Genomic DNA, 227,427 nt, shown 5'->3' on the forward strand with positions numbered 1-227,427 from the left:
CAGCGACAATCAAGGGTCACCCGGCGCCTGGGGTAGTCGATCTCGCGCACCGTGACCTCGGCCAGCACCACGTCGCCGGGGCGGACGGGGGCCAGGAACTTCAGGCTTTGGCCCATGTAGATCGTGCCGTGGCCGGGCAATTGTTCGCCGATCACGGCCGAAATCAGCCCGGCGGTCAGCATCCCGTGCGCGATGCGCCCCTCGAAGATCGTATCGCGGGCATAGTCGTCGTCCAGGTGCACCGGGTTGCGGTCGGTCGAGACCTCGGCGAAAAGCTCGATATCGCGGTCGGTCACTTCCTTGCGCAGGTGGCGTGACAGGCCGACTTCCAGATCCTCGATGCAGATCGTGCCGCGGGGCAGATTGTCGTTCGGGCGGGTGTCGAGCATGGCGCGGGTTCCGTTCGAAGGGGCCATCGGCGGGGGACTCATGGATCTTGTTGCGGTGCAGCATAGCGCGGCGGTCAGGATCGCGCAAGGGTGTGACGTAACTTTGATGCGAATATGGCCAAAAGGTCGCAATTTTGTTGCGCGAAGGATTTTTGCGCCCCCTCTGGTAATCCCGCGCCCGGGGGGATACTCGAAACGGACTGGGGAGGGCCCGTCATGACAGGCAGAGAGCGCACATCCTGGGCCGCGGTGGCGGTGGTGGTGCTGTCGGGGGCCTTTGCCTCGGCGCAGGTCGGCAAACTGCCCGCCGCGCTGCCGCTGATCCGCGCCGATCTGGGCTTTGGCCTGGTCGCGGCGGGATTCGTGCTGTCGATGTTCAATGTGCTGGGCATGGCGGTTGCGGTGCTGTTCGGCGGGCTGGCCGACCGGCTGGGTCGGGTGCGGCTGGTGGCCGGCGGCTTTGCCTGTATCGCGCTGGGCGGCGCGCTGGGGGCGCTGGCGCCGTCGCTGGGGCTGCTGATCGTCAGCCGCCTGGTCGAGGGGGTCGGCTTTATCGCCGTGACGGTTTCGCTGCCCTTCGTGCTGGTCGCCGCCTCGGCTCTGCGCGACCAGGGGCTGGTGCTGGGGGTCTGGAGCATCTACCACCCCACCGGCATGGCGGTGGCCATGCTGTCGGCACCGGTCCTGCTGCACCTCATGGGGTGGCGCGCGCTGTGGTGGCTGATCGTCGCGCTGGTGCCGCTGATCGCCTGGGCGGTTCTTGCGCAGATGCGCCGGCTGGACCTGCCGCAACCGCGCGGTGGCCCGTTCCTGCATCTGGCGGCCGAGGCGCTGCGGACGCGCGGCTTTCAACTGATCGCGGCGGTGTTTCTGGCCTATGCGTTCCAGTGGGTGACGCTGATGGCCTGGCTGCCGACCTTCCTGACGGAAAGCTTCGGCGCGGACCTGGGCTTTGCGGCGCTGATGACGGCGCTGGTGGTGCTGGTGAACGTGCCGGGCTGCCTGTTCGGCGGGGCGCTGATCCGCAAGGGCGGACGCGCCGGGCCGATGATCCTGATCGGCACGGCGATCATGGCGGTGTGCACGCTGGGCATCTTCCTGCCTGGCCCGCCGGTCTGGGCCCGGCTGGCGCTGTGCCTGACGTTCTCGTTCGCGGGCGGCCTGGTCCCGCCCAGCCTGTTCAGCGCGGTGCCGCGCTTCGCGCCCTCGATCCGGCATGTCGGCGCGGGCAACGGGATGCTGATGCAGGGCTCGGCGCTGGGCCAGTTCATCGGCGCGCCGCTGGTCGCCTTCGCCGTCGCCCGCGGCAACGGCGACTGGAGCCACGCGCTGGGCCCGATGCTGGGCTTCGCGGCATTGACCGCGCTGGCCGGCTGGGCGCTGGGCCGCGCCGACCGCGGCGTCAGGCCCTGAGCGGCTTCAGCGCGCCGGCCCATTTCGCCAGTTCGGCCAGCATGACGCCGGCGCTGTCGGCGGCGATCTGGGGCGGCTGGAACCCGTCGTCGTGCAGATGCGCGGCGAACCCCGGCAGCATGACGCCCTGCGGGATCGCCATCATGCCGACATTGCCCAGCAACCCGCGCAGGACCTGCGCCGCGCGCAAACCGCCCGAGGCCCCGCCGTAGCTGACGATCGCCGCCGGCTTGTAGCGCCATTCGTGCAACAGCGTCTGCACCGCGTTGACCAGCGACGCGGGGGCAAAGAAATCGTATTCCGGCGAGACAAAGACAAAGGCGTCGGCGCTGTCCACGATGGCCGACCAGGTCTGCGTGTGCGCGTGCTGATAGGCGCGCTTGACGGGGTGCTCGACCTCGTCGAGCAGCGGCAGCGCGATTGCCGCCAGGTCCACCACCTCGACATCGAAACCGCCCTGCGCGCGCGCCTGGCCGGCCACCCAGTCGGCGATCTGCGGGCCCTTTCGCCCGGGGCGCGTGGATCCGATGACGATCTTCAGGGTCAGGGTCATGACATGTCCTTTCAGGTCAGCGCAGGCGCCCCATGGCATAGCGCGGATGCAGGTCTTCGGCCGCCAGCCAGTCGGCCAGCGATTGCGGGTCGGGGTTCGCGGGATCGGCGCCAAAGCGGTGCGATTCGAGCCCGCCGGTCACAAAGACCGCGTCGATCCCCTCGGCCTGGGCGCCGCGGATGTCGGTGCGCACACCGTCGCCGATGGCCAGGACCGCGTCGGGGTCATAGGTGATCCCGCGCGCCGCCAACTGGTTGCGGGCGAAATCGTAGATCGGCGGATAGGGCTTGCCAAAGGACAGGACCTCGCCGCCCATCGCCTCGTAGAGCTGGGCCAGCGCGCCGGCGCAATAGATGCGGGTGTCACCCACATCCACCACCAGGTCAGGGTTCGCGTTCAGCATCCTGAGGCCGCGCACCTTGGCCGACAGGAATCGGGCGCGGTAATCCTCGGGGGTTTCGGTGAATTCGTCGAAGGGGCCGGTGCACAGGATGCCCTCGGCCTCGTCCAGCGGGACGCGCGTGATCGGCGGCTGATCTTGCAACCAGTCGGGAATCAGGGTGAACAGGTCCTCGTCCTTGCCCGGGCCCAGATGCCACAGCTTGCGCCCGGCGGCCCCTTGCAGCATCGCCACCTGCGTCGCATCGCCCGAGGCGGCGATGACGTCATAGGCGTCCTCGGGCAGGCCCATCGCGTCGAGCCGGCGCTTGACCGCGTGGCGGGTGCGCGGCGCGTTCGTCAGCAGCACCACCGCGCCGCCCCGGCGCCGAAAGGCCTGCAACGCGGCGACCGCCTCGGGGAACAGGGCCTTGCCGTTGTGCAGGCACCCCCAGAGATCGCAATAGAGCACGTCATAGGCCGGGGCGATCTCGGACAGCGTGGGCACAAGCTGGGTCACGGAATTTCCTTTCGGCGCATTGACGGTCGGCCGGGCGGGTTTATCCTGCGCCGCCGAAAGGGGCAATCGCCCCGGCCGTGCAAAGCCGACCGATCGGCCCGCAAGAGGACAGCGCATGCAGAACCCCATCGACCCCGTCAAACTGGACCGCCTTGCCGAAGTCGCCGTGCGCGTCGGCTTGAACCTGCAACCGGGGCAGGACCTGGTGCTGACGGCCTCGGTCGGGGCGCTGCCGCTGGTGCGGCGAATCGCCGAGCACGCCTATCGCGCGGGGGCCGGGCTGGTGACCCCGATCCTGTCGGATGACGCGGTGACGCTGGCCCGCTACCGCAACGCCCCCGAGGCGGCCTTCGATGCATCGGCCGGCTGGCTCTATGACGGCATGGCGGCGGCCTTTGACAAGGGCGCGGCGCGGCTGGCGATCGCGGGCGGCGATCCGATGTTGCTGTCGTCCGAGGACCCCGACCGCGTGTCCCGCGCGAACCGGGCGATGGCGATGGCCTATGCCGCCGCGCGCGACCGCATCACCCGCTTCGCCACGAACTGGACCATCGTCGCCTGGCCGGACGAGGCCTGGGCCCGGCTCGTCTCGCCCGATCTGCCGCCCGAGCAGGCGCAGCGCGTGCTGGCCGAGGCGATCTTCGCCGCCTCGCGCGTGGACAGCGACGACGCGGTCGCCCGCTGGCAGGCCCACAACACCGAACTGGGCCGCCGGTCGTCCTGGCTGAACGGCCGGAACTTTGCCGCGCTGCGCTTTACCGGACCCGGCACCGATCTCGAGGTGGGGCTGGCCGAGGGCCACAAATGGATCGCCGGCGCGACGGAAACGACCTCGGGCATCCTGTGCAACCCGAACATTCCCACCGAGGAAGTCTTCACCACGCCGCACCGGCTGCGGGTGTCCGGCACCGTCAGCGCGACCAAGCCGCTGTCGCACCAGGGCACGCTGATCGAGAACATTCAGGTCCGGTTCGAGGACGGCCGGATCGTGCAGGCGAACGCCAGCCGTGGCGAGGCGGTCCTGAACAAGGTGCTGGACACCGACGACGGCGCGCGCCGCCTGGGCGAAGTGGCGCTGGTGCCCCACGCCTCGCCGATCTCGCAGTCGGGACTGCTGTTCTACAACACCCTCTTCGACGAGAACGCGGCCTCGCATATCGCGCTGGGGCAGTGCTATGCCACCTGCTTCCATGGCGGCGAGACGATGGACGCGGCCGAGGTCGGGCGCCGGGGCGGCAACACCAGCGCCATCCATATCGACTGGATGATCGGTTCGGGGCAGATCGACATCGACGGCGTGACGCAGGACGGCGCCCGCGTGCCGGTGATGCGGCAGGGCGCCTGGGCCTGACCCCCCCGCGCCCGTGTTGCGCGCCGGGAGGGTTTTCCACCCTCCCGGACCCTCCCGGAGGATATTTCGGGCACAAAGAAGGGGGCGTTAACCCCTTCTTAACCTTGGCCTTCTTTGTGCTTCAAATATCCCGGGGGGTGAATTCGCGGCACGCGAAGAGGGGGGCTGGCCCCCCTTGCCCGGTCACACCGACAGGATGGTCGTGGATTTGATCTCTTCCATCGACAGCAGCGCCGTGACGTTATGGATCTTCACGTCGCGGATCAGCGCCTGATAGAAGGCATCATAGGCGCGCGCGTTCGCCACGCGCACCTTCAGGATATAGTCGATGTCGCCCGCCAGGCGGTGCGCTTCCAGGACCTCGGGACGGGCTCGGACCGAGGCCAGGAACCGGTCCTGCCAGTCGGGATCGTGTTCGGCGGTGCGGATCAGGACGAAGAAGCAGGCCTCGAGTCCCAGCGAGTCGGGGTCCAGGATCACCGTCTGCCGCCCGATCACGCCCTGGTCGCGCATTTTGCGGATGCGATTCCACACGGGCGTCTTGGACGATCCCACCTTGCGTGCGATATCGTCGAGCGATTGTCCCGCGTCCTCTTGCAGTTCCTTCAGGATCTTGCGGTCGAGCGGGTCGAGGTCGGCGTGGGCGGGCATGGCTTTTCTCCGGCGATGTCGCGGTTTTACCGCCCGTGTCGCCCGGCGTCCAGCAGCGAGCCTGCGGATGTGGCAGCGAGAGGCGGTCAGAGAGGGACGGGGACGATGGACGGCCAGTTCGACTATGTGATCGTGGGGGCGGGGTCCGCGGGCTCGGTGCTGGCGGCGCGGCTGTCCGCCGCGGGGCAGCGGGTGCTGGTGCTCGAGGCCGGCGGCAGCGACCGGAGATTCTATGTGCAGATGCCGCTGGGCTATGGCAAGCTGTTCTACGATCCGTCCGTCAACTGGGCCTATCGCACCGAACCCGACCCGGGGCTGAACGGGCAGCGCGACTACTGGCCGCGCGGCAAGGTGCTGGGCGGGTCGTCCTCGATCAACGCGATGGTGTGGATCCGCGGGCACGAAAGCGATTACGACGACTGGCAGGCGGCCAGCGGCGCCAGTCATTGGGGGCGGGACGCGGCGCGCGCGGCCTATCGCGCGATCGAGGACAACGCCGACGGCGCCGACACCTGGCGTGGGCAGGGCGGGCCGCTGCACATCCGATCGGGGCGCGACCCCGCGCATCCGCTGGTCGAGCCGTTCCTCGCCGCCTGCGCCGCCGCCGGTCTGCCGCGCAACCCCGATTTCAACGGCGCCCGGCAAGAGGGTGCGGGCCTCTATCAACTCACCATCAAGGGCGGGCGACGGAACTCGGCGGCCCGCGCCTTTCTGCGCCCGGCGCTGAAATCCGGCCGCGTCGCGCTGCGCACGCGTGCTCAGGTGACCCGCGTGCTGCTGGAAGGCCGGCGCGCGGTTGGCGTGGAATACCGCTGGAAGGGGGCGCAGCACCAGGCCCGCGCGCCCGAGGTGGTGCTGGCCGGGGGCGCGATCAACACGCCGCAGATACTGATGCTGTCGGGCATCGGCCCGGCGGCGGAGCTGGCCGCGCAAGGCATCGCGGTGGTCCTGGACCATCCCAACGTGGGGCGCCACCTGAACGATCATCAGGGCATCAACTACACTTGGCGGATGCGGGTGCCGACGATGAACGACATCTTGCGGCCCTGGTGGGGCAAGGCCTGGGTCGGCGCGCGGTATCTGCTGACGGGGGGTGGGCCGCTGAGCGTCTCGATCAACCACGGCGGCGGGTTCTTTCGCACCGATCCGTCGCTGGAACGGCCCAACATGCAGCTCTATTTCCAGGCCTTCAGCACCCTGATGCCGCGCGAGGGCGAGCGCCCGATCCTGAGTCCCGATCCGTTCCCCGGCCTGTCGATCGGCCTGTCCAACTGTCGGCCGACCAGCCGGGGGCAGATCACCCTGGCCTCGGCCGATCCGCTGGCCGCGCCGCGCATCACCGCCAACGCCTTTTCAACCGACCACGACGTGAACGAGATGCTGGCGGCGGTGAAGGTCCTGCGCCGCATCGCCGCGCAAGCGCCCCTCGCGCCGCTGATCGCCGAAGAGCTGCGCCCGGGCCCCGGGATCCGCGACGACGCCGATCTGATCGACGATTTCCGCCAGCGGTCGGGCACGGTGTTCCACCCCTCGTGCACGGCGCGGATGGGGGCCGATCCCGAGACCAGCGTGATCGATGCCGACCTGCGGGTGCGCGGCATCGCGGGGCTGCGGGTCTGCGATGCCGCGGCCTTTCCCACGCTGATCGGGGGCAACACCAACGCCCCCGCGATCCTGATGGGCTGGATCGGGGCCGAACGCCTGCTGGCCACCCGCTGATTTGATCCGTGTCATGGCCCGGCGGCCGTGGGGCGTGCAGACTGTCCGCAATCCACGATGCGGAGCGATGCGCGATGACGGTCCTGGTCACCGACTCAGGGTTCATTCCCGACGATTGGCGGCACGGTTACGTGCCTTTGGCGGCCCTGTCCGCGCAGCCCGATCAGGCCGGGCCGGTGGCGGTGGATCTGCCCTCGCCAGACCTGGACCCCGCCGACTGGGCGCGCCTGTGCGCCGCCTTGCCGCGTGTGGCGATGATCCGGGTGCGGCTGCGCCATTTCGGCGATGTGCGGGCGCTGGACCTTGCGCGCGCGATTCGGGCGCAGGGCTATGACGGGCGCCTCAGGGCGCATGGCGCGGTGTTGGCGCAGGCCTATACGCTGACGCGCCGCGCCGGTTTCGACGAGGTCGCGCTGGACCGCGACCAGGCGCGCCGCCAACCGCCCGAACACTGGCACAACAACCCGTTCTGGCGGCCGCGGTCGCGCCAGGTCGCGCGCTGAGCGCGGTCGCCGGTCCCGCGCCTGCCGGCCGGGGTTCCGTTTTCCGCCGCGCCGCTCTACATACCCCAGATGCAGTTCACGAGGACCCCATGCCCGACGCCATCCAGACGCCGCAGGTCAAGACACTTCCCGATGCCCAGACCGTGACCGAGGTCACGCACTGGACCGACCGGCTGTTCTCGTTTCGCTGCACGCGTCCGCGCAGCCTGCGCTTCCGGTCGGGCGAATTCGTGATGATCGGCTTGCTGGACGAGCGCGGAAAGCCGTTGCTCAGGGCCTATTCCATCGCCTCGCCCAGTTGGGACGAGGAACTGGAGTTCTATTCCATCAAGGTGCCGGACGGTCCGCTGACGTCGCGCCTGCAACACATCCAGCCCGGCGACGAGATCATCTTGCGGCCCAAGCCGGTCGGCACGCTGGTGCTGGACGCGCTCTTGCCGGGCAAGCGGATCTGGTTCCTGGCGACGGGCACCGGCATCGCGCCCTTTGCGTCCCTGATGCGCGACCCCGAGACCTACGAGAAATTCGAGCAGGTGGTGATGATGCACACCTGTCGCACCGTCGAGGAACTGGAATACGGCCGCCGGCTGGTGGAAAGCCTCAAGGACGATCCGCTGATCGGCGAGATGGTCGAGGGCAAGTTGCGGTATTACCCGACCACCACGCGCGAGGAGTCCCCCCACATGGGGCGGATCACCGACAACCTGACGTCGGGCAAGGTGTTCGCGGATATGGCGATCGCGCCGATGGACCGCGCGCATGACCGCGCCATGGTCTGCGGCTCGCTGGCCTTCAACCACGACGTGAAGGCGGTGCTGGAAGACTTTGGCCTGCGCGAAGGGGCGAACAGCGAGCCGCTGGAGTATGTTGTCGAAAAGGCCTTTGTCGGCGACGGGATCTGACCGCGCAGGGAAGGGGCCCGGTCGCGATGGCAGGTAGGGTGCGTGCAAGCACGCACCTTACGGGGCTTGCCCGGCTCTTGGTAACTTGTTACCATGGTAACATGACCTCGGACCAGACCCACCGCACCCAGACCGGCGTTCGCCTGTCCACGCCGATGCTCAAGACCCTCAAGGCCCTGGCCGACTATCGAGACCTGTCGCTTGGCGACCTGCTCGAAGGGATCGTGCTGCACGCCTTTGACGGCAAGGATCCGTTCACCCCCGAGACGCGCGCCGTCATCGAGCAGTTGCGCGCCGTCTACGGTTGCACCTGGCGCGCCCAGGACAGCCATCGCCATTCCGAGGCGCCCTGATGCCCGTGTTCGCGCACGGCTTTTCCCTGCCGATGCCGCCCGCGCGCGCCCTCGCCCTGTTCACCCCGCGCGGCGAGGAAACCTGGGTGCCCGGCTGGTCCCCCGTCTACATCGACCCCCCGGACGGCGCGACGGCCGAGGGGATGATCTTTTCCACTGGCGACGGCGCGGTCTGGTGGACCTGTCTGCGCTGGGAACCGGACACCGGCCTTGCGCGCTATTTGCGGCTGTCGCCCGGGCTCAAGGCTGCCCGGGTTACGGTCACCTGCCGGGCGGAGGGATCGGGCCGGCACCCGGGTCGGCGTGTCCTATGACTGGCAGGCGCTGGGCCCCGAGGGGCGTGCCGAGATCGCGGCAATCACCGCCGAATCCTTTGCCCGGGACATCGACGGCTGGCGCGGTCTGATCCTGGACGCGGTCCCGACCTCAGGGCACTGACGGGCGCGACCGGAACGAAAAAGGCCCCCGCGCGGGCGGGGGCCTGAAAGGGTCCGGGGCGCGCAGTTACAGGCCCAGGAGCGTGCGCACCTGGTCCAACGCGGCCTGCAACGCATCGGGGTTGTCGCGCGCGCGCTCCAATGCCCCGCGGGCGACCGTCTTGCGCAGATCGCTCAACGACGAGGCGTCGATCGCCGCGACGGCGCGGTCGAAATCGAACCCGCCGGGCGTGAACAGGGTGGCCAGGGATTCGGGCGTTTCCGCAGGGGCGGGCGTCGCCGCGGCGGCGTCGGTCGCGGGTGCGGCCGCGGTTGTCGCATCCGCAGCCGGGGCGGCGGCGTCCGTGCCGCCGGCGGCCGCCGGCGCGGTGGCGCTTGCCGCGGCATCGACCGCAGCACCGGCGGCGTCGCTGGTCGCCGCGGCGTTTTCGGCGGCGGTGCCTTGCAGCACCTGCGTCGCGGTCTCGGTCACTTGCGAGACCGCGTCGGACACGGCGCTGGCGGCGTCGGTCACAACCTGGGTCGCGGCGTCAACCACGCTACCGCCGGTGTCGGTGGCGGCGGCCATGGCACCCGAGGCGGCGTCGGTGGTGGCGGCGGCGGCGTCGGTGGCCACGGTCGCGGCACTGTCCGCAGCGGCGGCGGCGGTGTCAGTGGCGGCGGCCACCGCGCCCGAGGCGGCGTCGGTGGTGGCGGCGGCGGCATCGGAGGCCACGGTCGCGGCGCTGTCCGCAGCAGCAGCGGCGGTGTCGGTGGCGGCGGCCACCGCGCCCGAGGCGGCGTCGGTGGTGGCGGCAGCAACGTCGGTCGCGGTGCCAGCCGCGTCGGCGGCGGCGGTGGTCGCCGCATCCACGGCGGCCGCGGCGGTATCGGTCACGGCGGTGGCGGCCGTTTGGGCGGCATCCTGCGCGGCCTGAACCGCATCGCCGGCGGCCTGCGCGGCGGTCTCACCGGCGGTCTGCACGGCGTCGGTCACGGTCTGCGCGGCGTCCTGGACGGCACTCGCCGCCGATCCCTCGACCGGGGCCTGGGTTGCCGTCGCCGCAGGCTCTGGCGTGGTGACCGGCTGCGCGGCGGGCGCGTTCGATGCGGCGGTGGTTTCCACCTGTTGCTGCCCGCGTTGCAGCCAGATTCCGACGGCCGCGGCCAGAACGATGGCGGCGATGACAAGATACTTTTTCATGGCATTCCCTCTGAGAGGCTAATTCTGAGCAGGTAGTCGCATCCCGCGCCGGCAAAAGCAATGCCAGTAAGCGCGTTTCCGCGGGCCTCGGCGGGTGCGCGCCTCTTGCAACCGGGGCGCGGCGCGTCTATTTTCGCGCCCGTCTGACCAACAGAAGGAATTGGACCATAGCCCGCAGACCCCACAACGCCCCGCCGAGCCGCGATACCGGCCCCCGAGTCAACGACCGGATCAGGGCGCCCGAAATCCGACTGATCGGCGCGGAAGGCGAAAACGTCGGCGTCGTATCGCCCGCGCGTGCGTTGCAGATGGCCGAGGAGGCCGGGCTCGACCTGGTCGAGATCTCGCCCAACGCCACCCCCCCGGTCTGCAAGATCATGGACTTCGGCAAGTTCAAGTATGAGCAGCAGAAGCGCGAGGCCGAGGCCCGCAAGAAGCAGAAGATCATCGAAATCAAGGAAATCAAGTTCCGTCCCGGGACCGATACCCATGACTACGATGTGAAGATGCGCAACGTGCTGAAGTTCCTCGAGGATGGCGACAAGGTGAAGATCACCCTGCGCTTCCGGGGCCGCGAGATGGCGCACCAGGACCTGGGCGCCGAGCTTCTGCGCCGCGTCGCCGAGGACGTGGCCGAGGTCGGCAAGGTCGAGAACATGCCCAAGATGGAAGGCCGCCAGATGGTGATGATGATCGGCCCGCGCTGATCGCCCTCGCCGTTTGTGCCGACCACGACGCCGCCCTGAAAGGGGCGGCGTCGTGCCTTGTGCGGGTGCGATTCGCGACGTTTCCGTGGGTCTGGGCGCGCCGGCGGCGTCAGTTGCCGGGCGATTGACCGGGGCGCGCGGGGTGATAGCGGCGGTTTTCGGCGCCCAGGGCCTCGCCCAGGCAGGCGGACTGGCCCTGCACCCAGCTCAGCAAGGCGCGCCGCCCGCGTATCGGCCGCGACAACAGGATGCGCCGCATCGTCGCGGCGCGCCCGCGCGGGCTGTCCAGAAAGATGTCCTGCGGCACCAGCGTTTCGGCGGGCGTCCCCAGCGTGAGCAGCGCGTTGTGGCTGTTCAGCGCGCGGTAGGCGGCGGCGCGGCAGGGGGGCTCGCGGTCCGCACCAGGGCAGACCGCGCGGCACAGACTGTTCAGCGGCGCCGCCGCGCTTGCGTTTGCCAGCCACTGGTCCAGCGTCTGTGCGCTGACGGTGTCGCCCATCAACTGGCGCTGCGCGTCGCCCGGGGGCACCAGCGCGGCGATCGCGGCGCGTCGGTCCGGGTCGGCGAAGCCCCAGAGCAGATACAGCAGATCGGGGTCCACCTGGCCCGGGTCCAGCGCCTGCAAGGCCGGGGTTTCGCGCGCGGCCAGCACGACCAGCGCCTCGCGCGCGGCGCGGGCCTCGCCCAGGGTGGCAAAGCGTTCGATCAGCCCGGTGCCCGCCGAAACCGCCCAAAGCGCGCTCCAGGCCGCGGCCAGCGGCAGGTCGGTGGCGTGGCGCAACCAGCTTTGCCCGGACAACCCCCCGGGCGCTCGCAACAGCGCGATGCGATCGTTGCGGGGGCTGAGCGCCAGGAACGGGCCCTGCAAGGACGGGGTCTTGTCGATCAGTGCCAGCAGCAGTTGCGCGGCCCGGTTCTCGGCCTGGGCAAGCGTGGCGAGGGCGGGCAGCGCGGCGGCCTCGTCATCGGCCAGCCAGTCGCGCAGCGCGCCGGCAAACGCGGGGTCCGCGCTGCCCGGCACCGCCGAGGCGCCCGCAGGCGTGCCCAGCACCGTCAGCACGACGATGGCCAATCGGCACAACGGCCGAAGCAAGCGCAAGAAGGCGTTGACGACTGGCACGGGCAACCGAAAGACAGGGGCGAAAAAGACGGGCGCCGCGCCGGTCGGGGCGCGGCAGCCAAGCGCAGAATGGCGGCGCCGCGACGGTTTCGCAACCGTTTTCGCGGCCCCCGGCGTGAACCTTCAGCCGCGCAGATCGCGCGCGGCGGCCTGCAACTGGTCCAGCGGCAGCGCGCCGCGCAGCAACTGGCCCTGTGCGCCGTCGCCCATCACGAAGGTCGGTGTCCCCGAAATCTGCAGGCGCTGCGCCAGTTCGTGGTTGGCGCGCAGCACCGCGGTGACCTCGTCGCCATTCATCCGTGCCAGCACCGCGTCGCCATCGAGACCGAGATCGGTGGCAATGGCCCGCATGTCGTCCTGGCTGATATCGCCTTCCCAGCCCATCAGGCGTTCGTGCACCTGCGCATAGGGCGTGTCGCCGCCCAGTTGCTGGACGGCCACGGCGAAGCGGCTCATCACCTCGGATTGCGGGCCGAGGATGGGGAATTCCTTGATGACCAGCCGCATCCGGCCGTCGTCGTTCAGCAGTTGCTGCACCACCGGTTGCGCGCGCCGGCAATAGCCGCAGCGATAGTCCATGAATTCGACCAGTGTCAGGTCGCCCTCGACATTGCCGGACACCCAGGAGTGACCGTCGCGAAAGATGTCGTCCGCGTTGATTTCGACCAGGGTGGTGTCCATGTCCGCCTGCGCCTGCTGCTGGCGGCGCTCCAGTTCCGAGACGGCCTCGTAGATCACCTCGGGGTGGTCCATCAGATAGGCGCGGACCTCGGCGCGGAAGGCCTCGCGTTCGCTGTCGGACATCGACGAGGCGGCGAACCCGGTGCCGCCGGCCGGCGCGGTCGAGGTCTGCGCGACGGCGGGCACGGCGGCCAGATGCAGGGCGGTGGCGCAGGCCAGGGCCAGGGCGGAAAGACGGGCAACGACGCGCATGAGGGCTCCTTGGATCAGATCGGCGAAACTTTGCCCATGCGGGGCGGCCAAGATCAACCCCCGTCGCGGCCGCACCCCCGGGCCTGACCCAATCGTGAAGCGGTCGGGGCGCCGCGCGGGGATTCCCTTGCGCGCCGTTTCGCGCTATCCAGTAGGGAAACACGGTCTCGTAAACACGACCCGACAAGAAACGACCCCGAGGAGTGAGCAGGCATGACGCGCGAGAACCGGTCGCGGCTGGCGGTATGGGCAGGGCTTGTCGGTCTGGCGATGGCGATCGCCTGCCTGCTTGGCGCGCCGACGGCGGCCCCCGCCCAGGACCTGGCCGGCCTGGCCCGCACCAGCGGTCCGGCCCGGATCGAAACGGGCTGGCGCGCGCTGACGCTGACCCTGCCGTTGACCCAGCCGGTGCCCTGGCGCACCCGCCTGATGGATGACCCGCATCGCGCCGTGATCGATTTTCGCACCGTGGACTGGACCGGGTTCGACCCCGACGCGGTGACGCTCGGCGGTGCGGCGCAGGCGATCCGGGTCGGCGACGCCGGCGGCGGCTGGAGCCGCATGGTCATCGAACTGGACCGGCCCATGGGATTTGCCGAGGCCGGGCTGACCAGCGATCCGGCGACCGGCGCGGCCGAACTCAGGGTCGTGCTGCGGCCGGTGTCGGACACCGATTTTGCCGCCCAGATGGCCGCGCTGGCGGCGACCGACGGCGCGCCGACCGACGTGTTGCGCGCCCGCGCGGAGCCGCCGCTGGGCCAACGCCGCACGGTGGTGGTGCTGGACCCCGGGCATGGCGGCGTCGATCCCGGCGCAAGCTACGAAGGGGTCAGCGAGGCGCAGGTGGTGTTGATCTTCGCGCTGGAACTGGCCGAGGACCTGCGCCGCACCGGGCGTTACGATGTCGTGCTGACGCGCGACAGCGACCGCTTCGTCTCGCTCGAGGGGCGGATCACGGTGGCGCACGAGGCGCGCGCGGATGTGTTCGTGTCGCTGCACGCCGACGCGGTCGAAGACGGGCAGGCCGTGGGTGCGACGCTCTATACCCTGGCCGAGGAGGCGACCGATGCCGCCGGCGCCGCGCTGGCCGAACGCCACGACCGCGACGACCTGCTGGGCGGCGGCGTCGATCTGACCGGCACCGACGATTCCGTGGCGGCCGTGCTGATGGAGATGGCCCGCGTGCAGACCGGCCCGGCGACCGACCGTCTGGCCCGGGCGCTGGTCGGCGCGATCCGCGCATCGGGGCTGCGGATGCACCGCCACCCCTGGCAGCAGGCGGCGTTCTCGGTGCTGAAGTCGCCCTCGGTGCCCTCGGCGCTGCTCGAGGTCGGCTTTCTGTCCTCGCCGCACGACCGTGGCCGCATCCGCGACGTGCGCTGGCGTCAGCAGATGGAGGCGGCGCTGGTCCGCGGACTGGACGACTGGGTCGCGGGCGAGGTGGCGCAGCAGGGATTGCGGCTGCGCTGAGGACCCGGTCGGACGGTCAGGGCGAGCGGCGCTCGGGGGCATCGAGCCCCCTCGCGCCGGTGGGGGCGAGCCCCACGGTCCCCTGTATCACCTCTGCGCGATTCCCTGCCCGCGGGCACAGGCGGGTTTTGACCCGGGCCGCGCTTGCGTATAGACGAAAGCGCAGCACCCCGGAGCCGCCCTAGGAGCCCCCGTTTGACCCGCGCCATCCTGTCCTTTTTCGGCGGCCTGTTCAGCTTTCTGTTGCTGGGCCTGTTTTTCGGCGCGCTGACCCTGGGCGGGGTGATCTGGGCCTATTCGCACGACCTGCCCTCGACCGATCAGCTGGCCAATTACAGCCCGCCGATGATCAGCCGCGTCTATTCGGGCGAGGGGCAGATGATCGACGAGTTCGCCCGCGAGCGGCGCCTGTTCACCCCGATCGCGGACATTCCGCCCCTGTTGCGCGAGGCATTCATCAGCGCCGAGGACCGGTTTTTCTATGAGCATTCCGGGTTCAACCCGCTGGCGATGCTGGCGGCCGCACGCGATGCCGTCGTCTCGCGCGGGCGCAACATGCGCGGGGCCTCGACCATCACCCAGCAGGTGATGAAGAACTTCCTTTTGTCCTCGGACCGCACCATCGAGCGCAAGATCCGCGAGATCATCCTGGCCTGGCGAGTCGAGCAGACGCTGAGCAAGGACCAGATCCTGGAGCTGTATCTCAACGAAATCTTCCTGGGGCAGAACTCGTTCGGGGTGGCGGCGGCGGCGCAGACCTATTTCAACAAGACGCTCGAAGATCTCAGCATCGAGGAAATGGCCTTTCTCGCCTCGTTGCCGCAGGCGCCGTCCGAATACCACCCGGTGCGGGCGCATGACCGGGTGCTGGCGCGGCGCAACTGGGTGCTGGGCCAGATGGCCGCCAACGGCTACATCACCCAGGCCGAGGCCGAGGCCGCGCAGGCCCGCCCCTTGCTGACGGTGCAGGGCGGCGACATCGCGGCCTTTCGCCAGAACCTGCCGCCGCGCGACTACTTCACCGACGAGATCCGCCGCCAGTTGTCCTCGCAGTTCGGCGAGGAGGAGTTTTTCACCGGCGGCCTGACGATCCGCGCCACCGTCAGCCCGGAATTGCAGGTCACCGCCGCCCACGCCTTGCAGCGCGCGCTCGAGGAATACGACCGCGCGCAGGGCGAATGGCGCGGCACGGGCATCCGGCTGGGCGCCGACGACCTGGTGGACGAGGCGCATTGGCGCGAGGCCCTGGCCCGGGCCGACCTGCCGCGCGACATCACGCTGGACAATCCCTGGCACCCCGCGGTGGTGCTGGACGTGACCCCCGATGTCGCCCATGTCGGCATCGACGGGGTCGAGGACATCGGCCAGATCGACCGGTCGGACATCAACTGGCTGCCGGGATCTCTGGCCGACACGCTGAGCGTGGGCGACGTGGTCTTCGTGCGGGCCGTCACCTCGGACCGGGACGGCAGCTTTCAGCGCTGGTCGCTCAGGCAGGTGCCCGAGGTCGAGGGCGCCTTCATGGCGATGGACGTGAACACCGGCCGCGTGATCGCCATGCAGGGCGGGTTCAGCTATCAGAGTTCCTCGTTCAACCGGGCAACGCAGGCGATGCGGCAACCGGGATCCTCGTTCAAGCCCTTCGTCTATGCGGCGGCGCTGGATTCGGGCTTTACCCCCGCGACCATCATCATCGACGCGCCGATCGAGATCGACACGGGCGAGGGGATATGGCGGCCCAACAACGCCAGCGGCGATTATCTGGGCCCGGCGCCGATGCGGCTGGGAATCGAGCAGTCGCGCAACCTGATGACGATCCGGCTGGCGCAAGAGGTCGGCATGGACGTCGTCGCCGGCTACGCCGAACGCTTTGGCGTCTACGACCGGCTGCAACCCTTCCTGGCGAACGCGCTGGGGGCGCAGGAAACCACGTTGTTCCGGGTCGTCGCCGCCTATGCGATGTTCGCCAACGGCGGCGAGCGGGTGGAACCCACGCTGGTGGACCGCGTGCAGGACCGTTGGGGGCGCACAATCTACCGCCACGACCAGCGGCGCTGCGTCGAATGCGCCGATCCGAACCTGCCGCCGGGCCAGGCGCCCTGGATCGCGTCGGACCGCCAGCGGGTCATGGACCCGATCACCGCCTATCAGCTCACCTCGATGATGCAGGGCGTCGTGCAACGTGGCACCGCGGCCGGCGCGATCAACCTGGGGGTGCCGGTGGCGGGCAAGACCGGCACCACGAACGACGCGCGGGACGTGTGGTTCGTGGGCTATACCTCGACCATGGTGGCGGGCTGCTACATCGGCTTCGACCGGCCGCGGACCCTGGGCCGGCGGGCCTCGGGCGGGCGCATGTGCGCGCCGGTGTTCCAGGAGTTCATGAGCCAGGCGGTGCGCGAGTTCGGCGGCGGCCGCTTTGCCGTCCCGCCCGGCGGCCATTTCATCACCATCGATCGCCACACCGGCGAGCGGGTGCCCGACGGCAGCGGCGGCGATGTCGTGGCCGAATACTTCCGCGACGGCGAGGAGCCGGTGTTCGGCATCGGTGCGCTGATCGACGGCGGCTTTGCCATGGGCCAGTCGCTGCCGGTCTTCGCGCCGGGTTCGGACGCCTCGGGGCTGGTGACGCATGACGGGCAGGACCTGAACGCGCAGGACGAGACCGGCGCGGGCACCATCCAGGTTCCCGCGCAGGCGAGCTTTGGCACGCTGTCGGCCGGTGGTCTCTACTGACCCCACCCGGGGGGCGGGCGGAACGTGGCGTCGCACTTGCACGCGGCGCGCGCAGCGGGTTCATTGGCCCCCTCGGGAGGTATGGCATGATCGTCTTGCACCACGCGCCCCAGTCGCGCAGTTTTCGCGTCCTGTGGTTCCTGCACGAGGCCGGGATCGACCACGACCTGCGCTATCACCTGTTTTCGGGCAAGGGTCTGCGCAGCCCCGAATTCCTGGCGATCTCGCCCGCCGGGCGCGTCCCCGCGATCGAGGTGGACGGCGAAACGCTGTTCGAATCGGGCGCGATCCTGGAGTATCTGGCGGAAACCCGTGCCCCAGCGCTGACCCGCCCGCCGGGCCACCCTGAGCGTGGCAAGTTCCTGGAGTGGCTGCATTACGGCGAAACCATCGCCCAGCATCTGGCGCAGCTGACCTTTCATCACATCGTTCTGGCACCCGCCGACCGCAGCCCCGTCGTGCAAAAGCTGGAGGCCCTGCGCCTCAGCCGCGCGCTTGCCGGACTCGAAGCCGCCCTGACCGGGGACTGGCTGCTGGCGGGCGGGTTCTCGGCGGCGGATATCATGACCGGATCGTCGGTCGAACTGGCCGCGCGGTTCGTGCGCTTCGACAGCTTTCCCCGGCTGACCGCCTGGCGCGCGCGGATCCACGCGCGCCCCGGCTTTCAGGCGGCGCGCGCGGCGGATGGCCCGGCGGAATTGTGGCAGGAGGACTTCTATGGCTGAACCGGTCGAAATCTTCGAGGTCGGTCCGCGCGACGGGTTGCAGAACGAAATACGCCCGATCCCCACGGTCGAGAAGATCGCGCTGGTGGATCGTCTCTCGCAGGCCGGGTTCCGGCGGATCGAGGTGGCCAGCTTCGTCAGCCCCAAATGGGTGCCGCAGATGGCCGACGGCGCCGCGGTTCTGGCCGGCATCGCGCGGGCGCCGGGCGTGCGCTACGCGGCGCTCACGCCCAACATGACGGGCTATGCCGGCGCCCGGGCGGCCCGCGCCGACGAGGTGGCGATCTTCGCCTCGGCCTCGGAAGGGTTTTCGCGCGCCAATCTCAACTGCTCGGTGGACGATTCGATCGCGCGGTTCCTGCCGATCCTCGAATCCGCGCGCGCCGACGGTATGGCAGTGCGCGGCTACATCAGTTGCGTGACGGACTGCCCCTTCGACGGCCCCACGCCGCCCGGCGCCGTGGCCGATCTGGCGGCCCGCCTGATCGACCTGGGCTGCTACGAGGTCAGCCTGGGCGACACCATCGGCCAGGCCACGCCCGACAGCCTGACGGCGATGCTGCGCGCAGTTCTGGACAGGGTCCCGGCGGCGCGGCTGGCGGGGCATTACCACGACACCGCCGGGCGCGCCTGCGACAACATCGAGGCCTCGCTGGCGCTGGGGCTCAGGGTGTTCGACGCGGCGGTCGGCGGTCTGGGCGGCTGCCCCTATGCGCCCGGCGCGCAAGGCAACGTGGCGACCGAGGCGGCGATGGACCGCATCGAGTCGCTGGGATACACCACCGGCCTGAACCGCGCGGCGATCCTCGACGCCGCCGCGATGGCCCGACAGATGAGGACCGGCGCATGACCTGGCAGACGATCACCCTGGACACCGACGCGCGCGGCGTCGCCACGCTGACGCTGGCGCGCCCGGACAAGCACAACGCCCTGTCGGCCCCGATGATCGCGGAACTCTCCGCCGCCGCCACGGCCCTCGCCACCGACGCGGCGGTGCGGGTCGTGGTGCTGACCGGCGCCGGCGACAGCTTCTGCGCCGGGGGCGACCTCGGGTGGATGCAGGCGCAGATGGCCGCCGACAGCGCCACCCGCGCGGCCGAGGCCGGCAAGCTGGCGGCGATGCTGGGTGCGTTGAACGCCCTGCCCAAGCCGGTGATCGGCCGCATCCAGGGGCCGGCCTATGGCGGCGGCATGGGGCTCCTCTCGGTCTGCGACGTGGCGGTGGGGGTCAGCGGCGCGCGCTTCGGCTTCACCGAGGCGCGGCTCGGCCTGATCCCCGCGACCATCGGCCCCTATGTGCTGGCCCGCATGGGCGAGGCGATGGCGCGGCGCGTGTTCATGTCGGCGCGGCTCTTCACCGCGGACGAGGCCGTCGCCCTGGGCCTGCTGGCGCGCGCGGTCGCGCCCGGCGACCTCGACGCGGCGATCGAGGCCGAGGTGAAGCCCTATCTCGCCTGCGCCCCCGGCGCCGTCGCGGCGTCCAAGGCGCTGGCGCTGCGGCTCGGCGGGGCCATCAACCGGGACCAGATCGCGCATTCCATCGGCCAGCTCGTGTCCCGCTGGGAAAGCCCCGAGGCTGCCGAAGGCATCGCCGCCTTCTTTGGCAAGCGCAAGGCGGACTGGATGCCATGATTGCCGCCTGGATCTACGCCGCGCTCTGTCTGGTCACGGCGCTGTTCCAGGTCGCGCTTTACCTGGGGGCGCCCTGGGGCGGCTGGACGCAGGGGGGCCGTCACCCCGGCGCGTTGCCGCCGCGCAACCGAACGCTGGCGCTGGCCACCGCGCTGTTCCTGCTGGCCCTCGGGGCCTCGGTGCTGGCGGCGCGGGACGGCGGCACCCGGATCCCGGGCTGGATCGCCACCGCCCTCACCGCCGCGGTCTTCCTGTCACACGTCGTCAGCCCGTCGCGCTCGGAACGCGCGCTCTGGGCGCCGGTCACGGCCGTCATGCTGGGCGCTGCGCTCTGGGCGATGCTCGGCTGATCCGGAAAAGATACGGCAGAAACAAGCCTTTGCGCCGCCCCATCATCTTGTCCGAAATACGCACGAGGGGGTCTCGGGGGGGATCGTGATCCCCCCTGAGCGGGGGGTGCGGGGGGCTGGCCCCCCGCCACCCCCGGCACCGCGTCCGGGCGACTCAGAGTCGCGCGACGCCCCGCCGCAGGGGCCGTCCTTGCCGCGCAGCAGCGAGCGGGTGCGAAAAAAACGGTGCACATTTGTATACACCCCTTGAAATCCCGGTTTTCCACCCCTCGCGCGGCGCCCCCTTTGGTTGACCCGGTCCTCACGCGGGAGTAAACGGGGCTCGAGCCAACTTGAGCAGTGCCAGACCCGACTGGCGCCGAAGGAGCCACTCTTGGACGACCTCCTGCGAGAATACCTCCCCATCGTCATCTTCCTCGGAATCGCGATTGCCCTGGGCCTGGTGCTGATGTTGTCCGCGATGGTGATCGCGGTGCGCAATCCCGACCCGGAAAAGGTCTCGGCCTATGAATGCGGGTTCAACGCCTTCGACGACGCACGGATGAAGTTCGATGTGCGCTTCTACCTGGTGTCGATCCTGTTCATCATCTTCGATCTCGAGATCGCCTTCCTGTTCCCCTGGGCGGTGGCCTTCGGCGACATGAGCATGACGGCCTTCTGGTCGATGATGACCTTCCTCGCGGTGCTGACCGTGGGCTTTGCCTATGAGTGGAAGAAAGGGGCCCTGGAATGGGAGTGATGACTGGCGCCAACACGGCGGGCGCCGACCGCGAGGTCGCCACCGCCGCCCTGAACGCCGAGCTTCAGGACAAGGGCTTCCTGCTGACCACGACCGCCGACATCATCAACTGGGCGCGCAACGGCTCGCTGCACTGGATGACCTTCGGACTGGCCTGCTGCGCGGTCGAGATGATGCACACCTCGATGCCGCGCTATGACCTCGAACGCTTCGGCACGGCGCCGCGTGCCAGCCCGCGGCAGTCGGATCTGATGATCGTCGCCGGCACGCTGACCAACAAGATGGCGCCCGCCCTGCGCAAGGTCTACGACCAGATGCCCGAGCCGCGCTACGTCATCTCGATGGGGTCGTGCGCCAATGGCGGCGGCTATTACCACTATTCCTATTCGGTGGTGCGGGGCTGCGACCGGATCGTGCCGGTGGACATCTACGTTCCCGGCTGCCCGCCCACCGCCGAGGCGCTGCTTTACGGCATCCTTCAGTTGCAGCGGAAGATCCGCCGCACCGGCACCCTGATCCGCTGACGGAGGCGCGCATGTCCGACGAAGCCCTGCAAGAACTCGGCGCCTATATCAGCGTCAAGCAACCCGACGCGGTCCTGGACGCGCGCGTCGCCTTCGGCGAGCTCACGCTGACCGTCACCGCGGCCAGTCTGCCGGCGCTGGTGCGCTTCCTCAAGACGGACGAGACCTGCAAGTTCTCGTCCCTGGTGGACATCACCGCCGTCGATCACCCCGAGCGCCGCGCGCGCTTCGACGTGGTCTATCACCTCCTCAGCATGTATCGGAACCAGCGCATCCGCCTGAAGGCGGCCGTGCGCGAGGACGAGATGGTGCCCTCGATCGTGACCGAGCACCCCTCGGCCAACTGGTTCGAGCGCGAGGTGTTCGACATGTTCGGCATTCTCTTCTCGGGCCACCCCGACCTGCGCCGCATCCTGACCGACTACGGCTTTCGCGGGCACCCGCTGCGCAAGGATTTCCCGACCACCGGCTATGTCGAGGTCCGTTACGACGAAGCCGCCAAACGCGTCGTCTATGAACCCGTGAAGCTGGTGCAGGACTATCGCCAGTTCGATTTCATGTCGCCCTGGGAAGGCGCGCATTACATCCTGCCCGGCGACGAAAGAGCCAAGTGATGCCCGCCGACGCCCCGAACCTCACGCCTTGGCCGGAAGGAGCGACGCTCCTTCTGGGTATTGGCGCGCAAAAGGCGGGGACGACCTGGCTGCATGCCTATTTGCGCACCCATCCCGACTGCACCTCGGGGCCGATGAAGGAACTGCACTATTTCGACGGGCTGGACGGCGACCGGAAGCTGGGCGACCGGCTGCGGGCGGATGCCCTGAAACGGGCCCGCGCCAATCCCGGCAGCGCGATCCGGGTGAGTCGGCTGGAACGGCTGCAAGCGGTCTGCGCGGCCCCCGATCCGGGGCACCATGGCTACCTTTCGGTCGTTGCGACGCCGCGCCTGACCCCGGGCAAGGTGGCGCTCGATTTCACGCCGGAATATGCGCTGGTCCCGGACGCGGTGTTCCGTCAGATGGCGGCGCTGCCCGGTGCGAAGATGATCTTCCTGATGCGCGAACCGGTGGCGCGATTCTGGTCGGCGGTGCGGATGCGCGCGGCAAAGACCGTCGCCAGGGACGAGGATTTCGAAACCGGCGCGCGCGCGGTTCTGGACACGATGCTGGCCCAGGGCAATACCGGCGCGCACCTGCGCAGCGACTATGTCGCCACGCTGGACAAGCTTCAGCACAACGTGCCGCAGGACCAGCGCCTGGTGCTGTTCTTCGAGGATCTCTTTGCGCAGGAAACGCTGGACGAGGTCTGCGCCTTTCTGGGCATTGCGACCCGCCCGATCGACCAGACCCAACCCCGCAACGAGGGGCAGAAGGCGGACATGCGGCCCGATCAGGTCGCGGCGCTGACGGCGCTCTTGCGTCCGCAATACGAAACGGTGAACCGGTTGTGCGGCGGGAACCTGCCGCAGGCCTGGCACGCGCGATTCGCCGCCCGGGCGAATGTGGCATGAGGGCGGCAACAGACATGATGCGACGGAGGTTGCAGCGATGATGGACGGATCGAAAGGTTTCTCTGACGCCCGGACGGGCGAACAGAAGATCCGCAATTTCAACATCAACTTCGGGCCGCAGCACCCGGCGGCGCATGGCGTGCTGCGCCTGGTGCTTGAGCTGGACGGCGAAATCGTGGACCGGTGCGATCCGCACATCGGCCTGCTGCATCGCGGCACCGAGAAGCTGATGGAAAGCCGCACCTATCTGCAGAACCTGCCGTATTTCGACCGGCTCGACTATGTCGCGCCGATGAACCAGGAACATGCCTGGTGCCTGGCGATCGAGCGTCTGACCGGCACCCCGGTGCCGCGCCGCGCCAGCCTGATCCGCGTGCTCTATTCGGAAATCGGCCGCGTTCTGAACCACCTTCTGAACGTCACCACGCAGGCGATGGACGTGGGCGCGCTGACCCCGCCGCTGTGGGGCTTCGAAGAGCGTGAAAAGCTCATGATCTTCTACGAGCGGGCCTGCGGCGCGCGGCTGCACGCGGCCTATTTCCGCCCGGGCGGGGTGCACCAGGACCTGACGCCGCAACTGATCGACGACATCGAGGCCTGGGCCGAAGCCTTCCCCAAGGTGCTGGACGATATCGACGGGCTGCTGACCGAGAACCGGATCTTCAAGCAGCGCAACGCCGATATCGGCGTGGTCACCGAAGACGACATCCAGCGCTGGGGCTATTCCGGCGTGATGGTGCGCGGCTCGGGCCTGGCCTGGGATTTGCGGCGTGCGCAACCCTATGAATGCTATGACGAATTCGACTTCAAGATCCCGGTGGGCAAGAATGGCGACTGCTTCGATCGCTACCTGTGCCGCATGGCCGAGATGCGCGAATCGACCTCGATCATCCGGCAGGCGATCGCCAAGCTGCGCGCACCGGACGGGCAGGGCGACGTTCTGGCCCGCGGCAAGCTGACGCCGCCCCGGCGCAGCGACATGAAGCGCGACATGGAAAGCCTGATCCACCATTTCAAGCTGTATACCGAGGGTTTCCACGTTCCCGCCGGCGAGGTCTATGCCGCGGTCGAGGCCCCCAAGGGCGAATTCGGCGTCTATCTGGTGGCCGACGGCACCAACAAGCCCTATCGCGCCAAGCTGCGCGCGCCGGGCTTCCTGCATCTGCAATCGATGGATCACGTCGCCTCGGGGCACCTGCTGGCCGATGTGGCGGCGATCATCGGCACCATGGACATCGTGTTCGGCGAGGTTGACCGTTGATGCGCCTGGTTCTGGGGTCCGTTCTGCTGCTGGCCGCCGCGCCCGCAAGCGCCTTCACGCCCGAACGCGCGGCGATGATGGTGGATGCGATCCGCGCCAACGGCTGTTCGATGGCCGGCGATCAGGCGGAAGAGGCGCTGTCGCCTCTTGGCCTGAACGGCACCGAGGTGCAGGCCTTTGTCGATACGCTCTTTGGCGCCGATCTGGTCAGCCTGTCGGCCGACATGTCGGTGCTGACCCTCTCCGAGGGGCTGTGCGCCGCCGAAGGAGACGCCGCGCTGGCGATGATTACCGCCGCCTTCGCGGCGCAGGAAGCGACGCTTGAGCCCTGGCGCCCCGATTTCGCCCCCGAACGCGGGGCAGAGTTCGTCGGCGCCGTGCGGGGCAACGACTGCACCCTGACCGAGGAAAGCGCCTCGGACCTGCTGCCGCCGCTGGGCTTTTCGCCCGCCGACACGCGCGACATCGTCGCCGTGCTGATCGACGGCGGCCTGGCGCAGGTCAACGACGATGGCAACGCGCTGTCGCTCTCGCCCGAATTCTGCGCCGCCGAATCGGCGGGTGACGCGGCTGCGCTGGCCGCGCTCATCGACGGTTGGGACGACCGCCACGCCGACGCGAATTCTCAGCCGGAGGGCGACCAGTGAGCCGCCCCCTCTGCCTCGCGCCCCTGGTGGCGCGTCTCGTTACCCCGGGGCCCGCGCGCGGGTTCCGGCGCCAGTCAGGAGCGCAATGATGCTACGTCGCCTGCATCACGAACAGCCGGCAAGCTTTGCCTTCACCCCCGCGAACCAGGCCTGGGCCGAGGGGCAGATCAGCAAATACCCCGAGGGGCGCCAGGCCTCGGCGATCATCCCGCTGCTGTGGCGCGCGCAAGAGCAGGAGGGCTGGCTGACCCGTCCGGCGATCGAAACCGTCGCCGACATGCTGGGCATGGCCTATATCCGCGCGCTCGAGGTCGCGACCTTCTATTTCATGTTCCAGCTTCAGCCCACGGGCGACGTGGCGCATGTGCAGGTCTGCGGCACGACCTCGTGCCTGATCTGCGGGGCCGAGGATCTGATTGCCGTCTGCAAGGACAAGATCGCCGCCGCGCCCTACACCCGCTCGGCCGATGGCAAGTTCACCTGGGAAGAGGTCGAATGCCTGGGCGCCTGCGCCAATGCGCCGATGGTGCAGATCGGCAAGGATTATTACGAGGACCTCACGGCCGAGAAATTCGCCTGGATTCTCGATGAACTGGCGGCGGGTCGCGTGCCCACGCCGGGCCCGCAGAATGGCCGCTTCGCCTCGGAGCCGCGGTCCGGGCTGACGGCATTGACCGAGGGCGAGCGCGCCGAGGCGCATAACGGATCGGTGGGCCGCGCGGTGGCGCTTGGCGACACGGTCAAACGCATCGACGGCACCGAGGTGCCGCTGCTGACGCCCTGGCGCGATGGTCAGGACGACAAGCCGCGCGCCGCGACCCGTGCGGATGGCAAGCCGGTCTCGCCGCGTCTGGGCGCCGCGAACACGGCCAAGGACGCCGATATCGCCGCCAACGCGGCCAAGGCCGACGCGCCTGCACCTGCACCCGCGCCCGCGCCTGCACCGGCGGCTGCGCCCGCGGTGGCCGAAGCCGACCAGCGCCGCCCCGCCGCGCTCGAGGCGGCGCGCGGTGGGCAGGCCGACGATCTGAAGCGGATCAAGGGCATCGGCCCCAAGCTGGAACAATTGTGCAACCGTCTGGGGTTCTTCCACTTCGACCAGATCGCCGCCTGGACGGCGCAAGAGGTCGCCTGGATGGATGCCAACCTCGAAGGGTTCAAGGGCCGTGTGAGCCGCGATGCCTGGGTCGAACAGGCCCGGCACCTGGCCCAGGGTGGCGAGACCGAGTTTTCCAGGCGCGTTGACAAGGGCGACGTGTATTGATGGCGGAACGGGGGCAGGGGCCGATGAACCGGAACAACGATCAGGAACGGCAGAAGCGCCTCGTGGCGCTCGTCATTGCCGGGTCGGGTCTGTTCTGGGTCGTGGCGCTCGCCCTGGGCGACATGCTGGGCTGGACCCAGCGGACCCTGGCCTTCTTCGACCTGGCGGCACTCGCCGGGTTCACGATGGGGCTGTGGTTGTTATTCGGGCTCTGGCGTGCACGCCGGGACAGGAAGGATTGAGGCGATGCTTAAGGATCAGGACCGGATCTTTACCAACATCTACGGGATGCACGACCGTTCGCTGAAAGGCGCAATGGCGCGCGGGCACTGGGATGGCACCAAGGACATCATCGCCAAGGGCCGCGACTGGATCGTCAACGAGATGAAGCAGTCGGGCTTGCGCGGGCGCGGGGGCGCTGGCTTCCCGACCGGGTTGAAATGGTCCTTCATGCCCAAGGAATCGGACGGGCGCCCGGCCTATCTGGTGGTCAACGCCGACGAATCCGAACCCGGCACCTGCAAGGACCGCGAGATCATGCGCCACGACCCGCATACGCTGGTCGAGGGCTGCCTGATCGCCTCGTTCGCGATGGGGGCGCACGCCTGCTACATCTACATCCGCGGCGAATACATCCGCGAGCGCGAGGCCCTGCAAGCCGCCATCGACGAGGCCTATGAGGCCGGCCTGCTGGGCCGCAATGCGGCCAGGTCGGGCTGGGATTTCGACCTATATCTGCATCACGGCGCGGGCGCCTATATCTGCGGCGAGGAAACCGCGCTGCTGGAAAGCCTGGAAGGCCGCAAGGGGATGCCGCGCATGAAGCCGCCGTTCCCGGCCGGCGCGGGTCTCTATGGCTGCCCGACGACGGTGAACAACGTCGAATCCATCGCCGTCGTGCCGACCATCCTGCGCCGGGGCGGCGCCTGGTTCGCGGGCTTTGGCCGTCCGAACAACGCCGGCACCAAGCTGTTCGCGATCTCGGGCCATGTGAACAACCCCTGCGTCGTCGAAGAGGCGATGTCGATCCCCTTTGAAGAGCTGATCGAAAAGCACTGCGGCGGCATTCGCGGCGGCTGGGACAATCTGCTGGCGGTGATCCCCGGCGGTTCCTCGGTGCCCTGCGTGCGCGGCGAAAAGATGCGCGATGCGGTCATGGATTTCGACTATCTGCGCAACGACCTGCAATCGGGCCTGGGCACGGCGGCGGTGATCGTGATGGACAAATCCACCGACATCGTCAAAGCGATCTGGCGGCTGTCGTCCTTCTACAAGCATGAAAGCTGCGGCCAGTGCACCCCCTGCCGCGAGGGCACCGGCTGGATGATGCGCGTCATGGACCGCCTGGTGAAGGGCGAGGCCGAGATCGAGGAAATCGACATGCTGCTGTCGGTGACCAAGCAGGTCGAGGGGCATACGATCTGCGCCCTCGGCGATGCCGCCGCCTGGCCGATCCAGGGCCTCATCCGCAATTTCCGCGACGTGATCGAGGACCGCATCCGCGCCCGGAAGACCGGCCGCGTTTCGGCCGTTGCGGCCGAGTAACCGCCAATGACCGCGCGTTCGCCCCAGATTGCAGCGCCAAACCGCCGGGTCCCCGCGACCGGGGCGGTGACTTGCGCGGCTGTGATCGGGGGTGATCGGCATTCCGTGGTATCCGGTCCGGGCGCCGTGTCGCGCCGGATTGGAGAAAGTGCCATGAAAGTCCTGTTTCTTGTTCTTCTGTCGCTGGGGCTGGCTGCGCCGGCCCTTGCGCAGCATCCGCAGAGTGCCCAGGGGTTGGGCAGCACCTGGAGCTATTACCGGCTGATGACCGGTGGCTACAGTGTCCTGTCCGGCTTTGGGATGCCGGGGTCGGGCAACCTCGATACGACGATCACCATCACCTCGCGCGACGGCCGTGCCCTGACCGAGGCAGACCGCGACGCCGCCGCCGTCATCGCCGCCGGCCTGTGCGAGGAAACCGGTCGCGTGTTCAACCGCCAGTCCCGCGGGCACTGGATCCGCAACGGCTGGCTGGGTTTTCATGGGGCGTGCGCACGATGAAACGTCTGCTGCTGATCCCGCTGTTCGCCCTTGCCCTCGCCGCGCCGGTCCAGGCCGCGACGCAAGAGGAAATCAACGCCACCCTGGCCGGCGATCCGCAGGTCTGGGGCGGGCTCTACACCCTGGCGCTGGCCGATCAGATCCGGGCCAACTGCCCCGCGATCGAGGCCCGCACCCTGCGCGCCACCAGCTTTGTGTGGAGCGTCTACAACCGGGCGCGCGACCACGGCTATTCCCGGGCCGAGATCCGCGCCTTTCAGACCCACGCCACCACCGAGGCGCGTCTGCGCGCCGAGATAGGGGCCTATTTCGCGCGCCACGGTGTGCGCGAGGGACAGCCCGACACCTATTGCGCGCTCGGCCATGCCGAGATCGCGGCCGGCACCGAGGCCGGTGAACTTCTGAGAGCAAGGTAAGCCATGTCAGAGCTTCGCAAGATCATCATCGACGGCCGCGAGATCGAGGTTCACCCGGCGATGACCCTTATCCAGGCCTGCGAAGTGGCCGGGGTCGAGGTGCCGCGCTTTTGCTACCACGAGCGGCTGTCGATCGCCGGCAACTGTCGCATGTGCCTGGTCGAGGTGGTCGGCGGCCCGCCCAAGCCCGCGGCCTCTTGCGCGATGCAGGTGAAGGACCTGCGCCCGGGTCCGAACGGTGAACCTCCGGTCGTCAAGACCAACTCGCCCATGGTGAAAAAGGCCCGCGAGGGGGTGATGGAGTTCCTGCTCATCAACCACCCGCTGGATTGCCCGATCTGCGACCAGGGCGGCGAATGCGACCTGCAAGACCAGGCGATGGCCTATGGCGTCGATTTCAGCCGCTACCGCGAGCCCAAGCGCGCCGCCGACGACCTGAATCTGGGTCCGCTGGTCGAAACCCACATGACGCGCTGCATCTCCTGCACCCGCTGCGTGCGGTTCACGACCGAGGTCGCGGGCATCACCCAGATGGGCCAGACCGGCCGCGGCGAGGACAGCGAGATCACCAGCTATCTGAACCAGACGCTGGCGTCGAACCTGCAAGGCAATATCATCGACCTGTGCCCGGTGGGGGCGCTGGTGTCGCGGCCCTACGCGTTCACCGCGCGCCCGTGGGAACTGACCAAGACGGAAACCATCGACGTGATGGACGCGCTGGGGTCCAACATCCGCGTCGATACCAAGGGCCGCGAAGTGATGCGCATCGTGCCCCGCAACCATGACGACGTGAACGAGGAATGGATCAGCGACAAGACGCGGTTCATCTGGGACGGGCTGAAGCGTCAGCGCCTGGATGTGCCCTACATCCGCGAGGGGGGCCGCCTGCGCAAGGCCACCTGGACCGAGGCGCTGGAGCTGGCCGGAAAGCGGATGAAAGGCGCCAGGAAGCTGGCCGGCCTGATCGGTGACCTGGCCCCGGTCGAGGCGGCGTTTTCGTTGAAAACGCTGGTGGAATCGCTGGGCGGATCGGTCGAATGCCGGGTGGATGGCAGCCGCGTTCCGGCGGGCAACCGCTCGGCCTATGTCGGCAATGCGACGATCGCGGATATCGACGATGCGCAGATGATCCTCCTGATCGGCACCAATCCGCGCGACGAGGCCCCGGTTCTGAACGCGCGCATCCGCAAGGCCTGGCTCAAGGGGGCCAAGGTGGCGCTGATCGGCGCGCCGGCGGACCTGACCTATGATTACAGCCACATCGGCACCGACCGCGCCGCGCTGGCCGCGCTGGCGGCGATGGACCACGCCGAAAAGCAGGGGGTGCGCGGCGTGATGATCGTCGGGCAGGGCGCCCTGCGCGAGGCCGATGGCGCCGCCGTTCTGGGCACATGCATGACCATGGCCGAGGCCGCCGGTTCGAAGTTCATGGTGCTGCACACCGCTGCGGGCCGGGTCGGCGCGCTGGACGTCGGCGCGGTGACCGAGGGCGGGCTGCAAGCCGCGACCGAGGGTGCGGACGTGATCTTCAACCTGGGCGCCGACGAGCTGGACATCGACGCCGGGCCCTTCGTGATCTATCAGGGCAGCCATGGCGACCGGGGCGCGCACCGCGCCGACCTGATCCTGCCGGCCGCCGCCTATACCGAGGAAGCGGGCCTGTTCGTCAACACCGAGGGGCGCCCGCAACTGGCGCTGCGCGCCGGCTTCGCACCGGGCGAGGCCAAGGAAAACTGGGCCATCCTGCGCGCCCTGTCGGCCGAGGTGAAAAAGGTTCTGCCCTGGGACAGCCTGGGCGCCCTGCGCACGGCGCTGGTCGCGGCGGTGCCCCATCTGGAAGGGATCGACGAGGTGCCCGAGAACACCTGGCAGCCCCTGCCGGCCGACAGCCTGGGCGACGCCAGCTTCCGCAACGTGGTGGCCGATTTCTACCTGACCAATCCGATCGCCCGGGCCTCGGGGCTGATGGCCGAACTCAGCGCCCTGGCAAAGGCGCGGGGCGAAACCGCCCTGGCGGCCGAATGACATGACCCGGCGCGCGCCCCAGATCCTGAGCCTGGCGCTGGCCCTGATCGGGCTGGCGGGCTGCGTCACGGCGGCGCCGCAGCCGGGCGACGGGGTCATGGGCGCGCCCGAGAACGCTGTCTACCGGGGGATCGAGACCCGGCTTCTGGACGGCGAACTGGTGAATTTCAACGTGGCGATGGAGGGCGCGCGCGGCGCGTCCGACGTGATCGCCTATGCCCGCTGTGCGGCGGCGCAATACGCGCTGATCCGGGGCATGGGCTTTGCCCGCCACGTTCGGACGAATGTGACACAACAGGGTGGTCTTTGGCGGGCGGATGCGGTCTACACCGTCTCGTCCGCGCTACCCCGGGGCAGTCGCACCATCGACGCGGAAGTGACGGTGGCCGATTGCACCGAACAGGGGATACCGACGGTCTGAGGACGAGATATGGCTGACTTCTTTACCAATACCTACCTGGGGATGCTCCTGGTGATCATCGGCCAGGTCCTGCTGATCGTCGTGCCGCTTCTGGTTGCGCTGGCGTTTTTGATGTATGCCGACCGCAAGATCTGGGCCGCGGTCCAGATGCGCCGGGGGCCGAACATCGTCGGCGCCTTTGGTCTGCTGCAAAGCTTTGCCGATTTCATCAAGTATATCGTCAAGGAAGTGATCTTTCCCGCCGGGGCGGATCGCGCGGTGTTCCTGCTGGCGCCGATGGTGTCGCTGGTCATGGCGCTGGTCGCCTGGGCGGTGATCCCGTTCGACGACGGCTGGGTGCTGTCGGACGTCAATGTCGCGATCCTCTATATCTTCGCGATCTCGTCGCTCGAGGTGTATGGCGTCATCATGGGCGGCTGGGCGTCGAACTCGAAATACCCGTTCCTGGGCAGCCTGCGCTCGGCCGCGCAGATGATCAGCTACGAGGTGTCGATCGGTCTGATCATCATCGGCGTGATCATCTCGACCGGGTCGATGAACCTCAGCGACATCGTGCACGCGCAGCAGGGCAATTACGGGCTGCTGAACTGGTATTTCATCCCGCATCTGCCGATGATGGTGCTGTTCTTCATCTCGGCGCTGGCGGAAACGAACCGCCCGCCGTTCGACCTGCCCGAGGCCGAATCGGAACTGGTCGCGGGGTATCAGGTCGAATACTCCTCGACCCCGTTCCTGCTGTTCATGATCGGCGAACTGGTCGCGGTGGTGCTGATGTGCGCGCTGGTCTCGCTCTTGTTCTTTGGCGGCTGGCTGTCGCCGATCCCGGGCCTGCCCGACGGCATCCACTGGATGATCCTGAAGATGCTGGCCGCGTTCTTCGTCTTCTCGATGGTGAAGGCCATCGTGCCGCGCTACCGCTACGACCAACTGATGCGGATCGGCTGGAAAGTGTTCCTGCCGATGTCGCTGGGCTGGGTCGTTCTGGTGGCGTTTCTTGCGAAATTTGAGGTGCTTGGCGGATTCTGGGCCCGCTGGGCGATCGGAGGCTGATGATGACCGTGGACGTCACCCGTGCCGTCAAATACTTCCTGCTGGCCGACTTTTTCAAAGGGTTCGGGCTGGGGCTGAAGTATTTCTTCGCGCCCAAGGCCACGCTGAACTACCCGCATGAAAAGGGGCCGCTCAGCCCGCGGTTTCGCGGCGAACACGCGCTGCGCCGCTATCCCAACGGCGAGGAGCGTTGCATTGCCTGCAAATTGTGCGAGGCGATCTGCCCCGCGCAGGCGATCACCATCGACGCCGAACCGCGCGAGGATGGCAGTCGGCGCACGACGCGCTACGACATCGACATGACGAAATGCATCTACTGCGGTTTCTGTCAGGAAGCCTGTCCGGTGGATGCCATCGTCGAGGGACCGAATTTCGAATTCGCGACCGAGACCCGCGAAGAGCTGTTCTACGACAAGGCCAGGCTGCTCGATAACGGCGCCCGCTGGGAGGCCGAGATCGCCCGCAACCTGGAACTGGACGCCCCGTATCGCTGAGACCCGGACCGCCGCCATGAACACCGACGCCTATACCAAGATGTTCCAGCAGATGCTCGCCTCAGGGCAGGAGATGCTGCACGCCTTCAATCCGGCGATGGAACAGGTCAAGGCGGCGGGATTCGACAAGCTGGTGCCGACCCTGTCGAAAGACATGATGGAGATGTGGTTCGGCAAGGCCTTCAACCGCGAGGGGCTGGACGCCAAGACCCGGCTTCTGGTGACGCTCGCGGCGCTGGTCGCCCAGGGCGCCGTGGCCGAGCCGCAGGTCAAGCTGACGGTGCGCCATGCGCTCGAGGCGGGGGCCACGCAACGCGAGATCATGGAAGTGATCTGGCAGATGAGCATGTTCGGCGGATTGCCCGCCATGCAGAAGGCGCTGGATCTGGCCCAGTCCGTCTTTGCAGAGATCGAGGAGAACGACGCATGAGCGTTGCCGATTTTGCCTTCTACGTCTTCGCCATCGTCGCGGTGATCGCGGCGTTCCTGGTCGTCACGGCCCGGAACCCCGTGCACTCGGTCCTGTGGCTGATCCTGACCTTCCTGTCCGCGACCGGGCTGTTCGTCCTGGCCGGGGCCGAGTTCCTGGCGATGCTGCTGATGATCGTCTATGTCGGCGCGGTCATGGTTCTGTTCCTGTTCGTCGTGATGATGCTGGACATCGACTTTGCCGAACTGAAGGCCGAGATGGCGCGCTATTTCCCGCTGGCTTCGGTGGTGGGGGTGGTGATCCTGATGCAACTGGCGCTGCTCTACGGCGCCTGGGGCACGGCGGTCGGCGCGCCCGAGCTGCGGCAGGCGGTGACGCCCGACCTGGCGCAGATGGACAACACCCGCGCGCTGGGGATGCTGATTTTCGACCAGTATTTCCTGCTGTTCCAGCTGGCCGGGCTGATCCTGCTGGTGGCGATGATCGGGGCGATCGTGCTGACGCTGCGCCATCGCACCGACGTGAAGCGCCAGAACGTGCTGCACCAGATGTGGCGCGATCCGGCCAAGGCGATGGAACTGAAGGACGTGAAGCCGGGCCAGGGGCTGTAAGGCGACGGACGGTGCGTGCCAGCACGCACCCTACGCAACGATGACAGGCGGCCAGGCCGCTGACGAGGGAATGAAATGGTGGGACTTGAGCATTACCTGACGGTGGCGGCGGCGCTGTTCGTCATCGGGATTTTCGGGATCTTCCTGAACCGGAAGAACGTGATCGTCATCTTGATGTCGATCGAACTGATCCTGCTGTCGGTCAACATCAACCTGGTCGCCTTTTCCAGCCATCTGGGACTGAACGACCTGGTGGGTCAGGTGTTCACCATGTTCGTGCTCACCGTCGCGGCGGCCGAGGCGGCGATCGGCCTGGCGATCCTGGTCACCTTCTTTAGAAACCGCGGCACGATCGACGTCGAAGACGTCAACGTGATGAAAGGCTGAGGGCTATGGCGACGACGCTTCTCTTTGCTCCCTTGGTGGGCGCGATCATCTGCGGGCTGTTCTGGCGGATGATCGGCGAGAAAACCGGGATGGTGATCGCCACCGCCCTTCTGTTCCTGTCCGCAATCCTGTCCTGGACGCTGTTTCTGACCTATGACGGGCAGGCGACCTCGATCCAGGTGCTGAGGTTTCTCGACGTGGGCACGCTGGTCGGCGACTGGGGGATCCGGCTGGACCGGCTGACCACGGTGATGCTGATCGTCGTGACCACCGTGTCGGCGCTCGTGCATCTCTACAGCTTCGGCTACATGGCGCATGACGACAACTGGACCCAGTCCGAACACTACCGCGCGCGCTTTTTCGCCTATCTGTCGCTGTTCACCTTTGCCATGCTGATGCTGGTGACGGCCGACAACCTGGTGCAGATCTTCTTTGGCTGGGAGGGTGTGGGTCTCGCGTCCTATCTGCTGATCGGATTCTACTGGAAGAAGCAGTCGGCCTCGGCTGCGGCGATGAAGGCCTTCATCGTCAACCGGGTCGGTGATTTCGGCTTCATCATCGGCATCATGATGCTGTATTTCCTGGCGGATTCGATCAGCTTCGACACGATCTTCCACCAGGCCGAGGCCCTGTCGCAGGTGCAGATCCACTTCCTGTGGACCGACTGGAACGCGCTGAACACGGCCTGTTTCTTCCTGTTCATCGGCGCCATGGGCAAATCGGCGCAACTGTTCCTGCACACCTGGTTGCCCGACGCGATGGAAGGCCCGACCCCGGTTTCCGCGCTGATCCACGCCGCGACCATGGTGACCGCGGGCGTCTTCCTGGTGGCGCGCATGTCGCCCCTGATGGAATACGCCGCAGACACGCGCAGCTTCATCGTGCTGATCGGGTCGCTCACCGCGTTCTTCGCGGCGACGGTGGGGTTGGTGCAGAACGACATCAAGCGCGTGATCGCCTATTCGACCTGTTCGCAGCTGGGCTACATGTTCGTGGCCGCGGGCGTCGGCGTCTATTCGGTCGCCATGTTCCACCTGCTGACGCACGCCTTCTTCAAGGCGATGCTGTTCCTCGGCGCGGGCTCGGTCATCCACGGGATGCACCACGAGCAGGACATGCGCAACTATGGCGGCCTGCGCAAGAAGCTGCCCTATACCTTTGCCGCGATGATGATCGGCACGTTGGCGATCACCGGCGTCGGCATCCCGTTCACCCATATCGGCTTTGCCGGTTTCGTGTCCAAGGACGCGATCATCGAGAGCGCGATGGGCGGCGGGGCGACCTATGCCTATGTGATCCTGGTGGCGGCGGCGGCGATGACCTCGTTCTACAGCTGGCGGCTGATCTTCCTGACCTTCTACGGCGCGCCGCGCGGCGATCATCACACGCACGATCACGCGCATGAAAGCCCGATGATCATGCTGATCCCGCTGGGCGTCCTGGCCGTCGGCGCGGTGTTTGCCGGCATGGTCTGGTATGCACCGTTCTTCGGCTCGCACGAGGGCATCCACGCGTTCTTTGGCCATTCGATCGCCATGCTGCCCGGCAACGATACGCTGGAGAACGCGCATGAGCATCTGGGCTGGCTGACCAAGCTGGCGCCGTTCCTGGCAATGCTGGTGGGCTTTGTGCTGGCGTGGATCTTCTACATCTGGAAGCCCGAGACGCCCGCGAAACTGGCCGCGAACCAGCCGATTGCCTACCGTTTCCTGCTGAACAAGTGGTATTTCGACGAGATCTACGACGCGATCTTCGTGCGCCCGACGCTGGCCATCGGCCGCTTCCTGTGGAAGCGCGGCGACGGACGCGTGATCGACGGGTTCCTGAACGGTCTGGCGCTGGGGGTCATGCCCATGCTGAACCGCGCCTATGCCCGTGCCCAGTCCGGTTATCTCTACACCTATGCCTTTGCGATGGTCCTGGGGATCGCCGCGCTGGTCACCTATGTTACGCTCACCGGAGGGGCGCACTGATGTTGAACCTTCTGTCCATCATCACCTTCCTGCCGGCGGCGGCGGCCCTGATCGGGGCGGTGTTCCTGCATGGCGAGGACGAGACCGCGCAGCGCAATGCCAAATGGCTGGCGCTGGTGGCGACGGGGGCGACCTTCCTGATCTCGCTGATCATGCTGTTCAGCTTCGATCCGTCGAACACCGACTTCCAGTTCGTCGAGGAACACGCCTGGATCATGGGGCTGACCTACAAGCTGGGCGTGGACGGTATCTCGATGCTGTTCGTCATGCTCACCACCTTCCTGATGCCGATCACCATCGGCGCCTGCTGGGGGGTGAAAACCCGCGTCAAGGAATACATGATCGCCTTCCTGCTGCTGGAAACGCTGATGATCGGCGTGTTCACGGCGCTGGACCTGGTGCTGTTCTACCTGTTCTTCGAGGCGGGCCTGATCCCGATGTTCCTGATCATCGGCATCTGGGGCGGCAAGGACCGCATCTACGCGGCGTTCAAGTTCTTCCTCTACACCTTTGTCGGCTCGGTGCTGATGCTGGTGGCGATGATCTACATGTACACCCAGGCGGGCACGAGCGACATTCCGACGCTGCTGAACCATTCGTTCGATGCCGGCCCGATCACGCTGCTGGGCTGGCAGATCGCCGGCGGCGCACAGACGCTGATGTTCCTGGCCTTTTTTGCGTCCTTCGCGGTGAAGATGCCGATGTGGCCGGTCCACACCTGGTTGCCCGACGCGCACGTTCAGGCGCCGACCGCGGGTTCGGTCGTGCTGGCGGCGGTGCTGTTGAAGATGGGCGGCTATGGTTTCCTGCGGTTTTCGCTGCCGATGTTCCCGGTCGCCTCGGACCTGTTGACGCCCTTCGTGCTGTGGCTCAGCGCGATCGCCATCGTCTACGGCTCGTTGGTGGCGCTGGTTCAAGACGACATGAAGAAGCTGGTGGCCTATTCGTCGGTCGCACACATGGGCTTTGTGACCATGGGCATTTTCACGGCAAATCAGCAAGGCATCGACGGCGCCATCTTCCAGATGCTCAGCCACGGGTTCGTGTCCGGCGCATTGTTCCTGTGCGTGGGGGTCGTCTATGACCGGATGCACACCCGCGACATCGAGGCCTATGGCGGCATCGTCAGCCGGATGCCGGTCTATGCGGCGGTCTTTATGTTGTTCACCATGGCGAACGTCGGCCTGCCCGGCACCTCGGGGTTCGTCGGTGAATTCCTGACCTTCATGGCGGTCTTCCAGGTCAATACCTGGGTTGCGACGGTGGCGGCGACCGGGGTGATCTTCTCGGCGGCCTATGCGCTGTGGCTCTATCGTCGGGTGGTGTTCGGCCAGCTTATCAAGGACAGCCTGAAATCCATCGCCGATCTCGACACGCGCGAAAAGCTGATGTTCGCGCCGCTGGTGGCGATGACCCTGCTTTTGGGCGTCTACCCGGCGCTGGTGACCGACATCATCGCGCCCTCGACCACCGCGCTGCTCACCCACTATCACGCTGCGAACGGCACCGACCTCGGGTCGACTGCCGAGGCGGTGACCCATGCCGCCGCCCACGCGGCCCCCAGTCACTGAAAGGCCCGTTCCGATGACCTCGGTTGATCTTTCGATCGCGCTGCCCGAAATCCTGCTGTCGCTCTGGGCGATGGTGGCATTGATGGCCGGCGCCTATTTCGGCAAGGACCGGCTGGCCTTGCCGCTGACCTGGGCGACGGTTGCCGTCTTTGCGCTGGTGGCGGTGATGGTCGGCGTGCGCGAGCCGGGCGCCCAGTCCGCCTTTGGCGGGCTCTTCCTCGATGACGGGTTCGCGCGCTTCGCCAAGGTGGCGATTCTGGCCGCCGGTGCCGCCGTGCTGGTGATGGGCATCGATTATCTCGAGCGCCAGAAGATGATGCGATTCGAGTATCCGATCCTTGTCACGCTGGCGACGGTCGGCATGATGGTGATGGTGTCGGCGGACGACCTGCTGACCCTTTACATGGGGCTGGAACTGCAATCGCTGGCGCTCTACGTGCTGGCGGCGATCCGCCGCGACAGCGTGCGTGCGACCGAGGCGGGGCTCAAGTATTTCGTGCTGGGCGCGCTGGCCTCGGGGCTGCTGCTCTATGGCGCGTCGCTGACCTATGGCTATGCCGGGACCACCCGGTTCGCGGGGATCGCCTCGACCGTCGAGGGCGGGCACCTGGCGGTCGGCCTGTTGATGGGGCTGGCGTTCATGCTGGCCGGGCTGGCGTTCAAGATCTCGGCCGTGCCGTTCCACATGTGGACGCCCGACGTCTACGAGGGGGCGCCGACCCCGGTCACCGCCTTCTTCGCCACCGCGCCCAAGCTGGCCGCCATGGCGCTGTTGGCGCGGCTGGTGCAACAGGGCTTTGGCGGCGCGCCCGCCGACTGGGCGCAGATCCTGGCGGTGCTGGCGGGTCTGTCGATGGTCGTGGGGGCGATCGGCGCGCTGAGCCAGCGCAACCTGAAGCGCCTGATGGCCTATTCGTCGATCTCGCACATGGGCTTCGCGCTGCTGGGCCTGACCGCGGGCAACCAGGCCGGGGTCAAGGCGACGCTGCTTTACATGGCGATCTATCTGATCATGACGGTCGGGGTCTTTGCCTTCATCCTGACGCTGCGCCGCGAAGGTCGCCCGGTGGTCCGCATCGACGACCTGAACCTGTTGTCGAAAACCCAGCCGATGCAGGCGCTGGCGGTGCTGATCTTGATGTTCAGCCTGGCGGGCGTGCCGCCTCTCCTGGGTTTCTGGGCGAAACTGACGGTGCTGGCGGCGGCGGTGGGGACGGGCTGGATCACCCTGGCGGTGATCGGCGTGATCTCGTCGGTGATCGGCGCGTTCTACTATCTGCGCATCGTCTATCTCATGTATTTCGGCGCCGAATCCGATCCCCTGGACAACGACATCGCCCCTTCGCAACGCTGGCTGACGCTGGCCGCCGCGGCGCTGACGTTGCTGGGCGTGTTCAACCTGTTCGGCATGGAAGGAGCAGCGGCGATCGCGGCGCAGGCGCTTGTCCACTGACCCAACCTGGCCCGAGGCCTATGACCGGCTGGTGTTGCCCGAAGTGGACAGCACCATGCTGGAGGCCTCGCGCCGCCTGCCCGGGCTGACGCGGCCGCTGTGGATCCTGGCCGAACGCCAGACCGCCGGGCGTGGCCGCCGCGGACGGGTCTGGACCGATCCGGCCGGCAATTTCGCCGCGACCCTGGTGATGCGGCTGAGCGATCCGCCCGCGCGCCTGGCCCTGCGCAGCTTCACCGCCGCGCTGGCCCTGCACGAGGCGCTGACGGCGCTGACCGGGCTGGACACCGCTTTCGCGCTGAAATGGCCCAACGATGTGCTGCTCAACGGGGGCAAGTTGTCGGGCATCTTGCTGGAAAGCCCCGGGGCCGGGGTTCTGTCGCTGGGCATCGGCGTCAATCTGCGCGCCTCGCCTCAGCCCGACCCGGCGGCGGCCTTTGCGCCCGTGAACCTGCGATCCGAGACCGGCCTCACGCTGAGTGCGGCGCGGCTGCTCGACCACCTCGGCCCGGCCTTTTCCCGCTGGGAGACGCGGCTTGCGACGTATGGGTTCGCGCCGGTTCGCGCGGCTTTTCTGGCGCGCGCCACGCGGCTTGGCGAACCCATCATCGCCCGCACCGTGACCGAGGAAACGCAGGGCGTGTTCGACACGATCGACGACACCGGCGCGCTGGTGCTGCGCACGCCGCAGGGCCGCCGCGCGATCCCCGCCGCCGACATCTTCTTTCCCTGACCGAGGCCTGCCATGCTTCTCTGCATTGATTGCGGCAACACCAACACCGTGTTTTCCCTGTGGGACGGCACGCAGTTCCTGGGCACCTGGCGCACCGCGACCGACCATCGCCAGACGGCCGACCAGTATTTCACCTGGCTCAGCACGTTGATGGCGGTGCGCGGCATCGACGCCGAGATCACCGAGGCGATCATCTCCTCGACCGTGCCGCGCGTGGTGTTCAACCTGCGGGTGCTGTGCGACCGGTATTTCAACTGTCGCCCGCTGGTGGTGGGGCGGCCCGACTGTGCGCTGCCCGTCGCGCCCCGGGTCGATCACGGCACCACGGTCGGGCCGGACCGCCTGGTCAACACGGTCGGCGGCTTCGACCGCCACGGCGGCGACCTGGTGGTGGTGGATTTCGGAACCGCCACGACCTTTGATGTGGTGGACCACGACGGCGCCTATATCGGCGGGGTGATCGCGCCCGGGGTGAACACCTCGCTCGAGGCCCTGCACATGGCCGCTGCCGCCCTGCCGCATGTGGACGTGACGAAACCGCAAAGCGCGATCGGCACGAATACCGTTGCCTGTATCCAGTCGGGCATTTACTGGGGCTATGTCGGCCTGGTCGAAGGGATCGTGGGCCAGATCCGCCTGGAGCACGAGCGCCCGATGTCGGTGATCGCCACCGGCGGGCTTGCGCCGCTGTTCGACCAGGGCACCGACATCTTCGACTTTGTCGAGGACGACCTGACGATGCACGGGCTCGTGCTCATCAACCGTTACAACAGGGACATCGCGACCGCATGAAGGCCGACCGACTGATCTATCTGCCGCTGGGCGGCGCCGGCGAAGTGGGCATGAATGCCTATGTCTACGGCTACGGCCCCAAGGACCGCGAGCGGTTGATTCTGGTCGATGTCGGCGTGACCTTCCCCGATATGGACGGAACGCCCGGTGTCGATCTCATCATGGCCGACATGGCCTGGCTCGAACAGCGCCGCGACCGGCTCGACGGGATCTTCATCACCCACGCGCACGAGGACCACGTCGGCGGCCTGGGCCATTTGTGGAGCCGCCTGCGCGCACCCGTCTATGCCCGCGACTTCACCGCCCGGATCGCCGCGAAAAAGATGCTCGAAGCCGGTCAGCCGGTGGACCGAATCACCACCGTCGCCAAGGGCGAGGTGGTCGAGCTGGGCCCCTTCCAGATCGAATTCCTGCCCGTCTCGCACTCGCTGCCGGAAGCCTCGGCGATGCTGATCGGCACGCCCGCCGGCCGGGTGCTGCACACCGGCGACTTCAAGCTGGATATCGCGCCCGGCGTGGGCGAACCCTTTGACGAGGACCTGTTCCGCGCCCTCGGCGACAAGGGCGTGCACGTCATGGTGTCGGATTCCACCAACATCTTCTCGCCGCACCCCGGCCGGTCCGAAAGCTCGTTGCCGCCGGCGATCACCGAGTTGGTGCGCAATGCGCCCGGGCTGGTGGTGGCGACGACCTTTGCCTCGAACGTGGCGCGGGTGCGGACGCTGGCCAAGGCGGCGCGCGCCGCCGGCCGGTCGGTCTGCCTGCTGGGGCGGGCGATGCAGACCATGGTGCGCACCGCGACCGAGGCCAGGCTGCTGCACGACTTTCCGCCGGTGGTCAGCGCCGAAGAGGCGAACGAGCTGCCGCGCCAGAACCTGATGCTGATCGTGACCGGCAGCCAGGGCGAACGGCGCGCGGCCTCGGCGCAATTGGCGCGCGGGTCGTATCTGGGCTTTTCGCTGAAGGAAGGCGACACGTTCCTTTTCTCCTCGATGACCATTCCGGGCAACGAGCGCGACGTGCTGCGCATCGTCAACGCGCTGTCCGAACAGGGCGTCGATATCGCCGACAACACGCAGGGGCAGTTCCACGTCTCGGGTCACGCGAACCGCCCGGATCTGGAGCGGATGCACGACCTGGTGCGCCCCGAAATCCTGATCCCCATGCACGGCGAACACCGGCACCTGCGGCAGCACGCGCTGCTGGCGCAGCGGCGCGGCATGGCCTCGGCCATTGCCCCCAACGGCACGATGCTGGACCTGACCGGCCCCGAACCCGTGGTTGCCGGACACGTGGACACCGGCCGGCTCTATCTGGACGGCACCGCGATCTATGGCGCTATGGATGGCGTCGTGCGAGAGCGCATCAAGATGGCGCTGAACGGGCTGGTCATGGTCACGTTGGTGATCGACGAGGACGGGATGCCCCTGGGCGACGCCTGGGCGGATTGCCTGGGGCTGTCGCGCGAGGGGCGCTCGAACCGGCCGTTGAACGAGGTGATCGAGGACGAATTGTCCGAGGAACTCGAACGAACCGGGCGCAAGGTGCTGGCCTCGGACGACAAGCTGATCGAGACCATCCGCCGGCGTGTGCGGGCCTGCTGCCTGGATGAGATCGGCAAGAAGCCCGAGGTTCAGGTCGTCGTCTCGCGCCTGTCGGATGCCTGACACGGAAAGGGTTTCTTAACCCGGGGCTGCGATGGTGCCGTCAAAGGCAGGATGCTCGGCCCATGAATGACGTTCCACGCTCGCATGTGTTGCGGCGCAAACTGGCGCCGCGCCCCTCAACCCCGCCCGAGGATGCGGCGGCAGAGGCACGGGGCCCGGCCGCCGCGCTGGTGCGCAGCTTTGCGCGCGCGGTTTCGGCCGCCGCGCCGCTGGTGGCCGAGGACGGCAGCCTGCACCGGCGCCGCGCCAGCCTGGCCGAATTGTTGGACACCGTCGATCCCGAGGCCTTCGTTGCCCTGCTGACGATCGAAGGGCAGGGGCCCGGGTTGGCGGTCGTCGATCAGGACGGCTTTGTCACCATCATCGAGGCGATGACGGTCGGCCGCCTGGCCGCGCGCCCGCCGCAGGCCAGACGGCCCACGGCCACCGACGCGGCGCTGCTGGGGGGCCTGCTCAACGCGGCGCTGGCGGGGCTGGGCGCGGACGATCCCGCGGCCGCGTTGCGGATCGAACGGGCGGTGCCGGACCACCGCCTGTTGCCCGTGCTGCTGGATGACGGCGACTATGACCTGGTCGCGCTGACCGCCACGCTGGTGGCCGGGGCGGTGACGCGCCCCTTGCGCGCGATGCTGGCCTTGCCCCGGCACGCCAGCGCCACGTCAGGGCCGTCGGAACCTCCGGAAACCGACACCGCGCGCTGGTCCGGGGCACTGGAAAGCGCCGTGATGCAGGCGCCGGTGGTCCTGCGGGCGGAACTGGGCCGCGTGACCCTGCCCCTGGCCGAGGTCCTGGGCCTGGGTATCGGCAGCACGCTGACCTTCCCCTTGTCCAACCTCGAGGAGGTGCGACTGATCGCGCTGGACGGTCAGAACCCGGCCACGGGCCGCCTGGGGCAGACACGCGGGATGCGCGCGGTGCGGCTGACCCAGCCGCCGGGCGCAAACGCGCCCCTGCCGATGGACCCCGTCCAGCCACCGCTCGCCAGCGCGACGGCGATGCAGACGGTGCCGACGGCCGAACCGGGATGACCGCGCCGGCCTGAGGCGGCGCGGATCAGCGCAGCGTCGGGATTGGCCCCTCGGTGCGGCCCTGGGTGAACTGGCGCATCACCGGGTCGTCGGTGGAAAGCGCCTCGCTGGCGCTGCCCTGCCAGCAAAAGCGCCCCTCGTGCAGCATGGCGACGCGGTCCGCCACGTCGCTCAGCGTGCGCATGTCGTGCGTGATTGTCACGGCGGTCGCGCCCATTTCGGTCACGACGCCGCGGATCAGGGCGTTGATGACCGCCGCCATGATCGGGTCCAGCCCGGCGGTCGGTTCGTCGAAGAACAGGATCGGCGGGTCGCCGGCGATGGCGCGGGCCAGTCCGACGCGCTTTTGCATCCCGCCCGACAGTTCGGCGGGATAGAGATCGGCAACCTCGGGCCCCAGGCCGACCCGGGCCAGCTTTTCCACCGCCAGGTCCCGGGCGGCGGCGCGTCCCATCCGCCCGGTGCCGCGCATCAGGCGAAAGGCGATGTTCTGCCATACGGGAAGCGAATCGAACAGCGCGCCGCCCTGGAACAGCATCCCCACGTGCGTCGCCAGCACCTGCGGTGCGGGGTCGTCCAGCCCGGCGATGCGGACATGGCCGCGATCGGCGCGCTCCAGCCCCAGAAGACAGCGCAGCAGCACCGATTTGCCCGAGCCCGATCCGCCGATCACCACCAGGCTCTGGCCCTTGGGGACGGCGAAGGACACGCCCCTCAGCACCCGCTTGGCGCCAAACGCCTTGTGAAGATCGTCCGCGTGGATCATGCCGAAAAGAAGGCCTCGGTCAGAAGGTAATTCGCGGCCAGAATCAACACCGAGGCCAGCACCACCGCCGATTTCGTGGCCTCGCCCACACCCTGCGCGCCGCGGCCCGAGGTCATGCCGAAATAGCACCCCGAGAGCGCGACCAGGAAGCCGAACACAGCGCCCTTGACCAGGCCCGAGCCTACGTCCCTGAATTCCAGGAAATCCAACGTGTTGCGCAAATAGGTGGGGCCATCGAACCCCAGCCGCGTGACGCCGACCGCATAGCCACCCAGTATGCCGATGGAATCGCCCGCCGCCACCAGCACCGGCATCGCCAAAGTCGCCGCCAACAGGCGGGGAACCGTCAGGTATTGCATCGGTTCGACCGCCAGCGTGCGCAGGGCGTCGATCTGTTCCGAGACTTTCATCGTGCCGATTTCGGCGGCGATGGATGAGGCGACGCGCGCGGCCACCATCAGCCCGCCCAGCACCGGCCCCAGTTCGCGCACCATGCCGATCGCGGTGATCGACGGCACGGCGAATTCGGCCGAGAACCGCGCCGATCCGGCATAGATCTGCAACGCCAGCGCGGCCCCGGTGAACAGCGCCGTCATCCCCACGACCGGCATCGAGAACCAGCCGATCAGCAACACCTGAGCGCCGAATTCGCGCGCGTGGAACGGCGGGCGCACCATCCACGCCAGCGCCTGCGCGGCAAAGCCGACGAACCGGCCGACCGCGCCCAGAACGCCCGCAAAGCCGCGTCCCGTCGCGCCGAGGGCCGACACCCCGATCATGCGGTCTGCCCGGTATAACGGCGCCGGTAGCGTGCGCCCAGGCTGGTCAGGATCTCGTAGCCGATGGTTCCGGCCTGCGCGGCCAGGTCATCGACGCCCTGGTGCGGGCCGAGAATGTCCAACGCGTCCGGCACCGTCTCAAGCGTCGAGACATCGACGGTGATCAGGTCCATCGACACCCGGCCGACCACGGGGCAGGCGGTGTCGCCAGCCCAGAGCGTGGCCTTGCCCGAAAGGGACCGCAGCAACCCGTCGGCGTAGCCCGAGGCCACCGTCGCGATGCTCGAGGGTTTGTCGGCAACCCAGGTGCCGTTGTATCCGACCGGCTCGCCGGTCGCGACCTCGCGCGTCTGGATGACGGGCAGGGACAGGGTGACGACCGGCAGCGCCTCGTCGAAGGGCGCGCCGCCGTAAAGGCCGATACCGGGCCGCGCCAGGTCGAAGTGGTAACCGGGTCCCAGCAGCACGCCGCCCGTCGCCGCCAGAGAGCGCGGCGCATCGCAGCCGTCGGTCATCTCGACAAAGGCCTCGCGCTGTTCGGCATTCATCACGTGCTGGGGCTCGTCCGCACAGGCCAGGTGCGACAGGATCAGTTTCGGGCCCTTGGGCAGCGCCAGCGCACGCACCGCCGACCATTCGGCGGGTTCCATGCCCAGCCGGTTCATGCCGGTATCGAGTTGCACGGCGAAGGCATGGTCGGGCAGGGATTCGAAATGGCGCACCATCTGTTCGGCCGAATTCAGCACGGGGATCAGGTCGAGGTTGCGCAGCGTCTGCGCATCGCCCGCCATGTGCCCGGAAAAGACGAAGATGCGGGGCCCGGCGCCCAAGGCCTGGCGGATCGCCGCGCCCTCTTCGGCGAGGGCCACGAAGAAGCTGCGCACCCCTGCGGCCGCCAGCCGGCGCGCGACCGGACCCGCGCCCAGCCCATAGGCGTCGGCCTTGATGGTGGCGCCGGTTTCGGCACGATTGAGCCGTGCCAGCCGCTGCCAGTTGGCGGCGATGGCGTCGAGGTCGATGGAGAGGCGGGCTGCGGTCATGGCCCGAGGTTTGGCCTCCGGCGCCCTGTCAAGTCAAGCGCGAATGCACCCTGGGCGGGGTTCCGCCGAGGCTGTGGATAAGTCGCCTCAATTTTGTCTCATTGTTGAATGACCCTCTTGTGGATGCGCCACGACAGAGAGATAGCACAGCGGCGATTCGTCGCGTGATTCACAGGAAAGACCCATGTCGAAATTCGTCCGCCAACCCGCCAAGCCCGCGCCGCAACCCGCGCCGCGCCCGACGCAGAAATTCAGCGATTGGGCGATGATCTGAGCGCGATCAGGTAAGCCGCGATCGCCGCCCGATCCTCGGGGGCGATATGGCCAAGGTTGGCAACCACGTCAGCCATCTCACCCCCGACCACATCGAATTCGGGGGTGAAGCCGCTCTGAAGATAAGCGGCGATATCCGCGGCGGACCAGCCTTCGGGTGGCAGCGCCGGGATCCGGCCCGTGCCCGTGAGCGCGGGCGCCCCCGCAAGCCAGTGTGACCTGTCGAGACCGCCGAGCGCGTCGCGCGGCGTGTGGCATTCGCCACAATGCCCCCAGGATTCGACCAGGTCGCGGCCACGTTCGACCTGCGGGTCGGTGCTGGGCGGGGTGGCGAAATCCGTGGTGAAATTCAGCAGCTTCCACAACCCCAATCCGCGCCGGATCGAGAACGGAAAGCGGACCTCGTGCGGCAGCGAGGGCGTGGCATCGGCCGGCAGCGTCTGCCAGAAGGCCCAAAGATCGGCCACGTCCTGCGGCGTCGCGTGGGCGTAGGTCGTATAGGGAAAGGCGGGGTAGTAATGCGCGCCCCGGGGCGAGACGCCACGCAGCAGCGCCGTCGCGAACTGATCCAGCGTCCAGCGCCCGATCCCGGCCTGGGGGGCCATCGAAATGTTCGGCGCATGGAAGGTGCCAAAGGGCGTGGCAAAGGCCCGCCCCCCGGCCAGCACCAGGCGCGCCGCGTCGGGGGCCTGCGATTCGACCCCCGGCGCGTCGTGGCAACTGGCGCAGCCTCCGGTCCAGAAGACCTGCTCACCGCGCGCCGCATCCCCTTGGGCGAGATGCAGCGCGGCCAGCGTGTCGTCGGGCAGGGCGGCGGGTCGGGTCAGAACCCAGAAACCCGCCAGCCCGGCCGCGCCCAGGACCAGGGCCGCGCCAATCAGCCGCTTCATGCGCTCACTCCGGCTGGCGATAGGTCTGGTGGCAGCCACCGCACGCGCCGCCCAGGTTCCGCACGGCCCCTTGCAGCGTCGCGAGGTCTGTCCCCGCGGCCGCGGCCATCGCTTCGGATGCGGTGGCCAGCGTGGCATAGCGGGCTTCGAAACCGGCCATGTCATCCCAGATGGCCGGCAGGGCGCGGGTGTCGTCGGCGCTCATGTTGTCCGAGCCTTCGGGCCACATGCGGCCGTGGTCGATGGTGGCGATCTGGTGCAGGCTGGTGGCTGCCGCGCTGGCCATCGCCGCGTCAAAGGGGATGCGTCCCTGTGCCATGCCCCCCAGAACGCCCAGGTTGTAGGCCATGAGGTTCATCTGCGCCTGACGCGCGATGATGTTCGGGTCCGAGGTCTCCTCGGCGCCGGCCAGCGTCGGCAAGGCCAGCGTTGCGGCGAGGGCAAGGGCAGTCGCGGTGCGGAACATGGGGCTCTCCCTGTTGGTGTGTGCGGGCGCAGGATAGGCACAGCTTTGACGGGTGCGCGGTCGCATTTGCGTGAGCGGGGTGCCGATCGGCGCACAAAGTCTGTGACCTGGCGCACAATCGCACCGCCGCTTGCCGCCGCACGCGCCTTTGTCTAGGGTCGCGCCGACCATCCGGCGAGTCCCCTGAATGCCCGAACCCCGCGCGATCGACGCCCTGACCGGCCTGACCCTGCCCGAAGGGGCGCCAAGGCGCGGCTTGCCGCCGCTGGTGCGTTTTCGCACCGACGACCCGGGGCTGCGCGCGCGCTATGACGACGACGTGCTCTATTATTCCGCGGTCTGGTTGCAGGACCGGGGCTTGCTGCGGCTCTATGGTCCCCGGGCGCTGAACCTGGCGCCGCTGCTGGCGCGCGCCGGGTATGCGACCGACCGGGGCCCCTTGCCGGCGCCCAGGCTGCGGCATTTCAAGCGGTATGTGATCGCCGAGTTCGCGCTGACCACGCCGGCTGACCGGTTGATCCTGACACTGGACGGGCGGACGCAGGCGATGGCGATCCTGCATCAGGCGACGGATGTCTTTGCGGGGCTGAACACCGTCTACACCATGTCGCAGAACAACGATCCCGACTGGATCGTGGACTGGATGGCGCATCTCAACCGCCATCACGGGGCCGAGGCGCTGCTGATCTCGGACAATGCCTCGACGGCCTATCCGCTGGAGCACCTGCTGGAGCGGCTGCGCGGGCTGGATTTCCTGAAGGCGGTGCGCATCCTGTCGGTGCCGTTCCGCTATGGCCCCAGTTCGGCCATCTGCCGCCGTGCCTCGCAGGCCCGGTTCCTGCAAACCGGCATCGCCAACACGAACCGCGATCTCTACCTCGGGCGGGCGCGGGCGGTCCTGTCGTGCGATGTGGACGAGATCGTGGTGTCGAACAGCGGTGCCAGCGTGTTCGACGCGGCGCGCGACCGGCGGCTGGGCGTGATGACCTTTCCCGGCTATTGGCGCTTTGCCAAACCGGGCCGGGGCAAGCCCCTGCACGCCGATCACCTGTGGATCGACCCGGCCCGGGCCCGGGCCTGCCCGTCGAAATACGCCCTTGACCCGCAGGGGGTGGTGGGGCGCTGGTCCTGGATGACCCATTCGCTGGAATCGCTGCCCCGCAGTTGGATCTCCGGCGCGCCCGATTTCTGGTTCGCGCATTGCCACGGCATTTCCACGCGCTGGAAAGAGGGCCGCGAAGAGACCGCCGATACCGTGGACTGGCAGATCGACCCGGCGTTGCAGGCGCTGTGGGACAAGCGCGGCTAACCCCGCCGCCGCAGCCGCTGTTCCAGCGTGAAGGCCAGCCAGATCAGTTTGTTGCGCTTCATTTCGTCAAAGACGAACGGCCTTTTGATGCGCGGGTCCTCGGCGGTCAGCCAATCTTCGGCGATCGGCAGATCCAGGGGCGCGCGCGCGCGCAGGCGGGCCACGGCCGCGCCGTCCAGCGCCCGCAACCGGTTGGCCCCCGAGGTCCCCCGCGTCGCCCAGCGATGCACCCACGAGCGGGTGCGCGCGCGGTGCCGGAAGACCGGAACCTCTGGGCAGTAAAAACCCCAGGGGTCAGCCAGGATCGCCATGCCCTGCGGGAACAGCGCGGCCGCGTTCTGTTCGTTGCGGGGCTCGCTGCGCTGAAAGCGCCACTCGGCGGCGCGCAGCACCGGCACATGCGCCAGCGCGATATCGGCATAGGTCAGATGCGCCACACCGTCCGCGCCGCGCAGGGGCTGCATCAGCCGATGCACCGGATCGGGCACGAAGCGGCGCGCCCAGGGGCGCTTTTTCTTGGCCTTCAGAAAGAACGGATAGAGAAAGGCCCCGCCGGTTTGCCGCAGATGGTCGCCAAGCGCCGCGATCTCGGCGCCCGAGACGTCGCGGACGATCTGACTGTCGTCTTGCAGATACAGCAGAAGCGGCGTCTCGCACAGTTCGAGCGCGCGCTGCATGTTGCCGTAAAGGCCGCCGTGCCAGTCGCTGCCGGCGCCGCCGATGACCACGCGCGCCCCGCGTTCGTTTTCGGCGCGGCGCAGTTCGGCCTGTTGCACCGGGTCGTCCGAGGCGTCGTCCATCACCAGGATCCGCGCCCCGGGCAGGTGCCGGTGCACCGAGTCGACGCAATTGCGCAGATAATCGGGCCGGTTGTAGGACATGATCGCGACGGTCAGCAGGCTGTCGGTCTCGCTCACGGCTCGGGTCCTCGGTCCTGGGGCGTCGGGCAAAGGGCGTCAGGCGCCCGCGCGCTGCCCGGCAAAGCGCATCAGCACCGCGCGCGGGTCGGCGCCCTTGATCGCCTTGCGGGTTGCCCATTGCTGGGCCAGCTTGCGAAAGACCGACAGCCCGCCGCCCTGGGCCAGGTATTCCGGCAGGCCGCGTTTGGCGAACCGCTCGTCGGCGATGCGCCGGGCCTCGGCCCGGGGGGCGGTGTCCTGCTCCGCCGCCGCCGCCCGCTTGCGAAAGATCATGTAGAGATCCTTTGTGCTGCGGGCCAGATCGACGGTGAAATGTTCGGACCCCAGCATCCGCAGCGTGGGTTCGGTGAAATAGTTGATATGCGCCTTGAAGAAGGTGTTGCGCGGCGGCAGCAGGGCCGAGCCGAAATTCGGCACCTCGATCACCAGCAACCCGTCATCGTTCAGCAATCCGGCGATCTGCGCGAAGACCGCGCGCGGGTGGGCCAGATGCTCCAGCACATGAAACAGCGTGATGACATCGAACCGGTCCGAGGGCGCCAGGTCCGAAACCTCGGCGCGGCTCAGGTCGATGCCCAGGTGCGTGCGCGCATAATCCACATAGTCGCCGTTCGGGTCGATGCCGCGCGCGGTCAGTCCGGCCTCTTGCGCGAGGAACACGAATTCGCCGCCCCCGGCACCGATATCCAGCAGCCGGGCCCCGCGGCGGGTCAGCGGCAACACTGGCGCGAGCCGTCCGGCGGCCTTGCCGCCCGCCTTGTGAACGTTGCGCAACTTGGGCACAGCGCTGCCGCGATAGGCGGCGCGGTATTCGCTGGCGTAAAACGCCGACAGCGCGGCATCGTCGGGAACCGTGTCCAGTTGCACCATGCCGCAGGTGGCGCAGACGGCAATGTCCAGGGGCTGGCCGTCCTTGGCGTCCCGGGTGGCATGAACCGCGCGGTCAGAGCCGCCACACAGCAGGCAGGGACCGGGCATGTCAGCGGGCCTCGGGCCGGGGCAAGAGGGACGGGGTCATGGGCGGTCCTCGATCTGGGCCCCGGGGCAAGGGGCGATGTGCAAGCCTTCTAGCGCGGAACACGCGGGCTGAAAACCTGCATTTCAGCGCGCCGGAAGCCGGGCCAGGACGGTCTCCATCGCCGCGACGGCGGTTTCCAACGGGTGCAGGTTGTCAGCCTGAACCCGCGCCGCGCCGGCCAGAAAGGGGGCGCGGAACGCCGGGTCCTGCGCGGCGACCACGGCCCGTGCCATGGCCTGGGCATCGCGAACCTCCAGCGCGCCGCCTTCGGCGGCCAGGCGCGCATAGGCGGCGGCGAAATTGCCGACATCGGGGCCGTGCAGCACCATGACGCCCAGGGCGACGGCCTCGAACGGGTTCTTGCCGGTCAGCGGCGGGCCCGAGGGCACGGGCATCGAATTGCCGGTATAGGCGACGGGGACCAGGCGATACCACAGGCCCATCTCGCCGATCGTGTCGGCGATGTAGACGCTGGTGTCGGCGGTGATCGGGTCCTGACGCGAGCGCCGGGCGATGGCCGCCGCCGGAAAGAGCGCGCGCGCCGCCGCTTCGGTCGCGTCGGCCTCGGTCCTTTGGCGGGGGGCGATCAGGAACAGCAGATCCGGCCGCTGCGCGCGCGCCAGGCCATGGGCCTGCATCAGCAGCGGTTCTTCGACCGCCTTGGTCGAGGCCGCCAGCCAGCGCGGCCGGGCACCGATTTGCCGGTCCAGAACCGCACGTTCGGCCGCTTGATCGGGCAGGGGCGCCGAGGCCGCCTTGAGCACGCCCATGACCGACATCTTCGCCGCCGGCGCGCCCAGATCCTTGAACCGTTCCAGCGAGTCCGCGTCCTGCACCAGGATCTGGTCGAACAGGTTCATCAGATAGCCGTTGCTGGCCGCGACCCGGCGGCGGCGGCGATAGCGGCGCGCGGTGACATGGGTGTTCAGCAGCACCATCGGCAGGCCGGCGCGGCGTGCGCGGGTCAGCATCACGGGCCACATGTCGGCTTCGGCCACGATCAGCGCGTCGGGCCGCCAGTGGCGCAGGAAGCGGCGCAAGGCGGCAGGGTAATCGGCGGGCGCGAACTGGTGGATCACCCGCGCCGGCAGGCCACGCTGCGCCAGCGCCTGCGCCGAGGCCAGGGTGTGCGTGGTCAGCAGCACCGACAGATCCGGGTGCGCGGCGCCAAGCCGGTCCAGCAACGAGACCAGCGCCTGCGCCTCGCCGACGGACACGGCGTGAAACCACAGCAGCCGGCCGTCGGGGCGGGCGCGGGTGAAATAGCCCAGTTTCTCGCGGCCGCGCGTGCGGTCCTCGCGCCCCTTGCGCTGGCGCAGCCACAGCACCACGCGCCAGAACGGCGCCGACACGGCGGCAAAACCCAGATAGAGACGCAGAAGCAAGGGCATGTCGCGGGGCGGCCTTTCGCGCGGGGTCGGGTTGCGACGGGATAGCGCCGAGGGGGCGTCCGCGCAAGCCATGGGCTGAAAGCCGCCCGCGCGCCGCCTCAGCGACCGGTCCAGACCGGATCGCGCTTTTCGGCAAAGGCGCGTTGTCCCTCGTGCAGGTCGTCCGAGCCGTAGAGCCGGTCCACGGTGGGGAACTGCCGCTTGGTCACCCGGTTCAGCGCGTCCTGAAAGCGCATCGCCTCGGCCTCGCGCACGATTTCCTTGATCGCCGCATAGACCAGCGGCGGGCCGGATTCCAGCAACCGCGCCAGGTCCCAGGCGCGCGCCAGCAGGTCGCCGGGCGCGCAGATCTCGCGCACCAGGCCCCAGGCCTTGGCCTCGGTCGCGTCGAACCAGCGCCCGGTCAGCAGCAGGTCCATCGCGACATGATAAGGCACCCGTTTCGGCAGCTTGATCGAGGCCGCATCCGCGACCGTGCCCGAGCGGATTTCGGGCAGGGCGAAGGTGGCGGTCTCGCTGGCCACGATCAGATCCGCCGAAAGCGCCAGCTCCAGACCGCCGCCGCAGCAGATGCCGTTGATCGCGGCGATCACCGGCTTGTTGAGGTTGGGCAACTCCTGCAAGCCGCCGAACCCGCCGACGCCATAATCGCCATCGACCGCGTCACCCCCTGCGGCGGCCTTGAGATCCCAGCCAGGGCAGAAGAACTTGTCGCCCTCGGCCCGCAGGATGGCGACCCGCAGGCTGTCGTCATCGCGAAAGTCGCGGAACACAGCGCCCATGACGCGGCTGGTGGCCAGGTCGATGGCATTCGCCTTTGGCCGGTCCAGGGTCACCTCGAGAATGGCGCCCTCGCGCCGCGTCCTGATCGGGCTTTCGGTCAGATTGATCATGCGTCCCTCCAGATTACCGCATCCACCGCGACCGCACCGCTTGCCTTCAGGATCAAGGGGTTGATCTCGATCTCGGCCAGCGTCGCGTCGCGTTCCAGTGCCTCTTGCAATCGCAGCGCGACCTGCACGGCCGCTTGCGTATCGGCCTTTGGCCGTCCCCGCCAGCCGTCCAGCAACGGCCACAGGCGCAGGCGCTCCAGCGCGCCGGCGATCTCGTTCGCGCCCGCCGGCGCCACCAGCGTCACGGTATCGGCCAGAAGTTCGGCCGTCACCCCGCCCAGGCCCAGCGTCAGGGTCGCGCCATAGACCGGATCGCGCCGCAGACCGATCAGCAGTTCCGCCACGCCGCCCTCGACCATCTCTTCCAGCAGATACCCCAGGGCGCCCGGCATCGGCGGTTCGGCGGCCGGATCGCGCACCCCCAAACGCACCGCGCCGGCCTCGGTCTTGTGCACGAAACCCAGCCCTTTCAGCGCAAAGGGGCCGGTCAGTCCGGTCGGGTCCAGTTCCGAAAGCGTCATCGCACGCACCCCGCGCGGCACCGCCACGCCCAAGCCCGCCAGAATCGCCTTGGCCGCAGCCTCGTCCAGTGCCACGCGCGGACCCTCCGGTGCAGAGGGCCAGGGCCGCCAATCCGTGCGCCCGGCCGGCGTCTGGGCCGCTTTCAAGGCCTCGAGCGCGGTTTCCAGACCCATCAGCGGAACCACGCCGCGCTCCATCATCGCGATGGCGCGGGGTTCGTCGAAATTCTCGGGCAACGAGGCGACCGGAAAGGCGGGTTTGCCGGTCGCCGCTTGCGCGGCCTCGATCGCGGCCAGGGCGGGTTCGAAACTGGAGGGGTCGCAGCGGTCGGGGCGCGGCGGGTCGATGATGAAGATCCCGGCGTCGTAGCCGCCCAGCATGGTGCTGAACACCTCGGTCGTGCGCGGCCCGTCGCCCCAGATGAAGGTGTGATAATCCAACGGGTTGGCGATCGTCACCAACGGCCCCAGCGTTTCCGACAGGCGGGCCTTGCGCGCGGCGTCGGGCGGCGAGAAGGCCAGGCCCGCGCGCGCGCCCAGATCGGCCACCAGCCCCGCCTCTCCGCCCGAACACGACAGCGAACACAAGCGCGGGCCCAGATCGGGGCCATGTCCATGCATCACCTTCAGGGTCTCGATCAAGGCCCCCAGGGTCGCCACCTCGGCCACCCCGCATTGCCTGAGAAAGGCTGACGACGCCGCCCCCCCTCCGGCGAGCGAGGCAGTATGCGACGCCGCCGCCGCGCGCGACGCTTCGGTCTTTCCGGACTTTACCGCGACGATGCCCTTGCCCGCGGCCCGTGCGGCCTGCGCAATCGCGGCAAAGGCCGTCGGGTCGTCGATCCCTTCGACGTAGAGCCCCAGCGCCGTGACGCGCGGGTCGGCCAGGACGGCCTCGGCCAGATCGGCCAGGCCCACCTGCGCCGCGTTGCCCAGGCAGGCGACATAGGCCACCGGCAGACCGCGGGCCTGCATCGTCAGGTTGATGACGATGTTCGACGACTGGCTGATCAGCGCGACGCCTCGCGCGACCCGCCGACCGCCGTGCTGATCGGGCCAAAGCAGGGCCCCGTCGAGGTAGTTGATGACGCCGTAACAGTTCGGGCCCAGGATCGGCATGGAACCGGCGGCCTGCACCAGTTGCGCCTGCAACCCGGCCTCGCCCGTCTCCTCCCAGCCCGAGGCAAAGCAGATCGCCCCGCCCGCGCCCATCGCCGCAAGCTCCGCCACCACCCCGATCGTGGCGTGGCGGTTTACGCCGACGAAGACCGCGTCGGGCGGTTCGGGCAGGTCGGAAAGGCTGCGCAGGCAGGCCACGCCGCCGATGGCGTCGCGCGTCGGATGCACCGGCCAGACCGGACCCGCGAACCCCATCTTGGCGCATTGTTCGATCACGTTCGCCGCCCAGCCGGCGCCCAGAACGGCGATCGACCGCGGCCGCATCACCCGCGACAGGTCGCCCGCCCGCGCCACCGCACGGCTTGGGGCCTGGGTGCCCAAATCGTCTGTTCGCTCCATCGCCATCGCGCCTTTATCGTGCCGGACATACGCTCAGAGTGGGGGGGGGTGGGGTTTCCAAAGGGGGCGCCCTGCGTCCCCTTTGGCGGGGGGTGCGGGGGGCTGGCCCCCCGCTACCCGCCGACCGCGCGCAGCAATTCGCGCGAAATGATGTGCCGCTGGATCTCGCTCGTGCCTTCCCAGATCCGCTCGACGCGGGCGTCCCGCCAGATCCGTTCGAGAGGCAACTCGTCCATCAACCCCATACCGCCATGGATCTGGATCGCCTCGTCGGCGATCATCGCCAGCGCCTCGGTGGCTTTCAGCTTGGCCATCGCCATGTCGGCGTCGGTCACCGTGCCGGCGTCGAGCTTCCAGCCCGCCTCGAGGGTCAGCAACTCGGCCGCCTTCAGCTCCAAGGCCATGTCCGCCAGTTTGAAACTGACGCCCTGGAACTTGCCGATCTGCTGGCCGAACTGGCGGCGCTCGGAGGCCCAGGAAATGGCGTGACCGAGGGCGCGGTCGGCGCGGCCCAGGCAGGTCGCGGCCACTTGCAGCCGGGTCGCGCCCAGCCATTGGTTCGCCACCTCAAACCCCCGGTGAACCTCGCCCAGGACGTTGCGGGCGGGCACGCGGCACGCGTCGAATTCCAGCACAGCGTTGCTGTAGCCGCGATGCGACACGTTGCGATATCCCGCGCGCACCGAGAAACCGGGTGTTCCCTTGTCCACGAAAAAGGCCGTGATGCGCTTCTTTCGACCGCGCGGGGTCTCTTCCTCGCCGGTGGCCATGAAGGCGATCGTGAAGCCCGCGATATCGGCGTGGCTGATGAAATGCTTCGTGCCGTTCAGAATCCAGTCGTCACCATCGGGGCGGGCGCTGGCCGTCATGCCGCGCAGATCGCTGCCCGCGCCGGGCTCGGTCATCGCCAGGCAATCCCAGGTCTCGCCGCGGATACAGGGCATGAGATAGCGCTCGCGCTGTTCCGGCGTGCCGGCGAGAAGAATGTTCGACGGGCGCGCGACGCAGGTCCAGTGCAACGCGTAATTGGCCCGGCCAAGCTCGCGCTCATAGAGCAGCCAACTGAGTGTATCGAGCCCGGCACCCCCGACATCCTCGGGCATGTTCGCCGCGTAAAGGCCTGCATTCATGGCCTTTTTCTGGATCTCGCGAATCAATTCCAGCGGCAGGTGGCCGTCGCGTTCGACCTGGGCCTCGTGGGGGTAAAGCTCGGCCTCCACAAAGGCGCGCGTCGTATCGACGATCATCCGTTGTTCGTCGCTCAGTCCGAAATGCATGGCGCTGTCCTTGTTACCGCTGTTTCTGCCCGACGTGGCGACCGGCCGCCGCCGGGCGCGGCAGGTCCGCGTGGGCCTGCACCAGCGCAAGCAGGCGGTCCAGGACCTCGGGGGCGGCGGGGCAGGTCTTGCCGGCGGCCATATCGACGTGCAGCAGGACCTGTTCGATCGAGGCCACCTCGGTTTCGCCGCGCAGGATGCGGATGAACAGATGCATGCGCTTTTCATCCGCGCCCAGCACCTGCACCGTGCCCGTCAGCCGGTCGCCCAACTTGGCCTCGCCCCGGTGCATGATGTGGCTTTCGGCGGTGTAATAGCTGCGCCCGCCCGCGACATAGTCCATACCCGCCCCGACATAGTCGAGGAACGCGTTGGAAGCCTCTGACGACGCGAACAAATACTGACTTTCGGTCATATGGCCGTTGTAGTCGATCCAGCCGGGCAGAACCTGCATATGCGCCAGCACCAGGGGGCCCGCACCCTCCGGTGTGGGGGCGGGTTCGGCGGCGCGGCGGCGGGCGTCGTGATCGCGCAGCACCTTGCCCGCGCCCCAGTCGCGCTGTTTCAGAACCCGGAGGAACCCGATCAGGTTCTGGTCACGGATGCGTTCCAGTTCGCGGATCGAGTAGGCCCCCGATTGCGCATCCGACTGTCCCGCGATCAGGTCCACCAGGGCGTCGTTGAACTCGGGCACATCCATCAGCTTGGTCCAGGGCCAGGTCAGGCAGGGGCCGAACTGCGCCATGAAATGCTTCATGCCCGCCTCTCCGCCGGCGATGCGATAGGTCTCGAACAGGCCCATCTGCCCCCAGCGCAGTCCGAAACCCATGCGGATCGCCTCGTCGATTTCTTCGGTCGTGGCGATGCCGTCCTTGACCAGCCACAGGGCCTCGCGCCAGACCGCTTCCAGGAACCGGTCGGCGATATGGGCATCGATTTCCTTGCGGACATGCAGCGGAAACATGCCGATATCGCGCAGGATTTCCTTAGCTGTTTCAATGCTCTGCGCGTCGTTCCTGGGCGATGGGACGACCTCGGCTAGGGGCAGCAGATAGACCGGGTTGAACGGGTGCGCGACAAAGATCTGCGCGGGATTCACCGCGCCCTGTTGCAACTCGCTGGGCTTGAAACCCGAGGTCGAGGACCCCAGCAACGTGTTCGGCGCCGCCGCCTGGATCTGCGCATAGACCGCGTGTTTCAGCTCCAGCCGTTCCGAGACCGACTCCTGCACATAGTGCGCGCCTTCGACGGCCTCGGCCACGCTGGCGGCGAATGTCAGACGTCCCTCGGGCGGCATCGGCACGTCGGCCAGCGCGGGCAGCGCGGCGCGGGCGTTGGTCAGAACCTCGCCGATCTTGCGGGGGGCCTCGGGGTCGGGGTCAAAGATCGCCACATCCCAGCCCGACAGCAGGAAGCGCGCCGCCCAGCCGCCGCCGATGACGCCCCCGCCGATGATACCCGCCTTGCGTGTCATGTCCGTTCTCCCTGCGGGCGCGTGGCCCGGTGTCCGTTCGCGTGTCAATACTCGCCCCCGCTTTCGCAGCGGAGGAATTCCATCGGGGCCGATCCGCCCGGGCCGAACCAGATCCACATCCGGCCCGCGCCCAACATCACGATGCGCGGTGCGGTCCAGACCCGGCCGCCGTCGTCGCAGCGCATCACCACCTGCCAGGTCGCGGGCACGGCCAGCGCAAGGGCCGAGATCCCGTGGCAGACCGTTTCATCGACCGTGTCCGGCCCCGTATGGCGCGTCGCCTGCGCGCAGGTCGCGGCAGGGGCGCGCCAGTAGCCATCCCACGGCACCGGCCAGGTCTGCGCGAGGGCCGGCCCCGCCATCAGGATCAGGGCGACCGCCGCCAGCGCCCTCACAGCGGCGCGCGCTTTTCCAGCTTCAGCCGGGCGCGGACCTCGGCCGGGGTGATGATGCGCGCGCCCATCCCCTCGACGATGCCGACGGCGCGCTCGACGAGTTGCGCGTTGGTCGCCAGCACGCCCTTGTCCAGCCACAGGTTATCCTCGAGCCCCACGCGCACATTGCCGCCCGCCAGCACCGCGGCCGCGGCAAAGGCCATCTGGTTGCGCCCCAGGGCAAAGGCCGACCAGTGCCAATCGGCCGGCACATTGTTCACCATGGCCAGGAAGGTGTTCAGATCGTCGGGTGCGCCCCACGGCACGCCCATGCAAAGCTGCACCAGCACCGGGTCGCGGATGATCCCTTCGGCCACCAGTTGCCGGGCGAACCACAGATGCCCGGTATCAAAGGCCTCGATCTCGATCTGGACGCCCGAGTCGGTCATCCGTTGCGCCATGTCGCGCAGCATTCCGGGCGTGTTGACCATGACATAGTCTGCCTCGGCAAAGTTCATCGTGCCGCAGTCCAGGGTGCAGATCTCGGGGCGGCAATCGACGACATGGGCGACCCGTTCCGCGGCGCCCGCCATGTCGGATTTCTGCGACATGCGGTTCATCGCCTCGGTGCCGTCGAACAGCAGGTCGCCGCCCATCCCGGCGGTCAGGTTCAGCACCACGTCCGTGCCCGAATCGCGGATGCGCTCGGTCACTTCGCGGTAGAGCGCCGGGTCGCGCGACGGGGCGCCGGTTTCTGGGTCGCGGACGTGGCAATGCACGATCGCCGCGCCGGCCTTGGCCGCGTCAATGGCGCTGTCGGCGATCTGGCGGGGCGAGCGCGGCACATGGGGGCTGCGGTCCTGCGTCCCGCCCGAGCCGGTCACGGCGCAGGTGATGAAGACCTCGCGATTCATCGAAAGTGGCATGGGCGTCTCCTTTGTTGGGGGCAGAGTATCAGGGTTGAATCGCCAGAGTTGACGAAATACGAAGAACACATGGCAAATACCGAAAGCCTTTTCGCGCCCTCGTCGCAGCCCCTCGACATCGCGGTTCTGGTGCTGCCGCGGGCTTCGATTCTCGAGGTGGCGTCGGTGCTCGACCCGTTGCGCAGCGCCAACCGCCACCTCGGGCGCGAGGGGTTCCGCTGGCGGGTCATCTCGCCCGACGGCGCCGCGGTGCCCTTGACCTGCGGCATCGAACTGCCCGCGCGCGGAGGTCTGGCGGCGGCCGAGGGCGCGGATGTGCTGATCGTTGTCGCGGGCTACGCCCAGGCCGAGGTCGTGACGCGCGGCCTGCTGGCGGGATTGCGCCGCGCCGCGGGGCGGTTTCGCGCGATCGGCGGGGTCGATGCCGGGCCCTGGGTGCTGGCGCGCGCAGGCCTGCTGGACGGCCACCGCGCCACCGTCCACTGGGAAGACCTCGAGGATTTCGCGGCCGCCTTTCCGACCGTGGAGGTGGTGCCCGACCGTTTCGTGCTGTCGCGCAACCGGTTCACCGCGGGCGGCGCGGTGCCGGCCGCCGACCTGATGCTGCATCTGATCGGCACCCGCTGCGGGGCCGGTGTGGCCGGGCGCGTGGCGGATTCGTTTCTCTATGACGCACGCGCGGACGGCACGCGGCCGCAACGTCCAGGGTTGCTGCCCGGCGCGCGTGATCCGCGTCTTTCGGCGGCGCTGACGCTGATGAGCCAGCATCTCGAGGATCCCTTGCCGTTGGCCGCGGTGGCCCGCGCCCAGCGGATCGGGGCACGCCGGCTGGAACAATTGTTCCGCGACGGGTTGGGGCAGGGGCCGGGTGCGGCCTATCTGGAACTGCGCTTGCAGGCGGCGCGACGCATGATGGCAGACACGCGCCACCCAATTCAGGAGATCGCCCTGAGGTGCGGCTTTGCGGATCGGTCGAGCTTTTCGCGCGCGTTCCGCCGCCGGTTCGGCGCCTCGCCCCGGCAAGCGCGAGGCGGGCGGCCCGGCTAAAGGTCAGACATCAACGGAATCCGACGGTTCGCACTGCCGATTGCCGCAAGGGGCCGGGGCGCGCGCCAAGGGCGACGTGTCTGAGGATAACTGTCAGGCGGAACAGCCGAATTGTCGATTTTTCAGTGACCTAGGTAGGCTTTTCTGGGCATAATATTGTCAGGCAATAAATTGCCTGACAATTATTCCAGCCCCACCAGCGCGTGCCGTTTGCGTCCTGCGGTCAGTTTGATCGGCTGCGACAGATCCGATGTGTGCAGCACCAGGCCGGCGTCGCTCAAGGGTTCGTCGTTCAGGCGCGCGCCGCCCTCGGCGATCAGGCGCTTTGCATCCTTGCCGGATTTCGCCAGCCCGGTGCGCACGAAAAGTTGCACGATGGACACGCCTTCGTCGGCCTCGGTCGCGGTCAGATCGACGCGCGGCAAATCCTCGCCCGTGCCGCCCTGCTCGAACACCGCGCGCGCGGTCGCTTCGGCGGCGGCGGCGGCCTCGGCGCCATGGCACAGCGTCGTGACCGCGTTCGCCAGGATCACCTTGGCCGCGTTGATCTCGGCGCCTTGCAGCGCGCCCAGGCGGTCGCATTCCGCGACCGGCAGTTCGGTATACAGCTTCAGGAACCGGCCGACATCGGCGTCGGTGGTGTTGCGCCAGAACTGCCAGAACTCATAGGGGCTGAGCAGATCGCCGTTCAGCCAGATCGCCCCGCCTTGCGATTTGCCCATCTTGCGCCCGTCCGAGGTTGTCAGCAGCGGTGTCGTCAGGCCAAAGATGGCGTCGTCCATCACCCGGCGCGTCAGGTCGATGCCGTTGACGATGTTCCCCCACTGGTCCGATCCGCCCATCTGCAACAGGCAGCCATAGCGGCGGTGCAGTTCGAGGAAATCATAGGCTTGCAGGATCATGTAGTTGAATTCGAGGAAGCTGAGCGACTGCTCGCGGTCGATGCGCGACTTGACGCTTTCGAAGGACAACATCCGGTTGACCGAGAAATGCCGCCCGATGTCGCGCAGGAATTCCAGGTAGTTCAGCGTGTCCAGCCACTCGGCGTTGTTCAGCATGAGCGCGCCGTTGGGCGCGTCGCCATAGTCCAGATACCTGGCAAAGATGGTCTTCATGCTGGCGATGTTGTCGTCGATCGCCTGCGCGGTCAGCAACGGGCGTTCCTCGGACCGGAACGACGGGTCGCCCACCTTGGTGGTGCCGCCGCCCATCAGCGTGATCGGTTTGTGGCCGCTCTTTTGCATCCAGCGCAACAGCATGATGTTCAGCAGATGCCCCACATGCAGCGATTTCGCCGTCGCGTCATAGCCGATATAGGCCGGAACCACGCCCGCCATCAGGGCCTCGTCCAGGGATTGCAGATCGGTGCAATCGGCGAGGAAACCGCGTTCGATGATGATACGCAGGAATTCGGATTTCGGGTTGTGGTTCATTTCGCTTGTCCTCGGCGCGCGGGTCGGGCTGTCTATAGCGCGAAGGGCGCGGAAAGGGAAAGCCATGATGAAACCCGGGATGCTGCGGGTGCTGGGCACGATGTCGGGGACCTCGCTGGACGGGGTGGACGCCGCCGTGCTGGAAACCGACGGGGTCCAGGTCGCCGGGTTCGGCGAAACCGCGTATCGGCCCTATTCCGAGGCCGAGCGCGCGGTCCTGCGCGCGGCCCTGGGCGCGTGGCCGGGCGACCCTCGGGCCGAGGCCGCGGCCGAGGTTGTCGAATTGGCCCACGCCGAACTGCTGGCGGGGTTCGCGCCGGTCGATCTGGTGGGCTTCCATGGTCAGACGCTGGCGCATGATCCCGGCGGGCGGGGCACGCATCAGGCCGGCTCGGGCGAGGTGCTGGCCCAGGCGCTTGGCTGGCCCGTCGTCTGGGATTTCCGCACCGCCGACGTGCGTCTGGGCGGGCAGGGCGCCCCGCTGGCGCCGTTCTATCACCATGCGTTGGCCCTTCGGTTGGGGTTCGTGGCGCCGGTCGTGTTCCTGAACGTCGGGGGCGTGGCGAACGTCACCTGGTGCGACCCGCGCGACCCCGCACCCGAAAGGGCGTGCCTGGCCTTCGACTGTGGCCCGGGCAACGCGCCGATGGACGATCTGATGCGCGCGCGCCTGGGTCTGGCGCGCGACGAGGGCGGGGCGCTGGCCGCCCGGGGCTCGCCGGACGAGGCCCGGCTGAACGCCTTTGTCGCGCAGGGCTATTTCCGCCGCATCCCGCCGAAATCGCTGGACCGGGCGGCGCCTGCGCCCGATGTCGCGGGCCTGGACGATGCCGATGCGCTGGCGACGCTGGCGGCCGGTTGCGCAGCCGGCGTGGCGCTTGCGTTCGAACATTTCCCCGCCGCGCCCGAGCGGCTGATCGTCTGCGGCGGCGGGCGGCACAACGCCACCCTGATGCGGATGATCGCGGCCGCCTGCGACTGCCCCGTGGACCCGGTCGAGGCGCATGGCCTCGACGGTGACATGATCGAGGCCCAGGCCTTTGCCTATCTTGCGGCACGGGTCGCGCGGGGGCTGCCGACCTCGGCGCCGGGCACCACGGGGGTCGCGGCGCCGGTCGGGGGCGGGAACCTCAGCGAACCGCGGGGGTAATCAGGATCGCCCGGAAATCGTTGACATTCGTCAAGGTCGGGCCGGTCACGACCTGATCGCCCAACGCCGCGAAAAAGCGGTGCGCGTCGTTGCGCGCCAAGGCTTGCGCGGGGTCCAGCCCGGCGGCCTGCGCGCGCGCCAGCGTGTCGGGGCCGATCACGGCGCCGGCGACCTCGGCCGCGCCATCGACGCCGTCGGTGTCGCAGGCCAGCGCGTGGATGCCGGCCGCGCCGTCCAACCCCAGGGCCAGCGCCAGGCAGAATTCGGCATTTGGCCCGCCGATCCCGTCGCCCCGGCGCGTGACCGTCAATTCGCCCCCCGAAAGCAGCAGCACCGGCCGGTCACCGGGCCGCATCGCGGCCTGGATCGCCCGTGCCCGGGCCGCCTGATCGGTGGCGACGTCGCGCGCCTCGCCTTCCAGCGCGTCCCCCAGGATCCGCACCTCGCAGCCCTTCGCCAGCGCGGCGGCGGCGGCCAGCGATTGCGCCGGGGCGGCGATCACGCGGTTTTCGCAGGCGGACAGGCGCGCGTCGCCCGGGGCGATCACCCCCGAGGGGCGGCTCAGCGCGGCCTCGACGCTGGGGGGCACCGCGATGTTCCAGCGCGACAACACCGCACGGGCGTCGTCGCGGCTGGATGGGTCGCCGACGGTCGGCCCCGACCCGATAAAGACCGGGTCATCCCCAGGCACGTCCGAGATCATCAGCGCCAGCATCCGCGCGGGCCAGGCCGCCGCCGCCAGTTGGCCGCCCTTGACCCGGCTCAGATGCTTGCGGACCGTGTTCATCCGGTCGATCGGCGCGCCCGAGGCCAGCAGCGCCGCGTTCACCGCCTGTTTCTCGGCCAGCGTCACGCCCTCGGCCGGGGCGACCAGCAGCGCCGACGCCCCGCCCGAAATCAGCGCCAGCACAAAGTCGTCGGCGCCCAACCCGGCCAGCAACGCCAGTATCCGTGCCGTGGCCTCGGCCCCGGCCGCGTCGGGCACCGGATGCGCGGCTTCGACGATCTCGATCCCCTGGCAGGGGCGCGCGTAGCCATAGCGCGTGATGACCAGCCCCTCGCAGGGGCCCCAGGCGGTTTCGACGGCCTCGGCCATGCGGGCGCTGGCCTTGCCCGCGCCGATCACCACCACCCGGCCCGCCGGTTTCGGCGGCAGGTGCGCGGGGATCACCCGCATCGGGTCGGCGACGGCCACCGCCCGGTCGAACAGGGCGCGCAGGAACGCGGCGGGGCGGTGGTCTGGGGTCATGGGGCACCTCGTTTGCAACAGGATGCCCGGCCTTGGGCGCGGGTTCAACCGGGCGTGGCTTTGCGCCTTGACAGCGGGGCGCGCGGGGCGTTAGGCCTTGCCCATGAACCGCCAGATCGCCCTCGCCCTTGTGCCCCTGCGCGCCGCCCTGCTTCTTAGCGGCGGTCGACGGGTCCGTTGAGGGGGCCCCCGTCGGCCGCGCCACGACGCTCCCTCGTCCCCTGACAAGACGAATCGCGCCGCCCGGAACACGGGGACAGGCGCCTGCGGTGACGGAGAGACGCAGATGACCACCACCCCGAAAACCCACGGCATGGCCCGCGCCGCCGAGAAATACGAACCCTATCGCCGGGTCGAACTGGATGATCGCACCTGGCCTGGCCACCGCATCACCCAGGCGCCGATCTGGTGCTCGGTCGATCTGCGCGACGGCAACCAGGCGCTGGTCAACCCGATGGGCCAGGACCGCAAGGCGCGGATGCTGAAGCTGTTGCTGGACATGGGCTTCAAGGAGATCGAGATCGGCTTTCCGTCGGCCTCGGACACCGATTTCGGCTTTGCCCGCTGGGCCATCGAACAGGGCAACGTGCCCCGGGACGTGCGCATGCAGGTGCTGGTCCAGTGCCGTCCGGAACTGATCACCCGCACCTTTCAGGCGCTCGAGGGTGCGCGCAGTCCGATCGTGCATTTCTACAATTCCACCAGCGAGTTGCAGCGCCGCGTGGTGTTCGAGAAGGACGTCCCCGGAATCAAGCGCATCGCCACCGATGCGGCCAAGATGATCACCGACATGGCGGCGGCGGCGGGCGGGGATTTCCTGTTCGAATACTCGCCCGAAAGCTTTACCGGCACCGAACTCGAGGTTGCGCTGGAGATCTGCAACGCGGTGACCGAGATCGTGCAGCCCACGCCCGAGCGCAAGCTGATCCTGAACCTGCCCGCAACGGTCGAGATGTCCACGCCGAACCTCTATGCCGATGCCATCGAATGGATGTCGCGCAACCTGGACCGCCGCGAGGCGATCACCTTGTCCCTGCATCCGCACAACGACCGGGGCACCGCCGTCGCCGCCGCCGAACTGGGGTTGATGGCGGGCGCCGACCGGGTCGAGGGCACGCTCTTTGGCAATGGCGAGCGCACCGGCAACGTGGATCTGGTGACGCTGGCGCTGAACCTGTTCACGCAGGGCGTGGACCCGGGTCTCGATTGCAGCGACATTCCGCGCATCCGCGACGTCTATGAATACGCCAACGAGATGCGCGTGCCCGAACGCCACCCCTATGTCGGCGAGCTGGTCTACACCGCCTTTTCCGGTTCGCATCAGGATGCGATCAACAAGGGGATGAAGGCGCTGCGCAAGGCGAACAAGCCGCTGTGGGAAGTGCCCTATCTGCCCATCGACCCGCAGGACGTGGGCCGCAGCTACGAGGCGATCATCCGCATCAATTCGCAGTCCGGCAAGGGCGGGATCGCCTATGTCATGCAAGAGGACTTCGGCTTCAGCCTGCCGCGAGGCCTGCAAGTCGAATTCGCGCAGGACATTCAGTCGATCACCGATGCCAAGGGGGTCGAGATGACACCCCAGCAGATCCACGCCCGGTTCATGGAACGCTATGTCGAACAGAAGACCGGGCGCATCGCCTACCTGGATCACCTGACGCGGGCGGCGCCCGGCACCCAGCGCGGCCGTCGCCTGATGGAGGCGACGATCCGCGACAACGGTCAGGACCTGACCATCACGGGCGAGGGGACGGGGCCCATCGACAGCTTCATCGACGCGCTGTCGCGGCATCTGGGGATGAACTTCTCGGTCGCCAGCTACTCCGAGCATTCGATCGCTCAGGGATCGGATGCGCAGGCGGTCTGCTACATGGAACTCGACGCGCCGGGCGGCAAGGTCTGGGGCGTCGGCATCAGCAGCAACATCGTCGCCGCCTCGCTCGATGCGCTGGTGTCGGGCGTGAACCTGGCGTTGCAGCGGCGCTGAGCGCGCCGCCTCAGCCGCCGGTCAACGCGGGTTTCTCGACGATGACCGGCGCGTGGCTGCTGGAGGTGGCCGACGATTCGGTCATGCCGGTCAGCGCCACGAAGCCGGCGCGGGACCGGGTGAAAACCTCGCGCCGGATGTCATACCAGAAGCTGGGCGGATCGAAGGTTCCGCCCGCGATCCCGGTCAGGCCGGGAAAGACCTCAGGGTTCCAGAATACGGTCGTGCCGCAGTCGGGGCAGAAATGCTGCGTGAAGGCCCGGCCCGATTCGGTCTGAAAGCTGTAGGCTTTCAGCGTGCCCGCCAGCACTTCGATGGCCGCGTCGCGGAAATAGACCGACACGCCAAAGGCCGATCCGGTGCGCAACTGGCAATAGCGGCAATGGCAGACGGCGGCCTTTTCAGGCGTTCCGGTCGTCCGGTAGCGCACCGCGCCGCAGGCGCAGCCGCCCAGGTGGTGGTCAGGCATGGGGTCCTCTCTGCGTTCGGGCCCAGACTGGCGCGCCGCGTCGCCCGCCGCAAGCCCTTGCATTGGCCGCGCGCCGCGGCCTAGCCTCGGGCCGAGGCAGGAGGGGGCATGGCCGACACCGTCAAGACGATCCGGGCGCTGGCGCGTGGGCTCGAGGTGTTGCAGGTGCTGCAAACGTCGGGCGCGCTGAGCCTGCATGCGCTGCACCTGCGCACCGGTCTGCCCCGGGCGACGCTGCTGCGCATCCTCAAGACCCTGCGCGAACGCGGGCTGGTCTGGCAGCGGATGGCCGACGACGCCTATGCGCCCAGTTTCTCGCTGGCGGAACTGGCGGGGCGCATGGACCGCGACATGGCCCTGGTCGAGGTCGCTTCGCCGATCCTCGCGGCGCTCTCGGCGCGCATCCGCTGGCCTTCGGTTCTGGCGGTGCCGCGCCTCACCCATATGGAGGTGATCGAAACGAACGCCTCGCGCGCCTATTTCGACCAGATCGCGCTGGGGCCGGTCGGGTTCCGGGTGAACATGCTGCGCTCGGCCTCGGGGCGGGCCTATGTCACCTTTTGCGAGGCGCCGGTGCGTGCGGCGATCCTCGAGGCCCTGCGCGGTTCGGACCATCCCGGCGATCAGGGCGCCCGCGCGCCCGATTATGTCGCGCACCTGATGCGCGAGACCGCCGCGCAGGGCTATGGCCTGCGCGATCCCGATTTCGGCGGCGATTTCGACCGGGGCCGCGCGGCGGTGGACGACGGGCGCGAATCGCTGGCGGTGCCGATCCGGCTGGGCAGCCATGTGCCCGGCACGCTGAACATCACCTGGACGCGCCGCGTGCACAGCCGCGACAAGGGCGCGGCGCTGTTCGCCGGCCCCGTGCGCGACGCGGCCGAGGCCGTGGCCGAGGGGTTGATCGCCCGGTTCTGAAGTTTTCACCAGGTGAAAACCCGCCCCGCGCCCGATTGTCTGGGCCGGGGTGCGGGGGCACTGTCTGCGCAACGGGGGAGGGCACCATGGCGGAACTGACGCGGGCCGATATCGACGAGATCCTGAAGCTGGTGGACGGCTCGGATTTCGACGAGCTGAAGCTGGAGATGGGCGATCTGAAGCTGGAGCTGCGCCGCCGCGGGGCCGGGGCGCCCGCCACACCAGCCGCCACACCAGCCGCCACACCAGCCGCCCCAACACCCACCGCAGCCGCCGCCCGCGCGGACCGCGTGCCGGTGGTGGCGCCGGTCGTGGCCTCGGGCGGCGGGTCCGAGATCCCGGCGCCCTTGCTGGGCACCTTCTGGCACGCCCCGCGCCCCGGCGCGGCCCCGTTTGTCAAACCCGGCGACCGGGTCGAGGCCGACACCGTGATCGGCATCATCGAGGTGATGAAGCTGATGAACTCGGTCCCGGCCGGGGTCGCCGGCACGGTGCTGGAAATCGTAGCGCCGAACGGCGATCTGGTCGAACACGGCCAGACGCTGATCCGCATCCAGCCGGTCTGAACCGATGGCGCGAATCCGGCGCATCTTCATCGCCAATCGCGGCGAAATCGCCGTGCGCATCATCCGCACGGCGCGCGCGCTGGGGATCGAAACCGTGCTGGGCGTGTCCCGCGCCGACCGCGAGTCGCTGGGCGCCGCGCTGGCCACGCGCACGGTGGTGCTGGGCCCCGCGCCGTCGCGCGACAGTTACCTGCGCGTCGGCACCGTGATCGAGGCCGCCCGGGGCACCGGCTGCGACGCGGTCCATCCCGGCTATGGCTTCCTGTCGGAAAACCGTGACCTTGCGCTGGCCTGCGCAAAGGCGGGGCTGGTCTTCATCGGGCCGACGCCCGACAACCTCGGGGCGGTGGGCGACAAGCTGACGGCCCGGGCGCACGCCCTTGCGGCCCGGGTTCCCGTGGTGCCGGGCGGCACCGTCGAAACGCTGGCGGACGCGCGCGCGCTTGCCGAAAACGTCGGCTTTCCGCTGCTCATCAAGGCCGTCGCGGGCGGTGGCGGCAAGGGGATGAAACGCGTCGACTCCGCCGATGCGCTGGCCGCGCAACTGGACCTCGCCATGGCCGAGGCCGAGGCCGCCTTTGGCGATGCCCGGGTCTATCTGGAACGCTTCGTCACCGTCGGCCGCCATGTCGAGGTGCAGATCCTGTCCGATGGCGAAACGGTGCTGCACGCGGGCGAACGCGACTGTTCCGTCCAGCGCCGCTATCAGAAGGTGGTCGAGGAAGCGCCCGCGCCGCATCTGACCGAGTCGCTGCGCCGGGATCTTCTGGACGCCGCCGTCCGCTTTGCGCGGCACATCGGCTATCGGTCCCTGGGAACGGTGGAGTTCCTGGTCGATGTCCGGCGCGAGGCGTTCTATTTCCTGGAAATGAACGCGCGCGTGCAGGTCGAACACCCGGTGACCGAGGCGATCACCGGGCTCGACCTGATCGCCACGCAGATCGCCATCGCCGAGGGCACGCCGCTGGCACTGACCCAGGCCGACATCCGCCTGACCGGGCACGCCATCGAATGCCGCCTGAACGCCGAGGACCCGGCCCGCGATTTCCAGCCCTCGCCGGGACGGATCACGCAGGCCTGGTTCCCCTCGCTGCCGGGGCTGCGGGTCGATACCAATATGCAACCCGGCGCGACGATCCCGCCGTTTTATGATTCCCTGGTGGCCAAGCTCATCGCCTGGGGCGCGACGCGCCAGCAGGCCATCGACCGGATGGTGCAGGCGCTGGACGTCTGCGTGCTCGAAGGGGTGCGCACCAATGCCGGCCTGCACCGCGCCATCCTGTCCGATCCCGCGTTCCGCGCCGGCGGCGTGGACACCGGCTTTCTGGGCGGGCTGCTGCAACATCATGAGGGGCAGAAATGACCATCGATCTTGTTGATACGACCGTGCGCGACGGCAACCAGTCGAACTGGGGCGCGACCGGGCTCGATACCGGGATGATGCTGCAAATCGCCCCGGTGATGGAGCGCGTGGGCTTTCATGCCATCGACTTCCTGGCCTCGACCCACATGGGGGTCGCGGTGCGCTTCAAGAAAGAGGACCCCTGGGAACGCCTGCGCCTGATGCGCGCGGCCTGTCCGACGACGCCGCTGCAATTCCTGACCACGGGAATGCGATTCATCTCGTGGGAAGTGGCGTCCGACGAACTGATGGAATTCGCCTTTCGCCTGCTGGTGAACAACGGCATCGACCGCTTCGCCATCATGGACCCGATGAACAATGTCCCGGCGATGCTGAACATGGCGTCCCTGACCCGGCGCGCGGGCGGCAGCCGGATCGTCGCCGCGCTGACCTTCACGCTGTCGCCCCTGCACGACGACGCCCATTTCGCCGAGGCCGCGCGCGCGCTGACCGCGACGGGCCGGTTCGACCGGCTCTATCTGAAAGACCCCGGCGGGCTGGTCACGCCCGAGCGCGCGAAAACGCTGATCCCGGCGCTGAAGGCGGTGATGGGGGCGGTGCCGCTGGAATTCCACTCGCACACCACGATCGGGCTGGCGCCCTTCAGCTATCTCGAGGCCGCGCCGCTGGGCGCCGCGACGCTGCACACCTCGGCTAGGGGCGCGGCGAACGGCACCGGCCAGCCCTGGGCCGGGGCGGTGGTGTCGAACCTGCGTGACATGGGCCTGTCCGTCGATGTCGATGACGCGGCGCTGGCGCAGATGGACGCCTATTTTGCCGCGCTGGTTCAGGCCGAGGGGCTGGTGGACGGCCAGCCCGGGGAATTCGACCGCGCCTATTTCCGCCACCAGATGCCCGGCGGCATGATGGGCACGATGAAGCGCCAGTTGGCCGAGATCCGGCGCCTCGATCTGCTGCCCCGGGTGCTGGACGAGGTCGAGCAGGTGCGCGCCGAACTGGGCTATCCGATCATGGTGACGCCGTTCAGCCAGGTGGTCGGCACGATGGCCCTGATGAACGTCATGCAGGGCGAACGCTACAAGACGATCCCCGACGAGGTGACGCGGTATGTGCTGGGCCGCTTCGGTCAGCCCGCGATGCCGATGGCCCCGGATGTCGAAGCGCGCATCAGGGGGTCGAAACGCGCGCGCGAACTCGAGGACGAGCCGCACATGGCCTCGCTCGACGCCTTGCGGGCGCGGATCGGTTCCGGGTGCAGCGACGAGGAATTCCTCTTGCGCGCGGTGATGCCGGCGGATCAGGTGGACGCGATGGTCGCCGCCGGTCCCGCCCGGCGCGGCTACGATCCGACAACGCGCCCCGTGATGCATCTGATGAAGGCGCTGACGGCGCGCAAGGGCCTCGCCTCGATCAAGATCGAGAAGCCCGGGCTGAAACTGGAATTGAACGGGGGCAAGTGATGCATCCGCATACGATCAAGGCCGTGGTCTTCGACATCGACGGCACGCTGGCGATGATGGACAAGGACAGCGGCACCTACACCGCGCTGCCCGGCGCGGTCGCCGCGCTGGCGGCGTGCAAGGCGCAGGGGCTTCCCGTGGTCGCCTATACCAACGGCACCTTCTTTCCGCCGGCGCATTACTACCCGCTGCTGGCGGATGCGGGCCTGGTGCTGGCGCCGGGCCACATCCTGACCCCGGCCGCGGTCGCGGCGCGGGCGTTGGCGGCGATGGGCTACACGCGGATCATGGTGATGGGCGCCGAGGGCACCACCCGGCCCGTGCAAGAGGCCGGGATCGAGGTCGTCGCCCCGGGCCGGAACGCGCCGCAGGTGGACGCGGTGCTGCTGGGCTGGTGCAAGGATTTCAACGCCGAGCAGGTCGAATCGGTGGTGCAGGCGGTCTGGGACGGGGCCCGGCCCTTTGCCGGATCGGTCGCGCCCTATTTCGCGGGTGCGGGCGGCAAGCGGCTGCTGGGCATCTCGGGGGCCATCGCGGCGGCGCTGACCAATGCGACCGGGGTGCCGGTCACCGTGTTTGGCAAGCCCGAGCCCGCGGGCCTCGAAATCGTCGGCGCGCTCACCGGCGCACAGCCGCATGAAATGGTGATCGTGGGCGACGACCCGCGACTGGAGATCCGCATGGGCCGGCGCGCCGGCGCCCTGTGCGTCGGCGTGACCACCGGCGTGGTGGACGCGGCCGGGTTCCAGGCCGTGCCCGAGGCCGAGCGCGCGCAGATCGTGTTGCCCTCGCTCGACGGGTTCGCGGACCTGCCCTTTCTGTCGGGGGCGGCGTGATGGTGACCGAGGGCGACATCCTGTGGACCGCCTCGGCGGCGCGGCGCGAGGCGGCGCCGGTGACGCGCTTCCTGCGCTTTCTGGCCGCGCGGGGCCTGGGCTTTGACGATTACCCGGCGCTGCATGCCTGGTCGGTGCGCGATCCCGCCGCCTTCTGGTTGGCGCTGCGCGACTTTTTCGGGGTCGAGATGGAGGGCACGCTCGATCAGGTGATGACCGACGCGCCCATGCCCCGCACGCGCTGGTTCACCGGCACGGCGCTGAACTATGCCGAACAGGTGCTGCGCCACGAGGGCACGGGCGATCCCGCGCGGCCGATGCTGCACCATTGTTCCGAAACCCGGGCGCTGGCCTCGATGTCCTGGGCCGAGGTCGGCGGCGCGGTGCGCAAGCTGGCGACGCGCCTCAGGGCAATGGGGGTGGGCAAGGGGGACCGCGTCGTCGCCTACATGCCCAACATCCCCGAAACGGTGATTGCCATGTTGGCCAGTGCGGCGATCGGGGCGACCTGGGCCACCGCCGCGCCGGAATTCGGTCCGCAGACGGTGATCGACCGGTTCAGCCAGATCGAACCCAAGCTGGTTTTTGCCGTGAACGGCTATCGCTATGGCGGCAAGGATTTCGACCGCACCGCCGATCTGACGCGCATCCTGGCCGAACTTCCAACCGCCGAGCGGCTGGTTTTGCTGGACTATTTGCCCGCCGCCGCCGGCCGCCCCGCGTTTCCTGGCGAGACGCTGGACTGGGCGTCGCTGTTCACCGGCCCCGAGGTCGCGCGCGCCGACTTTCGCTACACGCGCGTGGCCTCGGATCATCCGCTGTGGACGCTGTTTTCCTCGGGCACCACGGGTTTGCCGAAACCCATCGTGCACGGCCACCACGGCATCGTGCTGGAGCACCTGAAGAACGGCGCGATGGGTTTGGACCTGGACGCCGGCGACACCTATTTCTGTTACTCGACCACCGGCTGGATGGTCTGGAACACGCTGATGACCGGCCCCTTGCTGAACGGCGCGGTCACGCTCTATGACGGCCATCCGACCTGGCCCGACGCCGGGGCGCTGTGGCGCATCATCGAGGCCACGCGCGTCAGCCATTTCGGCGTTTCGCCGACCTTCATGACCATGGTGCGCCAACAGGGCATCGTGCCCGGTCGCGACTATGACCTGAGCGCGCTACGCAGCATGTTCCTGACCGGATCGCCCGCAACCCCCGAGATCCTGGCCTGGGTGCACGCGGCGGTGAAGCAGGATCTCTTTGCCACCTCGCAATCGGGCGGAACCGAGGTCTGCTCGGGTATCCTGGCGGGGTCCGTGTTGCTGCCGGTCCGCGCGGGCGAGATCCAGTATCCCGCCCTGGCCTGCGATGCCTGCGCCTTTGACGAGGACGGCCGGCCAGTGGTGGGGACGGTGGGCGAACTGGTGATCCGCAAGCCGATGCCCTCGATGCCGCTGTTCTTCTGGGGCGACCGGGATTTCGTGCGCTACACCGACAGCTATTTCGCGACCTATCCGGGCGTTTGGCACCACGGCGACCGGGTGCGCTTCAACGACCATGGCGGCAGCGTCGTCCTGGGCCGTTCGGATGCCACGCTGAACCGCTACGGCGTGCGCATCGGCTCGGCCGAGATCTACCGCACGATGGAGTCGATCGCCGGCGTCGCCGACAGCCTGATCGTCTGTATCGAGGACGGGCAGGGGGGCTATTACATGCCGCTCTTCGTCCAGATGCAGCCGGGCGGCGTGCTGGACGACGCGCAGCGCGCCGAGATCGTGCGCCGCCTTCGGAGCGAACGCAGTCCCCGCCATGTGCCCGACGAGATCGTCGCGGTGCCCGAGATTCCGACGACGCTGACCGGCAAGAAGATGGAGGTCCCGGTGCGCAAGCTTCTGTTGGGGCAGCCCGCCGCGCGGGTGGCCAGCCGCGACGCGATGAAGAACCCCGAGGCGCTGGACTGGTTCGCAGCCTTCGCCGCGCGACGCGGATGAAGGCCGCGCGGGTCTTCGACGTCGGCGGCCGGGTCGCGCTGATTACCGGCGCGGCGCAGGGGCTGGGCCGGGCCATGGCCGCGGCGCTGGCGGATAACGGTGCGGTGCTGTGGCTTCTCGACCAGGACGACGCGGCGCTGGACCGGACGGCCCGGTCGCTGCGCGCGGGCGGCGCGGCGGTGACGGCGCGGGCTTGCGACGTGGGTGACGCGCGGGCGGTCGCGGCGGCGGTGGCGGCGCTGCTGGACCAGCACGGCCGGCTGGACATCTGCATCGCCAATGCCGGCATCAGCGATCCCGACCGTGCGCCGGTGCATGAAACCAGCGCCGCCGGCTGGCAGCGTGTTCTCGACGTGAACCTGACGGGGGTGTTCAACACCTGTAAGGCGGCCCTGGGACCGATGCGCGCGCAGCGCCGCGGCAAGATCGTCACCGTCGCGTCGATGTGGGGGCTGATCGCCCCGGCCGGCCTGCAACCGCGCCCGGCCTATGCCGCGACCAAGGCCGGGGTGGTCAACCTGACGCGCGAGATCGCGCTGCAATACGCCGCCGAGGGTATCCAGGCCAATGCCCTGTGCCCCGGCTTCTTTCGCACCGAGACCCGGCCACGCGATGCGGCGCAGGCGGCGGCGATGGCGGGCTATACGCCGATGGGACGCATCGCCGATCCGGCCGAGATCGCCGGCGCCACGCTGTTCCTGTGCTCGTCGGCGTCGGATTTCGTCACCGGCAGCACGGTGGTGATCGACGGCGGCGTCACGGCGGGGTGAACGCCGGTTCGCCGCTGGCGGGGGTCAGCGCCCGGTGGCGACCGCGAAGACCGCGCCCTCAAGGGCTTCGGTGACGGTGATCTGACAGGTCAGGCGGCTCGAGTCGCGCGGCGCGTGGGCGTTGAATTCGATCGTGTCGGCCTCGTCGATCAGCGGGTCGGGCAGCGGGCCGTTCGGGGCCTCGATCAGGTAGCAATGGCAGGTCGCGCACATGGCCGAGCCGCCGCATTCCGCGATGATCCCGGCGATTTGCGCGTCCTTGGCGGCATACATCAACGGCTCGCCCGGGGTGGCGTCGATGGTGCGCCGCGTGCCATCGGCCTGGATGAAGATGACCTTGACCATGGGATCCCTCAGATGAATTGCTTGCCACCGTCGATCACCAGCGTCTGGCCGGTGACGAAACCGGCCAACGACGAGGCGAGATAGAGCGCGCCGCCGGTGATGTCCTGAACCTCGGCGTTGCGCTTGAGCGCGGCGCGATCGACGCCGTAGCGGCGCGCGTCCTCGATCAGCCCGAGGCTGGCCTCGGTCAGGGTAAAGCCCGGCGCCAGGACGTTGACGCGCACCCCGTCGCCGCCCATCTCGCGCGCCATGGTCCGGCTCATGGCGATGAGCGCACCCTTCGAGGCGACGTAATGCATCCACAGGGGCGAGCCCGAGAACACCGTGGCCGAGGCGACGTTGACAACCGATCCCGCGCCCGAGGCGCGCAGGGCCGCCGAGGCCGCGCGGGTCATTTGCCAGACGCCCTTGACGTTGACCGCCATCACCCGGTCCCAGACGGCTTCATCGATCTCTTCGAAAGGGGCGCGTTGCAGGCCGCCGTAGAGCGCCGCGTTGTTCACCAGCACGTCGAGCCCGCCAAAGGCGGCTTCGGTCCGGGCGACCAGCGCGCGGCACGATTCGGCCCGCGTCACGTCCACCTCGGCACCGAGCACCGCGTCGCCGATCATCGCCGCGGTTTCCTCGGCCCTGGCAAGGTCGATGTCGGCGGCGATCACCCGTGCGCCGGCGTCGGCAAAGGCCGCGGCAAAGGCCCGCCCCAGCCCGCCGCCCGCGCCGGTCACGATCACCCGCTTTCCGCTCAACGCGATGTCAGCCACTGGCCCGCTCCTTCGGTCGCTGTGAATGTGGGGAATTCCGGCCCGTGGCCCAGGTAGTGCAGGATCGCCTGTTCGGCGGCAACGGCGGCGGTGTTGGCCTCGGCCAGGGCGCGGCCCGGTGCGGTCAGCATCATCGGATTCGAGCGTTCGCGCAGCATCAGCAGAACCTCGGACACCGGGACGTCATACCAGCCGGCGATGGTCCGCATCCCGTGCGGCGTGGTGCGCCAGCCCTTGTCGGCGTCCTTGAGCACTGCGTCATGGATGCTGCGCGCCTCGCGGGTGGTGTCGTGGCCATCGATGATCGCCAGCACAGCGTCGATGTCCACGCCATCCGGGCGATGGGTTTCCAGGATCGTGCGCGCGATCTCGACCGAGTGGCGCTCGTGCTCGTGCACCAGGTCCTTGCGCGAAGGATACCGGCCGATCGCCAGCAGCAGCAGGTCCTCGGGGATGCGTTTCCAGCCCACGTCATGCAGCAAGATCGCCGGCAGGACGATGCGTTCGTCGGCCTCGGGGATCTGCGCCAGCAGGCTGCGCGCCAGGCCATAGGCGACGATCGTGTGCTCGTCGTTGTTGCGCACGTCGAGATAGGGGCGCGCGTCGTGCCACAGCGGCAAGTCACGCGGCAGGATGATGTCGTCCGGGTTCACAGCGGGGACTCCCAGCTCAGATAGAGGGTCTTGTATTCCAGATAGCTTTCCACGCCATAGCGTCCTTTCTCGCGGCCCAGTCCGCTTTCCTTCATGCCGCCGAACGGGACATGGTGGCTGGACCGCTGGATGTCGTTCAGCCAGACAGAGCCGGCTTCGAAGGCTTCGCACAGCGCAAGCCCCTTGGCCAGATCGCGGGTAAAGACGAAACCGGCCAGGCCAAAGCGGCTGTCATTGGCCAGGCGCAAGGCCTCGGCGGGGCTGTCCACCGGGGCGATGCCGATCACCGGGCCAAAGGTTTCGTCCTGCATGACCGCCATGTCGGGCGTGGCGTCGGCGATCAGGGTGGGGGGCAGGAAATACCCGCCGTCAAAGCCGGGTCCCGTCGCGCGGTCTCCGCCCGTCACGATGCGCGCCCCCTTGGAGCGGGCGTCGGCCACCTGCTGCTCAGAGGTGGCGAAGATGCGCGCGTTGACCAGCGGCCCCAGATCGCCGGGCGCCCCCGCATGGGCCCCCGCCGGCGCCAGTGTCAGCGCCGAGGCCCTTGCGGCCAGTCGTTCGAGCAGCGCGGCATAGACCGGCCGTTCGACATAGAGGCGGTTCACCCGGTAGCAGAACTGGCCAGAGTTGGCGAAACCGTGGCGGACGATGGCGGCGGCGGCCTTGTCCAGATCGGCGTCGGCGCAGACGATGGCGGCGGAATGTCCGCCCAGCTCAAGCGTCAGGCGTTTCATCGTGCCGGCGGCGGCGGCGGCAATGGCCTTGCCCGCCGGGACCGACCCGGTAAAGGCGATCTTGCGCGGCACCGGATGCGCGACCAGCGCCTCGCCCAGGGCGCGCCCGCCAGTGACCACGTTGAACAGCCCCGCCGGCAGGCCCGTGTCATGGAACAGCGCGGCCAGCAGGATCGTCGAAAGCGGTGTATCCTCGGAAGGTTTGGCAACCACCGGGCAACCCGCGATCAGCGCCGCGCCCAGCTTGAACATCAACAGCGTGACCGGATAGTTGAAGGGCGTGATCGCCACCACCACGCCGACCGGATCGCGCGTCACCAGCGTGCGTTCGCCAGGCGCCGCGCCCAGCGCCATCGTCGCCTGCAGGCGCAGCCCCTCTTCGGCGTAGATGTCCAGCAGATCGGCCGAGCGCGCGATCTCGCCGATGCAGCCGTCGAGCGGCCGACCCAGTTCGCGGTTCAGCACCGCGCCGATCCGGGCCGCGTGGTCGCGCATGGCCTGGGCGCAGGCCTTCTGGATACGCACCCGTTCGGCCATCGGCACGCGTTTCCAGGTTTCAAAGGCGCGGGCGGCGGACCGGATCGCGGCATCGGCGTCGGCAGCCTCGCCCAGCGGAACGGTGTCGAAGACCGCGCCGGTTGTCGGGTCCGTCACGTCCATGACCCGGCCCGACTGCGCCGGCACCGGCTGCCCGTCGATGAACATCTGCATCACTGGCCCTCGCTACAGAACATGCGCCATCAGCAGGGCGCGGGTCTTGGCAAGCTCGGCGGTCGCCATGGCGCGGCCGGGTTCGGTTTCGAATTTGGGCAAGATCGCCTCGTTGCGGGCGCAGTTCTGGACCGGCGTTTCGCCGAACCAGTCGCAGCCCACGGCGGTGCCCGTCACCTCGTAGCGCCAGAGCTTGTCACTGTCGCGCACGATGCGGTCGTTCAGGTCGCGCGGCTCGGGGCGGGTGTCGTGGCCGTCGATGATCGCGCAGACCTGGGCGATCACCTCCTCGGACCAGCCGGTGCGGCGCAGGACCTCGGTGCCCAGGCGCACGCCTTCGGCCTCGTGCCGGTAGCGGACGTCGGATTGCAGGATGTTGGCCGAGCGGAAGCCCTGTTCGATGATGTCCTCCATGTCGATCGCCCACCAGCCGATGTCATGCAGCAAGATCGCCAGCAGACAGACATCGCGGTCGGCTTGCGGAAAATGCTCGAGCAGGCGGACGCACCAGGCAAAGGACAGCGGGATATGCACGTCGTTCTTGCGCGCGCGCATGTAGGGTTCGGCGGCGCGCCAGACGGGATCGTAGCGCGAAAGGCAATCAGACATGGTTCCGCCCCGAGAGGATGGGTGAGGGGGCCGCCCGGCCCCCTCGGGTGGCTCAATCCAGGATGGTCACGGTGCCGGCATTGCCGTCCACGCGCAGGCGCATTCCGGTCTTGATGCGCGAACTGGCGTTGCCGGTGCCGGTGACGGCGGGCAGGCCGTATTCGCGGCAGACAATGGCGGCGTGGCTCATCATGCCGCCGATGTCGGTGACGGCGGCGCCGATCTTGCCGAACACCGGCGCCCAGGACGGCGCGGTGACGGGGGTGACCAGGATTTCGCCCTTCTGCAACTCGCCCAGCTGGTCGGGCGAACGCAGCACCCGCGCCACGCCTTCGACGATGCCCGGCGATCCGGCCATGCCCTTCAGCGCGGTGTCATCGTCCGAGGCGTGCACCCAGCGGTCGATGGCGTCCGAGGTGATGCCCCACAGCATGATGGTGAAAGGCTCGGTGATGACCTCGGGCGGGTTGTTCAGCGCGGGCAGGGGCGATTCCGCGGCCAGGGCCTCGTAGATCTTGCGCCGGCGCGCGATCTCGGTCGGCCAGACGGCGGTGCCGCGATAGGGCACGCCGATGGCCCAGCCGGCCGAATAGTCCCACAAGACGTCGCGCACCTCGTTGCGGTTCAGGAAGAACATGTCGTCGTCGTTCTCCCAGAAGCCCTGGTCCTTCAACAGCTTGGACAGCTGGCGCATCTTGCGCCAGAAGACCCCCAGCGCCCAGTGTTCGATGTAGAAGTTATGGTCTTCCACATAGGGGAACACGGTGCGGGCCAGGCCCAGCTTTCCGTCGAATACGGCCTGCGCCTCGTCGTCCATCATCTCGCGATATTCGGCGGTGATGCGGTCACGTTCGGCCAGCAGCTTGGCGGTCGGGCGCATGATCTCCTCGCCGTCCTGCACGCGCTGGATGTAATCCTTCAGATAACCCATCGGGATGTCCAGATGGTCGATCCAGTACTTGTCGGTCGAATAGAACCCGTTGCCCGAGGTGAAGTTGAACCACGGATCCTTTGCGGCCTCCCACTGGGCGATCCAGGCCTTGCCCTCGGCCGTCATCGCCAGTTCCGCCAGGACCGCGTCCACGCTGCCCTGCGCAAACGCCCCCGCCAGGCCCTTTTCGACCGCCAGCTTGGCCAGTTTCTTGATTTCGTCGTCGGGGCGGAACAGTTCGCTGTCCACGCCCTGCACCATCTTGGCGATCGCCTGGTCGGGGATCGAGGGGAACTGCCCCTTCATGAAGCCGAAAAAGTCCAGATAGGCGGCGTAGCCCAGGTTCAGGAACTCGAAATGGTGCTGCCAGATCTTGTAGGCCAGTTCGATCGCCTTGTCGTATTGGTCGAACAACTGGTTGGTGCTGTCCAGGCCCACCCCCTCGGTGACGACCTCGATCGGCTCGACCTCGGGCAGCGCGGTGAAGTCGAGCGCGTCGAGCGCGCGGATCTTGTCCAGGACCTTGACCTTCCATTTGGCGTAGAGGTCGTCCCAGTTCATGAAATAGTGGCCGGCGCGCTGCATGAACTGCGGCACGCGGTCCTCGATCTTCTCGGCGGCGACGGCAACCGGCGAGAAATAGACATAGCCGTTGAGGATGCGGTAATCGACGCCGTTCGCCGGCGGCACCAGCAGGTGGCGGGTGTTGTACTGGCCCAGCCCCTTGATCGCAAAGTCCAGCATCACGGTGTCGAACGGGCGGAACGGCGTCGGCCAGTGCTGCGAGTTGCAGAACCAGAAGGTTGCGTCATCCTGCGCGCGCCGCTGCGGCAGAAAATGCGTGTAGTAGGGATACAGCTCTTGCCATCCCTCGGCGCCCTTTGGGGTCGCAACCTCAAAGGCGCTCGGGAACATGCTCTTCATGGCGTCCATTCCAATTCCTCCCAGAGAATGGCCAGTGGTTCTTTTCAGGCTTTTTTCTTTGCACCCAACGGGTTGTTCAGGGTGTTGACGATCCCCATCATGCCCGTCGCATAGGCGTTGGCGGCCGGGGCCTTCTTTTTCTGCGACCAGATCGTTTCCGGGCGCGATTGCAGCGCCAGCAGGTTCTGGCCGTCCGGCAGATCGGCATCGATCGCCCATTCGACATCCTGCGGGCAGCCGTTCTGCCGTTCCAGCCGCTTGGCCAGTTGCGCCACCGCGATCACCTGCGCATCGGTCAGGCAGGGGCTGGTGCGGCGCGCCGCCTCGACTTCGCGCTCGACGGTCTCGCCGCGTTCGGCGTCGCCCACCAGTTCGACATGCTTGTCGCTGATCTTGCGGTCGATGATCTCCATCAGCACCTTTTCGACGCTGAAGTTGTCGGGCGTGACGACGCCGGATACGACCATCTCGCCCAGTCCCCAACTGGCGTCGATGACGATCCGCGTGCGGTCGCCCGTGCCCGGGTCCAGCGTCATCGCGACCCCGGCGGCGCGGGCGTTGACCATCTTCTGCACGCCGACGCTCATGTTCACCTCGGCATGGGGGATCTTGTTCTTCTCGCGGTAGGCGACGGCGCGGGTTGCGAACAGCGACGCCCAGCAGTCGCGGACCTTTTCCACCACGGCGTCGGGGCCCTTGACCCAGAGATAGGTGTCCTGCTGCCCCGCGAACGAGGCGTCCGGCAGATCCTCGGCCGTGGCGGACGACCGCACCGCGACGGGCGTGTCCTCGCCCATGCTGGCATAGGCGGTGCGGATCGCGGCTTCCACGGCCTCGGGCATGCGGTGGCTGCGCATCCGGATGCGGATCGCCTGCGCGGCCCGGTCGAGACTGTCGAGATCCTCGACATCGACCCGGTCCAGGTGGCGCGCGATCTCGGCCCTGAGATTGGTCCCGTCCAGCATCGCCAGATAGCCGTCGGTGGTCACCGCAAAGCCCGGTGGCACCGCGACGCCCGCCTGCGTCATTTCGCCGAGCGAGGCGCATTTGCCACCGACCCGCGCCAGGTCGCCCTTGCCGATATCGGTGAAGGCGAGGGTAAACACTCCGTCGGTCTGGATCATGCGCCGGCACCCGTTTGCACCATGACCGAGGTCGGAACCCGGAAGGTGATGTTGCGGTGATAGGTCGGGCGGAAACCCGGGGCGAGGGTCAGGTCGGGGAACCGTTCGGCCAGTTGCCGCAACAGGATCGCGGCCTCCATCTTGGCCAGCTGGAAGCCAAGGCAATAGTGGATGCCGTAGCCGAAGCTGAGATGCGTGCGCGCGTTGTCGCGCAGGATGTCCAGCGTGTCGCCCTTGGGGAACTGGGCGTCGTCGCGGTTGGCCGATCCGGTGATCATCAGCACGTCGGCGCCGGCGGGCAGGGTGACGCCGCCGACCACGGTCTCGGTGCGGGCCTTGCGCCGCCAACCCACGACCGAGGGCATGAACCGCAGCATTTCCTCGACCGCGTTGGGGATCTTGCCGGGGTCGGCCTTGATCGCCTCCCAGGCGTCGCGGTTGTCCATCATCGCCAACACATAGTTGCCCATGAAGGTCGAGGTCGTCTCATGCCCGGCGAACAGCGTGGAATAGAGGACGCCGGCGATTTCCTCGTCGGTGATCTCGGCGCCTTCCGATTGCAGCCGCAACAGGTCCGAGGGGAAATCGTCGCCCGGTTCGGCGCGGCGCATGTCCAACAGGTCGTGGATGTATTTCCAATAGGCGACCATGTCATGCGCGACCGGGATCTGTTCGGCGTCGGACAGGTCGGACCAGGTCATCCGGCCCCGGCTCATGCCGTATTGCTTGATCTTGGGCACGTCGGCGTCGGGAATGCCCATCAGCGTGAACAGCACATGCGCCGGCACGGGGTAGGCGACGATTTCCCAGAAATTGACAGGGCCGCCGTCCTTGCCCGCCGCCTCGAGCCGGTCCAGATGGGCGGTCACGATCTGTTCGATCCGCGGTTCGATCGATTTGAAGCGGCGCGGACCAAAGCAGGACTGCGCGATCTTGCGGATCCGCGTGTGATCGGGGGGAACGCGGGCGGTCAGGCCGGAATAGGCGGTGAAGCCCCCCTCGGTCAGGATCCGGCGGCCTTCCTCGCACATCGGGCGCATCGGCTTTTGCGCGTTTTCCGAGCTGAAGGTCTTCCAGTCATCGAAGATCGCCTTGATGTCGTCATAGCGCGACACGACCCAGTAGCCGGTCGGTTCGTGAAAGAAGATCGGCTCTTGCGCGCGGAACTCGGCCCAGCGGGCCTGAGGCGTGTTCAGATCGAACGGGTCATACCCGTCCGACGGCATGACGCCGGCGGTGGCTTGCATTTCGATATCCTCCCATTCTCGCGGGTCGTGGCGCCATCGAGGCGGCGACGCGAGCATGAGAATCAGCGTAGGACCAGTTCTTTGGTTTTTCGTTGGCTCGGGGACAGGCGATCGAGCGAGCGGCACAGTTCGTCATAAACCGACCGGATTTCAACGCCTTCCTTGCTTTCGCCCAGTTCCGACAGGGCGGTGCGATACTGCCGATATTGGCGATGCATGGCGTCGGTGCGGCCCATGGCGTGAAAGACGCGCATCGCCTCGGCATTGGCGGCCTCGCTGGTGGGGTCGATGGCCACGGCGCGCAGGGCCCATTTCAGCGCCTCGCCGTGGCGCCGATAGCGGCGCAGCAGCTTGGACAGGTCGAAATGCAGCCGCATCGCCATTTCGCGCAGCCAGGTGCGGCGGGGCATGATCCAGTCCTCGGTCTCGGTCGCCAGGTATTCGCGCGGCAGGTCCTCGAACAGGTCGCCGGCATAAAGCCGCTCGGCCTCGAAATAGACCGAGAGCGCCAGATCCTCCTGGCCGTGCCGCGCCAGCGACAGGCCCCTTCGGCAAAGCTGTTCAAAGGTGGTGACGTCGATCAGGCTGCCCCGGGGCACGTTCAGGCGGTAATAGTCGCCGTTCCGCAGCACCGCCTCCTGGCTGCCCAGCGCCTTGCGCAGCATGGCCACGGTGTGGTGCAGGCGGGACCGCTTGGTCTTTTCCGATCCCGAATCCTGCCACAACAATTCGCCGATCTGGTCGGCATGGGCGCCTTTCTCGCCGGCGTTCAGCAGATAGGCAAACAGGGTTCTGGTTTTCTTGGGGGCGCCGCCTTCGGTGCGCCAGTCCACCTCGTGGTGGCCCTCGACATGAACGCGCAACCGGCCCAGACAGTGAATTTGCCAGCGTGCATGGGTTCCCGCCGCGCCCAGGGGCGCGCGATCCTGATCCAGCCAGTGCGGCGAGGCGCCGCGCGCCGCGGCCTTGTCGAAGGTGCGGAAAAAGGTCTGGCCGGCGAAATCGGGCACGACGCGACCCAGCATGAAGCCCAACTGCTCGTCCAGGGTCGAGGCCGTCAGCAGTTCGCGCGGCATCCAGTAGGGGTTTTCATAAAGCCCCGAGGGGGCGATGAACTGTTGGTGGGCCCTGAGCGCGGCCTGAAGCTGTTCCTCGATCAAGCGATCCTGATTGTAGATTGACACCACCGGAAGGCCGATCTCGACCGAGACCTGCTCGGCCACCATGCCCCAGGTCTCGATCGCGGCGACGCCCATCATCGCGGTCAGGCCCCAGGACATGTCGATCAGGATCGCGTCCAGCCCCGCCAGGGTCGAAATCTGCGCCCGCGCGCGCTGAAACGCTTCGGCCGGTTCGACCGGCAGGGCCTCGAGGCCCAGCGTTGCAAAGCGGCAGCGCCGGTCGGGCGGGACCTGCGGCAGCAGCCTGTCGTCGTCGGTAATCAGGAAGGGCGCGTCCAGATAGGCCGCGAGCGAGCCGGTCAGAAAATCGGTGTCGGTATAGTGGCAGAACAGCGCCGCGTTGATCTCGTGCGGGGCAAACGAATCAGGTGAATCGGTCATGGCTTTTCGGAAACCCCAGTGTTTGCGGGATATTACTTGATTTGTGCAGCGATGCCAAAGGGAAACCAAAGTTACCCGGCCTAGCGTTGCCAGGACGCCCGATCCGGCGCGGGCGAGGGGGGATCCGGACGCCAGCGTGGCGCCTGTCCGCAATGGCGGCGGGACGCCCGGGGCCCGGAACGGACGCGCCGGCCAAAGGCGCTGAGGGAGGCACGACACACCCATGGGTGCAACGGGGGACTACGATTACGTCATTGTCGGCGCGGGATCGTCGGGGGCGGTGCTGGCGCATCGGCTGAGCGCCGATTCCGACCGCCGTGTCTGCCTGATCGAGTCCGGCCCGACCGATCGCTCGCCCCTGATCCGGGTGCCCCTGGGGGTGATGGTGCTGGCCAAGGACAGGCGCCACAACTGGCTTTATACCTCGGCGCCGCAGGCGGGCCTGAACGGGCGCACCGTGTCGATCCCGCGCGGCAAGGTGCTGGGGGGATCGTCGGCGATCAACGGCATGATCTATATCCGCGGCCATCGCGCGGATTACGACGGCTGGGCCGAACTCGGCTGCACGGGGTGGGATTACGAGTCGATCCTGCCCTATTTCCGCCGCTCCGAGGCGAACGCGGACCCGGCCCGTTCCGACACCTGGCACGGGCGCGAGGGGCCGCTGTGGGTGTCGAACCTGCAAGATGCTTCGCCCGTCGATCGCGACTTCATGGCGGCGGCGGGCGAATTGCAGGTCCGTGAATGCGCCGATTTCAACGCGGCCGAGCCCGAGGGCGTCGGCATCTACCAGGTGACGCAAAAGGACGGCAAGCGGCATTCCACGGCCGAGGCCTTCCTGAACCCGATCCGCGGGCGCCGCAATCTGGACATCGTGACCGGCGCCGACGTCGAAAGCATCGAACTGCACGAGGGCCGCGCGGTGGCGGTTCGGGCCCGGCGCGCGGACGGCAGCGCGTTTCGGGTTGCCTGCACCGGCGAGATCGTGCTGTCGGCGGGCGCCATCGGGTCGCCCGACCTGTTGCTGCGCTCAGGCATCGGCCCGGCGGCCGAGATCGCCGCCTGGGGCGGCGTCCCGCGCGTGGACCTGCCCGGCGTCGGGCGCAACCTGCAAGACCATGTGGACTGCATGGTGATCTGCCGTTCGCGCTCGCGCCGGCCTTACGGGATTTCGCTGCCGGCGCTGCCGCGCCGTGCGCTGGACCTGCTGAACTGGGTGACGCGCCATCGCGGCATGTTGTCGTCCAACATGGTCGAGGCGGGCGGGTTCGTTCGTTCCAGCCCTGCCGAGGACCGCCCGGACATCCAGTTTCACATCATTCCGGGGCTGAAAAGCCATCGCGGGCGGATGGTGGAATGGGGGCACGGCGTGTCGCTGCACACCTGCGTCCTGCGCCCGGAAAGCCGGGGCTCGGTGACGCGCAATGCACCGACCGGGCGCCCGGTGGTCGATCTGGGCCTGTTGCGCGACGACGCCGACCTGGATCGCCTGGCGCGCGGCGTCGCCCTGGCACGCGAGATCCTGCGCCAGGGCCCGATGGCGCGGCACGGCCTGACCGAGGTTGTCCCCGGCGCGGCGGTGACCACCGAGGCGGAGCTGCGCGACTACATCCGCGCCCAGGCCCGCACCGTCTATCACCCCGTCGGCACCTGCGCGATGGGGGTCGGCCCCGACGCCGTGGTGGACCCCGAGCTGCGGGTCCGGGGCGTCGCGGGGCTGCGGGTGGTCGATGCGTCGATCATGCCGCGCATCGTCTCGGGCAACACGAACGCGCCGGCGATCATGATCGCGGAAAAGGCCTCGGACATGATCCGCGCCGCCCGCCGCGAGGGCAGGGCGCGCGCGCCTGCGGTCGCGGCGGCGCATTAGGCTGGTGCGGCGGCGCACCGGCACAATGGCTTTACCCCGTGGCGGCATCGCGCCGGGGTCAAGAAACGGCGGCAGGGAATGGGAGGCCCCGCCGCTATCGCAAGCAACCGTCCCGAAGCACGTCCCACAGAGGAGGAGAGACATGCGATACGGAAAGACCCTGAGGATGGCCGCGGCCGTCCTGTTGGCGTCGCTGGGCACCCAGGCCATGGCCGACGTGTCCTGCGGCCTGAACAACGGCCAGGCCGCGACCGGCGCGCCGATCATCGTCGGCGGCATCTACGGCGACGCGGCCCCCGGCGACTGGTCGTCCTCGACCGATTCGGCGGCGGCCTATTTCCGCTGCGTGAACGCCAATGGCGGGATCAACGGCCGCCCGATCGACTACCGTGTGGAAAACGACCAGTGGAACCCCGAGGCCGCCGCCCAGGCCGCCGCGCTGCTGGTGAACGACACGCCCACCGTGGCGATGGTCGGCAACGGCTCGTTCATCGAGATGGCGGTCAACGCCAACACCTATGAGCAGGCGGGCATCATGGTCATGGCCTCGGCCTGCGCCATTTCGGAATGCTTCGAGACCCCGAACATCGTGTCCACGAACCAGGGCCCGCTGCCGTCCAACCTGGGCGCGGCGCAATACGCGCAAGAGGAGCTGGGTGCCCAGCACATCGCCTGCATCGGGCTGAACATCCCCGACAACGGCGTCTGGTCGTGCCAGGCGGTGCAGGACTTCATGCGCTCGCGCGGCGGCGATGCGACCGCGGTGCTCATCAACCCGGGCGCGCCGGACGTGAACTCGGCCCTGCTCGAGGCGATGGCTTCGGGCGCGGACACGATCCTCATCAACCAGCCCGCGGGCATCGCGCTGGCGATCCTTTCCGCGGCCGAGGAGCAGGACCTGCGCGACCAATACAACTGGATCGCCCCGACCCCGCTTTATGACCTGTCGGTCCCGGCGGCGGTGGGCGAATACTGGTGGGGCCACATCTATGTCAACGCCGAACTGGCGCCGTTGCAGGTGAACGGCCCCGACGCGCAGAACTGGGCCGCGGTGCTGGATCAATACGGCCGCGCTGACGATCCGCGCGACACCTTCGGGCAGGCGGGCTATCTGTCGGCGCGCTTCTTCGTGCAGGCGATGTTGCAGATGGACCCGGCGCAACTGGACGACCGCGCGGCGGTGGGTGCGGCGATCCGGGGGATCTCGGGGTATACGTCGGACCTGATGTGCGGGCCCTACTATGTGGGCGACGCCGATTTCCACATGCCCAACCATGCCGGCTACATGGTGAAGATCGTCGAGGGCGGTTTCGAGATCGTGCGCGACTGCTACGAATACGACAGCCCCTATTTCGCGCCGCATATCGCGCTGGAAACCGCGCTCGGCCTGCGCTGAGCGTCTCGTCCCGCCGCCCGGACCGGCGGCGGGGTTTCTTTCTGTCGAGCGGGGACACCATGGCGCTTGCACGCTACAAGAACTGGCTGCTCTGGGCCGTGCTGATGGCGGTCGTCATCGGGTGGTTCGGATGGGGCGGGCGACCGCAGATGGTCGGCCTGTTCGTGGCCTCGGGGCTGGCCGTCGGCTCGCTCTATGCGCTGGGGGGCATCGGCATCGTCGTGCTCTATCGCGCCACAGGGGTTCTGAATTTCGCCGGCGGCGCGGCGGGCGCCGCCGGCGCCATGACCGCCTGGCAACTGAGCGAATGGGGCCTGTGGGACCCGATCGGCTGGCTGGCGTGCCTGGCCGTCGCGCTGGCGATCACGCTGGTCTACGGCCGCCTCATCGCGCCGCGCCTTGCGTGGCGCGAAACGGTGGTCAAGGCGGTGGCGACGCTGGGGTTCGCGCTGATCGTGCTGGGCCTGGTCAGCTTTCTGTGGATCGACGATCCCCGCGCGATCACCCTGCCCACCGACGGCATCGGCGTGCGCATCCTGGGGATGCGGATCACCGCGACGCGGCTGATCGTCTTCGCCGCCTCGATCCTGATCGTTTTCGGCATCTGGCTGTTCCTGGCGCGCACCCGCGTCGGCCTGCAGATGCGCGCGCTTGCCAACGACCGCGACCTGGCCGCGCTGATGGGCATTCCGATCCTGCGGGTGGAGACCATCGCCTGGGGGATCTCGGGTGTGCTGGCGGGCTTTACCGGGCTGATGTTCGCCGACCTGATCCGGCTGGAGCCGACGGTCATCACCTTCATGGTGATCCCCTCGATCGCCGCGGCGATCTGTGGCCGGCTGGAGAACCTGACCGTGGTGCTGCTGGGCGGTCTGTCGATGGGCGTGATCGAGAACATGCTCACCCTGTCGCCCGTGCTGCGCGGCGTGCGCCCGATCGCGCCCTTCGTCATCGCCGCGCTGGTGCTGCTCTATTACCAACGCGGCCAGCGGCTGACCTTTGGCGGGAGGGACTGAGATGAAGCGCCTGTTCCATGTGACCCCGTCGGGCTGGGCCGGGTTCGCCCTGGCGGCTTTTGCGATCGTGGTGCTGCCAGGCCTGTCCAGCAGCTATTGGCTGTCGGTCTTCACCTCGGCCGGGTGCTTTCTGCTGGCCATCTCGGGGGTGGCCTTTCTTTACGCGCGGCTGGGCATGGTGTCGCTGACGCAGGTCGGGTTGATGGGCGTGGGCGGCTGGGTCGCGCTGCGCCTGAACCACGCCTTCGACTTTCCGTTCGAGGTGAACCTGGCGCTGGCGGCCCTGTCCACCATGGTGTTCGGCTGGGTGCTGGCGCTGCCCGCGCTCAGGATGCGCGGCCTTTACCTGGCGCTGGTCACGCTGATGGCGGCGGGCGGGTTGGAAATCCTGTTCGCGACCTTTCAGTTTCCCAACGGCGGCGAGGGGTTCTGGGGCGTCAAGACCGGGTCGAGCGATCCGTTCCGCCGCCCGTTCCTGGCGCAATCGGCCGAGGATTACCTGCGCTATGTCCTGATCTGCGCGGTGCTGGGCTTTCTCTTCATCGAACTGCACCGCCGCCTGCAACCGGGCCGCGCCTGGGCGCTGATCCGCCGGTCCGAGGCCGCGGCGATGGCTGCCGGCGTCAATGTCACGCTCTACAAGACCTGGGCCTTTGGCATCACCGGCTTGCTGGGCGGCGCCGCGGGGGCGCTGCTGGCGGGCTCGCTGGGACTGCTGGACGACGGCACCTTTCGGGCCTCGGAAAGCGTGATGATCTTTGCCCTGGCCGTGGTGGGCGGCGCGCGCTCCTGGCAGGGCGCGCTGATCGCCGCGATCCTCTACAAGGTGCTGCCGGCGTTGCTGAACATCTGGGGGGTGGATGCCGATCTGTCCTTTGTCATCTTCGGCGCCGGGTTGCTTCACGCCGTCATCACCGCGCCCGACGGGCTGGCCGGGCAGGCGCTGGGTGGGCTGAAGGCGCTGCTGCGCGGAAAGGACCGCCGCGATGCTTGAGATCCGCAACGTCACCGTCCGTTTTGGCGGAGTCATCGCGCTGAACGACGTGTCGGCCGATTTCGGCTGCGCGGTCAGCGGCATCATCGGTCCCAACGGCGCCGGCAAGACGACCCTCATGAACGTGCTGTCGGGTTTTGTCGGCACCGTCAGCGGCAGCGCCACGCGCGACGGGCAGGACCTGTTGCGCCTGGCGCCGCACCGGCGGGCGCATTGGGGTCTGCGGCGCAGCTTCCAGAAAGAGGAAATCGCCGACGACCTGACCGTCCATGAGAACGTGCTGGTGCAGATCGACCATTCGCGCACCCCTGCGGGCCACAAGCGGGCCGAGGTGGAATCGATGCTGGCGCTGGTCGGCATGGCAGAGCGGGCGGACAAGCTGGGCGCCGATCTGTCCGGCTTCGAACGGCGTCTGACCGATGTCGCGAAATGCCTGGTCGGCCAGCCGCGCGTGGTGATGTTCGACGAGCCGGCCGGCGGCATGTCGGTGGACGAGACGCGCCAACTGGGCGTGCTGATCCGTCGTATCCACGGCGCGACCGGGGCACAGGTGCTGGTGATCGACCATGACGTGGACCTGATCCGCGAGGTCTGCGAGGAAACTCTGGTGCTGGATTTCGGCCGTCGCATCGCCTTTGGCCCGACCGACGCCGTGCTGAACGATCCCAGGGTCAAGGCGGCCTATCTGGGCACCGAGGAGGTCTGACGATGGCATTGGTCGTAAAGGACCTGACGGTGGCGCGGGGCGGGCAGATCGCGGTCGCGGGCGTCTCGCTCAGCATTGCGCCGGGGCAGGTGACCGCGGTTCTGGGCGCGAATGGCGCCGGGAAATCGGAACTGGTGCTGGGCCTCGCCGGGATGCTGCCGCTCAGCGCCGGCAGCATCGAGGCCGACGGCGTCGCGCTGGCCGGGCGGGGCCCCGACACGATCCGCCGCGCCGGTGTCGCCGCCGTGCCCGAGGGGCACCGCGTGCTGACCCGGCTGTCGGTGGACGACAACCTGCGCGCGGCGGGTTCAATCCTGCCCGACGGTGTCGCGCAGACGCTGGCCGACACCTATGCGCTGTTTCCCGAACTGGCCGAACGCAAGACCCAGCTGGCCGGCACCATGTCGGGCGGGCAGCAGCAGATGCTGGCGCTGGGGCACGCGATGATGGCGCGCCCGCGGTATCTGCTGATCGACGAGATGTCGTTGGGTCTGGCGCCCCTGGTGGTCAAGCGCCTGATGGGCTTCGTCGAAGGGTTGAAGGCGCGCGGCGTCGGCATCCTGTTGATCGAGCAGTTCACCGACCTCGCGCTTGGCGTCTCGGAAGAGGCGGTGGTGCTGCGGTCGGGCAAGGTGCGGTTCGCCGGGCCGGCGGCGCGGCTGCGCGACGACAAGACCGCGTTGAACGCGGCCTATTTCGGCACCTGACGCCGGAAAGGGCGCGCCTCGCAACGGGTTGTTAACGGGTGCGGCGCAGACTGGGGCGCGGATCATCCGGGAAACGCCCATGCGCCTTGTCGCCCTTTTGCTGTTCCTTGCCGCGCCCGCCTGGGCCCGCGACCCCTGCGCCGACCATTTCCGCGCCGGCCTGGCCGCCTATCGTCAGGCCGATTCCGGGATCGCCGAAACGCAGACCGCGCTTTACGCGGGTCTCGGCTGGGTGACGCGCGCCGCGGTCTTTGCAAGGCTCGAGGATCGCTCGCCGCGCACCAGCGCCTGCCAGGAACTGGACCACGAGCGCGACGCGCTGGCACGCATCGGCACCGCCCTGACCGCGGCGCGCCAGCAATTCGTCCTGGCAGCCGCGTTCTGCCCCGGTGAAAACCGCCGCCGCGCGCAGGCAAACCTCGACGCGCTGGGGGACAGCGACACGGCTTGGCGCGATCTCACGGAGTATCTGCTGTCCTTTCGCGACCGTTGCGACAGTGGCTAGGGCGCCGACGCGGCCGGGTCAGCGCGGCGTCAGCGTGCGGCCCACCGGCCACAGCGCAAAGCCCGCAAGTTTCAGGTGCGCCCAGGCAAAGGGCAGGCCGATCACGGTGATCGCGTTCAGCGCCGCCGCCACCAGATGCCCCAGCGCCAGCCACCACCCCGCCAGCACCAGCCACAACAGGTTGCCGATCGTCCCCAGCGCGCCAGTGCCGATGTCCGGTCCACTGACCTCGGCCCGGTCGCGGGCCTGCATGCCAAAGGGCATCAGCGAATAGCCGGCCATCACGACCGCCGAACGGGCCCAGGGCAGGCCGACGATGCTGACCGCCATCAGCAGGGCCGCGAACAGCCAGCCTGCGGCCATCCAGGCGCCGCCCAGCAGGATCCAAAGGACGTTCAGGAGCAAGGTCATGGCAGCCTCCATATGTTACGGTCCCTTACATGGGACGTCGCGGCGCCAACTCAATACCCTTGACCCCGCAAAGGCGCCGCGATAGCCCGCCCGCATGGCACCCGCACCCCTTTTGCAACTCACCGGCATCGCGCTGACCTACGGCGGCAACCCCTTGTTCCGGGACCTCGATCTGGTGATCCAGCCCGGGGACCGCCTGGCGCTGGTCGGGCGCAACGGATCGGGCAAGTCCACGCTGATGAAGATCATGGCGGGTCTGGTGCAGGCCGATGGCGGCAGCCGCATCCTGACCCCCGGCACCACCGTCGGCTACATGGAGCAGGAGCCCGACTTTGCCGGCTACGCCACGCTGGGCGATTACGCGATGGGGCGGCTTGACCCGGCCGAGGCGTATCGGGTCGAGATCGCCGCCGAGGGGCTGGGCTTCGACCCGGCGGTCGCGGTCGAGACCGCCTCGGGCGGCGAACGGCGCCGCGCGGCGCTGGCCCGATTGCTGGCCGAGGCGCCGGAACTCATGCTTCTGGACGAGCCGACCAACCACCTGGACATCCAGGCGATCCAGTGGCTCGAGGGACGCCTGCGCGAGACGCGCGCGGGGTTCGTCCTGATCAGCCACGACCGCGCCTTTCTGAACGCGCTCAGCCGTGCGATGCTGTGGGTGGACCGCGGCCAGGCCCGGCGCCTGGACCAATCCTTTGCCGCGTTCGAGGATTGGCGCGACAAGACCTGGGCCGACGAGGACGAGGCCCGCCACAAGCTGGATCGCAAGATCAAGCACGAGGCGAAATGGGCCGTCGAGGGCATCAGCGCCCGCCGCAAGCGCAACATGGGCCGGGTGCGTGCCTTGCAGGCGCTGAAATCCGAGCGCGCCTCGCAGATCCGACGCCAGGGCACGGCGGCGCTCGCGCTCGACGCCGGCCCGCAATCCGGCAAACTGGTGGCCGAGGCCGACAGGATCACCAAAAGCTTCGACGGCGTGGCGATCGTGAAGGATTTCAGCCTGAAGGTGCTGCGCGGCGACCGGGTGGCGCTTGTCGGGCCGAACGGCGCCGGCAAGACGACGGTGCTGAAACTGCTGACCGGCGCGATGGCCCCCGATTCCGGGCTGGTCCGGCTGGGCACCAATCTGGACATGGCCGTCTTCGATCAAGCGCGCGCGCAACTGAACCCCGACGCCAGCCTGTGGGAAAACCTGACCGGCGACCCGACCATGCGCGTCAGCGGGCAGGCCGACCAGGTCATGGTGCGCGGCCAGCCCAAGCATGTTGTCGGCTATCTCAAGGACTTCCTGTTCGACGAACAGCAGGCCCGCGCGCCGGTGCGCAGCCTCTCGGGGGGGGAACGCGCGCGGCTGCTGTTGGCGCGGATCATGGCGCGGGATTCGAACCTGCTGGTGCTGGACGAACCGACGAACGATCTGGACGTCGAGACGCTGGACCTGTTGCAGGACCTGCTGGGCGAATACCCGGGCACGGTTCTTCTGGTCAGCCACGACCGCGATTTCATCGACCGGGTGGCGACGACCACGCTGGTGTTCGAGGGGCAGGGCCGGGTGACGGCCTATGCCGGCGGCTGGACGGACATGCTGGCACAACGCGGTGCCGGGGTGCCGGCGAAGCCGGGCACAAAGCCGGCCGCCGCCGCCGCCCCTTTGGCCAAGCCCGCGCCCCGGGCCGAGCCTGCACCGAAACCCTCGGGCCTGAGTTTCACCGAGAAGAAGCGGCTCGATTCCCTGCCGTCCGAGATCGCCCGCCTCGAGGCCGAGATCGCCAAGCTGTCGGATCTTCTGTCCGACGCCGACCTCTATACCCGCGAGCCGGTCAAGGCCGCCAAGGCCGCCGACATGCTGGAGCAGCGCCAGACCGCCCTGTCCCGGGCCGAGGAGGAATGGCTGGATCTGGCCGAGCGCGATCAGGGTTGAGCGGGCGCGCGCCGCCGGTGGCGCCACAGCAGCCAACCCAGCCCGCCCGTCACCGCAAGCGACGCCAGGAACCCCGAGGCGTTGCCGAGCAGTTCGGCGATCTGTTCGATCTGCCCGCCGGCCAGATAGCCCAGCCCGACATAGACCGTGACCCAGACGACCTCGCCGGCGATGCCCATCGCGGTAAAGGTCGCCCAGGTCATCCCCGCGCCCCCTGCCAGCAGGTTGACATAGGGCCCCAGCACGCTGAACAGCCAACGACTGAAGAACACCGCCACCGCGCCCCGGTTCTGCACCTGGACCCGCGCGCGGCTCAGGACGGCGGCGCGCGTCTGGTTGCGCATCAGCCAGCGTTCGGCCCGCAGATAGCTGAGCCGCCCCAGGCCGTAGCCGGTCTGATCGCCCAGCACCGCGCCGATCAGCGCCGCGCCGGCGGCGGGCACCAGCGCCAGGTCGCCCGAGGCCGCGAAAGCCCCCGAGGCGAGCATCATCATCGACGACGGCACCGGGATCGCCAGGCAGGACAGGAAGGTCACCACTGCCAGCAGGGTGACGCCCCAGTCCCCGACCTGCGCCAGCATCCAGTCAGTCATGGGACGGGTCCGCGCGCCATGTCGCAATGGCCGAGTCCAGAGCCTCGATCAGTTGGGGCAGGGGGATGTGGTGGTCCTGCGCGATCAGGTCCAGGTTGCGGCGCGCGGTGTCCTCGGGGCCAAGGCCGGCCGCCTCGCGCAGCACCTCGCGCGGGACATCCCAGGACCGCGCCACATAGCCGAGCGGCATCCAGCCTTCGATCTGCTGGTCGCGGTGGGTGGGATCGTTCCAGTAAAAGACACCCATCACGAACCGCGCGCCGAAGAACAGCGTGAGCGCCAGCGCGACGACGAAGGCGCCACGCAGAAACCAGCGGGTCAGGGTTTTCAGCATCGGGGCTCCGGCCAGGCGCGGGGGGACAGGCTGCGGGGAACAGCTTAGCGGCCCAACCCGTCGGGGCAAGGGGTATCCGCCCGCGGCCTATCGGCGCGGGATCAGCCGGATGAAGGGCACGCCCCAGGGCCGCGCGACATAGGCCATGGCAAGGTCGAAGTCGCCCAGTTCGTCCTTGACCCGGGAATCCAGGAACGAGCTTTCCAAAAAGGCCCGGATGCGGGCGCTGTCCCAGGCCTCGGCGCCTTCGGGGACGCGCAGATATTCATAGGAGGACAGCAAGGTGAACCCGTCCGCGACGGCATCCGCCAGCAGGCGATGCGCCCGCAGCGCGGCAAGGCTTTCGGCGTCGCCGGCAAAGACGAAGCCGTGGCGCACCGGAACGGCGAGCGTGAAGTTCAGCATCCCGTCGCCGAATTCCAGCACCCGGGCGTCGGGCGCGGTGGCGTGCAGGCTGGCGTCGATCGTGTCGCGCGCCAGCCAGAAATCCCGTTGCTGCGCGCGCAGCGGATCGGTCATCAGGCCCGCGCTCCACAGGCTGGCGTGCAGCAGTGACAGTCCGCCCAGCGCCAGCGCCGCCAACCGTGCGCCGCGCGCGTTCAGCCGTTGCGCGGCCGGGGCCAGCAGCAGCGCCGTGCCAAAGGTCATCAGCGCCGTCGCCATGGCGAAATACCAGCTCGCCTGGTGCCAGTAGTTCACCGACACCAGCGAATACAGCGCCTTGATCAGCACCCCGGCGGCGATCCCCGCCAGGTAGGGCGCCCAGGGCGCCGCGCGGAACCGCCGCCACAGTGCCGCCAGGAACCCCAGCGCGAACAGCGCCGGTACGATCAGTTCGACGACGCGAAAGGCCCCGCCCGCCAGCCCGGCGCGGTCGGCGACATAGGGGGTCAACCCCTGGCGCAGGTCGATCAGCGGCGCGAACAGCGTCGCCAGCGTGACCCAGCCGTTCTGCAAGAGCGCGCCTTCGCCCTTGGCCGCGCCGCTGACGGGCACCAGCATCCCGGTGGTGGCCCAGGACCACAGCGCAAACAGTCCGACACCCAGGCCCGTGGGCACCATCAGCCAGGCGGCCTCGGGCCAGCGGCGGGGTTTGGTCCGCCCGGGACCGGCCCCCGGGTCCTGCCGGGGCCACAGGGAAACCGCCACCGCCATCGCAGCCGGCACGAAAACCTCGTCCAGGCGCGCGAGGACCAGCAGCGCCAGCGCGATACCAAGTGCCGGCGCCGGTGCGCCCGTCGCGACCAGGCCCAGCACCACCGCCGACAGCAGAAACGCAAGCCCCCCCTCCATCCCGTCGAAGAAAGCCCAGACCGGCAGATTGTGCAGCGCCTGGCCGATGACCAGGAAATAGACCCCCGGCACCGCCAGCATCGCCAGCAGCCACGACCCGGTCGCCCGCCGGATCGCAGCGCCCAGCACGAGAACGCCGGCCGTGGTGCAGGCAATCGCGGCGTAGCTGACGGTCGTCATGGCGCGCAGCGGGTCGCCGGCCGACAGCGCCGTGGCCAGCCGCACCCAGATCTGCCACAGCGGGTGGAACCCGTTGGTTGCGCGCAGGCCGTCGAAGCTCATGCTTGCCCCGTGCGAGGCCTGGCCGATGCCGAGATAGAGATAGGCATCGCCCGCCAGGAACCAGAAGGGCGCCATGGCGCCCATGTTCCAGGCCACCACGAAAGCGGGCAGCACGGTGACGGTAACCGCAAAGACGACAAATCCCGTGGCGCGCATCTGGCGGACCCTCGCACTCGAACACATGCGGGCAGACTAGCGGCTCTCGGGTGAGCGGGCAAACCCCTTGCGCGGGGCCCGCGCCGATCCGCACGATTGCTTGAGGCCCGGCGCCGCCCATGGACAAGCGCCGCGATCTTCGTCAGGCTGGGGCATTCCGCGTCATTTTGCGGACTGGCGGGACGGTCACGAACCTGTCAGAATTTCCTTGTTGGTTCAGTCATGGAGAGAAGGATGTTCAAGTTCCTTGCGATCGGGCTCGGTGCCACGTTGGCGGCGGCCCTTGTCACCCCTGCCGCCCAGGCGCAGAATTACAATCTGCACCCGTCCTACGGGACCTATTCCCTCAGCGCCGGTTTCATGCCCGACCCGCAATCGGGCGTCGGCCGCGCCGGAGGGGACAGCCATGTCAACCCGATGAACGGCTGCCCCGGCGGCGGCTGGTTCGCCAACGCGCCCGATTTCCGGCTGCATTACCAGGCCGGCGGCTACGCGTTGACGTTCTACATCCGGGCGCCGGGCGACACGATGCTTCTGGTCAACGACCCGGCGGGGCAGTGGTTCTGCAACGACGACAGCGACGGTCTGGACCCGGCGATCCGGTTCCCCTCGCCGCGTTCAGGGCAGTATGACATCTGGATGGGCACCTACAACCGCAGCCGGGTTCCGAACGCGCGGCTCTACGTCACCGAGCTGCGCTGACGTCCAGCAGCCGCGCGATGATCCGCTCGGCCTCGGTCGCGCAGGCGGTCAGGGCCGTGCGGTCCTCGCCCGGGAAAAAGCGTGCGCGCGTCGCGGTCGGCATTGGCGCGGGCGTGTCGATTCGCACCTGCGGCGCGCGGACCGGGCCGAGTCCCGCGTTCTCGGCCGCCCAGGCGCGGGCCAGCGCGATCTGGCCCGCCTTGGCGGCTGCGTAGGCGCCGAAGAACCGCTGCACGCCGTCGCCGTCGTGCCAGGCCGCATCGTCGAAGAACACCGCCTGCCCGTGCCCCGAGGCCCGCAGCAGGGGTTCGATCATCGGGATCAGCGTGCCGGTGGCGCGCAGCGTCACCGCGACCGTCTTGTCCCAGTCCTTGACCGCGATATGCCCGGCCGGCGACAGCGGCGGGACATGCACGGCGGTATGGGCCCACAGATCCAGCTTGCCCCAACGCTGGTGGATCGACAGGCAGATCTGCCGCATCGCGTCGTCCTGGGTGATGTCCACCGGCACCAGGGTGGTCGATCCGCCCAGCGCGCGCACCCGGTCGTCCAGCTCCTCGAGGGCGCCGGTGGTTCGGGCGACGGCGACGATGTGCCAGCCACGCGCGGCCAGCGCCTCGGCCAGCGCGGCCCCGAGGCCGCGCGAGGCGCCGGTAATCAGGGCGACGGGGGATGATTCGGGGGTCGGGGCGGTCTGGGTCATGGCGCGCTCATGCCACCTGCGGGCCGGTGTTTCAAGGTGGCGCCCGCGCGCGGGCGGCGATCCAGCCGCGCCCGGCGCCCTGGGCGTGTCGGTGGCGGCGCGCGGCTTTGCCGGGGGTAGGGGCTGCAAATTCGACGACATTGCAAAACGGGAGTTTTGCAAAATTACGCAACGGAAAACCGGGGGGCGGGACCGCTGGACGCTTGACCGTGCAGGCGCGGCATCGGATAACTTTGGTTGAATTCGTGCCACTCAGGGAGAGACACATGGCTCAATCGCAAACCCTCTTGCAGGCGTCGTTCGGTCGGCGCTCGGCGCTGGCTCAGGCGCTGATCGTCCTCGGCGGTTCGGCGGTGATCGCGCTGGGGGCGCAGATCAGCGTGCCGATGCTGCCCGTTCCGATGACCTTGCAGACGCTGGCGGTGGTCCTGGTCGGCCTGACCGCGGGCGCGCGCCTGGGCGCCGCGGCGGTCCTCGCCTATCTGTTCGAGGGGGCATTGGGACTGCCGGTGTTCTCGGGCGGTGGCGCGGGCCTGGCCTGGCTGGCCGGTCCGACCGCGGGCTTCCTGTTCGGCTTTGTGGCGATGGCCTGGGGCGCCGGGTTCCTGGCCGAGCGCGGCGTGGCGCGCGGGCTGGTCGGCACATTTGTGTCGGCGCTGCTGGTGTCCGCGCTGCTCTATGTCCCGGGTGTGCTGTGGCTGACCGCGGTGACGCCGCTGGACCTGTCGGGCGCGGTGGCGCGCGGCGCGGTGCCGTTCCTGCTGGGCGATGCGGTCAAGGCGGCGGTCGCCGCGCTGATCGTCACCGGCGGCTGGAGCGCGCTGCGCAACCGCGCCTGATCGCACCGACCCTCGCGGATCGGATCAACCCCGGGGCGGCGGTGCGTCGCCCCGGGGTTTCGCGTCTTGTGGCGCGTCGCGCGCTTCGCTACCCTCGACGCGCGGCCCGAGGGGCCGTGACGTTCTCAGGGCGGGGTGAAACTCCCCACCGGCGGTAAGCGGTTCGCCGCAAGCCCGCGAGCGCCCCCGCCGGTTGGCGGGGGGTCAGCAGATCTGGTGCAATTCCAGAGCCGACGGTCATAGTCCGGATGAGAGAGAGCGGGACAACGGCGCGGCGCCCTGACCGGCGGCGGCGTCGGTTTGCCTGTGAGCCTTGGGTTGTGTGCGACAGAAACCAGGGACACGCCATGACTCGATCCTTTTCCCACCTTGGCCCGGCCTTGTCCGGTGCCGTTCTGATGATCCTCGCCGGGGCGCTGTTCGCCGTGGTGAACACGCTGGTGCAATACGGCGCGATGGTGCAGGGATTGCCCTCGGCGCGGCTGGCGTTCTGGCAATACCTCATCGCCTCGGTCGCGGCGCTGCCCTGGGCGATGCGCCGGGGCCGCGCGGCGCTGGCGGGCGCGAACCTGCCCTTGCATCTGCTGCGGGTGCTGCTGGCGGCGGGCGGCGTGCAACTGTGGGTCGCGGGGCTGGCCCATGTGCCGATCTGGCAGGCGATCGCGCTGATCATGCTGTCGCCCTTTTTCGTCACGCTGGGCGCGGGTCTGCTGCTGGGCGAACAGACGGGGCGGGACCGCTGGCTGGCGGTCGTGGCGGGGTTCGCGGGCGGGATGATCGTCCTTGCGCCCTGGTCCGAGGCCTTCAGCCTTTACGCGTTGCTGCCGGTCGCGGCCTCGGCGCTGTGGGCGGGGACATCGCTGCTGACCAAGCGGCTGACCCGGCGCGAAGGCCCCGAGGCGGTCACGCTGTTCCTGCTGGTGCTGCTGACGCCGCTGAACGCGCTGGTCGCCCTGCCCGAAGGGTTGGGCCTGTCCGGCGGCCTGCCGGGCGCGCTGCTGCTGACGGCGGGGGTGCTGACGGCGCTGGCGCAATACCTGCTGGCGCGCGCCTATTCCGTGGCGGACGCGGCCTATCTGCAACCCTTCGACCATGTGAAACTGCCGTTCAATGTGCTGCTGGGGCTGGCGGTTTTCGGCTTTGTGCCGCCGGGGGCGCTTTGGCTGGGCTCGGCGTTGATCGTCGGCGCGTCCTTTCTGCTGTTGCGGCGCGAAGCCCTGTCCCCGACCTGGATACGCGACTGATACCGCACCCGATTTCCGGGTTTCCGCGCGCGGCCCCCGGGGGGCCGCGCCAGTCTCCATATTTCACGCGCGCATTTTCCCCATTGAACAGGCGGGCCTTTCGCCCCTATGTTTGCCAAGCACGGGTGTCTCATGCCTGTTGCACGAAATTCACGGCCCCGCTCGCGCGGATTACGCGACGCGACGGGGCGGGATCGGCCCGAAAAGCCGTTGGAATGCCTGGTCCGGCCCTTGGGTCGACCGGGTCTTGAATGGGCGCCCTGCGGGGTGCTCGGAGCTTGTAACCGCGATGCCAGGGTGCGCATCAGCCATGGTCGAGACAGGGGCGCGCGCAGGCGCAGTCCTCCGACCGCTGGTGCCCGGGCACGCCACCACCTTTCCCCCGACAAACGATCCGCAAGGCCCCTCGGGGCCGGGCGGCTTGCCGCCGGGGCGAGCGAGACAACATGGCAAAGAAACTTCTGATCGACGCCACGCACGCGGAAGAAACCCGCGTCGTGGTCCTGGACGGCAACAAGGTTGAGGAATTCGACTTTGAGACGATCCACAAGCGGCAGCTTGCGGGCAACATCTACCTGGCCAAGGTAACGCGGGTCGAACCCTCGCTTCAGGCGGCCTTCGTGGATTACGGCGGCAACCGCCACGGCTTTCTCGCCTTTGCGGAAATCCATCCCGACTATTACCAGATCCCCGTCGCCGACCGGCAGGCCCTGCTGGCCGAGGAACGCGCCCTTGCCGCGCGCGAGGACGAGGACAGCCCCCGCCGCCCGCGCCGCCGCCGCGACGAGGCCCGCGACGACTCGCGTGACGAGGCGAAATCCGAGGATACGAAATCCGAGGACGTCGCAGATCATTTGGCCGATGGGCAGGACGCGGCCGACGCCGTCACGCTCCAGGGCGACGCGCCCGATGGCGACGCCGTGACCGAAGCCGCGGCCGAGAACGGCGACGAGGGTGCGCCCCAGGCGCCCGCCGCGCAGCCCGTGGCGGCCCAGGCCGAAGGAACCGATTTGCGCAGCTACGGCGCGATGGATGTGATCGACCTCGACGATGGCGACACGGCCGAGGAACACGACAGCCAGCGTGCCCCCCACGCCGAAGAGGGCAACCGCCCCTATCGCGCCGCCGACCACGCCAGCGAGATCGACGACCAGATCGAATCCGTCGCCGACGAGGACGTCTCGGACGAGGTGCGCCCGCCGCGCCGGTCGCGCGCCCGCCGCTACAAGATCCAGGAGGTCATCAAGGTCCGGCAGATCATGCTGGTCCAGGTGGTCAAGGAAGAGCGCGGCAACAAGGGCGCGGCGCTGACGACCTATCTCAGCCTCGCGGGCCGCTATTGCGTGCTCATGCCCAACACCGCGCGCGGCGGTGGCATCAGCCGCAAGATCACCAACGCCGCCGACCGCAAGAAGCTGAAGGAAATCGCCGGCGAGTTCGACGTGCCCGAGGGCGCCGGGCTCATCATTCGGACGGCGGGTGCAAACCGCACCAAGGCCGAGATCAAGCGCGACTACGAATATCTGTTCCGCGTCTGGGAACAGATCCGCGAACTGACGCTGAAGTCGATCGCCCCGGCGCCGATCTACGAGGAAGGCAACCTCATCAAGCGGTCGATCCGCGATCTCTACAACAAGGACATCGACGAGGTTCTGGTCGAAGGCGAGGGCGGCTACCGGACCGCCAAGGACTTCATGAAGATGATCATGCCGTCCCACGCCAAGAACGTGAAGTTCTACACCGAGGCGATGCCGCTGTTCGCGCGCTATCAGGCCGAAAGCTATCTGGGCCAGATGTTCAACCCGACCGTCCAGTTGAAGTCGGGCGGCTACATCGTCATCGGCGTGACCGAGGCGCTGGTCGCCATCGACGTCAACTCGGGCAAATCCACGCGTGAGGGTTCGATCGAGGACACTGCGCTGAAGACGAACCTGGAAGCCGCCGACGAGATCGCGCGCCAGTTGCGCCTGCGCGATCTGGCCGGCTTGATCGTCATCGACTTTATCGACATGGAAGAGCGCAAGAACAACGCCTCGGTCGAAAAGCGGCTGAAAGAGGCGCTGCGCAATGACCGCGCGCGCATCCAGGTGGGGCGCATCTCGGGCTTTGGCTTGCTGGAGATGAGCCGCCAGCGCCTGCGCCCCGGCATGATCGAGGCGACGACGCAGCCGTGCCCGCATTGCCACGGCACCGGCCTGATCCGGTCCGACAACTCGCTGGCGTTGCAGATTCTGCGCGCGCTCGAGGAAGAGGGCACGCGCAACCGCTCGAAAGAGGTGTTGGTCAAGGCGCCGATCGGGATCGTCAACTATCTGTTCAACTCGAAGCGCGAGCATCTGGCGCAGATCGAGGCGCGCTATGGCATGGCGATCCGGATCGAGGCCGACCCGTCGCTGATCTCGCCCGACTACACGATCGAAAAGTTCAAGACCGCCACCCGCATCGTCAGCGCCCCGGCGCCGCAGGTGGTGTCGCTCGACGCGCAGACCATGTCCGACATCGACGAGGAACTGGCCGACGAGATCGAGGACGACACCGACACCGACACCGATGCGGACACCGAGGCCGAAGCCGAGGCGCCCGAGACAGCAACCAGCGACGACAGTGCCGAGGAGAAATCCGATGGCGGCAAGCGCAAGCGCCGTCGCCGGCGGCGCCGTCGGGGTGGGCAGAACGGTGACGGGCCCGCCGAAGGCGGCGCCGACGACGCGACCGACGACGCCGAGGGCGAGGATGACGCCGCCGAGGCGGTGACCGAGGGCCCCGCGGCCGAGACTGCGGCCGACTCCTCCGTGGCGGCCTCCGTCGAGGCTGACGCCGAGACCGCCGTCGCGACCGATTCCGACGCCGAGAAGCCGGCCAAGAAGCGCCGCACCCGGACCCGCAAGCCCAAGGCCGCAGAGGCCGGCGCGGACCCGGTCGAGGCCGCCGCCGCGCCCGCCGAAGTCGAAGCCGCGCCGCTCGAGGCCACCGCCGACGAAGTGGCCGCGCCGAAAAAGCGCACCCGCGCACGGCGCAAGCCCAAGGTCGAGGACGCACCCGCAGCGGCCGCGCCCGAGGGCACCGTCGATGTGGCAGGCGACGCGCCGACCGCGCAACCGGCCGCCGAGCCCGCCGCGCAAGCGCCGGAAGCGATCGCGGCCCCCGCGCCGCAGCCAGAAGAGCCGGCCGTGCCCGAGCCCGTGCCAGCGCCCGTGCCCGAGGTCGTGGTGACCCCCGAACCGCAACCCGAACCGCAACCCGAACCGCAACCCGAACCGCAGCCTGAACCCGTCGCGGTGGCGGATGCGGCGCCCGAGCCACAGCCCGAGCCCGCGCCCGAGGCTGACGCCTCAAAGCCGCGCCGGTCGGGGTGGTGGGCGCGCAAGAGCTGACCCGCTGATCGAAATGTGACCCGATAACCCGCGCGCCCCCCGTGACTTTCCGGGGGGCGCGCGTTTATCAGGGAGCCCGGAAAGGAACCCCCCGATGTTCGGAATCGACCTCTTCGACGCGGCCCTGATGCCGTCCCTGATGGTGGCGCTTCTGGCGGGGCTCCTGTCCTTTCTCAGCCCGTGCGTGCTGCCGATCGTGCCGCCGTATCTGGCCTACATGTCCGGCATCTCGATGCGCGAGATGACCGAGACCCGGCGCGGCCCCTCGGCGGCAACGATCCCGGCGCTGTTCTTCGTCATGGGGTTGAGCACCGTCTTCCTGTTCCTGGGCTTTACCGCCTCGAGCCTGGGGCGGTTGTTCACGGCCTATCGCAACGAATTCCAGACCGTCGCGGGGATCATCGTGATCGTCATGGGCCTGCATTTCCTGGGCCTGTTCCGGCTGGGTTTTCTGATGCGCGAGGCCCGGATCGACGCCGGCAATCGCGGCGGCAGCGCCTTTGGCGCCTATGTGCTGGGGCTGGCTTTTGCCTTTGGCTGGACACCCTGCATCGGCCCGATCCTGGGCACGATCATGACGCTGGCCGCGTCCGAGGGGTCGGTCGTGCGCGGCACCGCGCTGCTGGCGGCCTATGCGCTGGGGCTGGGACTGCCGTTCCTGCTGGCGGCGGTGTTCATCGGCCGCGCGATGGGGGTCATGAACCGCATCAAGCCCTGGCTGGGCGTGATCGAAAAGGCGATGGGCGTGCTGCTGGTTTTGGTGGGGCTGGCGCTGATCACCGGCTGGCTGTCGGCCTTTTCCTTCTGGTTGATCGAGGCCTTTCCCGCCCTCGGCCGAATCGGCTAGCCGACCGGCGGCGCCCCGCCTTCGCGCGTGCGCCGTTCGATGAACGGGGCCAGTGCCTCGTCCACGCCGGCGCAGGCGTCGGGCACCCGATACGCCGCCAGCCTCTGCTGCCAGACCGCCAGCGCGCGCTCCTGGGTCAGCGGCGCACCGGCCTCGGTCCATTGGCCGTGGTTGCGCAGATCGGCGACCAGGGGTTCGTAGAACGCCGTCTCATAACGCGCCATGGTATGCGCGGCGGCAAAGAAATGGCCCCCCGGCGGGACCTCGGCGATCGCGTCCAGGCCCAGCGCCGCGTCATCGGCGGCGGGCTGGGTGCAAAGCTCGGCCAGCGTCTGAACGGCCTCCATGTCGATGATGAATTTCTCGTAGCCAAAGGTCAGCCCGCCTTCGAGCCAGCCCGCCGAATGCACGATCATCGTCGATTGCGCCAGCATCGAGCCCCACAGCCCCATCACCGCCTCTTGCGCGGATTGCGCGTCGGGTGCGTTGCCCGCCGACCCCGCGCCCGAGCGCCAGGGCAGGCCGATGTGGCGCGCCAGTTGGCCCGCGCCCAGCGTTGCCTGCAAATGCGCCGGCGTGCCAAAGGCCGGCGCGCCCGACTTCATGTCCACGTTCGAGGCAAAGCTGCCATACAGCACCGGCGCCCCGGGTCCGGCCAGTTGCGCCAGGGTGAGTCCCGCCAGCGCCTCGGCGTGTTGCAGGACCAGCGCGCCCGCCACGGTGACCGGCGCCATCGCCCCCATCAGGCAGAACGGCGTGATGACCGTGGGCTGGCGCCAGCGGGCGAAATCGATCAGCCCTTGCGACATCGGCCCGTCCAGTTGCCGGGGCGAGTTCGAGTTGATGACCGTATAACAATGCGCCCCGCCGCGCAGGTCGCCAAGGCCGCGCGCCGTGGCGATCATGGCAAAGGCATCCTCGGCCTGGGCGGTGCCCCTGGCATAGACGAAGGGCACCTTGTCGGTCAGGGTCAGTTGCGCGCGCGTGACCGCCAGATGGCGCAGGCTGGGGTCGATGTCCTGCGATTCGACGGTGGGGCCGGTGTAGTGGATCGCGTCGAACCCCTGCACCAGCTTCAGCTGTTCCTCGAAATCCGCCTGCGTCCCGGGGCGGCGCCCGCGCAGCGCGTCGCTGCAATTGGGCGCGCCAGAGCCCGCCAGGAAGGTCAGCGTGCCGGGCTCGATGGTCAGGTCGCGCGCCCGGTCCCCGGCGTGCAGCGCAAAGCTGCGCGGCGCGCGGGCCAGCGCCTCGGACACGATGTCGCGGCCCAGGCGCACCTGGTCGCCGTCGATCCGCGCGCTGGCCTGGGCAAAGAGCGCGACGGCCTCGGGCAGCAGCACCTTGATCCCGTGATCCTCGAGCACCCCCAGCGCCGCCTCGTGCATCGCCGCGATGCGGTCCTCGGTGAACACCGGCTGGGGCAGGAACGGGTGGCGCAACTGGCGGTAATCGGGTTGCCGGACCGTGGCGCGGGGGCCGCTGTGGCGGCGTCGGCGGTATGGGGTTTCCATGGTGTCTCGCGGCTGCTTCGGTCCCGACGATAGCATACTGGACACTTATGTCCAGTAGCCGCGCCGCGCCGTCGTCCGGGTTTCCAGCCGCCGCGAAAACGCGTAGCCTGCCCCCAAGGCAGGAGTGTGCAGGCATGGGCGATCAGGGCAGCAGGCGCGTGCGGAAGCGGCGGGTGTTCTATGTGCCGGGCTACGACCCGTTCCCGCCGCGCCGCTACCGCGAGTTCTACCGCAAGGAGGGCGCGGCCCAGGCGGCGATCAGCGGCTACAGCATCGACATGCAGGCCGAGGCGGGCTCGAAGGGCTACGTCTGGCGGGTCGAGACCGTGATCGGCGGCGCCCGGACCGAGGCCCGGGTGCAGGTGCTGGTCTGGTCCGATCTGGTGCAGGCGTCGATGAAACGCGGCGTTCTGGGCACCTATCTGCTGCTGGCGCGCACGCTGTGGACCTTTTTGGCGACCGGTGCGATTGCGGCCATGGTGCGGCTGCGGCCAGGCACCATGCTGGCCGCCGCCTGGCCCGCCGTCATGCTGACCGGCCAGCTTCTGGTTGCGCTGCTGGCGGGCGGGCTGGTGTGGTGGGCGGTGGTGTCGCTGATGCCGGGGGCCTGGGGGCACCTGCCGGGGCCGGTTCTGGGGGCGCTGGCGGTCGCGGCGGTGTTGCAGGCGTTCCGGCGGATGGATACCCGCTTTTTCGCCTATTACCTGCTCTATGACTTCGCCCAGGTGGCAGCGCATCGCGGGGCCTATGGTCCGGCGTTGCAGGCCCGTCTCGACGGGTTCGCGGATCAGGTGGCCCAGGCCCTGCACGAGGATTGCGACGAGGTCCTGGTGGTTGGCCATTCCTCGGGCGCGGCGCTGGCGGTATCGCTGGCGGCAGCGGTCGAGCGGCGCGGCCTGCCCCAGGGGGGGGCGCGGCTGGCCCTGCTGACGCTGGGCCAGGCGATCCCGATGCAGGCCTTCCTGCCCGACGCGCGACGCCTGCGCGCGGACCTGCGCCAGCTCGCCGCCAGCCGGTCGGTCGCCTGGGTCGATGTCACCGCAAAGGCCGATGGCGTCAGCTTCTGGCTGACCGACCCGCCCGGAGTCTGCGGCGTGGCGCCCCCGGACCAGACCGGGCCGCTGGTTTTCTCGGCCGCGTTTTCCGAAACGCTGGCTGCGGAAAAATGGGCCGCGATCAAGCGGCAGTTCTTCCGCCTGCATATCCAGTATCTGGCCGCGTTCGAGCATCCGCGCGACTACGACTATTTCCAGATCACCGCTGGCCCCGTGCTGCTGTCCGACCGCTACCGCGACCGCGCGCCATCCCCCAGCCGCGAGGCCCGCGCTTATTCCCCGCACCGGAGCCTGCCGTGACGCGCATCGTGCCCCCCAAACCCGCCTCGCGGCAGGGGCGCTTTGCCTTCTGGCGCTACCTGCGCAACTTTCGGCGCGATATCCTGTCGGCGAACCCCGAGCGCCTTTATGGTGCCAAGATGGCCGAGTTCCGGATCCCGTTCTTGCACACCTTTCTGGTGAATGAAACCGCGCTGTGGCGCCGCGTGCTGACGCAAGAGCCGCTGAATTTCCCCAAATCGCCCCGCATGGCCGCCGGGTTGGAGCCGTTGCTGGGGCAGGGCGTGTTTCTGACCAACGGCGAGGTCTGGCGCCGGCAACGTCGGATCATCGATCCCGCGTTCGAGGGCGGGCGCCTGCGGGATACCTTTCCCGCCATGCTGGCGGCCGGGCGGGCGACCGTCGATCGGCTGGCGGCGCTGGGGCCGGCGCCGGTCGATGTCGAACCGCAGATGAGCCACGCCACCGCCGACGTGATTTTCCGCACGCTGTTCTCGATGCCGATCGAGGACGCCACCGCCAGCGCCGTGTTCCGGGCCTTTCGCGCGTTCCAGGGCACGCAGCCCTTGCTGAATCTCGCCGCCTTTCTGCCGCTTCCGCGCTGGGTGCCGCGGCTGCATCGGCGCGCGACGCTGACCGCCGCGCGCCGTATCCGCGCCCTGACCCGCGACCTTGTCGAGGCCCGGCGCGCCGCCATTGCCGCCGGCACCGCGCCCGACGACCTGGCGACCAAGATCATGACCACCCCCGATCCGGAAACGGGCCGCCCCTTTGACGACGCCGAGATGGTCGATCAGGTGGCGGTGTTCTTTCTGGCCGGACACGAGACCTCGGCCTCGGCGCTGGGGTGGGCGCTTTATCTGTTGGCGCTGGACCCCGGGTTGCAGGATGCGCTGGCCGCCGAAGCCGGGCGTGAATTGGGCGCGGCGCCCGATTTCGGTGCCGTCAGCCGCTTGACGCTGGCGCGCGACACGTTCCGCGAGGCGCTCAGGCTTTATCCGCCGGTGCCGATGATGGTGCGCCAGGCGGCCTGTCCGGCCACGTTCCGGGGCAGGGCGGTCAACGCCGGGGCGCAGGTGGTGATCAGCCCCTGGCACCTGGGCCGGCATCGCGCATTGTGGGACGATCCCGACGCCTTCTGTCCCGAACGCTGGTCCACGCCCGCCGGGCGCGCGGCGGCGCGCGAGGGGTTCTTGCCGTTTTCGGCCGGGCCGCGCGTCTGCCCGGGCGCCGGATTCGCGATGATCGAGGGGCCCTTGCTGCTGGCCTTGATGGCGCAGGCGTTTCGCTTTGCCCCGGTCCCGGCGCAAAGCCCGGTTCCGCAAGCGCAGCTGACCGTTCGGGCCAAGGCCGGAATCTGGCTGACAATCATCCCGCGCGCCGCCTGAATCAGGGGAATTCGGAGGAAAGCTCACTTTTTCCTTGGAGAATTGGTAAGGTTATTTTACCTCTTGAGGCATGGAGGAGATTCTGCGCCTTCCCGGTTCGCCGGGTTGACCCGTGGACCCCTTCATGTTCGCATGAACAGGCGAGACCGCGGATCGGCACAAGCCGCACCGGACCAGGCCCGCCAACAGGGAGTGAGACATGAAAAAGATCCTGACCACGACCGCTCTGGTCGCGACGATGGTTGCTGGTGGCGCACAGGCGCAACAGCACTGGAACCTGCAATCGACCTATGCCGGGTCGTTGCCGCAGCTCGGCGCGCTCGGCATCCGCATCGCGGAGCAGATCACCGCCATCACCGGCGGCGAGATCGAGGTGACCTTCCAGAACCCGGGCGGCGTCGTTCCGGCGCTGGAAGTGTTCGACGCCGTCGGCTCGGGCGCGGTCGAGGCCGGCTGGTCCACGCCCGGCTACTGGGCGGGCCGCGTTCCGGCGCTGCAACTGCTGGCGGCCGTGCCCTTTGGCCCGCGCGCGTCGGAATACCTGGCCTGGCTGAAGTTCGGCGGCGGCGAGCAGTTCCTCGAGGAACTCTACGAGCCGCACAACATCCATTCGGTGATCTGCGCGGTGATCGCGCCCGAGGCCTCGGGCTGGTTCCGCAACGAGATCCACTCGGTCGAGGACCTGCGCGGCCTGACGATGCGCTTCTTCGGCCTGGGCGCCAAGGTGATGGAGCGCATGGGCGTTTCGACCCAGCTTCTGGCGGGCGGCGACATCTTCCCGGCGCTGGAACTCGGCACGATCGACGCGACCGAATTCTCGATGCCGGCGATCGACCTGAACCTGGGCTTCTACCAGGTGGCGCAGCACTACTACTTCCCGGGCTGGCACCAGCAGTCCACGTTCTTTGACCTGATGATCAACCTGGACCTGTGGGAATCGCTCGACGAGCGCACGCAGCTGATGATCAACACCGTCTGCGACGCCAACATCGCCTATGGCCTGGCCGAGGGCGAGGCGATCCAGGTCGATGCGCTGCGCCAGCTCGAGGAAGAGCACGGCGTGCAGATCCACCGCTGGTCCGACGAGGACCTGGCGGCGCTGGAAGCGGCCTGGGACGAGGTCGCGGCCGAACTGGTGGCCGAGGATGCGGATTTCGCCCGCGTCTACGAAAGCTACACCACCTTCCGGCAGAACTATCGCCGCTGGCGCGATCTGGCCTATCTGGACTGATCGTCTGGCAGGCTGAACACAGGGGTGCCCCGCAGGCCGGGGCGCCCCGTTTTTCCGCATATCACGGGGGACAGGACAGCATGGGAACACTGTTGTCGGTCATCACCATTGCCGCATCATTCGTCATCGTCGTGGTCGATCCGACCTCGATGCTGGTGTTCTGGGCGCTGGGGACGATCCTGATTTCACACGTCGGCGCCTGGCTGCTGCGCGCGCGGCCGGGCTGGTTCGCGGCGGCGACGCTGCTGGGCTGGGCCTCGGTCATGATCGCGACGCCCTTGTCGCTGACGCAGACGCAGTTGAACCAGTTGGCGCGCCTGGTGCGGCGCCAGCGCGACGGTTGGGAAGCGGCGCAGGCCACGCTCGACTTCTTCGAGCCCCTTGTGGCCTACGCGACGCCGCTGCTGATCGCGGTGACGGTGTTTTTCGTCGTGATGGCGGCGCTGGCGCTGCGCCGCGCGCGCGAGGGCGGCTATCGCTACATGCTCGAGGCCGCCGACGGGCTGGCCGTGGCCTGCGAACGGGTTGGCAAGCTGGCGGCGTTCCTGTTCGTGCCGATGATGCTGATCATCCTATACGATGTCATGCAGCGCAAGTATCTGGGCTATAACCCCGATTTCACCGACACCTGGCTTTACAACACCTTCTCCTCGACCCGGTTGCAGGAAATGGAGTGGCATCTCCACGCGGTTCTGTTCCTGCTGGCGCTGGGGTATGGCTATGTCAAGGACGCGCATGTCCGCATCGAACTGGTGCGCGACAACCTGGCGCCACGCACCCGCGCCTGGATCGAACTGGCCGGGGCGCTGCTGTTCATGGTGCCCTATTGCTATGTGGTCATCGAATACGGCACCGAGAACGCGATGCGCGCCTTTCACATCGGCGAGGGGTCCGACGCGCTGACCGGCCTGCCGCACCGGTTCATCATCAAGGGGATGCTGCCCATCGGCTTTGTCTTTGTGGCGCTGGCCGGCCTGTCGGCGGCGCTGAAATGCGTGGTCTACCTGTTCGGCCCGTCGTCGATGCGGGCGGCCTCGGGGCAATACGCCGGCCACGCCGACCACGCCCAACCGGCCCAGACCTGAGCGGAAAGAGCGATCATGTTGGACACTCTCATCTACTTCCTGCCGCTCATCATGTTCGGCGTGCTGGCCGTGGTGCTGTTCACCGGCTATCCGGTGGCCTTCATCCTGGGCGGCACCGCGCTGTTCTTCGCCGTTCTGGGCGATTGGGCGGGGGTCTTCCGGCTGGATCAGATCCAGCTTGTGCCGCTCAGGATCTACGGCGGCACGATGGCCAGCCTGGTGCTGGTGGCGATCCCGATGTTCACCTTCATGGGCACCATGCTGGAGAAATCCGGCGTCGCCACCGACCTGCTCGAGGCGCTTCAGGTGCTGCTGCGCCGCGTCCCCGGAGGGCTGGCGCTGTCGGTCACGCTGATGGGCACGATCATGGCCGCCACGACCGGCATCATCGGCGCTTCGGTCGTCATGATGACGCTGATGGCGCTGCCCGTGATGATGAAGGCGAATTATTCGATCCCGCTGGCGACCGGGACCATCGCGGCGTCCGGCACGCTGGGGATCCTGATCCCGCCGTCGATCATGCTGGTCATCATGTCGGACCTGCTTTCGGTGCCGGTCGGCACCGTGTTCATCGCGGCGATCGTTCCGGGCCTTCTGCTGGCGGGGCTTTATACGGTCTACATCTTCCTGCTGTGCCGCTGGAAACCCCATCTGGCGCCGCCAATGCCCGATGACATCGGCCCCGCGACCCGGGGCGAGTTCTGGCGCATGATCTTCCGCAGCTTCCTGCCGCCGATCTTCCTGATCCTGGCGGTGCTGGGGTCGATCTTTGCCGGCCTCGCCACCCCGACCGAGGCCTCGGGCGTCGGTGCCGCGGGGTCGGTGCTGCTGGCCTGGTTCAACCGGCGCCTCGACTGGGAGACGTTCAAGGACGTCTGCTATCGCTCGGCGCTGACCGGGGCGATGCTGTTCGGCATCTTTGTCGGCGCCACCGCGTTCAGCTTCGTGTTCAAGGCGATCGGCGGCGAGCATCTGATCGTCGAATTCATCGAGAGTTCGTCGGCCGGGCCGTGGTCCATCCTGTTCGTGCTGATGGCGATGGTCTTCGCGCTGGGGTTCTTCTTTGACTGGATCGAGATCACGCTGATCGTGCTGCCGATCTTTGCCCCGATCGTCGCCCTGCTGGATTTCGGCGGGCATGTGGGCGAATGGTCGGGCGTGTCGAACCCGATCGTCATCTGGTTCCTGATCCTGGTCGCGGTGAACCTGCAAACCAGCTTCCTGACGCCACCCTTCGGCTTTGCGCTGTTCTACCTGAAAGGCGTCTCGCCGCCCGAGGTGAAGATCCAGATGATCTACAAGGGCATCATTCCCTTCGTGGCGCTTCAAGTGCTGGGGCTGTTCCTGTGCGTGGTCTTCCCGGCGCTGGTTCTGTGGTTGCCAAGCCTCGCGCTTGGGGACTAGATCCTGACGGGCGGCGACCCCTTCGCCGCCCGATTTCCCATTGTCCGAGGCGTCATGATCTTCGACCCCGTGCTCTACGGCTTCGTTTTCCTCGGCCTGTTCACGCCGGGACCCAATGTCATCATGCTGACCGCCTCGGGCGTGCGCTTCGGCTTTGTCCGCACCCTGCCGCATCTCTTCGGGGTGGTGCTGGGGGTGGGCATCACGGCCGGCGTCACCGCGCTGGGGGTCGGTGCCGTGGTCGCGGCCTCGCCGATGCTGAACACCGCGCTCAGGCTGGGGGCGGGGGCGTTCATCCTGTGGATGGCCTGGGGGCTGTGGAAGGCCTCGGCCCGGCCGCGCGCCGCCCATGACCCCGACGACGCGCCGTTGTCCTTTGTCGGCGCGGTGCTGTTCCAGTGGATCAACCCCAAGGTCTGGGCCGTCGCCTTTGCCGCCTCGGCCGGTTATGGCGCGGGCCTTGCCCCGGTGTGGGAGGCCCTGCGCCTCGCGACCGCGTTTTCGTCACTGAACCTGGGCGTCTGCCTGTTCTGGACCGCGGCCGGATCGTTGCTGACGGCGCTGCTGTCGGCGCCGCTGGCCTGGAAGATCTTCCTGCGGGTGATGGCGGGCCTGCTGGCGGTCACGGTCTTGCTGCTGTTTCGGTGATCCCCCCGGGGACTGGCGACAGGACGGCGCGTCACGGCCAGCCCGGACGCGCCGATTTCGTTTGACCGAATCCCTCGCGGCTGGCATTTATTGAACACACGTTCAATTCGAAGGGGGAGGGCCCGCCCGTGTTCACCGCATCCATGAAGTTCGACCTGGGCGACGATGTGAACGCCCTGCGCGAAACCGTCCACCGCTGGGCGCAGGACCGCGTCAAGCCGCTGGCGGCCGAGGTGGACCGCACCAACGCCTTCCCCAATGACCTGTGGCCCGAGATGGGCGCGCTGGGTCTTCTGGGCATCACCGTGTCCGAGGAATTCGGCGGTGCCGGCATGGGCTATCTGGCGCACGCCGTCGCGGTCGAGGAAATCGCCCGCGCCTCGGCCTCGATCAGCCTGAGCTACGGCGCGCATTCGAACCTGTGCGTCAACCAGATCAAGCTGAACGGCACGCCCGAACAAAAGGCGGCCTATCTGCCCGACCTGGTCAGCGGCGCCAAGATCGGCGCGCTGGCCATGTCCGAGGCCGGCGCCGGATCGGATGTCGTGTCGATGACGCTGCGCGCGGAAAAGAAGAACGACCGTTTCGTGTTGAACGGCACCAAATACTGGATCACCAACGGCCCCGACGCCGACACGCTGGTGGTCTACGCAAAGACCGACCCCGCGGCCGGATCGAAGGGCATCACCGCCTTCCTGGTCGAAAAGACGATGAAGGGGTTCTCGACCAGCGCGCATTTCGACAAGCTTGGGATGCGCGGCTCGAACACCGCCGAACTGGTGTTCGAGGATGTCGAAGTGCCGTTCGAGAACATCCTTGGCGAGGAAGGCCGCGGCGTGCGCGTCCTGATGTCGGGCCTGGATTACGAGCGCGTGGTGCTGGCGGCGATCGGGCCGGGCATCATGGCGGCCTGTCTGGACGAGGTGATGCCCTATCTGCGCGACCGCAAGCAATTCGGCCAGCCGATCGGCAATTTCCAACTGATGCAGGGCAAGATCGCCGACATGTATACGGCGATGAACTCGGCCCGGGCCTATGTCTACGAGGTCGCCAAGGCCTGCGACCGCGGCGAGGTGACTCGTCAGGACGCGGCCGCCTGCGTCCTCTATGCCAGCGAACAGGCGATGGTGCAGGCGCATCAGGCGGTGCAGGCGATGGGCGGCGCGGGATTCATGAACGATTCCGTGGTGTCACGGCTGTTCCGGGACGCCAAGCTGATGGAAATCGGCGCGGGGACCAGCGAAATTCGCCGGATGCTGGTGGGACGCGAAATGATGGGCGCGATGGCATGAAGGCCCTGGCGATCGCCCTTGTGTTGCCCGTTGCGGCCTGGGCCGAGACGCCCCTGGACCGGGCGGCCTCTGGGGCGGTCGAGTGCCTCGAGATCGGCGATCGCACCTGCATCGGCAACGCCGCGCGGTTCTGCATGGAGGCGACGCCCGAGGGCCAGACAACGCTTGGCATGAGCGCATGCCTGATGGCCGAGCGCGACGCCTGGGATCGCCTCTTGAACGAGGAATACACCCGTGCCCGCGCCGAATCCGCCCGTGTCGATGCCGCCGATACGCCCGATCACGCGGTCCGCGCCGCGCGGCTGCGCGATGCCCAGCGCGCCTGGATTGCCTACCGTGACGCCAATTGCGCGGTCGATTACGCGCTGCCGGGGGGCGGCAGTCTCAGGCAGATCACGGGCGCGCACTGCGTGTTGCGCATGACCGCAGAGCGCAGCTTCGAGCTGCGCGCGCTGGTGCGGGCGCTGGGGGGCGACTGATGCGCCTGTGGGTCTGGATGCTGTTGGCCGCCTGGCCGGCCCAGGCGCAGGACGACGCCCCCGCTGTCAACGCGATGGTGCTGGACCAATGCAGCGCCTCGGATCTGGCCGAGGGATGCATCGGGATGGGCGCGCGGCTTTGCGTTTCCGAATACGGTGCCATGGCGCAGGGGCTGTGCGCCGGGGCCGAGACCGCCTATTGGCGCGCCCGGGCCGAGGCCGCGCTGGCCATCTTGCGCCCGCGCGCGCCGGAGATCATGGCCCGCGCCGCGCGTCTGGGCTGGCCCGAACCGCAACCCTCGCTCGAGGCCGTCGAGGCCGGCTTTGCCGCCTATCGCGATGCGGCCTGCGGCTGGCGGATGGCGCAATGGGACGGGGTGCACGCGGGGTTCGAGGGGGCGGATTGCGACTTGCAGCTGACGGCGCGGCACGCGCTGTGGCTGGAACGCCAGGCGAGGGTCGAGTGATGCGGCCAACCTTGCCCCCGACCGGTGGTCACGACGCCCTGATGCAGGGGTTCCACTGGCGGATTCCCGATCGGCTGAACATGGCCCGGCAGGCCTGTTTCGACTGGCAGGACCAGCCCGCGCGGGTGGCGATCATCGACCTGTCGGCCGGCGACCGGCGCGATGTGAGCTATGGCGCGCTGGCGCGGATGACCCGCGCGCTGGCCTGTGCGCTGCGCGACAGCGGTGTCGCGCCCGGCGACCGGGTCGGCGTGTTGCGGGCCCAGGACCCCTGGTGCGCCGCCGCGCATCTGGCGATCTGGACGCTGGGCGCGATCAGCCTGCCGCTGTTCAAGCTGTTCGGCCCCGATGCCCTGGGCGTGCGGCTGACCGATTCCGGGGCGCGGCATGTCGTCACCGACCCTGAGGGCGCGCCCCTGCTGGACGGCATCACGGCCCTTGTCCCCGAATGGTTGACGCTGACCGACGCCGCGATCGCCCCCGCCGACACCGGACCCGAGGACCCGGCGGTGCTGATCTACACCTCGGGCACGACGGGCGCGCCCAAAGGGGCGTTGCACGGGCATCGGCTGCTGACCGGGCATCTGCCCGGGGTCGAGATCAGCCACGATCGGCTGGGCCAACCGGGCGACGTGCTTTGGACGCCCGCCGACTGGGCCTGGATCGGCGGTCTGTTCGATGTGCTGATGCCGGGGCTGGCGCTGGGGGTTCCCGTGGTCGCCGCGCGGCTGCCCAAATTCACGCCCGAGGCCGCACGCGCGGTCCTTGTCGCGGGCCAGGTGCGCAATGTGTTTTTCCCGCCTACGGCGCTGAAGATGCTGAAGGCGGCGGACATGGCGCTGCCGGGCCTGCGCTCAGTGGCCTCGGGCGGTGAGCCGTTGGGCGCCGAGATGCTGGATTGGGGGCGGCGCGCCTTTGGCCTGACGATCAACGAATTCTACGGCCAGACCGAATGCAACATGATCGCCAGTTCCGCCGGCAGCCTGTTCCCGCCGCGCCCGGGTTGCATCGGCAAGCCGGTGCCCGGGCACGATCTGGCGGTTCTGGGCCCGGCCGGTCCGTTGGGGCCGGGGGTCGAGGGCGATATCGCGGTTCGGCGCGGGTCGGCCTCGATGCTGTTGCGCTACTGGAACCGCCCCGAGGCCACCGCCGAAAAGTTCCGCGGCGACTGGATGCTGACCGGCGACCGCGGTCTTTGGGACGACGGCGGCTATCTGCGTTTTGTCGGGCGCGAGGATGATGTCATTACCTCGGCCGGGTATCGCATCGGCCCCTCGGAAATCGAGGATTGCCTGATCCGGCACCCGGCCGTGGCGCTGGCCGCGGTGATCGGCGTACCCGATTCCGAGCGCACCGAACGCATCCGCGCCCATGTCGTGCTGAAGCCGGGCGCCCAGGTCACCGAGGCCGATTTGCAGGCTCATATCCGCACCCGTCTCAGCGCCCATCTGGTCCCGCGCGAGGTGCGTTTCGAAACCGATCTGCCGATGACCGTGACGGGCAAGATCATCCGCAAGGACCTGAAACGCCGCGCTCTGGAGGAAAATCCATGAAACTGTCTTCGCATGTCCTGACCGGGTCCGAGACCTTCAAGGCGAACCGCGCCGCGCATCTCCAGGCGCTCGATCTGGTGGCCGAGGCCGCCGCGCTGGCTGGCGCCGGCGGCGGCGAAAAGGCCGTTGCCCGCCACGTCGCGCGCGGCAAGATGCCCCCGCGCGACCGCGTCGCCAACCTGCTGGACCCTGGCAGCGCCTTTCTCGAGATCGGTGCAACGGCGGCGCATGACATGTATGACGGCGCCGCGCCCGGGGCGGGGATGATCGCGGGTATCGGTCAGGTGATGGGGCTGGACGTGATGGTCGTCTGCAACGACGCCACCGTGAAGGGCGGCACCTATTACCCGATGACGGTCAAGAAACACCTGCGCGCGCAGGAAATCGCGGCCGAGAACAATCTGCCCTGCGTCTATCTGGTCGATTCGGGCGGGGCCAATCTGCCCAACCAGGACGAGGTGTTCCCCGACCGCGACCATTTCGGCCGGATCTTTTACAATCAGGCCAACATGTCGGCGCGCGGCATTCCGCAGATCGCGGTCGTCATGGGCTCGTGCACGGCCGGCGGGGCCTATGTCCCGGCGATGTCCGATGTGACGATCATCGTGCGCAATCAGGGCACGATCTTCCTGGCCGGGCCGCCCCTGGTCAAGGCCGCGACGGGCGAGGTCGTCACCGCCGAGGATCTGGGCGGCGGCGACGTGCATACGCGGCTGTCCGGCGTGGCCGACTATCTGGCCGAGGACGACGCCCACGCCCTGGCGCTGGCGCGGCGCGCCGTCGGCCATCTGAACCGGCGCAAGCCCGACACGGTGCAATGGCAATCGCCCGAGGACCCGGCCTATGACCCTGAGGAAATCCTGGGCGCCGTGCCGGCCGATCTGCGCACGCCCTACGACATCCGCGAGGTGATCGCGCGGGTTGTGGACGGCTCGCGCTTTGACGAATTCAAACCGCGCTTTGGCGAGACGCTGGTGACCGGATTCGCCCATGTCCAGGGCTGTCCGGTCGGGATCGTGGCAAACAACGGCGTGTTGTTCAGCGAGGCCGCGATCAAGGGCGCGCATTTCGTCGAATTGTGCAGTCAGCGGCGCATCCCGCTGGTTTTCTTGCAAAATATCACCGGCTTCATGGTCGGACGCAAATACGAAAACGAGGGGATCGCGCGCCACGGCGCCAAGATGGTGACGGCGGTTGCGACGACCTCGGTGCCCAAGATCACCATGCTGGTGGGTGGCAGTTTCGGGGCCGGCAATTACGGCATGTCAGGGCGCGCCTATCAGCCGCGATTCCTGTGGACCTGGCCCAATTCCCGCATTTCGGTGATGGGCGGCGAACAGGCGGCGGGGGTGCTGGCGACGGTGCGCCGCGAGGGGATCGAGCGCGCCGGCGGTGCCTGGAGCGCCGACGAGGAAGCCGCCTTCAAGCGCCCGACCATCGCGATGTTCGAGCGCCAGTCGCACCCGCTTTATGCCTCGGCCCGGTTGTGGGACGACGGGATCATCGACCCGCGCCGCACCCGGCAGGTGCTGGCGCTGTCGTTGCGGGCGGCGTTGAACGCGCCGATCGGGGAGACGCGCTTCGGCGTGTTCCGGATGTGACTGAAAAACGCAACTTTTCAGGCATGGGCTGCCAAAATTCTGCCAGAAAAATCCGGCAGAACGGGCGCTATGTCCCGCGTAGCCCGTTTCCTTTCGTTTCGTTCGACGCCCCGATCCCTGGGGCGTGGAGATCCGTTCGGGCCGGTCGAGAAGCCGGGGCAGGCGCGTCGCAGGCCGGTCTTGCGGTCGCGGCGGATCTCGCGCTGGTGGGTGCTGCTGGTGCCGGTGCTGCTGCTGCTGATGGCCCCCCCGGTTCTGGATTTCCTGACGGGTCTGCGGACGGCCGAAACCACGGGCTGCCGCTTGCTCAGCGTGCGCAGCGCCAACACTCTGCTGCTGAACTGCACGGATACGAACGGCGGGAACAGGGCGATCCAGGGGGCCTCGCTCTTGCCGCAGCTTGCCTCGCGCCAGCCTGCCGCGTCGCCGCTGGGTTCGGTGGTCGAGGTGCAATTGCTGGGCGTCCAGGCGCCGCCCATCCTGGGCGCGCGCTGCATGACCGAGGCCTTTGCGGGGATTCGCGCCATGCTGGCCCTGCGGGCCCGGCTTTGGCTGGCGGACGACCTGCAATTCGCCTTGCGTGCGCCGCAGGGCGTGGCGCTGGCCTTTGCCGACGGTCAGTCGGTGAACCGCGCCTTGCAGCGTGGCACCCGCGACATCTGCAACTGACCCTCGAGGGGGCCGCGCGCCCGGCGCCGTCCGTCGCGCCCCAGCGTTCCAATCTTGCCGAAACCACGCAACCGGGCCGGGGCACAGCCCCGGCGCCGGCCGTCCTGACAGGAGCCTTGCCATGTTCGACACGATCCTGATCGCCAACCGGGGCGAAATTGCCTGCCGGGTGATCCGCACCGCGCGCGCGATGGGCCTGCGCACTGTCGCCGTCTATTCCGATGCCGATGCCGAGTCCCTGCATGTCGCCCTGGCGGACGAGGCCGTGCGCATCGGTGGCCCGCGCCCGGCCGACAGCTATCTGCGTGCCGACCGTATCCTCGCCGCCGCGCACGAGACCGGCGCGCAGGCGATCCATCCGGGCTATGGGTTTCTCAGCGAGAACCCCGATTTCGTCGAGGCGGTCGAGGCCGCGGGCCTGGTGTTCATCGGCCCCTCGGCGGCGGCCATCCGGGCGATGGGGCTGAAGGACGCCGCCAAGGCCTTGATGGACAAGGCCGGCGTGCCGGTCGTGCCGGGCTACATGGGCGCCAATCAGGACCCCGCGCATTTGCAGGTGCAGGCCGATGCAATCGGCTACCCGGTCCTCATCAAGGCCGTCGCGGGTGGCGGTGGCAAGGGGATGCGGCTGGTCGAACGGGCGGCCGATTTCGCCGATGCGCTGACCTCGGCGCAGGGCGAGGCCGCGACGGCCTTTGGCAATGCCGCCGTGCTGATCGAGAAATACATCCAGCAACCCCGCCATATCGAGGTGCAGGTCTTTGGCGACGGCAACCGCGCGGTGCATCTGTTCGAGCGCGACTGCTCGTTGCAGCGCCGCCACCAGAAGGTGATCGAGGAAGCGCCCGCGCCGGGCATGACCGCCGAGATGCGCGCCGCGATGGGCGAGGCCGCCGTGCGCGCGGCCGAGGCCATCGGCTACAAGGGCGCGGGCACGGTCGAATTCATCGTGGACGGCTCGAACGGGCTCAGGCCTGACGGGTTCTGGTTCATGGAAATGAACACCCGCCTGCAAGTGGAACATCCGGTGACCGAAGAGATCACCGGCGTCGATCTGGTGGAATGGCAGATTCGCGTCGCCGCCGGCGAATCCCTGCCCGCGCGGCAAAAGGACCTGACCATCACGGGCCACGCCTTCGAGGCCCGGCTTTATGCCGAGGACGTGCCGGCAGGCTTTCTGCCTGCGACCGGCACCCTCGATCACCTGTGGTTTCCCGAGGGCGCGCGGATCGAATCCGGCGTGCGGCAGGGCGACACGATCAGTCCGTGGTATGACCCGATGATCGCCAAGATCGTCGCCCACGGCCCCACGCGCGCGGTCGCGCTGGCACGGCTTTCCGCGGCGCTGGCGGCGACGCAGGTCGCGGGGTCGGTGACGAACCTCGATTTCCTGGGCGCGCTGACGCGGCACGCGGGGTTCGCGGCGGGGCAGGTGGATACGGGCCTCATCGGGCGCGACCTGGCGGCCTTGATCGCACCGCCGGCGCTGCGGGCCGAAACCGTGGCGCTGGCGGCGCTGACCGCGCTGGGGGCCGCGCCGGGGCAGGGGTTCACGCAATGGACGCCGCTTTGGCAGGCGGTTACGCTGGAAACCGGCGACACGACCTGTCGCTGCGCGGTGGCCCGCACGGGGGCGGGCTGGACGGTGCGGGTCGATGACACCCAGCTGACGGCGGAACACCGGGGCGGGCAGTGGTGGATCGCCGGGCGCCGGGCGCCGGGCGTTGCGTTGCGGCGGGGCGATCGGGTGTCGGTCTTTGGCGCGACGACGGTGCATTTCACGCAGCCCGATCCGCTGCTGCGCGATCTCGACCACGGCGCGGGGGCGGGGGTCGTGCTGGCGCCCATGCCGGGGCTGGTCAAGGCGGTGTTCGTCGCACCCGGCGCGGCGGTGGAAAAGGGCGCGCGCCTGGCAATCCTCGAGGCGATGAAGATGGAGCACACCCTGACCGCCGGCCGCGACGGCACCGTGGCCGAGGTTCTGGCACAGCCGGGCCAGCAGGTCGAAGCCGGCGCCGCCCTGATCGCGCTGGCCGAGGAATGAGCGACCTGCCCCAGACGCTGGCGGACTGCGCCGTGGCGGTGTTGCGCACCGCGGACGGGCGCGCCAAGACCGCGCTGTCGCATCGCTGCGCCGACGCCTGGTTCGCCAGCCGCGCCGCCGGCCAGCCGATGCCCATTGGCCGGGCCGACGCGCCCGACTTTCCCGCCCGGCCCGAAAAGCCCGAATTGCTGGAGCCCCGGCACATGCCGCGCCGTCGGCCGGGATCGGCGGCGGGGCGCATCGCCTTGTTGCACGCCGTCGCGCATATCGAACTCAATGCCGTGGATCTGCACTGGGACATCGTTGCCCGGTTCACCGACACCCGGATGCCGATCGGCTTTTACGATGACTGGGTGAAATCCGCGGCCGAGGAATCGCGGCATTTCAACCTGGTCTGCGACGTGCTGGAAAGCCTGGGGTCGCATTACGGCGCGCTGCCCGCACACGCCTTCATGTGGCGCGCGGCCGCCGACACCAGGGACGATCTCCTGGGCCGTCTGGCGGTGGTGCCGATGGTGCTCGAGGCGCGCGGGCTTGATGTGACCCCGGGCATGATCGCGCTGTTTCGCAAGGCCGGGATCGCGAATGCGGTGGCGGCGCTGGAAACCATCTATGCCGAGGAAGTGGGCCATGTCGCCTATGGCGCGAAATGGTTTCATTTCCTGTGCGGCCGCGCCGACCAGGACCCCAAGGATGCCTTTCACGCGCTGGTCCGGCGCTATTTCCACGGCGCGCTCAAGCCCCCCTTCAACGAGGAAAAGCGCGCCGAGGCGGGCATTCCCCCCGATTTCTACTGGCCCCTGGCCGAAGAGCATCCCGCAAACACGGATCGCCTTTCACGCTAAGCCCCGGGGAAGATGGGGATAAGCCGATCCGTTGGGCGGTTTTCCGCCGAATCCGACCGGGATCGGGCGATGCGGCGATGCAACAGGTTTCAAAAAGGTTGCCCGGGAAACGGTTGGTGGATAACAGTTGCACGAAAGCCACGCGCTTGCGCGCGCGGGGCCGCATTACTGCCGCGACTCGCAAGGGGGACATGTGAGGGGCTGGATCGACCGATTGAACGCCGCGCTGGAACGGTATCTGCCGGAAAAGCGCCTGTTCCTGCGCTCGGATACGAGCACCCGTTTCGTCCGGCTGCGCCCGGTGGCGCAAGCCGTCATCCTGACCGGAACCGCCGGCTACATGGCCTGGAGCCTGATCGCCACGTCGATCCTGTTCTTCGATGTTGTCGGGTCGAACGATCTGCGCGAAAGCGCCCGCCGCGAGCAGAGCTATTTCGAGGAACGCCTGAACGAACTGGCCGCGCAGCGCGATCGCGCCGGGGCCGAGGCCCAGGCCGCGCATCAGCGCTATGGTGAGGCGATGGACCGCGTGGCCTCGATGCAGGCGACGATCCTGGCCAGTGAGCAGCGCAACGCCGAACTGGCGCGCGGAATCGACGCGCTGCAAACCTCCTTGCGCACGGCGCTCGATCAGCGCGATCAGGCCAACAGCCGGCTGGCGGACCTGGAATCGACCGATGCGAACAGCCAGTTGCTGGCCACCAACGCCCAGTTGGGCGAGGTCGAGCAGACGCTGGATTTCGTGCTGACGGCGCTGAACCAGACCGCCGACGAACGCGAGGCCGCCCGCACCCTGGCCGACAACACCGCGCAGCAGATCCAGCATCTGGCGATGGAGTATCGCCTGATCCAGGACCGCAACACGCGCATATTCACACAGCTTGAAGACGCGGTCGAAACCTCGATGCAGCCGCTGGAACGGATGTTCAGCGCGGCCGGCCTTTCGGTCGATTCGATCCTGCAACAGGTGCGCGCGGGGTATCAGACGCGCTCGGCCTCGTTGACGCCGATCTCGATCTCGACCACCGGCGCGCTGGACCCGATGAGCGACGAAGTGCGCGCGAATTCGGTCCTGTCCGCGCTGGCCGAAATCGACACCTATCGCGTTGCCCTGCAACGCACGCCCTTTGCGCAACCGATTCCGTCGATCCACATCACCTCGCCCTTCGGGGAGCGCGTGAATCCGGTCACCCACCGGCGCAGCATGCACGAGGGGATGGACCTGGCCGGGTCCCGCGGGCAGCCGATCCACGCCACGGCGGACGGCGTCGTCACCTTTGCCGGCCGTCAGAACGGCTATGGCAACGTCGTCATCCTTCAGCACGACTTTGGTTTCGAGACGCGCTACGGGCACCTCAATAGCATCGCCGTGAGGCAGGGCCAAAGGGTCTCGCGCGGGGATACGATCGGTGGTATGGGCAGCACGGGCCGGTCTACCGGCACCCACCTGCACTACGAGATTCGAGTTGGCGGCAGACCCATCAACCCAATGACCTACATAAGGGCAGCACAGAATGTTTTCTAAGACCAGGATCAACGAAACCGCTGGGCGACCCGAGGCGCCGCGCGCGCCCGAGACCAGTAGCCAGGCTCCGGTTTCGACCTCGGTGCCGCGCCCGTCGCTGGATCTGGGCGGCATGAGCGGCGTGCCGTCCTCGGTCGCACCCAAGGCCAAGCCGGGCGCCTCGTTGCTGTCCGCCGATCTTCAGGTCACGGGCAATCTGCGCACGTCGGGCGACATCGTGATCGAGGGCGTGGTCGATGGGGACATCCGCGCGCATCTGCTGACCGTGGGCGAAAGCGCCACCATCCGCGGCGAGATCGTGGCCGATGACATCGTCATCAACGGCCGGGTCATCGGCCGCGTGCGCGGGCTCAAGGTGCGCCTGACCTCGACCGCGCGCGTCGAAGGCGACATCATCCACAAGACCATCGCCATCGAATCGGGCGCCCATTTCGAGGGCTCGGTGCAGCGTCAGGACGACCCGCTGGCCGCCGGCAAGACCCAGCAGGCCGCGCAGGGCGCGCCCATGCAGGCCGCCAGCGCCCCGCGCCCGACTGCCGCGCCGCAGCCGGCCGCCGCGCCGCAGCCGCGCCCGGCCCAGGCGGATTCGGGTGCCTCGCGCCCGGTGCCGAAGCCGCCGATGGACACCAAGGCCACGCCGTAAGCGCCGGATCCTGGAAAAACGGGAACGGGGGGCCGCTGGCCCCCCGTTTTTCGTTTTGTCGCAGCCGATTACCCTTCGGGCGGCAACAAGCGGCGATAGAGATGCCAGGTCGCGTGGCCGAATACCGGCAACACGATGAACAGGCCCAGAAACAGGGGCACCATGCCCACGAACAGCGCGACAGCGATCAGCGCCGCCCACAGGCTCATCACGCCCGGGTTGCGCGTCACGCAGCCGAAACTGGTGATCATCGCGGTGATGAAATCGACCTCGCGGTCCAGGATCAGCGGCAGGCTGACCACCGTAAGGGCATAGAACATCGCCGCCATGACCCCGCCGATGACCGATCCCACCAGCAGCATCACGGCGCCGTTGCCCGTGACCAGCATCGACCAGGTGGATTGGGTTATCGGTTGCAGGCCGAAGAACAGCGCAAAGATCGTATGCGCCAGGAACACCCAGAACATGAAGACCAGCAGGATGAACATCGCCATCGAGGGCACCTGCCGGTCCTTTTGCGCGAAGACCACGCCAAAGACCGACCGCAGCCCCAGGGGGGCGCCGGTTTCCAGGCGGCGGCTGACCTCGTACAGGCCGGTCGCGGCAAAGGGCGCGAGGATCGGAAAGCCGACGGCGATGGGGATGAACCAGTATTCCGCCGCGGCCGCTGCAAAGATCGCATACATGATGAGCCCGCCCAGCACGTAGACCGCGCTGAACAATCCGCCGTAAAGCGGGGCGCGGGTGAAATCGCGCCATCCCGCGGCCAGGGCCTCGCGCAGCGACTGGAGTGTCAGGTCGGTGGGCTCGGGGATCGTGGATGGCGGGGCGTGGCTCGGCGTGACGTCTGACATGATACCTCCCTCGGGCAGTCGCGCGCCGGGTCAGGCTAGCAGGTTGCGGCCTGCGATCAATCGTCGCGTGCGCGTCACGGGGGGAAAGGTCGGCCGACCTTCCCCTGACGCAAACGGAATTTGAACGCTTTGATGGTCCCGGACGACCCAATCAGAGATGACCGACCACCGAGGACCCATCATGACCCGTGCCGCTGCCGCCGCCCTTGTCGCCGATCTGGATGCCATCGCCCGGATCGAAGCCGCCACCGCCCGCCGCGCCTCTGCCGTCGCGGGGCGGCCGGACTTTGCGCGCCTGCGCCGCTATATTCCCGATCTGAAGCTGTAAACGCCGAGGCGGCGCTCAATCCCCCTGGGCGTCGGCGCGGCTTTTGCCTGCAACCTGCATGGCCAGGGTCGCGGCCATGAACCCGTCCAGATCGCCGTCCAGCACCCCCTGCGTGTCCGAGGTTTCGTGCTGGGTGCGCAGGTCCTTCACCATCTGATAGGGTTGCAGCACATAGCTGCGAATCTGGTTGCCCCAACCCGCCGAACCCTTGGCGTCGTGCTGCGCCTCGATCGCCTCGGTCCGCTTGCGCAGCTCCAGTTCGTAAAGCCGCGATTTCAGCGCGTTCATGGCGATCTCGCGGTTCTGGTGCTGCGATTTCATCGAGCTGGTCACGACGATGCCGGTGGGCAAGTGGGTGATCCGCACAGCCGAGTCGGTCGTGTTGACGTGCTGCCCGCCCGCCCCCGACGAGCGGTAGGTGTCGATGCGGATGTCCTTGTCCTGGATGTCGATCTCGATGTTGTCATCGACCACCGGATACACCCAGACCGAGGCAAAGGACGTCTCGCGCGTGCCCTTGCCGAACGGCGAGATCCGCACCAGCCGGTGCACGCCCGATTCCGATTTCAGCCAGCCATAGGCATTGTGCCCGCTGATCTTGTAGGCGCAGGACTTGATGCCCGCTTCGCCACCCGCTTCCTCGGATTGCAGTTCGACCTTGTAGCCGCGTTTCTCGGCCCAGCGGATATACATCCTTTGCAACATCTGCGCCCAGTCGTTGGCCTCGGTCCCGCCGGCACCGGCGTTGATTTCCAGGAAGGTGTCGTTGCTGTCGGCCTCGCCGTCCAGCAGCGCCTCGAGCTCCTTCGCCTCGGCCTTTTCGCCCAGCGCCTTGATCGCGGCCTCGGCCTCGGCGACGATGTCCTTGTCGCCCTCCATCTCGCCCAACTCGATCAATTCGACATTGTCGTTCAACTCGCGCGAGATGCTCTCATAGGTGCCGACCGCGTCCATCAACTGCTGTCGCTCGCGCATCAGCTTTTGCGCGCGGGCGGGGTCGTTCCACAGGTTCGGGTCCTCGATCATCGCATCGAACTCTTCCAGCCGATGCCGGGCGGTTTCCCAGTCCATGCGCTGCGCCAGCAGGGTCAGCGTCTTGCGGATCGCCTCGATGGTGGACTGGGTTTCTGCGCGCATGGATCACCTCGTGTCATCACGGGGCAGGGCCATCCCGTCGGGGTGCCCGCCTTTGGCGGCCCTGATACCCCGCCGGCGGGCCCCAGGCAAGGGCGGCTCAGAGCGCGCGCACCGCCTCGAGCACGGCCTGCGCATGGCCCGCGACCCGCACTTTCGGCCAGATCCGGGCGACCTTGCCCTCGGCGTCGATCAGCACGGTGGTGCGGGTGATGCCCATGTAGGTTCGGCCATAGTTGGACTTCTCGCCCCAGACGCCATAGCGTTCGCAGATGTCGCTGTCGGCGTCCGACACCAGCGTCACGCCCAGACCGTGCTTTTGCGCGAATTTCCCGTGTTTCGCGACGGTATCCTTGCTGACCCCGATCACCCGGGCGCCGGCCTCGGCAAAGGCGGCACCCAGGGCGGTGAAATCCTGCGCCTCGGTGGTGCAGCCCGGCGTGTCGTCCTTGGGATAGAAATATACGACCACCGGCGCGCCGCGCAGCGCGGACAGGGTCAACAGGCTGCCATCGTGCGTCGGGGCGGTGAAATCGGGGGCGCTATCGCCTGTCTGCATGTCGGATCCTCCAGTTTGCCCTTTGTTGTAACCTGTCCGGCCCAAGGTTAAAGGGGGGGGCAGGGTCGCAATACCGGGGATGGCCATGAAACTCAGCGATTTCGATTTCGAACTGCCCGAAGACCTGATCGCCACCCGTCCGGTGCACCCCCGCCCGTCCGCCCGATTGCTGCGGGTCGAGGGCGCGACGATGACGGACCGGCATGTATCGGACCTGCCGCAGATCCTGCGTCCCGGCGATCGTTTAGTGCTGAACAATACCCGTGTCATCCCCGCCCGCCTGTTCGGCGAACGCCTGCGCGACAGCCGTGACGGCCCGGGCCGAGCCCGCATCGAGGCGACGCTGATCGCGCCCGAAGGGGCGGGCTGGCGGGTCCTGGCCCGCCCACTGCGCAAACTGGCGCCCGGTGACAGGGTCGATTTCGGCGCCGGACTGACCGCGACGGTCCGAGACCGCGCGGCCGAGGATGCGGTGCTGGATTTCGACCTGACCGGCCCCGCCTTCGACGCGGCGCTCAACCGCGCCGGACGCATGCCGCTGCCCCCCTATATCGAAAGCCGCCGCCCCGCCGATGCCCGGGACCACGAGGATTACCAGACGGTTTTCGCAAAGGAATCCGGCGCCGTCGCCGCCCCGACCGCAAGCCTGCATTTCGACGCTGCGCTGCTCGACAGCCTTGCCGCGAGGGGCGTCGCGACCACCCAGGTGACGCTGCATGTCGGTGCCGGCACCTTCCTGCCGGTCAAGGTCGAGGACGTCACCAGCCACCGGATGCACGCCGAATGGGGCGAGGTCACGCCCCGCGCCGCGGCCGAGATCAACGCCACGCGCGCCGCCGGAGGCCGGGTGATTGCGGTCGGCACCACCGCGCTGCGCCTGATCGAAAGCGCGGCGCGCTCGGGCCGCGTCGAACCCTGGCGCGGCGAAACCGATATCTTCATCTATCCCGGCTTCACCTTTCGCGCGGTGGACGGGTTGATGACCAACTTCCACCTGCCGAAATCGACCCTGCTCATGCTGGTGTCGGCGCTGATGGGCCAGGACACGATCCGCCGCGTCTACGCGCACGCCATCGCCGAACGCTACCGCTTCTTTTCCTACGGCGACTCCTCGCTCTTGATCCCCTGACGCACCCGGACCGGCGCCCCATCATCTTGTCCGAAATACGCACGGGGTTTTTCAAGGGGGGCGTGCCCCCCTTTAAGCGGGGGTGCGGGGGCGGCAGCCCCCGCCGCCCCGCGGTCAGAAATGCAGCGCCCGGCCATAGGCGTCCAGCACGCTTTCATGCATCATCTCGCTCAAGGTCGGATGCGGAAAGACCGTGTTCATCAGGTCTTCCTCGGTCGTTTCCAGCGTGCGGCCGATGACATAGCCCTGGATCATCTCGGTCACCTCGGCGCCGACCATATGCGCGCCCAGCAACTCGCCCGTCTTTGCGTCGAACACCGTCTTCACCAGCCCCTCGGGCTCGCCCAGCGCGATCGCCTTGCCGTTGCCGACAAAGGGGAATCGCCCGACCTTCACCGTGAATCCCGCCTCTTTCGCCTTGGCCTCGGTCAGCCCGACCGAAGCGACCTGCGGGTGGCAATAGGTGCAACCCGGGATGGTGTTCGGCTTGATCGCGTGCGGGTGTCGCCCGGCGATCAGTTCGGCCACCATGACACCCTCGTGGCTGGCCTTGTGGGCCAGCCAGGGCGCGCCGGCGATGTCGCCGATGGCGTAGAGACCGGGCACGCCGGTGCGGCAGTATTCGTCGGTCACCACATGGGTGCGGTCGATCGTGACCCCCAGCGACTCCAGCCCCAGGTTCTCGACATTGCCGACGATGCCGACGGCCGAGATCACCGTGTCGAACGTCGCGGTTTCCGTCTTGCCGTTTGCCTCCAGATGCGCCGTCACCATGCCGGCGCCGCGCTCCAGCGCCGTCACCGTTGTCTTTTCGCGGATCACCATGCCTTGCTTTTCGAATTGCTTCCTGGCAAAGGCGCTGATCTCGGAATCCTCGACCGGTAGTGCGCGGTCCATCACCTCGACCACCGTGGTTTTCGCGCCCAGCGTGTTGAAAAAGCTGGCGAATTCGATGCCGATCGCGCCCGAGCCGATGACCAGCAAGGTCTTTGGCATCCGTTTCGGCACCAGCGCATGCTTGTAGGTCCAGACCAGATCGCCGTCCGCCTCGAGGCCCGGCAACGCGCGCGCCCGGGCGCCGGTGGCCAGGATGATGTTCGGCGCCGTCAGCGTCTCGGTGCCCTTGTCGGTGGTCACCCGGACGGTGCCCGGAGCCGGCAGGGTGGCTTCGCCCATCACCACGGTGATCTTGTTCTTCTTCATCAGGTGGCCGATACCGCTGGAGAGCTGTTTTGCAACCCCGCGCGAGCGTTTCACCACCGCGTCCAGGTCAAACCCGATGCCCTGCGCGCTGAGGCCGAAATCCTTGGCCCGGTTCATCAGATGGAACACTTCGGCCGAGCGCAGCAGCGCCTTGGTCGGGATGCAGCCCCAGTTCAGACAGATTCCGCCCAGATGCTCGCGCTCGACGATGCAGGTCCTCAGACCCAGTTGCGCGGCCCGGATCGCGGCGACATAGCCGCCCGGGCCCGCACCGACGACAACGACATCAAAGCTCTGCTCGGCCATGGGGCGCTCCTCTGACACTTTCGGTTGAAAATTAGTTGAGCATTAAACTATCTTGCCGGCAGGCGCAATCAGGCAGTTCAGCCGCCCAGCTCCCGGACGATGGCGCCATAGGCGCCGGACTCGAGAAACGCCCGTTCGGCCGGTGTGTCCTGCCGCCCCAGCGCCGCGTTGCGAAACGGAAAGCGGCCAAAGCGGCGGATCACTTCGCGGTGCGCGCGCGCGTGCAGCAGGTTGTTCTCGGCCTCGGGCATCCGGGCTTTGAACAGGGCGACGCAGCGGTCCTGGTCGATGATCGTTTCCGAATGCATCAGCGGCAGGTAGAAGAACTGCCGCAACGGCGGTTCGATCCCGAGATCGGCCTTTTTCTGCCAGGCAAAGGTTGCGACCTGGCGCGCCAGCGGGTCGGTGGCAAAGGCGCGGCCCTGGTCGCGGAACATGTTGCGCGGGAACTGGTCGGTCAGCAGCAGATAGGCCAGGATCCCGTCCGAGCAGGTCAGCCAGGGGCGCAGGCCACCGGCGTGCGCTTCGGTCCAGTCGCTCAGAAACCGGCGGCGGACCTCGTCGTCGATCTCGGCGCTGCCGGCATACCAGCCGGCCGGGCCCAAATCGTTCCAGTAGCCCAGGATGGCCTCGGCCCGCGCACTGATCGCCATGATTTCCTCCCGTCTTTTCCGTAGCCTGCGCTGATGGAACCGACGGGTCAAGCCCTGTGCGCGCTCAGTGCGGCGGGCTCTCGGTCTCGGACCGTTCGAGCGCGGCCTCGACCGAGATCACCGACGCCGTGGGCGACATCGCCGTATAGGTCCCCGAGGAATCGGGGGTGCTGCGGCGCTGCGTCATCCGCCAGGCGGCATACAGCGCCATCACGCCGAAAATCAGCGCCATGAACAGGAAGAACCCGGCCGGCCCGATCGCGCCCATCATCCAGCCGGTGACGATCGGCCCCGAGATCGCGCCGACCCCGTTGATGAAGATCAGCCCGGCCGAGGCCGCCGCCATGTCGGCGCTGTCCAGATAGTCGTTCACATAGGCCAGCAGCAGGGAATAGAGCGGGTTGGATATCCCCCCCATCAGCGCGCCGACCACGATCAGCAGCCAGAAAGGGGCCTCGGTCACCACCGGGATGGTCAGCACCGCCGTGCCCGCGACGGCCAGCGCCAGGATCAGCTTGCGCCGGTCCATGCGGTCGCTGAACCAGCCGATGGGGAATTGCAGCACCAGCCCGCCGACATAGATCGACGCGACGAAGATCGACAGGTCGCGCACGCTCAGACCGGCCTGCGTGCCCCAGACCGAGGCCATGCCGAACTGGGCCGAAAAGACCCCGCCCAGCAGGAACATGCCGACGCAGCCCAGGGGCGAGGCCTGATAGAGCGCGCGAAAGCTCAGGGGTTTCGTGGTGTCGAACGCCGGCGCCGGCGCGACCGACAGCAGGATCGGCGTAAAGGCCAGCGACACCAGCACCGAGGGGATGACGAACAGGATATAACCCGAGGGGTCGGCCAGGTTCAGAAGGATCTGCGCGGCGATGATCCCGATCATCTGCACGATCAGATACAACGACAGCGCCTGCCCCCGGGTTTCGTTGGTCGAGGCGTTGTTCAGCCAGCTTTCCGAGGTGATGTAGACGCCCGAGAACGAGAACCCGATCAGCACCCGCATCAGCGACCAGGCGATCCAGTGCGGCGCGGCGGCATAGAGGATCAGCACTGCCGAGATCATCGATCCCAGCGCCGCGAACACGCGCACATGGCCAACGCGGCGAATCATCTCGGGCGCCAGGCGCGACCCGAACAGGAAGCCGATGAAATAGCACGACATGACGATGGACATCTGCGTGGTCGAGAAATTCTCGATCGCGCCGCGGATGCCCAGCAGCGTGCCCTGCATCCCGTTGCCCAGCATGAGCAGCATCAGCCCCAGCAGCAGGGCCCAGGTCGAGGCGAGAACTTTCAGCATCCGAGGTCCCTCTGTTCGCGGTAGGGGCCTTTAGCCCTAACACGAATACCTCGCAAGTGGCGACCGAAAGCGGCATTTGGCGGGGGATTCGGTGCCTTCCGGGCGGCGCGGCCCCGGCAAAATAGCAGGCGCCGCGCAAAGGGGTGCGCGGCGCCGGTCGGTCGGGCAGGGGGCGTCAGCGGACGATCTGGCCGCCGCCCTGGGCCCAGGTGTGCAGGTTGCCCAGGTTGTGGACGGCTTCGAACCCGTGCTGGCGCAGGATGCCCGCCGCCCGGCCCGAACGCGCGCCCGAGGCGCAATACAGGTAGATCGCGCTGCCGTCCTTGTGCGCCTTGGCCAGCGCCTTGTCGAAATGCCCCGAGCGCGGGTCGGCGGTCATGTGCAGGCGGCTGAGCGGCAGGTTCAGCGCGCCTTTGGCCTTGCCGGAATGGCGGACCTCGTCCTCTTCGCGGACGTCGATCACCAGCGCGCGCTTTTCGGCGACCGCCTTGACCGCCTCGGCGGGATCGACGGCGGCGCCGGGGCTCATCAGGTTGTTGAAGAAGTTGAACATCGCTTGGGCTCCTCGGGGGAAAGGATGGGATGGGTTCGGGTTGATGCTTCGACGGCTGATATAGCAGGTCCCAAAAAATATTCAAGATGAAGAATATGTTTTTCCGCGCCGCGGCAATTTCCTGTGTGACACGGGCGCGGGTTTCCTGTTTGTTCCGCTTTTCGCATTGGAGACTCGGCTCTTTCCCGCTATGGTGCCGCTCGCACTGGGGCTCGGGCGGGAATTGGGCATGGCGGAACAGAAGTTCATCGAGATCAGGGGCGCGCGCGAGCACAACCTCAAGGGCGTGGACGTCGATATTCCGCGCGATCAACTGGTGGTGATCACGGGGCTGTCCGGTTCGGGCAAGTCCTCGCTCGCGTTCGACACGATCTATGCCGAGGGCCAGCGCCGCTATGTCGAATCGCTTTCGGCCTATGCGCGGCAGTTCCTGGACATGATGCAAAAGCCCGATGTGGACCATATCGCCGGTCTGAGCCCGGCGATTTCCATCGAGCAGAAGACAACCTCGAAGAACCCGCGCTCGACCGTCGGCACGGTGACCGAGATCCACGATTACCTGCGTCTGTTGTTCGCCCGCGCGGGCACGCCCTATTCGCCGGCCACCGGCCTGCCGATCGAGGCGCAGCAGGTGCAGGACATGGTGGACCGCGTGCTGACCCTGCCCGAGGGGACGCGCGCCTATCTGCTGGCGCCGATCGTTCGCGACCGCAAGGGCGAATACAAGAAAGAGATGCTGGAGCTCAGAAAGCAGGGGTTCCAGCGGGTCAAGGTGGACGGTGCGTTCCACGACCTGGACACGCCGCCCGATCTGGACAAGAAATTCCGCCACGACATCGACGTTGTGGTGGACCGGATCGTTGTGCGCCCGGGGATGGAAACGCGGCTTGCCGACAGCTTCCGCACCGCGCTGGACCTGGCCAGCGGCATCGCGATTCTGGAAATGGCCCAGGCAGCCGAGGGCGAAACCCCCGAACGGATCACCTTCAGCGAGAATTTCGCCTGTCCCGTCAGCGGCTTCACCATCCCCGAGATCGAACCGCGCCTGTTCAGCTTCAACGCGCCCTATGGCGCCTGCCCGGCCTGTGACGGGTTGGGGGTCGAATTGTTCTTCGACGAGCGGCTGGTGGTGCCGGATGCGCTGTTGCGGCTCGAGGACGGCGCGATCGCCCCCTGGCGCAAGGGCAAGACACCCTATTTCCTCCAGACCATCGAGGCGCTGGCCAAGCATTACGGCTTTGACGCCAAGAAACCCTGGCGGGATCTGCCCGAGCGGGTGAAGCAGGTTCTGCTGCGCGGCTCGGACGGCGAGGAAATCCCGTTCCGCTACGACGATTCCGGCCGTGTCTATCAGGTGACCCGGGTGTTCGAGGGGGTGATCCCCAACATGGAACGCCGCTGGAAGGAAACCGACAGCGCCTGGGTGCGCGAGGAATTCGAACGCTACCAGAACAACCGCCCCTGTTCGACCTGCGGCGGCGCGCGTCTGAAGCCCGAGGCCCTGGCGGTCCGCATCGGTGGCCAGCACATCAGCCAGGTGTCCGAACTGGCGATCAAGGAGGCCCTGGCCTGGATCGAGGCCGCGTCCGGGCAGTTGAGCGCGCAAAAAGGCCAGATCGCCGCCGCCATTCTGAAGGAAATCCGCGAGCGGCTGGGATTCCTGGTGAACGTGGGGCTGGACTACCTGACGCTCAGCCGCGCGGCGGGCACGCTCTCGGGGGGGGAAAGCCAGCGGATCCGGCTGGCCTCGCAGATCGGCAGCGGGTTGACCGGGGTGCTCTATGTGCTGGACGAACCCTCGATCGGGCTGCACCAGCGCGACAACGACCGGCTGCTGACGACGCTCAGGAACCTGCGCGACCAGGGCAACACCGTGCTGGTGGTCGAACATGACGAGGACGCGATCCGCACCGCCGACTGGGTTCTGGACATCGGTCCCGGCGCGGGGGTGCATGGCGGGCGGGTGGTGTCGCAGGGCACGCCGGCGCAGATCGCCGCCGATCCCGGCAGCCTGACCGGGCAATACCTGTCCGACGCCCGCCGGATCGAGGTTCCGTCCCATCGGCGCGCGGGCAACGGCAAGGCGGTGCGGGTGGTCAAGGCCACCGGCAACAACCTGCGCGAGGTCTCGGTCGATTTCCCGCTGGGGAAATTCGTCTGCGTGACCGGCGTGTCGGGTGGCGGCAAATCGACACTGACCATCGAGACGCTGTTCAAGACGGCCTCGATGCGGCTGAACGGCGCCCGCCAGACGCCCGCGCCCTGCGAGACGGTGCAGGGGTTGCAGCATCTCGACAAGGTGATCGACATCGACCAGCGCGCGATCGGCCGCACGCCACGGTCCAACCCGGCGACCTATACCGGCGCCTTCGGCCCGATCCGCGACTGGTTCGCCGGCCTGCCCGAGGCCAAGGCGCGCGGCTACAAGCCGGGTCGGTTCAGCTTCAACGTCAAGGGCGGGCGCTGCGAGGCCTGCCAGGGCGACGGCGTCCTGAAGATCGAGATGAACTTCCTGCCCGACGTCTATGTGACCTGCGAGACCTGCAAGGGCAGGCGCTACAACCGCGAGACGCTGGAGGTGTTGTTCAAGGGCAAGTCCATCTCGGATGTGCTGGAGATGACGGTGGAGGAGGCGCAGGGATTCTTTGCCGCCGTGCCGTCGATCCGCGAGAAGATGGATGCGCTGATGCAGGTGGGGCTGGGCTATATCAAGGTCGGCCAGCAGGCGACGACTCTGTCGGGCGGCGAGGCGCAGCGCGTGAAATTGTCCAAGGAACTGTCGCGCCGCTCGACCGGGCGGACGCTGTATATCCTGGACGAGCCGACCACCGGGCTGCATTTCGAGGATGTGCGCAAGCTGTTGGAGGTGCTGCACGAACTGGTCGAGCAGGGCAACACCGTGGTGGTGATCGAGCACAATCTCGATGTGGTGAAAACCGCCGACTGGATCATCGACATCGGCCCCGAGGGGGGCGACGGTGGCGGGATGATCGTCGCCGAGGGCACGCCCGAGGACGTGGCGCGCGCCGAGGCCAGCCATACCGGGCACTACCTGGCGCCCTTGCTGAAGCGGCGGACGCGGGCCGCCGAGTAGGGCGGTTCGGACTGGCAACGCCGGGCGGCGGCGGGGGGCCAGCCCCCCACACCCCCCGCTCAGGGGGGATCGCGATCCCCCCTGAGAACCCCTCGCGGCGTAACCGCGCGGGGCCCGTGTCAGGCCAGGTGAAGGGCGGTCTTGCGCCCCTCGTGAAAGGCGAAGGGCGCAAGACGTGGTGCGGCGGCGTCGCCGATCAGCGCCGGCGCCAAATCGGCGAGATCGGCCGAGAGCGGGTCGAAGGCGCGGTTCGTCGTCGCCAGGATCAGCGCCGAGGCCGCGACCGTCTGCGTGCTGCCGTCCAGCAGGTTGACCACCCGCGCCCCGGCGCCGTTGCCCAGCCATTCGCCGATGGCGCTTTCGGTCAGGACGCGCACCCCGAGGCGGGCGAGCCGCGCGCGGGCATAGCCGTCGGCGGCGGTGCGGGTCAGGTCGCGGCCGACATGGGCGTCGGGGGTGACGATGGTCACGCTGTGACCGGCCTCGGCCAGGTGCCAGGCGGTGCCGGTGCCTTTCCAGTGCCCCCCCTCGTCATACACCAGCACGGACGCGCCCAGCCGGGCCTCGCGACGCATCACCGCCTCGGCGGACCAGACCGCGCCGCGTTCGATCCCGGGCAGGGTGTCGAGATGCGGCAACCAGCGTTGGAAGCCGTCCTCGTCGGGAAGCGACCCGGTCGCCAGGATCACCCGGTCGGCGCCGATCGCGCGCACCGCCTCGGCATCGAGAAAGCTGTTCAGGCGGACCTCGACGCCCAGCCGGTCCAACTCGCGTTCGAACCAGGCGATCAGGTCCAGGATCTGCGCCCGGCGCGGCTGCTGCCCGGCCAGCCGGAACTGGCCGCCGAGATGCGGCTGGGCCTCGGCCAGGGTGACCCGGTGGCCGCATTCCGCCGCGACGCGCGCGGCCTCGAGCCCGGCCGGGCCGCCGCCGACGACCAGCACGTGGCGCGGGTCCGCGGCGGGGGTGAAGCGGTCGCCGCCCCATTCCCATTCGCGCCCCGCCGACGGATTGATGAGGCACGAGATCCAGTAGTCGCGCGACCGCCGGCCCCAGCACATCTGGTTGCAACTCAGGCAGGGGCGAACGCGCTCGGCCTGGCCCTGCGCGGTCTTGCGGGCGAGATGGGGGTCGGCGATCTGGCCGCGCACGATGCTGACCAGATCGGCGGCGCCCGACGCGATCACCTGCTCGCCGACATCGGGGGTGCGGATGCCGGCCTCGGCCGTGATCCTTGCGTGCGTCACGATCCGCCGGAGTTGCTCGGTCACGGGCACGGTCAGGGTGTCGGGTTCGGTGAATGGCGGAATGATGCGGCCGAAATCGAGATAGGATCCGGCGCCGCAGGTGACGTAATCGACATGCCCGGTGGCGTCGTGCAGGGCGACGATCTCGCACAGGGCCTCGGCCTGGAGGGCGACGGAATAGGCGGCGTCGTGGCTGATGGCGAGGCCGACGATGAAATCCTCGCCGCAGTCGCGGCGGATCCGGTCGATCAGGAGACGCGAAAAGCGGGTGCGGTTTTCCAGCGATCCGCCCCAGCGATCGGTGCGCCGGTTGGACCAGGGTGACCAGAACTGGTCGATCAGCGAATTGTAGGCGCCCCAGACCTCGACGCCCTGGAACCCGGCGGCCTGCGCGCGGCGGGCGGCCGCGGCATGGGCGTCCAGCAGTTCGAGGATCTCGACCTCGGACATGGCGTGCGAGCCGTCGCTGTCGTGATACGAGGGGCGCCCCGAGGGCGACCAGTGCGGCTGGAAGCTGAGGTCGGAATCGCCGTGCCCGCCAATGTGATAGATCTGCTGGATGATGACCGCGCCTTCGGCCCGGACGGCATCGGTTACGGCACGGAAGGCGGGGATGAGGCTGTCGTCCTCGTGGCGGAAATTGCCGCGCGTCAGCACGCCGGTGCGGTGGGCGGGCACCGGTTCGGCGACGATCATCGCCGCGCCGCCCAGCGCCCGTTCGCGCAGGTATTCGCGATACTGCGGCCCCGGCAGCCCGTCCCGGGCCATGTTCGCGGTATGCGCGCCAAACACGATGCGGTTGCGCAGGGTCTCGCCGCGCAGGGACAGCGGCGACAGCAGATGGGCATGGGGGCGCAAGACGGGACTCCGGGTTGGTTTCGGCCAGTCTGGTGCCGAGGTCCCCCGGGGGCAAGAATGGAAACGGCCATTGACGGATGATTTCCGACATGGTCTATAGTGGGCAAACTGTTCATAATTGGAGGGATGGGTCGATGTTGAACGCCTTGATCTGCGGCGGCGGGGTCGGTGGCATGGCGACGGCCATCGCCCTGGGCCGCATGGGTCACAAGGTGACCGTGTTCGAACAGGCCAGGCAGTTCGGCCGGGTCGGGGCGGACGTGAACCTGACGCCCAACGCGGTGCACGCGCTGGACCGCCTGGGCGTGGGCGAGTCGCTGCGCGCGAACGCGGCGCGCCCGACGCACCGGATCAGCAAGACCTGGGACACGGGCGCGGAAACCTCGCGCCTGCCGATGAGCGCCGCGGCCGAGGACCGCTACGGCGCGCCGCAACTGACGATCCACCGCGCCGACCTGCTGGCGGCGCTGGAGGCGGCGCTGCCCGCCGGCGTGCTGCGGTTCGGCGCCCCGGTGGCCGAGGTCGGCCAGACCGAGACGGGCGCCTGGGTCCGGCTGGCGGACGGCACCACGCACGAGGGCGACGTGGTGATCGGGGCGGACGGCATCCATTCGCGCGTGCGGGCGGCGCTGTTCGGACCGGACGATCCGAAATTCACCGGCCTGGTCAGTTGGCGCGGCGTGTTCGACCGCGCGAAAGGGGCAGGGATCCCCGACCTCGACGCCTTTACCAAATGGTGGGGCCCGACCGCCGATCGCCAGATCGTCACCTTCCCGCTGACCCATGGCAAGGAGATCTTCATCTTTGCCACCCACAAGCAGGACGATTGGGCCGAGGAAGGCTGGACGCTGCCCGGCGATGTCGCCGAGCTGCGCGGCCATTACGCGGATTTCCATCCCCATGCGCGCGCGCTGCTCGATGCCTGCGACAGCGTGACCCGCTCGGCGCTGCATGTGCGCGAACCGATGGCGGCCTGGTCCCGGGGGCGGATCACCATCCTGGGCGACGCGGCGCATCCGATGGTGCCCTTCATGGCGCAGGGCGCCTGCATGGCAATCGAGGACGCGGTGGTGCTGGCGCGCGCGCTGGAAACGGCGGACAGCGCCGGAGTCGCGGCGGCGCTGGCGCGCTACGAGGCGGCACGTATCCCGCGCACGGCCGAGGTGCAGCGGTCGTCCCTGGCCAACGAGTGGTTGAAGAGCCAGGGCAATGCCGACTGGGTCTATGGCTATCAGGCCTGGACGACGCCCGTCTGAGCGAGGCGGCGGGGGGCCAGCCCCCCGCACCCCCCGCCAAAGGGGGTTTTCCACCCCCTTTGGATACCCCCGAGGATATTTCCGGCACAAAGAAGGGCGCGCGCCGACCTTGGGGCGATTGCGGGGCGCTGTCGTGGTCCGCGTCGTTTTCGGGCGTCGAACGGGAGCGCACGCGGGACCCGGACGGGGCGGGCGCGGCATCGCCATCAAAGACTCCGGGCGGCGCGAAGGGCGGCCGCCCGGTGCCGCGTCTCAGAAGAACGCTTGCAGTCCGGTCTGGGCGCGGCCCAGGATCAGCGCGTGAACGTCATGCGTGCCCTCGTAGGTGTTCACGGTTTCCAGGTTCACCATGTGGCGGATGACCTGGAACTCCTCGGAGATGCCGTTGCCGCCGTGCATGTCGCGGGCAACACGGGCGATATCCAGCGCCTTGCCGCAGTTGTTGCGCTTGATGAGGCTGATCATCTCGGGCGCGGCCTGGGCCTGATCCATCAGGCGGCCGACCTGAAGCGCGGCTTGCAGGCCCAGCGTGATCTCGGTCTGCATGTCGGCCAGTTTCTTCTGGTAGAGCTGCGTGCCGGCCAGCGGCTTGTCGAACTGCTTGCGATCGAGCCCATACTGGCGCGCCGCGTGCCAGCAGAATTCGGCCGAGCCCATCACGCCCCAGGCGATGCCGTAGCGCGCCCGGTTGAGGCAGCCGAACGGGCCCTTCAGCCCCTCGACATGGGGCAGCAGCGCGTCGTCGCCGACCTCGACCCCGTCCATCACGATTTCCCCCGTGGTCGAGGCGCGCAGGCTCAGCTTGCCCTCGATCTTGGGCGCGCTGAGGCCCTTCATGCCCTTCTCCAGCACGAAGCCCCGGATGCGCCCGCCGTGCGCGTCGGATTTCGCCCAGACGACGAAGACATCGGCGAAGGGCGCGTTCGAGATCCACATCTTGGTGCCGGTCAGCCGGTAGCCGGTCGCGGTCTTTTCGGCGCGCGTCTTCATCCCGGCCGGGTCCGAGCCCGCGTCGGGTTCGGTCAGGCCGAAACAGCCGATGAACGCGCCCGAGGCCAGTTTGGGCAGGTATTTGCGCCGCTGGTCCTCGGATCCGTAGGCATAGATCGGATACATCACCAGCGAGGATTGCACCGACATCATCGAGCGATAGCCCGAATCCACGCGCTCGATCTCGCGGGCGACCAGGCCATAGGTCACGTAGCCCGCGCCAAGGCCGCCGTATTCCTCGGGGATGGTGGTGCCGAGAAGCCCGGCCTCGCCCATCAGGCGGAACACCGAGGGGTCGGAGACCTCGTCGCGGTAGGCGGCGATGACGCGCGGTTGCAGCACCGATTGGGCGAATTCCCGGGCCGCGTCGCGCAGCATCCGCTCGTCTTCGCTGAGCTGGCTGTCGAGGCGCAGCGCGTCGTCCCACTGGAAGCGCGAGAGGTCTGGCGCGTCCTTGGGTTTCAGCACGGGTCGGTCGGTCATCGGATCCTCCATCGGGGTTTTCGGGGGTGTGCGGCAAATACCATGCGACACGCGCGCGAAAAACGGATATTTCGGCATTGATCCATGAGGAAATGGAATAATGCAGCGACGCCTTCTGCCCAATATCCCCGCGCTTCTGGCGATCGACGCCGTCGCCCGCACCGGCAGCTTCACGGCCGCCGCGCGGGATCTGAGCCTGACGCAGGGCGCGGTCTCGCGGCAGGTGGCGCAGCTCGAAGGGCAGTTGGGCGTCGCGCTGGTGCGGCGCGGCGCGCGGGCGGCGACGCTGACCGAGGCGGGTGCCGCCTATGCACGGCGCGCGCGGGCGGCGCTGGACCTGCTGGGCCAGGGCGCGATGGAGGCCCTGGGCCAGGCGCCCGAGCGTGGGTTGAAGCTGGCGATCCTGCCGACTTTTGGCACCCGGTGGCTGATGCCGCGAATCCCGCGCTTCGTGCGCCGGCACCCAGAGGTGACGCTGCATTTCGCGACACGCATCGGGCGCTTTGACCTGGTCGCGGAAGGGGTGGACGCCGCCATCCATTCCGGCCGGGGCGACTGGCCGGGGGCGCGGCTGACGCTGCTGATGGAGGAGCGCGTGATGCCGGTTGCAGCCCCCGGGGCGGCGGGTGTCGCGGGTGCGCCCCTGCTGGCGCTGAACTCGCGCCCCACGGGCTGGGCGGACTGGTGGGGGCTGACCGGGCGGGCGGGCGGCGCGCCGGCGCCGGCGATGCGCTTCGAGCAGGTCTCGACCCTGGCGCAGGCGGCGGCGGCGGGGATGGGCGTGGCCTTGATGCCGGGATTCCTGATCCGGCCCGAACTGGAGAGCGGCGCGCTGGTCCCCCTGGGCGAGGAGGTCCCGTCGGGGTATGGCTATTACTTTGTCGAGCCCGAGGGGCGGGTGAAGCCGGCGGTGGCCCAGTTTCGCGACTGGATCGTCACCGAGACCGACCGCGACGTGGTGGTGTAGCGCGGGCGCCGGGGGGCTGCCGCCCCCCGGACCCCCCGCCTCAAGGGGGTTTTCCACCCCCTTGAGAATCCCCGGGAGGATATTTGCGGCACAAAGACGCGCACGGGGGTTGTGATCTGGCCCGGCCGCGTTCTATGCGGGCGGGCGAAAGGGGATTGTCATGCGCGCCTTGTCTTCCGACCTCGGGGCTTCGCCTCTGATCGTGCTGACCCGTCCGCAGATGGGCGAGAACATCGGCGCGGCGGCGCGGGCGATGTTGAATTTCGGGCTGGAGCACATGCGGCTGGTGGCGCCGCGCGACGGTTGGCCCAATCCGGCCGCGGTGGCGATGGCCTCGGGCGCGTCGCCGGTGCTGGAGAATGCGGGCGTGTTCGCCGACGTGGCGGCGGCGGTGGCGGATTGCGACTATGTCTATGCCACCACGGCGCGCGCGCGTGGTCTGGTGAAGCCCGTCCTCACCCCGGAAACCGCGATGGCCGAGGCGCGCGCGATGGTGGCCGCCGGAAAGCGCGTGGCGGTTCTGTTCGGGCCAGAGCGCGCGGGGCTGGAGAACGAGGACGTGGCGCAGGCCAATGCCATCGTCACGATCCCCGTCAACCCGGGGTTCTATTCGCTCAACCTGGCGCAGGGCGTCCTGTTGACGGCCTATGAATGGATGCGCCAGGGAACCGACGCCCCCGGGGCGCGGCTGGAACTGGCCGGCACCGATCTGGCCAGCGCCGTCGAGATCGAGAAACTGGGCGATCATTTCGAGGAAAAGCTCGACGCCGCCCGGTTCTTCTTTCCGCCGGAAAAGGCGCCGGGGATGAAGCTGAACCTGCGCAACATGCTGAGACGCTGGGGCATGACGCGCAGCGAGGTCCAGACCCTGCACGGGATCTTGCGGCAACTGGTGCGCGGGCGCCCTTGAAGCCCCCGCAGCCGCGCAATAGCTTGGCGCGAAACGAGGAGAGGCGCATGGCCAAACGGGCAATATTCGAGGACACCGCGGCGCCAGCGGCGCAACCGGCCCCGCGTGGCGCCGGGATCGAGGGGCCTCGGGGCGCGCGCAGGGCGATCCGGGTCTGGCTGTGGCTTATGTTCGCCATGGTGGTGGCGATGATCGCCGTCGGCGGGCTGACGCGCTTGACGGATTCGGGCCTGTCGATCACCGAATGGCGGCCGATCACCGGCGCCCTGCCGCCGATGACCCAGGCCGACTGGCAGGCGGAATTCGATCTCTATCAGCGCATCGACCAGTTCCACCTGCTGAACGCCGGCATGACGCTGGACCAGTTCAAGGCGATCTACTGGTGGGAGTGGTCGCACCGCCAGTTGGGGCGGGCGATCGGGCTGGTCTGGTTCCTGGGCTACGCCTGGTTCTGGTTGCGCCGCCAGATCCCCGCGGGCTGGGCGGGGCGGCTGGCGCTGCCGGGCGTGCTGGGGGGCGTTCAGGGGGCCATCGGCTGGTGGATGGTATCCTCGGGCATCACGCAGGGCGAGGGCACCGTCGCGGTCGCCAGTTACCGGCTGGCGACGCATCTGGGGCTGGCCTTTGTCATCCTGGGCGTGCTGGCGTGGTATGCGCTGCTTCTGGGGCGCAGCGAGGCGGCGCTGCTGAAGGCCCGGCGCGGGCGCGAGGGGCGGCTGTTCTCGCTGGCCACCGGATTGATGCATTTCGCCTTTCTCCAGATCCTGCTGGGGGCGCTGGTGGCCGGTATCGACGCCGGGCGCGGGTATACCGACTGGCCCTGGATGGCGGGCGGGGTCCTGCCTCCGGGCATGTGGGACCTGAGCCCGGTGTGGCGGAACCTCTTTGAAAACGACGGCACGGTGCAGTTCATTCACCGCCTGTCGGGCTATCTGCTGGTGATCTTCGGTGTGATCGTCTGGAACCGGGGCCGGCGCAGCGCCTATGGCGCGACGCGCGCCGCGTTCCACATGGTGCTGGCCGGGCTTGCGGCGCAGGTCACGCTGGGCATCGTCACCGTGATGCAGGGCGCGCCGGTGTCCCTGGGCATCAGCCATCAGGTGATGGCCGTCATCTTGTGGGTGCTGATCGTGCGCGCCCGCTATCTGGCCCAGTATCCGCTAGGCGGCACGATCCGGGGGACCGCCGCATGACCTTGCAGCACAACAGCGCGTGGACCGCGCTTCTTGCGCATGAGCGCACGAGCTGGGCGCTGGCGCAGGTCGCCGGTCGGCTGGGCTGGGACCAGGAAACGCTGATGCCGCGCGGTGCCGCCGCCCAGCGGGCCGAGGAACTGGCGGCGATGGAAAGCGTCCTGCACGCGCGGCGCACCGATCCGCGGCTGGGGGAATGGCTGGAGGCGGCCGAGGCCCCCGATCCGACCGGCGCGGCGATCTTGCGCCATGCGCGGCGCAGCTACGAGCGCAACACCCGCGTGCCGGCGGACCTGGCGGCGGAAATCGCGCGCGTCACCTCGATGGCGCAGGGGATCTGGGCCGAGGCCCGCGCCCAAGACGATGTCGCGCATTTCCTGCCGACGCTGGCCCGGGTGATCGCCTTGAGGCGCGAGGAAGCGGCGGCGCTGGCGCAAGGCGGCGATCTCTATGACGCGCTGTTGTCGGACTATGAGCCGGGCACCTCGGGCGACGAGATCGCGGCGATGTTTGCGCGGATGCGGCTGCGTCTGGTGGCCTTGCGCGAACGCCTGCTGGGCGCCACGAGACAGCCCGCGCCCCTGACCGGCCGTTTCGATCCCGAGGGGCAGATGCGGCTCAGCCGCACGCTGGCCGAGGTTTTCGGCTACGATTTCGGCCACGGGCGGCTGGATCTGGCGGTGCATCCGTTCAGCTCGGGTTCGGGTGCGGATGTGCGGATCACGACGCGGGTGAACCCGGCGGATCCGTTCAACTGTTTCTACTCGACCGTGCACGAGGTCGGTCATGCCTGCTATGAGCTGGGCATCGATCCGGCCTATCACTACACCCCGCTGGCCGAGGGGGTGTCGATGGGGGTGCACGAAAGCCAAAGCCGCATCTATGAGAACCAGCTTGGCCGCTCGCGCGCCTTCACCGGCTGGTTGCACGGCCGGATGGAGGCCGAGTTCGGCCCCCTGGGGCTGGACCCCGAGGGGTTCTACGGCGCCGTGAACCGGGTGCAGCCCGGCTTCATCCGCACCGAGGCCGACGAGGTGCATTACAACCTGCACATCATGATGCGCTTCGATCTGGAACGCGCGCTGATCGCGGGCGACCTGCAAGCGGCCGATCTGGAATCCGCCTGGAACGCGCGCTTCCAGCACGATTTCGGCGTGGCGGTGGACCGCCCGTCGCATGGCCTGTTGCAGGATGTGCATTGGTCGATCGGGCTGTTCGGGTATTTCCCGACCTACAGCCTGGGCAATGTCTATGCCGGTTGCCTGATGAAGGCCCTGCGCGCCGACCTGCCCGACATCGACCTGGCCCTGGCCGAGGGGCGGCCCACGGTGGCCACCGCCTGGCTGCACGACAAGGTGCAGCGCCACGGCGGGCTTTACGAGCCGCGCGAAACCATCGCGCGGGCCTGCGGCTTTGCGCCGACGGAAGAGCCGCTGCTCGACTACCTCGAAGCCAAATTCGCCGGGATCTACGATCTCTGAGGGCGGGGGCCGTCAGGCCCCCGCAGCGCGTTACGGCCGTTCCAGCCGGTAGCCGTCGCCGTCGCGCACGGCGACGTGGAACGCCGGTCGCAGGTAATGCCCTCCGGTGAACAGCGCGCCGTCGGTCGCCAGTTCGTCGAGCAAACGCTTGCGGGTCGCGCGCGCGGTGTCCATGTCCAGGTCAAAGGCGATGGCGATGTTCGGGTCCGCCGCCTGCAACACCGGCGCGTGGATGATGTCGCCGCCGTGAATCAGGTGCCCGTCGCCGCTGCTCAGCCGCCAGCCGCTGTGCCCGGGCGTGTGGCCCGCCAGCGGCATCGCCGTCAGGCCGGGGGCGATCGGGTCCTCGGGTCCGATCAGGCGCAGCCGGTCGCCATAGGCGGCCAGCACCGCGCGCGCCAGCGCCGCCCAGTCGGGCAGCGGGTCGGGCATCGCGCCGGTCGCGGCTTCGTCGGCCCAGAACGCCTGTTCGGCGCGGGTCACGACCAGTTCCGCGTTGGGGAACACCGCCGCGCCCTGGGGCGTGATCATGCCGGCGATGTGATCGGGATGCAGATGCGTGGCAAAGAGCGTGTCCACCTGCACGGGGTCCAGGCCGGCCTCGGCCATCGCCTGGGGCAGGAAGCCGCAGGTCGGCCCGAACAGGTCGCGCGGCCCCGCGTCGCACAGCACGGTGCGCCCGGCCTCGCGGATCAGCACCGCGTTGAAGTTGGTCGCGATACTGGCGGCGTGCTGGCGGCGCATCAGGGCGGCGATGTGGTCGGGCAGGGTGCCCGGGAACAATTCGGTGCCGAAATCGATGCCGCCATCGGTCAGGATGGTCACCTCGGCCGCACCGACGGTGCGGGTGGCGATACGGGTCATGCGCGTCCTCCCTTGGGTTGTGGGCAAAAGCTAGCACGCCGCGCGCCGAGGGCAACCGCGCTCAGCAGCAGAGCGCGCCCAGCAGGATCAGCAACTGTCCCCCCCAGTAGAGCGGCCACAGCACCTGTGCCGCCAGCCGGCGCGCATAGGCGTCCGTGGCGACGAACAGTCCCAGCGCCAGCACCAGGTCCGAGGCCACGAACAGCGTGACCCCCAACTGGATCATGCCGACGCCGGGACCGTCGGCCATGCCCGCCGCCGTCAACGCCATCGCCCCGATGACCAGCGTATAGCCGCGCACCGGCCAGGCCAGCACGCCCGCGCGGGGCGCGATCCAGCGCAGCGTCACCCCGCCCAGGACCAGCATCGCCGCCAGCGCCACCCACAGCGTGACCGGCAACGCCCCGGTGTGCGCCCAGCCGCCCGAGAACCCCCAGGCATAGGCCAGATGCCCCAGCGCAAAGGCCGCCATGCCGGCCAGAAAGGCCGGCGTGCCCGGGCGTGACAGCGCGAAATCGCCCGCCGCCCCCAGAACCAGCCCGGCGATCGCCCAGTCCGGCGCGCCCGAAAGCCAGCCGGCCAGCGCCAGCAGCGCGGTGGCCAGGGTCTTTGTCACGCTGGGCATCAGCCCGGTCCGGGACCGCCCGCTGTGCAGCAGTCCATAGGCCAACGCGGCCAGCGTGGCGACGGCCAGGACATAGAGGGCCAGACTCACCCAAGGCTCCTTTGTTGCGGCGGCAACAGTAGGCCGGTTGCGCCATTATGCAAGGGGCGCTTGCGGCTTGCATCCGGCGCGCGTCAATGCCACCCATCGGCACGGGCCCCGCCATCGGACGACGGAGGAAACATGCTGGATTTCGTGATCATTGGCGGCGGTGTCGCCGGCCTCTCGGCGGCGGCGGCGCTGGCGCCCGGTGCCCGCGTGCTGGTGCTGGAAGCCGAGGAGACGCTGGGCTATCACGCCTCGGGGCGGTCGGCCGCGCTGTACGAGGCCGATTACGGCGCCCCGGCCACGGTGGCGCTTGCACGCGCCAGCGAGGCCGGGCTCAGGGCGCAGGGGGTGCTGTCGCCGCGCGGCCTGATGCTGGTGGGCAAGGCCGACGAGGCACGGGATTTCGCGCGTGAGGCCGAGGCGCTGTGCCTGTCCCCGTTGACCCCGGCCGAGGCCATCGCGCGCGTGCCGATCCTGAACCCGGCGACCCTGGCGTTCGCCGCCGCGACCGAGACCGCGCAGGATATCGACACCGATCGCCTGATGCAGGGGTATGCCCGGGCGATCCGCGCGGCGGGCGGCGTGATTCGCACCGCTGCGCCGGTGACCGCCATCGTGCGCGACGGGAAAGGCTGGCGGGTGACCGCCGGCGGGATCGAGGTCGCCGCCGCGCGGCTGGTCAACGCCGCCGGGGCCTGGGCCGACCGGATCGCCGTGATGGCCGGCCTGCCGCCGATCGGCATCCAGCCGCTGCGCCGGTCGATCGCGCAACTGCCCGCACCGCCCGGGCTGGCGGTGATGGGCTGGCCGATGATCTTTGCCGTGGCCGAACGCTGGTATCTGAAACCGCAGGCCGGCAAGCTGCTGGTCTCGCCCGGCGAGGAAGACCCCGCCGAGCCGCACGATGCCTGGGCCGACGACATGGTCCTGGCCGAGGGGCTGGCGCGTTACGAAGAGATGGTGACCGCGCCCGTGACGCGGGTCGAAACCTCCTGGGCGGGGCTGCGCAGCTTTGCCCCCGACCGGGCGCTGGTGCTGGGTCCCGATCCGCTGGTGCCCGAATTCCTGTGGTGCGCGGGACAGGGCGGGCAGGGGTTCCTGTCCGCGCCCGCCGCGGCCGCGGTGCTGGCGGAAACCGCTGGGGGGCCGCCCTCGGGCCAGCCCGACTCCGTCCTGCGCGCCCTGTCGCCGGCGCGGTTCCGCTGATGCGCCGCCCCGCCCAACCCGATTCCTGGAGCCGCGCCGAAGGCGACCGCCGCGTGTCCCCCTCGGCCGAACGCAACATCGCGCCGATCGCGCAGGTTCTCGCGTCGGTGCTGCCACCCTCGGGGCGGGTCCTGGAACTGGCCAGCGGTTCGGGCCAGCACGTCGCCGCCTATGCACGCCGCTGGCCGGGGCTGATCTGGCAGCCCTCGGACGCGAACGCGGCGAATTTCGCCTCGGTCCGGGCGTGGGGGGCGGGGCTGCCCAACCTGCGCGACCCGGTGCTGCTGGATGCCTGCGCCCCGGGCTGGGGCCGCGGCGATGCCGACGCGCTGTTGCTTGCCAACCTGTTGCACCTGATTTCCACGCCCGAGGCCCGGACCCTGCTGGACGAGGCCGCCAAATCGCTGGTGCCGGGCGGGGTGTTTGCCCTTTATGGTCCGTTCCGCCGCGACGGCCGGCTGGTGACCGAAGGCGACGTGGCCTTTGACGCGCGCCTCAGAGGCGAGGATCCCGCGATCGGCTACAAGGATATCGCCTGGGTGCAGGACCACCTGGCCGCCGCCGGCCTGCACCGCGTGTCGCTGACCGAGATGCCCGCGGGAAACCTCATGCTGGTCACGCGCCGCGATTGACCTGAATCAAGGATTCGGGTTTTCCCCCGTGGCATTCGGGGGACAGCCATATTCGCAAAGGGGAATATCATGGACGCCAAGGCCGATCTCGCCGCGATCAAGGATCGCTCGCGCGCCCTCATCAAGGCGGTCAACGCGCCGATGAAGGGCTTCGGTCAGCTCAGCGCCGCGGTCAAGGAACCGGGCGCGTTGAGCACCAAGGAAAAGGAATACATCGCCGTCGGCATTGCCGTGGTGCAGGGCTGCGACGATTGCGTGGCGTTCCACATCGACGTGCTGATGAAGCTGGGCGCCACGCGCGAGGAATTCGCCGAAGTGCTGGCGATGTGCCTGCAAATGGGCGGCGGCCCGGTCGTGATGAACGCCGGACGCGCGCTCGAGGTCTGGGATCAACTGGCGGCCTGAAGCGGCGCGTCAGAACAGGATCGAGGCCCCCTCGGTCGCGTCGCCCGCGCCCTGACGCAGCCGGGCGAACAGATCGCGCCCCGTGCCCCAGTCGTTGGCCGACAGATCGGCGGTGACGGGGGCGCGGGCGTCGAACCCTTCGGCCAGCACGTCAAGCCGGCCGTTCACCGCATCGAGCCGCACCAGGTCGCCGTCGCGCAGCCGCGCGAGCGGGCCACCGGCGGCGGCCTCGGGGGCGACATGGATCGCCGCCGGAACCTTGCCCGACGCGCCGGACATGCGCCCGTCGGTCACCAGCGCCACCTTCAGCCCGCGGTCCTGCAACACCGACAGCACGGGCGTCAGCGCGTGCAGTTCGGGCATCCCGTTGGCGCGCGGTCCCTGAAAGCGCACGACGACCACCGTATCCGCGGTGAACGCGCCGGCTTGAAACGCCGCCTTCACCGCTTGCTGATCGCTGAAAATGCGCGCGGGCGCTTCGATGACATGACGCTCAGGCGCCACGGCCGAGGTCTTGATGACCCCGGTGCCCAGGTTGCCGCGCAACTGCGTCAACCCGCCGGTCGGCTGGAAAGGGTCGCGCACCGGGCGTAGAATCCGGTCGTTCAAACTGTCGCGGGGCCCCTCGACCCAGGTCAGCGCGCCGTCGATCAGCCGGGGTTCGCGCGTGTAGTGGCGCAGGCCCGTGCCGGCGACGGTTTCGACATCCTCATGCAGCAACCCGGCGTCCAGCAGGTCGCCCACCAGGCACGCCAGGCCACCGGCGGCGTGGAAATGGTTCACGTCGGCCAGCCCGTTCGGATAGACCTTGGCGATCAGCGGCACGGCCTGCGCCACGGCGGCGAAATCCTCGAGGTCAAGCTGTATCCCGGCGACCCGCGCCATGGCCGGCAGGTGCAGCACCAGATTGGTCGAACCGCCCGTCGCCATCAACCCGACCAGCCCGTTCACAAAGGCCTTTTCGGTCAGGATGTGCCCCGCCGGCCGCCAGTCGTCGCCCAGGCGCGTGATCGCCGCCGCGCGGGTCACGGCGGCCTCGGTCAGGGCGTCGCGCAGGCCGGTGCCCGGGTTTACAAAGGCCGCGCCGGGCAGCATCAGGCCCATGATCTCCAGAAGCATCTGGTTGGTGTTCGCGGTGCCGAAAAAGGTGCAGGTGCCCGGGCCGTGATAGCTGGCCATCTCGGCCGCCATGAGATCGGCGCGGCTGGCCTGACCCGTGGCATGAGCCTGCCGGACGCGGGCCTTTTCGTCGTTCGGCAGGCCCGAGGTCATCGGCCCGGCCGGCACGAAGATTGCCGGCACATGGCCGAAACTCGCCGCCGCCATCACCAGACCCGGGACGATCTTGTCGCAAACGCCCAGCCACAGCGCGGAATCGAAGCAGTCGTGGCTCATCGCGACCGCCGCCGCCAGCGCGATCGTGTCGCGCGACATCAGCGACAGTTCCATCCCCGCGCGCCCCTGCGTGACACCGTCGCACATCGCCGGAACCCCTCCCGCCACCTGGGCCGTGGCGCCGGCGGCCCGCGCGGCGCGACGAATCAGGTCGGGGTAGGTTTCGAACGGCTGATGCGCGCTGAGCATGTCGTTATAGGCCGTGACGATACCGATATTGGGTTGCCGCCCGAGGGCCAGCGCGGCCTGATCCGGGCCCATCGCCGCATAGGCATGGGCCGCGTTCGAGCAGGACAGATGCGCGCGTGCCGGTCCGGTATCGGCCGCCCGGCGCAACCGCTCCAGATAGGCGGCCCGGCTTTGGCGCGAGCGGGCCGCGATGCGGTCGGTGACGGCACGAATACGAGGGTCGAGGGGCATGGCAGGCCTGATCGAAAACGGCGGGGATCGCCGAGGAATAGTTGGTTATCGCTAACGGCGCAAGCGCCGCGCCCCCGGGGCGTTCCCGGACCTGGCAGGGCAGAGCCTTGCAGTCAGCGCAGGGCGGAAATGCTGCGATGGCACTGGTGCCTTGCTGCAACGCGGCATAATTTCGGCGCATGAGGATCGGCCCCGTCAGGCCGAACGAACCAGAACGACAAGGACGACCGACATGACCCCGCAAATGACCATTCCCTCCAGCATGGACCTGCTGGAAATCGAACGCAACGCCCGCGCGATGCAGGCCCGCATGATGGCCGACGGCGTGCGCGCCGCCTGGCGCTTTGTCGTTGCGCGGTTCGCCCGTTCGGGCGCGGCCCAGCACGCCTGACCCGCGCTTTTCCGCGCGCCTGATTGCCGCCCCGCCCGGACCCTCCGGTGCGGGGCGGTGTCGCTTTGGCCTTCCGCCGCGCGGCGCGCTTCGGTATGGGAAAGCAACCCCCGACAGGAGCCCCGCGATGACCTCGACCCCCTACAGCCGCCCCGTGGTCCGCTTGCGCCCCAAGGCCGAGGCCCGCGCCATCCGCCACGGGTTCCCCTGGGTCTATGCCGACGAGTTGGTGCTGGACCGGCGCACCAGCGCGCTGGAACCGGGCGCGCTGGCGGTTCTGGAGGATGCCGAGCGGCGCGTGATGGGGCTGGTCACGGTCAACCCGAAATCCAGGATCGTCGCCCGGATGCTGGATCGCGACGCCGAGGCGACGCTCGATGCCGCCTGGTTCGAGGTCCGGCTGACCCGCGCGCAGGCGCTGCGCACGCGGCTCTATGACGCGCCCTTCTACCGGCTGATCCATGCCGAGGCCGACGGCTTTCCCGGTGTCGTCATCGACCGATTCGGCGACGCCGCGGTGATCCAGCCCAACGCCGCCTGGGCCGAGGCGAATCTGGACACCCTGGTTGCGGCGCTGCAACGGGTGACGGGGGTTCGCACGGTCATCAAGAACGGATCGGGCCGCGCGCGCGCGCTCGAAGGTCTGAGCGAGGAAACGCAGGTGCTGACCGGGGCCGTCGCCGGGCCGGTGGCGGTGCCGATGAACGGCGCGGTCTACATGGCCGACCTCACCGGCGGGCAGAAGACCGGCCTGTTCTACGACCAGCGCGACAACCACGCCTTTGCCGCGCGTCTGGCGCGCGGGGGCCGGGTGCTGGATGTGTTCAGCCATGTCGGCGGGTTCGGTCTGGCGGCGTTGGCGGCGGGGGCGGTCAGCGCGCTGGCGGTCGATGGATCGGAACCGGCGCTGGCGCTGGCCGAGCAGGGCGCGGCCGCGATGGGCGCCGCCGACCGCTTTGCAACGCGCCAGTCCGATGCGTTCGAGGCGCTCGAGGCGCTGGCGGCGGAAAACGCGGTGTTCGATCTGGTGATCTGCGATCCGCCCGCCTTTGCGCCGCACCGTCAGGCGCTGGACGCGGGCCTGAGGGCGTATGAGCGCATCGCCCGCATGGCCGCGCAGGTGGTCGCGCCGGGCGGTTTCCTGGTGCTGTGCTCGTGTTCGCACGCCGCCGATCTGGCGCAGTTCCGCGCCGCCTGCACGCGCGGCATCGGCAAGGGCGGGCGACAGGGGCAGCTTCTGCACACGGGGTTCGCCGGGCCGGATCACCCGATGCTGCCGCAACTGGCGGAAAGCGGCTATCTGAAAGCCTTGGCGTATCGGCTTGACTAGGGTCTTTCTGGACACCTGCGTGCTGTTTCCGCCGATCCTGCGCGACCTGGTTCTGGGCCTGGCGGACAGGGGGCTGTTTACCCCGCTCTGGTCGGCGGGGGTGGCGGCGGAATGGCTGCATGTCACCGCGCGCAAGGGCGAGAGCGGCGCGGCGCAGGCGCTGGCGCGGATGCAGGCCCGCTGGCCGGGGTCCGAGTGCCCGCCCGGCGCGCCCGCGCTTCTGGATCTGCCCGATGCCGCCGACCGCCATGTGCTGGCGGCAGCCATCGCCGGAGGGGCCGCGGTGCTGCTGACCCAGAACCTGCGCGATTTTCCCCGCCGGGCGCTGGCACCTCACGCGATCCGCGCGGTCTCGCCCGACGCCTTCACCATGGACCTGTGGCTGGCCGCCAACGCGCCGGTCGAAACCGAGGTGGCGCGCGTCTGGCCGGGGCTGACCGGCCCCGATCTGCGCAAGGCGCTGAAGAAGGCAGGGCTTCCCCGGCTGGGACGCGCGCTGGAACGCTGATCAGACCCATTTCGCCAGCGGCGGCAGGCTCATCAGAACCGCATCCGCGTTGTGCCCCGTCTCCAGCCCGAATTTCGTGCCCCGGTCGTAGACCAGGTTGTATTCGGCATAAAGCCCGCGATGGATCAGTTGCGCGTCGCGGTCGGCCTCGGTCCAGGGCTGCGCGCGGCGCTTTTCGCACAAGGGGGCAAAGGCGGGCAGAAAGGCCTCGCCCACGGCGCGCGTAAAGGCAAAGTCCGCCGCCCAGTCGCCGGTGTTCAGGTCGTCATAGAAGATGCCGCCGACACCCCGCGCGCGGCCCCGGTGCGGGACAAAGAAATACTCGTCCGCCCAGGTCTTGAACCGGGGGTAATAGCTGGCGTCGTGCGCATCGCAGGCGCGTTGCATGGCGGCGTGGAAATGCGCGGTGTCCTCGGCGTATTCCAGGCAAGGGTTCAGGTCGGCGCCGCCGCCGAACCACCAGGCGCCCGGGGTCCAGAACATCCGCGTGTTCATGTGCACCGCCGGGCAATGGGGGTTGCGCATATGCGCGACCAGGCTGATGCCCGAGGCCCAGAAACGCGGGTCGTCGGTCATGCCGGGGACGCCACGCGCCGCCATCGCCTTTTGCGCGCGCTCACCCAGCGTGCCATGCACCGCCGACCAGTTCACGCCGACCTTTTCGAACAGCCGCCCGCCGCGCATCACGCTCATGATGCCGCCCCCGCCCGCGCCGCTGTCGCGCTCGGTCGGCGTGACCTCGAACCGGCCGGCGGGCAGGTCGCTGTCGGTGCTGTCCTCCAGCGCCTCAAAGGCGGCGGTGATGGTGTCGCGCAGGCTGCGGAACCAGTCCGCGGCCTGGGTCTTGCGGGTGTCGAAAGCGTCGGTCATGCGCGTCTCCCTCTCTGCCGGTGTTCTAGCAACAGGGCGCGGGGAAAGGCCAGTGCGCGCAATGCCTCAGGCGGTCCAGCGCACCCAGCGGCCGTGGAAATCGGCGCGCCCCAGCGCGATGGTCCGGTCGCCGGGCCACAGCCGCAGCAAAAGCCCCGCGCCGGGGCCGTCGCCGTCGGCCTCGTAGCGCAGCCAGGCCAGCGGGGTGTCGGCGTAGGCGCGCGCGCCGGCGGCCTCGATCCGCGCGGCCCCCTCGCGCTGGCGCGCGGCCGGCAGATATTGCCAGGCGACGGTGCTCCAGATCAGGTGCAGGGTGCCGGGCCGTGGGGCCAGCCGGCTGGCAAGCCAATCCACGGCGTCGGCGCGTTCGGGCTGCGGCGGGCCGGCGGCGATCGCGGCCTCGGTTAGGGTGCGGCGGTGCGGCTGGTCGGGCCAGAGATAGGCCAGCAGGCGCAACCGTTGCGCCGGGTCGGTCACGTCGATCGGGTTCAGATCGACGCCCGCACGAGCGCGCACGCGCAGCGGCGCAGGGGCGGGCAGGGCGCCCTGCCAGTCGGGCGTCAGGCGCAGCACGGCATCGGCCGGCCCCAGGGGGCCCAGGGCAAATCGGTCCCACATCAGGTTCAGCCCGGCGCTGGCGCCCAGTTCGGTGAACACCATCGGCAGGGGATGGCGCGCGGCCAGCCAGTGGCCGGCGGCGATCAACACGGCGGCGCGGCGCACCTCGTTCGTCTGCGGCGCGTTTTGAACGAAGCCCTCGATAAAGGCCGCTTCGCGCGCCAGCGCCGCCCGCACCGCCTGCCACAGTGCCGCGTCGCTGGACGGGTGCGGGGGATAGACGGCGGCAAGGTCCGCGTGCCCTTGCAGCACCAGCGCATGAAGCGCGCCCGCCAGCCTGAGCGGCACCGATGCCCCCGCCGGGCCCAGTTCTCCCGGCCAGTCGAACAGCCGGCGCGTCAAGGGGGTGTCGTCGGTCAGCCGCTCGCCAAGCAGCGTGCACAGCCGCGCCATGAACGGACTGCCCAGGGCCGCGCAGGCATCCGCTTGCTGGCGCAGGGCCGCGCGCAGCCGCGCGGTCACCGGAACTTGTCCGCCAGCCGCTGCAACGGGCTGCGGCTGTCTTCGGTCGCGGGTTGGGGGGCGGGCTTTGCGGTGGGCGGAGGCGGCGCGCGCCCCGCGTTGCGCGCCGGCGCGACCCGCTGCGCCACGGCGTTCTGGAACCGCGCGCCGTCCCCCGCCGCCAGTGCATCCGCCCCGTCCGCGATCCCGCGCAGCAGATCGTCGAGCCAGTCCTCGTCCGCCTTGGCGAAATCATGCAGCACATAACCCGCGACCGCGTCCTTGTGCCCGGGGTGGCCGATCCCCAGTCGCACCCGCGCGAACCCGTCGCCGATATGCTGAATGATCGAGCGAAGCCCGTTGTGCCCGGCGTGCCCGCCCCCCTGTTTCAACCTGAGCTTGCCGGGCGCCAGGTCCAGTTCGTCGTGCAGCACCATGACATCGGCGGGGGTCAGCTTGAGATAGCGCATCGCCTCGCCCACGGATTGCCCGGACAGGTTCATGAAGGTCTGGGGCTTCAGCAGGACCGCCTTGTCGCCGCCCAGGCGCCCCTCGGCCACCTGGCCCTGAAAGCGCGCCTTCCAGCCGGTAAAACCGTGGTCCTGCGCGATACGGTCCAGCGCCATGAACCCGATGTTGTGACGGTTGCGCGCGTATTGCGCGCCGGGATTGCCAAGGCCGACGATGAGTTTCATGGCCGGCTGTCTACCTTGGGGCGGCGGCGCTGTCCACGGGGCCGCGCGTCCGCGGGGCCCCCGGGGTGGACAAGCGAAAACCCCCGCCCTGGACAGGACGGGGGTTCCAAAGCGTCACCCGCGCAAGGATTACTCCTCGGTGGCTTCCTCGTCGCCGTCTTCGTTGTCGGCCGAACGCAGCCCCGAGGGCGCCGCGAGGTTGGCGATGACGAAGTTGCGGTGGATCGCAGGCTTCACGCCCTCGGGCAGGGCGATGTCTTCGATGTGGATGACGTCGCCGATCTGCTTGCCGGTCAGATCGACCACCAGCTTTTCGGGGATGTCGCCTGCCAGCACGTTCAGTTCGACGTCCGGGCGCACCACGGTCAGCGTGCCGCCACGCTTCAGGCCGGGGGCAGCGGCGTGGTTCACGAATTCGACGTGAACGAACAGGTTGATGCGCGAGGTGCGGCGCAGGCGCATCAGATCGACGTGGGTCGGCAGGTCCTTGACCACGTCGCGCTGCACGGCGCGGCAGATCACGCGGACATCGTCCTGACCCTCGACCTTGAGGTTCCACAGCTGCGACAGGAAACGGCCCTGCTTCAGCTTTTTCAGCAGATAGTTGAAGTCGAAGTCGAGGTTCAGCGGCTCGGCGCCGCCACCATAGACAACGCCCGGCACCTTGCCCGCACGACGAGATTGACGAGCGGCCCCCTTGCCCGACCCCGTCCGGACCTCGGCGATCAGATCGTGGATCTCACCAGCCATATCGGTTCTCCTAAATTCGGTTGGTTACAGGTCACGCCCCTCCAAGGGTGGATGCGCGACCGGGGCCGCATAGCCGAGAACGGCCGCGAAGGAAAGAGGGTATCTGCACCTCTGGACCCCGGCCGCGCGCCGTGGTTGAGTGCCCCGCCACCGTTTCCCAACCGTCAGAGCGCCCGATGCCCGGTTTCGCCCATGCCCTGCGCCTGTCGCGCGCGCCCGCCGTCTGCTTTGCGGGCATGGGGCTGGTCTGGGGCAGTTTCAACGCGGCGCTGCCCGATATCAAGGGCGCAATGGGGGTCAGCGACGGCGCGATGGGCGCGCTGCTGATCTGGGGCTCGGTCGCGGCGATCAGCATGATGACCCTCGCGCCGCGCCTGGGGGGGCCGCTGGGGCGTGCCGCGCTGCCCACCTTCGCGCTGGCCATGGCCGGCGCGCTGGCGCTGATGGCGGGCGCGGGCTCGGCACTGGCCTTCGTGCCGGCGATGATGGCGATGGGGGCCGCCACCGGGGCGCTGGACGTCTTCATGAACGCGCGGCTCTCGGCGATCGAGACGGGCGCGGGGCGCAGCCTGATGAACCTGAACCACGCGCTCTATTCGCTGGCCTTCGCCGCCGCCGCGGTGGCCACCGGGGCGGCCCGGTCGGTCGGACTGGGGGCGCCGGCGATCCTGGGCACGGTCGCGGTTCTGGTGGCGGTTCTGGGGCTGACAAGCTGGGAACGCGACGGCGCCATCGCCGGGCTTGCGCGACCCGCGGGACACAAGGGAGGGCGCCTCGGCCTGTTGCCGATCCTGGGAGGGGGTCTGATCCTGGCCGGGCTGATGACCGAGAACGCGGTCGAGGCCTGGTCCGCGCTCTATGTGGAGCGCGACCTGGGCGGCGCCACCGGGGCCGGGTCGCTGGCGCCGGCGCTGATGGCCCTGACGATGGGCCTGGGGCGGCTGGCGGGTCAGGGCGTCAGTGCCCGGATCGCCGACCGCACGCTTCTGCGCGCGGGCCTGGGCGTGACGATCCTGGGTGTCGCGCTGGTGATCGCGGCCCCCGGCCAGGCCTGGGCCTTTGCCGGATTTGTCGTGCTGGGGCTGGGCGTCTCGGTGGTGGTGCCGACGGCGCTGTCGCTCGTCGGCCGCACCAGTCCCGAGGCCACCCGCACCCGCGCCATCGCCCGCGCCACGGTGCTGGGGTATCTGGGCTATTTTGTCGGACCGCCGCTTCTGGGCCTGATCGCCGAAGTGGCGGGGCTGCGCGGTTCGTTCGGGGTGATCCTGCTGGTGCTGGCGGGCGCCCTGATCCTGGCGCAGGCCCTGACCCGGCGCGGGTAAAGGCAAGGGGGCCAGCCCCCTCGCCGCGTGCGCGGCTCACCCCCGGGATATTTCGGGCACAAAGAAGTGCATGTTTAACAAAGGGTTAAGCCCCTTCTTTGTGCTGAAAATATCCTCCGGGAGGGTCCGGGAGGGTGGAAAACCCTCCCGGCGGTGGCCTCAATCGCGACGGTTGCGCGGGCGCGGGCGGGTCGGGATTTCCTTCAGCAGCCCGCCGACTCCCATCCGGCGGATGTCGTCGCCTGCCACCGGCACGCCGCAGATCAGCCGTTCCAGCACGAAATCCGCGCCGTTCAGCGCCGGGCTGCGGGCGCAGCCCGGCAAGCCGACCACCGGGCGCGCGCCAAGCGTTCCCAGGAACAGCAGGTTGCCCGGATCCACGGGCATCCCGAAATGGGTGACCGTGCCACCGGCGCGGCGCAAGGCTTTGGGCGCGGTGTCGCGTTCATCCGAGGTGGCCGAGGCGGTGAGGATCAGCAAGAGCGCGCCCTCGGCTTTTCGCAGCGCGTCAGATATGGAATTTTCGTCATGGAATACAAGGCATTCCGGGCCAATCTTCACGCCCAGCCGATAGAGCCGCTCGGCGGTGACGCGGTACCCCTTGTCGCTGCCGCCCGCGCCGGTTCGGGCGCCGGTGGTGGTTTCGATCAGGCTGGCGGTGTCCAGCACCGGTCGTGCCAGGGAAAGCGCCGCGGCGCCCAGCGCGCATCCCTTGGAAACAGATGCTTTTTCAAGACCATAGGCGACGATCTTGACGGTCGCGACCATGCCGCCCTGGTCCATGCGGTGCCATTCCGGCACGGTCGCCAGGGTGATCGCCGGGTCGCAGGCATTGACCGCGTGCACCTTGCCCGCGTCGATGCGCGCCAGGCCCGGCCCGTCGGCCAGCAGGTTCACCCGGCCCGTGCCCACCGCTTGCAGTTGCAGGCCGCATCCCTCGGGGGCCAGCGCGCGCGCCAGGGCCAGCGCGGCGGAATCCTCGTCCATGTCCTGGGGGCCCAGACGCGCGACCGTCACCCGCGCATACCCGGCCGTGGCCAGCGCGGCCAGATGGGGTTCCTCCAGCACCGTGCCCTTGCGCAGTCTGCCGGTCGCCAGCGGTTCCGAATGCGCCAGGACTGCGCCCAGCGCCTGTTCCAGCGGGACCGGGCCAAAGTCCATCAGGCGCCCTGCCTCAGCACCCGGGTGACCTGGGCCAGCACCGAGACCGCGATTTCCGCCGGACTTTTCGCGCCGATGTCCAGGCCCACGGGGGCATGGATGCGGGCGATCTGGCTGTCGCTGATCCCGGCGGCCCGCAGCCGCTCCAGCCGCTTTGCATGGGTGCGCGTCGAGCCGAGGCAGCCCAGATAGAACACCGGCGCGGCCAGGGCGGTCAGGATCGCGGGATCGTCGAGCTTGCTGTCGTGCGTCAGCGTGACCACGGCCGTGCGGGCGTCGAGACCTTCGGCGTTCAGGGCTTCGTCCGGCCAGTCGTGGCTGAGGCGCGTCTCGGGGAACCGCTGGGCGCTGGCGAAGGCTTCGCGCGGGTCGATGACCACCGGGTCGTAGCCCGCAAGCCGCGCCATGGGCACCAGCGCCTGGGCGATGTGCACGGCGCCGACGATCAGCATCTTGAGCGGCGGGTTGAACAGGGCGACAAATTCGCCCGTGTCCTCCATCCCCGAGCGGTCGGCACGAAAGCGCGCCGGGTGGTCGTCCGGGCCCAGCAGACGGCGGGTCCAGCCCTCGGGCGTGACGCCATAGGCGATCGGGCGCCGTGCCGCGCGGGCCGCGACGACGGCGGCCAGCAGGGCCTCGGGCATGGCGGGGCCCACGGGTTCCACCAGCACGCGGATCGTGCCGCCACAGGCGAGGCCGACGTTGAACGCGGTCTCGTCGCTGACGCCAAAGGTCAGCAGGCGCGGCTGGCCGTCTGCCAGCGCCTCCAGTGCCTCGACCACGACCGCGCCCTCGACGCAGCCGCCCGAGACCGAGCCCATGATCTCGCCCGCGCCCGAAATTGCCAATTGCGAACCCGCCTGACGGGGCGCCGAGCCCCAGGTCTCGATCACCGTGGCCAGCGCGGCGCCGCGGCCCTGGCGATGCCAGTCAAGGGCGATTTCGGGGATACGGTCGTGCTGCATGGCGGCTCCTCTGGCGGCCGGACTGGGGGCAGTATGACGCCCGACCCGGGGTATTTCCAGCGCGACCTTTGGCGAGGGGGGGGGGAGAGAGGGTCGGCCGCCGCGACCGGGAGGGACACGGCGGCCGGGTTCAAGCCCCAGTTGGCTGACGGGGCCTGATCCTGCGCGCCCGCGGGGGGGGGATTGGGCGCGACGGAACCTGTTCCCTACATGGCGTTTGCAACGCCCGCGTGCAACCGTGCGCGACGAAGGGGCGCGGAAAACCGCCGAGCGTCATTCCGCCAGAAGCGCCAGCAGGCGGGCCTTTTCGCCGTGGTCCGAGGGGTCGGACAAGGCCTGGGCCAGCGCCTCGAGCGAGGCGACGGAATGGCTGGCGCGGAAGGTGTCCACATGGGGCAGCATGGCGCGGATCCCCTGCGCCCGGGGCGCGAACCCGTCCCAGCGCAGCAACGGATTCAGCCAGATCAGCCGTTTCGCGGACAGGTGCAGGCGCTCCATCTCGGTGCGCAAGAGCGCGGGGTCGTCGCGGTCCAGCCCGTCGGTGATGAGCAGCACCACCGCGCCCTGACCCAGCACACGGCGCGACCAGTCGCGGTTGAACTGGTGCAGGCAGGCGCCGATGCGCGTGCCACCCTGCCAGTCGCGGGCCTCGTGCCCGGCGGCGTTCAGCGCGGCATCCACGTCGCGGGTGCGCAGATGGCGGGTGATGTTGGTCAGCCGGGTGCCAAAGGTGAAGGCGTGGACCCGCGCCCAGCCCTGGCCCTGCCGGTTGGCGACCGCGTGCACGAAATGCAGCACCATGCGCGAATAGCTGGCCATCGAGCCCGAGATGTCGCACAGCACCACCAGCGCCGGCCAGCGGGTGGCGGGCTTTCGGTGCGCCAGGGTCAGAACCTCGCCGCCGGTGCGCAGCGCCCCGCGCAGCGTGCGGCGCGGATCGGGCCGGCGGCCGCGCGGATCGGCGGTCAGGCGACGGGTGGGCAGCGGGCGGACCGGCAGCGCCAGACGCGACAGCATCCGCCGGGCACGGGCCGCTTCCGCGGCCGACATCTGTTCGAAATCGAGGCTGCGCAACCGTTCGTCGGCCGAGGCGGTCTGCGTTGCATCGACCTCGATCCGCGGGTCGTCGGGGTCGGTGTCGTCGGAACCGGCAGGCGGTGGCGGGTCGATCCCGTCGAGCAGGGCTTCGGCGGCGCGTTTCGCGGCCGAGGCGGCGACCTCTTCCTCCTGCACGCCGCGGATGGCGGGGAGCATCAGCGCCATCATGTGTTCCATGTAGCGCGGATCGCGCCAGAACAGGCGAAAGACCTGGGCAAAGACCTGCCGTTCCTCGGGGCGCGAGACGAAGACCGCGTGCAGCGTCCAGTAGAAATCCTGCTTCGAGGTGAAGCCAGCCGCGGCGACGGCCTCGATCGCGGTCAGCACGCGGCCGGGGCCGACCGGCAGCCCGGCCTTGCGCAGCGCGCGCGCGAAATGCGTCAGGTTCTGGGTCAGCCTGGGGCTGTCGGGCAGCGCAAGGGCCGTCATGACGGGCTGCCCGTGGCGCGCGCCGGGGCGGTCATGCCGGGGCCAGCGCCTTGCGCGTTTCGTCAAGGAGTTTGCGCGCTTCCGAGCCCTGGATGCGGGCGATGTCGTCCTGGTATTTCAAGATCGCGCCAAGCGTGTCGGCGATCACCTCGGGGGACAGGCTGATGACATCGAGCGCGAGCAGGCATTTGGCCCAGTCGATGGTTTCGGCCACGCCGGGTTTCTTGAACAGGTCCTCGGTGCGCAGGCGCTGGACGAAGGCCACGACCTCGCGGCTGAGGGTCTCGGCAGCTTCCGGCACGCGCGCCGCGAGGATCTCGGCCTCGCGCGCGAAATCGGGGTAATCGACCCAGTGATAGAGGCAGCGGCGTTTCAGCGCGTCGTGCACCTCGCGCGTGCGGTTCGAGGTCAGGATGACGATCGGCGCGGCCGGGGCCTTGACGGTGCCGAGTTCGGGGATCGTGACCTGAAAGTCGCTGAGGGCCTCCAGCAGGAAGGCCTCGAAGGGTTCGTCGGTGCGGTCGATTTCGTCGATCAGCAGCACCGGCGGGCCGCCGGGCTGGTCGCGCATCGCTTGCAGCAGCGGGCGTTCGATCAGGAAGTCGGGGCCGAAGAGGTCGCGGGTCAGCGTCTCGCGGTCGCGGTCGCCGGTGGCCTCGGCGGTGCGGATCGCAACCATTTGCGCGGCAAAGTTCCACTCGTAGACGGCGCTGGCCGCGTCCAGCCCTTCGTAGCATTGCAGCCGGATCAGGCGCCGGCCCAGGGCGGCGGCGAGGGCCTTGGCGATCTCGGTCTTGCCGGTGCCGGCCTCGCCTTCCAGGAACAGCGGGCGGCCCAGTTTCAGCGCCAGGAAAGTGACGGTGGCCAGCGCGCGGCCACAGACATAGTTCTGACCGGCGAGCAGGGCCTGCACGTCGTCGATGGTGGCGAGTTCGGTCACGCGAGCCCCCTCTCACATGGGAATGGGGCCATGCTGGAGAGGCGGCGCGCGGGGGTCAAGCGGTGGCGCGACGGGATGCGACCAATGGACAGGTTCGGCGCCGGACTCAGCGCGCGGCCTCGGCGACGAAACGTTTCAGCAATCCGGTGTCCACGGGCTTGTAAAGCAGCGGAACACCGGCCCGCGCGGCCTTCAGGCGCAGGGGTTCGGCGCGGGTGGCCGACAGCAGGCGCGCGGGCAGCGGGCCGTGTCGGGCGTGCAGCCGCTGCATCAGCGCCAGGCCCGCCTCTTCGCCACCGGGCAGCGCGTCGATCAGCACGAAATCGGGGGCCAGGCCGATCTCGTCGATCAGCGCCAGGGCTTCGGCCGGGTCGGGGGCGTCCAGCACGCTGATCCCCCATCCGTCAAGGAGATGGGTCAGGGCGCGGCGCATGTCGGGATCGGCGGCCACCAGCAGCCCGATCAGGTCGCGGGGCGGCAAGGCGGCGGGATCGGTTGGTTCAGCCGTGGTCGCGTGGGGCGCCGGCGCATCGGCCGCCGCGCCCAGGTGCAGCACAAAGCGCGATCCGCGCCCGACCCGCGAATCGAGCGTGACCACATGCCCGAGCAGCGCCGTGGCGCGTTCGACGATGGCCAGCCCCAGACCCATCCCCTCGGACGCCGAGGCGCGGGCGTTCAGACGGTGGAATTCGCGGAAGATCGCCTCGCGTTCGGTTTCGGGGATGCCGGGGCCGGTGTCGGTGATCTCGACCCGCAGTCCGGCCGCGCCCTTGCGCACCCCGATCAGCACGCCGCCCGTGCGGGTATAGCGCAGCGCGTTGCCAATGAGGTTCTGCAAGATGCGCCGCAGCCAGGTCGGATCGGACAGCACCACGCCCGACCCGGCCCTCAGGCGCAGGCGCAGCCCCTTGGCAGCGGCCAGCGGGGCGAATTCCTGCGTCAGGCGCGCCAGCAGCGGGGCCAGCGGCACCGGCGTCAGCGGCACCTCGAGCCGGCCGCTCTCCAGCCGCGAGATGTCGAGCAGGGCGTCGAGGATCGTCTCGACCGACTCGAGGGCCGAGCGGGTCTTGTCCAGGGCCTCGATCGCGCGAGGCGCCAGACCGGCATCCTCGATCGAGGCGAGGAACAGCTTGGCGGCCGAGAGCGGTTGCAGCAGGTCGTGCGAGGCGGCGGCGACAAAGCGCGCGCGCGTCGCGTTGGCGCGTTCGGCGCGGCCCAGCGCCTCGCCCAGTTCCAGGGTGCGGGCTGCCACCCGGGCCTCGAGTGTTTCGTTGGCGCGGCTCAGCGCGGCAATGGCGCGCCGTTCGCTGGTTACATCGGTGAACGAGATGACGAAGCCGCCGTCGGGCATTTCCTGCACGAACATGTCCAGGATCGCGTCGGCGTCGCGGGTGATGGTGACGCGCAGCGGCGCCCGGTCGATCCGTCGCTGCACCCAGTCGCGCAAGTCCCGCGCCTGCAGGCCGCCGGCGGCGCGCAGATGTTCGGTCATGCCCTCGACCAGATCGTCGAACGCCAGGCCAAGGCGGAACCGCGTGCGGTGGATGGCCAACAATTCGGCCGCGCGGTCGTTCCAGCCGATCAGCCGCGCATCGCTGTCGAAAATGCACACGCCCTGGCTGATGTGATCGAGCGTCGCGCGCACGACCCGCGCCTGATCGTCCAGAAGCCGCCCCCGCGCGGCGCGTTCGGCGCGCAGGATGTCGGTGATGTCGGTCTGCAAGATGACCGTGCCGCCGTCGCGGGTGCGATGTTCGGACACCTGCAACCAGCGGTCCCCGGTCAGCGCCACGGTGAAGACCACGCTGCGGTCCTGATGGCGGCGCAGCCTTTGCAGCGCCCAGTCCTGCGCCGTCACGCCCTGAGGCAGCGACAACTGGCCCGAGCGGCTGACCAGTTCGACGTATCCCGCGAAATTCAGACCCGGTTTCAGGAAGGGGCGAATATCCTGCAATTGCAGGCCAAAGCGCGAGTTGCTCAGCACCAGCACGTCGTTCGCATCGAACAGGCCGAACCCTTCGCGCACCGTCTCGATGGCGTCGGTCAGGTTGCGGCGCGCGGCCTCGGCTTCGCGGTTGGCGGCGGCGAGATGCGCGTTCGAGACGTGGAGCAGATCGAGCGCGTCGCCCAGCTCGCGGGTCCGCACGCGGATCTGATCCTCGAGCAGGGCGGCGCGTTCGAACTGGGCATAGGACGCTTCGGACAGGTCGGTGTCGCGTTCGACGCGGCGCATCAACACCTCGGCGATCGCCTTGAGTTTGGCGATCTGCCGACCGGGCGGGTCGGCGGGGTTGACCAGATCCTCGGCGCTCATGCCGGGTCCGGGGTGGCGGCGGGCGGCGGATACAGCGCCACCCCCGTCAGCGTCTGGTTGACATGCATCCCGTTCAACTGCTCGCCATAGGTCGAAAAGCCGGTGACCCGGTGGGCGCGAAACAGCGCCGAGATGTGGCCTGACAACTGCTTTTCCTGCGCCTCCATGCGGCGCAGGACGCAGTCGCAGGCCAGGATTGCGGCCGGGGCGCGCGTCCCGGCGATGTCGGCGAGGGCGCGGCCCAGGTGGTCGGTCATGTCCTCGGCCTCGGCCAGGGTCAGGACCAGCCCGTCGTCGATGGCGGAAAAGAAGATCAGGTCGCCCGTCTGTTCGTCCACCTGCCGGATCGAGCGCACGTGATGGCGCCCACCGATGCGCACGACGACCGGATGCGCGGCAAAGGTGAAGGGCGTCAGTTGCGCGGGGTCCTTGCCCAGAAGCCGGGCGTATTCGCGCGCGGCGGGTTCGGCGTTGATGGTGTGCACGACGCGGCGCGAGGGGTCGGCGCCCGTCACCACCATGCGCCGTCCGGTGGGGCGGAAATGGTCGAACTTGAACACCCGGACGGGGCAGTCGGTGCGCACCACGGCCGCCACCGCCGCATTGCGCAACGCCCGCCCGTCGCTGAAGACGAAGGTTTCCAGGAACCGCGTGCCATCCGCCGCCGAGCCGCCGAACAGCGGCGTCGCCCCGAGGCCGGGCGCCAGGGTCGAGGCCAGCGCGTCCTCGCGCGCGCTGAGCCCGTCCACCAGCAGGAACACGAAATCATGGTCCCAGCGCGGCACGAGGCGGGCCAGCGTGGTGCGGGCGCGGATCAGGTCGCCAATCACGGCCTGCGTGTCGAACCCACCCAGATCGGGGATCGTCAGGATCTCGGCGCGGAAGTGTTGCGCGGGCAGGGCCGTGGCGACAATCAGCCCCTCGGCATAGCCTTGCGCACCGATCTCGCCGGCGGTGGTGCAGCCGATCACCGGGATCGGCGCCAGCCTGTCCGTGAGCGCGCGCACCAGCGCCGCCAGATCGGGCACCCGGGGCGAGGCGAAGATCACCACCAGCGCAAAGGGGCCGGGCCCCAGCGCCGCCGCCAGCGCCGCCGCCGCGTCGGGGTCGGTGGCGGATACCTCGGCCGTGCGGATCAACGGTTCGTCCATGGCCGTGCTGCGCTCCTTGCGGCCGCCTGTTGGTGCGAGGCGCCGAGGCTAGGGCCGGGTCGGGCGATTGTCCAGCGTCAGCCCTTGCGCGCGACGATGAACCGGGCGGGCGGCGCGGCGGGATAGTTGCCGGTCTCGACGATCTGGAACCCGGCGTCCGCGATCTGCCGCTCAAGCCGTTCGATGGACAGGAAATTGACCCAGGGCGCGCGGCCGATCAGCCGCATCGCCGCGATCACCGGCTGCAACAGCCGGTAGCGCCCGCTCAGGCAGGCGGTTTTCGTGATGAACAGGCCGCCCGGCTTCAACAGCGCGTGGGCGTGGGCTGCCTCGGCCCCGGGATCGCGGGTCAGGTGCAGCAGGTTGAAGGCCAGCACCGCGTCATAGGGGCCCGGGCCCAGCGCCGCGTCGCCCAGCGCGCCCTGCACGCAGGTCACGTTGCCGATGCCCGCGGCGGCCAGTTTCTCGCGGCCGATGGTCACCATCCCGGCGGCGATGTCCGAGGCGGTGATCGCGGCGACATGGGGCGCCAGCCGGATCGCGGTCGAGGCGGTTCCGCAACCGACCTCGAGCACCCGGTCGCCAGGGCGCAGATGGGCGCGGGTGCGGGTCAGCGTGGTTTCCCAGGCGTCCGGGTTGGCGACGGGTCGGGCCGCGTAGGCGCGGGCGACACGATCCCAGAAAGCAGCGTCGGTCATGGCGGGTCTCCGTTGGGTGAGACGGGGCTATAGCCTGCGCCGGATCAAAAGAGAATTGCATGGATTGGCATGGATGCTATGCAGGTTTGCATGAATTGGTCCGCCATCGCCTTTGACTGGAACCAGGCCCGCGCCTTTCTGGCGGCGGCCGAGGAGGGCAGCTATTCCGCCGCGGCGCGGGCGCTGGGTCTGGCCCAGCCGACACTGGGGCGGCAGATCGCGGCGCTGGAGCGGTCGCTGGGCGTCGCACTGTTCGAACGGATCGGCCGCGGGGTGGTGCTGACGCCGGCAGGGGCGGATCTGCGGGCGCATGTGCGGGCGATGGCCGACGCGGCGGCGCGGGTTGCGCTGGTCGCGGCCGGGCAGGCCGAGGATGTGGCGGGCTCTGTCAGCCTGTCGGCCAGCGATGCGATGGCGGCCTATGTGCTGCCCGAAATCGTGGACGGGCTGCGGCGGCGCCAGCCGGAGATCCATCTGCGGCTGGTGGTGACCAACGCGCTGAGCGACCTGCTGCGGCGCGAGGCGGATATCGCGCTGCGTCATGTCCGGCCGCGCGAACCCGATCTGGTGGCGCGTCGGATCGACGCGGGGCGCGCGTATCTTTATGCCGCGCCGTCCTTTCTGGCGCGGCACGGCCTGCCCGCGGATGTGGCGGCGCTGCGCGGCCTGCCCTTTGTCGGCCTGATCGATCCCGATCGCATGGCGCCCTTGTTGCAGGGCCACGGGCTGCCGGTGACGGCGGCGGATATTCCGCTGACCTCGGACAGTTCGGTCGCGGGATGGGAGATGGTCCGGCGTGGCCTGGGCATCGGGCTGATGTTCGAGCGCATCGCCCGCATGACGCCCGATGTCGCGCGCATCGTGCCCGGGTTCGCCGGCGTGCCGGTGGCGTTGTGGCTGACGACGCACCGCGACCTGCACCGCTCGCGCCGCATCCGGCTGGTGTTCGACCACCTGGCCGAGGCGCTGTCTGGCCCGGGCGCGGCACCGGATTGACGCGGGGCGCGCGTTTTGTCGGATCGGGGGGGTGTTTCGCCCTCGGCCGGGAGGCTTCCAGCCTCCAGCCCTCGGGCGACCCGCCGGGGGGCGCTGCCCCCCGGACCCCCCGGGATATTTCCGGCACAAAGATGGGGGGCGGCGGCGCCCTTGGTTTTTGGCGCCGCCGCCCCCGTCGCCGCCCCCGTCATGGGGAGGTGTTGCAGGTTGCCCGGCGTGCGGTCAGGCGAGGCCCTTGCAGAAGGTCTGGATGCGGGTGCAGGCCTCGGTCAGGGCGGCGTCCGAGGTGGCGTAGCTCACGCGGAAGTTCGGGCTGAGGCCGAAGGCCGCGCCGAACACCACCGCGACGCCGGTTTCCGCCAGCAGCGCCTTGGCGAAGACTTCGTCATTCTCTATCCGCGTGCCGCCGGCCGAGGTCTTGCCGATGCAGCCCGAGATGTCGGGATAGACATAGAAGGCGCCTTCGGGTTTGGGGCAGGTGATGCCGGGCGCTTCGTTCAGCATGTCCACCACCAGGTTGCGGCGGCGCTGGAAGGCCTCGCGGAACGGGCCGAGGAACTCTTGCGGGCCGTTGAGGGCCTCGAGCGCGGCGTATTGCGACACCGACGAGGGGTTCGAGGTCGATTGCGACTGGATCGTCGCCATCGCCTTGATGAGAGCGACGGGGCCCGCCGCGTAGCCGATGCGCCAGCCGGTCATGGCATAGGCTTTCGACACGCCGTTGCAGGTGAGGGTGCGGTCGTAGAGGCCGGGTTCCACCTGGGCCGGCGTCACGAAGGTGAAATCGTCGAACACCAGGTGCTCATACATGTCGTCGGACATCACCCAGACATGCGGGTGGCGCATCAGCACATCGGTCAGCGCCTTCAACTCGGTCAAAGCGTAGCCCGCGCCGGTGGGGTTCGACGGCGAGTTGAAGATGAACCATTTGGTCTTTGGGGTGATCGCCGCTTCCAGTTGTTCGGCGGTGATCTTGAAGTCGGTGTCCAGGCTGGCCTCGACCGGGACGGGGGTGCCGCCGGCGAGCAGCACCATGTCGGGGTAGCTGACCCAGTAGGGCGCGGGGATGATGACCTCGTCGCCGGGGTTCAGCGTGGCCATCAGCGCGTTGTAGAGGATCTGCTTGCCGCCAGTGCCGACGCTGACCTGCTGTGGGGTGTAGGTCAGGCCGTTCTCGCGCAGGAATTTGGCGCAAATCGCCTGTTTCAGCTCCGGAATGCCATCCACGGCGGTGTATTTCGTGCGGCCGGCGTCGATCGCGGCCTTGGCGGCGTCCTTGATGTTCTGCGGCGTGTCGAAATCGGGTTCGCCCGCGCCCAGGCCGATGACGTCCTTGCCGGCGGCCTTCATCTCGGCGGCCATGTTGGTGACGGCGATGGTGGCCGAGGGTTTCACGCGCAGGATGGTATCGGAAAGGAACGGCATCGGGGCCTCCGGTTTGTGTTTTCCGGGCCCATCTCTTAGGATGCGCCCCGATCCCGTTCAAGGGCGAAAGCAGGCGCGGCACGCGCGCCGTATCGCACCGAAAACCAAGGAGGGACGAATGACGGATTCCTGGTACTCCGACGATCAGGCCACGCTGGGCGACCGGCTGGCGGCGGCTCGCGACGCGGGCGGGCTGACACAGAACGAACTGGCGCAACGCCTGGGCGTGCGCGCCAAGACGCTGCGCGATTGGGAGAACGACCTGAGCGAGCCGCGCGCCAACCGTTTGCAGATGCTGGCGGCGCTTCTCGGCGTGTCGCTGCGTTGGCTGCTGACCGGCGAGGGCGACGATGTCTCGCCGCCCGGCGCCGACACGCCGCAACCGGACCCGGCGCTGAAACAGGCGCTGTCGGACCTGCGCGCCCTGCGCGGCGAATTGCTGCGCATGGGGGAAAAGCTGGGACGACTGGAAAAGACCCTGCGGTTGCAGACCGCCCTGGCCCCCGAGGTGCGACGTGAGTGACGAGAACCGGCTCAAGCGGCTGAGAATGCGGTCCTGGCGGCGCGGGATCAAGGAGATGGACCTGATCCTGGGACCCTTTGCCGACGATTGGCTGGCGCGGCTGGACGACAGCGCGCTGGACACGTTCGAAGCGATCCTGGGCGAGAACGACCACGATCTCTATCAATGGGTCACGGCGCGGATCGGACGGCACGACGCGGCGGGGGGGCAGGCCGCGCTGGGGCCGTCGGCCTATGACGCGCTCATGACCGAGATCGCGCGCCACGCCGCGGCGCGGCTCGAACGCTGATCGCCGCGCCACGCAGCAAGAAGGCCGGGTCGCGTGACCCGGCCTTTTGTTGTCGCCGTCTCGGGCGGGTTACTTGCCCGCGGGGGCCTGCGGCATCGGCGCGGCGGCCGAGATGCTGATCGACGACTGGCAGGTGGAAGAGCTGAACGTGCCGACCCAGATGTCATAGCGACCGGCGGGGGCGTCGGGGATCGACAGGGCCGGCTGCAAATCGTTGGTGTCGTCGTTGAATTGCCAGGCGGTGGTCGGGTCGTTGACCAGAAGCACCGTGTCGCACTGGCCCTGAACGCTGATGTTCAGCGTGACATTCTGCTGGCCTTGCGGGTCGTAATACAGCGAGAAGTCGGGCGCCTGCGCGACATAGCCGTGGCCCGGGACGTTGCACTGGTTCTGGAACAGGCTGACCTGGCCGCCGGCGATCACCGGGCGGGTCTCGTTGCCGCCGGCGCTCAGATGCACCTCGGCGCCACCCAACGACCATTCGGGGCAGGCCGACGGCTGCGGCTGCGTCTGGCCACCGCCCGACGGCGGGAAGGTCTCGGCCACCAGGGTGGCCTGGCAGGCGTTCGAGCCGAAGGTGCCGACCCAGATGTCATAGCGCCCGGTGGGGGCGTTCGGCAGGCGAACGCGCGGCTGCAAGGTGCCATCCGAGTCGTCTTGATACATCCACTGCCCCGACGAATCGTTGATCAGCATCGTCGTGTCGCAGTCCGATTGCACCCGGAATTCCAGGTCCCGGCCAAGGTTGCGCGCATCGTAATTGATGGTGAAGCTGGGTTGCGGCGTGACGCGGCCGTAGCCCTGCACACCGGGCAGGGTGGTGCATTGGCTCAGGTCCAGCCCGCCGCCGGCATAGATCTGGAATTGCTGGGGCACCCAGGCGGTTTCGGCATCGGTCGTGATCGGAACGCCGTTGAGTTGCCAGTTCGGGCATTGTTGCGCCGAAGCGGCGCCGGCCAGCGAAAGGCACAGGGCCGCGCCAGCGGCGGCCAGACGAAGACCATGGGAAATACTTGGCATCAAGGACATGGACAACTCCTGAAATAGAGGCGGGTATGGGCGCAGGGTGGAACCGTTCGGGGTTTCAGTCAAGGGTCAAGGCGGGCGCCGGGGCCGCTTGCGGACCCGGTTCGCCATGGGTCGCGCGCGCCGTTCAAAGGGTTCAATCGAAAGGGGCCGTCCCCGCGGTGGGCGGGGACGGCGGGCGGTTTCAGAAGGATTCGACGCTCAGTTGCGCGTCGCAGGTTTCCGGGCCGAAGGTGCCGACCCAGATGTCGTATTGGCCCGAAGGCGCCGCCGGGATGCGGATCGCGGGATCCGACCCGTTGGTGTCGTCGTTGAACAGCCATTCGCCCGAGGCGCTGTTCACCAGCAGCACCGTATCGCAGCTGCCGCTCACGCGCAGTTCCAGCGCGCGGCCCATGCCGAGATCGTCGTATTGCAAGGTGAAGTCGGGGTTCTCGACGACATAGCCGTTGCCCGGCATGTCGCCGCACTGGCCAAGGTCGATGTCGCCGCCGGCGACGACCTGGGTCGATTGCGCGGTCCAGACCTGTTCGGCGTCATAGGCCAACGGCGCGCCGCTGACCGCGTAGCTGGGGCAGGCTGCCGAGGCGACTGCGGGCAGGGCGAGGGTGAAGACCGCGGCAAGCGCGGCCCGAAACACAGTGTTCATGGCAACTCCTTTGATGAACGCGCCAGCGTTGCCCGCGCCCCCGAAATCCGTCAATCAGGTTTCAACCGACTGACATTCTTGTGATTTTTCCGAACCGGAGCGGATCTTTGGGCGATAGCGCAAACGGTGTTGCGCTTAACCGGCTATTTGCAATTTGTGGACAAGAATGGCGACCGAACCCTCATTGGTGGAGCCGCGCATGAGTTTTCACAGCCACGTCAAACCCGCCACGCCCCCCGGGCATGACGAGGGGCCGCCGGGCGGTCTGTTGTCCGGCTATCTCGACAGCCTCGCATTGGTCGAGCGGCTGCACCGGCTGCTGCTCGATGTCATCAAGGACGAGTTCGAACGATTGGGCATCCTGGACATCAACGCGGTGCAAGCGCTGCTGCTGTTCAACATTGCCGACAACGAGGTGACCGCGGGCGAGTTGAAGACGCGCGGATATTACCAGGGCTCGAACGTCAGTTACAATCTGAAGAAGCTGGTCGAAAACGGCTACATGCATCATGCCCGATGCGAGATCGACCGACGGTCGGTGCGCGTCAGCCTGACCCCGCGCGGGCACGAGGTGCGGTCGGTTGTCGCGGATCTCTTTGCGCGCCATGCCGACGGGTTGATCGGCAAGCGGGTCGTGGCCGCGGGCGAGCTTGACACCATCAACGGCGCGCTGAAACGGATGGAACGCTACTGGGCCGATCAGATCCGCTATATCTATTGATCGCGCGGCGGCCCGACGGTCCGCGCCGCCATTGGCCATGGCCCGGGCCGCGCGCGTTTCGCCGGTCGCGGTTCCCTCAGCTTGCGCCCAGTTTCGCCTTCCGCGCCGCCCGCAGCCGCGCAAAATCGTCGCCGGCGTGATAACTGGAGCGGGTCAGCGGCGTCGCGGACACCATCAGAAACCCCTTGCCATAAGCGGTCTTTTCGTAGGCGGAGAATTCCTCGGGCGGGACGAAGCGTTCGACCGCGTGATGCTTGGGCGTCGGTTGCAGATACTGCCCGATCGTCAGGAAATCGACATCGGCGCTGCGCATGTCATCCATCACCTGCGTGACGCCCTGCCGGTCCTCGCCCAGCCCGACCATGATGCCCGATTTGGTGAAGATCATCGGGTCCAGTTGCTTGACCCGCTGCAACAGCCGGAGCGAATGGAAATACCGCGCACCGGGGCGCACCGTCGGGTAAAGGCCAGGGACGGTTTCCAGGTTGTGGTTGAACACATCGGGACGCGCGGCGACGACAACTTCCAGCGCCTCGGGGCCGCACCGCAGGAAATCGGGCGTCAGGATCTCGATCGTGGTTTCGGGCGCGCGGTGGCGCACGGCGCGGATCGTCTGGGCGAAATGCTCGGCCCCGCCGTCGGCCACATCATCGCGATCGACCGAGGTGATGACCACATGCTTCAGGCCCAGCGTCGCCACCGCATGGGCGACGCGCCCCGGTTCGAAGGCGTCCAGCGCCTCGGGCTTGCCGGTCGCCACGTTGCAGAAGGTGCAGCCCCGGGTGCAGATCTCGCCCATGATCATCATCGTCGCGTGGCCCTGCGACCAGCATTCGCCGACGTTCGGGCAGCCGGCCTCCTCGCAGACCGTGGCCAGCTTGTTGTCGCGCATGATGCGGCGGGTTTCGTTGTAACCCGGGCCACCCGGCGCCTTGACGCGAATCCACGCCGGTTTCTTGGGCTGCGCCTGGTCCGGGCGATGCGCTTTCTCGGGGTGGCGCTGGTCGGGCAGTTTGAGGTCGCGCATCGGGTCCTCCGCTCGCGGATGGCTGCGCCGGGACATAGCGCGCCAGGCGCCGCAAGGCAAGAAAACCCCGCGGCAAGCAGGCTTGCGCGGGGTGCAAGGCGGTCAGGCCGCCGGGATGCGCGGGGGGGGGGGCGGGCGCTTGCGTGGGCCGGCCCCCCGGGCGCGGCCGATCAGGCGGCGGCTTCGCGATTGGCCTCGATCAGCCAGTTCAGCACGGTTTCGGGCGACGACACGCCATAGGGGTCCGCGCCATGGTTGTCCGACAGGCCGGGCTCTTCGAACCAGGCCTCGACCACGCCGTCGCGCACGATGGCGGCATAGCGCCACGACCGCAGGCCGAACCCGAGATTGTCCTTGCGCACCAGCATCCCCATGCGGCGGGTGAACTCGCCCGAGCCGTCGGGGATCACCTTGACGTTCTTCAGACCCTGGTCGATCGCCCATTTGTTCATGACGAAGCTGTCGTTGACCGACATGCAGTAGATGTCGTCGATGCCCTGCGCCTTGAAGTCCTCGTAGCCGTTCTCGAACCCGGGGAGCTGATAGGTCGAGCAGGTCGGCGTGAAGGCACCGGGCAGCGAGAACAGCACCACGCGCTTGCCTTTGAAATAGTCCGCCGTGGTCAGGTCCTGCCAGCGGAACGGGTTCGGACCCCCGACACTTTCATCGCGAACGCGGGTGTGAAAGGTCACTTCAGGAAGACGAAAGCCGGTATGCATGAGAGAACTCACCGTTGAATTGCAAGAGGTTAGGCCAGCGCGAGTCGCTGACCTTGCTTCCTTTCTAGAACGATTCCAAGTCGCGCTGCAATTGCGAAAAAGATCTATTTGCAATGCAGCATTTTGCGACACCCGCACGGCAGCCCGCACCGCAGCCCCCGCCGTGCCTGCCTGGTCCGCGCGCAGGCGCGTCAGCGCCCCAGCATCTTCATGCCGCGCGTCAATCCCTCGAGGGTCATCGGCACCATGCGCTCTTCGAACAGGTCCGAGATCAGGCGGATCGACTGGGTATGGGACCAGTGCCGTTCCGGCGTCGGGTTGATCCAAAGGTTCTGCGTCCAGTGCGCGCGCGCGCGCGCCAGCCAGGTCGCGCCGGATTCCTCGTTCCAGTGCTCGTTCGCGCCGCCGGCATAGGCGATCTCATAAGGCGACATCGTGGCGTCACCGACGAAGATGCACTTGTAGTCCGGGCCATAGGTGCGCAGCACCTCCCAGGTGGGGGTGCGGGCATCCCAGCGGCGCGCGTTGTCTTTCCAGACGAATTCGTAGAGGCAGTTGTGAAAGTAGAAATGTTCCAGATGCTTGAACTCGGACCGGGCGGCACTGAACAGCTCTTCCAGCACCTTGACATAGGGGTCCATCGAACCGCCGATGTCGAAGAACAGCAGCACCTTGACCGCGTTGCGCCGCTCGGGCCGGGTCTTGACGTCGAGCCAGCCTTGCTCGGCCGTGGCGCGGATCGTGCCGTCGAGATCCAGCTCGAGCTCGGCGCCGTCGCGCGCCCAGTTGCGCAGCCGCTTCAGCGCGACCTTGATGTTGCGCGTGCCCAGTTCGACGGTGTCGTCAAGATTGCGGAACTCGCGCTTGTCCCAGACCTTGACCGCGCGTCCCTGGCGGCCCTCTTTCTGGCCGATGCGCACCCCCTCGGGGTTATAGCCATAGGCGCCGAAGGGCGAGGTGCCGGCCGTGCCGATCCACTTCGAGCCGCCCTGGTGGCGCTCTTTCTGCTCCTCGAGCCGTTGTTTCAGCGTTTCCATCAGCTTTTCGAACCCGCCGAGGGCCTCGACCCTGGCGCGTTCCTCGTCGGTCAGGTGCTTTTCGGCCAGTTTTTCCAGCCACTCGGCCGGCAGATCGACGGCCTGGATCACCGCCTCGGGGGTGATCGCGTCGAGCCCCTTGAAGGTCGCCGCAAAGGCGCGGTCGAAACGGTCGATGTGGGCCTCGTTCTTCACCATCGTGGTGCGGGCGAGGTAATAGAACCCTTCGGCGTCGAACTGCGCGAGGCCGGCTTTCAGGGCCTCGAGAAAACCCAGGTATTCCCGCACGCTGACCGGAACGGCGTGGGCGCGCAATTGTTCGAGAAAGGGGCGGAACATCACATCGCCCGCTGGATCACCACGGTCAGCACCGTGCCCAGGATGGCGCCGATCAACCCCCAGACCGCGGCATACTGGACGATGTCCAGGCGCTCGCCGCCCTTGCGACGGGCAAAGATCCCGCCCCAGACGGCGCCGATCAGAAAGCCTGCGAAGATGAACATGAAAGCCTCTGCGTTGCCGGTCAGAGATTCGCGTAGCGTTGCGCCGCGCCGCCGATCCGGGCGATTTCGTCCAGCCGCGTGCGCGCCGCGGCATCCGAGCCGAACCCATAGCGCGCGGCGGCCATCGAGTCGAGCCTCAGGCGCGAGGCCTGATCGACCTGACCCAGTTGCGACAGCGCCTCGGCGCGAATGAACTGAAGCGAGGCCAGAAAGGCCGCGTTCTCGGTGCGCGCGGCATAGGGCAGGGCGCGTTGCGCCAGGTCCAGCGCCAGTTGCGACTGACCGGTCGCCAGCGCCTGCACGGCCAGATGCATGTCGATATGGGCCGCGTGGACCTCGCCGCCAGGGGTGTGGCGGTAGATGTCGGCGGCCTGCACCAGCGCCTGCATCGCGTCGTCGCCCTGGTCGCGCGGGGCGACGCGCGCCACCAGCATCAGGCTGAGGGCAAGGCGATTGTCGGTCCACCCTTCGGACCGGGCCAGGGCCAGGGCCCGGGCTGCGCTTTCGCGCCGCGCGCTCAACCCGTCGGCCGAGGACAGCGCCTGCTCGATCGCCAGTTGCCAGGCGCGCGGCGTGATGCCGACCTGGGTGCCGCCCCGGCCCCGGCCCTGGGGGTTCAGCCGGTTGAACAGGGTCGGCAGACGGGCCGCGACCTGGTCGCGGGTCATTCCGGGGTGCAGTTCGGGCGAATACCAGACGCGCAACAGCAACATGTCGAAGCCGGTGAGCGTGGTCTGGAAATTGTCATCGTTGAAGATCGAATCCGACAGGCGGAACAGATCGTTGAGCGGTCCCAGCCCTTGCGCGATCTCCTCGTGCAGGCAGTCGCGGATTTCCTGCGGCGTGGTGTCCGAGGGGATGAAGACGGCGGCGCGGTGACGCTGGACGACCTGCGTCCAGTCGATGGCGGTGCTGCGCCGGTTGGCGACGAAATCCTGCCAGCTGTCCACGTTGGGCACCACGAAACACGAGGCCGAGGGCACCATCGCCTGCATTTGACGGCGCGGCACGAAATCGACGGTGATCCGGTTTTCGTCGGCGGTGGTGTCGGTGGCGCGGCGGATGTCGATACCGGCCTCGGCCTGAAAGCGGGCGATCAGCCGGTCCAGATCGCCGATCGCCTGGGCCGAGGGTGCGTGCACCGGCACGATGGCGATTGGTCCTTCGAACCGCGAAAAGTTCGCGATCGGGCGGCCGCTTTCCATGGCAAAGCCCAGTTCCAGAAAGTCGCGCGTCATGTCGGCGTTGCTGCGCGCGGGCGGCAACGGGTTGGGCGCGCCCGGGCTCCAGGTCGGCAGGGGGGCGGTGGCGCCGGTGCTGGCGTCCAGCCGCTGGACCTCGCCCATCGGGGTGCAGCCGGCCAGCGCGACCAGCGCCAGCGAGAAAAGACGCCGTCTCATGCGGCCCGCCTTTCATCCAGAGTGTCCAGCAGCGCCGCGTAATCCGCCAGCGTGCCGTTCGGCATCTCGCTCAGCGCGCGCCGCCAGGCCCGTGCGCCGGTCTGCCCGGCAAAGAGCCCCAGCAGGTGCCGCGTGACGCCGATCAGCCGCCCGCCACGCGCCAGATGGGCGCCGATCACCGGCATCATGGCGCGGGCCACGGCGACGGGGTCCGCGTCGGGGCCGGGCGCGCCAAACAGCCGGCGGTCGGCGGCGCCGAGAACCGCGGCCGGCTGGTGATAGGCCGCGCGGCCGATCATCACGCCGTGAAAGCCCCGGTCCAGCAGGTCCTCGGCCTGATCCAGCGTCGCGATTCCGCCGTTCAGACAGATCGTGAGGTCGGGAAAGGCCCCCAGCATCCGTTCGACCAGAGCGTAGTCCAGCGGCGGAACCTCGCGGTTTTCCCTGGGCGACAGGCCTTGCAGCCAGGCCTTGCGCGCGTGGACGATGACCCGCGTCACCCCGGCCGCGCGCGCCGCATCGAGCAGCGCGGGCAGGGCCTCCTCGGGGTTCTGGTCATCGACGCCCAGGCGGCATTTCACCGTGATCTCGGCCGTGCAGGCGGCACGCATCGCGGCCAGGCAATCCCCGACCAGCGCCGGCGTCTTCATCAGCACCGCGCCGAAACAGCCCGACTGCACCCGGTCCGAGGGGCAACCGACGTTGAGATTGATTTCGCCGTAGCCCTCGTCCGCGCCCATTCGCGCGGCCTTCGCCAGCTCGGCCGGGTCCGATCCCCCCAGTTGCAGCGCCACCGGCTGTTCCGACGGATCGAAGCGCAGCAGATGCCGCGCGCCGCCACGCACCAGTGCGGCCGACGTGACCATCTCGGTATAAAGCAGCGCGTGACGCGACAGCCGCCGGTGGAATTGCCGGCACGCGCTGTCGGTCCAATCGAGCATCGGCGCGACGGAGAGGCGCCAGGCGGGCAGGGGCTTTGTCACGCGGACTCCGTGGGTTGTGACGCTTGGGTATACCCCAGCGCGGCGCTGGCGTCCACAAACCGCACGCGTCGCGCGGCGGAGGCTCGCGCATCCGTGTGATGGCGATCGCGCCGTGCGGGCAGGTGCGGCGGCGGCGGCGCTTGACATCGACGGACGCGCACCGCATCGACACGGGGCGCGTGAAAACCGGAGGACCCGCCATGACCCAGACCCCGCAAAAGACCCTTCTGCGCGCGCTCGCGGGCCAGGTTCAGGCCGTCCCGCCCGTCTGGATGATGCGCCAGGCCGGGCGATACCTGCCCGAATACCGCGCGACGCGGGCCAAGGCGGGGGATTTCCTGTCGCTGTGCTATACGCCCGACCTGGCCGCCGAGGTGACGCTGCAACCGATCCGCCGCTACGGGTTCGACGCGGCGATCCTGTTCGCGGACATCCTGTTGATCGGTCAGGCGCTGGGGGCAAAGCTGTGGTTCGCCGAGGGCGAAGGGCCGCGCATGTCCACCGTGACCGACCGGGTCGGGGTGCAGGCGCTGAAACCCGCCGACGCCGTGCACGAAGTCCTGTCGCCGGTCTATGAGACCGTGCGCATCCTGTCGGGCGCGTTGCCGCGCGAGACCACGCTCATCGGCTTTGCCGGGGCGCCCTGGACGGTGGCCACCTATATGGTCGCCGGGCGCGGCACCAGCGATCAGGGCCCGGCGCATGACTTCATCGCCCGGGACCGCGACGGGTTCGCGGCGCTGATCGCGGTGCTCGAGGCGGCGACGGTCGAATACCTGTCCGCGCAGGTGCAGGCCGGGGCCGAGGTCGTCAAGCTGTTCGACAGTTGGGCGGGCAGCCTGAAGGGTCAGGATTTCGACGATTTCGCCCTGGCGCCGACGCGCCGGATCATCGCCGCGCTGAAGGCCCGCCACCCGGGCCTGCCGGTCATCGCGTTCCCGCGCGAGGCCCGCGACCGCTATATCGGATTCGCCCGCGCGACGGGTGCGGATTGCGTGGCGCTGGACAATTCCGTCGGCGCAGACTGGGCGGCGGCGCATGTGCAGGTCGATGGCTGCGTGCAGGGCAACCTGGCGCCCCACCACATGGTCGAAGGGGGCGCGGCCCTGGTCAGCGAAACGCGGCGCATCGTGCAGGCGTTCCGCAACGGCCCGCATATCTTCAACCTGGGCCATGGCATCACCCCGGATGCCGATCCCGACAACGTGCAGCGGATGCTGGACGCCGTCCGGGGTCAGTAGCCCAGCGGCGCGACCAACGGGCGCAAGGCCGCCAGCGGGTCATCGTGGCCCCAGATCTCGGCGCCAAAGGCAAAGAAGTCGGTCACCGGCGCCAGGCTTTCGATCAGCGCCTGGGTGAGCGCGCCCTCGGCGACCACGGGCACTTCGATCATCTCGGACCACCAGGTGAACAGGTCGCGTTCGGCGCGGTGCCCGGTGCCCAGCCCCGTTTCGCCCACCGGCGAAAAGCTGACGTAGTCGGCGCCGGCCTCGGCCGCGCCGATCCCGTCGTGGCGCGAGGCCCCGCAGGCCGCGCCCAGGATCACATCCGCCCCCAGTGTTTCGCGCAACTTGCGCAGGCCGCGCGCACCCTCGGGCAGGTGCACGCCGTCCAACCCCAGCCGCTCGACCAGCGCGACATGGCGCTCGATCACGATGGCGATGTCACGGGCGTGGGTTTCCTCGCGCACGGCGTCGGCGGCGCGGGCGATGGCGTCCTCGTCCGACCCGGCCATGGCCAGGCGCACGCAGGCGATGGGCAGCCCGTCCAGCACGCGCGCCAGCCTGGGCACGAAACTTTCGGGATCGAAGGCCGCGGGCGTCACGAGGTAAAGCTGCGGTCGGTCTGGCTGGTCGGTCATCGGGGCACCTCGGGCGAAACTGCCCCTGCATAGACGGGCAGGGGCAGGGGTGCAATCGGCTTAATTTCCGGCGCTTTCCATCCGGCGATGTTCAAGCACGCTCTCCAGCCAACCCAATTTCATCTCGGGCACCGAGGACAGCAGCAGGTCGGTGTAATCGTCGAAAGGCGGGGCCAGGACCTGGGTCTTCGAGCCGTATCTCTGGACCCGGCCCTGATACATCACGGCGATGGAATCGGCGATGGCGCGCACGGTGGCGATGTCATGGGTGATGAACAGATAGGCCACCCCCTCGCGCGCCTGAAGATCCAGCAAAAGCTTCAGGATCCCGTCCGCCACCAGCGGGTCCAGCGCCGAGGTCACCTCGTCGCAGATGATGAGCTTGGGCTTTGCCGCCAGCGCGCGGGCGATGCAGACGCGCTGCTTTTGCCCGCCCGACAGTTCCGCGGGGTAGCGGTCGGCGAACCCCTCGCCCAGTTCGATGGCATCGAGAAGTTCCTGCACGCGGGCATCGCGCGCGCGCCCCTTGAGGCCGAAATAGAATTCCAGCGGGCGGCCGATGATCGTGGCCACCGTCTGGCGCGGGTTCATCGCCACGTCGGCCATCTGATAGATCATCTGCAACTCGCGCAGTTCGTCGCGCGAGCGATCCTTGAGCGCGCCCGGCAAGGGTTTGCCGTCAAAGGTGATCGTGCCCTTGCGCGGGGGCAGCAGGCCGGTGATGACCCGCGCCATCGTCGATTTGCCCGAGCCCGACTCGCCCACCAGGGCCAGCGTCTGCCCGGGTCGCAGCGCGACCGAGACGTCGCTCAGCACGTCCTTGGCCATCGCGCCGTAGCGCGCCGAGACGCCCTCGACCTCGAGCAGGGGCGTGCCCTGGGGCGATTTTTCCTGATGCTCGATCGAACGGACCGAAATCAGCGCGCGGGTATACGCCTCGCGCGGGGCCTCGATGATCTGCTGGCAGGTGCCGTGTTCGACCATCTTGCCGTGCCTGAGCACCATGATCTCGTCCGAGACCTGCGCCACGACCGCGAGGTCGTGGGTGATGTAGAGCGCGGCGACTCCGGTTTCCGCGATCGCCGTCTTGATCGCCGCCAGCACATCGATCTGCGTCGTCACGTCCAGCGCGGTGGTCGGCTCGTCGAAGATCACCAGATCCGGTTTCGGACACAGCGCCATCGCCGTCATCGCCCGCTGCAACTGCCCGCCCGAAACCTGGTGCGGATAGCGGCGGCCGAAATGTTCGGGGTCGGGCAGGCTGAGGGTGCGGAACAGGTCGATGGCACGGGCCTCAGCTTCGGCCTGGGTCATGACGCCATGCGCGAGCGTGGCCTCGGTCACCTGCTCCATCAACCGCTTGGCGGGGTTGAAGGCGGCGGCGGCGGATTGCGCGACATAGGTCACCTCCTTGCCGCGCAGGCTGCGCAGGGTTTGCGCCCCGGCAAGCCGGATCTCGCGCCCGTTCAGCACGATCTCGCCGCCGGACAGCCGGATCCCGCCGCGCCCATAGGCCAAAGCAGACAGGCCGATGGTCGATTTGCCGGCACCCGATTCGCCGATCAGCCCCATCACCTTGCCGCGTTTCAGACAAAGCGACACGTCATCGACGATCACCGCGTCGCGCGGTTTCTCGCCCGGGGCGTAGATCGTCGCCTCGATGCGCAGGTTGCGGATGTCGAGAAGCGTGTCAGACACCGCGTCCTCCTTTCAGGCTGGTGGTGCGGTTGAGCGCCCAATCGGCCACCAGATTGACCGAGATCGACAGTGTGACGATCGCCACCGCCGGCACCAGCGCGGCAGGAATGCCGTAGACGATTCCCTCGCGGTTTTCCTTGACGATGCCGCCCCAGTCGGCCGCCGGCGGCTGGATGCCCAGCCCCAGGAACGACAGGGTCGATATGAAGAGGATCGCGAAGATGAATCTGAGCCCCAGTTCCGCCACCAGGGGCGACAGGGCGTTCGGCAGGATCTCGCGGAAGATGACCCAGGCCCGGCCCTCGCCCCTGAGGCGCGCGGCCTCGACAAAGTCCATGACGTTGATGTCCACGGCCACAGCCCGCGACAGCCGGAAGACCCGGGTGGAATCCAGGAACCCCATGATGAGGATCAGCGTCGGCAGCGTCACCGGCATCACCGACAGCACCACAAGCGCAAAGATCAGCGTCGGGATCGACATGATCAGATCGTTGAGGCGCGACATCACCTGATCGACCCAGCCGCCATAGACCGCCGCCGTGAAGCCCAGGATCGACCCCAGCGTGAAGCTGAGCGCGGTCGCCATGGCGGCGACGAAGATGGTCGTGCGCCCGCCGTAGATCATCCGCGTGAGCAGGTCGCGGCCCAGGTTGTCGGTGCCCAGCCAGTATTGCGCCGAGGATGGCTCCCACACGTCGCCGACAATCTCGGACATGCCGTAGGGCGCGATCGCCGGCGCCAGGATCGCGACCGAAAAGAACAGCAGCGTGATGAACAGGCCCAGCAGGGCGGAAAGGGGCATACCCTTCATTTCGGATGCCTCAGTCTGGGGTTCGAAAGGATGGCGATCAGGTCCGCCAGCAGGTTCATGCCGATGTAGACGGTGGCAAAGATCAGCCCGCAGGCCTGCACCACCGGCACGTCCCGTTTGGACACGTGATCGACCAGGTATTGCCCCATGCCGGGATAGACGAAGACGACCTCGATCACCACGACGCCGACCACCAGATAGGCCAGGTTGATCATCACCACGTTCACGATCGGCGCGATGGCGTTGGGCATGGCGTGGCGCGCGATGATCGTGAAGCGTCTGAGGCCCTTCAACTCGGCCGTTTCGATATAGGCCGATTGCATGACATTCAGGATCGCCGCGCGTGTCATGCGCATCATGTGCGCCAGCACGACCAGCGTGAGAACCGTGGCCGGCAGGGCGACCGCGTTCAGTTTCTGCCAGAAGGTCATGCCGCTGTTGATGTTGGACACCGACGGGAACCAGCCCAGCTTGACCGACAGGAAATACATCACGACATAGCCCAGCAGGAATTCGGGCAGCGAGATCGAGGTCAGCGTGATCGCCGAGATCAGCCGGTCCGGCCAGCGGTCACGGTAGCGCACCGCCAGCAGACCCAGGAAGATCGCCAGCGGCACCGAGATCGCGGCCGCGACCGATGCCAGGAACAGGGTGTTCCGCATCCGCCCTGAGATCGACTCGGCGATGTCGCGGCCGTTCGACAGCGCGTGCCCAAGATCGCCGTGCAAAGCACTGAAAAGCCAACTGAAATACCGGGCATAGGCGGGTTGATCCAGGCCCAGCGAGGCGCGCATGTTGGCCAGCGCCTCAGGCGTTGCGTTCTGTCCCAGAACCGCCTGGGCCACATCGCCGGGCAGGATCTGTGTGCCGACGAAGATCAGCACCGACGCGGCGAGGAGAAGCAGGAGACCCAGCGCAAGGCGCTGGATCACCAGTTTGAGGATCGGATGCATCGGCGCTTACGTCGCCGACCACATCATGATCGCGGCTTGCCCGCCCATCATCTCGGCGGCGGGGTTCGACACCCAGCCGGCGACCTGATCGTTGTGCGCGTCGATGAAATCATTGAACATCGGCGCGATCAGCCCGCCCTCGTCGCGCACCAGGCGACCCATTTCGCTATACAGTTCCTTGCGCCGCGTCAGGTCCAGTTCGCCGCGCGCCTGGATCAGCATCTCGTCGAAATGCGCGTTGCGGAAGGCGGTGTCGTTCCAGTCGGCGGTCGACAGGTAGGCCGTCGAATACATCTGGTCCTGCACCGGACGCCCGCCCCAATACGAGGCCGAGAAGGGCTGCACGTTCCACACTTCCGACCAGTAGCCGTCACCCGGTTCGCGGATGATGTTCAGGTCGATGCCGGCCGCCGCCGCGCTTTCCTTGAACAGTTGCGCCGCGTCGATGGCGCCGGGGAAGGCGACCTCGGATGTGCGCAGGTCGATCGGCCCCGAATGCCCCGAGCGTTCATAGTAGAAGCGGGCCTGGTCGGGGTCGTATTCGCGCTGCGGGATCGTGTCGTCGAACAGCGGATAGGCCGCGTTGATCGGCATGTCGTTGCCGATCGAACCATAGCCACGCAGGATGCGGTCCACCATGTCCTGACGGTTGACCGCCAGCTTCAATGCCATGCGCAGGTCGTTGTTGTCGAACGGCGCCGCGTCGCAGCGCATGATGAACACATAGTGACCCCGACCGCCGGCCGATTCCACGCTGACCCCCGGGGCGCGCGACAGCAGGCCCGCGACGCGCGGTTCGACCCGGTTGATGAGCTGCACCTGGCCCGATTGCAGCGCCGAGTTGCGCGCCGTCGCATCGTTGATGACCAGGATCTCGATCGAGTTGAAGTGCCCGACGCCGCTGTCCCAGTGCCCGTCGAACTTTTCCAGCACATGACGCACGCCGGGCTCGTTCTCGGCCCATTTGTAGGGGCCGGTCATGATCCCCGAGGTCGGGTCGTCGAAGCCGCCGTTGGGCTGGATCAGCAGGTGGTAATCGGCCAGCAGATAGGGCAGGTCGGCATTCGGCGTGGCGGTTTCCAAAACCACGTGGTCGCCGTCCACCGCGATCGAGGAAATGCCGCGCATGATCCCCAGCGCGCCCGACTGCGAATTCTCGTCCGAATGGCGGCGCAGGGTCTGGGCCACGTCCTCGGGCGTCAGCGTCTGGCCGTTGTGGAACTGCACGCCGCGACGGATCTTGAACCGCCAGGTCTGGGCATTGGCCGATGCGTCCCATTCCTCGGCCAGCTTGGGCAGCAGGCTGCCGTCAGGGGCGATGTTGACCAGCGTCTCGCCGGCGCAATAGCCGTAAAGGAACGGCACCTGCGAGGCCGCCAGCGCCGGGTCCAGCGAGTTGGTGCTTTCGCCGCCCTGCATGCCGACCACCAGCGAGCCCCCTTGGCGCGGGCCCTGCGCATGAACCGCGCGGGTCAGCAGGCCGGTCGCGGCGGTGCTGGCCACGCCCAGGGCAGCGGCCCGGCCCAGAAACGCGCGGCGGGGCATCTTGCCCCGTGCGGCCCGGTCCAGCATATAGCGGATTTCGTCGTTCATCGGTCTCTCCCTGAAGAGGCTTCCCACGAGGAAGCGCAAGTCTTGACGCGCCTGTCTGGCGGCCGATTTTTGTTGACTGTGGAATCGATAACAGTCGCGGCCCCGGTCAATCAACTCAAATGTTGCCGGTAACTGTAACAATCATACCTCGCGCCGCGCAACCTGCGCACGGAAATTTCTCTCGATGATTTCCGGGGGTTCCGCACCTTCCTTGATGCGGGCGATCAACCGGGCCTCGATCGTCAGGAATTCCGCGCTCGCCGATTGCCGGGCGCTGAGTTCGGTTTCCACCGACCAGTCGCCCCGCGCAAAAGCCTGAGTCCATGTGATCGCGCAGGCCGCGCTGGCCGGATCGTCCGGGTGGATGGTCCAGGTTTCGGCCATCGTCGAGCGGGTTCGCAACCCGTGGTCGGGGTTCTCGGTTTCGCCGCTGTCCGAGGTGATGCGCAGCGTTTCGACGCCCAGGATCGCGTCGCGGCAGCAAAGGCGCGTTTCCTGCGCGGGACCGAGAACGCCCAGGCGCGAGGGCCGAGGGGGATCGGGCGCGTCGAATTGCCAGCCGGGCGCATCGCCGCGATGAACCGGCAGGCGCAGCGTGCCGGCCGCCAGCGTCAGCGCGACAGGCCGGGGCGAGGGCCAGATCCACGGCCAGTAGCTGTTCGACAGGGCCAGCCGCAGCCGGTGCCCGGGGGCCAGCCGATAGGCCATCTGGTCCAGCGTCAGCGTCGCGGTGATCGTCTCGCCCGGGCGCAGGGCCTGGGGCGGATCGCCGCGGTGGCGCAGGTTCAGAACGCCGTGCGCAATGCGTGTCGAGGCCCCGTCGGGCGCCACGTCGTTCAGCCGCGCGACGACAAAGCCGTGGGTCTGGTCCGCGCTCAGCGTCAGCGTGAGCACGGCCGCGCCCAACAGCGCCAGCCCCTCGGGGCAATCGCGGTCGAAACACACCGAGTGCGCGTCGTCCTCGCGCTGATCGCCGGCCATCTCGGCGTTCAGGCCCATCGGAAAGAATTCGCCCGCCGCGGCGCCCAGCGTTTGCGGCGTGGCGATCACCCGGCCGGGCGCCCCCGGTCCACCCAGCACGCCGCCGGCGCCCAGCGGCAGATCCTGCTCGTGGACGCGCGGCGAGGGCAGCGTCTCGGCCAGCCAGCGCCCGGGCCGCTCGGTGGCCGAGGCATCGGGCGGCGCGCTGTCCATCATCCAGACGCGATAATCGGGCCAGCGGTCGGCGCCGGTGTCGATCCCTTTCAGCCAATGGTCCCACCAGGCGCGCATCTCGTGCAGAAAGGCGATGCGCGGCCCGGGCACGGCGGTGTGGGGGTATTGATGCACCCAGGGGCCGACGATGGCCTTGGCGTTCGGGGCGTGACGCACCAGCGCCGCCGGGGCGTTCATGTAATTGTCGTTCCAGCCGCCGATCGTCAGCACCGCGGGCCCGATGCGGCTGTAGTCTTCGCAGACCGAACCGTGCCGCCAATAGGCGTCGCGTGTCTGGTGGTCGCTCCAGACCGCGCTCAGATGCGGCATGGTGGCGATCCGCTGGCGCAGATCGGCGCGCCAGTCGGGGCGCAGCAGCGGGTCGGCGGGGCGCGCGCAATAGGACAGCATCAGGCTGCCCCAGGCGAAGTTCTCGCCCAGCAGGCAGCCGCCCTTGAAATGGATGTCGTCGTGAAAGCGGTCCACCGTGCCGCAGACCTTGACCACCGCCTTCAGCGCGGGCGGGTTCATCCAGGCGGTTTGCAGGCTGTTGAAGGCGCCCCAGCTCTTGCCCATCATGCCCACCGCGCCGTCGCACCAGTCCTGCGCCGCGATCCAGGCGATCACGTCGCAGGCGTCGGCCAGTTCGCGCGGCGAATATTCGTCGTCGAACACCCCCTCGGAATCGCCGGTGCCGCGAATATCCACCCGCAGGCAGGCATAGCCCTGCGCGGCCATCCAGGGGTGGATGGTTTCGTCCCGGGGCAGGGTGTTGTCGCGCTTGCGATAGGGGATGTATTCCAGGATCGCCGGCACCGGCGCGCCGTCCCGGGGCCGCCAGATCCGCGCCGACAGCCGGGTGCCGTCGGGCAGGGGAATCCACACGCCGTCCTGGTCGATGGTCTCCATGTCTTTCCCCCCGCCCTCAAGATTTTCGCGCAGGCTAGCACGCGCCCGCCTGAGTGCACGCGCTTTCTGGCGGGTCCCGGCGGGGCCAGATCGTTTTTCCGCGACGATCCCCTTGCCAAAGCGGTCGGCGGTTTGCGATCACGGGGCTGCATCATGGGGGGCTGGGCATGGACGATCTGCTGGACAAGGGCGCGCTGGAACAGGCGGCGGCGCTGGAATCGCGCGCGGTCTCGGCCGAGGAGCTGATGCGCGCGACCCTGGCGCGCATCGAGCGGCGCAACCCCCGGGTCAACGCGATCGTGTCGTTGCGCGATGCCGACACCCTGCTGGCCGAGGCCCGCGCCGCCGACGCCGCGCCGCGCCGCGGCTGGCTGCACGGTCTGCCCCTGGCGGTCAAGGATCTGGCCAATGTCAACGGGTTGCGCACCACGATGGGCTCGCCCATCACGGCGCATCAGATCGCACGCAAGGACGATCTGTTCGTTGCCCGGATGCGCGCCGCCGGGGCGCTGTTCATCGGCAAGACCAACACGCCCGAATTCGGGTTGGGCAGTCACACCTTCAACCCGGTGCACGGGGCGACGGGCAACGCCTATGACCCGGGGCGCAGCGCCGGGGGCTCGTCGGGCGGCGCGGCGGTGGCGCTGGCGTGCCGCATGGTGGCGCTGGCCGACGGCTCGGACATGATGGGCAGTCTGCGCAACCCGGCCGGATGGAACAACGTCTACGGCTTTCGCCCCTCGTGGGGGCGCGTCCCGGACGAGGCCGAGGGCGAGACCTTCCTGCATCCGCTGGCGACCAACGGCCCCATGGCGCGCAACCCGCGCGATCTGGCGGCCCTGCTGGACGTGCAGTCCGGGCCCGAACCGCACCGCCCCTTCACCCTGCCCAAGGAATCGTTCCTGAAGCGGATCGAGGCCGGCGTGGCGGGCCGCAGGGTGGCCTGGCTGGGCGACTGGGGCGGCGCCTATGCGATGGCGCCCGGCGTGATCGAAACCTGCGAGGCCGCGCTGGCCCGCTTTGCCGATCTGGGCGTCGCGGTCGAGGCGGTGCAAGCGCCCTTTGACGCCGGCGCGCTCTGGCAGAGCTGGCTCGACCTCAGGGCCTTTGCCAATGCGAACCGGCTGGGGCCGCTTTATGCCAACCCGGCGTGGCGCGCGCAGCTCAAGGCGACCGCGATCTGGGAGATCGAGACCGGCCACGGTCTGGGCATCGAGGCGGTGCAGGCCGCCAGCCTCACGCGCTCGCGCTGGTATGCGCGCGCCGCGACGCTGTTCCAGACCTATGACGCCCTGATCCTGCCCACCGCGCAGGTCTGGCCGTTCCCCGTCGCGCAGGAATACCCGACCGAGATCGCCGGGCGGGCCATGGACACCTATCACCGCTGGATGGAGGTCGTGATCCCCGCCAGCCTGCTGGGCCTGCCGGCGCTGGCCGTGCCCGCCGGCTTCGGCGCCGAAGGCCTGCCGATGGGGCTGCAACTGATCGGCCCCCATGGCGGCGATCTGGGGTTGTTGCAACTGGCCCAGGCCTGGCACGAGGCCACGCACTGGCCCGAACGACACCCCCCGCGCCTGGACAGCTGACGGGGATTGTCCGGCACGTTGCGACGGCGACCATAATTCCGCCTCAAAGTTCCAGTATCTGGAACGGCATTTCAACCTGAGGTGTTACATGCCGAGCCCGGGTCTCTCGTTTTTAAGAGAAGAACATGCCGCGGTCACCACGGACTGGATGGTGCTGACCGCTATCGCCGTGTCTTTCGGAACCTTCGTGCTGGTCGAACTGTCGACCGGCACCGGCGCGGTCTCCACCGCGATCGAGACCACGTTGACCGACGTTCCGGTCATCGCGCTGGGTCTCCTGGCCGGCGCCGATCCCGCAGCCGAGGACCCCTGACACCGCCCCCCTTGGAACGCGCTCAGGCCGCGACCACCCTCCAGTGCAGATCGAAGCCGGGGTTGAACACCGTCACCGGCCCCGCGCCGGTGTCGATCCGGTGCGGAAAGATCACGGCGCTGTCCTGGCGTTCCATCACCAGCGTGCCCGCGTTCCGCGCGAGACCGTAGAAATCGGCGCCGTGATGGGCCACGAACCCTTCCAGCCGCGCCAGCGCGCCGGCGCGCTCGAACACCTCGGCCAGCAGGGGCATGGTGTTCGTCGCCGTGAAGCATCCCGCCGCGCAGCAGTCGCATTCCTTGCGGTCGTCGGAATGGGGCGCGCTGTCGGTGCCCAGAAAAAAGCGTGCATCGCCCGAGGTCGCGGCCTCGAGCAGGGCCAGCCGGTGGAGCTCGCGCTTGGCAACGGGCAGGCAGTAGTAGTGCGGCCGCATCCCGCCCACCAGCAGGCTGTTGCGGTTCAGGACCAGGTGATGCGCGGTGATCGTCGCGCCCAGGTCGCGCGGCGCGCTGCGGACGTAATCCACGGCGTCCCGGGTCGTCACATGTTCCATGATGACGCGCAATCCGGGCGTCGCGCGGCGCACGGGGTCCAGCACCCGGTCGATGAACACGGCCTCGCGGTCGAAGATGTCGATATCGGCGTCGGTGACCTCGCCGTGGACGCACAGCGGCACGCCGGCCTCGGCCATCGCCTCGAACACCGGGCGCACGCGGTCGAAGTCCCGCACACCCGAGGCCGAGTTGGTCGTCGCCCCGGCGGGATACAGCTTGACCGCCGCAATGATCCCGGCGCGGTGGGCGGCGACCACGTCGGCGGGGGCCGTGTCCTCGGTCAGATAAAGCGTCATCAGGGGCGTGAAGTCGGCGCCGGGCAGGGCGGCGGCGATCCGCGCGCGATAGCTGGCGGCCTGCGCCCCGGTCACCACCGGCGGCACCAGGTTCGGCATGATGATCGCGCGGGCGAAATCGCGCGCGCTTTCCGGGGCGATCCCGGCCAGCATGGCGCCGTCGCGCAGGTGAAGATGGAAATCGTCGGGGCGGGTGAGGGTGAGGCGGGTCATGGCGTCCCCATACCGCGCCGCCCTTCGCCTGTGAAGGGGGCTCAGGCGGGCTTGGCGGCGGCGGCCTCGGCCCGGGCGAGGGCCTGCTTCAGTTGCGGATGGTCGGCCCGCCGGTTGGCGATACGCAGCGCCCAGAGCAGCCGCTCGGGCCGGTTCTGCGACTGGATGCGGCCGATCAGCCGGCCCAGGTAATGCACGTTGTCGCGCCGCGCGCGCCACAGGCGATAGAAATCCCCGTCGCTCAACGTGCCGCGACAGGCCGCGTCGATCAGCGGGCGCAGCGCGTCGATGCGCGCCAGCTCGGCCTGCGGGTCGCGGCCAATGTTGCGCGCGCGCATCTTGGTCACATGGTTGCCCCGGAACAGGGCGGCGTGAACCGCGTCCACCTGCTGGATCGGGTCGTAGACGATGAACACGCGCTCGCTGCCCTCGGCCATGTCGGGGGCAAAGCCGAAGCGGCTGGTGAAATCCAGGCGGCGGGCCTTCATGAAGCGGCGGTCCCATTCGGCCGAGTCGGTATCCAGCGTCGCCTGAGGCGCCAGCGCCAGCACCGTGCTGCCCGGCGCCGCGACCGAGAACGCCGCCGCGCCATAGCCGCCCATGCCCGCGCCATAAAACACGACGTGGTCGAAATCCTCGAAAAAGGCGTCGTCGATCAGCCGGTCGAAGTATCCGTAGACGGCGCGGTCGCGATACCAGGTCGGACCGTCCGCGATCAGCGTGAGCGAGGACCACCCGCGCGGCGCGGCGATCTGGTAGCCCAGCGGCATCTGTCCGCCTCCGGCCGAGCGAATGCCCTGCACCGTCTCGAAGGACACCAGCAGAACGGTGCCCATGTCCGAGAAAAAGGCCGAATGATGCGCGCCGAGGGGTTCGAAATAGCCCGCTTCCTCGCCGATCTCGTCCATGATCGCCAGCCAGTCGGCATCGCTTTCGGCCTCGCCGGCATCGAAGATCTCGATGGTGTCGTCGCTCATGGAACCTCACACAGACAATGCGGACGCGGCGCGGGACCGACCGTTCCCCAGAATTAACCGAGGTTACACCAAAGCGCCAAGGCGAAAAACCGCGGACCAGAGGGCAAGCCTGTGTTTTTCCCCGATAATCCGGAAACGATCCGGCGCCATTGTTCACGCATCCCGAACAATGTCAGCGAATCGCTTGCCCCCGGTCCGGGCGATCCCTAGCCTTGGCCATCGCTTTTGTGTCAGGACAGGCAGGTTTCATGAAGTTCGACGATATCCCCGGCTGGTTCAATCCCATCGACCAGGCCGCCTTTACCTGGATCCTGAAATATCAAAACCGTGTCGAACCCGTTGGCGGGTTGGTCGAACTCGGTGTGTTCAAGGGCAAGAGCGCGGTCCTGATGGGCAATTTCCTGCGCCCGGGCGAGGTTTTCACCGTCTGCGACCTGTTCGAGGATGTCGAAACCTCGGAGTCGGCGGATGCCCATGAACAGAAGTTCTTTCGCACCCAAAGCCTGACCCAATCCGAGTTCGAGCGCAATTATCTGGCATTTCACAAGGATCTGCCGCGCGTCGTTCGCGGCCCGACCGACACCATCACCCGCCACGTCGCGCCCGGAACCGCGCGCTTCGTGCATATCGACGCGGGCCATACCTACAAATTGGTGCGCGAGGACACGGCCTCGGCCCGGATGATGTTGCGCAAGGATGGCGTGGTGGTGTTCGACGACTACCGCAAGCCCAGCGCGCAGGGCAACATGGCCGCCGTCTGGGAGGCCGTCGCGAACGAAGGGTTGAAGCCCTTCGCGAACACCGATTTCAAGCTGTATGCGACCTGGGGCGATCCCGACCCGCTGCGCGCCGAGATCGTCGCCCGCGCCGCCGAATCCGGCTGGAGCCGCACCGCCGAGCCCAGTCTGGTGCGCGACCTGCCGGTGGTCTACCTGAGCCGCAAGGGCTGATCGCGCGCCCGGCTGTCAGGTGAAGCGCACCTTGCCGATATAGGGCAGGTTGCGGTTGCGTTGGGCATAGTCGATGCCATAGCCCACGACGAATTCGTCGGGGATCTCGAACCCGGTCCAGGTGGCGCGAATGTCCACCTCGCGCCGCGAGGGTTTGTCCAGAAGCGCGCAAACCTCGAGCCGGCGCGGCTCGCGGCTGAGCAACAGGTTCTTGACGTGATGCAGGGTAAAGCCGGTATCCACGATATCCTCGACCACCAGAACGTCGCGCCCGCCGATCTCGCCGCGCAGGTCCTTCAGGATCCGCACCTCGCGCGAGGAATGCATGGAATCGCCATAGGAACTGGCCTCCATGAAATCGACTTCGACCGGCAGGTCGATCTCGCGCACCAGATCGGCGATGAACACGAACGACCCCCTCAGCAGCCCCACCACCACCAGCTTGTCGGTGCCGTGAAACGCGGTGGTGATCTCCTCGGCCAGTTGTTCGACCCGCGCGGCGATCCGCTTGGCCGAGATCATCTGATCGATCACATAAGTGGGCTGGGTCATGGGGTCGCGGTCCTGAGGGGTTGAAAAGGCGACGCCACAATAGGAAAAGTCGCTTCCACTTGCCAGAGGACCGGATGCCCCGTCACAGCGAAAACCGCGTTTTGCCCTATAGCGCGCCGCAGATCTACGATCTGGTCGCGGATGTGGCTCGTTACCCTGAGTTCCTGCCCTGGACGGCCGCCGCCCGCATCCGCTCGCGCCGCCCGCTCGCCGACCGTGGCCCCGGCGCCGAGGTGATGGAGGCCGATCTGGTCATCAGCTTCAAGGTCTTTCGCGAGAAGTTCGGCTCGCGCGTGGTGCTGCTGCCCGCCGAACGACGGATCGAGACCGACTATCTGGACGGCCCGTTCCGGTATCTGCATTCGTTCTGGCAGATCGCGCCCGAAGGGCAGGGGTGCCGTGTCTCGTTCGAGGTCGATTTCGAATTTCGCAACGTGATCTTGCAAAAAGCGATCGGGCTGTTCTTTGACGAGGCGATGCGCCGCGTCGTCGGCGCGTTCGAGGCCCGCGCGCGCCAGCTCTACGGCTGAGCGCGCGCGCCCCCCCCGCGGTCACGAGTTCAGCTCGTAGGCGCGTTCGCCATGGGCCGACAGGTCCAGCCCATTCGTTTCCGATTCCGCATCGACCCGCAGGCGCACGACCAGCCCCACCAACCGAACCAGCGCATAGGTGGCCGCCAGCGTCCAGACGCCGACCACTGCCAGCGCCCCCAGTTGCGCCGCCCAGCTTCCCGCGCCCAGCGCGGCGACCATGATCGTGCCGAAGATTCCGCCGACCCCGTGCACCGCGAACACATCCAGCATGTCGTCGATTTTCAGCCGGTTTCGCACCAGGTTCACGGCCTCCTGGCACAGCACGCCCGCGACCAGTCCGATGACCACCGCCGCCAGCGGGCCGACATAGCCCGAGGCCGGCGTGATCGAGGCCAGGCCCGCGATCGTGCCCGTCACCAGACCCACCATCGAGGCGCGGCCGAACTTGATGCGTTCCCACGCGATCCACGACAACGAGGCCGCCGCCGCCGACAGATGCGTGACCACCATCGCCATCGCCGCCTGACCATTCGCGGCCAGCGCCGAACCGCCGTTGAACCCGAACCAGCCCACCCAGAGCATCGCCGCCCCCATCATCACCAGGCCGGGTTGATGCGGCGGGGTGTGGCGGTTCTTGCGCGGCCCCAGCAGCGCGGCGATCACCAGTGCGGCCAGTCCGGCGGTTTCGTGCACGACGATTCCGCCGGCAAAGTCCCGGGTGCCGACCGCCCCGAACAGGCCGCCGTCGGCCAGCACGCCGCCGCCCCAGATCCAGTGCGTCACCGGCGCGTAGACGATCAGCATCCACAGCCCCGAAAACAGCAGCACAAAGCCATAGCCGACCCGTTCGGCATAGGCGCCGACGATCAGCGCGGGGGTGATGATGGCAAAGGTCATCTGAAAGCCGAAGAACAGGATCTCGGGGATCGTGCCGGTCAGGCTGTCGGTCGTCACCCCGTTCAGAAAGACCCGCGACAGTCCGCCCCACCAGCCGCCGGGGGCGCCAAAGGCGATGGAATAGCCCGCCACCAGCCACAGGATCGACATCAGGCAAGCCAGCGAGAAGACGTGCATGAACACGCTCAGCACGTTTCGCGCGCGCACCAGCCCGCCGTAGAACAGCGCGAGCGCGGGCAGGGTCATGAACAGCACAAGGGCGGTCGCGGTAAAGACAAAGGCGGTATCGGCGGCGTTCATCGGGTCCTCCAGGCTCGTCGTGCCTGTCAGAGCGGCAAAAGACTGACCGGAAAAGCGGCACTCGTGCGGAATTGCGCGGAATCGCGATGCAATTCCGCAAGTGCCGCGTCAAAGGGCGCCTGTGGGCCGCGTTCGATGAAAAAATGGGCGGGTCGCGAATTAGCGCGCCGCGTCCCGCAGCAGACCCAGCGCGTGCCGGACCGCGGCGGCGCGCACGGCCTGCCGCCCGATGGCGCCGAATTCGACCGTTTCGCTGCGCGTGCTGGCCGTTTTCGAGGCAACGGCGAAACAGACGCGGCCTTCGGGCTTGAATTCCGAGCCGCCGGGGCCGGCGATGCCGGTGGTCGAGACCGCCAGATCGGCCAGCGAGTGCCGCAAGGCCCCCTCGGCCATGGCGCGCGCGACCTCTTCGCTGACCGCGCCATGCGCCGCCAGCGTCGCCGCATCGACGCCCAGCATCTGTTCCTTGGCCGCGTTGGAATAGGTGACAAAGCCCCGGTCCACCACGTCCGAGGACCCAGGCACATCCGTCAGCGCCCCCGCGACCAGCCCGCCGGTGCAGCTTTCGGCGGTCGCGATGCGCCAGCCCCGGGCCCGAGCGGCGGCCAGAACCGCGGCGGCGCTCATGCCATCATCCTCAGCAACACGATGTGATAAAGCGCGGCCAACACGATCGACAGCACCCCCGCGAAGAGCCCGGCCCAGAGATCGTCCAGCATCACGCCCCTGGCGTCGTGGCGGCGGTCGGCACGGCCGACCAGCCAGGGTTTCCAGATGTCGAACAGCCGAAAGCACAGGAACGCCGCGACGGGGCCGGGCCAGACCATCGGCAGATCCACACCCATCGAGAGCCCGCGCGCCCAGAATCCGAACGCCGGGAACAGCAGCGCCAGCCACATGCCCGCGACTTCGTCGATGACGATCTCGGACGGGTCCTCGCCGGGGCGGTCGCGCAGCGCCGCGCCAACCGACCAGAAGCCCAGCGCGGTGACGGCCAGCGTCGCGGCGACCAGCGGCAGAAAGCCCAGCCAGTGTTCGATGGCCCAGCCGATCAGCACCGCCACAAGCGATCCCCAGGTGCCGGGCGCGGGGCGCAGCAGGCCGACGTAACCAAAGGTGGTGAGGGCGCGCAGCATGGCGTTACTCCTGAATCAAGGTGGCGGTGGCGAGGGCGGCGATCCCTTCCTCGCGGCCGGTGAAGCCCAGCCTTTCCGAGGTCGTGGCCTTGACCGACACCCGCGCGACCGCGATCCCCAGGATCGCCGCCAGCGCCGCGCGCATGGCCTCGGCATGGGGGCCGATCTTGGGGCGTTCGCAGATCAGCGTGACATCGCAATGGGCGATGCGGAACCCCCTGGCGCCGGCCAGTTCGGCCGCGTGGCGCAGGAAGATGTGGCTTTCGGCGCCTTTCCACTGCGGGTCCGAGGGGGGGAAATGGCGGCCGATATCACCCTCGGCCAGCGCGCCATACAGGGCGTCGGTCAGCGCATGCATCCCGACATCGGCGTCCGAATGGCCCAAAAGTGCGCGCGTGTGCGGCACCTTGACGCCGCACAGCCAGACGTGGTCGCCCTCGGTAAAGGCGTGCACGTCAAAACCGTTCCCTGTTCGGATATCCATTGTCTGACCTTTTAATGCCTGACGTTCGCGCAAGAGCCTCTCTGCTCTTTCGAAATCAACGGGATACGTCAGTTTGAGATTGTCCTCGCTGCCCTGGGTTATCCACACCTCGAGTCCCGCGGCGCGGGCGACGGCGACGTCGTCGGCGGCCTCGGCCGGGTGGGCGCGATGCGCAGCCAGAATCGCGTCAAAGCGGAAACCCTGCGGCGTCTGCGCCCGGAACAGCCCGTCGCGGGGCTGCACGCCGGTGACATGCGTCTCGCCCCGCCACAGGGCATCGGTGACCGCAAGCGCGGGGGCCGCGGCGACGTGGCTGTCCAGCGCGCGCAACACCGCGTCGATCACCGCGCCGGGCACCAGCGGCCGGGCGCCGTCGTGGATCAGCACCCGCTCGGGTGGGTTCGGCGCCCGCGCCAGCGCCTCGAGCGCGTTGCGCACCGTTTCGCTGCGCGTGGCCCCCCCGGTGACCCAGGGCAGGCCCAGGGCCTCGACCCGCGGGCGGTCGTCGGGATGGATGGCGACGATGAGACGCGCCAGCCCCGCGTCGCGGAACGCCTTTGCGGTCCACGCCAGCACCGGCCGGCCGGCCAGGTCGCGCCACTGTTTGGGCAGGCCGCCCCCCATGCGGTTGCCGCGCCCGGCGGCGACAAGGATCACGGCGGTCGGTGAGGCGGATGTGGTCATGCCCCGGGCTTAGGGGATGGGGCCCGCCGCTGCAAGAGCGTGCCCGACCGGCCGTCCCGTGGGGATGCCCGGCTTTTGGGCGGATGGCTTGAGAAATGATTAAACAATGTGCATATGCTGAAAGCGCAGGCAGATTCCCCAAAGGTTGCCTTTCCACTGCCCGAAACCCCGCGCTAGATGACGGCGTGACGCTCGTGGACCAGACCCGATGACCCTCGACGATTTTCCCGTTTCCCTGCATCCGCCGGTGCTGCTGGCGCCGATGTCGGGCATCACCGACCTGCCATTCCGCCGGATGGTGGCGCGCTTTGGCGCGGGGCTGGTGGTCAGCGAGATGATCGCCTCGGGCGAGATGGTCACGGCGCGCCCCTCGCGCCGCGCCGCCAGTCGCGCCCGGGCCGAGGTGGACGACACCGTGCCCACCGCCGTGCAACTGGCGGGACGCGAGGCCGGCGCCATGGCCGAGGCCGCGCGGATCGCCGAAGGACAGGGCGCGCCGCTGATCGACATCAACATGGGCTGCCCGGCGAAAAAGGTCGTCGGCGGCGCTTCGGGGTCGGCGCTGATGCGCGAACCCGATCTGGCGCTCAGCCTGATCGAGGCGGTGGTCGGCGCGGTTTCCGTGCCGGTCACGTTGAAGATGCGCCTGGGCTGGGACAGCGACTGTTTGAACGCGCCCGACCTGGCCCGCCGGGCCGAGGCCGCGGGCGTGCGCATGATCACCATCCACGGCCGCACGCGGGCGCAGTTCTACACCGGCCGTGCGGATTGGGCGGCGATCCGCGCCGTGACCGGGGCGGTGCGGGTGCCGGTGATCGCGAACGGCGATATCGACGGCGCCGCCAGCGCGCGGCAGGCGCGCGCGGCCTCGGGCGCGGCGGGGGTGATGGTGGGGCGCGCGGCGCAGGGGCGGCCGTGGCTGCTGGCCCAGATCGCCGCCGCGCTGCACGGCACGCCCGCGCCCGTCGTACCCCGGGGCGACGCGCTGGTGGCGCTGGTGGCCGAGCATTACGAGGCGATGCTGTCGTTCTATGGCATTGAACTGGGCACGCGCATCGCGCGCAAGCATCTGGGCTGGTATATCGACGCCGCCGACGGCCCGGCGGATCTGCGCGCGACGCTCATGCGCGAAAGCGATCCGGCCCGTGTGCTGGCCGCGCTGCCCCGGGCGCTGACCCCGCAAAGCGAGGCCGCATGAGCATGGCGCCCATCACCCCGCCCATTCCGACGCCCGCGCAGATGCCCGTGCCAACACCGGTGCCGGGGGCGATCTTTTCGGCCCTGCCGATCCCGGCGTTTCTGACCGGCCCGCGCGGCGCCTCCGAGGTGATCCTGGACGTCAACCCCGCCGCCGAGCAGTTCATTTCGGTCTCGGCCAGCCTGCTGCGTGGCGCGCCCGTGTTCGACCGGCTGGCGATCGACGCGCCGATGGACGAGGCCGTCGCCCGGGCCCGTCGCAACCGCGCAGCGGTCTTCATCAACGATTGCGAGGTTTGCACCGGGGACCGGCCGCCGGTGCTGTGCAGCCTGCAACTGGCCCCCATGAACGACGACGCCGACAGCCTGCTGCTGCTGATCACACCGCGCGACATCGCCGGGCGTCTGGGGCGAACGGGGGTGGTGAAGGCGGCGGCGAAATCGGCGATCGGCATGGCCGAGATGCTGGTGCACGAAATCAAGAACCCGCTGGCCGGGATCGCGGGCGCGGCGCAACTGCTGTCGATGGAACTGAGCAGCGAGGAGCGCGAGCTGACCGACCTGATCGTCGCCGAGACGCGGCGCATCGTGAAACTTCTGGACCAGGTCGAACAATTCGGTGACCAGCGCCCGCCGGACCGGCGCGAGATCAACATCCACGACGTTCTGGAACGGGCCCGGCGTTCGGCCGAGGTGGGCTTCGCCGCGCATATGCATATCGGCGACGATTACGACCCGTCGTTGCCCGATGCCCTGGCCGATCCCGACCAGTTGCAGCAGGTGTTCCTGAACCTGTTGAAGAACGCGGCCCAGGCCCAGCCCGAGGGCGGCACCATCCGCATCCACACGTATTTCGAGCGCGGCCTGCAAGTGGCCGGGTTCGACGGGCGCCGGGTCGCCCTGCCTTTGCATGTCGAGATCATCGACGACGGGCCAGGCCTGCCGCCGGCGATCGCCGAGAACATCTTCGAGCCCTTTGTGTCCGGGCGCGAGAACGGCACCGGCCTGGGGCTGGCCCTGGTGTCCAAGATCATCGCCGCGCACGAGGGCTGGATCGAGGTGACCTCGCGCCCCGGACAGACCGTCTTTCGGGTGTCGCTGCCCCTTGCGCGCCCCAGAACCAAGGAGCCTCGCTGATGGATGGAACCGTCCTTGTCGCCGACGACGACCGCACGATCCGCACCGTGCTGACCCAGGCGCTGACCCGCGCCGGTTGCCGGGTGCACGCGACCTCCAGCCTGACGACCTTGCTGCGCTGGGTCGAGGAAGGAAAGGGCGACCTCGTGGTGACCGACGTCATGATGCCCGACGGCAACGGGATCGAGATGCTGCCGCGCATCAAGACCCTGCGCCCGGGCCTGCCGGTGATCGTCATCTCGGCCCAGAACACGATCATGACCGCGATCCAGGCCACCGAGGCCGAGGCCTGGGATTACCTGCCCAAGCCCTTTGATCTGCCGGACCTGCTGTCGCGCGCGGGCAAGGCGATGGAAAGCGCGCGGCGCGGGACGCGGGCCCCGATCGCCCCTGCCCACCGCGCGCCGATCGCCGCGCCTGACCCCTCGGCCGCCGAAGATCTGCCCCTGGTCGGCCGCACGCCGTCGATGCAGGCGCTCTATCGACTGGTGGCGCGGGTCATGAACGCCGAGCTTCCAGCCCTCATCACCGGCGAATCGGGCACCGGAAAGTCGCTGATCGCGCGCGCGCTGCACGATTTTTCTGACCGGCGCGCGCAACCGTTCGTGCTGGCCTCGGCGCAGGATTTCGGCGCCGATCCGTCGGGCAACGGCGCCGGGCTCACGGCGCGGGCGCGGGGCGGGTCGCTGGTGATCGACGGTCTGGGCGATCTGGACGCGCAGGCCCAGGCGCGGCTGGTGCGGATGCTGGATGCGTTGCCCGCCGATGGTCCGCGTATCATCGCCATCGCCGACGGTGGCCTGAACGCGGCGCTGGAATCGGGCGCGTTCCGGCACGATCTCTATTACCGGCTGTCGGGCGTCACGCTGCATGTGCCCCCGCTGCGGGAACGGATCGAGGACATCCCCCTGCTGGCCGATCACTTCCTGGCCCGCGCCGCCCGCGAGGGGGGCACGCCGCGCCGGCTGTCTGCCGCGGCGCTCGAAGCGGTGCGCCAATACCGCTGGCCGGGCAATGTGCGGCAGCTCGAAAACGTCATCCGCCGCCTGGTCATCACCGGCCAGGAGCCCGAGATCGGCCGCACCGAGATCGAGACCGCGCTGAACGCCCATCCCGCGGCCGCCCCCACGGGCGAGGCGGCCGAGGCCGGCACGCTGGCCGATTCGGTCGCGCGTCATGTGCGGCGCTATTTCGAACTGCACGGCGCCGATCTGCCCCCGCCGGGCGTCTATCAACGCATCCTGCGCGAGATCGAGGCCCCGCTGATCGACATTGCGCTGGAATACACCGGCGGCAATCAGGCGCGCTGCGCCGATCTTTTGGGGATCAATCGCAATACTTTGCGCAAGAAGACGAACGAGCTGGATATTCGCGTGACACGGCGGCGCAAGTTGATGTAGTCAGGCAACAGGTCGTGGCGATTTTGCCGCACCTGTTGGTTTTTTCCTGAATGCACCGCGTGCCGTTCGATGATCCCCGAATCCAGCCCTGACAGACCCGTCTCGCCTGGCGCGGGCGTGCTGCCGGCGCGACGCAAGCCCTTGCGCCGGCGTCTCGAGGCCGCGGGCACGGTGGTTCTGGTGCTGCTGGCGCCGCTGTTGGTGGCGCTGACGATGCTGGCGCTGGGGCCCTTCTCGACCAGTGTGACAAATCTGCCGTCACTCAGGGTCGTGCTGTCGGCGGACCTGCTCTACATTCTGGCGGTGGCGATCCTGGTGCTGTTGCGCATTCGCCGCATGATCGGCGCGCGACGCGCGCGCTCGGCCGGATCGCAGCTGCACCTGAAGCTGTCGGCGCTGTTTGCGGTGATCGCGCTGCTGCCCGCGATCACCGTCGCGGCCTTTGCCGTGGTGTCGATCAACCTGGGGCTCGAGGGGTGGTTTTCCGACCGCGTGCGCAACGTGGTCGGCAGTTCGCTGGCCGCGGCCGAAGCCTATCAGGCGGAACAGGAACAGACCCTGACCGAGGATGCGCATACCGTCGCCTCGTTGCTGGAAAACGCGCGCCGCACCGATCCCCTGGTGTCCGAGGTCTATACCCGGCAGCTTCTCAGCCAGGCGCAGTCGGGTATCCAGCGGGGCCTGCGCGTCGCCTTTATCATCGACTTCGACGGCAATCTGCTGCTGCGCGGCGACCGGTCGTATCTGTTCGATTTCATCAAGCCCGAGACCGCCGACCTGGCGCGCGCCGCGAACGGCGACCTGGTGCTGATCAAGGATTGGCCGAACAGCGAGTTCCGCGCCTTGGTGCCGTTGCAGGGCTATCCCGACCGCCTGCTCTATATCGCGCGGGCGGTGGATGGGCATATCCTCAGCCTGCTCGACGAAACGCAGCAGACGATCCAGCTTTACAACCAGCTCGAGGCCGAGCGCGGCACCGTCCTGTTCAACTTTGCGCTGCTCTACATCGGCTTTGCGCTGATCCTGATCCTGGCCGCGGTCTGGCTGGGCATGTGGTTCGCCGAGGGACTCTCGCGGCCGATCGGGCGGCTTGCGGGCGCGGCCGAGCGGGTCGGTCAGGGCGACCTGGACGTCCAGGTGCCCGAAGAGCGCGGCGAGGACGAGATCGCCACCATGGGCCGCGTGTTCAACCAGATGACCCTGCAACTGAAGGGCCAGCGCGAGACCCTGCTGACCAACACCCGACAGATCGAGGAACGCCGCCGGCTGTTCGATTCGGTTCTGGGGTCGGTGACGGCGGGGGTGATCGGCCTGGATTCGCAAGGGCGCGTCGAATTCGTCAACCGCGCCGCCGAGACGCTGACGCAGATCGCCTCGGCCTCGGCGCATCTGCAACCGCTGGAACGGGTGGTGCCCGAATTCGGCGCGCTGTTCGCGCGGCTGCGCGACGGCAAGGGTCGCATGGCGGGCGGACGGGTTCAGGACGAGGTGCGCCTCAGCCGGGGCGGGCGGCTGGAGAGCCTGCTGGTGCGCCTGGCCGAACGGCGCACGGCGAACGGCCATCTCGAGGGGTATGTGGTCGCCTTTGACGACGTGACGGACCTGGTCTCGGCGCAGCGGCTGGCGGCCTGGGGTGACGTGGCGCGCCGCATCGCGCACGAGATCAAGAACCCGCTGACCCCGATCCAGCTGTCGGCCGAGCGGATCAAGCGCAAATTTGGCCGCCAACTGCCCGAGGACGAGGCCCAGTCCCTGGGGCAGTTGACCGACGTTATTGTCAGGCAAACCAATGACTTGCGTCGCATTGTTGACGAATTCTCGAAATTTGCCCGGATGCCCGAACCCGACCGCCGCCCCACCGACCTGGTGCAGGTGGTGCGCGACGCGACCACCCTGCAAGAGGCCGGTCAGGAAAAGGTGCGCTTCGACGTCCGCCTGCCCGACAGCCCGCTGATGGTGGACATCGATGCGACGATGATCTCGCAGGCGCTGACCAACCTCTTGAAGAACGCAGGGGAAGCCATTGAAGGGTTTGAGGAAACAGGCGACGCCCCCGATGGGTTCCAGGCCCGTATCGCGGTGGCGATGGACATCGACAACGACCGCGCGACGATCACCATCGCCGACAACGGTATCGGCCTGCCCGAAGATCGCGCGCGGCTGTTCGAACCCTATGTGACGACGCGCGAGAAGGGCACCGGCCTGGGCCTGCCGATCGTCAAGAAGATCATCGAAGAACACGGCGGCACGTTGCAGCTGCGGGATGCTCCGGTCATGGCCGGCTGCACCCACGCGGGCGCGCTGGCGGAAATCCGGTTGCCGATCCTGCGCACCCCGCGCGGCAATCGCACGGAACAAGGGGCAGAGGCATGAGCGACATCCTGATTGTCGATGACGAACGCGACATCCGCGAACTGGTGGCCGAGATCCTGCGCGACGAAGGGTATGCGACGCGGCTGGCGTCGAATTCCGACGAGGCCATGGCGGCGGTGCAGGCCGAGCAGCCCGCGCTGATGATCCTGGACCTGTGGCTCAAGGATTCGAAGATGGATGGCATCGCCATCCTCATGGCCGTGAAGCATGAGTTTCCCGATGTGCCCGTGGTCATCATTTCGGGCCACGGCAATATCGAGATCGCGGTGCAGGCGATCAAGCAGGGGGCCTATGATTTCATCGAGAAGCCCTTCAACATCGACCAGTTGCTGGTGGTGATCGGGCGCGCGATGGAGGCCTCGCGCCTGCGCCGCGAAAACAGCAAGCTGCGCAAGCGCGACCCCGGCCCGACCGAGATGATCGGCCAGAGCGCGGCGATGAAATTCCTGCGGTCCCAACTGGCCAAGGTCACGCGCTCGAACGGGCGGGTGATGCTGACGGGGCCGTCCGGCTCGGGCAAGGAGGTGGCGGCGCGCTATATCCATGCCCAGTCGAACCGCGCAGACGCGCCGTTTGTCACCGTCTCTTGCGCGGCGATCGAACCCGACAAGATGGAAAGCGTCCTGTTCGGGCAAGAGGGCGGCACCCGCGGGCTGCTGCCCGGGCTACTGGAGCAGGCGAACGGCGGCATCCTTTACCTCGACGAGGTCGCCGACATGCCCTTGGGCACCCAGTCGAAGATCCTGCGCGTGCTGGTCGAACAGACCTTTACCCGCGTCGATGGCAGCGACCGGGTCAAGGTGGACCTGCGGGTCATTTCCTCGACCACGCGCGACCTGCGGTCCGAGATCGCCGCCGGCGCGTTCCGCCAGGAGCTTTACGACCGGCTGAACGTGGTGCCGATCCAGGTGCCCTCGCTCGAGGATCGGCGCGAGGACATCCCGACGCTGGCACGGCATTTCATCGACTTGCTGCATCAGTCGCAGGGTCTGCCCCGGCGCGAGTTGACCGAGGACGCCGAGGCACAGCTGCAATCCATGAGCTGGCCCGGCAACATCCGCCAACTGCGCAACGTCATCGAACGCGCGCTGATCCTGGGCGACGGTCAGGGCACCATCGAGGCGCGCGATCTGGCCTCGGACGCGGGCGGCGGCGCCGAGGACGAGGGGCGCGTGGTGTTGGCCGGCGGGCTGGCGACGCTGCCCCTGCGCGAGGCGCGCGAATTGTTCGAACGCGAATACCTGCTGACCCAGATCAACCGCTTCGGCGGCAACATCTCGCGCACCGCCGCGTTTGTCGGTATGGAACGCTCTGCGCTGCACCGCAAACTGAAGTCGCTGGGGGTCAACACCGCGGCGCTGTCAGGCGGGCGCGGCGGGCGCGACGACTGAGGATTAGGCGATGAAGATCATCATCTGCGGCGCGGGACAGGTCGGCTGGCAGATCGCCCGCCAACTGGCCGGCGAGGCGAACGACGTGGCCATCGTCGACAACAACGCGGCGCTGGTGCGGCGCGCGACCGACACGCTCGAGGTGCAGGGCATCGTCGGCTTTGCCTCGCATCCCGATGTGCTGGAGGAAGCTGGCGCGCGCGAGGCCGACATGATCATCGCCGCGACCCATTCCGACGAGGTGAACATGGTCACCTGTCAGGTCGCGCATTCGGTGTTCAACGTCACCCGCAAGATCGCGCGGCTCAGGGCGCAGACCTATCTGGATCCGCTCTATTCCGACCTGTTCCGCCGCGACCACTTGCCGATCGACGTGGTCATCAACCCCGAACGCGAGGTCTCGCGCGCCGCGTTGCGCCGCTTTGCCGCGCCGTCTACCTTTGACGTGCAGGATTTTCTGGATGGCAGCGTGCGGCTGGCCGGCATTTCGCTGGATGCGGAATGCCCGGTGCTGAACACGCCGCTGCGGCAATTGACCGAGCTGTTCTCAAGCCTGCGCGCGATCGTGGTCGGCGTCCGCCGTCAGGGCAAGTTGTTCGCCCCCGAGCCCGGCGATCAACTGTTCGAGGGCGACCAGATCTATGTTGTCTCGGAAAGTTCGGACCTGGCGCGGACTCTGGCGATCTTCGGCAAGCCGCAGGCAAAGCAGGAACGCATCGTCATTCTGGGCGCGGGCAACGTGGGGCTGGCGGTGGCGGGGGCGCTGGAAACCCAACCCGAGCGGGTGCGCGTCAAGGTCATCGAACGCGACCGCACCCGCGCCGAGATCGCCGCCGACGCGCTGGAGCGCACCATTGTGCTGCACGGCGACGGCATGGACAGCGAATTGCTGAACGAGGCCGCCATCGATTCGGCCGACGCGCTGCTGGCGGTGACCGACGACGACAAGACCAACCTGCTGGCCTGCGTGCGCGCCAAGGCGATGGGCTGCAAGATGACCATCGCGCTGGTCAACGACCCGTCGCTGGTGCCCCTGATGAACCACCTGGGGATCGACGCGCACATCAACCCGCGCGCCACAACCGTCAGTTCGATCCTGCGCCATGTTCGCCATGGGCGCGTGCGCTCGATCTACACCATCGGCGACGGCGAAGCCGAGGTGATCGAGGCGCAGGTGCTCTCGACCTCGCCGCTGGCAGGGCGCACCATCGGCACCATCGGCTTTCCCGAAGGGGCGCTGGTCGGTGCGGTGCGCAAGCAGGGCGAATTCGTGAAGCCGACCGGCGCGACGGAACTGGCCGAGGGTGACCTGCTGGTCATCTTCGCGCTGCGCAACGATGTCCCCGAGATCGAGCGCCTGTTGCAGGTGGCGGTGGAGTATTTCTGAGATGCGCCCCGGCCTCGCGTCTGTCCCGCCGCTCGTGGCGCTGGTCGGCGCGGCCGGGATCCTGATGCTGGTCCCGGCGTTGAAGGCTGCGCTCGACGGGCAGGCCAGCCTGGCGCGCGATTTCTTCTATTGGGCGCTGATCTGCCTGGCGCTGGCCAGTTTCGTGGCCATCGCCCTGGCCGGACGCCCGTCGCGCGCCCGCGGGCAGGGGCCCTTTCCGCTGCTGGCGGCGGTCTATCTGCTCTTGCCGGCGGTGATGGCGCTGCCCCTGGCCGAGGCCCTGCCGCAGATGCGGCTGGTGGACGCCTGGTTCGAGATGATCTCCAGTTTCACCACCACCGGCGCCTCGCTGATCGAACTGCCGCGCCGCGTCCCCGAGGCGGTGCACCTTTGGCGGGGCATGGCCGGTTGGCTGGGCGGATTGTTCATCGTCTCGGCGGCAACGGCGCTGCTGGCACCGCTCAGGCTGGGCGGGTTCGAAATGCTGCGCCGCCACCCCGGCACCGTGGCGCGCGGCGCCAACAACGGGCCCGGCGCGCGGCTGATGGCGCATGGCGCGGTCGTGCTGCCGGCCTTTGCCGGGCTGACGCTGGCGCTGTGGCTGATCCTGACCCTGTTGGGCGTGCCCGGGTTCGACGCGCTGATGCAGGCGATGGCGGTGCTGTCCACCTCGGGCATCCTGCCGCGCGAGACACTGGGCAACGTCGGTCTGATGCCCGAGATCGTGATCTTCGCCTTTCTGTGCCTCGCCCTCAGCCGGAGGTTCCTGCCGGGGCATGGTGCGCGGCAGCGCGCGCTCGTGCGCGATCCCGAACTCTGGACCGCGGCGGTTCTGGTCGCGCTGGTCACCTTGTTCGTCGTCGCCCGGCATTGGGCCGGCGCCTTCGAGGCCCGCGAGGGCGAGAACCTGCCCGCCATGGGGCGCGCGGCCTGGGGAGCGGCGTTCACCGCGCTGTCCTTTCTGACCACGACCGGGTTCGTCGATCAGGACTGGATCGCAAGCCGCGCCTGGTCGGGGCTGACCCCGCCGGGGCTGGTGTTGATGTCGGTGGCCCTGCTGGGCGGCGGTGTCGCCACCACCGCGGGCGGGATCAAGCTGCTGCGGCTTTACGCGCTGGGGCGGCTCAGCCGGTTCGAACTGATGCGCATGATCTATCCGTCCATGGTGATCGGCGGCAACGAATACGACCGCTTTCTGGCCACCACGGCGGCGCGCTCGGCCTGGTTGTTCGCGATGGTCTTTGCGCTGACCTCGGTCGTGGTGGTGGCGCTGTTGCTGTTCAGTGGCATGAGCCTGGAAACGGCGATGATCTTCAGCATCGCGGCGCTGACCAACTGCGGGCAACTGGTGCAGGTGGCGGGCGATCTGCCGCTCTATTGGGTGCTGCTGTCCGATCCGGCGCGCCTGGTGCTGGCGGTGGCGATGATTCTCGGCCGGCTCGAAATCCTGGTGCTGCTGGCCGCGATCCTGGACCGCTCGCGCCGTCACTGAGGGGGCGTTTTCGGACCCGCTGCCTGGGGTCTCGAAATTCCCCTTGTTAATCCTATGAAAATGCGATGATTTGGGCTGGAAACTTGCGCGCTGTCCCTTCATACTCGGCGCAACAGGGGGGAAACTGCGCGCGCCGGGCGCCGCGTAGGCCGATAACAAAAGGCAAAGACAATGGCCGTCGACAAACAGAACTTGCAGGACGCTTTCCTGAACCATGTGCGCAAGAACAAGGTTCCCGTGACGATTTTCCTGATCAACGGGGTCAAACTTCTTGGCGTCATCACCTGGTTCGACAACTTCTGCGTCCTCTTGCGCCGCGAGGGGCAAAGCCAGCTTGTCTACAAACACGCCATCTCGACCATCATGCCGGGCCAGCCGATCTCGCTCTACAACGGCGAGGATTGACGCCCCGGCGGGGTAACCCGCACGTGACAATCGACGTGAACGACCTGGGCGGTGCCGGTGGCGGGCGGAAGCAGCGCGCGCTGGTCCTGCATCCCGATATCCGTGGCAACGACAGCAACCGCAGCGCCGAGGCCGCCCTGGCCGAAGGCCTGTCTCTGGCGCTGGCCCTGCCGGGAATTGACGTGACCGGCGGGCTGGTGGTGCGCCTGCCGAGGGCGCAGCCGGGCATGCTGTTCGGTTCGGGCAAGGTGGACGAACTGAAATCCCGGATCGAAACGGACGAGATCGAGCTTGTGCTGATCGACGGCCGGGTCAGCCCGGTGCAGCAGCGCAATCTGGAAAAGGCCTGGGGCGTCAAGATCCTGGACCGCACGGGCCTGATCCTCGAGATCTTTGCGGATCGCGCGCGGACCCGCGAGGGGGTGTTGCAGGTCGAACTGGCCGCCTTGAGCTATCAGCGCACGCGTCTGGTGCGCGCGTGGACCCACCTCGAACGGCAGCGCGGCGGGCTGGGGTTCGTCGGCGGGCCGGGCGAAACCCAGATCGAAGCCGACCGCCGGGCCATCGACACCCAGATCCTGCGCCTGCGCCGGCAATTGGAAAAGGTCGTCAAGACGCGCGAGCTGCATCGCGCGGCGCGCCGCCGCGTGCCCTATCCGGTGGTCGCGCTGGTGGGGTATACCAACGCCGGGAAATCGACCCTTTTCAATCACTTGACGGGCGCAGAGGTGTTGGCGAAGGACATGCTGTTCGCCACGCTGGACCCGACGATGCGGGCCGTGGTGCTGCCGGGCGGGTTGGCGGTGATCCTGTCGGACACGGTCGGGTTCATCTCGGATCTGCCCACGCAATTGGTTGCGGCGTTTCGCGCGACGCTGGAAGAGGTGCTGGAAGCGGACCTGATCCTGCACGTCCGCGACATCGCCCACCCCGAAACCGAGGCCCAGGCCGAGGACGTCGAAACCATCCTGACCGAACTGGGGGTGGGCCAGGACGTCGCCAGGATCGAGGTCTGGAACAAGATCGACCTGTTGCCCGGCGACGATCCCCGCCGAAATGTCGCGCAGCGCCGTGACGGGGTCTGCGCGGTCTCGGCGCTGACGGGCGAGGGGCTGGCGGATCTGATCGAGGCGATCGGCGCGGCGCTGGGGGACGAACGGCGGGTCGAAACCGTGCGGATCGGGCACGGCGACGGACGCGCGCGGGCCTATGCCTATGCCGAAGGGATCGTCCTGTCCGAGGACGGCGACGACGACGGGCTTCGTCTGACGGTCTCGTGGTCGGCCCGTCAGCGCGCGCGGTTCGAATCGCTCTGCGCGCCCGAAACCCCTGACGCGGACTGACGCGGTCAGGCGCGAGACGGCGATGGTCGGGACCGCGACAGCGCAGGCGCGACGATCAATCGTCGTCCTCGTCGCTCAGCAAGGTGATCTCGCCCGCGTCGGACAGCTCGCGGATCGCCGTGACCACCGCCGCCAGCGCGGCCTCGGCCTCCTTTCCCTTGACCTTGCCCCGGGTTTCGACCTCGTCGCGCAGGCTGGCGGCCATGCGCTGCGACATGTTCGCCAGCAGGAAATCGGCGGCGCGGCCTTCGGGGCTGCCGGGCTGGGGCAGGGTGGCGGCGAGGGCGCTGATGAGGTCGGGCTGCGCCACCTCGCGCAGAACCTTGGGCACGTCGCGCGGGTTCAGCCGGTCGGGGATGTGGGCAAAGGTAAAGATCGCCTTGCCGACCCCTTCGGCGAAGGCGGCGTCCTGTTCGCGCAACGCGTCGAGCAGCGCGTCGCGCACCGGCCCGGTCGCCGAATTCAGCATCGCCCCGACCCGCACCGCCGGGGCCACCGCAAAGGCGCGGGGCGGGCGCTGGTCCAACTCGCGGGCGATCGACTCGCCGATCCGGGCGACCATCGCGGGGGCGATCCCTTCGGTCAACGAGACCGCATAGGCAACCCGGCGCGCCCGTTCGCCCGGCATCTTGCCCAACAATTCGGCGGCGCGTGTGACCGACAGTTTGGACAGCACCACCGCTGCGACCTCGGGGCTTTCGGGGGCCAGGACCGCCAGCAGGGTGTCAGGCTCGGCATGGGCGATCCGGTCCCAGGGATCGGCGCTGTGGCGCTCACGCACCATCTGTTTCAACCGCGAACTGGCGCCCGGACTGATGCGGCCATCCAGAGCCTTGAGCGCGCCGTCGATCCCGCCCGGAAAGCTGAGACCGACCTGTTCCAGCGTTTCGACGAATTCCCCCACAACCGCGGTCAGCGTGTCACGGTCGATCAGGCGCATCCGGCCGATCTGTTCGGTCAGCGCGGTTTGCATGTCCTCGGGCAGCGAGTCGAGCTTGATATCCGCGCCTTCGGCCAGCAGCAAGCGCACCAGGATCGCCGCTTTTTGCGGGCCGGTCAGGGCCCGGATGCTGCGCCCCGAGGGGCTGGTCGCCAGCAAGGGGCTGCCGGACGTCGCGGGTTGCGCCGCGACGGGCGGTGGAGACGGGCGAATCGGAGCGAGGTCTTGCGTCATGGGCGTTTCCGGTCTGGTCACCCCAGAGCCTGACGCATCGGGGTTAACCGCCGGATAATGCGATCGGTCGCGCGTGGAAAAAAACCAAAGACGCCCCGGTTTGATCCAAATCAATGTTCAGTGCGATTGCAACGATTAGACAGGATGGCGAAGGCGCAGGCACTTCCGCCTGATCTTCATCTCCCGTTTCCGGGCGCACCTCCCTGCGTCTGGCTGACTGATCCGCCGCGAGACCTCCCTCTCGCGGCGATTTTTTTTGCGCTCAGCCTTCGGCTTCGATGCGGGCGGCGCGGGCCTCGACCAGTTCGACGATGTGGTCGATCATGCGCGCGTTCGACAGTTTGTGGTCCTGCTTGCCCGCCAGATAGATCATGCCGGCGCCGGCGCCGCCGCCGGTGAAACCGATGTCGGTCATCAGCGCCTCGCCGGGGCCGTTCACCACGCAGCCGATGATCGACAGCGACATCGGCGTCTTGATGTGGGACAGACGCTGTTCCAGCGCCTCGACCGTCTTGATGACATCGAATCCCTGCCGCGCGCAGGAGGGGCACGAAATGATCTGCACGCCCCGGGTGCGCAGCCCCAGCGATTTCAGGATTTCGTAACCGACGCGCACCTCTTCGACCGGATCGGCCGAGAGCGACACCCGAATCGTGTCGCCGATGCCCGCCCACAACAGGTTGCCCATGCCGATCGCGGATTTCACCGCGCCCGCGACAAAGCCGCCGGCCTCGGTGATGCCCAGGTGGATCGGGGCATCGGTGACCTCGGCCAGTTGCTGATAGGCCGCGGCCGCCAGGAATACGTCGGACGCCTTGACCGAGATCTTGAACTCGTGAAAGTCGTTGTCTTGCAACAGCTTGATGTGATCCAGCCCGGATTCGACCATGGCCTCGGGGCAGGGCTCGCCGTATTTGTCGAGCAGGTGTTTTTCCAGCGATCCGGCGTTCACGCCGATGCGGATCGAACAGCCGTGGTCACGCGCGGCCTTCACCACCTCGCGCACGCGCGTGGCGTTGCCGATGTTGCCCGGATTGATCCGCAGGCAGGCGGCGCCGGCCTCGGCCGCCTCGATGGCGCGCTTGTAGTGGAAATGGATGTCCGCGACGATCGGCACCGGGCTTTCGCGCACGATCTCGCGCAATGCGCGGGTCGCGGCCTCGTCCGGGGTCGAGACGCGGACGATATCGGCCCCCGCATCGGCGGCGGCCAGCACCTGAGCCAGCGTCGCCTTGACGTCCGAACTGTCGGTGTTGGTCATGGTCTGCACGGAAATCGGCGCATCCCCCCCGACCGGCACCGACCCCACCATGATCTTGCGGGATTTGCGCCGCTCGATGCTGCGCCAGGGGCGGATCGGGTTCAGGGACATGGGACTTCCTGGGCTGACTGCGACGCCCCAGACATAGGCCGCCGCGTCCCGAGGGGCAAGGCCGCGCCGGGGCGGCAAAAGGCCCGCGCGCGGCGGGCCTATAGGGGGGTTACCGATCCTGTTCGCGCAGGCGGGCGACGTGCACCGCCAGGTCCTGATCGCGGCTCAGGTCCGCGACCTGATAGCGGTCGCGGATGTCGGCGGCGTCCAGCGCCACGTTGCGCACCACCTGCGCGCCGGGCGCGGCGGGGCCATAGGCCTGGCCGTTGATCAGGAAATAGACCGAGCCCGAGTTGCCCGCGTGCAGCGTCGGCGGCTGTTCGGTCTGCGGGATCGTATACCGCTCGCCCGCGTCGAGGACGCGCTCGAAGATGACCGACCCGTCGGCCGCCCGGACCCGCAACCACGACGGGCGCACGGCCAGCAGTTGCACGGTGGCGGGACCCTGGGCCACGACCTGGGGCGCGGTGCCGTCATCGCTGGACGCCAGCGCGGCCATCACGGCGGTATCGGTCGAACTGGCCTCGATTGTCGGGGCCGGCGTTTCGGGGGTAATCGCGGCAATGGGGCCGTCGCGCGGCACCACAACGGGCATGTCCAGCGCCTGCGGGCGGGCAATTCGCACCCGTCCCTCGGCGCCGCCCGAGACGGGGCGGTCCGCCGCCAGGGTGCTGCGCGGGCCGGTGGCCACGCCAGCCAGCGGGTCGGTATCCGACGCGGCCAGCGTTCCCGGGGTGCCGCTTTCCGAGGACAGCGGGTCGATGTTGCTGGCCACGTTGGGCACGATGTCGGCGGGCGCGACCTGCACGCGCTGGACCTCTTTCAGGACGGTCCAGCCGGCGTAGCCCAGCCCCAGGATCAGCGCCAGCAGAACGCTGACCGATCCCAGCGCGCCGGGTTCGATCCGGCGCCAGAAGGGTTCTGGGTCGGGCAGGGTGCCGACGCCCTTGAGCCCGCCATGCGAGGTCCGGGCGCGGGTATCGGTCTGCACGGCGCGCGGCGTGCGCGGCGCGGCGTTGTTGGCAAAGCCCGACATGCCGTGAGCGACCTGAAACCCGTGCTCGGTGCAGAACCGGTCATAGACCCATTCGGTATCCATGCCGAGATAGCGCGCATACGAGCGCACGAAACCGGCAATGAAGCTGGGGGTTTCGAACGCGTCGAGATCGCCGTTCTCGATCGCGGCGATATAGGCAGCACGAATGTGAAGCTCGCGCTGGACATCCAGCAGCGATTTGCCCAGCGTGGCACGTTCGCCCCGCAGGATATCGCCCAGTCGCAGCTCGAAATCATCGAAGCCGCGTGGACCTTCATCGTGCTGCGCTGGAGGCTGTTCCTTGCGCCAGATCATCCGCCCTGTCCCTGCTTACCGCCTGCTCTGATCGGGTCGCTTTGCGGAGAGCCTCGACCATGACGGGAACCACGGGCGAGTCGCCTCTCAACGACCTCTTGAGACCACTCTTACCAGATCGTGAAAACTAATTGAAGTAGAAGGCGTTGTCAGGCGGTCAGCTCGGCGCGATTCAGCGCACAATGGGCCCAGAGTTGATCCATCGCGATCACGACGCGGTCGATTTCCTTGGGATCGTGCACCGGCGACGGGGTAAAGCGCAGCCGTTCGGTTCCACGCGGCACGGTGGGAAAGTTGATCGGCTGGACATAGATGCCGTACCGTTCCAGCAGCATGTCCGAGATCATCTTGCAGTGCACAGGGTCGCCGACATGCACCGGAACGATGTGGGTGCCGTGGTCGATGATCGGCAGGCCCATGCCCTTGAGCCGGGCCTTGAGGATGCGCGCGTGCGACTGCTGCATGTCGCGCAGTTTCTGCCCGTCGGCGGTTTTCAGGAACGCGATCGAGGCCGCGCATCCCGCGGCCACTGCCGGCGGCAACGAGGTGGTGAAGATGAACCCCGGCGCATAAGACCGGACGGCATCGACCATTTTCGCGCTCGCCGCGATATAGCCGCCGAACACGCCAAAGGCTTTCGCCATGGTGCCGTTGATGATGTCGATGCGGTGCATCAGCCCGTCACGCTCGGCCACGCCGGCGCCGCGCGGGCCATACATGCCGACCGCGTGCACCTCGTCGATATAGGTCAGCGCGTTGAAGTCGTCGGCGGCGTCGCAGATGTCCTTGATCGGGCCGACGTCGCCATCCATCGAATAGATCGATTCGAAGGCGATCAGCTTGGGCGCGCCGGGATCGTCGGCGGCCAGCAGCTCGCGCAGATGGGCGACGTCGTTGTGGCGGAAGATGCGCTTGTGCCCGCCATTGCGGCGTACGCCCTCGATCATCGAATTGTGGTTCAGCGCGTCGGAATAGATGATGAGCCCGGGGAAGATCGCGCGCAGTGTGCTGAGCGTCGCATCGTTCGCCACATAAGCCGAGGTGAAGACCAGCGCGGCCTCTTTCTGATGCAGGTCCGCGACCTCGGCCTCGAGCCGCTTGTGGTAGACCGTGGTGCCCGAGATGTTGCGCGTCCCGCCCGAGCCGGCGCCGGTGGCGTCCAGCGCCTCGTGCATGGCCTTCAGCACCGCCGGGTGCTGGCCCATGCCCAGGTAATCGTTGCCGCACCAGACGGTGATGTCCTTTTCCGTGCCGTCGGGCTTGCGCCAGGTGGCGTGGGGGAAGTGGCCCTTCTTCCGCTCGATGTCGATGAAGGTGCGATAGCGCCCCTCGTCGTGCAGTCGCTGGAGGGCGGAATCGAGGGCTGCTTCGTAGGTCAAGGGTCGTCTCCTGGCGTCCTGCTGGGCAATTTCGGCCGCCCGGCGATAAAGCTGGACGTTCTTTGCATGTTTGAATGCGACAGAACCATGACCTGGATCAATTCAAAAAAGTGTCGCACTCGCCCTTCCGGGGCGGTTTTTTCGTCAATCCTGGATCACGATGGCACAATCGGAAACGTCGCCGTCGCCCTGGCAGGCGGTCAGCGCGTCCTCGACCGCGTTGTTGCCGCGACCGATTCCCCACTGGCCCGAGCCCGCCGAAACGGCAAAGGCGCGGGTTCCGCCCGCACGGCGATAATCGTCGTTGAAGGCGGTGGTCGCGTCGGCCGACAGGCTCAGATCGCGCGCTTCCCAGCCCTGCGGGCGCACCTCGAGGGCGATGACACAGGCCCGCCCGCCGTGACGGCGCGCGTCGCACCCGGCCAACGCGGCGGCGCGCGCGGCTTCGGGCGAATGATAGTTCGAGGCCATCACCGTCGGTTCCGCCATGATTCCCACGTCCGGGGCAAAGCCGACCGCGGCATAGTATTTCTGCGTCTGGGCAACGGTGGTCAGGGCGGTGCGTTCGGCCTCGGTCAGGCCCGAGACGTCGATCTCGATCACCTCGACCCGGTCGTCGCGAAACAGCATCGGACGCGCGGCGCGGGCATCCAGCGGGTCCGCGAGCGCGGTCTGCGCAAAGGGGGCGGCAAGGGCAAGCACGACAAGGGCGAAACGCGAATTCATCAGGCACTCCAGTCCGGTTTGCCGTCTTTTTTACAGGGTTTTCGCAGCCCGCACAGCCCTTTGTGCGGCCCTCGGGCGGGGTCGCGCCCGTGCTGCGGCACACATTCGGTTGATCGCCGCCCGGCACTGGACTTCCGCCGCCGGGCGGGCATAGGCTCGATCCCATCAGAAACGGGGAATTCCGAATGACCGCCGATACCGTGACCCAGGTCCTGGACCATGTGGATGCCACTCTCGATGCCGCGCTGGACCGTCTGCTGACCTTGCTGCGGGTGCCGTCGATCTCGACCGATCCGGCCTTTGCGGCCGATTGCGACCGCGCCGCCGAGGCGCTGGTCGAGGATCTGGCCAGCCTGGGCTTCGACGCCGCGAAACACCCGACGCCCGGTCACCCGATGGTCGTAGCCCATGACGCGGACGGGCCCGAGGATGGCCCGCATGTGCTGTTCTACGGTCATTACGACGTGCAACCCGTTGATCCGCTGAACCTTTGGCATCACGACCCCTTCGACCCGCAAATCGAGGACACGCCCGCGGGCCGGGTGATCCGCGGCCGGGGCGCTGCGGATGACAAGGGCCAGCTCATGACCTTTGTCGAGGCCTGCCGCGCCTGGAAGGCGGTGCATGGCGTCCTGCCGATCCGGGTGTCGATGTTCTTCGAGGGCGAGGAGGAATCCGGCTCGCCGTCGCTGGTGCCCTACATGACCGCCCATGCCGAGGACCTGAAGGCCGACCTCGCGCTGATCTGCGACACCGGCATGTTCGACCCGCAGACCCCCGCGATCACCACCCAGTTGCGCGGCCTGGCCAAGCTGGAGCTGGTGGTCACCGCGCCCGACAAGGACCTGCATTCCGGCATGTATGGCGGCGCGGCCCGCAACCCGGCGCATGTGCTGGCGAAGATCCTGGCCGACCTGCACGACGAGACCGGGGCCTGCACGCTGGCGGGGTTCTACGACGGGGTGCCGGAACTGACCAACGCGCAGCGCACGCAATGGGAGACCCTGGGGTTTGACGCCGCCGGTTTCCTTGGCGGGGTCGGCCTGTCGATCCCGGCGGGCGAGCAGGGGCGCTCGGTGCTGGAAATGATCTGGTCGCGCCCCACCTGCGAGGTGAACGGCATGACCTCGGGCTATACGGGGGCGGGGTTCAAGACCGTGCTGCCGTCGAAAGCCAGCGCCAAGGTCAGCTTCCGGCTGGTCGGATCGCAGGACCCGCAGGCCGTGCTGGCGGCGATGCGCGCCCATGTCGCGGCCCGGGTGCCGGCCGATTGCACGGTCGAGATCCTGGACGCGAACGGCGCGCCGGCCACCGTCATGCCGATCGAGAACCCGGCCTTCGAGGCCGCGCGCCAGGCGCTGTCCGACGAATGGCCGCGCCCGGCGGCGTTCATCGGCTGCGGCGGTTCGATCCCGATTGCGGGCTATTTCCAGGAGCTTCTGGGCATGGATGCGCTGCTGATCGGCTTTGGCCGCGACGACGACCAGATCCATTCCCCGAACGAGAAATACGACCTCGAATCGTTCCACAAGGGGATTCGCAGCTGGGTGCGGGTGCTGGACGGGCTGTCGCGCCTCTGACCGTCGATTCCGGCGGCGGTCAGTCGCACCGCCGCCGCGCGCGAATCGCCAGGATCGCCCAGACCCCCGCCGCGCCCATCGCCAGCGCCCCGCCCAGCGTCGCGCCGGGATGGGCCAGTGTCAGCGTCAGCGGCAGGCCCAGCGTCAGAACCGTCCATGTGAGCGCGAGCAGCGGGTGACGCGACGGGCGCGGCAGCGCCAGCACAAGCGCCATCGCCCCCGACAATCCGGCCATCCCCACCGGTGCGGCCCAGGGCAGTGCGGCAACCAGCGCCAGCGCCAACAGAATCACCACACCCTTGCCGGGGTGCGGTTCGGACAGGGGCAACGGGGCAACCGGTGCATGGCGAAGAAACGGTGTCATGCGCATGGGTCGTTCATCGCCCCTGCGCGGTTCAAATTCGCGGTGAAAAAGTTCCGCCCGGTTCCCGCAGGCGGGTTGACCCCGGGTCGAGCGGCGGGCACCGTCAGGCGGCGCAAGGGACCCGACCGCATGATCCACCTCAGCCAGTCTCCGACCGATCCCGCCTTTGTGCAGGATCCCTATCCGTTCTACGACCGCGCCCGCGCCGCCGGTCGCGTGGTCTTCTGGGAGGACTACGGCCTGCCTTGCGTCTTCGGTTACGCGGCGGCGAATGCGATTCTGCGCGACCGCCGCCTGGGACGCGAGATCCCGCCCGACCGGCGCCCGCCAATGGCCGCGCACACCGCGCCGTTCCATGCGATCGAGGCCCACTCGATGCTCGAACTCGAGCCGCCGCGGCACACGCGTCTGCGGGGGCTGGTGCTGCGCGCCTTCACCTCGCGCCGGATCGCGGCCATGGGGCCGGACATCGAAGCCCTGGCGCGCGCGCTGGCGGCGGATCTTCCGGCCTCGGGATCTTTCGACCTGTTGACCCGATACGCCGAGGCGATCCCGGTCATCATCATCGCCCGTCTTCTGGGGGTGCCTGAAACGATGCGGGACGACTTGTTGCGCTGGTCGCACGCCATGGTCGGCATGTATCAGGCCGGCCGCACCCGCGCGATGGAAGAGGCCGCGGGCCAGGCCTCCGCCGACTTTGCCGATTTCCTGCGCGAGCATGTGCGCGCGCGTCGCCGGATGCCGGGCGACGACCTCATCACGCATCTGATCGTAGCCGAGGAAGCGGGCGACCGGTTGAGCACGGACGAGTTGATCTCTACCTGCATCCTGTTGCTGAACGCCGGTCACGAGGCGACCGTGCACGCGATCGGCAACGCGGTGAAGACCCTGCTCGAGGCCGGCGGGCCGCGCGACTGGCTGTCACCCGATCGGCTGGAGGCGACGATCGAGGAAACGCTGCGCTTCGATCCGCCGCTGCACATGTTCACCCGCTGGGCCTACGAGCGGGTCGAGATCATGGGCCATGTGTTCGAACCGGGCGACGAGGTGGGGGTGATGCTGGCGGCGGCCGGGCGCGACCCGGGCCAGTGGGACCGGCCCGACCATTTCGATCCGGGCCGTCCGGCGAAACCGCATCTCGCGTTCGGCGTGGGCCTGCATTTTTGCGTCGGTGCGCCGCTGGCGCGGCTGGAATTGGCCAAGGCCCTGCCGATCCTGTTCCAGGAGGCCCCCGGCCTGCATCTGACCGCGCCCCCGGACTATGCCGGCCGCTACCATTTTCACGGGCTTTCGGCGCTGATGGTGGCGCGGTGACGGGTGCGTCCCGGCCGCGCCGCGCCCCTTGAGCGGCGCCTGAGCGGCCGGGAGGGAACCCGGGTCAGGGTGCCCAGTGCACCACCGCCCGCGCCAGCACGGCGGCGACCGGGGCCTCGGTCGGGGCGAGGGCGCGCGCGCGCTCCAGCGCCGCGCGCTTTTCCGCCCCGATGATGAGCAGATGCAGGCCGTAGGCGTCCTTGAGAACCCGCGCGCTGAGGCTCACTCGCGGTTCCGGCGCGCCGGGCGCGAGGATCGGCACCACGGCCGGGGCATCGGCGGCGAGGGCCTCGTCCAGGCCCGTGGCGCCCGGAAAGAGCGAGGCCGTATGCATGTCCGCGCCCATCCCCAGCAGGGCCACATCGACCGGCAACAGGCGGTCCAGCATGGCGGCCGCCTGTTCGGCGCCCTCGGCCGGGGACAGGGCCTCGTGCCACAAGGGCAGCAGTCGTGCGGGCACGGCCTTGTCGCGCAACAGCCGCGCGCGGATCATGCCCGCGTTCGAGCGCGCATGACTTTCGGGCAGCCAGCGTTCGTCGGTCGGCACGATGTCCACGCGGTCCCAGTCCAGATCGGCGGCGGCCAACAGGTCGAAGACCGGCCCCGGGCTGGTGCCGCCCGGCACCGCGAACAGCGCCCGTGGGCGACGCGTCAGGGCGGCGCGCAATTCGCCGGCCAGCCGCCGGGCCAACGACAGCGCCATCATGTCGGTGTCGGGGTAGTCGATCCGTTCCATCAGCGGATGTCCCGCCAGTTTCGCCCATCCATCCGGATCAGTCTAAGGGCTTCGTCCGGCCCGGACGAGCCCGGATCGTAGCGATGCGGCGTTTCGGCAAGATCTTGCCATTCGGCGATGATCGGATCGGTCCAGGCCCAGGCGGCCTCGACCTCGTCGCCGCGCATGAACAGCGTCTGATTGCCCCGGATCACGTCCATGATGAGCCGCTCATAGGCGTCGGGAATGTGCATGTCGTCGCCCAGGGCCTCGGCAAAGGACATGTCCAGCGCCACGTCCTTCAACCGCATCCCGCCGGGGCCCGGCTCCTTGATCATGACCTTCAGCGTCATGCCCTCGTCGGGTTGCAGGCGGATCACCAGCATGTTGGCCTTCCACGGCGCATCCTCGCCAAAGATCGAATGGGGCGGATCGCGGAACGCAACGGCGATCTCCGAGGCGCGCGCCTTCAGCCGCTTGCCGGTCCGCAGGTAAAAGGGCGTGCCCTTCCAGCGCCAGTTCGAGATCCCGACCTTGAGCGCGATGTAGCTTTCCGTGGTCGAGGCCGGGTTCTCGACCTCGTCGCGGTAGGCGGCGCGGTCCTTGTCGGCGCCATATTGGCCGCGCACCACATGGCCGGGCGCGACGGGGTCCAGCGCGTGGATCACCTTCAGCTTTTCGTCGCGGACGGCGTCCGGTTCAAAGGAATAGGGCGGCTCCATCGCGATCAGGCACAGAAGCTGCATCATGTGGTTCTGCACCATGTCCCGCATCGCGCCGGCGGTGTCGTAATAGGCACCGCGCCCGCCCACGCCCACGGTTTCCGCCACCGTGATCTGCACATGATCGACAAAGCGTGCGTTCCACAGCGGTTCGAACAGGATGTTGGCAAAGCGCACCGCCATCAGGTTCTGCACGGTTTCCTTGCCCAGGTAATGGTCGATCCGGTAGATCTGCGTTTCCGCGAAATGCTCGGCCAGGGTGCGGTTCAGCACCCGCGCCGTCGCAAGATCGTTGCCAAAGGGCTTTTCCACCACGATCCTTGTGTCCGGCGTGACCAGGCCAAAGCGTCCCAGCCCGGTTGCCAGCGGCCCGAACAGCGCAGGCCCGACCGAGAAATAGAACGCCCGAACCACGCCGTCGCGCATCCGTGCGGCCAGATCCAGCCAGCCGTCCTCGCCCCGGGCATCGACGGTGACATAGTCCAGCCTCTCGAAGAAACCGGCGCGGTCCTGGGGCGTGGGGGCATCGGGGCCCATGAATTCATCGAACGCGGCGGCGATGGCGGCGTGAAACTCGGCCCGGGTCAGCGGTGTGCGGGCGGCGCCGATGACGCGCGCCTCGGGCGGCATCTGGCCCTCGGCATAGCGTCGGTAGAGCGCGGGCAGGATCTTGCGGCGCGCCAGATCGCCGGTGGCGCCAAAGACCACCAGATCGAAAGGTTCGACGGGAATGACGCGGGCGACCATGGGGGCTCCTGTCGGGCGAGCACGAGAACGAAACGCACCGGATATGCGCCCCGCAGACCCGAGTCCAGCCCCGGACCGGGTCAGGCCTCGAGCTCTGTATCCCAATAGAGATAGTCCGCCCAGCTTTCGTGCAAATGGTTCGGCGGAAAACGGCGGCCCCGGTCGATCAGCTCGGCGGCGGTGGGGCGGCGGGGCGGCTGGCGCAGGCTCAGCCCGGACCGGCGCAGCGTTTTCGAACCCTTGCGCAGGTTGCACGGCGCGCAGGCGGCGACGACGTTCTCCCAACTGGTGACGCCGCCCAGCGCGCGCGGCACCACATGGTCAAAGGTCAGATCGTGGCGCGAGCCGCAATACTGGCAGGTGAATTCGTCCCGCAGAAAAAGATTGAAGCGCGTGAAGGCCACGCGCTTTCTGGGTTTGACAAAGTCCTTCAGCACCACGACCGAGGGTATTCGCATCTCGAACCGCTGGCTGCGCACGGTCTGGTCGTATTCGGCGGCGATGGTGACGCGGTCCATCCAGACCGCCTTGACCGCCTCCTGCCAGGGCCACAGCGACAGCGGATAGTAGCTGAGGGGCCGGAAATCGGCGTTCAGGACCAGCGCCGGAAACTGCCTGAGCGCCGCCGGCTCGTGCACGAAGCCTTGCCTGAAGTCACCGTCCATCTTCCGTCTCTCCCGCCCGGGATCGGTCGAAGCCGTTGTCGGGATCGACTATATCCGGTGTTTTGGTCGTGACAACCCCGCGACATGGGGTGCGGGGGACAGTCTGGTCGGATTGTGTGACAGACGGGCGACGGCCCCCTCAATGTGGCAGTTTTTCGCGCAGGAAACCCAGCGCCAGCGAAAGCCCCTCCTGGTCGATGGAATGGCCCAGCCCCTTGCACACATGGGCATAGGTCTCGAACCCGGCCTGGACCAGGGCATCGGCGGCGTCGGGCAGGGACTGCACCGGCACCTTCGGATCGGCGTCACCGTGGATCAGCAGCACGGGTGGCTTCGAGACCGTCTCGGCCGCCAGCGCGGCGGGGTCCAGCAACCGGCCCGAAAAGCCGACGACCGCGGCCAGGAGCGCGTCCCGGCGCGGCGCCACGTCGAGGGACATCATGGTGCCTTGGGAAAAGCCCACCAGCGCCAGGGCCGAGGGCGGCAACCCCTCGTCGGTCAGGACCTGGTCGATAAAGGCGTCGATGTCCGCGCGCGATTGAAGCGCGCCTTCGCGGGCCGCGTCTTCGGCCGATCCGTCCAGCCAGGGGATCGGAAACCATTGGAAACCAAAGGGATTGCCCTGGCAATTTTCCGGCGCATCGGGGGCGTAAAAGGCGGTCTGCGGCAGGTGCGGCGCCAGCGGATCGGCCAGCCCCAGCAAATCGGCCCCGTTCGCGCCATAGCCGTGCAGGAAGATCACCACCGACCGGGCCTGTCCCCGGGGTGCGCCCTTGCGGGCGGATTGCAACGGGCGAGGGGGCATGACGGGTCCTTTCAGGTGGTGCCTTCGCGGCTCTTGATGTGGTGGTAGTAGTGCCACAGCATCCCCGCCGCAACCGTCCGCCAGGGCGACCATTCCACCGCCATGGCGCGCAGCGCCGTCTCGCGCGGACGCTCGGCCAGGGCGAAAAGCACGCGCGCGGCCTCCTGCAATGCCAGATCGTTGGGCGCGAAGGTGTCGGCGCGTCCCAGGCTGAACATGATATAGATCTCGGCGGTCCAGCGACCGATGCCGGGGACCGCGGTCAGGGTGGCGACGATCTCGTCCTCGGGGGCGTGGCGCAGCGCGTCAAAGGCGATCCCGGATTCGGCCAGCGCCTTGACGTAGCGCGCCTTTTGCCGCGAAAGGCCGGCGGCGCGCAGGTCTTCGGCGGTGGCACGGGCATAGCTGTCGGGGGTGCCGTATCCCGCCGCCGCCAGCCGCGCCTGGATCGCCCGCGCCGAGGCGACGGACACCTGCTGCGCGGTGATCGCGCCGACCAGGGCCTCGAACCCGTCGTCGCGCCGCCTGAGGGGCGGCGGACCGCACAGGGCGAGCGCCTCGGCAAAGCGGGGTTCGGCCCGGGCCAGCCAGGCGGCACCTTCGGCCATGCAGGCCTCGGAATGGAGGATGCGCGTGTCCATCCGTGGCATGATGCACGCCCCGCCCCGGGCGGCAAGCCCGTTCGCCCCGCATGTGGCGCGAACACAGCACAACCCAGAGGAAATTGCCGGCCCCGGGGGCGGCGGCGGCTTTTTGCTCTGGGCAAAGCGGGCGCATCTTGGCATGAAGGAACGCGGGGAAACATCTGGATAGATTGAATGGATTATTGGACCGCATTGCGTGACCGGATGCGCACCGGCGCGCAGCGCCGCATGATCGCGCTTTTCGACGATGCCGCGCGTGCCGCGGATTTCTCGGTCACCCTGGATGATCCGGCAACCGGGCCGATTCTGTTCGATTATTCAAAGACGAATATCGATGCCGAAACCCGCGGTCTGCTGCTGGACCTGGCCCGCCAGACCGGCGTCGAGGCGCGTCGTGACGCCATGTTCCGCGGCGACCGGATCAACGAGACCGAGGGTCGTGCGGTGCTGCACACGGCGTTGCGCACCCTCGACGGCAGCGTGCTGGTGGACGGGCTGGATGTCATGCCCGAGGTCCGCGCGACGCTCGCCCGGATGGAGACCTTTGCCCGCGACCTGCGCGACGGCCGGATCCGGGGCGCCGGCGGCCGCATCACCGATGTCGTCAACATCGGCATCGGCGGGTCGGACCTGGGCCCGGCGATGGCGGTGCAGGCGCTGGCGCCCTATGCCGACGGGCCGCGGTGTCATTTCGTGTCGAACGTGGACGGGGCGCATATCAACGACGTGCTGGACGGGCTGAACCCGGAAACGACGCTGGTGATCGTCGCCTCGAAGACCTTTACCACGATCGAGACGATGACCAACGCACAGACCGCGAAAGCCTGGATGGCGCGTTCGGTCGCCGAGCCCACCCGGCAGTTCGTCGCACTGTCCACGGCGCTGGAGCGGACCTCGGCCTTTGGCATCGACCCGGCGCGCGTGTTCGGCTTTGCCGACTGGGTCGGCGGGCGCTATTCGATGTGGGGCCCGATCGGCCTGAGCCTGATGATCGCCATCGGACCCGAGGATTTCCGCGCCTTCCTGGCGGGCGCCGCGGCGATGGACCGCCATTTCCGCACCGCGCCCCTGGGGGCGAACATGCCGGTGATGCTGGCGATGGTCGGCGTCTGGCACCGGCAGGTCTGTGGCTACGCCGCGCGCGCGGTGCTGCCCTATGACCAGCGGCTGGCGCGGCTGCCGGCCTATCTGCAACAGCTCGAGATGGAATCGAACGGCAAGCGCGTGGCGATGGATGGCTCGGAGCTGACGGTGCCCTCGGGGCCGGTGGTGTTCGGCGAACCCGGCACGAACGGGCAACATGCGTTTTATCAGTTGATCCACCAGGGCACGGATGTCGTGCCGTGCGAGTTCCTGCTGGCGATGCGCGGGCACGAACCGGCGCTGGCGCATCAGCACCGGCTGCTGGCGGCGAACTGCCTGGCGCAGGCCGAGGCGCTGATGCGTGGCCGGTCGCTGGACGAGGCCCGCGCTCTGATGGCGGCACGCGGCCTGACCGGCGACGCGTTGGATCGCCAGGCGCGCCACCGCGTCTTTCCCGGAAATCGCCCCTCGACCTTGCTGCTGTATCCCAGGCTGACGCCGGCGACGCTGGGGGCGATCGTGGCGCTGTATGAGCATCGGGTCTTTGTCGAAGGGGTGGTGCTGGGCATCAACTCGTTCGATCAATGGGGCGTGGAACTGGGCAAGGAGCTGGCGATGCAGCTGCTGCCGATGATCGAGGGCGAGGCCACGACGGACGGGCGCGACGGTTCGACCGCCACGGCCATTGCGCGGCTGCGCGAGGCGGGGGCTTAGGCGCGGGGTCCAGGGGGCCGCGCAAGGGGGAGGCCGGGCAGGGGGGCTGTCAGCCCCCCTCGGCGCCAGGCGCCTTCACCCCCCGAGGATATTTCCGGCACAAAGAAGCGACCGGGCGCCGCGACTCGAGGGTCAGCGGCGGGTTTGGCGTTGCGCGCGCCAGTCGGCCCAGGCCTCGGGGGTGTCGAGGTCGGTGGTCGCGTGCTGGCCCGGCAGGGCGACGAGGCGGGGCGGGTGGCGGCGCAGGATCGACCGCGCGCCGTCGTCGCCGGCAAGGTCCGCGAATTGCGCGAGCAGCGCCGACGGAAAGATCACCGGGTGGCCGGGCGTCCCGTCCGCGGCGGTCGCGCGCAGCGGGGCGCTGGCATCGAACCCCTGCGCGAGCGTGGCGAAATCCTGCGCCGTGAGATCGGGCATGTCGGCCGGCGCGACCATCAGCGCCGCACCGGCGGACCAGAGGGCGGCGGCGCGCAGGCTGGCGCTGAGTCCCTCGGCGGCGTCCGGGACGGGCAGGGCGGTCAGCGGCAGGCCCACCAGCGCGGCCCGGCGGGCGGGGCTTTCGACCGGCAGCGTCACCGCGAGCGGGCCGACGCCCGCCGCCAGGGCCGCAAGCGCCTGCCGGCGCAAGAGCGGCACGCCGTCAACCGGTTGCAGCAACTTGTCGGTCCCGCGCATCCGCCGCGAGGCCCCGGCGGCCAGCAGAACCAGCTTCATGTCATTCGGGCGAACAGTGCAGCCATTCGGTCCGCGACTGGGTGAAATCGCCGACCTCGGGCGTGACGGTCAGCACGCCGCTGCCGTCGCCGGTCAACCGCATCTGATACACCGCGCCCTGGGACCGCCAGGCGGCGGTGCGCAGGTCGCCGTCATAGACAGGGTGCAGGGTCACGCCGTTGATCCGAACCTCGATCCCGCCGCCAAGAAAGGCCAGAAGAAAGCCGCTGCCGCCGTCGGTGCAGGCCGTGCCGGGCGTGCAGCTTTGCAAGCCCGAGCATTCGTAGCCGTCGCGCTGCCCCTCGGCCAGGGCCGGCGCCCCGAGGAGTCCGAAGGCCAGCAGCATCGCCATCGCGGTTTTCATGACGTCTCTCCCAATCGGGCGAGGAACGCCGCGCGCCCCTCGCAGGATGCCTCTTCCATCAGACGTTCGCTACCGTTGGGCGAACGCACCAGGGACACGCCGCCATCCTTGCGCAAGATCACCGACAGCCCGTCGGCGTCCAGCGACAGGCCCATCGCCAGAGGGGTGCGGACGGCCCGCAGCGCGGTCGGGGCGCCGTCCAGCGTCAGGGCGATCGGCGCGGCGGCGGTGCCATCGCCGGTCACGGTGACGTGCCAACTGGCCGACTGGCAGTCCAGCACAGGCGCGTCCTGCGCGCGCGCGGCCGAGGCGCAGAGCAGGGCGGAAAAAAGCAGGGGAACCAGGGGGCGCATGACACCTCGCATCAGGACGGATCCACGGCGCGAATCCTAGCCCAGGCGCCGTGGATTGCCCAGAAAAACTGCTGTGATCTCAATCCAGATCGTCGAGCAGCGAATCATCCTCGTCGAGGCCCGGCTCGGCGCCCAGTTCGTCCTCGAGCCCATGCGTGCCGCGCTCGCGGTAGGGGGTCGTGCCGTATTGCGCGCGGTAGCATTTCGAAAAATGCGACGGCGAGGCAAAGCCGCAGGCGAGGGCTACGTTGATGACGCTGAGTTCGGTCTGCATCAGCAGGTTGCGCGCGCGGGCGAGGCGCAGCTCCATGTAATAGCGTTTCGGCGAGCGGTTCAGATAGCGGCGGAACAGGCGTTCGAGCTGCCGGGTGGACATGCCCACCTCCTCGGCCAGTTCTGCGGGCGACACGGGTTCCTCGATCGACTGCTCCATCCGTTCGATCACCCGGCTGAGTCGCGGGTGGCGCACCCCGATCCGGGTGGGAATCGACAGCCGCTGAATATCGCGGTCGGTGCGGATCGTCGTGTAGATCAACTGGTCGGCGACGGCGTTCGCCAGATCCTTGCCGTGATCGTCGGCGATCATCGTCAGCACCAGGTCGATCGAGGCCGTTCCCCCCGCCGCCGTCAGCCGGTTGCCGTCGATCACGAAGACCGATTTGGTCAGGTCGGTTTCGGCGAATTCCTCGAGAAAACCGTCGCGGTTTTCCCAATGGATGGTGGCGCGGCGGTTTTCCAGCAGGCCGGCCTCGGCCAGCGTATGCGCGGCGGTGCACAGCCCGCCGATCACCGACCCCTTGCGGGCGACCTTGCGCAGCCAGTTGACCACCGGCTGCGTGGTGTTCGAGCGCACGTCGATCCCGGCACAGACGATCACCACATCGTCGCGGTTGATCTCGCCCAGGCCGCCGTTGACGCGCACCGTGGTGCCGTTCGAACAGGTGGCCTCCTGCCCGTTCTCGCTGATCAGGGTCCAGCGATAGAGCGTCTGACCGCTCATGCGGTTGGCGATGCGCAGGGGTTCGATCGCGGCGGCAAAGGACAGAAAGGTGAACTGGTTGAGCAGCAGGAACACGAATTGCCGCTGGCGCAACGGCGCGCTCTGCACCTTGGGCGAAGCAGGCGCGGTCGCGGTGGCCGAGGATGGGCCAGGACGGAAGGTCGGGTTCCTGGGGCTGGAAAGGCTTGGGCGCGTGGTCGGAGGAACGCTCATTCTGGGGTCCGTGGCAGGGCGGTGCGTCCAATCGCGACGCGCCTGGGTCGCAATCCAATCAGGAAAGGCGCGCCGCCGCAAGGTGCCAAGATTCCCCCGCGTCAACGTCTGCGGGTTTGCAAGCGTTCCCGTCCCGGTGTAAGAGCCGCTGATATCGCTGACAGGGTTGAAAACGCACGCCCTGGCGGCGCATCGACGGAGGACACGATGACCGAAGCCTGGAGCAAATCGGCCTGGCGCGCGAAACCGCGCGTGCAGATGCCCGATTACCCCGACCTGGCCGCCCTGAACGCGGCCGAGGCGCAACTGGCCAAGTATCCCCCTCTGGTCTTTGCCGGCGAGGCGCGCGCGCTGAAGCGTCAGCTAGGCGAGGCCGCGCAGGGGCGGGCCTTTCTGCTGCAAGGGGGCGACTGCGCCGAAAGCTTTGCCGAGTTCAACGCCGACATCATCCGCGACACGTTCAAGGTGTTGTTGCAGATGGCCGTCGTCCTGACCTATGGCGCCAAGGTTCCGGTCATCAAGGTCGGGCGCATGGCCGGCCAGTTCGCCAAGCCGCGCTCGGCCCCGACCGAGGTTCTGAACGGGGTCGAACTGCCCAGCTATCGGGGCGACATCGTCAACGGATTCGACTTTGAGGCCGGTGCGCGCATCCCCGATCCGACGCGCATGTTGCAGGCCTATACCCAGGCCGCGGCCTCGCTGAACCTGCTGCGCGCCTTTTCCAAGGGCGGGTTCGCGGATATTCACCGCGTGCATTCCTGGACCCTGGGCTTCACCAAGTCCGAGGATGCGGACCGCTACAAGGCGCTTTCGGACCGGATCTCGGACGCGCTGGACTTCATGACGGCGGCGGGGATCACCGGCGACACGATGAACGCCATGTCCACGGTCGATTTCTACACCTCGCACGAGGCCTTGCTGCTGGAATACGAAGAGGCGCTGTGCCGTGTCGATTCGACCACCGGCCTGCCGGTCGCGGGTTCCGGGCACATGATCTGGATCGGCGACCGCACGCGGCAGCCGGACGGCGCGCATGTCGAATTCGCGCGCGGCGTGCAGAACCCGATCGGCCTGAAATGCGGCCCCTCGCTGTCGGCCGAGGACCTGAAGGTGCTGATGGCGCGCCTGAACCCTGACAACGAACCCGGCCGCCTGACGCTGATCGCGCGCTTTGGCGCGGGCAAGGCGGGCGACCACCTGCCGCGGCTGATCCAGGCGGTCAAGGCCGAGGGCGCGCAGGTTCTGTGGACCTGCGACCCGATGCACGGCAACACGATCAAGTCGGCCTCGGGGTTCAAGACCCGGCCGTTCGAGCGCGTCCTGCAAGAGGTGCGCGACTTCTTTGCCGTGCACAAGGCCGAGGGCACGATCCCCGGCGGCGTGCATTTCGAGATGACCGGCAAGGATGTGACCGAATGCACGGGTGGCCTGCGCGCGGTCACGGACGAGGACCTGTCCTCGCGCTATCACACCGCCTGCGACCCTCGGCTCAACGCGTCGCAGTCGCTGGAACTGGCGTTCCTGGTGGCCGAGGAACTGTCGCAGCGCCGCAAGGAACTGGCGCGCAAGGCTGTCTGACCGGGCCGGCCGCGCCGAAAGGCGCGGCTGTCAGTCGCGCCCGCCCCGGATCAACCGCAGCGCGGGGCGCTGGCCCGGCTGCGCCGGTGGTGGCGCGGCGGGGTCCGCACGCATCGGCGCCGTGGTGCGAAACCGCCGCGGCGCGCGGCCGACCGGGCCCACCGACTCCAGCACGCCCAGCACCCGCGACAGGCGCCCCTCGCGATCGGTCAGCGGCATCAGCGCCAGCATCCCCGCCATCGCCGGTTGCCCCAGGCCCCGGTCGGCGCGCAGTGGCAACGTGGCGCGCGCGCCCTGCGCGACCTGCGCCAGGGCCGAGGCCAGCTCATCCCGGGCGGGGCCGGTGAAGAACACGCTCAACGGCATGCCGCGCGGCTCCATCCCAAGAAGCTCGGACAGGTGCTGCCCCGCCAGCCGGATGCGTGCCACGCCGGGCGCCACCAGTTCCGCGATGAACAGTTGATCGAGCCACTGCGCCAACGGCCGCGGGTCGATGGCGTCGCGGGCCGGCACGCCACGCGGATCGCGCAGGCTTTCCCAATGCCGCTGGACGGCGGCGACGGCGGGAAAACCGGGATCGGCGGCGCGCAGCGCAAAGGGCAGGCGCAGCACCTGCGACAGCGGGCTGGGACGGGTGTCGATCTGCGCGTCGGTCATGGCAGGGCTCCGGGGGCTGGGGCGACCGGGGCCAGCGCGGTTCCCCAGGGAATCGCGGGGTTTCGGGTCGCCGGTGTTTACCTTTGATTGAGAATGCTTACTGATG

At 68.6% G+C, this 227,427-nt stretch carries 216 protein-coding genes and 1 riboswitch (1 of these 217 cut by a window edge); of the genes, 116 read left to right on the forward strand and 100 right to left on the reverse strand.

Annotation, left to right across the window (positions count from 1 at the left end; translation table 11 throughout):
* On the reverse strand, positions 1 to 389 hold the 5' portion of the coding sequence (locus H6900_11075) for a MaoC family dehydratase (GenBank protein ID MCC0073816.1). The gene continues 70 nt to the left of window position 1, outside the view; 389 of the gene's 459 nt are visible here — the first part of the coding sequence; it begins with the start codon at positions 387 to 389; the stop codon falls past the left edge of the window.
* Between the two features lie 216 nt (positions 390 to 605).
* Here H6900_11075 and H6900_11080 point away from each other — a divergent pair, with 216 nt between their 5' ends.
* Positions 606 to 1,802 carry an MFS transporter gene (locus H6900_11080; protein MCC0073817.1) on the forward strand — a complete coding sequence of 399 codons (1,197 nt, stop codon included), beginning with the start codon at positions 606 to 608 and terminating at the stop codon, positions 1,800 to 1,802.
* Here the strand turns inward: H6900_11080 and H6900_11085 are convergent.
* Positions 1,792 to 2,355 (reverse strand): NAD(P)H-dependent oxidoreductase, encoded by a 564-nt coding sequence (locus tag H6900_11085; GenBank protein ID MCC0073818.1) that lies wholly within the window; start codon positions 2,353 to 2,355, stop codon positions 1,792 to 1,794. The genes H6900_11080 and H6900_11085 overlap by 11 nt on opposite strands.
* A gap of 16 nt (positions 2,356 to 2,371) precedes the next feature.
* Positions 2,372 to 3,253: a TIGR01459 family HAD-type hydrolase gene (locus tag H6900_11090; protein ID MCC0073819.1), complete on the reverse strand. Its 882-nt coding sequence runs from the start codon at positions 3,251 to 3,253 to the stop codon at positions 2,372 to 2,374.
* 115 nt (positions 3,254 to 3,368) lie between these two features.
* Between H6900_11090 and H6900_11095 the strand changes: the two genes are divergently transcribed.
* Entirely contained in the window at positions 3,369 to 4,604 is a 1,236-nt protein-coding gene (locus tag H6900_11095; GenBank protein MCC0073820.1) for an aminopeptidase, read from the forward strand.
* Positions 4,605 to 4,787: 183 nt separating this feature from the next.
* Here the strand turns inward: H6900_11095 and H6900_11100 are convergent, their stop codons facing one another.
* On the reverse strand, positions 4,788 to 5,255 hold the full coding sequence (locus H6900_11100) for an Lrp/AsnC family transcriptional regulator (GenBank protein ID MCC0073821.1): 468 nt from the start codon (positions 5,253 to 5,255) through the stop codon (positions 4,788 to 4,790).
* Positions 5,256 to 5,360: 105 nt separating this feature from the next.
* Here H6900_11100 and H6900_11105 point away from each other — a divergent pair, with 105 nt between their 5' ends.
* From H6900_11105 to H6900_11125, 5 genes are all read left to right on the forward strand, one after another.
* Entirely contained in the window at positions 5,361 to 6,974 is a 1,614-nt protein-coding gene (locus H6900_11105; protein MCC0073822.1) for a GMC family oxidoreductase N-terminal domain-containing protein, read from the forward strand.
* A 74-nt stretch (positions 6,975 to 7,048) separates the two neighbouring features.
* Complete coding sequence (locus H6900_11110) at positions 7,049 to 7,477, forward strand: DUF934 domain-containing protein (protein ID MCC0073823.1); 429 nt, start codon at positions 7,049 to 7,051, stop codon at positions 7,475 to 7,477.
* 89 nt (positions 7,478 to 7,566) lie between these two features.
* Positions 7,567 to 8,379, forward strand: a complete 813-nt coding sequence (locus tag H6900_11115; protein ID MCC0073824.1) for a ferredoxin--NADP reductase — start codon at positions 7,567 to 7,569, stop codon at positions 8,377 to 8,379.
* Between the two features lie 101 nt (positions 8,380 to 8,480).
* Complete coding sequence (locus H6900_11120; GenBank protein MCC0073825.1) at positions 8,481 to 8,732, forward strand: hypothetical protein; 252 nt, start codon at positions 8,481 to 8,483, stop codon at positions 8,730 to 8,732.
* Positions 8,732 to 9,046, forward strand: coding sequence for a hypothetical protein (locus tag H6900_11125; GenBank protein MCC0073826.1), 315 nt, complete (start codon positions 8,732 to 8,734; stop codon positions 9,044 to 9,046). Before H6900_11120 ends, H6900_11125 begins: the two co-directional genes overlap by 1 nt.
* A 190-nt stretch (positions 9,047 to 9,236) precedes the next feature.
* Here H6900_11125 and H6900_11130 read toward each other — a convergent pair whose 3' ends face one another.
* Positions 9,237 to 10,352, reverse strand: coding sequence for a hypothetical protein (locus tag H6900_11130; protein MCC0073827.1), 1,116 nt, complete (start codon positions 10,350 to 10,352; stop codon positions 9,237 to 9,239).
* Between the two features lie 167 nt (positions 10,353 to 10,519).
* Here H6900_11130 and H6900_11135 point away from each other — a divergent pair, with 167 nt between their 5' ends.
* Positions 10,520 to 11,059, forward strand: a complete 540-nt coding sequence (locus H6900_11135) for a translation initiation factor IF-3 (GenBank protein ID MCC0073828.1) — start codon at positions 10,520 to 10,522, stop codon at positions 11,057 to 11,059.
* 109 nt (positions 11,060 to 11,168) lie between these two features.
* On the opposite strand, the gene H6900_11140 is transcribed toward H6900_11135, so the two are convergent.
* Entirely contained in the window at positions 11,169 to 12,131 is a 963-nt protein-coding gene (locus H6900_11140) for a hypothetical protein (protein MCC0073829.1), read from the reverse strand.
* Between the two features lie 171 nt (positions 12,132 to 12,302).
* Positions 12,303 to 13,112 carry a DsbA family protein gene (locus H6900_11145; protein MCC0073830.1) on the reverse strand — a complete coding sequence of 270 codons (810 nt, stop codon included), beginning with the start codon at positions 13,110 to 13,112 and terminating at the stop codon, positions 12,303 to 12,305.
* Between the two features lie 213 nt (positions 13,113 to 13,325).
* Here H6900_11145 and H6900_11150 point away from each other — a divergent pair, with 213 nt between their 5' ends.
* The 31 genes from H6900_11150 (at position 13,326) to H6900_11300 (ending at position 43,067) form a co-directional block, all read left to right on the forward strand.
* A complete protein-coding gene (locus H6900_11150) occupies positions 13,326 to 14,582 on the forward strand; it encodes an N-acetylmuramoyl-L-alanine amidase (GenBank protein ID MCC0073831.1) in 1,257 nt (418 codons plus the stop codon).
* A gap of 195 nt (positions 14,583 to 14,777) precedes the next feature.
* The gene (locus H6900_11155; protein ID MCC0073832.1) at positions 14,778 to 17,318 is read left to right on the forward strand and encodes a penicillin-binding protein 1A; all 2,541 of its coding nucleotides are present in this window, start codon (positions 14,778 to 14,780) and stop codon (positions 17,316 to 17,318) included.
* An 86-nt stretch (positions 17,319 to 17,404) separates the two neighbouring features.
* Positions 17,405 to 18,043, forward strand: a complete 639-nt coding sequence (locus H6900_11160; GenBank protein ID MCC0073833.1) for a glutathione S-transferase family protein — start codon at positions 17,405 to 17,407, stop codon at positions 18,041 to 18,043.
* Positions 18,036 to 18,893: a hydroxymethylglutaryl-CoA lyase gene (locus H6900_11165; protein ID MCC0073834.1), complete on the forward strand. Its 858-nt coding sequence runs from the start codon at positions 18,036 to 18,038 to the stop codon at positions 18,891 to 18,893. The genes H6900_11160 and H6900_11165 overlap by 8 nt, the downstream gene beginning before the upstream one ends.
* Positions 18,890 to 19,675, forward strand: a complete 786-nt coding sequence (locus H6900_11170) for a crotonase/enoyl-CoA hydratase family protein (GenBank protein MCC0073835.1) — start codon at positions 18,890 to 18,892, stop codon at positions 19,673 to 19,675. Before H6900_11165 ends, H6900_11170 begins: the two co-directional genes overlap by 4 nt.
* Positions 19,672 to 20,025, forward strand: a complete 354-nt coding sequence (locus H6900_11175) for a hypothetical protein (GenBank protein ID MCC0073836.1) — start codon at positions 19,672 to 19,674, stop codon at positions 20,023 to 20,025. Before H6900_11170 ends, H6900_11175 begins: the two co-directional genes overlap by 4 nt.
* A 373-nt stretch (positions 20,026 to 20,398) precedes the next feature.
* A complete protein-coding gene (locus tag H6900_11180) occupies positions 20,399 to 20,764 on the forward strand; it encodes an NADH-quinone oxidoreductase subunit A (GenBank protein ID MCC0073837.1) in 366 nt (121 codons plus the stop codon).
* Positions 20,755 to 21,288 (forward strand): NADH-quinone oxidoreductase subunit B, encoded by a 534-nt coding sequence (locus H6900_11185; protein MCC0073838.1) that lies wholly within the window; start codon positions 20,755 to 20,757, stop codon positions 21,286 to 21,288. Before H6900_11180 ends, H6900_11185 begins: the two co-directional genes overlap by 10 nt.
* Positions 21,289 to 21,299: 11 nt before the next feature.
* Positions 21,300 to 21,902, forward strand: coding sequence for an NADH-quinone oxidoreductase subunit C (locus H6900_11190; protein ID MCC0073839.1), 603 nt, complete (start codon positions 21,300 to 21,302; stop codon positions 21,900 to 21,902).
* Entirely contained in the window at positions 21,902 to 22,798 is an 897-nt protein-coding gene (locus H6900_11195; GenBank protein ID MCC0073840.1) for a sulfotransferase, read from the forward strand. Before H6900_11190 ends, H6900_11195 begins: the two co-directional genes overlap by 1 nt.
* Before the next feature lie 40 nt (positions 22,799 to 22,838).
* A complete protein-coding gene (locus tag H6900_11200) occupies positions 22,839 to 24,059 on the forward strand; it encodes an NADH-quinone oxidoreductase subunit D (protein MCC0073841.1) in 1,221 nt (406 codons plus the stop codon).
* Positions 24,059 to 24,706 carry a hypothetical protein gene (locus tag H6900_11205; GenBank protein ID MCC0073842.1) on the forward strand — a complete coding sequence of 216 codons (648 nt, stop codon included), beginning with the start codon at positions 24,059 to 24,061 and terminating at the stop codon, positions 24,704 to 24,706. Before H6900_11200 ends, H6900_11205 begins: the two co-directional genes overlap by 1 nt.
* Positions 24,707 to 24,794: 88 nt before the next feature.
* Positions 24,795 to 25,970, forward strand: a complete 1,176-nt coding sequence (locus tag H6900_11210) for an NADH-quinone oxidoreductase subunit E (protein MCC0073843.1) — start codon at positions 24,795 to 24,797, stop codon at positions 25,968 to 25,970.
* A gap of 23 nt (positions 25,971 to 25,993) precedes the next feature.
* Positions 25,994 to 26,212 carry a DUF5337 domain-containing protein gene (locus H6900_11215; protein MCC0073844.1) on the forward strand — a complete coding sequence of 73 codons (219 nt, stop codon included), beginning with the start codon at positions 25,994 to 25,996 and terminating at the stop codon, positions 26,210 to 26,212.
* Positions 26,213 to 26,216: 4 nt separating this feature from the next.
* Positions 26,217 to 27,515, forward strand: coding sequence for an NADH-quinone oxidoreductase subunit NuoF (nuoF, locus tag H6900_11220; GenBank protein ID MCC0073845.1), 1,299 nt, complete (start codon positions 26,217 to 26,219; stop codon positions 27,513 to 27,515).
* A gap of 153 nt (positions 27,516 to 27,668) precedes the next feature.
* A complete protein-coding gene (locus tag H6900_11225) occupies positions 27,669 to 28,016 on the forward strand; it encodes a hypothetical protein (protein ID MCC0073846.1) in 348 nt (115 codons plus the stop codon).
* Positions 28,013 to 28,432, forward strand: a complete 420-nt coding sequence (locus H6900_11230; protein ID MCC0073847.1) for a DUF5333 domain-containing protein — start codon at positions 28,013 to 28,015, stop codon at positions 28,430 to 28,432. Before H6900_11225 ends, H6900_11230 begins: the two co-directional genes overlap by 4 nt.
* Before the next feature lie 3 nt (positions 28,433 to 28,435).
* Positions 28,436 to 30,457, forward strand: coding sequence for an NADH-quinone oxidoreductase subunit G (locus H6900_11235; GenBank protein MCC0073848.1), 2,022 nt, complete (start codon positions 28,436 to 28,438; stop codon positions 30,455 to 30,457).
* 1 nt (position 30,458) lies between these two features.
* Positions 30,459 to 30,878: a hypothetical protein gene (locus H6900_11240; protein ID MCC0073849.1), complete on the forward strand. Its 420-nt coding sequence runs from the start codon at positions 30,459 to 30,461 to the stop codon at positions 30,876 to 30,878.
* 9 nt (positions 30,879 to 30,887) lie between these two features.
* A complete protein-coding gene (gene nuoH, locus H6900_11245; GenBank protein ID MCC0073850.1) occupies positions 30,888 to 31,928 on the forward strand; it encodes an NADH-quinone oxidoreductase subunit NuoH in 1,041 nt (346 codons plus the stop codon).
* Entirely contained in the window at positions 31,928 to 32,422 is a 495-nt protein-coding gene (gene nuoI, locus H6900_11250; GenBank protein MCC0073851.1) for an NADH-quinone oxidoreductase subunit NuoI, read from the forward strand. Before nuoH ends, nuoI begins: the two co-directional genes overlap by 1 nt.
* A 16-nt stretch (positions 32,423 to 32,438) precedes the next feature.
* Complete coding sequence (locus H6900_11255; protein ID MCC0073852.1) at positions 32,439 to 32,852, forward strand: carboxymuconolactone decarboxylase family protein; 414 nt, start codon at positions 32,439 to 32,441, stop codon at positions 32,850 to 32,852.
* Positions 32,849 to 33,463, forward strand: coding sequence for an NADH-quinone oxidoreductase subunit J (locus H6900_11260; protein ID MCC0073853.1), 615 nt, complete (start codon positions 32,849 to 32,851; stop codon positions 33,461 to 33,463). The genes H6900_11255 and H6900_11260 overlap by 4 nt, the downstream gene beginning before the upstream one ends.
* Before the next feature lie 75 nt (positions 33,464 to 33,538).
* On the forward strand, positions 33,539 to 33,850 hold the full coding sequence (gene nuoK / locus H6900_11265; protein ID MCC0073854.1) for an NADH-quinone oxidoreductase subunit NuoK: 312 nt from the start codon (positions 33,539 to 33,541) through the stop codon (positions 33,848 to 33,850).
* A gap of 5 nt (positions 33,851 to 33,855) precedes the next feature.
* Positions 33,856 to 35,823, forward strand: coding sequence for an NADH-quinone oxidoreductase subunit L (gene nuoL / locus H6900_11270; GenBank protein MCC0073855.1), 1,968 nt, complete (start codon positions 33,856 to 33,858; stop codon positions 35,821 to 35,823).
* Positions 35,823 to 37,394, forward strand: coding sequence for an NADH-quinone oxidoreductase subunit M (locus H6900_11275; GenBank protein ID MCC0073856.1), 1,572 nt, complete (start codon positions 35,823 to 35,825; stop codon positions 37,392 to 37,394). The genes nuoL and H6900_11275 overlap by 1 nt, the downstream gene beginning before the upstream one ends.
* A 13-nt stretch (positions 37,395 to 37,407) precedes the next feature.
* Positions 37,408 to 38,847 (forward strand): NADH-quinone oxidoreductase subunit NuoN, encoded by a 1,440-nt coding sequence (gene nuoN / locus H6900_11280; protein MCC0073857.1) that lies wholly within the window; start codon positions 37,408 to 37,410, stop codon positions 38,845 to 38,847.
* Positions 38,837 to 39,580, forward strand: a complete 744-nt coding sequence (locus H6900_11285) for a biotin--[acetyl-CoA-carboxylase] ligase (GenBank protein ID MCC0073858.1) — start codon at positions 38,837 to 38,839, stop codon at positions 39,578 to 39,580. Before nuoN ends, H6900_11285 begins: the two co-directional genes overlap by 11 nt.
* 12 nt (positions 39,581 to 39,592) lie before the next feature.
* On the forward strand, positions 39,593 to 40,372 hold the full coding sequence (locus H6900_11290) for a type III pantothenate kinase (GenBank protein MCC0073859.1): 780 nt from the start codon (positions 39,593 to 39,595) through the stop codon (positions 40,370 to 40,372).
* Positions 40,369 to 42,039 (forward strand): ribonuclease J, encoded by a 1,671-nt coding sequence (locus H6900_11295; protein MCC0073860.1) that lies wholly within the window; start codon positions 40,369 to 40,371, stop codon positions 42,037 to 42,039. Before H6900_11290 ends, H6900_11295 begins: the two co-directional genes overlap by 4 nt.
* A gap of 62 nt (positions 42,040 to 42,101) precedes the next feature.
* Entirely contained in the window at positions 42,102 to 43,067 is a 966-nt protein-coding gene (locus H6900_11300) for a FliM/FliN family flagellar motor switch protein (protein ID MCC0073861.1), read from the forward strand.
* A 25-nt stretch (positions 43,068 to 43,092) separates the two neighbouring features.
* Here H6900_11300 and H6900_11305 read toward each other — a convergent pair whose 3' ends face one another.
* From H6900_11305 to H6900_11325, 5 genes are all read right to left on the reverse strand, one after another.
* Positions 43,093 to 43,833, reverse strand: coding sequence for an ATP-binding cassette domain-containing protein (locus H6900_11305; protein ID MCC0073862.1), 741 nt, complete (start codon positions 43,831 to 43,833; stop codon positions 43,093 to 43,095).
* Entirely contained in the window at positions 43,830 to 44,612 is a 783-nt protein-coding gene (locus H6900_11310; protein MCC0073863.1) for an ABC transporter permease, read from the reverse strand. Before H6900_11310 ends, H6900_11305 begins: the two co-directional genes overlap by 4 nt.
* Positions 44,609 to 45,652, reverse strand: a complete 1,044-nt coding sequence (gene alr, locus H6900_11315; protein MCC0073864.1) for an alanine racemase — start codon at positions 45,650 to 45,652, stop codon at positions 44,609 to 44,611. Before alr ends, H6900_11310 begins: the two co-directional genes overlap by 4 nt.
* Positions 45,653 to 45,903: 251 nt before the next feature.
* Positions 45,904 to 46,815 (reverse strand): cytochrome c, encoded by a 912-nt coding sequence (locus H6900_11320; protein ID MCC0073865.1) that lies wholly within the window; start codon positions 46,813 to 46,815, stop codon positions 45,904 to 45,906.
* 4 nt (positions 46,816 to 46,819) lie between these two features.
* On the reverse strand, positions 46,820 to 47,281 hold the full coding sequence (locus H6900_11325; GenBank protein MCC0073866.1) for a cytochrome c: 462 nt from the start codon (positions 47,279 to 47,281) through the stop codon (positions 46,820 to 46,822).
* A gap of 187 nt (positions 47,282 to 47,468) precedes the next feature.
* On the opposite strand from H6900_11325, the gene H6900_11330 reads away from it, so the two are divergent.
* On the forward strand, positions 47,469 to 48,590 hold the full coding sequence (locus tag H6900_11330; protein MCC0073867.1) for a hypothetical protein: 1,122 nt from the start codon (positions 47,469 to 47,471) through the stop codon (positions 48,588 to 48,590).
* Here the strand turns inward: H6900_11330 and H6900_11335 are convergent.
* From H6900_11335 to H6900_11375, 9 genes are all read right to left on the reverse strand, one after another.
* Positions 48,587 to 49,507 carry a glycosyltransferase family 2 protein gene (locus H6900_11335; protein ID MCC0073868.1) on the reverse strand — a complete coding sequence of 307 codons (921 nt, stop codon included), beginning with the start codon at positions 49,505 to 49,507 and terminating at the stop codon, positions 48,587 to 48,589. The two genes, H6900_11330 and H6900_11335, sit on opposite strands and share 4 nt — an antisense overlap.
* 39 nt (positions 49,508 to 49,546) lie before the next feature.
* Positions 49,547 to 50,488, reverse strand: a complete 942-nt coding sequence (locus tag H6900_11340; GenBank protein ID MCC0073869.1) for a methyltransferase domain-containing protein — start codon at positions 50,486 to 50,488, stop codon at positions 49,547 to 49,549.
* A 123-nt stretch (positions 50,489 to 50,611) separates the two neighbouring features.
* Positions 50,612 to 51,919, reverse strand: a complete 1,308-nt coding sequence (locus tag H6900_11345; GenBank protein MCC0073870.1) for a 3-deoxy-D-manno-octulosonic acid transferase — start codon at positions 51,917 to 51,919, stop codon at positions 50,612 to 50,614.
* A 98-nt stretch (positions 51,920 to 52,017) separates the two neighbouring features.
* Positions 52,018 to 52,812 (reverse strand): crotonobetainyl-CoA hydratase, encoded by a 795-nt coding sequence (gene caiD, locus H6900_11350; protein ID MCC0073871.1) that lies wholly within the window; start codon positions 52,810 to 52,812, stop codon positions 52,018 to 52,020.
* Entirely contained in the window at positions 52,809 to 54,851 is a 2,043-nt protein-coding gene (locus tag H6900_11355) for an acetate--CoA ligase family protein (protein MCC0073872.1), read from the reverse strand. Before H6900_11355 ends, caiD begins: the two co-directional genes overlap by 4 nt.
* A gap of 113 nt (positions 54,852 to 54,964) precedes the next feature.
* Positions 54,965 to 56,128, reverse strand: coding sequence for an acyl-CoA dehydrogenase family protein (locus H6900_11360; protein MCC0073873.1), 1,164 nt, complete (start codon positions 56,126 to 56,128; stop codon positions 54,965 to 54,967).
* 13 nt (positions 56,129 to 56,141) lie between these two features.
* A complete protein-coding gene (locus tag H6900_11365; protein MCC0073874.1) occupies positions 56,142 to 57,602 on the reverse strand; it encodes a carnitine 3-dehydrogenase in 1,461 nt (486 codons plus the stop codon).
* Positions 57,603 to 57,646: 44 nt separating this feature from the next.
* Complete coding sequence (locus H6900_11370; protein MCC0073875.1) at positions 57,647 to 57,997, reverse strand: hypothetical protein; 351 nt, start codon at positions 57,995 to 57,997, stop codon at positions 57,647 to 57,649.
* Entirely contained in the window at positions 57,994 to 58,902 is a 909-nt protein-coding gene (locus H6900_11375) for a 3-keto-5-aminohexanoate cleavage protein (GenBank protein MCC0073876.1), read from the reverse strand. The genes H6900_11370 and H6900_11375 overlap by 4 nt, the downstream gene beginning before the upstream one ends.
* 69 nt (positions 58,903 to 58,971) lie before the next feature.
* Between H6900_11375 and H6900_11380 the strand changes: the two genes are divergently transcribed.
* On the forward strand, positions 58,972 to 59,949 hold the full coding sequence (locus H6900_11380; protein MCC0073877.1) for a GlxA family transcriptional regulator: 978 nt from the start codon (positions 58,972 to 58,974) through the stop codon (positions 59,947 to 59,949).
* Positions 59,950 to 60,131: 182 nt separating this feature from the next.
* On the opposite strand, the gene H6900_11385 is transcribed toward H6900_11380, so the two are convergent.
* Positions 60,132 to 61,382, reverse strand: coding sequence for a tyrosine--tRNA ligase (locus tag H6900_11385; protein ID MCC0073878.1), 1,251 nt, complete (start codon positions 61,380 to 61,382; stop codon positions 60,132 to 60,134).
* A gap of 64 nt (positions 61,383 to 61,446) precedes the next feature.
* Between H6900_11385 and H6900_11390 the strand changes: the two genes are divergently transcribed.
* Entirely contained in the window at positions 61,447 to 62,532 is a 1,086-nt protein-coding gene (locus tag H6900_11390; GenBank protein MCC0073879.1) for an anhydro-N-acetylmuramic acid kinase, read from the forward strand.
* Here H6900_11390 and H6900_11395 read toward each other — a convergent pair.
* Entirely contained in the window at positions 62,513 to 63,781 is a 1,269-nt protein-coding gene (locus H6900_11395; protein MCC0073880.1) for a glycerate kinase, read from the reverse strand. The genes H6900_11390 and H6900_11395 overlap by 20 nt on opposite strands.
* A 313-nt stretch (positions 63,782 to 64,094) precedes the next feature.
* On the opposite strand from H6900_11395, the gene leuA reads away from it, so the two are divergent.
* The gene (leuA, locus tag H6900_11400; protein ID MCC0073881.1) at positions 64,095 to 65,768 is read left to right on the forward strand and encodes a 2-isopropylmalate synthase; all 1,674 of its coding nucleotides are present in this window, start codon (positions 64,095 to 64,097) and stop codon (positions 65,766 to 65,768) included.
* A gap of 10 nt (positions 65,769 to 65,778) precedes the next feature.
* Here the strand turns inward: leuA and H6900_11405 are convergent, their stop codons facing one another.
* Positions 65,779 to 66,237 carry a GFA family protein gene (locus H6900_11405; GenBank protein MCC0073882.1) on the reverse strand — a complete coding sequence of 153 codons (459 nt, stop codon included), beginning with the start codon at positions 66,235 to 66,237 and terminating at the stop codon, positions 65,779 to 65,781.
* 108 nt (positions 66,238 to 66,345) lie between these two features.
* Between H6900_11405 and H6900_11410 the strand changes: the two genes are divergently transcribed.
* The 7 genes from H6900_11410 to H6900_11440 all read left to right on the forward strand — a co-directional run bounded on the left by H6900_11410 (position 66,346) and on the right by H6900_11440 (position 74,138).
* On the forward strand, positions 66,346 to 67,155 hold the full coding sequence (locus tag H6900_11410) for a helix-turn-helix domain-containing protein (protein ID MCC0073883.1): 810 nt from the start codon (positions 66,346 to 66,348) through the stop codon (positions 67,153 to 67,155).
* A 95-nt stretch (positions 67,156 to 67,250) separates the two neighbouring features.
* Positions 67,251 to 67,721 carry an acetyl-CoA carboxylase biotin carboxyl carrier protein gene (accB, locus tag H6900_11415; GenBank protein ID MCC0073884.1) on the forward strand — a complete coding sequence of 157 codons (471 nt, stop codon included), beginning with the start codon at positions 67,251 to 67,253 and terminating at the stop codon, positions 67,719 to 67,721.
* A 4-nt stretch (positions 67,722 to 67,725) separates the two neighbouring features.
* On the forward strand, positions 67,726 to 69,084 hold the full coding sequence (locus tag H6900_11420) for an ATP-grasp domain-containing protein (protein ID MCC0073885.1): 1,359 nt from the start codon (positions 67,726 to 67,728) through the stop codon (positions 69,082 to 69,084).
* On the forward strand, positions 69,081 to 70,544 hold the full coding sequence (locus H6900_11425; GenBank protein MCC0073886.1) for a biotin carboxyl carrier protein: 1,464 nt from the start codon (positions 69,081 to 69,083) through the stop codon (positions 70,542 to 70,544). Before H6900_11420 ends, H6900_11425 begins: the two co-directional genes overlap by 4 nt.
* A complete protein-coding gene (locus H6900_11430; GenBank protein ID MCC0073887.1) occupies positions 70,544 to 71,380 on the forward strand; it encodes an HAD hydrolase-like protein in 837 nt (278 codons plus the stop codon). Before H6900_11425 ends, H6900_11430 begins: the two co-directional genes overlap by 1 nt.
* Positions 71,380 to 73,368, forward strand: a complete 1,989-nt coding sequence (locus H6900_11435) for an acetoacetate--CoA ligase (protein MCC0073888.1) — start codon at positions 71,380 to 71,382, stop codon at positions 73,366 to 73,368. Before H6900_11430 ends, H6900_11435 begins: the two co-directional genes overlap by 1 nt.
* Entirely contained in the window at positions 73,365 to 74,138 is a 774-nt protein-coding gene (locus H6900_11440) for an SDR family oxidoreductase (protein MCC0073889.1), read from the forward strand. The genes H6900_11435 and H6900_11440 overlap by 4 nt, the downstream gene beginning before the upstream one ends.
* A gap of 24 nt (positions 74,139 to 74,162) precedes the next feature.
* Here the strand turns inward: H6900_11440 and H6900_11445 are convergent, their stop codons facing one another.
* The 9 genes from H6900_11445 to H6900_11485 form a co-directional block, all read right to left on the reverse strand.
* Complete coding sequence (locus tag H6900_11445; GenBank protein MCC0073890.1) at positions 74,163 to 74,483, reverse strand: 2Fe-2S iron-sulfur cluster binding domain-containing protein; 321 nt, start codon at positions 74,481 to 74,483, stop codon at positions 74,163 to 74,165.
* 8 nt (positions 74,484 to 74,491) lie between these two features.
* Entirely contained in the window at positions 74,492 to 75,244 is a 753-nt protein-coding gene (locus H6900_11450) for an SDR family oxidoreductase (protein ID MCC0073891.1), read from the reverse strand.
* Entirely contained in the window at positions 75,226 to 75,897 is a 672-nt protein-coding gene (locus tag H6900_11455; GenBank protein MCC0073892.1) for an HD domain-containing protein, read from the reverse strand. Before H6900_11455 ends, H6900_11450 begins: the two co-directional genes overlap by 19 nt.
* Positions 75,894 to 77,342 (reverse strand): aldehyde dehydrogenase family protein, encoded by a 1,449-nt coding sequence (locus H6900_11460; protein ID MCC0073893.1) that lies wholly within the window; start codon positions 77,340 to 77,342, stop codon positions 75,894 to 75,896. The genes H6900_11455 and H6900_11460 overlap by 4 nt, the downstream gene beginning before the upstream one ends.
* Positions 77,343 to 77,354: 12 nt before the next feature.
* Positions 77,355 to 77,951, reverse strand: coding sequence for an HD domain-containing protein (locus tag H6900_11465; GenBank protein ID MCC0073894.1), 597 nt, complete (start codon positions 77,949 to 77,951; stop codon positions 77,355 to 77,357).
* A 52-nt stretch (positions 77,952 to 78,003) separates the two neighbouring features.
* Positions 78,004 to 79,815, reverse strand: coding sequence for a hypothetical protein (locus tag H6900_11470; protein MCC0073895.1), 1,812 nt, complete (start codon positions 79,813 to 79,815; stop codon positions 78,004 to 78,006).
* A gap of 35 nt (positions 79,816 to 79,850) precedes the next feature.
* Positions 79,851 to 80,930 carry a phosphoenolpyruvate synthase gene (locus tag H6900_11475; protein MCC0073896.1) on the reverse strand — a complete coding sequence of 360 codons (1,080 nt, stop codon included), beginning with the start codon at positions 80,928 to 80,930 and terminating at the stop codon, positions 79,851 to 79,853.
* Positions 80,927 to 82,177 (reverse strand): cytochrome P450, encoded by a 1,251-nt coding sequence (locus tag H6900_11480; protein MCC0073897.1) that lies wholly within the window; start codon positions 82,175 to 82,177, stop codon positions 80,927 to 80,929. The genes H6900_11475 and H6900_11480 overlap by 4 nt, the downstream gene beginning before the upstream one ends.
* Positions 82,178 to 82,239: 62 nt before the next feature.
* A complete protein-coding gene (locus H6900_11485; protein ID MCC0073898.1) occupies positions 82,240 to 83,739 on the reverse strand; it encodes a response regulator in 1,500 nt (499 codons plus the stop codon).
* A gap of 223 nt (positions 83,740 to 83,962) precedes the next feature.
* Between H6900_11485 and H6900_11490 the strand changes: the two genes are divergently transcribed.
* The 7 genes from H6900_11490 (at position 83,963) to H6900_11520 (ending at position 90,933) form a co-directional block, all read left to right on the forward strand.
* On the forward strand, positions 83,963 to 85,609 hold the full coding sequence (locus H6900_11490) for a GMC family oxidoreductase N-terminal domain-containing protein (GenBank protein MCC0073899.1): 1,647 nt from the start codon (positions 83,963 to 83,965) through the stop codon (positions 85,607 to 85,609).
* A gap of 142 nt (positions 85,610 to 85,751) precedes the next feature.
* The gene (locus H6900_11495) at positions 85,752 to 87,005 is read left to right on the forward strand and encodes an ABC transporter substrate-binding protein (protein MCC0073900.1); all 1,254 of its coding nucleotides are present in this window, start codon (positions 85,752 to 85,754) and stop codon (positions 87,003 to 87,005) included.
* Positions 87,006 to 87,064: 59 nt separating this feature from the next.
* Positions 87,065 to 88,021 carry a branched-chain amino acid ABC transporter permease gene (locus tag H6900_11500; protein MCC0073901.1) on the forward strand — a complete coding sequence of 319 codons (957 nt, stop codon included), beginning with the start codon at positions 87,065 to 87,067 and terminating at the stop codon, positions 88,019 to 88,021.
* Between the two features lies 1 nt (position 88,022).
* Positions 88,023 to 89,015, forward strand: a complete 993-nt coding sequence (locus H6900_11505) for a branched-chain amino acid ABC transporter permease (GenBank protein MCC0073902.1) — start codon at positions 88,023 to 88,025, stop codon at positions 89,013 to 89,015.
* Entirely contained in the window at positions 89,008 to 89,721 is a 714-nt protein-coding gene (locus tag H6900_11510) for an ABC transporter ATP-binding protein (GenBank protein ID MCC0073903.1), read from the forward strand. Before H6900_11505 ends, H6900_11510 begins: the two co-directional genes overlap by 8 nt.
* Positions 89,722 to 89,723: 2 nt before the next feature.
* Positions 89,724 to 90,428 (forward strand): ATP-binding cassette domain-containing protein, encoded by a 705-nt coding sequence (locus H6900_11515; protein ID MCC0073904.1) that lies wholly within the window; start codon positions 89,724 to 89,726, stop codon positions 90,426 to 90,428.
* A gap of 79 nt (positions 90,429 to 90,507) precedes the next feature.
* Positions 90,508 to 90,933: a hypothetical protein gene (locus H6900_11520; protein ID MCC0073905.1), complete on the forward strand. Its 426-nt coding sequence runs from the start codon at positions 90,508 to 90,510 to the stop codon at positions 90,931 to 90,933.
* A gap of 18 nt (positions 90,934 to 90,951) precedes the next feature.
* Here the strand turns inward: H6900_11520 and H6900_11525 are convergent, their stop codons facing one another.
* Entirely contained in the window at positions 90,952 to 91,356 is a 405-nt protein-coding gene (locus H6900_11525) for a YccF domain-containing protein (protein MCC0073906.1), read from the reverse strand.
* 82 nt (positions 91,357 to 91,438) lie between these two features.
* On the opposite strand from H6900_11525, the gene H6900_11530 reads away from it, so the two are divergent.
* Positions 91,439 to 93,265 (forward strand): ATP-binding cassette domain-containing protein, encoded by a 1,827-nt coding sequence (locus H6900_11530; protein ID MCC0073907.1) that lies wholly within the window; start codon positions 91,439 to 91,441, stop codon positions 93,263 to 93,265.
* On the opposite strand, the gene H6900_11535 is transcribed toward H6900_11530, so the two are convergent.
* The 3 genes from H6900_11535 to H6900_11545 all read right to left on the reverse strand — a co-directional run bounded on the left by H6900_11535 (position 93,256) and on the right by H6900_11545 (position 95,950).
* Positions 93,256 to 93,858, reverse strand: coding sequence for a DedA family protein (locus H6900_11535; protein MCC0073908.1), 603 nt, complete (start codon positions 93,856 to 93,858; stop codon positions 93,256 to 93,258). The two genes, H6900_11530 and H6900_11535, sit on opposite strands and share 10 nt — an antisense overlap.
* Positions 93,851 to 94,192, reverse strand: coding sequence for a hypothetical protein (locus H6900_11540; GenBank protein ID MCC0073909.1), 342 nt, complete (start codon positions 94,190 to 94,192; stop codon positions 93,851 to 93,853). Before H6900_11540 ends, H6900_11535 begins: the two co-directional genes overlap by 8 nt.
* A gap of 87 nt (positions 94,193 to 94,279) precedes the next feature.
* The gene (locus tag H6900_11545; protein ID MCC0073910.1) at positions 94,280 to 95,950 is read right to left on the reverse strand and encodes a hypothetical protein; all 1,671 of its coding nucleotides are present in this window, start codon (positions 95,948 to 95,950) and stop codon (positions 94,280 to 94,282) included.
* 225 nt (positions 95,951 to 96,175) lie between these two features.
* On the opposite strand from H6900_11545, the gene H6900_11550 reads away from it, so the two are divergent.
* A complete protein-coding gene (locus tag H6900_11550) occupies positions 96,176 to 96,625 on the forward strand; it encodes a peptidase S1 (GenBank protein MCC0073911.1) in 450 nt (149 codons plus the stop codon).
* Here H6900_11550 and H6900_11555 read toward each other — a convergent pair.
* Positions 96,609 to 97,328 carry an SDR family oxidoreductase gene (locus H6900_11555; protein MCC0073912.1) on the reverse strand — a complete coding sequence of 240 codons (720 nt, stop codon included), beginning with the start codon at positions 97,326 to 97,328 and terminating at the stop codon, positions 96,609 to 96,611. The genes H6900_11550 and H6900_11555 overlap by 17 nt on opposite strands.
* 266 nt (positions 97,329 to 97,594) lie before the next feature.
* Between H6900_11555 and H6900_11560 the strand changes: the two genes are divergently transcribed.
* The 4 genes from H6900_11560 (at position 97,595) to H6900_11575 (ending at position 103,632) form a co-directional block, all read left to right on the forward strand.
* Entirely contained in the window at positions 97,595 to 98,167 is a 573-nt protein-coding gene (locus H6900_11560; GenBank protein ID MCC0073913.1) for a biotin transporter BioY, read from the forward strand.
* A 117-nt stretch (positions 98,168 to 98,284) separates the two neighbouring features.
* Positions 98,285 to 98,431: riboswitch (FMN riboswitch) on the forward strand.
* Positions 98,432 to 98,514: 83 nt separating this feature from the next.
* Entirely contained in the window at positions 98,515 to 99,411 is an 897-nt protein-coding gene (locus H6900_11565) for a DMT family transporter (protein ID MCC0073914.1), read from the forward strand.
* 446 nt (positions 99,412 to 99,857) lie between these two features.
* Entirely contained in the window at positions 99,858 to 102,785 is a 2,928-nt protein-coding gene (locus tag H6900_11570; protein MCC0073915.1) for a ribonuclease E/G, read from the forward strand.
* A gap of 94 nt (positions 102,786 to 102,879) precedes the next feature.
* Positions 102,880 to 103,632, forward strand: coding sequence for a cytochrome c biogenesis protein CcdA (locus H6900_11575; GenBank protein ID MCC0073916.1), 753 nt, complete (start codon positions 102,880 to 102,882; stop codon positions 103,630 to 103,632).
* On the opposite strand, the gene H6900_11580 is transcribed toward H6900_11575, so the two are convergent.
* Positions 103,629 to 105,143: a trimethylamine methyltransferase family protein gene (locus H6900_11580; GenBank protein ID MCC0073917.1), complete on the reverse strand. Its 1,515-nt coding sequence runs from the start codon at positions 105,141 to 105,143 to the stop codon at positions 103,629 to 103,631. The two genes, H6900_11575 and H6900_11580, sit on opposite strands and share 4 nt — an antisense overlap.
* A gap of 134 nt (positions 105,144 to 105,277) precedes the next feature.
* Here H6900_11580 and H6900_11585 point away from each other — a divergent pair, with 134 nt between their 5' ends.
* The 16 genes from H6900_11585 to H6900_11660 all read left to right on the forward strand — a co-directional run bounded on the left by H6900_11585 (position 105,278) and on the right by H6900_11660 (position 123,351).
* Positions 105,278 to 106,498 (forward strand): hypothetical protein, encoded by a 1,221-nt coding sequence (locus tag H6900_11585; GenBank protein MCC0073918.1) that lies wholly within the window; start codon positions 105,278 to 105,280, stop codon positions 106,496 to 106,498.
* Positions 106,499 to 106,503: 5 nt separating this feature from the next.
* Complete coding sequence (locus tag H6900_11590; protein ID MCC0073919.1) at positions 106,504 to 107,865, forward strand: cytochrome P450; 1,362 nt, start codon at positions 106,504 to 106,506, stop codon at positions 107,863 to 107,865.
* A 199-nt stretch (positions 107,866 to 108,064) separates the two neighbouring features.
* Entirely contained in the window at positions 108,065 to 109,096 is a 1,032-nt protein-coding gene (locus H6900_11595; protein ID MCC0073920.1) for a TRAP transporter substrate-binding protein, read from the forward strand.
* A gap of 482 nt (positions 109,097 to 109,578) precedes the next feature.
* On the forward strand, positions 109,579 to 110,181 hold the full coding sequence (locus H6900_11600; protein ID MCC0073921.1) for a TRAP transporter small permease subunit: 603 nt from the start codon (positions 109,579 to 109,581) through the stop codon (positions 110,179 to 110,181).
* Positions 110,182 to 110,196: 15 nt separating this feature from the next.
* The gene (locus tag H6900_11605) at positions 110,197 to 111,585 is read left to right on the forward strand and encodes a TRAP transporter large permease subunit (GenBank protein ID MCC0073922.1); all 1,389 of its coding nucleotides are present in this window, start codon (positions 110,197 to 110,199) and stop codon (positions 111,583 to 111,585) included.
* Positions 111,586 to 111,639: 54 nt separating this feature from the next.
* A complete protein-coding gene (locus tag H6900_11610) occupies positions 111,640 to 112,233 on the forward strand; it encodes a LysE family translocator (protein ID MCC0073923.1) in 594 nt (197 codons plus the stop codon).
* 128 nt (positions 112,234 to 112,361) lie between these two features.
* Positions 112,362 to 113,525, forward strand: a complete 1,164-nt coding sequence (locus tag H6900_11615; protein ID MCC0073924.1) for an isovaleryl-CoA dehydrogenase — start codon at positions 112,362 to 112,364, stop codon at positions 113,523 to 113,525.
* A complete protein-coding gene (locus H6900_11620; protein MCC0073925.1) occupies positions 113,522 to 114,004 on the forward strand; it encodes a DUF1311 domain-containing protein in 483 nt (160 codons plus the stop codon). Before H6900_11615 ends, H6900_11620 begins: the two co-directional genes overlap by 4 nt.
* Complete coding sequence (locus tag H6900_11625) at positions 114,004 to 114,471, forward strand: DUF1311 domain-containing protein (GenBank protein MCC0073926.1); 468 nt, start codon at positions 114,004 to 114,006, stop codon at positions 114,469 to 114,471. Before H6900_11620 ends, H6900_11625 begins: the two co-directional genes overlap by 1 nt.
* Positions 114,471 to 116,024 (forward strand): AMP-binding protein, encoded by a 1,554-nt coding sequence (locus tag H6900_11630; protein ID MCC0073927.1) that lies wholly within the window; start codon positions 114,471 to 114,473, stop codon positions 116,022 to 116,024. Before H6900_11625 ends, H6900_11630 begins: the two co-directional genes overlap by 1 nt.
* Positions 116,021 to 117,625, forward strand: coding sequence for a methylcrotonoyl-CoA carboxylase (locus H6900_11635; protein ID MCC0073928.1), 1,605 nt, complete (start codon positions 116,021 to 116,023; stop codon positions 117,623 to 117,625). Before H6900_11630 ends, H6900_11635 begins: the two co-directional genes overlap by 4 nt.
* A gap of 180 nt (positions 117,626 to 117,805) precedes the next feature.
* Entirely contained in the window at positions 117,806 to 118,294 is a 489-nt protein-coding gene (locus H6900_11640) for a hypothetical protein (protein ID MCC0073929.1), read from the forward strand.
* A gap of 121 nt (positions 118,295 to 118,415) precedes the next feature.
* The gene (locus H6900_11645; protein MCC0073930.1) at positions 118,416 to 120,338 is read left to right on the forward strand and encodes an acetyl/propionyl/methylcrotonyl-CoA carboxylase subunit alpha; all 1,923 of its coding nucleotides are present in this window, start codon (positions 118,416 to 118,418) and stop codon (positions 120,336 to 120,338) included.
* The gene (locus H6900_11650; GenBank protein MCC0073931.1) at positions 120,335 to 121,183 is read left to right on the forward strand and encodes a ferritin-like domain-containing protein; all 849 of its coding nucleotides are present in this window, start codon (positions 120,335 to 120,337) and stop codon (positions 121,181 to 121,183) included. Before H6900_11645 ends, H6900_11650 begins: the two co-directional genes overlap by 4 nt.
* Before the next feature lie 193 nt (positions 121,184 to 121,376).
* Positions 121,377 to 122,708, forward strand: a complete 1,332-nt coding sequence (locus H6900_11655; GenBank protein ID MCC0073932.1) for a peptidoglycan DD-metalloendopeptidase family protein — start codon at positions 121,377 to 121,379, stop codon at positions 122,706 to 122,708.
* Positions 122,698 to 123,351, forward strand: coding sequence for a polymer-forming cytoskeletal protein (locus H6900_11660; GenBank protein MCC0073933.1), 654 nt, complete (start codon positions 122,698 to 122,700; stop codon positions 123,349 to 123,351). The genes H6900_11655 and H6900_11660 overlap by 11 nt, the downstream gene beginning before the upstream one ends.
* A gap of 68 nt (positions 123,352 to 123,419) precedes the next feature.
* On the opposite strand, the gene H6900_11665 is transcribed toward H6900_11660, so the two are convergent.
* Positions 123,420 to 124,205, reverse strand: coding sequence for a DUF2189 domain-containing protein (locus H6900_11665; protein ID MCC0073934.1), 786 nt, complete (start codon positions 124,203 to 124,205; stop codon positions 123,420 to 123,422).
* 181 nt (positions 124,206 to 124,386) lie between these two features.
* On the opposite strand from H6900_11665, the gene H6900_11670 reads away from it, so the two are divergent.
* Positions 124,387 to 124,533, forward strand: coding sequence for a hypothetical protein (locus H6900_11670; protein MCC0073935.1), 147 nt, complete (start codon positions 124,387 to 124,389; stop codon positions 124,531 to 124,533).
* Positions 124,534 to 124,548: 15 nt separating this feature from the next.
* On the opposite strand, the gene prfB is transcribed toward H6900_11670, so the two are convergent.
* The gene (gene prfB, locus H6900_11675) at positions 124,549 to 125,670 is read right to left on the reverse strand and encodes a peptide chain release factor 2 (GenBank protein MCC0073936.1); all 1,122 of its coding nucleotides are present in this window, start codon (positions 125,668 to 125,670) and stop codon (positions 124,549 to 124,551) included.
* 97 nt (positions 125,671 to 125,767) lie between these two features.
* Positions 125,768 to 126,226, reverse strand: a complete 459-nt coding sequence (gene bcp, locus H6900_11680) for a thioredoxin-dependent thiol peroxidase (protein ID MCC0073937.1) — start codon at positions 126,224 to 126,226, stop codon at positions 125,768 to 125,770.
* 85 nt (positions 126,227 to 126,311) lie between these two features.
* On the opposite strand from bcp, the gene queA reads away from it, so the two are divergent.
* A complete protein-coding gene (gene queA, locus H6900_11685; protein ID MCC0073938.1) occupies positions 126,312 to 127,355 on the forward strand; it encodes a tRNA preQ1(34) S-adenosylmethionine ribosyltransferase-isomerase QueA in 1,044 nt (347 codons plus the stop codon).
* Positions 127,356 to 127,469: 114 nt separating this feature from the next.
* Here the strand turns inward: queA and lpdA are convergent, their stop codons facing one another.
* The 4 genes from lpdA to H6900_11705 form a co-directional block, all read right to left on the reverse strand.
* Positions 127,470 to 128,864, reverse strand: a complete 1,395-nt coding sequence (gene lpdA / locus H6900_11690) for a dihydrolipoyl dehydrogenase (GenBank protein ID MCC0073939.1) — start codon at positions 128,862 to 128,864, stop codon at positions 127,470 to 127,472.
* 77 nt (positions 128,865 to 128,941) lie between these two features.
* Positions 128,942 to 129,517, reverse strand: coding sequence for a DUF924 domain-containing protein (locus H6900_11695; protein ID MCC0073940.1), 576 nt, complete (start codon positions 129,515 to 129,517; stop codon positions 128,942 to 128,944).
* Between the two features lie 64 nt (positions 129,518 to 129,581).
* The gene (locus tag H6900_11700; GenBank protein ID MCC0073941.1) at positions 129,582 to 130,823 is read right to left on the reverse strand and encodes an MFS transporter; all 1,242 of its coding nucleotides are present in this window, start codon (positions 130,821 to 130,823) and stop codon (positions 129,582 to 129,584) included.
* 175 nt (positions 130,824 to 130,998) lie between these two features.
* On the reverse strand, positions 130,999 to 131,376 hold the full coding sequence (locus H6900_11705; protein ID MCC0073942.1) for a sulfurtransferase: 378 nt from the start codon (positions 131,374 to 131,376) through the stop codon (positions 130,999 to 131,001).
* Positions 131,377 to 131,605: 229 nt separating this feature from the next.
* Between H6900_11705 and uvrA the strand changes: the two genes are divergently transcribed.
* Positions 131,606 to 134,470 (forward strand): excinuclease ABC subunit UvrA, encoded by a 2,865-nt coding sequence (gene uvrA, locus H6900_11710; GenBank protein ID MCC0073943.1) that lies wholly within the window; start codon positions 131,606 to 131,608, stop codon positions 134,468 to 134,470.
* A 119-nt stretch (positions 134,471 to 134,589) separates the two neighbouring features.
* On the opposite strand, the gene H6900_11715 is transcribed toward uvrA, so the two are convergent.
* Positions 134,590 to 136,575 carry an FAD-dependent oxidoreductase gene (locus H6900_11715; protein MCC0073944.1) on the reverse strand — a complete coding sequence of 662 codons (1,986 nt, stop codon included), beginning with the start codon at positions 136,573 to 136,575 and terminating at the stop codon, positions 134,590 to 134,592.
* A 134-nt stretch (positions 136,576 to 136,709) separates the two neighbouring features.
* Here H6900_11715 and H6900_11720 point away from each other — a divergent pair, with 134 nt between their 5' ends.
* Positions 136,710 to 137,831 carry an FAD-dependent monooxygenase gene (locus tag H6900_11720; GenBank protein ID MCC0073945.1) on the forward strand — a complete coding sequence of 374 codons (1,122 nt, stop codon included), beginning with the start codon at positions 136,710 to 136,712 and terminating at the stop codon, positions 137,829 to 137,831.
* 252 nt (positions 137,832 to 138,083) lie between these two features.
* On the opposite strand, the gene H6900_11725 is transcribed toward H6900_11720, so the two are convergent.
* Positions 138,084 to 139,304, reverse strand: a complete 1,221-nt coding sequence (locus tag H6900_11725; protein MCC0073946.1) for an acyl-CoA dehydrogenase — start codon at positions 139,302 to 139,304, stop codon at positions 138,084 to 138,086.
* 100 nt (positions 139,305 to 139,404) lie between these two features.
* Here H6900_11725 and H6900_11730 point away from each other — a divergent pair, with 100 nt between their 5' ends.
* From H6900_11730 to H6900_11745, 4 genes are all read left to right on the forward strand, one after another.
* Positions 139,405 to 140,271 carry a LysR family transcriptional regulator gene (locus H6900_11730; protein ID MCC0073947.1) on the forward strand — a complete coding sequence of 289 codons (867 nt, stop codon included), beginning with the start codon at positions 139,405 to 139,407 and terminating at the stop codon, positions 140,269 to 140,271.
* Between the two features lie 160 nt (positions 140,272 to 140,431).
* Positions 140,432 to 141,181 (forward strand): RNA methyltransferase, encoded by a 750-nt coding sequence (locus H6900_11735; GenBank protein ID MCC0073948.1) that lies wholly within the window; start codon positions 140,432 to 140,434, stop codon positions 141,179 to 141,181.
* A gap of 47 nt (positions 141,182 to 141,228) precedes the next feature.
* Complete coding sequence (locus H6900_11740; protein MCC0073949.1) at positions 141,229 to 142,374, forward strand: COX15/CtaA family protein; 1,146 nt, start codon at positions 141,229 to 141,231, stop codon at positions 142,372 to 142,374.
* Between the two features lie 2 nt (positions 142,375 to 142,376).
* Entirely contained in the window at positions 142,377 to 143,855 is a 1,479-nt protein-coding gene (locus tag H6900_11745; GenBank protein MCC0073950.1) for a carboxypeptidase M32, read from the forward strand.
* A 30-nt stretch (positions 143,856 to 143,885) separates the two neighbouring features.
* Here H6900_11745 and H6900_11750 read toward each other — a convergent pair whose 3' ends face one another.
* Complete coding sequence (locus H6900_11750; protein MCC0073951.1) at positions 143,886 to 144,719, reverse strand: MBL fold metallo-hydrolase; 834 nt, start codon at positions 144,717 to 144,719, stop codon at positions 143,886 to 143,888.
* 61 nt (positions 144,720 to 144,780) lie between these two features.
* Positions 144,781 to 145,434, reverse strand: coding sequence for a lysoplasmalogenase (locus H6900_11755; protein ID MCC0073952.1), 654 nt, complete (start codon positions 145,432 to 145,434; stop codon positions 144,781 to 144,783).
* A 132-nt stretch (positions 145,435 to 145,566) separates the two neighbouring features.
* Here H6900_11755 and H6900_11760 point away from each other — a divergent pair, with 132 nt between their 5' ends.
* From H6900_11760 to H6900_11770, 3 genes are all read left to right on the forward strand, one after another.
* Positions 145,567 to 146,637, forward strand: a complete 1,071-nt coding sequence (locus H6900_11760; protein MCC0073953.1) for an FAD-binding oxidoreductase — start codon at positions 145,567 to 145,569, stop codon at positions 146,635 to 146,637.
* Positions 146,637 to 147,269, forward strand: a complete 633-nt coding sequence (locus H6900_11765; GenBank protein ID MCC0073954.1) for a DUF938 domain-containing protein — start codon at positions 146,637 to 146,639, stop codon at positions 147,267 to 147,269. The genes H6900_11760 and H6900_11765 overlap by 1 nt, the downstream gene beginning before the upstream one ends.
* Positions 147,270 to 147,338: 69 nt before the next feature.
* On the forward strand, positions 147,339 to 147,674 hold the full coding sequence (locus H6900_11770) for a carboxymuconolactone decarboxylase family protein (protein MCC0073955.1): 336 nt from the start codon (positions 147,339 to 147,341) through the stop codon (positions 147,672 to 147,674).
* A gap of 9 nt (positions 147,675 to 147,683) precedes the next feature.
* Here the strand turns inward: H6900_11770 and H6900_11775 are convergent, their stop codons facing one another.
* On the reverse strand, positions 147,684 to 149,489 hold the full coding sequence (locus tag H6900_11775) for a phosphogluconate dehydratase (GenBank protein ID MCC0073956.1): 1,806 nt from the start codon (positions 149,487 to 149,489) through the stop codon (positions 147,684 to 147,686).
* Positions 149,490 to 149,721: 232 nt separating this feature from the next.
* Here H6900_11775 and H6900_11780 point away from each other — a divergent pair, with 232 nt between their 5' ends.
* The 3 genes from H6900_11780 to H6900_11790 all read left to right on the forward strand — a co-directional run bounded on the left by H6900_11780 (position 149,722) and on the right by H6900_11790 (position 151,718).
* Positions 149,722 to 149,880, forward strand: a complete 159-nt coding sequence (locus H6900_11780) for a hypothetical protein (protein MCC0073957.1) — start codon at positions 149,722 to 149,724, stop codon at positions 149,878 to 149,880.
* Between the two features lie 127 nt (positions 149,881 to 150,007).
* Positions 150,008 to 151,210, forward strand: coding sequence for a class I SAM-dependent rRNA methyltransferase (locus tag H6900_11785; GenBank protein MCC0073958.1), 1,203 nt, complete (start codon positions 150,008 to 150,010; stop codon positions 151,208 to 151,210).
* Positions 151,203 to 151,718: a PIN domain-containing protein gene (locus tag H6900_11790; protein ID MCC0073959.1), complete on the forward strand. Its 516-nt coding sequence runs from the start codon at positions 151,203 to 151,205 to the stop codon at positions 151,716 to 151,718. The genes H6900_11785 and H6900_11790 overlap by 8 nt, the downstream gene beginning before the upstream one ends.
* Here the strand turns inward: H6900_11790 and hemF are convergent, their stop codons facing one another.
* From hemF to H6900_11810, 4 genes are all read right to left on the reverse strand, one after another.
* Positions 151,719 to 152,588, reverse strand: coding sequence for an oxygen-dependent coproporphyrinogen oxidase (hemF, locus tag H6900_11795; GenBank protein MCC0073960.1), 870 nt, complete (start codon positions 152,586 to 152,588; stop codon positions 151,719 to 151,721).
* A 66-nt stretch (positions 152,589 to 152,654) separates the two neighbouring features.
* Entirely contained in the window at positions 152,655 to 153,668 is a 1,014-nt protein-coding gene (locus H6900_11800) for a DUF2332 family protein (protein ID MCC0073961.1), read from the reverse strand.
* Entirely contained in the window at positions 153,665 to 154,342 is a 678-nt protein-coding gene (locus tag H6900_11805) for an aminoacyl-tRNA hydrolase (GenBank protein ID MCC0073962.1), read from the reverse strand. Before H6900_11805 ends, H6900_11800 begins: the two co-directional genes overlap by 4 nt.
* 129 nt (positions 154,343 to 154,471) lie before the next feature.
* Positions 154,472 to 155,092: a 50S ribosomal protein L25/general stress protein Ctc gene (locus tag H6900_11810; GenBank protein ID MCC0073963.1), complete on the reverse strand. Its 621-nt coding sequence runs from the start codon at positions 155,090 to 155,092 to the stop codon at positions 154,472 to 154,474.
* 176 nt (positions 155,093 to 155,268) lie between these two features.
* Between H6900_11810 and H6900_11815 the strand changes: the two genes are divergently transcribed.
* Positions 155,269 to 156,414, forward strand: coding sequence for an MFS transporter (locus tag H6900_11815; protein ID MCC0073964.1), 1,146 nt, complete (start codon positions 155,269 to 155,271; stop codon positions 156,412 to 156,414).
* 159 nt (positions 156,415 to 156,573) lie between these two features.
* Here H6900_11815 and H6900_11820 read toward each other — a convergent pair whose 3' ends face one another.
* From H6900_11820 to H6900_11850, 7 genes are all read right to left on the reverse strand, one after another.
* Complete coding sequence (locus H6900_11820; protein MCC0073965.1) at positions 156,574 to 157,575, reverse strand: molybdopterin-binding protein; 1,002 nt, start codon at positions 157,573 to 157,575, stop codon at positions 156,574 to 156,576.
* The gene (locus tag H6900_11825) at positions 157,575 to 158,540 is read right to left on the reverse strand and encodes an XdhC family protein (GenBank protein ID MCC0073966.1); all 966 of its coding nucleotides are present in this window, start codon (positions 158,538 to 158,540) and stop codon (positions 157,575 to 157,577) included. Before H6900_11825 ends, H6900_11820 begins: the two co-directional genes overlap by 1 nt.
* A gap of 273 nt (positions 158,541 to 158,813) precedes the next feature.
* Complete coding sequence (locus tag H6900_11830; GenBank protein ID MCC0073967.1) at positions 158,814 to 160,067, reverse strand: VWA domain-containing protein; 1,254 nt, start codon at positions 160,065 to 160,067, stop codon at positions 158,814 to 158,816.
* A gap of 31 nt (positions 160,068 to 160,098) precedes the next feature.
* Positions 160,099 to 161,007 carry a MoxR family ATPase gene (locus tag H6900_11835; protein MCC0073968.1) on the reverse strand — a complete coding sequence of 303 codons (909 nt, stop codon included), beginning with the start codon at positions 161,005 to 161,007 and terminating at the stop codon, positions 160,099 to 160,101.
* A gap of 106 nt (positions 161,008 to 161,113) precedes the next feature.
* Entirely contained in the window at positions 161,114 to 163,321 is a 2,208-nt protein-coding gene (locus H6900_11840) for a PAS-domain containing protein (GenBank protein MCC0073969.1), read from the reverse strand.
* Positions 163,318 to 164,472 (reverse strand): FIST C-terminal domain-containing protein, encoded by a 1,155-nt coding sequence (locus H6900_11845; GenBank protein MCC0073970.1) that lies wholly within the window; start codon positions 164,470 to 164,472, stop codon positions 163,318 to 163,320. Before H6900_11845 ends, H6900_11840 begins: the two co-directional genes overlap by 4 nt.
* 77 nt (positions 164,473 to 164,549) lie before the next feature.
* On the reverse strand, positions 164,550 to 165,170 hold the full coding sequence (locus H6900_11850) for a class I SAM-dependent methyltransferase (protein MCC0073971.1): 621 nt from the start codon (positions 165,168 to 165,170) through the stop codon (positions 164,550 to 164,552).
* A gap of 90 nt (positions 165,171 to 165,260) precedes the next feature.
* On the opposite strand from H6900_11850, the gene H6900_11855 reads away from it, so the two are divergent.
* Positions 165,261 to 166,166 carry a LysR family transcriptional regulator gene (locus tag H6900_11855; GenBank protein ID MCC0073972.1) on the forward strand — a complete coding sequence of 302 codons (906 nt, stop codon included), beginning with the start codon at positions 165,261 to 165,263 and terminating at the stop codon, positions 166,164 to 166,166.
* A gap of 222 nt (positions 166,167 to 166,388) precedes the next feature.
* Here the strand turns inward: H6900_11855 and H6900_11860 are convergent, their stop codons facing one another.
* Positions 166,389 to 167,591 carry a pyridoxal phosphate-dependent aminotransferase gene (locus H6900_11860; protein MCC0073973.1) on the reverse strand — a complete coding sequence of 401 codons (1,203 nt, stop codon included), beginning with the start codon at positions 167,589 to 167,591 and terminating at the stop codon, positions 166,389 to 166,391.
* Positions 167,592 to 167,709: 118 nt separating this feature from the next.
* On the opposite strand from H6900_11860, the gene H6900_11865 reads away from it, so the two are divergent.
* Positions 167,710 to 168,114 (forward strand): helix-turn-helix transcriptional regulator, encoded by a 405-nt coding sequence (locus tag H6900_11865; GenBank protein ID MCC0073974.1) that lies wholly within the window; start codon positions 167,710 to 167,712, stop codon positions 168,112 to 168,114.
* 25 nt (positions 168,115 to 168,139) lie between these two features.
* Positions 168,140 to 168,403, forward strand: coding sequence for a succinate dehydrogenase assembly factor 2 (locus tag H6900_11870; protein ID MCC0073975.1), 264 nt, complete (start codon positions 168,140 to 168,142; stop codon positions 168,401 to 168,403).
* 69 nt (positions 168,404 to 168,472) lie between these two features.
* On the opposite strand, the gene H6900_11875 is transcribed toward H6900_11870, so the two are convergent.
* Positions 168,473 to 169,423, reverse strand: coding sequence for a hypothetical protein (locus H6900_11875; GenBank protein MCC0073976.1), 951 nt, complete (start codon positions 169,421 to 169,423; stop codon positions 168,473 to 168,475).
* Positions 169,424 to 169,613: 190 nt separating this feature from the next.
* Entirely contained in the window at positions 169,614 to 170,078 is a 465-nt protein-coding gene (locus tag H6900_11880) for a hypothetical protein (protein ID MCC0073977.1), read from the reverse strand.
* Positions 170,079 to 170,277: 199 nt separating this feature from the next.
* Here H6900_11880 and H6900_11885 point away from each other — a divergent pair, with 199 nt between their 5' ends.
* A complete protein-coding gene (locus H6900_11885) occupies positions 170,278 to 170,799 on the forward strand; it encodes a MarR family transcriptional regulator (GenBank protein MCC0073978.1) in 522 nt (173 codons plus the stop codon).
* A 76-nt stretch (positions 170,800 to 170,875) separates the two neighbouring features.
* On the opposite strand, the gene lipA is transcribed toward H6900_11885, so the two are convergent.
* The 6 genes from lipA to dusA form a co-directional block, all read right to left on the reverse strand.
* On the reverse strand, positions 170,876 to 171,826 hold the full coding sequence (gene lipA / locus H6900_11890; protein MCC0073979.1) for a lipoyl synthase: 951 nt from the start codon (positions 171,824 to 171,826) through the stop codon (positions 170,876 to 170,878).
* Between the two features lie 170 nt (positions 171,827 to 171,996).
* A complete protein-coding gene (locus tag H6900_11895) occupies positions 171,997 to 172,545 on the reverse strand; it encodes a peroxiredoxin (GenBank protein ID MCC0073980.1) in 549 nt (182 codons plus the stop codon).
* Positions 172,546 to 172,736: 191 nt separating this feature from the next.
* Positions 172,737 to 173,921, reverse strand: coding sequence for a VWA domain-containing protein (locus tag H6900_11900; protein MCC0073981.1), 1,185 nt, complete (start codon positions 173,919 to 173,921; stop codon positions 172,737 to 172,739).
* A complete protein-coding gene (locus H6900_11905) occupies positions 173,921 to 174,085 on the reverse strand; it encodes a hypothetical protein (GenBank protein MCC0073982.1) in 165 nt (54 codons plus the stop codon). Before H6900_11905 ends, H6900_11900 begins: the two co-directional genes overlap by 1 nt.
* Before the next feature lie 20 nt (positions 174,086 to 174,105).
* Positions 174,106 to 175,485, reverse strand: coding sequence for a DUF2927 domain-containing protein (locus H6900_11910; GenBank protein ID MCC0073983.1), 1,380 nt, complete (start codon positions 175,483 to 175,485; stop codon positions 174,106 to 174,108).
* A complete protein-coding gene (gene dusA, locus H6900_11915) occupies positions 175,482 to 176,615 on the reverse strand; it encodes a tRNA dihydrouridine(20/20a) synthase DusA (protein ID MCC0073984.1) in 1,134 nt (377 codons plus the stop codon). The genes H6900_11910 and dusA overlap by 4 nt, the downstream gene beginning before the upstream one ends.
* A 53-nt stretch (positions 176,616 to 176,668) precedes the next feature.
* Between dusA and H6900_11920 the strand changes: the two genes are divergently transcribed.
* Positions 176,669 to 177,709, forward strand: a complete 1,041-nt coding sequence (locus H6900_11920) for a uroporphyrinogen decarboxylase (protein MCC0073985.1) — start codon at positions 176,669 to 176,671, stop codon at positions 177,707 to 177,709.
* Here H6900_11920 and H6900_11925 read toward each other — a convergent pair.
* From H6900_11925 to H6900_11950, 6 genes are all read right to left on the reverse strand, one after another.
* Positions 177,703 to 178,329 (reverse strand): thiamine phosphate synthase, encoded by a 627-nt coding sequence (locus H6900_11925; GenBank protein ID MCC0073986.1) that lies wholly within the window; start codon positions 178,327 to 178,329, stop codon positions 177,703 to 177,705. The genes H6900_11920 and H6900_11925 overlap by 7 nt on opposite strands.
* Before the next feature lie 60 nt (positions 178,330 to 178,389).
* Positions 178,390 to 180,027 (reverse strand): ABC transporter ATP-binding protein, encoded by a 1,638-nt coding sequence (locus tag H6900_11930; protein ID MCC0073987.1) that lies wholly within the window; start codon positions 180,025 to 180,027, stop codon positions 178,390 to 178,392.
* The gene (locus tag H6900_11935; GenBank protein ID MCC0073988.1) at positions 180,020 to 180,838 is read right to left on the reverse strand and encodes an ABC transporter permease; all 819 of its coding nucleotides are present in this window, start codon (positions 180,836 to 180,838) and stop codon (positions 180,020 to 180,022) included. Before H6900_11935 ends, H6900_11930 begins: the two co-directional genes overlap by 8 nt.
* Positions 180,835 to 181,791 carry an ABC transporter permease gene (locus tag H6900_11940; GenBank protein ID MCC0073989.1) on the reverse strand — a complete coding sequence of 319 codons (957 nt, stop codon included), beginning with the start codon at positions 181,789 to 181,791 and terminating at the stop codon, positions 180,835 to 180,837. The genes H6900_11935 and H6900_11940 overlap by 4 nt, the downstream gene beginning before the upstream one ends.
* Before the next feature lie 6 nt (positions 181,792 to 181,797).
* Positions 181,798 to 183,384, reverse strand: a complete 1,587-nt coding sequence (locus tag H6900_11945; protein ID MCC0073990.1) for an ABC transporter substrate-binding protein — start codon at positions 183,382 to 183,384, stop codon at positions 181,798 to 181,800.
* A gap of 141 nt (positions 183,385 to 183,525) precedes the next feature.
* A complete protein-coding gene (locus H6900_11950) occupies positions 183,526 to 185,487 on the reverse strand; it encodes a CocE/NonD family hydrolase (GenBank protein ID MCC0073991.1) in 1,962 nt (653 codons plus the stop codon).
* A gap of 167 nt (positions 185,488 to 185,654) precedes the next feature.
* Between H6900_11950 and H6900_11955 the strand changes: the two genes are divergently transcribed.
* Positions 185,655 to 187,073 carry an amidase gene (locus tag H6900_11955; GenBank protein ID MCC0073992.1) on the forward strand — a complete coding sequence of 473 codons (1,419 nt, stop codon included), beginning with the start codon at positions 185,655 to 185,657 and terminating at the stop codon, positions 187,071 to 187,073.
* A gap of 148 nt (positions 187,074 to 187,221) precedes the next feature.
* The gene (locus H6900_11960) at positions 187,222 to 187,386 is read left to right on the forward strand and encodes a hypothetical protein (GenBank protein MCC0073993.1); all 165 of its coding nucleotides are present in this window, start codon (positions 187,222 to 187,224) and stop codon (positions 187,384 to 187,386) included.
* Positions 187,387 to 187,408: 22 nt separating this feature from the next.
* Here the strand turns inward: H6900_11960 and pyrC are convergent, their stop codons facing one another.
* Together pyrC and H6900_11970 are read right to left on the reverse strand one after the other, a co-directional pair.
* Positions 187,409 to 188,449 carry a dihydroorotase gene (gene pyrC / locus H6900_11965; GenBank protein MCC0073994.1) on the reverse strand — a complete coding sequence of 347 codons (1,041 nt, stop codon included), beginning with the start codon at positions 188,447 to 188,449 and terminating at the stop codon, positions 187,409 to 187,411.
* A 41-nt stretch (positions 188,450 to 188,490) separates the two neighbouring features.
* A complete protein-coding gene (locus H6900_11970; protein MCC0073995.1) occupies positions 188,491 to 189,426 on the reverse strand; it encodes a phosphoadenosine phosphosulfate reductase in 936 nt (311 codons plus the stop codon).
* A gap of 248 nt (positions 189,427 to 189,674) precedes the next feature.
* Here H6900_11970 and H6900_11975 point away from each other — a divergent pair, with 248 nt between their 5' ends.
* On the forward strand, positions 189,675 to 190,376 hold the full coding sequence (locus tag H6900_11975) for a class I SAM-dependent methyltransferase (protein MCC0073996.1): 702 nt from the start codon (positions 189,675 to 189,677) through the stop codon (positions 190,374 to 190,376).
* A gap of 15 nt (positions 190,377 to 190,391) precedes the next feature.
* On the opposite strand, the gene hpt is transcribed toward H6900_11975, so the two are convergent.
* A complete protein-coding gene (gene hpt / locus H6900_11980) occupies positions 190,392 to 190,928 on the reverse strand; it encodes a hypoxanthine phosphoribosyltransferase (protein MCC0073997.1) in 537 nt (178 codons plus the stop codon).
* Positions 190,929 to 191,002: 74 nt separating this feature from the next.
* Here hpt and H6900_11985 point away from each other — a divergent pair, with 74 nt between their 5' ends.
* On the forward strand, positions 191,003 to 191,458 hold the full coding sequence (locus tag H6900_11985; GenBank protein ID MCC0073998.1) for a type II toxin-antitoxin system RatA family toxin: 456 nt from the start codon (positions 191,003 to 191,005) through the stop codon (positions 191,456 to 191,458).
* A 21-nt stretch (positions 191,459 to 191,479) separates the two neighbouring features.
* Here H6900_11985 and H6900_11990 read toward each other — a convergent pair whose 3' ends face one another.
* The 4 genes from H6900_11990 to H6900_12005 all read right to left on the reverse strand — a co-directional run bounded on the left by H6900_11990 (position 191,480) and on the right by H6900_12005 (position 194,962).
* Complete coding sequence (locus H6900_11990; protein ID MCC0073999.1) at positions 191,480 to 192,658, reverse strand: ammonium transporter; 1,179 nt, start codon at positions 192,656 to 192,658, stop codon at positions 191,480 to 191,482.
* A 159-nt stretch (positions 192,659 to 192,817) separates the two neighbouring features.
* The gene (locus H6900_11995) at positions 192,818 to 193,285 is read right to left on the reverse strand and encodes a nicotinamide-nucleotide amidohydrolase family protein (GenBank protein ID MCC0074000.1); all 468 of its coding nucleotides are present in this window, start codon (positions 193,283 to 193,285) and stop codon (positions 192,818 to 192,820) included.
* Entirely contained in the window at positions 193,282 to 193,794 is a 513-nt protein-coding gene (locus H6900_12000) for a phosphatidylglycerophosphatase A (GenBank protein ID MCC0074001.1), read from the reverse strand. Before H6900_12000 ends, H6900_11995 begins: the two co-directional genes overlap by 4 nt.
* A gap of 4 nt (positions 193,795 to 193,798) precedes the next feature.
* Positions 193,799 to 194,962, reverse strand: coding sequence for a bifunctional 2-C-methyl-D-erythritol 4-phosphate cytidylyltransferase/2-C-methyl-D-erythritol 2,4-cyclodiphosphate synthase (locus H6900_12005; GenBank protein ID MCC0074002.1), 1,164 nt, complete (start codon positions 194,960 to 194,962; stop codon positions 193,799 to 193,801).
* 208 nt (positions 194,963 to 195,170) lie between these two features.
* Here H6900_12005 and dusB point away from each other — a divergent pair, with 208 nt between their 5' ends.
* The 9 genes from dusB to hflX all read left to right on the forward strand — a co-directional run bounded on the left by dusB (position 195,171) and on the right by hflX (position 207,087).
* Positions 195,171 to 196,160, forward strand: coding sequence for a tRNA dihydrouridine synthase DusB (dusB, locus tag H6900_12010; GenBank protein MCC0074003.1), 990 nt, complete (start codon positions 195,171 to 195,173; stop codon positions 196,158 to 196,160).
* Between the two features lie 41 nt (positions 196,161 to 196,201).
* Positions 196,202 to 197,296 (forward strand): PAS domain-containing sensor histidine kinase, encoded by a 1,095-nt coding sequence (locus H6900_12015; protein MCC0074004.1) that lies wholly within the window; start codon positions 196,202 to 196,204, stop codon positions 197,294 to 197,296.
* Entirely contained in the window at positions 197,296 to 198,696 is a 1,401-nt protein-coding gene (locus H6900_12020; protein ID MCC0074005.1) for a response regulator, read from the forward strand. The genes H6900_12015 and H6900_12020 overlap by 1 nt, the downstream gene beginning before the upstream one ends.
* A 69-nt stretch (positions 198,697 to 198,765) precedes the next feature.
* Positions 198,766 to 201,069, forward strand: coding sequence for a PAS domain-containing sensor histidine kinase (locus H6900_12025; GenBank protein MCC0074006.1), 2,304 nt, complete (start codon positions 198,766 to 198,768; stop codon positions 201,067 to 201,069).
* Positions 201,066 to 202,460, forward strand: coding sequence for a sigma-54-dependent Fis family transcriptional regulator (locus H6900_12030; protein MCC0074007.1), 1,395 nt, complete (start codon positions 201,066 to 201,068; stop codon positions 202,458 to 202,460). The genes H6900_12025 and H6900_12030 overlap by 4 nt, the downstream gene beginning before the upstream one ends.
* A gap of 10 nt (positions 202,461 to 202,470) precedes the next feature.
* Positions 202,471 to 203,847, forward strand: coding sequence for a Trk system potassium transporter TrkA (trkA, locus tag H6900_12035; GenBank protein MCC0074008.1), 1,377 nt, complete (start codon positions 202,471 to 202,473; stop codon positions 203,845 to 203,847).
* A gap of 1 nt (position 203,848) precedes the next feature.
* Positions 203,849 to 205,339, forward strand: coding sequence for a TrkH family potassium uptake protein (locus tag H6900_12040; GenBank protein ID MCC0074009.1), 1,491 nt, complete (start codon positions 203,849 to 203,851; stop codon positions 205,337 to 205,339).
* 171 nt (positions 205,340 to 205,510) lie between these two features.
* The gene (gene hfq / locus H6900_12045) at positions 205,511 to 205,744 is read left to right on the forward strand and encodes an RNA chaperone Hfq (GenBank protein MCC0074010.1); all 234 of its coding nucleotides are present in this window, start codon (positions 205,511 to 205,513) and stop codon (positions 205,742 to 205,744) included.
* 29 nt (positions 205,745 to 205,773) lie between these two features.
* The gene (gene hflX / locus H6900_12050) at positions 205,774 to 207,087 is read left to right on the forward strand and encodes a GTPase HflX (GenBank protein ID MCC0074011.1); all 1,314 of its coding nucleotides are present in this window, start codon (positions 205,774 to 205,776) and stop codon (positions 207,085 to 207,087) included.
* Between the two features lie 55 nt (positions 207,088 to 207,142).
* On the opposite strand, the gene H6900_12055 is transcribed toward hflX, so the two are convergent.
* From H6900_12055 to H6900_12075, 5 genes are all read right to left on the reverse strand, one after another.
* Positions 207,143 to 208,261 (reverse strand): flagellar motor switch protein FliG, encoded by a 1,119-nt coding sequence (locus H6900_12055; GenBank protein ID MCC0074012.1) that lies wholly within the window; start codon positions 208,259 to 208,261, stop codon positions 207,143 to 207,145.
* Positions 208,262 to 208,523: 262 nt separating this feature from the next.
* The gene (ispG, locus tag H6900_12060; GenBank protein MCC0074013.1) at positions 208,524 to 209,633 is read right to left on the reverse strand and encodes a flavodoxin-dependent (E)-4-hydroxy-3-methylbut-2-enyl-diphosphate synthase; all 1,110 of its coding nucleotides are present in this window, start codon (positions 209,631 to 209,633) and stop codon (positions 208,524 to 208,526) included.
* A 109-nt stretch (positions 209,634 to 209,742) separates the two neighbouring features.
* Positions 209,743 to 210,984, reverse strand: coding sequence for a helix-turn-helix domain-containing protein (locus H6900_12065; protein MCC0074014.1), 1,242 nt, complete (start codon positions 210,982 to 210,984; stop codon positions 209,743 to 209,745).
* 149 nt (positions 210,985 to 211,133) lie between these two features.
* Complete coding sequence (gene hemA / locus H6900_12070; protein MCC0074015.1) at positions 211,134 to 212,363, reverse strand: 5-aminolevulinate synthase; 1,230 nt, start codon at positions 212,361 to 212,363, stop codon at positions 211,134 to 211,136.
* Between the two features lie 144 nt (positions 212,364 to 212,507).
* Positions 212,508 to 213,089: a 5-aminolevulic acid synthase gene (locus H6900_12075; GenBank protein ID MCC0074016.1), complete on the reverse strand. Its 582-nt coding sequence runs from the start codon at positions 213,087 to 213,089 to the stop codon at positions 212,508 to 212,510.
* Between the two features lie 185 nt (positions 213,090 to 213,274).
* Here H6900_12075 and H6900_12080 point away from each other — a divergent pair, with 185 nt between their 5' ends.
* Positions 213,275 to 214,669: a M20/M25/M40 family metallo-hydrolase gene (locus H6900_12080; GenBank protein ID MCC0074017.1), complete on the forward strand. Its 1,395-nt coding sequence runs from the start codon at positions 213,275 to 213,277 to the stop codon at positions 214,667 to 214,669.
* Between the two features lie 19 nt (positions 214,670 to 214,688).
* Here the strand turns inward: H6900_12080 and H6900_12085 are convergent, their stop codons facing one another.
* Entirely contained in the window at positions 214,689 to 215,033 is a 345-nt protein-coding gene (locus H6900_12085) for a hypothetical protein (GenBank protein MCC0074018.1), read from the reverse strand.
* Positions 215,034 to 215,162: 129 nt separating this feature from the next.
* Here H6900_12085 and H6900_12090 point away from each other — a divergent pair, with 129 nt between their 5' ends.
* Positions 215,163 to 216,347 (forward strand): cytochrome P450, encoded by a 1,185-nt coding sequence (locus tag H6900_12090; GenBank protein MCC0074019.1) that lies wholly within the window; start codon positions 215,163 to 215,165, stop codon positions 216,345 to 216,347.
* Positions 216,348 to 216,411: 64 nt separating this feature from the next.
* Here H6900_12090 and pgl read toward each other — a convergent pair whose 3' ends face one another.
* From pgl to H6900_12115, 5 genes are all read right to left on the reverse strand, one after another.
* Positions 216,412 to 217,083 (reverse strand): 6-phosphogluconolactonase, encoded by a 672-nt coding sequence (gene pgl / locus H6900_12095; protein MCC0074020.1) that lies wholly within the window; start codon positions 217,081 to 217,083, stop codon positions 216,412 to 216,414.
* Entirely contained in the window at positions 217,083 to 218,531 is a 1,449-nt protein-coding gene (gene zwf, locus H6900_12100; protein MCC0074021.1) for a glucose-6-phosphate dehydrogenase, read from the reverse strand. Before zwf ends, pgl begins: the two co-directional genes overlap by 1 nt.
* An 80-nt stretch (positions 218,532 to 218,611) precedes the next feature.
* Positions 218,612 to 219,196 (reverse strand): HNH endonuclease, encoded by a 585-nt coding sequence (locus H6900_12105; GenBank protein ID MCC0074022.1) that lies wholly within the window; start codon positions 219,194 to 219,196, stop codon positions 218,612 to 218,614.
* A gap of 139 nt (positions 219,197 to 219,335) precedes the next feature.
* Positions 219,336 to 220,001, reverse strand: coding sequence for an alpha/beta fold hydrolase (locus H6900_12110; protein ID MCC0074023.1), 666 nt, complete (start codon positions 219,999 to 220,001; stop codon positions 219,336 to 219,338).
* Positions 220,002 to 220,012: 11 nt separating this feature from the next.
* Entirely contained in the window at positions 220,013 to 220,642 is a 630-nt protein-coding gene (locus H6900_12115) for a DNA-3-methyladenine glycosylase 2 family protein (protein MCC0074024.1), read from the reverse strand.
* A 177-nt stretch (positions 220,643 to 220,819) separates the two neighbouring features.
* Here H6900_12115 and pgi point away from each other — a divergent pair, with 177 nt between their 5' ends.
* Entirely contained in the window at positions 220,820 to 222,442 is a 1,623-nt protein-coding gene (pgi, locus tag H6900_12120) for a glucose-6-phosphate isomerase (GenBank protein MCC0074025.1), read from the forward strand.
* Positions 222,443 to 222,574: 132 nt separating this feature from the next.
* Here the strand turns inward: pgi and H6900_12125 are convergent, their stop codons facing one another.
* The 4 genes from H6900_12125 to H6900_12140 all read right to left on the reverse strand — a co-directional run bounded on the left by H6900_12125 (position 222,575) and on the right by H6900_12140 (position 225,086).
* A complete protein-coding gene (locus H6900_12125) occupies positions 222,575 to 223,156 on the reverse strand; it encodes a nucleotidyltransferase family protein (protein ID MCC0074026.1) in 582 nt (193 codons plus the stop codon).
* A 1-nt stretch (position 223,157) separates the two neighbouring features.
* Complete coding sequence (locus H6900_12130) at positions 223,158 to 223,520, reverse strand: hypothetical protein (protein ID MCC0074027.1); 363 nt, start codon at positions 223,518 to 223,520, stop codon at positions 223,158 to 223,160.
* Complete coding sequence (locus H6900_12135; GenBank protein MCC0074028.1) at positions 223,517 to 223,873, reverse strand: hypothetical protein; 357 nt, start codon at positions 223,871 to 223,873, stop codon at positions 223,517 to 223,519. Before H6900_12135 ends, H6900_12130 begins: the two co-directional genes overlap by 4 nt.
* Positions 223,874 to 223,952: 79 nt before the next feature.
* Positions 223,953 to 225,086, reverse strand: coding sequence for a GlxA family transcriptional regulator (locus H6900_12140; protein ID MCC0074029.1), 1,134 nt, complete (start codon positions 225,084 to 225,086; stop codon positions 223,953 to 223,955).
* A gap of 207 nt (positions 225,087 to 225,293) precedes the next feature.
* On the opposite strand from H6900_12140, the gene H6900_12145 reads away from it, so the two are divergent.
* A complete protein-coding gene (locus H6900_12145; GenBank protein ID MCC0074030.1) occupies positions 225,294 to 226,664 on the forward strand; it encodes a 3-deoxy-7-phosphoheptulonate synthase class II in 1,371 nt (456 codons plus the stop codon).
* 30 nt (positions 226,665 to 226,694) lie between these two features.
* Here H6900_12145 and H6900_12150 read toward each other — a convergent pair whose 3' ends face one another.
* A complete protein-coding gene (locus H6900_12150; GenBank protein MCC0074031.1) occupies positions 226,695 to 227,321 on the reverse strand; it encodes a PAS domain-containing protein in 627 nt (208 codons plus the stop codon).
* Between the last annotated feature and the right edge of the window lie 106 nt (positions 227,322 to 227,427).

Origin of the sequence: Rhodobacter sp., from assembly GCA_020637515.1 — a bacterium.
Classification (GTDB): Bacteria; Pseudomonadota; Alphaproteobacteria; order Rhodobacterales; family Rhodobacteraceae; genus Pararhodobacter.

Coding starts and splice junctions, on each gene's coding strand:
- H6900_11080 (MCC0073817.1), top strand. CDS start 606: ATGACAGGCAGAGAGCGCACATCCTGGGCCGCGGTGGCGGTGGTGGTG.
- H6900_11085 (MCC0073818.1), bottom strand. CDS start 2,355: ATGACCCTGACCCTGAAGATCGTCATCGGATCCACGCGCCCCGGGCGA.
- H6900_11095 (MCC0073820.1), top strand. CDS start 3,369: ATGCAGAACCCCATCGACCCCGTCAAACTGGACCGCCTTGCCGAAGTC.
- H6900_11100 (MCC0073821.1), bottom strand. CDS start 5,255: ATGCCCGCCCACGCCGACCTCGACCCGCTCGACCGCAAGATCCTGAAG.
- H6900_11105 (MCC0073822.1), top strand. CDS start 5,361: ATGGACGGCCAGTTCGACTATGTGATCGTGGGGGCGGGGTCCGCGGGC.
- H6900_11110 (MCC0073823.1), top strand. CDS start 7,049: ATGACGGTCCTGGTCACCGACTCAGGGTTCATTCCCGACGATTGGCGG.
- H6900_11115 (MCC0073824.1), top strand. CDS start 7,567: ATGCCCGACGCCATCCAGACGCCGCAGGTCAAGACACTTCCCGATGCC.
- H6900_11120 (MCC0073825.1), top strand. CDS start 8,481: ATGACCTCGGACCAGACCCACCGCACCCAGACCGGCGTTCGCCTGTCC.
- H6900_11125 (MCC0073826.1), top strand. CDS start 8,732: ATGCCCGTGTTCGCGCACGGCTTTTCCCTGCCGATGCCGCCCGCGCGC.
- H6900_11130 (MCC0073827.1), bottom strand. CDS start 10,352: ATGAAAAAGTATCTTGTCATCGCCGCCATCGTTCTGGCCGCGGCCGTC.
- H6900_11145 (MCC0073830.1), bottom strand. CDS start 13,112: ATGCGCGTCGTTGCCCGTCTTTCCGCCCTGGCCCTGGCCTGCGCCACC.
- H6900_11150 (MCC0073831.1), top strand. CDS start 13,326: ATGACGCGCGAGAACCGGTCGCGGCTGGCGGTATGGGCAGGGCTTGTC.
- H6900_11160 (MCC0073833.1), top strand. CDS start 17,405: ATGATCGTCTTGCACCACGCGCCCCAGTCGCGCAGTTTTCGCGTCCTG.
- H6900_11165 (MCC0073834.1), top strand. CDS start 18,036: ATGGCTGAACCGGTCGAAATCTTCGAGGTCGGTCCGCGCGACGGGTTG.
- H6900_11170 (MCC0073835.1), top strand. CDS start 18,890: ATGACCTGGCAGACGATCACCCTGGACACCGACGCGCGCGGCGTCGCC.
- H6900_11175 (MCC0073836.1), top strand. CDS start 19,672: ATGATTGCCGCCTGGATCTACGCCGCGCTCTGTCTGGTCACGGCGCTG.
- H6900_11185 (MCC0073838.1), top strand. CDS start 20,755: ATGGGAGTGATGACTGGCGCCAACACGGCGGGCGCCGACCGCGAGGTC.
- H6900_11190 (MCC0073839.1), top strand. CDS start 21,300: ATGTCCGACGAAGCCCTGCAAGAACTCGGCGCCTATATCAGCGTCAAG.
- H6900_11195 (MCC0073840.1), top strand. CDS start 21,902: ATGCCCGCCGACGCCCCGAACCTCACGCCTTGGCCGGAAGGAGCGACG.
- H6900_11200 (MCC0073841.1), top strand. CDS start 22,839: ATGGACGGATCGAAAGGTTTCTCTGACGCCCGGACGGGCGAACAGAAG.
- H6900_11205 (MCC0073842.1), top strand. CDS start 24,059: ATGCGCCTGGTTCTGGGGTCCGTTCTGCTGCTGGCCGCCGCGCCCGCA.
- H6900_11210 (MCC0073843.1), top strand. CDS start 24,795: ATGCTACGTCGCCTGCATCACGAACAGCCGGCAAGCTTTGCCTTCACC.
- H6900_11215 (MCC0073844.1), top strand. CDS start 25,994: ATGAACCGGAACAACGATCAGGAACGGCAGAAGCGCCTCGTGGCGCTC.
- nuoF (MCC0073845.1), top strand. CDS start 26,217: ATGCTTAAGGATCAGGACCGGATCTTTACCAACATCTACGGGATGCAC.
- H6900_11225 (MCC0073846.1), top strand. CDS start 27,669: ATGAAAGTCCTGTTTCTTGTTCTTCTGTCGCTGGGGCTGGCTGCGCCG.
- H6900_11230 (MCC0073847.1), top strand. CDS start 28,013: ATGAAACGTCTGCTGCTGATCCCGCTGTTCGCCCTTGCCCTCGCCGCG.
- H6900_11235 (MCC0073848.1), top strand. CDS start 28,436: ATGTCAGAGCTTCGCAAGATCATCATCGACGGCCGCGAGATCGAGGTT.
- H6900_11240 (MCC0073849.1), top strand. CDS start 30,459: ATGACCCGGCGCGCGCCCCAGATCCTGAGCCTGGCGCTGGCCCTGATC.
- nuoH (MCC0073850.1), top strand. CDS start 30,888: ATGGCTGACTTCTTTACCAATACCTACCTGGGGATGCTCCTGGTGATC.
- nuoI (MCC0073851.1), top strand. CDS start 31,928: ATGATGACCGTGGACGTCACCCGTGCCGTCAAATACTTCCTGCTGGCC.
- H6900_11255 (MCC0073852.1), top strand. CDS start 32,439: ATGAACACCGACGCCTATACCAAGATGTTCCAGCAGATGCTCGCCTCA.
- H6900_11260 (MCC0073853.1), top strand. CDS start 32,849: ATGAGCGTTGCCGATTTTGCCTTCTACGTCTTCGCCATCGTCGCGGTG.
- nuoK (MCC0073854.1), top strand. CDS start 33,539: ATGGTGGGACTTGAGCATTACCTGACGGTGGCGGCGGCGCTGTTCGTC.
- nuoL (MCC0073855.1), top strand. CDS start 33,856: ATGGCGACGACGCTTCTCTTTGCTCCCTTGGTGGGCGCGATCATCTGC.
- H6900_11275 (MCC0073856.1), top strand. CDS start 35,823: ATGTTGAACCTTCTGTCCATCATCACCTTCCTGCCGGCGGCGGCGGCC.
- nuoN (MCC0073857.1), top strand. CDS start 37,408: ATGACCTCGGTTGATCTTTCGATCGCGCTGCCCGAAATCCTGCTGTCG.
- H6900_11290 (MCC0073859.1), top strand. CDS start 39,593: ATGCTTCTCTGCATTGATTGCGGCAACACCAACACCGTGTTTTCCCTG.
- H6900_11295 (MCC0073860.1), top strand. CDS start 40,369: ATGAAGGCCGACCGACTGATCTATCTGCCGCTGGGCGGCGCCGGCGAA.
- H6900_11300 (MCC0073861.1), top strand. CDS start 42,102: ATGAATGACGTTCCACGCTCGCATGTGTTGCGGCGCAAACTGGCGCCG.
- H6900_11305 (MCC0073862.1), bottom strand. CDS start 43,833: ATGATCCACGCGGACGATCTTCACAAGGCGTTTGGCGCCAAGCGGGTG.
- H6900_11310 (MCC0073863.1), bottom strand. CDS start 44,612: ATGATCGGGGTGTCGGCCCTCGGCGCGACGGGACGCGGCTTTGCGGGC.
- alr (MCC0073864.1), bottom strand. CDS start 45,652: ATGACCGCAGCCCGCCTCTCCATCGACCTCGACGCCATCGCCGCCAAC.
- H6900_11320 (MCC0073865.1), bottom strand. CDS start 46,815: ATGAAGCGGCTGATTGGCGCGGCCCTGGTCCTGGGCGCGGCCGGGCTG.
- H6900_11325 (MCC0073866.1), bottom strand. CDS start 47,281: ATGTTCCGCACCGCGACTGCCCTTGCCCTCGCCGCAACGCTGGCCTTG.
- H6900_11330 (MCC0073867.1), top strand. CDS start 47,469: ATGCCCGAACCCCGCGCGATCGACGCCCTGACCGGCCTGACCCTGCCC.
- H6900_11340 (MCC0073869.1), bottom strand. CDS start 50,488: ATGCCCGGTCCCTGCCTGCTGTGTGGCGGCTCTGACCGCGCGGTTCAT.
- H6900_11345 (MCC0073870.1), bottom strand. CDS start 51,919: ATGCCCTTGCTTCTGCGTCTCTATCTGGGTTTTGCCGCCGTGTCGGCG.
- caiD (MCC0073871.1), bottom strand. CDS start 52,812: ATGATCAATCTGACCGAAAGCCCGATCAGGACGCGGCGCGAGGGCGCC.
- H6900_11355 (MCC0073872.1), bottom strand. CDS start 54,851: ATGGAGCGAACAGACGATTTGGGCACCCAGGCCCCAAGCCGTGCGGTG.
- H6900_11360 (MCC0073873.1), bottom strand. CDS start 56,128: ATGCATTTCGGACTGAGCGACGAACAACGGATGATCGTCGATACGACG.
- H6900_11365 (MCC0073874.1), bottom strand. CDS start 57,602: ATGACACGCAAGGCGGGTATCATCGGCGGGGGCGTCATCGGCGGCGGC.
- H6900_11375 (MCC0073876.1), bottom strand. CDS start 58,902: ATGCCACTTTCGATGAATCGCGAGGTCTTCATCACCTGCGCCGTGACC.
- H6900_11380 (MCC0073877.1), top strand. CDS start 58,972: ATGGCAAATACCGAAAGCCTTTTCGCGCCCTCGTCGCAGCCCCTCGAC.
- H6900_11385 (MCC0073878.1), bottom strand. CDS start 61,382: ATGAACCACAACCCGAAATCCGAATTCCTGCGTATCATCATCGAACGC.
- H6900_11390 (MCC0073879.1), top strand. CDS start 61,447: ATGATGAAACCCGGGATGCTGCGGGTGCTGGGCACGATGTCGGGGACC.
- H6900_11395 (MCC0073880.1), bottom strand. CDS start 63,781: ATGACCCCAGACCACCGCCCCGCCGCGTTCCTGCGCGCCCTGTTCGAC.
- leuA (MCC0073881.1), top strand. CDS start 64,095: ATGGCCCGCGCCGCCGAGAAATACGAACCCTATCGCCGGGTCGAACTG.
- H6900_11405 (MCC0073882.1), bottom strand. CDS start 66,237: ATGCCTGACCACCACCTGGGCGGCTGCGCCTGCGGCGCGGTGCGCTAC.
- H6900_11410 (MCC0073883.1), top strand. CDS start 66,346: ATGGCCGACACCGTCAAGACGATCCGGGCGCTGGCGCGTGGGCTCGAG.
- H6900_11420 (MCC0073885.1), top strand. CDS start 67,726: ATGGCGCGAATCCGGCGCATCTTCATCGCCAATCGCGGCGAAATCGCC.
- H6900_11425 (MCC0073886.1), top strand. CDS start 69,081: ATGACCATCGATCTTGTTGATACGACCGTGCGCGACGGCAACCAGTCG.
- H6900_11430 (MCC0073887.1), top strand. CDS start 70,544: ATGCATCCGCATACGATCAAGGCCGTGGTCTTCGACATCGACGGCACG.
- H6900_11435 (MCC0073888.1), top strand. CDS start 71,380: ATGGTGACCGAGGGCGACATCCTGTGGACCGCCTCGGCGGCGCGGCGC.
- H6900_11440 (MCC0073889.1), top strand. CDS start 73,365: ATGAAGGCCGCGCGGGTCTTCGACGTCGGCGGCCGGGTCGCGCTGATT.
- H6900_11445 (MCC0073890.1), bottom strand. CDS start 74,483: ATGGTCAAGGTCATCTTCATCCAGGCCGATGGCACGCGGCGCACCATC.
- H6900_11460 (MCC0073893.1), bottom strand. CDS start 77,342: ATGCAGATGTTCATCGACGGGCAGCCGGTGCCGGCGCAGTCGGGCCGG.
- H6900_11465 (MCC0073894.1), bottom strand. CDS start 77,951: ATGTCTGATTGCCTTTCGCGCTACGATCCCGTCTGGCGCGCCGCCGAA.
- H6900_11470 (MCC0073895.1), bottom strand. CDS start 79,815: ATGGACGCCATGAAGAGCATGTTCCCGAGCGCCTTTGAGGTTGCGACC.
- H6900_11475 (MCC0073896.1), bottom strand. CDS start 80,930: ATGATCCAGACCGACGGAGTGTTTACCCTCGCCTTCACCGATATCGGC.
- H6900_11480 (MCC0073897.1), bottom strand. CDS start 82,177: ATGCAAGCCACCGCCGGCGTCATGCCGTCGGACGGGTATGACCCGTTC.
- H6900_11485 (MCC0073898.1), bottom strand. CDS start 83,739: ATGACCGATTCACCTGATTCGTTTGCCCCGCACGAGATCAACGCGGCG.
- H6900_11490 (MCC0073899.1), top strand. CDS start 83,963: ATGGGTGCAACGGGGGACTACGATTACGTCATTGTCGGCGCGGGATCG.
- H6900_11495 (MCC0073900.1), top strand. CDS start 85,752: ATGCGATACGGAAAGACCCTGAGGATGGCCGCGGCCGTCCTGTTGGCG.
- H6900_11500 (MCC0073901.1), top strand. CDS start 87,065: ATGGCGCTTGCACGCTACAAGAACTGGCTGCTCTGGGCCGTGCTGATG.
- H6900_11505 (MCC0073902.1), top strand. CDS start 88,023: ATGAAGCGCCTGTTCCATGTGACCCCGTCGGGCTGGGCCGGGTTCGCC.
- H6900_11510 (MCC0073903.1), top strand. CDS start 89,008: ATGCTTGAGATCCGCAACGTCACCGTCCGTTTTGGCGGAGTCATCGCG.
- H6900_11515 (MCC0073904.1), top strand. CDS start 89,724: ATGGCATTGGTCGTAAAGGACCTGACGGTGGCGCGGGGCGGGCAGATC.
- H6900_11520 (MCC0073905.1), top strand. CDS start 90,508: ATGCGCCTTGTCGCCCTTTTGCTGTTCCTTGCCGCGCCCGCCTGGGCC.
- H6900_11525 (MCC0073906.1), bottom strand. CDS start 91,356: ATGGAGGCTGCCATGACCTTGCTCCTGAACGTCCTTTGGATCCTGCTG.
- H6900_11530 (MCC0073907.1), top strand. CDS start 91,439: ATGGCACCCGCACCCCTTTTGCAACTCACCGGCATCGCGCTGACCTAC.
- H6900_11535 (MCC0073908.1), bottom strand. CDS start 93,858: ATGACTGACTGGATGCTGGCGCAGGTCGGGGACTGGGGCGTCACCCTG.
- H6900_11540 (MCC0073909.1), bottom strand. CDS start 94,192: ATGCTGAAAACCCTGACCCGCTGGTTTCTGCGTGGCGCCTTCGTCGTC.
- H6900_11545 (MCC0073910.1), bottom strand. CDS start 95,950: ATGTGTTCGAGTGCGAGGGTCCGCCAGATGCGCGCCACGGGATTTGTC.
- H6900_11555 (MCC0073912.1), bottom strand. CDS start 97,328: ATGACCCAGACCGCCCCGACCCCCGAATCATCCCCCGTCGCCCTGATT.
- H6900_11560 (MCC0073913.1), top strand. CDS start 97,595: ATGGCTCAATCGCAAACCCTCTTGCAGGCGTCGTTCGGTCGGCGCTCG.
- H6900_11565 (MCC0073914.1), top strand. CDS start 98,515: ATGACTCGATCCTTTTCCCACCTTGGCCCGGCCTTGTCCGGTGCCGTT.
- H6900_11570 (MCC0073915.1), top strand. CDS start 99,858: ATGGCAAAGAAACTTCTGATCGACGCCACGCACGCGGAAGAAACCCGC.
- H6900_11575 (MCC0073916.1), top strand. CDS start 102,880: ATGTTCGGAATCGACCTCTTCGACGCGGCCCTGATGCCGTCCCTGATG.
- H6900_11580 (MCC0073917.1), bottom strand. CDS start 105,143: ATGGAAACCCCATACCGCCGACGCCGCCACAGCGGCCCCCGCGCCACG.
- H6900_11585 (MCC0073918.1), top strand. CDS start 105,278: ATGGGCGATCAGGGCAGCAGGCGCGTGCGGAAGCGGCGGGTGTTCTAT.
- H6900_11595 (MCC0073920.1), top strand. CDS start 108,065: ATGAAAAAGATCCTGACCACGACCGCTCTGGTCGCGACGATGGTTGCT.
- H6900_11600 (MCC0073921.1), top strand. CDS start 109,579: ATGCTCGAGGCCGCCGACGGGCTGGCCGTGGCCTGCGAACGGGTTGGC.
- H6900_11605 (MCC0073922.1), top strand. CDS start 110,197: ATGTTGGACACTCTCATCTACTTCCTGCCGCTCATCATGTTCGGCGTG.
- H6900_11610 (MCC0073923.1), top strand. CDS start 111,640: ATGATCTTCGACCCCGTGCTCTACGGCTTCGTTTTCCTCGGCCTGTTC.
- H6900_11620 (MCC0073925.1), top strand. CDS start 113,522: ATGAAGGCCCTGGCGATCGCCCTTGTGTTGCCCGTTGCGGCCTGGGCC.
- H6900_11625 (MCC0073926.1), top strand. CDS start 114,004: ATGCGCCTGTGGGTCTGGATGCTGTTGGCCGCCTGGCCGGCCCAGGCG.
- H6900_11630 (MCC0073927.1), top strand. CDS start 114,471: ATGCGGCCAACCTTGCCCCCGACCGGTGGTCACGACGCCCTGATGCAG.
- H6900_11635 (MCC0073928.1), top strand. CDS start 116,021: ATGAAACTGTCTTCGCATGTCCTGACCGGGTCCGAGACCTTCAAGGCG.
- H6900_11645 (MCC0073930.1), top strand. CDS start 118,416: ATGTTCGACACGATCCTGATCGCCAACCGGGGCGAAATTGCCTGCCGG.
- H6900_11650 (MCC0073931.1), top strand. CDS start 120,335: ATGAGCGACCTGCCCCAGACGCTGGCGGACTGCGCCGTGGCGGTGTTG.
- H6900_11660 (MCC0073933.1), top strand. CDS start 122,698: ATGTTTTCTAAGACCAGGATCAACGAAACCGCTGGGCGACCCGAGGCG.
- H6900_11665 (MCC0073934.1), bottom strand. CDS start 124,205: ATGTCAGACGTCACGCCGAGCCACGCCCCGCCATCCACGATCCCCGAG.
- H6900_11670 (MCC0073935.1), top strand. CDS start 124,387: ATGACCCGTGCCGCTGCCGCCGCCCTTGTCGCCGATCTGGATGCCATC.
- prfB (MCC0073936.1), bottom strand. CDS start 125,670: ATGCGCGCAGAAACCCAGTCCACCATCGAGGCGATCCGCAAGACGCTG.
- bcp (MCC0073937.1), bottom strand. CDS start 126,226: ATGCAGACAGGCGATAGCGCCCCCGATTTCACCGCCCCGACGCACGAT.
- queA (MCC0073938.1), top strand. CDS start 126,312: ATGAAACTCAGCGATTTCGATTTCGAACTGCCCGAAGACCTGATCGCC.
- lpdA (MCC0073939.1), bottom strand. CDS start 128,864: ATGGCCGAGCAGAGCTTTGATGTCGTTGTCGTCGGTGCGGGCCCGGGC.
- H6900_11695 (MCC0073940.1), bottom strand. CDS start 129,517: ATGGCGATCAGTGCGCGGGCCGAGGCCATCCTGGGCTACTGGAACGAT.
- H6900_11700 (MCC0073941.1), bottom strand. CDS start 130,823: ATGCTGAAAGTTCTCGCCTCGACCTGGGCCCTGCTGCTGGGGCTGATG.
- H6900_11705 (MCC0073942.1), bottom strand. CDS start 131,376: ATGTTCAACTTCTTCAACAACCTGATGAGCCCCGGCGCCGCCGTCGAT.
- uvrA (MCC0073943.1), top strand. CDS start 131,606: ATGGCGGAACAGAAGTTCATCGAGATCAGGGGCGCGCGCGAGCACAAC.
- H6900_11720 (MCC0073945.1), top strand. CDS start 136,710: ATGTTGAACGCCTTGATCTGCGGCGGCGGGGTCGGTGGCATGGCGACG.
- H6900_11725 (MCC0073946.1), bottom strand. CDS start 139,304: ATGACCGACCGACCCGTGCTGAAACCCAAGGACGCGCCAGACCTCTCG.
- H6900_11730 (MCC0073947.1), top strand. CDS start 139,405: ATGCAGCGACGCCTTCTGCCCAATATCCCCGCGCTTCTGGCGATCGAC.
- H6900_11735 (MCC0073948.1), top strand. CDS start 140,432: ATGCGCGCCTTGTCTTCCGACCTCGGGGCTTCGCCTCTGATCGTGCTG.
- H6900_11740 (MCC0073949.1), top strand. CDS start 141,229: ATGGCCAAACGGGCAATATTCGAGGACACCGCGGCGCCAGCGGCGCAA.
- H6900_11750 (MCC0073951.1), bottom strand. CDS start 144,719: ATGACCCGTATCGCCACCCGCACCGTCGGTGCGGCCGAGGTGACCATC.
- H6900_11760 (MCC0073953.1), top strand. CDS start 145,567: ATGCTGGATTTCGTGATCATTGGCGGCGGTGTCGCCGGCCTCTCGGCG.
- H6900_11765 (MCC0073954.1), top strand. CDS start 146,637: ATGCGCCGCCCCGCCCAACCCGATTCCTGGAGCCGCGCCGAAGGCGAC.
- H6900_11770 (MCC0073955.1), top strand. CDS start 147,339: ATGGACGCCAAGGCCGATCTCGCCGCGATCAAGGATCGCTCGCGCGCC.
- H6900_11775 (MCC0073956.1), bottom strand. CDS start 149,489: ATGCCCCTCGACCCTCGTATTCGTGCCGTCACCGACCGCATCGCGGCC.
- H6900_11780 (MCC0073957.1), top strand. CDS start 149,722: ATGACCCCGCAAATGACCATTCCCTCCAGCATGGACCTGCTGGAAATC.
- H6900_11785 (MCC0073958.1), top strand. CDS start 150,008: ATGACCTCGACCCCCTACAGCCGCCCCGTGGTCCGCTTGCGCCCCAAG.
- hemF (MCC0073960.1), bottom strand. CDS start 152,588: ATGACCGACGCTTTCGACACCCGCAAGACCCAGGCCGCGGACTGGTTC.
- H6900_11805 (MCC0073962.1), bottom strand. CDS start 154,342: ATGAAACTCATCGTCGGCCTTGGCAATCCCGGCGCGCAATACGCGCGC.
- H6900_11810 (MCC0073963.1), bottom strand. CDS start 155,092: ATGGCTGGTGAGATCCACGATCTGATCGCCGAGGTCCGGACGGGGTCG.
- H6900_11815 (MCC0073964.1), top strand. CDS start 155,269: ATGCCCGGTTTCGCCCATGCCCTGCGCCTGTCGCGCGCGCCCGCCGTC.
- H6900_11820 (MCC0073965.1), bottom strand. CDS start 157,575: ATGGACTTTGGCCCGGTCCCGCTGGAACAGGCGCTGGGCGCAGTCCTG.
- H6900_11825 (MCC0073966.1), bottom strand. CDS start 158,540: ATGCAGCACGACCGTATCCCCGAAATCGCCCTTGACTGGCATCGCCAG.
- H6900_11830 (MCC0073967.1), bottom strand. CDS start 160,067: ATGACGGCCCTTGCGCTGCCCGACAGCCCCAGGCTGACCCAGAACCTG.
- H6900_11840 (MCC0073969.1), bottom strand. CDS start 163,321: ATGAGCGCCGAGGATCTGGTCAACCCCGCCGACCCGCCCGGTCGGCAG.
- H6900_11845 (MCC0073970.1), bottom strand. CDS start 164,472: ATGGACGAACCGTTGATCCGCACGGCCGAGGTATCCGCCACCGACCCC.
- H6900_11850 (MCC0073971.1), bottom strand. CDS start 165,170: ATGACCGACGCTGCTTTCTGGGATCGTGTCGCCCGCGCCTACGCGGCC.
- H6900_11855 (MCC0073972.1), top strand. CDS start 165,261: ATGAATTGGTCCGCCATCGCCTTTGACTGGAACCAGGCCCGCGCCTTT.
- H6900_11860 (MCC0073973.1), bottom strand. CDS start 167,591: ATGCCGTTCCTTTCCGATACCATCCTGCGCGTGAAACCCTCGGCCACC.
- H6900_11865 (MCC0073974.1), top strand. CDS start 167,710: ATGACGGATTCCTGGTACTCCGACGATCAGGCCACGCTGGGCGACCGG.
- H6900_11870 (MCC0073975.1), top strand. CDS start 168,140: ATGCGGTCCTGGCGGCGCGGGATCAAGGAGATGGACCTGATCCTGGGA.
- H6900_11875 (MCC0073976.1), bottom strand. CDS start 169,423: ATGCCAAGTATTTCCCATGGTCTTCGTCTGGCCGCCGCTGGCGCGGCC.
- H6900_11880 (MCC0073977.1), bottom strand. CDS start 170,078: ATGAACACTGTGTTTCGGGCCGCGCTTGCCGCGGTCTTCACCCTCGCC.
- H6900_11885 (MCC0073978.1), top strand. CDS start 170,278: ATGAGTTTTCACAGCCACGTCAAACCCGCCACGCCCCCCGGGCATGAC.
- lipA (MCC0073979.1), bottom strand. CDS start 171,826: ATGCGCGACCTCAAACTGCCCGACCAGCGCCACCCCGAGAAAGCGCAT.
- H6900_11895 (MCC0073980.1), bottom strand. CDS start 172,545: ATGCATACCGGCTTTCGTCTTCCTGAAGTGACCTTTCACACCCGCGTT.
- H6900_11900 (MCC0073981.1), bottom strand. CDS start 173,921: ATGTTCCGCCCCTTTCTCGAACAATTGCGCGCCCACGCCGTTCCGGTC.
- H6900_11905 (MCC0073982.1), bottom strand. CDS start 174,085: ATGTTCATCTTCGCAGGCTTTCTGATCGGCGCCGTCTGGGGCGGGATC.
- H6900_11910 (MCC0073983.1), bottom strand. CDS start 175,485: ATGAGACGGCGTCTTTTCTCGCTGGCGCTGGTCGCGCTGGCCGGCTGC.
- dusA (MCC0073984.1), bottom strand. CDS start 176,615: ATGTCAAGCGCCGCCGCCGCCGCACCTGCCCGCACGGCGCGATCGCCA.
- H6900_11920 (MCC0073985.1), top strand. CDS start 176,669: ATGACCCAGACCCCGCAAAAGACCCTTCTGCGCGCGCTCGCGGGCCAG.
- H6900_11925 (MCC0073986.1), bottom strand. CDS start 178,329: ATGACCGACCAGCCAGACCGACCGCAGCTTTACCTCGTGACGCCCGCG.
- H6900_11935 (MCC0073988.1), bottom strand. CDS start 180,838: ATGAAGGGTATGCCCCTTTCCGCCCTGCTGGGCCTGTTCATCACGCTG.
- H6900_11940 (MCC0073989.1), bottom strand. CDS start 181,791: ATGCATCCGATCCTCAAACTGGTGATCCAGCGCCTTGCGCTGGGTCTC.
- H6900_11945 (MCC0073990.1), bottom strand. CDS start 183,384: ATGAACGACGAAATCCGCTATATGCTGGACCGGGCCGCACGGGGCAAG.
- H6900_11950 (MCC0073991.1), bottom strand. CDS start 185,487: ATGGAGACCATCGACCAGGACGGCGTGTGGATTCCCCTGCCCGACGGC.
- H6900_11955 (MCC0073992.1), top strand. CDS start 185,655: ATGGACGATCTGCTGGACAAGGGCGCGCTGGAACAGGCGGCGGCGCTG.
- H6900_11960 (MCC0073993.1), top strand. CDS start 187,222: ATGGTGCTGACCGCTATCGCCGTGTCTTTCGGAACCTTCGTGCTGGTC.
- pyrC (MCC0073994.1), bottom strand. CDS start 188,449: ATGACCCGCCTCACCCTCACCCGCCCCGACGATTTCCATCTTCACCTG.
- H6900_11970 (MCC0073995.1), bottom strand. CDS start 189,426: ATGAGCGACGACACCATCGAGATCTTCGATGCCGGCGAGGCCGAAAGC.
- H6900_11975 (MCC0073996.1), top strand. CDS start 189,675: ATGAAGTTCGACGATATCCCCGGCTGGTTCAATCCCATCGACCAGGCC.
- hpt (MCC0073997.1), bottom strand. CDS start 190,928: ATGACCCAGCCCACTTATGTGATCGATCAGATGATCTCGGCCAAGCGG.
- H6900_11985 (MCC0073998.1), top strand. CDS start 191,003: ATGCCCCGTCACAGCGAAAACCGCGTTTTGCCCTATAGCGCGCCGCAG.
- H6900_11990 (MCC0073999.1), bottom strand. CDS start 192,658: ATGAACGCCGCCGATACCGCCTTTGTCTTTACCGCGACCGCCCTTGTG.
- H6900_11995 (MCC0074000.1), bottom strand. CDS start 193,285: ATGAGCGCCGCCGCGGTTCTGGCCGCCGCTCGGGCCCGGGGCTGGCGC.
- H6900_12000 (MCC0074001.1), bottom strand. CDS start 193,794: ATGCTGCGCGCCCTCACCACCTTTGGTTACGTCGGCCTGCTGCGCCCC.
- H6900_12005 (MCC0074002.1), bottom strand. CDS start 194,962: ATGACCACATCCGCCTCACCGACCGCCGTGATCCTTGTCGCCGCCGGG.
- dusB (MCC0074003.1), top strand. CDS start 195,171: ATGACCCTCGACGATTTTCCCGTTTCCCTGCATCCGCCGGTGCTGCTG.
- H6900_12015 (MCC0074004.1), top strand. CDS start 196,202: ATGCCCGTGCCAACACCGGTGCCGGGGGCGATCTTTTCGGCCCTGCCG.
- H6900_12020 (MCC0074005.1), top strand. CDS start 197,296: ATGGATGGAACCGTCCTTGTCGCCGACGACGACCGCACGATCCGCACC.
- H6900_12025 (MCC0074006.1), top strand. CDS start 198,766: ATGATCCCCGAATCCAGCCCTGACAGACCCGTCTCGCCTGGCGCGGGC.
- H6900_12030 (MCC0074007.1), top strand. CDS start 201,066: ATGAGCGACATCCTGATTGTCGATGACGAACGCGACATCCGCGAACTG.
- trkA (MCC0074008.1), top strand. CDS start 202,471: ATGAAGATCATCATCTGCGGCGCGGGACAGGTCGGCTGGCAGATCGCC.
- H6900_12040 (MCC0074009.1), top strand. CDS start 203,849: ATGCGCCCCGGCCTCGCGTCTGTCCCGCCGCTCGTGGCGCTGGTCGGC.
- hfq (MCC0074010.1), top strand. CDS start 205,511: ATGGCCGTCGACAAACAGAACTTGCAGGACGCTTTCCTGAACCATGTG.
- H6900_12055 (MCC0074012.1), bottom strand. CDS start 208,261: ATGACGCAAGACCTCGCTCCGATTCGCCCGTCTCCACCGCCCGTCGCG.
- ispG (MCC0074013.1), bottom strand. CDS start 209,633: ATGTCCCTGAACCCGATCCGCCCCTGGCGCAGCATCGAGCGGCGCAAA.
- H6900_12065 (MCC0074014.1), bottom strand. CDS start 210,984: ATGATCTGGCGCAAGGAACAGCCTCCAGCGCAGCACGATGAAGGTCCA.
- H6900_12075 (MCC0074016.1), bottom strand. CDS start 213,089: ATGAATTCGCGTTTCGCCCTTGTCGTGCTTGCCCTTGCCGCCCCCTTT.
- H6900_12080 (MCC0074017.1), top strand. CDS start 213,275: ATGACCGCCGATACCGTGACCCAGGTCCTGGACCATGTGGATGCCACT.
- H6900_12085 (MCC0074018.1), bottom strand. CDS start 215,033: ATGACACCGTTTCTTCGCCATGCACCGGTTGCCCCGTTGCCCCTGTCC.
- H6900_12090 (MCC0074019.1), top strand. CDS start 215,163: ATGATCCACCTCAGCCAGTCTCCGACCGATCCCGCCTTTGTGCAGGAT.
- pgl (MCC0074020.1), bottom strand. CDS start 217,083: ATGGAACGGATCGACTACCCCGACACCGACATGATGGCGCTGTCGTTG.
- zwf (MCC0074021.1), bottom strand. CDS start 218,531: ATGGTCGCCCGCGTCATTCCCGTCGAACCTTTCGATCTGGTGGTCTTT.
- H6900_12105 (MCC0074022.1), bottom strand. CDS start 219,196: ATGGACGGTGACTTCAGGCAAGGCTTCGTGCACGAGCCGGCGGCGCTC.
- H6900_12110 (MCC0074023.1), bottom strand. CDS start 220,001: ATGCCCCCTCGCCCGTTGCAATCCGCCCGCAAGGGCGCACCCCGGGGA.
- H6900_12115 (MCC0074024.1), bottom strand. CDS start 220,642: ATGGACACGCGCATCCTCCATTCCGAGGCCTGCATGGCCGAAGGTGCC.
- pgi (MCC0074025.1), top strand. CDS start 220,820: ATGGATTATTGGACCGCATTGCGTGACCGGATGCGCACCGGCGCGCAG.
- H6900_12125 (MCC0074026.1), bottom strand. CDS start 223,156: ATGAAGCTGGTTCTGCTGGCCGCCGGGGCCTCGCGGCGGATGCGCGGG.
- H6900_12130 (MCC0074027.1), bottom strand. CDS start 223,520: ATGAAAACCGCGATGGCGATGCTGCTGGCCTTCGGACTCCTCGGGGCG.
- H6900_12135 (MCC0074028.1), bottom strand. CDS start 223,873: ATGCGCCCCCTGGTTCCCCTGCTTTTTTCCGCCCTGCTCTGCGCCTCG.
- H6900_12140 (MCC0074029.1), bottom strand. CDS start 225,086: ATGAGCGTTCCTCCGACCACGCGCCCAAGCCTTTCCAGCCCCAGGAAC.
- H6900_12145 (MCC0074030.1), top strand. CDS start 225,294: ATGACCGAAGCCTGGAGCAAATCGGCCTGGCGCGCGAAACCGCGCGTG.
- H6900_12150 (MCC0074031.1), bottom strand. CDS start 227,321: ATGACCGACGCGCAGATCGACACCCGTCCCAGCCCGCTGTCGCAGGTG.